A 230,686-nucleotide genomic window follows, 5' to 3' on the forward strand; every position below is an offset into this window, starting at 1 on the left:
TCAATTTTTTTTGCCATTTTATACTCCTAACGGGTGCAAACGCTTTTCAGCTCCCCAACAAACAAAAATCCCGGCCATGCAAATGACAGGGATTCGTAAAAATCTCAAATTGTAGTCTAGACTTTTTCAACCTGTCCAAATTCTAATTCAACCGGCGTAGATCGACCAAAAATAAGAACCGATACGCGCAACCGGCTTTTCTCGTAATTCACTTCTTCTATATTGCCGTTAAAGTCTTTAAATGGGCCATCAGTAATCCGAACAACTTCCCCAACTTCGAACAGTACTTTGGGCCGTGGCTTATTCACACCCTCTTCGACACGATTTAATATTGCCATTGCTTCCTTTTCTGAGATTGGTGACGGCCTATCTGATGCCCCGCCTATAAAGCCCAATACCCTAGGAACATTTCTTACTAAATGCCATGTTTCGTCATTCAATTCCATTTGCACAAGCACGTATCCGGGAAAGAATTTCCTTTCACTTTTACGCTGCTGACCCATGCGCATTTCAACAACTTCTTCAGTAGGGACCAGAATTTTTCCAAAAAACTCTTCCAGCCCTTCGCGTTTTATACGCTCTTCAAGAGCCTGCTTGACTTTATTTTCAAAATTGGAATACGCATGAACGACATACCAGCGAAGCGACATTATTTAATCCCCTGGCTCATCAAAAGCTGAACACCCCAAAACAAAAACATATCTAGCAACCACAGTATTAAGCCGACTATGAATACCATCAAAAACACCATCAGCGTAGTACGAACCGCCTCGTCTTTAGTGGGCCACACTATCCTTTTGAATTCCTGCTTGGACTCCAGCATAAAGCCCCATAGACCGCGACCCTTAGCAGTAGTAAAAGCAACAGCTATAGCAACCACTAAAACAGCCACCAAAACTAAAACGCGGTAAAGAAGCTGCAAATCAGAAAAATAATAGAACGCTGATATGCCGACAACAACAAAAACCAAAGATAAAGCCAACTTTACGATGTCCACCACTGAGGAGACCTCTTCTGCCTGTGCGTTCATTTAGTCAACTTGAATTAAATTATGAAGATTTTCTGAATGGCAGGCCAGGAGGGACTCGAACCCCCAACTTGCGGTTTTGGAGACCGCTGCTCTACCAATTGAACTACTGACCTATTCAGAAAATATTTTTTGAATCAAAAACGGCTATTACTCGATAATAGAAGCAACAACACCCGCACCCACGGTACGACCACCTTCGCGAATCGCAAAACGCAAGCCGTCTTCCATCGCAATCGGTGAGATAAGTTTTACGGTAACGGCGATGTTATCGCCAGGCATAACCATTTCCACGCCTTCTGGCAAATCTACCGCACCGGTTACGTCGGTCGTCCTGAAGTAGAACTGCGGACGGTAGCCATTAAAGAATGGAGTATGACGACCACCCTCTTCTTTAGACAGCACATATATTTCTGCTTTAAAGTGGGCATGTGGCTTGATGGTATTCACATGCGCCAATACTTGACCACGCTCCACGTCTTCTCTTTTAGTACCACGCAACAGTACACCGACGTTATCGCCCGCTTGACCTTGGTCGAGCAGTTTGCGGAACATCTCCACACCCGTGCAGGTCGTTTGAACGGTATCTTTGATGCCGACGATCTCGACGGCTTCGCCAACTTTGATGATACCCCGCTCAACACGTCCGGTTACTACGGTACCGCGACCTGAAATTGAGAACACGTCTTCGATAGGCATCAAGAATTTGCCGTCGATCGCGCGTTCTGGCTCGGGAATGTAACTGTCCAACGCTTCAACCAAGCGAACTACTGATTGTACACCAATTTCGCTTTGCTCGCCTTCTAAAGCTTTCAATGCGGAACCAACGATAATGGGCGTGTCGTCACCTGGAAATTCGTATTGATTCAATAACTCGCGAATTTCCATTTCAACCAGCTCAATCAACTCAGCGTCATCTACCATATCGGCCTTGTTCAAGAACACAACAATGTAAGGCACACCGACTTGACGTGATAACAGAATGTGCTCGCGCGTTTGCGGCATAGGACCGTCCGCAGCAGAGCAAACCAAAATCGCGCCGTCCATTTGGGCAGCACCGGTAATCATGTTTTTAACGTAGTCAGCGTGACCAGGGCAGTCAACGTGGGCATAGTGACGGTTGGCTGATTCGTACTCTACGTGTGACGTAGAAATGGTAATACCGCGCGCACGTTCTTCCGGGGCGTTGTCGATTTGATCAAAAGCCTTAACTTCGCCGCCTTGCAGCTCCGCCATGACTTTTGTTAATGCCGCTGTCAATGTGGTTTTACCGTGGTCAACGTGACCAATGGTGCCTACGTTTACGTGCGGTTTCTTTCTTTCAAATTTTTCTTTAGCCATTTTGGAACACCCTAACTACGACAAAAACAAACCTAAATCTGGAGCTCATAACCGGATTTGAACCGGTGACCTCTTCCTTACCAAGGAAGTGCTCTACCTACTGAGCTATATGAGCGAGTAATTTACCCCGAAATGGAGCGGGTGATGGGAATCGAACCCACGCAATCAGCTTGGAAGGCTGGAGTTCTACCATTGAACTACACCCGCAGATCCCATAAATTTGGTGGTGGAGGGGGGAGGATTCGAACCTCCGAAGGTAGAACCGGCAGATTTACAGTCTGATCCCTTTGGCCGCTCGGGAACCCCTCCGTTACTTATTCGATCAATTATCCTTGTTTCAAAAACCCCAGTCAAGTGTTTTTTAATTCAGCTGAAGTAACAATCAAACTCCAATTGAATTCAAATCACCCAAAACCAACGCATCCATGCTTTTCGCTAACTCGCCAAACAAACCCAGCATTCGAGCCTGACCATCACAAGACAAACTGGACAACACATAGTCCGCCACACCCACCCCCGCGACAGGACGACCTATACCAATTCTCAACCTGTAGAAATCACGAGTGTCGATATGAGCAATGATGTCACGCAACCCGTTATGCCCACCATGCCCCCCGTCTTTTTTCATCTTGACAACGCCCTCGGGAAGCTCAAGCTCATCATGAACCACAAGCATTTCTTCGGACTTAAACTTGTAATATCGCAAAAACTTACCGACAGACAAGCCGCTTTTATTCATAAAAGTCATCGGCTTTAGCAATACAAGCCCGTATCCGCCAATATTGCATTCAGCCACCTCACCGGAAAACTGACTACTGCTCGACCAACCAGCACTAGCAAGCCCCGCCAGATACTCCACAAACAAAAACCCGGCATTGTGCCGGGTTTTTTCGTACTGTCGCCCAGGATTACCCAGACCAACAATCAGCTTAATCATTCAAAAACTATTAGTCAGCAGATTCCACAGATCTTGGCTTGACTATTTGGGCAACCGGATGATCATGCTCAGCACCATGCTGCAACGCTGCAATCTCAACACCAGCCGGCAAAATCAAATCAGACAAATGTATTGTCGAACCAACATCTACACTAGCCAAATCTACTTCAATGAATTCCGGCAAAGCAGAAGGCATACACAACACCTCCACATCAACCATTGCATGATTGACCAAACCACCTTTTTTAACGCCTACCGAAATAGCTTCATTGATAAAATGCAAAGGAACATGAACTTTCAATTTATGCGTATCATCAACACGCATAAAGTCCATATGTAGGACTATCGGCTTTGCAGGGTGCCTTTGTATATGCTTAAGAACAGCTTTTTCTGTTTTGCCGTCGATTTTAAGATCAAGCACATGGGAATAAACCGCCTCATGCACCAAATGCTTAACCACTTCATTATGATCCAGCAATAACATCTCAGGAGCACCACTACCACCATATACTACTGCCGGGACCTTACCCTGACGACGAACAACTTTGGCAGCGCTACTGCCCGAGGCACTGCGAGCTTCTGCAACAAATTCAAACACGTTAGCCATTTTTTTCTCCAAAAGCTTGTTCCACAAGCACTACTTTAATTCTTATCAGTCAACATAAAGCGAGCTTACAGACTCGCCCACCGCTATTCGACGTATTGTTTCTGCCAACATTTCCGCAACGCTTAGCTGCCTAATCTTATCAATCCCGGACAATTCTGTAGTTAACGGTATCGTATCTGTAACTACCAATTCATCAAGAACGGAATTTTTAACATTTTCCGCGGCCGCACCAGACAACACCGGATGAGTACAGTATGCAACAACCTTTTTGGCACCATTTTTCTTGAGCGCGCCTGCCGCGTGACACAAAGTACCCGCCGTATCAACCAAGTCATCCACCATGACACAGGTACGCCCCTCTACATCGCCGATGATATGCATTATCTCCGACACATTCGGACGCGGCCTTCGCTTGTCGATTATCGCCAAATCAGCATCACCCAGACGCTTTGCAATGGCTCTAGCCCTCACAACACCACCAACATCCGGCGAAACCACAATCAAATCTTCGTATTCTTGCCGCCAAATATCACCTAGCAAAATTGGCGAAGCATACACATTATCAACCGGAATCCCAAAGAATCCCATGATTTGATCTGCATGCAAGTCAACAGTCAACGCCCTGTCAGCCCCAGCATTACCTATCATATCCGCAACCAATCTTGCAGTAATGGGCACCCTGGCCGACCTCGAGCGCCTATCTTGCCGCGCGTAACCATAATACGGCATAACAGCTGTTATTCTCGCCGCAGACGCTCGCCTCATAGCATCAATCATTACCAACAATTCCATTAGATTCTCGTTGGTAGGCGCGCAGGTAGGCTGTATGACAAATACATCCCTACCTCTAACATTTTCTTCTATCTCAACAAAAATCTCGCCATCACTGAAACGACCAACCGTGGCCATGCCGAGGCGCATATTGAGCTTCTTCACAATACCTTCAGACAACGCCTTATTGGCATTCCCGGAAAATACCATTACCGAGGCCTCACGCATTCAAGCACTCCTAAGGAACTATTGTGTGGAGATTATGGCTGGGCTGCAAGGATTCGAACCTTGGTATGCGAGGATCAAAACCTCGTGCCTTACCGCTTGGCGACAGCCCATTAAATTGATTAAACTGATCCTTGTCTTAATTTTTCATGCAGAGGCGAAACATTAAGTCCTCGAGCCAAATAAACTAACCAACTCTGACTCAACTCAGAAAATGCCTCACGCGCCGACTCTTCCGAATCGAACTGAGCAAACACACAAGCCCCAGTCCCCGTCAATCTTGCTTCTGCATATTGAGATAATGCATCCAATGCATTACTCACCGGCTTATATAATTTGCTAACAACCGGAAGACAATCATTCCGCCAATCGCCTGCAATGAAGTCGCGCATTTTGATGGATTTGCTATCTCTTGTCAACTCTTCCGTCAAAAAAATCTGTTTCGTGTTCACATGACAATCCGGCTTGATTACCACGACCCATTGTTCCGGAATCGTTATGGGCTTTAATTCCTCACCAACCCCCTCACCCCAAGCGGTGTATCCATAGACAAAAACAGGCACATCGGCACCAAGTTGCAAGCCCAACTCCATCAACGCTTCTAATGGTAAATGCAGATTCCACAACCTATTCAGCACCACCAGCGTAGTAGCAGCATCGGAACTACCACCACCCAAGCCACCACCCATAGGCAGATTCTTTTCGACATCGATACACACCCCGGACGCACACCCAGTATATTGTCTCAATAAGTTGGCGGCACGAACGGTTAAGTCTTCGTGTTCCGGGACACCAGGAATCGGATGACGCAAATAAACCCGGCCATTTTCCGCTGGATAAAATGTTATCCAGTCACACAAATCAATAATCTGAAATACTGTTTGCAGCAAATGATAGCCATCTGGGCGACGCCCAGTGATTCTCAGCATTAGATTCAACTTAGCCGGCGCAGGCCATTTCTCACCCCAACCCACCACCTGTTCTTGCATTCCCGTCACGACAAATCCCATTGATCCACTATTAATTTGATTCTTGTCTTATCTTTTTCCGCATTGATTTTTCTCGGTAGTAATAAGGCGTTAACATGCTGCATTTCTCTGAAACCAACCCGCCACCCAGACTGAAAAAATCCATCAACCTGCTCGACAAACGACTGCTCCGGATTAGGCAAGCCAAGCACCCAATACCTCAAAGCGCTCACAGGAATCGCGACACCTAACTGCTCCGCCAGCACCTCTTCTGCAGGCCCGCGAAATTCTTTGTGATTGTCGCCGTCATCCACCGCTACGAAATCAGCTTCTACAGTGATCATCAGCTTACCCTGAGCCAATGGCCCCGAAAGCTCAATATCATCTCTCCCTGAGCGATGCCGCCAACTCACCGACGCAGAAAACGAATCCTTCTCATCAGCCAGAGCCAATCGCCCCTCAAAATACCATTGCTGTTGCTGTTGCAACACCCTCATATCTTGCGATCGATAGGCCTCGCCCGGCTTTTCTGACAATAAAGAACAGCCGGACAAGAACATCACAGCCAACAAGAAAACACCGCCCTTAAAAATCATTGCCCGTTTTGCAAAAAGCGTTTTTTAAACTCCAACAAATATTCGTCATCAGGAGATTTTTTGTAAACACTGTCGAAAAGCTCTTTTGCTTCCTTTTTCTCACCCAAAGACCAAAGCACTTCGGCAATATGCGCGGCAATTTCATTTTCCGGCTGCTTCTCGTAGGCTCTACGCAAAAATTCCAGCGCCCGCTCAGGCTTTCCAAGCTTAAACTGCAACCATCCGTAGCTGTCTATTACCACTGCCTCATCGGGCTGCAAACTGAGAGCGCGCTCCAAATATTTGGCCGCCTCCTCATAGCGTTGCGTTCTATCGGTCAACGTATAACCCAACGCATTAAGCGCCCCTACATCGTCCGGCTTTTTCTCTAAAATTTTCTGCAGGTCGGATTCAAGTACATCCAGCTTATCCAAACGCTCGGCAACCAATGCCCGGGCATATAGCACTTCGCGATTATCGGGCATGTCTTTTAAAGCCAGTGTCAGAACATCAAAAGCTTCCTGATATTTACCCAATTGATTGTAAAGCTCTGCCTTAACCATCAAGACTCGCAAATGCTGCTCAGGATATTTGTTATCCATGCGTTTGATGCGCGCCTCAATCTCGTCGAAGCGTTTTTGATTCATCAACAATGACACCGCCGCCATATCCGCGTCGAATGCGTAATTGCCATCGCTCACCCGATCAAACCAATTTAACGCCTTATCCGGATGCTGTTGATCAACTTCAATCTTGCCCAAGTAAAAACTGGCCTGCCCTTCCCACTCGGGATTATTCAGCAGCTTCTCAAGTACGTTTTCAGCCTTATCGATCTGACCTTGCTGCATATACACCAAAGCCAAGGTAAACAGCGTTTCAGCATCATCCGGCTTGTCTTCCAACACATTCTGGCAAAGCTTTATCGCATCGTCATAGTCGTGACCGTTAACCAACACCTCTAACAACATCTTTCTCAGCATTTTATCTTCCGGCGCCGCCTTAAGCGCTTTTTCCAAAGAGGCGCGCGCCTTGGTCAAGTCGCCGGAGCGTCCGGCCAGCTGTGCCTGCAAGATCACAGCCTTATTCCAATCAGGCTGGATTAGCAATGCTTGATTAACTTTCTGCTGGGCCAACTCGTTATTTTGCAGAACCGACGCCAAAACCGCCTGCAAGAAAAACACACTGGCTTGATTAGGACGCTCAACAGCCAACTCTTCCAACACGTCGTAGGTAAATTGCGTGCGACCTTCTTTTTCCATCAACTTGGTCATTTCCAGCACACCAGCCTCAAAACCGGCCGGATCATCTGCCAGCATGGCATTGAGATTTTCGACAGCCGCCTTTTGATCTGAGTTTTTAATCGCCAGTAACACGGCAAACTTTCTCGCCGCTAAATTCTTTCCATCCTTGGACAACCAAACCGTCAAGGCCTCACGGGTACGCTGCTCGTCTTTTAAAAACAAACCGATTTTGACTGCCCGCTCTGCAATCCGAGGATCATCCACTCGCTTAGCGGCCTGCAAATAAGCATCCATGGCCAAATGGTACTGATTACGCTGCCCTGCCAATTCCGCGGCCATCAGCAAATACAGCACCTCTTCGTCGATCACCGTGTTGCGATTAACTCTGCTTTCCAAACCCTCAGGCTTGACTGGCAAACCTTCTGCCTCAGGCTCTTTCTCAGGAGAAACCGCACATCCTGACATCGATAAAAACATTGCGATGGCTATCCATTTTTTCATGCAATCAATTGACCCACTTTTGAAAAACTATTGACGATAGATTACCAGAAAAAGCCCCTGAATCGGACTGCCGTTTCATTGTATTTGGACAAAAACAGCGCATTCCTTAAAATAGTGCACTTTTCTTGTGCTATTGTTCGCAACCAATGACTCTTCTTGCCGTAGGGATAAATTACAATACAGCGCCGGTCGCCATCCGCGAACGCTTGGCGTTCCCGACGGACATGCTCGATAACACGCTGAAAAACTTGTGGAATCTTCGCGAAATCAGCGAGGCAGCCATTCTATCCACTTGCAATCGCACCGAGTTTTACTACCAGGCGGACAGCGACAACCAATCTTCGTTGGTAAACTGGATAGCGGACACCAAACAGATCAAACCCGCCGACTTCACCCCTTATCTTTATAGCTACAAAGATAGCCAGTCGATAAGACATATGTTCCGCGTGGCCTGCGGACTGGATTCGATGATCCTGGGCGAGCCGCAAATTCTCGGCCAAATGAAAACCGCCTACCATGCCGCTTCACAAGCCGGCACACTGGGCAGAAATCTCAGCAAATTGTTTCAACACACCTTTTCAGCCGCAAAGAAGGTGCGCACCGATACTGCTATCGGCTCCAGCCCGGTTTCTGTCGCATTTGCCGCCGTGCAACTGGCACAACAAATTTTCGACAAACTCAGCGAACAAACCGCTTTATTGATAGGTGCCGGCGAAACGATAGAACTCACCGCCCGCCATCTATACCAACACGGTATCGGCCGTATCATCATCGCCAACCGCACTTACGACAAAGCCCATGCCTTGGCGATGCAGTTCAACGGCTACGCGATCAACCTCGCCGAGCTGCCGAATCATTTGGCGGAAGCGGACATTGTCGTATCGTCCACCGCCAGCCAATTGCCGATCCTTGGTAAAGGCCGCGTAGAAAGCGCGATCAAAATCCGCAAGCACAAACCGATGTTCATGGTCGATTTGGCCGTGCCGCGCGACATCGAAGCCGAAGTTGCGCAGCTACGCGATGTTTATCTGTATACGGTTGACGATCTACAAAACACCGTCAATCAAAACATGGACTCGCGCCGCCGCGCCGCCGAGCAGGCCGAGGAAATTATCGACACTCAAGTCGAACACTTTATGGCCTGGCTGCGCTCTCAAGGCGCACAGGAAACCATCCGCGATTTCCGCACTCAGGCCGAGCAGACCCGCGACGAAGCATTGCAAAAAGCTTTAGCCCAACTCAACAGCGGCGCAGCCGCCGACGAAGTATTACAGCGCCTAGCGCACACCTTGACCAATAAACTGATTCACACCCCCTGCGCACAACTACGCGAAGCCGGCGCCAATGAACGCCACGACCTGATCGCGGCTTCCCGCGAAATTTTCAAATTACGATAAGCCACTGAATGAAACCCTCGATACAAACCAAACTGGAAAACCTCGGCGAACGCTTCGAAGAAATCACCGCCCTACTGTCACAACCGGAAGTACAAAGCAATCAAAACCAATTCCGTAGCCTGAGCCAGGAATACGCGCAAATCGAGCCGCTGGTCGCCTGTTACAAAATCTATCAGGAAAACGAAGCCAATCTCGAATCGGCCCAGGAAATGGCTAAAGACAGCGACCCGGAGTTACGGGAAATGGCCAAAGAAGAAATCCAGGCCGCCGAAGCCCAACGCGAGGAATTGACACAACAATTGCAAATCCTGCTGCTACCGAAAGACCCGAATGACAATCGCAATGTGTTTTTGGAAGTACGCGCAGGGACCGGCGGCGACGAAGCGGCGATCTTTTCCGGTGATCTGGCGCGCATGTATCAACGCTATGCAGAACGACAAGGCTGGAGCACCGAGATTATCAACGAGAACCGCGGCGAACACGGCGGCTTTAAAGAAGTCATCATGCGCGTGGCCGGCCAAAACGTGTATTCGCAATTAAAATTCGAATCCGGCACGCACCGCGTGCAGCGCGTACCGGAAACCGAATCGCAAGGTCGCGTGCATACCTCAGCCTGCACCGTGGCAATCATGCCGGAAGTGGATGCCGTAGACGAAATCGACATCAACCCGGCTGATCTGCGCATCGACACCTACCGCGCCTCCGGTGCCGGCGGTCAGCACGTCAACCGCACCGAGTCCGCCATCCGCATTACCCACATCCCATCCGGCGTGGTCGTCGAATGCCAGGACGAACGCTCGCAGCATAAAAACCGCGCCCGCGCCATGTCGGTTTTACAAGCGCGCTTAATGTCAGCAGCCCAGGAAAAGCAACACGCGGAACAATCGGAAAGCCGCAAATTACAAGTGGGCAGCGGCGACCGATCCGAGCGTATCCGCACCTATAACTACCCGCAAGGCCGACTCACCGACCACCGCATCAACCTGACGCTTTATAAGCTGGAAGAAATCATGGAAGGCGGATTGGAGCATGTGATTCAACCGCTGATTCATGAACATCAGGCAGAATTGTTGACTCAGCTGGGTAATGTCTAAGCAAGCTGTATGGACAGATACCAGCAATACGATTCATAGCCTGGTAGCCACTGCAAGCGCAAAGCTAAGCGCCACATCCGAAACCGCAATGCTAGACGCGGAAGTTCTGCTTTGCCACTGCCTAAACAAAACCCGCTCGTTTCTCAGAGCTTGGCCGGAACATCAGCCCGGCCCGCAACAAATCGCGCAATTTCAATTGCTGGTAAAGCAACGCTCGCAAGGCACGCCGGTTGCCTATTTAACCGGCCAACGCGAATTCTGGTCGCGCAATTTCAAAGTCAGCCCGGATGTCTTGATCCCCAGACCGGACACGGAATTACTGATAGAACTCAGCCTGGCGCTTCTGCCAAAAGACCGACCCAGCAAAATCATCGATCTCGGCACAGGTTCCGGTATTATTGCCATCACGCTGGCAGCGGAAAGACCGCTAGCTCAAGTGTTTGCCAGCGATCTAAGTTCGGCTGCCTTGGCAGTCGCCCGATATAACGCGCAGCAACTCTACACTGGCAATGTGCGCTTTGTGCAATCGAACTGGTTCGAGAACATCGAAGAAACCGGCGTTGACTTGATCGTTAGTAATCCACCCTACATCGCCGATAACGACCCACATTTAACCATCGGCGACGTGCGCTTTGAGCCTGACAGCGCGTTGATCAGCCCCAACAACGGCCTGCAAGACATTCGTCAGCTTGCCGAGCAAGCGCGTCTGCATTTAAAAGACAATGGCCAATTATTGGTCGAACACGGCTACAATCAACAATCCGAGGTACAAGCCATTTTTAGCGAATTTGGCTACCAGCAGATCAACACCCATGCTGATTTATCCGGCAATCCACGAGTGACATCGGGAATATGGAAACCACTATGAACCACAAAGAAATTTCTCTGCCACGCAAACTTACCAACCAGTTACTGCACTTGGCGCAACTATCCCCGGATACCGAGGTTTGCGGCCTAATCGGCGCGGACAGTACCGGTATGCCGGCGAGTTGTTATCCGGTGGAAAATAGCGCCGCCACGCCGCAGACCCGATTTTTATTAGACGCCAGCCAGCAAATCGAGGCGATGCGCCAAATCCGCGAAAAAGGCGAAACGCTATTTGCTATCTACCACTCGCACCCGCACACGCCGGCCCAACCGTCAGCGACCGACATTCAGGAAGCCAGCTATCCGGATGCACTGCACTTGATCATTTCTTTAAATACCAAGGGCGTATTGGAAATGCGCGGCTTTAAAATTGCCGGAGACAGCGCGGAAGAAGTGGAATTAAATCTGATTGAAGCTTAATCCAAGCCGTTGCAGCCCAAACCGCGTGCTCAATGCTCCCAAGACGCGGCATCTTCGATAGGTTCTAGATGCGTGTCGATGTCGATGTTGTCAAACCTGTCCTTGATTCGCTGCTCGATGGCTTCCAGCAAATCATGCCCCTGCTGCACTGTCCAACTCCCTGGCACCAACACATGCACCGACATGAAACGTCTGGCGCCGGCGTAACGAGTCCGTAACGCATGATAAGCAATACGGTGGCCGGCCACATATTCATCCAACACAGCGACGATTTCCGCAATTTCCTCCGGCGATAAGGCGGCATCCAATAAACCGGACACTGTCCGGCGAATCAATTGCAAGCCGGCCCAGACGATATTGAACGCCACGCCGATGGCAATAATCGGGTCGAGTATTTCCCAGCCGTTCAGGCCCAATTGCTTGGCAAACGCCAGACTCGGCTCGAAACGGTTTGCCACCGAGATGATGGCGATACCGACCAAAATCCCGACCGTCGTCCAGACATCGGTCATTAAGTGCTTACCGTCGGCTTCCAACGTGATCGACTGCCGGCGCCGGCCGACACCAATCAAAACTCGGGCAACCGCCAAATTGATCAACGAAGCAAACACCGAAACCGCAATACCCAGATCAAGTTGCTGCAGCGGCAGCGGGTTCCACAACCGTTCCCAGGCCGCATAGCCGATACTAAAAGCCGCCAACAGAATCATGATACCTTCAGCACCGCTGGAGAAATATTCGACTTTTTCGTGGCCGTAGGCATGGGTATCGTCCGGCGGCCGCGCCGAAATAGTCAGCACTACCAGCATGATGATCGCCGCCACCAAATTGATCAGCGACTCCAACGCATCGGACAGCAAGCCCACGGAACCGGTCAACCAATAGGCATAGCTTTTTAATGCGATAGTACTGATTGCGGCAGCAATAGAGAGCCAACCGTAACGGGCTAGAGAGTGTTCACTCATAACTTTCGGAGTTTTTTTGATAGGCTGATCAGTCTAGCAGACTGTCTGACTCAGCACTCACCTTGTGCGGATATATTCACGTCGCTCCGTGATAATCAGGGTCAACGTGAGTACTCGAGAATATAGTGAAAACAAAAAACCCCGATTCGCAAGAAACGGGGCTTTTATTTTTAAACCAGAAATTCTTTTGGAGCGCCGAGAATCAGCGCTCCGCCATCAATTAATAGTTGAACTGCAACTGGGTACGGATCAAATCGCCGCTGGCTTGCTGCAAGAATCCAGCTGCCGTTGTTTGCGTCTGAATTTGAGTACGATTCATCGTCGCATAAGCCACGGTTAACTCCAACGCCTTGTTGATTTGATACTCGACACCGGCTTCGACCTCGTCCACATTGACTCTTGGAGCGTTGGCGACACCCTTCCAGGCACCATCATAGGTTTGCCATTTGACATAAGGCATCATGCTACCTTTAGTACCGAATACGTTATCGATTTTATACATCGCTTGTACATAGCCACCTTCCAGATTTTGTCTCTCAATACGGTTGGCAGATGGATTAAGCGTAGGGCCTGCACCCCAATTCCATTCCGCCTGCAAACCGAACGGTTGCGGGAACAACACGGCATGAACGCCAACTCTATCTTCGCTATTGTCTCTTGCAGTCGGCGTACCCGATCCAAACCTACTGGTATAAGCACTGGTGGACCGGTTAAATCTTCCTGACATTGCATCCGCACCCACTTCAACGACTTGTCCACGCAAGCCCATGAAACCTAGGTCAAACGGATAAGTCGAATGAGCGACCAAATACAAGTTATCGTTAGCCTCAGCTTTGTTTACGCCTTGACCGTTATAAACACCCAAGCCCAAGACGCCGTAATCACCCGAGGTTTTCAGATTTTTCTTGGCTAGGTCTTTCCAAAGTTTTTGCACATCGCTAGGCGACCAATAGGCAAACAAACCCAAGTCACGTTCACTAGGCACCGCACTGTTCAATGCGTCGTCGCGGTCCAGCGTCAGGCGGTTTTGCGAGGACTGCAGGTTTTCCCAACCAAACGGGACTTTGGATTGACCGGCACGGATTCGATATTCGTGAGCCTTATCGAAAGCCAAGTCGGCATAGGCATCGCGTAATTGCGCAAAGTGTAAATCACCGTTGGTGGTAGCGAAATCCGGCTGCAGATACAGGGAGATATACTCATTGATGTCGCCGGAGAATACCAAGCGCACTCGGCGCAAGGAGAAACCTTGATTGTTACCGATCGAGCCATCGCCTACCGATTTCAATTCCGGCTCACCCGCTGTTCTATCGCCGGATAGTGCTTGGTTATACCGCAACTGGGTATAGCCGCGAACATTGATTTTGTTAAACCATTTTTCGTCGTTCTTAGCTTTGTCTTCGCGTTGCGCAACGATATGCTCGTCGAGCGCTTTCAGTTCGTTGGTTTTCAGCTCGAGATCCTGCTTGATTTTGTCGATCTCAGCTTTTTGTGTTTGATTGTCGGCTTCAACTTTTTTAGCAACCGTATCTTCGACTTTTTCAAATGAACCCAACTTAGTGCGACCTGGACCCGGTTCGGCAAAAATCTGCTTGGTTTTGGCATCAACATACAAATCCAGCGCCATCGCCTCGGCGCAAATACCCGAGCCAATAATGGCGACCACTGCCAGGCTCAGCTTAGAAAGTCTCATCAAATTTCTCCAATAATTATATAAATCAATGCGTTAACTCAATGATCACGATGACCAAAAAGCTTGATCGCATTGTATGGAGGCAATATGACAACTTTATGACAAAACGAATTTAGTTGGCCTATCCGTTGTTTTTTTGCGACAAAAACCGCATTCGATACAAGTCGTTAGCGTATCGGCGGCTTGATGATGGGATAGTCGAGCTCGGCCCCTGTCACCTTTAAGCAACAGATATTCCGATAATGATAAGAACCCAAGCGGGTTTAGACAGTGGGATAAAACAATTTAAAAATGACTTCGAACTCGTCGCTGATTTTATCGAGGATGAAACTGATTTGTTCGGGCGTCAGATTCAAAGCATTGACAGCGTGGGCATCGTAGGGATTTTCGATTCGACTTAAGCAGTTCGCGAGTCTAACCATGGCGGCCAAATCGGCGTAAGGCCCGATCAAATCTGGAAAGCAATGCAAGCGAATACTTTCCACAATAACGTCGGGTAACATCCATTGTTTGCACAACTCGGCCCCGGCCTGAAAGTGGTCGAAGCCGATCACGTTCTGCTCTACCGTGACCTCTTCGTCCACCGCGAGCGGGGTTTGCGATTGCAGTAATAAGTCGACTTCCCGGGCCAATACCGGAATCCGCCGATAAAACACCAATTGTCCGATGTTGTGGACCAAACCGCACAGAAATGCGGTGTCGGCATAGTGCTTGCCGAAATGAATATCCAATTCGCGTGCAATCAACGCGCAACGCAAATTTCTGGCCCAAAAATCGTGAATGGAAAAATGTTGTCCGGGTAAATCGGAAAAGCGTTCAACAATCAAGGTACCCAGCACCAGATTCTGCAACTCACGGGTACCAATCATGGTGATGGCTTTGGTAATCGAACTGATTTGGGACGGAAAACCATAGAAAGCACTATTCACTATCTTCAGCAGTTTTACCGCCAATGCCGCATCGGCTTCGAGCACCACAGCCGCGTCTTTCGCGGTCTTATTCGGGTCTTCGACTACTTTTTTCAACAAAAAATAGGCATTCGGCGGCGAGGCGAGTTGCAAATCACCTCTCAGCAAATCGGCAACAGTTAATGTGGACGGTGAGTAAGCTATCATCAATAATTCTAAAAAATTAAATTTACACCTATACTGAAAACCAATAGCATAGAAATAGCATTAAAGGCTGCGCTTAAACCTAGACCAATTATATGAAAATACAAGCTTATTAAATGCTGCCCTCCTCCTGACCTTATGCCGACTGCTCCCGATTTTATGCCAATACCTGGATGGTATTAGATGATTGCCAATGACGCGCTCAAAGAAAAACTGATTGTCGTTGCGGAGCATAATGAAGTCTCCGCTCAAAAAATCGTTTCCACATTGAAAACGAAGGGTTTTACCGATATTCGTGTAGCTGAAAATGGCGAACAAATTTACGAGATATTAAAGCCTTACGCCGATCAACCCGACAGGATCGGTCTGATCGTGCTGAACGCAAGGCTGCCGCTTTGCCAAGCTCGGGAAATGTGCCAGAGTTTATCCAGCGCCAATTCGGTATCGGTCATTCCGGTAGTAATTCTGAACGACGACAGCTTTGCCTGTGAACTCGACAGTTGTCAACCGCAACAGGACAATTGTCTAACTTACAAAATCAACACCCCCGTCAATACCCAGGAATTGATACTGGCAGTAAAATTTTTGCTGAGCCTGAAACAGGAACGCCAACTGCGCCACCGTCAGGAAGAACAATTGATCAATGAATTGGCCGCCAAAAACGTTATTGATGCCAAACTCAAGTTTCTGGTCGCCCACGACGAATTAACCGGCTTATTCAATCGCAGCAGTTTCGAACGTCAGCTGAGATTGGTATTAAATCACAGCAATAAAACGCAAAAAGACGGGTCTTTATTATTCATTGATGTAGACCGCTTCAGCCTGATTAACGAACTGGAAGGCTTTGAAGTAGGTGATCGTTTACTGGTCGAAATGGCCATTCTGGTCCGAAAACTATTACCGGCCGGCAGTTTATTCGCTCGTATCGGCGCCGACGAGTTTTGTTTATTCCTGGAAAACAAAACCAAAAAGCAAGCACAGATTCTCGCGGAAACCATCAAAACCACCGTGGATAATTTCCGATTCTTCACCGGCGAAGTGTCTTACAGCGCCTCGGTTTCCATAGGCATTGCCGCGCTGGACAATACCGTTTCCGCGTTTCATCCGGGCGAAATGATTTTACATGCCCGCCAAGCCTGCAACTTTGCAAAAAGCACCGGCAGAGACAAAATCTGCGTGTACAACAGCGATGATCTCATCGTCAAGGAAAGACGCCGCGACATTTACTGGGTGCCGCTGATTCGCAAGGCCTTGCGGGATAACCAGCTATTTCTGGTGTTCCAGCCGGTGGTACAGCTGTCTGATGGCAATGTTTCGCACTATGAAGTGTTATTGCGTATGCGCGGCGAAGGCAATGAAGTCATCACGCCGGATCAGTTTATTCCGGTAGCTGAAAGAACCGGCTTGATTCACGCGATAGACCTATGGGTCGTGGAAAACGCCATCGACTTTCTGGCGGCACTGCCCACTTACATGTCTTATATTTCCCTGGCTGTGAACCTTTCAAGTACCGCGTTTCAGTATCCGGATTTACTATCCACTATTAAGGATAAACTGGAAATGACCTGGATAGACGCCAACCGTTTGACCTTCGAAATCACCGAAACAGCCGCCGTGGACAATTTTGAAAAAACCCGGCACATGATTAACAAAATCAGAGCCTTAGGCTGCAAATTCGCGCTAGACGATTTCGGCGCCGGCTTTTGTTCGTTCAACTATCTCAAAACCTTTCCGGTCGATTACGTGAAAATCGACGGTCAATTCATCAGAAACCTGCTCGACAACGAAACCGATCAAATACTTGTCAAATCCATGGTGGAAATTGCCTCAAAACTCGGCAAGAAAACCATCGCCGAATTCGTCGAATCGGCAGGTACGGCGGTAAAGCTGAAGGAAATCGGCGTAAACTTCGGCCAGGGCTACGCATTCGGCAAACCCGAGCAGAATCTACTGGATGGTCAGAAGGTTTCGCTTAACCTTTTGCTGGGCAGCAATCAGGTGGCCAGTCCAATCAGTTGAAACGGATTAAACGTAATTCGCGAACTTTTTAGCAATTGGGGTATTAGTTTACCGACTTGATTAGCTCTGGTATATTCGCTCACGGTGTTTAAAACGTGTCATCACATTGTTCTGAATCTTAATAAATAAAACAAACAAAAGGGGAAGGGTTATGGCTGAATTGCTTTTTATAGCGACAACTATTTTTGTAGCTTATGTAGTATTTGTAGTCATGGGTGGCAAAAAGGAAAAACCGGAAACTAGTAAACCCGAGCCCGCCAAGCCGGAAGCGAGTAAACCGGCCATCCAAACCGAACTGACACCGCCTCCTCCCGCAGCTGTAAAAACCGCCGAAAAATCCGCTCCAGCCAAAGCCGCCACACCCAAATCCGCCGCACCCAAAGCCAGTAAATCCGCCCCGGCCAAAAAAGCCGCCGCCCCTGCGCCAGCAGCGCCAGTCGATAGTCTGAAAAATCCAAAAACAGGTGAAGTCGCCAAAATCCCAGCGAGTTATGCCTTTGCCAAACGCTGGATCAAAGATGCGTTGGTAGAAGAAGGCCTGTTGGACAAAGTGTATAAAAACAACGAACTAGACGATGCCGCAAACGCCAAAATTCAAGCCGCGCTGCAACAATTGAAAGGCATGAGCAAGTATCAATAAGCATGCCTGTGGATATTTAGGCGAGTAGCACGCCCCTACTCGCTTACAGTTATTTTCTGTTATTCAAGACCCAACTTTTTCAAGCGATACCGCAGCGAACGGAAGCTTAGACCCAAGTATTTAGCGGTAGCGGTTTTGTTCCAACGATTTTCCTCCAGCGCCGCACTCAAGGCTTTTTTCTCTATGTCTTCGAGATAGGCTTCCAGCGACATTTTCTCGGCGTCGAAATCTTCGACCGCAGCCAATTCCATCCCCAACGGCAAGTTCAGATCGTCGGCTTCAATCACGCCGCCATCGTGCAAGGCCAGCGCCCGCTCCAATATATTCTCCAGCTCCCGAACATTGCCGGGAAAATAGTAGTGCTTTAACGCATTTAGCGCAGAGTCGCTGAGTTTGGGCAAATCCATACCGTTGGCATTAGCCAAGCCCGCCAATAAGTGCTCGGTAAGCTGAGGAATATCGGCGGACCGGGCGCGCAGGGGTGGCAAACTCAGCTCGATGACATTGATCCGGTAGTACAAATCCTGCCTAAAACTGCCTTCTTGGACCATCTTGGTCAAATCCTTGTGGGTTGCGCTCAATAAGCGCACATCAACGGCTACTTCCCGCTGCTCGCCAACCGGGCGAACCTTTTTCTCCTGAATTGCCCGCAACAATTTGACTTGCAAGGGCAAAGGCAAGTCAGCCACTTCATCCAAAAACAAGGTGCCGCCATCAGCCGCCTGAAACAATCCTTGCTTGTCGGCTACCGCGCCGGTGAAACTGCCTTTTTTATGCCCGAAGAATTCGCTTTCCATCAATTCAGGCGGAATCGCTCCGCAATTAATCGCAATAAACGGTTTCTCCCCGCGCGGGCTTTGCTGGTGTATCAATCTGGCCACCAACTCCTTGCCCGAACCGGACTCTCCGCTGATATAAACCGGCGCCTGGTTGCGCGCCACCTTGTCGATCTTCGAGCGAATAGCGCACATTAATGCCGATTCGCCTAGCAAGATGTCGCGCGTACGGCGCTCCTTGTCGGAAACCCTAGTTAGCGAGGCTTGCAGCGCATGACTGACCAGCTGCCGCAATACCCCCAAATCGACCGGCTTAGACAGGAAATCGAAGGCGCCTTTTTTCATGGCTTTGATCGCAATATCCATGCTGCCATGCGCAGTAATCACCGCCACCGGCAATTGCAAACCGGCCAATTGAATATGATCGACCAAATCCAGCCCGTCGCCGTCCGGTAGTTTCATATCGGTGAGACACAAATCAAACACCTCAACGGCCAGTAGCTGTTTGGCCTCGGCCAAATTGGCCGCGCAGCGGGTTTGAATGTGCATGCGGTTCAGGGTTATTTCAAGTAATTCGCGGATGTCGGGTTCGTCATCGACAACCAGGGTGACAGGCATATTCATATTTCAATGACGGCGTGATCGGCATTAGCCAGCAACAAAGTGAAACAAGGTTTTCCGGAATGGGCGGCGTAACTTAACTCCGCTTGATTCAGTTCGGCCAATTCCCTGGAAATATACAACCCTAACCCGGTACCTTGGTGGGAGGTGGTAAAAAACGGTTCGAACAAATGCTGCCGGTGCTCTGCGGCAATTCCGGCGCCATTATCGATAATTTTTATGCACGGCGCCTCCTGCATCTGCGAGACTTCAAGCACGATGGCCCCTAGCTCAGGCTTACCGTATTGCAAAGCATTGGCGCAGAGATTGTCGAGAATTTGCTTCAAGTGGCCACTATCAATACAGGCATTCAAGCCTTGCGCTTTAAAAATCAATTTAAAACACTCCGCCCGCTCGCCCAGATTCAATTTCTGCTCGTCAAGGTAGGCCGGCAACCACTGGTCCAAAGCGATTTTTTGTTTTTGCGACGGGTTGCGCCGAGACAACTTGAGAATGTCCTCGATGATGCTGTTTACCCGCTGACAATGGTGCTGGATGATTTCCGTCAAACGCAGCTCTTGCAGATCCAAATCCGGTGCTTCGGATAGCAATTGTCCGGCATGACTAATGGCGCTGAGCGGATTGCGAATTTCGTGGGCAATACTGGCGGTCAACCGGCCCAGAGACGCCAGCTTGCTCTGTTGTAGGCGTTGGTTATACAAGGCAATGTCCTCGAAAATCAGCATGTACAACGCTTCGTCATCCATACTTAATTCGGAAAATCGCACTTGCACTTCGTTGCGATTGGCTAATTGGATAATGGCAAAATCCTGATCCCGATTGGCGCGCCACAACTCAAAAGCCTGCCTCAGCTCCGGCGCCACCTCGGCCAGTTCCTCCGGATGCAGGACCAAGCCCAGCAAACGCAACGCCGATTGATTGGACAGTTGAGTCACCTGCCGGTCATCGACGATCATGATGCCCGATTGCAAATGCTGGATGATATAGCGGTTAAGACTCTCCAGCCTGGCTATAGTATGCTCGTGCCGCCTGGCCAACACCGCCGATTGTTCGGCGCGCTGCGCCAGGATTACCGATAAAAACGCTATCGAAAAAAACGCCACGCCCAACATACCGGCATAAGTCAAGGTAGTATTTACGAAGGCATGCGTTTCTATCGCGTACACTTCTTCAGCAAGAATTGCCAGACTAGCCAAGGCTGCAAACAACATCGCGCAGCGCCCGCCAATTAACAAACCACCCGCCGCTATCGAGATAGCCAGCAAGATGCCAATGCCGCTGCCGATGCCGCCGCTGGCGTGCATCAGCAAGGTAATGAAGACTATATCGGTAAAAATAAATAACTGTGCCAGACTGGCATAAGCCCAACGCGGTCTAAATGCGACCGGCGCGGCAATCAGCGAAATCCCCAGATAGGCAACACTGGTGAACTGGTACAATGATGCGTCGTAGGAACCTAATAACGACGGCCCAAAGCGCAAATAAAACAGCATCACAAACAAGCAGGCGGTAACAAACCGATAGAGGGCGAAAATCTTCAACATCAACCATGCTTGCCGAACGGGAATGCCGTACCCCTTGGAAAAAGGGCAGGGATAAATAGTATCGACCGATGAAGAAAGCATTGCCCGAGTTTTTATGCAGAGTTAGTTAGAATGTTTGTCAGTTCAATCATAGCACCAACTTGAGACGCGATTTAAGCCATCCATGGAGCACTAAATGAATATTCACGAATACCAGGCGAAACAACTCTTTAAAGCGTTTTCGATCCCCGCGCCACAAGGCGCCGTGGCGACCACAGCCGAACAAGCGCAGCAAGCCGCACAGTCCTTAAGCAGCTCTGCCTGGGTGGTAAAGGCGCAAATTCATGCCGGCGCCCGAGGTAAAGCCGGCGGCGTAAAAGTTGCCCGGACCCTGGAGGAAGTAAAGGATTACAGCGCGGCGATGCTGGGTACACGTTTAGTGACGCATCAAACCGATGCCGCCGGCCTGCCGGTCAATAGCGTTTGGGTGGAAGAGGCTTCTGCAATCAATCAAGAATATTATTTGAGCCTGTTGCTGGACCGGGAAAGTGAACGGCTAATATTTATTGCCTCGGCCTCAGGCGGCATGGACATCGAAGCGGTGGCCGCTGAAACACCTGAAAAAATAGTCAAGGTGCCGGTGCACCCCGCAGCAGGTTTACACCCTTATCAATGCCGCCAAGTAGCCGCTGCACTAGGCTTGGGCAAGGAACAGCAAAGCCAGCTGCAAACCATTATGACCGGCCTGTATCAACTGTTTTTAGCCAAGGACGCCAGCCAGATCGAAATCAATCCACTGATCCAAACCGATGACGGCAAACTCGTAGCGCTGGACGGCAAAATCAATTTCGACGACAACGCCATCGCCTTACATCCTGACATAGCCGCGATGCGCGATGCCTCGCAAGAAGACGCCAAGGAAGCGGAAGCCAAACAGTTCGATCTTAACTACATCACGCTGGACGGCAATATCGGCTGCATGGTCAATGGCGCCGGCCTGGCCATGGCGACGATGGACATGGTGAAGTTGAAAGGCGGTGCGCCGGCCAATTTTCTGGATGTGGGCGGCGGCACCAATAAAGACAAAGTCAAAGCCGCGTTTAAATTGATTTTGTCCGACGGCACCACCAAAGCAGTGCTGGTGAATATTTTCGGCGGCATCGTCAAATGCGATGTAATCGCCGCAGGCATCCTGGCGGCCGTCGAGGAAATGCACTTAACGATACCGGTCGTGGTGCGCCTGGAAGGGACTAACGTCGAACAGGGCAAAGCCATGCTAAGCCAATCGGGACTGGGCTTGGTAGCTGCGGATAATCTAAATCATGCTGCCGAATTGGCGGTAAAACTGGCGCAAGAGGTAGCTTAATGTCTATTTTGATCGACAAACAGACTAAAGTCATTTGCCAAGGCTTCACCGGCAAACAGGGTACATTTCACTCCGAGCAAGCACTCGCTTACGGCACGCAACTGGTTGGCGGCGTCACACCGGGTCGCGGCGGCTCCACACATCTGGATTTACCGGTATTCGACACCGTCGAACAAGCCGTCAAAGCCACCGGCGCCACAGCGACGATGATCTATGTACCTCCATTTTTTGCCGCCGACGCCATTCTGGAAGCGGTCGACGCCGGCATCGAGCTGATCGTCTGCATCACAGAAGGCATCCCGGTGCTGCAAATGTTAAAGGTCAAAGCCGCAATGCAAGGCACGAGTTCATTACTGGTCGGCCCCAACTGCCCTGGCGTGATCAGGCCGGGGCAGTGCAAGATCGGCATCATGCCCGGCCATATTCATCTACCCGGCAAAATCGGCATTGTTTCCCGTTCCGGCACCCTGACCTACGAAGCCGTGCATCAAACCACCCGCGAAGGCTTGGGGCAAAGCACCTGCGTCGGCATCGGCGGCGACCCGATCCACGGCATGAACTTTATCGACGTGCTGAGCCGCTTCCAAGATGACCCGGATACTCACGGCATCGTGATGGTCGGCGAAATCGGCGGCAGCGACGAGGAACAGGCTGCGGACTTTATCAAAGCCCACGTTACCAAACCTGTGGTCGGCTACATCGCCGGCCAAACCGCACCGCCGGGTAAACGCATGGGCCATGCGGGTGCGATTGTCACCGGTGGCTCCGGCACAGCGGCAGGCAAAATTGCAGCCATGCAAGCGGCCGGCGTGAGTATGGTCAGCTCGCCTTCGGATATAGGCGTCGCGATGCGGGATTGTTTTTCCAAAACATAATGTCGATAAAAATAGCGCTAGCCCAACTGAACTTAACAGTTGCCGATATTCAAACCAACACCGGCAAAATTCTGGCCGCCGCTGAACAAGCCAAACAGCGGCAGGCCGATTTGGTGGTGTTTCCGGAGCTATGTGTCACCGGTTACCCACCTGAAGACCTACTGTTTCGACCGGATTTTATTCACCAGGCGCAACAAGCGGTTGCCGAAATTGCCAAGAAGATTGCCGGCATAACGGTTGTGATCGGTTACCCCGAACAGTGCGACGACAGCCTCTACAACACCGCAATAGCCTTACGCGACGGCGAAACGCTCGCCGAGTACCATAAACAGGCCCTGCCCAACTACGGGGTATTCGATGAACAACGTTACTTCAGCGCGGGCAACCAAACCTGTCTGTTTACGGTTAAAGACAGTCAGTTGGCATTGACGATTTGCGAAGACATCTGGCAACCCGGCATCATCGCTAAAAACTGCGCTGCCGGGGCAGACATCATCCTGACCCTGAACGCCTCGCCATTTCATGCCGGCAAGATGCAGCAGCGTGAGGACATTATTTGTTCGCAAATTAAAGCCGAGCAGATACCCTTGGTTTATGTCAATCAAATCGGTGGCCAGGACGAGTTAGTGTTCGACGGTGCATCGTTTGTCGCAAATCGTAACGGCGATGTCGTGTTCCGCGCGGCCGAATTTGCCGAGCATCTCAGCATCGTCGAGTTTGTCGAGCATGAGCCGCAAATATCCACCATCGCCGCCTTATATCAACCCGTGGTCAGCGAATACAAAGCGCTGGTTTTGGGTATTCAAGACTACGTGCGCAAAAACGGCTTTCAAGGCGCGATTCTGGGCTTGTCCGGCGGCATCGACTCCGCACTGGTTCTGGCATTGGCGGTGGATGCGCTGGGTGCCGACCAAGTGGAGGCGGTATTGATGCCATCGCGCTATACCCAAGACATGAGCAACCAGGACGCGATCCTGGAAGCCGAAGCGCTGGGTGTCAAATATCACGTGTTACCCATCGAACCGGCGGTAACTGCCTTCAACGGCATGCTGGCCCCGCTGTTTGCCGGCAGCCAAAAAGACACCACCGAAGAAAACATCCAAGCCCGCTGCCGTGGCGTGTTACTGATGGCTATTTCCAATAAACAAGGCAAACTGCTGCTGACCACCGGCAACAAAAGCGAAATGAGCGTGGGTTATGCCACGCTATACGGCGATATGGCCGGCGGCTTTGCGCCGCTGAAAGACGTATCCAAATTACTGGTCTACCAGCTCGCAGAATATCGCAACACCTTGTCGCCAGTCATTCCGCAACGGGTTATCACCCGCGCACCATCGGCGGAATTGGCGCCGGACCAAAAGGACGAAGATTCCCTGCCACCTTATTCTGTGTTGGATCCTATACTTACTTTGTATGTGGAACAGGACAAATCCGCCGCCGAGATCGTGGCCCAAGGCTTCACGGTTGCCGATGTGCATAGAGCTATTTCGCTGGTGGATAGAAACGAATACAAACGTCGGCAATCGCCGCCCGGCATTCGCATCACACCCAGAGCGTTTGGCCGCGACCGCCGCTACCCTATTTCATCCGCTTATCGCGGCACGGCCGCGCTTAATCAACCAGCGCCCGACAACGTTAAGGAGTAAATCATGTCAAAAATGCGTACCCTGTTACTTACCACCGGCCTGCTGCTGACTGCACAGACCGGTATGGCCCGCGAAATTAATATTCCGGTGCCCATGGAGTACGGTTTAATCAAAAGTGTGCTGGTCAGCGAACTCTACGACGGCCCGAATGAATCGGTAAGAGCCTGGAAAGACGGCAAGCAATGCAGCTTTCTGGATCTGGACCATCCGCAAATCAGCGGCGAGCAAGGCCAGGTCAAAATTCAGAACAATGTACAAGCCCGAGTCGGTACCGCGCTGGGCGGCAAATGCATGACCTTGATCGAATGGTCAGGTATTTTGCAAACCCTGCAACAGCCGACATTGGACGCCTCCGGCAATGTGCTGAGCTTCCCGGTCACCCAACTGAATGCGTTTGATCGCAACGGCCAACCATTGAACATTGCCCAATTGCAATCGCTGATCAAAAAAGCCGCCGAGCCCAAACTGGCCGCCCTGAAAATCGACTTAAACCAATCCCGCCCGGACATTACAAAAACCCTGCTCCCCTTCATCGCCGCCGACGATAGCGAGGAGTTGCACGACACCATCAACAGCCTGCGCTTCAATCAGGTCAAAGCCGATGAGAAAGGTATTTTAATCAACGTGGGCTACACCGCTACCAACCAAAATGCCGGCGGCTTAAAAGCGGCCCCGGTATTGAACGAAGCGGAATTGAACCAATGGCGCAAGCTCTGGCAAGGTTGGCAGATGTCTTTGGAAAAGAATATTGAGAAAGCCCCTATCGCCACCAACGCTGACGCCAGCCGGGCAAGCTTGCGCGATGTCCTGCAAAAAGCCGGCGTCGCCTTTGAACAAGGTCTGACGGCGGAATATGTGGCGGAAAACGATCCGGTGCGTAAGTTCTTCAACAGTTCCTGGGACGTGCTAGCCCCTCTACTACGTGACGCTTCAACCCAGTTACCGGGTAATAGCAGCCTGCGCTATGTGACGTTGATTGCCGCGACGGACTTGATGTACGAGTTGGAATCGATAGGCTCGCCACTTGGGCTGGAAGTATCCTCCAACGGCTTGCGGAAGCTAGCCCGTTCGCTGATCGCCCACGAAAATCCCAAAGGCAAGACCAAAGCCAAACGCAAAGGTTAAATCAAGCGGGCTTGCCCCATATAAAAACAGGGATACCGGCCACAAGACCGGTATCCCTGTTTTTTTAGGTATAGCCGAATCTAAACTGCGCCCGCGGAGTATGGCCCTAAAGGGTCGGCGCCCAAAGTACCCACCAAAGACTGCAAATATTCCGGCGAGGCCAGTTCCACCAGTTTCTGTTGCGCCTGCCTATGCCGTTCGACCAACTTCAGCTCGTCGATCAAAGTCTGGTGACTGCTTTCGTGCAAGAACCTGCCCAAATAATCGACATGCCGTTGCCATAACGCGATGTCGCGCTGCTGCTTGATCCGCAGCCGTTCCTGATACCAATCCGAAGCCAACAAGTAATCGCGGGTAAACATCGCCCGTATCTCCGGATGATGCGCATCCTTACCCTGATAATGACCATCGGCCATGATATGCAGCAGCGCATACAGCGGCGGACAGGCATCTTCTATGCTGCCGTCCTCGATATATTGCTGGGCCACGCGCTGCTGGGTTTCGACGATATTATTGATGCCGTCGACAAACACCTCCAGATCCTGGCGCTCGGGCTGCAAAATCTCGTCGGTAAAAACCGCATACGGGTTATCGAAGATCTTACCCATCAAGCCGTGCACGAAATGACTGGTGATGCGATAACCCAAACGGCTGGCCAAGACAATTTGCCCCTTGTGTTCAAAATCGGTTAACGGTTCCAGATAGCCATGTTCCAACAAAAATGCCGGGTGGCGCTCTTCGCGCGACAGCCGCGCCCAAATCTCCGGAATCAACAAACTAATATCGTGATCGACGCGGGTATCCGGACCGATAAAACCAGCCGAACTGGAAAAACCGGGATAGCCGGTCAAAATGAACGAGACCAGGGCATTGTTCAAATCGGCGGTACCGCGCAAGGCATTGAACGGCCCTTTAGTCAGCGCCCCCTCACTACCCGCTCCGGTAGTAGACGGCGATTTGCCGGTCAAGGAACAGACAAAATCCATGAACAGTTCCGGCAACTCTTGATAATGAATCGGATTGTAAACCGCCAGCGCGCGGATGCCCGGTTCGGGCGGATTGTTGCGGCGACCGGTCAACACCGCGTCCACCGGATGACAGAGCGGTTGATTGAGCGGAATCTTGCGATGTAAACGCGCGCCCACTTCGGCCACGTATTTCCGTAAGGGTTTCACCACATCGACACGGGTTTCCAGGTAGCGCGGGTTTTTCGACGGTTTGCCGTTCACCAAACGCGGATGCGCGGAACACACCACATAGCCTTTCCCGTCCTGGTAAGCATCGCTCAATAGCTTTTGCATGGGCGCGGTGAATTTGGAAAAAGTCATCACATCTTCGACCACCGCCGATAACTGCTCGTGATCCAAAGGCTCGAAATTGGCCATGAAGTTACCCGGCCCGGACATGTTCAGCTCGGTTTGTTTGTCGTAACCGGGAATAATCGCATCGTCCGGACGTTGAAACAGCCGGTATTCGCAGTTGCTGACCAGCTTCAGACTCGTTTCGTAGCCATCGTCCGGCAGCCATGCGCGTACCGCAGCGGTCGGCACTACCACCGAGGCACTGATGTCGTCTTCCATCTGCACTTTCTCGCAAGCGATATAGTCTTGCCGCACTTTGAAAGTGCGCCAGCCGCCGTCTAGGTCAAAACCTACCCGTAAATAAGTGGCGACGATCTTGCGCTGGTTCAGTTTCAACTCGTGACCGGGCGCGCCGTCGATAATATCCACCGACAAATTGTCGCGCCAATTGTTGCCCCATTCCGGCCGGTAAAAGCGCTTGATCAAAAACACCAAAGCCAGAATGCTGGGCGGAATGGACCGCAGCCAATCGTTAAATTCCGGCACATGGTTGGGAGAAGGCGTCAATAACTTGATCACGGAACCCAGACTGCGCTCCGAACTGAGCACGGTCCGGCTAGGCCCGCGATCATCGCGCTCGAAGCCCGGCAAGAAGCGGCCGGTATAGTCTTTATCGAAAATCGCCTGCACCCGATCCAAATCGTGCTGTAGATCGTCCACGAACAACGGGCCGTAGATTGCCGCGTCCTCTATGGATTTGGAAATTTCCGATTTGCCGCCGCCGGACACCGTACAGGGCTTATGACAAAAAGTGCCTTCCGCGACGGTGCCGATCAAGCGCCAGGACGGCGCACCGGGATGCTTGCACATCTCGATTTTATAACCGTTGGGCTGCACGTAAATTTTGCCCGGTTGCAAGCGAATGCTATGGCTTTGGCCGTTTCTGATCCAGGTAATTTTCTGCGTCGCCAGACTCATCCGCAAATCCTGCGGCACATAAATAATCTCCGGAAAATGCCTGTCCACCGCATAACCTTCCGGATGCACATCCATAATCGCGCCGTAGTGATAGGTCATCTCGTCGAAATCGTAGCCCGGCTCGCGGGTCAGACTGCCAATGCCAAATTCATCACCGTGATTGACACGACGAAATGCCAACGCGCCGCCGGCATGCTCCTCTTCTGCCAAACCGAACAAATTGGCGGCATAGCTGATCTGGGTTTTGACTTCCTTCTTGCAATAACCGTAGTAGTTGTCGGCCAGCAAGGTGACAATGACACCGCTGGCGTCACGCGCAGTCAGTTTAAACGCCTGACCGTCGTTATACAGTTCCTCGGGATCTTGCCAGCACATGCCATCGGCGCGTTGACGTTCGGTGGCTTCATCCCAATGCGGCAGACCCAACTGTTTTTTAGTGAGCTTGGTTAAATGCGGCGCCAGAATCACGCAACCGCTGTGGCCGGACCAATGTTCGACATCCAGGGCCGCATCGCATTCCGGCAAAGCAGGATTGCCGCCGTTGCCGAAGATGCTCTCAACAAAATCCAGATTGCTGACCAGATTGCCCGGCGCAAAAAAGCGGATTTCCATGGATTTTTCGGCTGCAACACCCGGGATTTCCGGACAGACTACCGGCCGCATCAATAATGATGCAAACATGCGTGCCGGCTTGGGTTGGTGGGCGGTAAACGGTAGGACCATCAAATCATCAGGCGGATTTAACGCCTCACCCAGCATCAAAGCAAACGTCAGCTTGGGGACCTGCTTCTTGTCGCCGGGCACCGGCAATCCACCCTCGGCCACATGAAACGAGCCTTGCGTGGTACGCCGGTCGCTGGCTGGATTGTGCAAAATGCCTTGCTTCACCCGAAAACTGGAGACGATTTCGGAACGAAATTCATCTTCGCCCAAAGGCAACGATAATTCGCGCGCCACGCCGTGCTTATCCAACTCGAAAGTCATCGTCGGCAAACTGGGGATTTTGGCAAAGCCCAGATCCGCGCAATAGCGCTCCAGGAAATCTTGAATCCGTCTATCCGCAGGATAAAGGGAGGAACTGGCCAACAAGCGGCTTTTTTCCAGATAGCTATTCAGCAAGTCCTGAGCGGTATCCATAAACTGCGCCGACTCGGTATCGATACAAGTCGGCTGCCCGCATGAAGCCAGTTTCAGATTGATATAAAGATGCAACTGTTGCTTAACAGCTTGCTCGTCTTGCCCCACCGACCCCAGACCCAGCGCCCTTAGCTTATCCATAATCCTCCCCCTTTAGTTTTAGAAAACGATACTTCCATGATATAGCAAACTTGGGGTTTGGGTCAGTAGCAATCCAAGCAGCGCGCCCTCGACCCAGAGCGATTGCGCTCAACCAAGCGGGTGCTCAGCGCTGCAGAGGCCTGGCTGACTAGTGAAAATCTTCCTGTCGGCAATAGTTTCAATTTTTCTCGGCTTCGGCCTCGCCAAGATTGTTTAAAAACCACATGGCCGCGATTTGCTGGTGTAAATGGTCGAACTTCGCTTGCAAGCCGTCCAGCACCTGATGCAATTGCTCCGGGGTAGTCTGCTTAATCTCAATGGCCAGTACCTGCTGCTCCAATTGCTCCAACTGCGGGAATAGTTCGACAGCATGCGGCAAGCGTTTGATGCAATGCGTAATCTCCTCAATGCAATGCAGCACGGCTCTGGGAAAATCCGGGTTTTTTAACAGATAGTTCAAAACATCCTCACCTCTAATTCGGTTACGCACATGCTTGCGATACATCAAGACCGCACTCAAGGACTTCAAAACGTTGATCCACAGGATGGTCTCGTACTCGCGCATTTTGGTGCTGCGATTTTCCGCCAACAAAACGGTGCCGAAATCCATGATCCGGCTGGTCATGTCAGCGCGTTCCAGGTTGCGGCCAATACAAATAAACCGGGCACTGTCGCTGCGGCTCATAGACCCGGCCATAAAGCCGGTAAAGCGCTGGCACCCAGCCATGATTTCCTGCAAGAACAGCGCACGCCCCCGCCGATTGGACAAGCTATCCAGATTGTTATTCGCATACAGATACATTTCGTTGACTTGCTGCCAGGCTTCGTCGGGCATCAGTTCGCGGCTGGTGCGGATATTCTCACGGGCAAACGACAAGGACGCCAATAAGGAGCCGGGATTGCTCATATCGGCTAATAAAAACCGGGTGGTGTTCTGCTCGCTGGGATTTTTAAAGCGTTGATAAAACGCCTCTTCGACGCCGCAAATATTTAGTAAATTGCGCCAGCCTAATTCCACACCATACGGCAAGTCGTAGATCAAATGCATCGTGGCGCTGATCAGGCGGGCGGTGTTTTCGGTGCGCTCCAGATAACGGGCCATCCAGTACAAACGTTCGGCGGATCGCGATAACATCTTATTGCTCCCTGTTGATAATCCAAGTGTCTTTACTGCCGCCGCCCTGCGATGAATTCACCACCAGCGAACCGGCCCTGAGCGCCACGCGGGTCAAGCCGCCAGCGGTGACAAAGCTGTTCTCACCTTGCAGGATGAAGGGGCGCAAGTCGATGTGCCTGGGCTCCAGACTATCACCGCACAAAGTCGGGCAGGTTGATAAAGCCAAAGTTGGCTGGGCGATGTAATTACGCGGATTGTTTTTAATCAGCTTATGAAATTGCTTGATTTCCTTTTGGCTGGCGTGCGGGCCGACCAACATGCCATAGCCGCCGGACTCGTTGGCCGGCTTTACCACCAGCTCCGGCAAATGCGCCAGCACGTAGGCGCATTGTTCAGGGTCGCTACAGAGATAAGTCGGCACGTTCGGCAAAATCGGCTCTTCGTTCAGATAATACCGAATCATTTCAGGCACATAGGCATACACCACTTTGTCGTCCGCTACCCCGGCGCCTGGCGCATTAGCCAGCGCCACATTGCCGGCTTTCCAGGCCCGCATCAAGCCCTTCACGCCCAATACCGAATCCTTATGAAAGACTTCAGGATCGAGAAACAGATCGTCGATGCGCCGGTAAATCACATCGACTTTTTCCAGACCCTTGATGGTACGCATATAAACGCAATCGTCGTCCTTGACCAGCAAGTCGCCGCCTTCCACCAATTCCGCACCCATTTGCTGCGCCAGGAACGCATGTTCGAAATAGGCCGAGTTATAGATACCGGGCGTCAAGACGGCAATTTGCGGGGTGTCGTCGGCATTCGGTGCCAGTGACGCCAGCATTTCGAACAACTGGGTCGGATAATCGTCCACCGGCAGAATATTCAGATTTTCCAACAACTCCGGAAAGATCCGTTTGGTAATTACCCGGTTTTCGATCATGTACGACACGCCGGATGGCACCCGCAAATTGTCTTCCAGTACATACAGCTTGCCGTCGCCAGCCCGCACCAGATCGCTGCCGCAGATATTGGCCCATGTGCCGAATTTGGGCTGCATGCCCAAACATTCCTTACGAAAATTGCTGGAACTGTTGATCAGATCAGCCGGCACCAAACCGTCTTTTATAATCTGCTGCTGGTTATAAACATCGTTGATAAAGCAATTCAAAGCTTTCAGACGCTGTTTCAGACCTGCTTCCACGGCTTGCCATTCCTGAAAATCGATCAGCCTGGGAATGATGTCGAAAGGCCAAGCCCGGTCGATATTGCCTTCGTCGCTGTAGACGGTGAAGGTAATGCCCATCTCCATGATGGCCGCCTCCGCCGCCGACAACCGGCCCTTAATTGCATCCATGCCCAAAGATTGTAAGTATTGACTCAAACTGGCGCAGGTATCACGCGGCTTGCCGTCCGCAGCAATCATCTCGTCGTAAGCCTTATCGGCGCTGTAATCCGCCCAAATTGTCGAAGTAACCATGCTGTATGCATCCGTGATATTTGCTTTTATGGTGCAAGTCCGCGCGAAATTGGTGCAAAAACGACCGCACCATTTCAACGCAAACCGGTTCTAATGATTTACCCGATATAAAGCAATAGCAATGCCAAGTTGCGCGCCTACGGCTATCACTTGCTCGGCCGTGACCCACTTATCGTGCCTTAGCACTGGCAAATACCCTTTAGTTCAGAAGCTTGAAGCCAAGCCAATGCTTTATATGGGACGACTCTAGGCAGAGCCACCGAATCCAAAAGATCTATGCCGCACTCCGCTATTCCTGATCGTAACGGCATGCTTTTTGCGGGTTTCTTGGACTACGCATTATCCAAAGTCTCGTCAGAATCGGCATCTGCACTAAAAACCAGCTTAGAAAACATAAAAAAAACGAGATTAGCTTTGATCAATTGCGCTATACCCGGTAAACCGGCAAACTAAACCTATGAAAACCTTAAGCACACCAGAAGCTTTCGCGCCGGGATACCGCCTCGATAAGGGGGCCCACGACGAAATGCTGGACGAGACGGGCCGGGTTAGACCGCATTGGGCCCACCTGATGCAGGCGTTGCAACAGCTTGGCCCCCGCGAAGTCGGCGAACGCCACCAGGAAGCGCTAAGACTGCTGCGCGAAAACGGCGTCACCTACAACGTTTATGACGACCCGGACGGTATTAACCGCCCTTGGCAACTCGACCCGATACCGCTATTGCTTTCCGGCGACGAGTGGTTTGACATTGAAGCCGGACTGCTGCAACGCGCCGAACTGTTGAATCTGATTTTGGCCGACCTGTACGGCCCGCGCCAGCTGATCAAGAAAAATCTGTTGCCACTGGAACTGATCTACAACCACGGCGGCTTTCTGCGCGTTTGTGATCAAGTAAGCTTGCCCGGCCAGCATCAGTTGGTATTGTGCGCCGCCGACCTGGCCCGCGGCCCGGACAAAAAAATGTGGGTACTCGGTGATCGTACGCAAGCGCCATCCGGCGCCGGTTATGCGCTGGAAAACCGCTTGGCCATGTCACGGGTGTTGCCCAGCTTGTTCCGCGACACTCATGTCCATCGTTTGGCGCGTTTCTTTCAATCCCTGCGCGCCGGCCTGAATGCCGTCGCCCCCGGCGACGCCGACACCCCGCGTGTAGTGGTCCTGACCCCCGGCCCACTGAACGAAACCTTCTTCGAACACGCCTATTTGGCCTCCTATCTGGGTTACCCCCTGGTACAGGGTGACGACCTGACGATTCGCGACGGCTATGTCTGGCTGAAATCGCTGGTCGGCTTGCAGCGGGTGGATGTGATCTTGCGTCGGGTTGACGACAATTACTGCGACCCGCTGGAACTGCGCGAAGATTCGCGGCTAGGCGTCCCCGGCCTGTTGGAAGTGGTCAGGCGCGGCAATGTGGCGATTGCCAACCCGCTAGGTAGCGGCATATTGGAAAATCCCGGCATCATGCCGTTCCTGCCGGGCATCGCCAAATACTTCCTGGGTCAAACCCTAAAGCTAAATTCGATCGCCACCTGGTGGTGCGGCCAAGCCCGCGAGTTAAATTACGTCCTCGCCAATCTGGAACGCCTGGTCATCAAACCGATCTACCGCAAACCCGGTGAACGCTCAGTGTTCGGCCATCAGCTCAGCCGCACGCAACTCGCTGACTGGCGCGCGCGCATCAAGGCCCGCCCGGCGCTTTACGTCGGCCAAGAATACGAAAGCTTTTCCACCGTGCCGGCGCTGGTGGCGGGCGGCTACGAACCGCGCCAAACCGTGCTGCGCTGCTTCATGGTGGCGCGGGCGGACGGTTATACACTGATGCCTGGCGGTTTGAGTCGCAGCGCACCGCAATATGGCAACATGATGATCAGCAACCAAACCGGCGGCATCAGTAAAGATACCTGGGTGGTTGCCACGGAACCGCAGCATCCGGCCATTCCGGCCAAGCGCAGCAGCAGTCTGGCAGGCCACGGCAATGCCTTGCCCAGCCGCGCCGCAGACAATATTTTCTGGGTGGGCCGCAACGCGGAACGCGCGGAAGGCGGCGTACGCTTGTTGCGCGCCACGATCAAAAAGCTGTTCAGCAACCCTGACCGCGATAGCCCGGACTATCAGCTCAGCCTGGAAACCCTGCTGCGTTGCGTCACCAGCATGACCGGCACCTACCCCGGTTTTTTTGCCGAGGATAACGAAAGTTTGTTGCAGTCGCCGGAAGCCGAATTACTGGCAGTGGTCGCCGACGAAAGCCGGGCAGGCAGCCTGGCCAACACGGTAAACAGGATGACCCAATCCGGTTATGCGGTACGCGATTTATGGTCGTCGGATACCTGGCGGGTCATTGACGAAATCGAGGAACAGGTTTCCGAAGCGCGCCGCCTGGGCAAAATCGGTTTGTGGTCGATGCAGGAGCAAATGGATCAGCTGATCACCACGCTCTCCGCATTCAGCGGTCTGGTGATGGAGAGCATGACGCGCGGCAACGGCTGGCTGTTTCTGGACATCGGCCGGCGCCTGGAGCGCAGCTTGCAGTTGGTATCGGTATTGAGAACCGCGTTTGCGATGCCGCAAAGCGAAGCGGCGGAAACCCGCTTGCTCGAATCATTGCTGGACACCAGCGACAACCTGATTTGCTACCGCCAACATTATCGTAGCAACCTGGAGTTAGCCTCGTTTTTGGAACTGCTGCTGATGGACCCCAACAATCCCCGCTCACTAGCTTATCAAATCGCTCGTTTGCAGGAGCATGTCGGCAAACTGCCGCGCGAACCCAGTACCCGCCGGATTAGCGCCGAAGAGCGCTTGCTATTAGAGGCTAGTTGTCTGTTGAATATCGCCAATATCGACGACTTATTGAACGTCTCGGAATCCGGGATTCGCGAAGCGCTGGACCAACAGCTCAGCAAGATTTACGCCCTATTGGCCGCGCTGTCCGATACTTTGACCGCCAATTATTTCCGCCACGGGGACGCGCCGCAATCGCTGTCCTAAGGGAGTCACCATGCGTTATCGGGTTACCCATACCACTACCTACCGCTACCAACAACCGGTGGGATTGTCTTACAACGAAGTGCGGATGCAGCCGCGCCCCTGCCCGAATCAACAACTGCTCAGCTCGCAACTGAAAATCACCCCCTTGCCCTGCGACTATCGGACCCGTACCGATTTTTTCGGCAATCAAGTGGCCTGGTTTTCGATTAGGGAGCCGCATCGGGAGTTTGTGGTCACCGCCAGCAGCGAAGTACAGATTTTTCCGCAACCGGTGCAGTTGGATTTCAGCCACGGCATGAGCTGGGAATTGGTGAAGGAAGCGCTCTGGAACGACAGAAGCGAACCACTACTGGAGGCACGGCAATTTGCCTTGGATTCGCCGTTCATCGCCGCCGACGCCGAGCTGGCCGCTTACGCGCAAGCCTCGTTCACACCCGGCAAAGCGTTGATTGAAGCGATACACGATCTGATGCAACGCATTCACCGCGATTTTACCTTCGACCCGGAATTCACCAACCTGGCCACCCCGCTGACCACCGTACTGGAACATCGGCGCGGCGTCTGCCAGGATTTCGCCCATCTGGCCATAGGCTGCATCCGCTCGCAAGGCCTGGCGGCCCGCTACGTCAGCGGTTATATCGAAACCCTGCCGCCGCCCGGCAAGAAAAAACTGGTGGGCGCCGACGCCTCGCACGCCTGGTTCTCCGTGTATTTACCGGATCTGGGCTGGATGGACTTTGACCCTACCAACAACCAATTGCCGGGGGACAGGCACATCATCGTCGCCTGGGGCCGGGACTATAGCGATGTTACGCCCTTGAAAGGGGTGATTTTCGGCGGCCAGAACCACGAATTGAAAGTGGCGGTGGAAGTGGAAAACCTGGGCGCGTAACCCTAACCGGATACCGAAGAAAATCACCCGCATAAAACCACGTTTCATCCGTTAGGAATGCCCGAAAATCCCCGTACTTAGCCCGTGACAAAACCTTGCATTTCGTGAGATAAACCAAGATATTTTGTTTGTCTATTCGTCAGCTTTCAATAAATCAAGGTAATCTCTTGCGCCGTTTTTCGACCTTTTCCACCGCAGAACTAGTCCACCTTTTCGGCTTGGCTATCGCCTACGCGCTTGTCGCCAAACTGGTGTTGATGTTTTTCGCCACCAATTACGTAATATCCGTCATCTGGCCGCCTGGCGGCATCGCACTGGCAGCCTTACTGCTCGGCGGAAAAAAACTGTGGCCCGGCGTGTTCCTGGGCGCATTACTTGGCAGTTTGTGGGCAGGCAACCCGCTGGAGCAAGCCTTGCCTATCGCTTGCGGCAATACCGTGGAAGCACTTGTCGGCTGCTATCTGCTGGGCGAGATTCGCAAACTGCAACAGCCGCAAGACTACTTACGCATCCTGTTTGCCGGCGCCTTGGCTTCGGTCATTGCGGCCATAGTGGGTTCCTTAGTTCTGTTACATTTCAACGCAATAACGGCGCAGCAATGGCCGATCAGTCTAGCGCATTGGTGGATGGGCGACGTCTTGGGTATTGCGATTGTCACGCCGCTTATTTTGGTCTGGCGGCAGCCGCCAAGTTTTGACTGGAACCCGTATCAAGTTTGGCGCGCGTTGCTTTATGTCACAACGGCGTTTCTGGCGGGACAAATGATTTTCCTGGAGTGGCCATGGCATCTTGGCCACTACGGCAAAGCATTTTATATGTTCGCTTTTCTGGTTTTCGGCGCACTCTACTTTGGCTTGCATGGCACCTTGTTACTAATCAGCATGGTCATGCTGCAAAGCATATTCGGGGCGATTTTTCAGGTAGGCTTTTTTGCAGCCGACAGCAGTGAGACCGGGCTATTGCTGCAATGGTCGTTTTTGCTGGTGCTGTCCAGCGTCGGCATTTCCCTGGCGCTGGCTATCGAGCGCTACCAGCGCTCAGAACAATTCAGCAAAGCCCTAGGCGATTTCAACAAACACATACTGCGTTCAGTTCAGGAAGGCGTGATTGTTTACGATCTGCAGGGCCGTATCGAACTCTGGAACCGTTATATGGAAACCCTGACGGGATGGCCGCAAGCCGCTTGCCTGGGAAAATACCCTGTTGAAATATTTCCCTGGCTGGCGCAAACGCCAATTCCTGACGGCATTCAAAAGGCGTTGCAAGGCGAAACGATCTATCAACCCCCCTTTACCGCAGGCGACGGCCGCTGGATCAGTTCGATGCAAATGCCCATACGCGACGACCAGGAACGGATTGTCGGCGTTATCGAACTGGTCAAAGACGAATCCTTAAACGTCGAGTTCGGCAAATCCCTGTCGGTCAGCGAATTGCGGTTTCAAAGCATCCTGGACAATACCCCCACGGTGATTTACAGCAAAGATCTGCAAGGCCAATACCTGCTGATCAACCGCCAATTTGAAAAACTGTTCGCGGTTGACAATAAGACTGTCAGAGGCAAACGGGATATCGACTTATTTCCGGGCGACGACACCGAACTCCTGTGGAAAAACGATTTAGAGGTCGCTAATAGCGGCCAGGCACAGATTTTTGAAGAAAAGATCACCCATCAAGACGGTAATATTCATACGTATTTGTCGCATAAGTTTCCGCTACGTAATGGGCAAGGCGAAATCTACGCGGTGTGCGGCATTTCGACGGACATCAGCGAGCGCAAGCTATCGGAAAAATTATTGCAGGAAAGCGAATTGCGCTGGAAATTTGCGCTGGAAAGTGGCGGTGACGGCGTCTGGGATTGGGATTTGACCAACGGTAAAGTGTTTCTGTCGCCACGCTGCATGGAGATTCTGAATTTCAGCGAACAAGACCGAGACAACGATTACCGTAATTGGGAAGCCACGATACACCCGGAAGACAGCGCCCGGATGATGGCCGACTTGCAAACCCATCTGGAAAATCGCAGCCCACGCTTCAGCAACGAACACCGCGTAAAGCACGGCGATAACCAATGGCGCTGGATTTTAACGCGCGGTCTGGTGATCAGCCGCGATGCCCAGGGCAAGGCTTTGCGGATGATCGGCACCCAAACCGACATTACCGAACGCAAACAGCTGCAATGGCTGCAATTGTCCAAGATTGTCGATGGTTCGCCGGAAGCCACGTTTTTAGTTGGCGAAAACGGCCTCATCAAACTCGCCAACCCGCCCGCCGCGAAAGCATTTATCTACACGCTGGATGAGTTGATAGGTCTGAGTGTCGAAGCGCTGGTACCGGAACGGGCCCGCGCCAAACACCCGGAACAGCGCGCGCGATTTTTACAAGAGAACAAAGCCCGGCCGATGAGCGCCAGCCGCTCCCTAACCGCAATACGCGGCGACGGCACGGAATTTCCGGTCGAAATCAGTTTGACACCTATCGATATAGACAACCGGCGTTACATACTCGTATCCGTTTTGGACATCAGCGAACGCAAGCGGCTAGAACATGAAATGCAGTTGATGGCGATGATTTACCAAGCCATCGGCGAAGCGGTGATGGTCGCGGACACCGACAACCGCATCATCGCGATTAACGAAGCGTTTACCCGCCTGACCGGCTATACCGCGGAAGACGCGATAGGGAAGTCCACCGACATTCTGAAATCGGGCCGCCACGATCCGGATTTTTATCAGACCATGTGGCACTCGCTGTTACAAACCGGCCACTGGCAAGGCGAAATCTGGAATAAACGCAAGAACGGCGATATTTACCAAGAATGGCTGGTGATCAACACCATCTACGGCGAACACGGCGAAGTAGAACGCCGGGTGGCGATGTTCTCGGAAATTACCGAGCAAAAACATGTCGAACAAACCATCTGGCGCCAAGCCAATTTCGACCCGCTTACCGATTTGGCCAACCGGCGCATGTTCCAGGATCGATTGAACCAGGAAATCAAAAAAGCCCAGCGCGACAAAAACAGTCTGGCGGTCATGCTGCTGGATCTGGACCGTTTCAAGGAAATTAACGACACCCTGGGCCACGGCATGGGCGACATTTTGCTGCAGGAAACGGCGCGGCGCATACTGGCTTGCGTACGCAATGTGGATACGGTGGCTCGGCTCGGTGGCGACGAGTTCACCATCATCCTGGGCGAGTTGGACTCGGAAACCAATATAGACCGGGTCGCGCAAGCCATCCTGCACCAGCTTGCCGAACCATTTCGTTTAGGCGAGGAATTAGCTTACATTTCGGTCAGCATCGGCATCACCTTCTATCCGCAAGACGCACAGGAAGCCGAACAATTAATCAAAAACGCCGATCAGGCCATGTATTCCGCCAAGCAACAAGGCCGCAACCGCTACAATTTCTTCACCAGCGAGATGGAGCAAACCGCGCAAAACCGGATGCGCCTGACCAGCGACCTGCGCCAAGCGCTGACCAATCAAGAGTTTTGCCTGTTCTATCAACCGATAATCGAACTGAGCAGCCGCAAAATGCATAAAGCCGAAGCACTGATCCGCTGGCAACATCCCACGCGCGGCATGATCAGCCCGGCGGAATTTATTCCGTTGGCGGAAGAGACCGGCCTGATAGTGGAGATTGGCGACTGGGTATTTCGGATGGCGGCAAAACAGGTTGCCGAATGGCGTGCCCAATTTCTCCCGGATTTGCAACTGGGTATTAACAAGTCGCCGGTGCAATTTACCCGCAGCAATCTGGGCGACAGCAAATGGATAGACTATTTGCATGAGCTGGGCTTATCCGGCCAATGTGTCGTCATCGAAATTACTGAAAGCCTATTGCTGGATGTCGACAATATTGTCCGCGACCATTTATTTGCTTACCGAGATGCCGGCATCCAGGTGGCTATTGACGATTTCGGCACCGGCTATTCGTCACTGTCTTATCTAAAAAAATTCGACATCGATTATCTGAAGATAGACCAGAGTTTCGTACGCAATCTGGAAGCCGATTCCAGCGACCTGGCGCTGTGCGAAGCGATTATTGTGATGGCGCATAAACTAGGCTTGAAAGTGATAGCCGAAGGTATCGAAACCGCGCAGCAACTGGAATTGCTGACTGCCGCCGGCTGTGACTACGGCCAAGGCTATTTGTTTTCCAAACCACTGCCTGCTGCTGAGTTTGTGCGGCTGTTCGATACGAAAAATCAGCAGCCGGCGTCCGCCTCAAGGGCAACAACACCGGCAAAACCAGCCGGACGCGGCGATTCCAGTATTTCTAAATTGTTCGGTTCGGACAAATAAACGGCAGGCGGCAATGCACACACGTTTTTAGAATGAACGCTTTCGGCGATCTGCGGCCGAAAGTCTCATACTTTTATCAGAATACCTATTTGAAACGGAGCTTTTATGCTGATCCACAAACTGTCTTTTCCGATTATTTTACTGAGCGCCGCCGCGCTATTTCAGCAAGCGGCATACGCTCAAGACGCACCCAGCCCACAGCAAGCGCTACAGAATTTCGGCATCAGCGCCGCGCAAATCCCGCCATTGGAACGCGGCGAAATCGTCGGTTACGACGTCAGCGAAACCAGCCAAAAAGAACTCGCGATTGGCGTAGCGATGATCATACCGGTAGGCTTGCCACAACTGGCCGACTACATCAAAAAGGGCAAACTCAATGCCGGCGAGAGCGACATCGTCGCCACCGGCATGCTGGGCGATAACGCCAGCGTCGATAGTTTTAAGAAGTTTGCGTTTACCGAAAAGCAACTGGACGAAGCCAAGGCCTTTCTGGAAGCGGAACCGGGCGACGAATTCAACCTCTCCAAAGCCGAACTGGACAGCTTGAAAAGCCTGCAAGCCGGGCTGGAAGATGCCGACAACAAAACCTTGCTGAAAACCGCCAATCAAAAATACCGCGAATTTTTACTGCAACGCCTGCAAGCCTATAAAAAAAGCGGCTTGGCCGGGATTGCCCCTTACAGCCGCGACAGCGGCACAGCCGAACCGGCCGCGGAACTGCGCAACGACGCCGTGAACAGCAAAGCCTGGGCGCGATATTTCCCGGAATTGCAACAAGCCTGGTTAAACTACCCTGCCGCGTTGCCGGCCAATACCAGCGAACAATTTTTATGGTTGAATCGGCGCGTGGAAGATCGCCCCACCGCCATACTTAATCATCGCGTCATCGCCATCAGCGAGGGCGGCGGGATTGTGGTTTCCCGGCAATTTTACGTCGGCCACTCCTACAACTCCAGCCAAGTGGTGGCGGGCGGCCTACCTTATAAAGACGGCACGCTGGTGTTTTACTCCATCCGCAGCTCCACCGATCAAGTTGCGGGCATGGGCAGTAGCCTGAAGCACTCGATAGGCCGCGAACAGATGAAAAAAGAAATGATCAAGCGCCTGCAACGGCTGAATAAAGACATGAAACTCAAACCGGCGACAGTGGCCAGCGAAGAGTAATGTCGATAACCACATGCAACGGCGTGTAGCGCAAGCCCAATCAGATACTAGTATTAAGCTTGATTGTCTTGCGGATTGCCCCCATCCTGGTAAATATCCCTATAACCTTATTCCCCAAAGCTACTGAATCTTAGATGAATATAAAACACAAAGCCCACCCCTGGCATGGTATCTCGCCCGGCGACAACACCCCGGACATCGTGACCGCCTTCATAGAAATCGTACCGTCCGACACGGTGAAATACGAAATCGACAAAGACAGCGGCTATTTGAAAATCGACCGGCCGCAAAAATTCTCCAACATGATCCCCACCCTTTACGGCTTTATTCCGCGCAGTTATTGCGCAGAAAAAATCGCCGAATACGCTGCCGCGCGATCCGGCAAACCGGTCAGCAAGGGCGACGGCGACCCATTGGATATTTGTGTATTGAGCGAACGCAGCGTGACTCACGGCGACATCCTGTTACAAGCCATTCCCATCGGCGGCTTCCGTTTACTGGACGGCGGCGAGGCCGACGACAAGATCATCGCAGTGATGAAAGGCGACGAGTTCTACCGGCAATGGCGCGACGTCTCCGACTGCCCGGAATCGTACATCAATCGCTTGAAACACTACTTCCTGACTTACAAACACCTACCCAGCGAAAAAAGTGTCTGCGAAATTACCCACGTCTACGGCCGCGAAGAAGCCCATGAAGTCATCAAACGTGCAATCGCGGATTATCAATACCATTTTGGCTGCCAGGACGACGAGTAGGCTTGTTTGGGAATGGATGCGCTGAGCTACAATCGGCGTATCCTTAGTTCCGGCGAACAAGGTGAAAAATAAGGCTGCTCGGCGTAAGCTAAGGCTTTAGCAATCCGGAATTAAATCCATGCATGCCGAGAAAATCATTTTAGAAACCGATCAACAAGGCAACTTGCTGCAAATACCAAAATTGCCGCCCAATGCTCAATTGGAGGCCATCTTCCTGGTATTGAATCAGTTGCCACCACCACCCAAAAGACGCAAACCTTCTGCGCTTATAGCCGGGAAAGGCAAAATCGTTGGCGATATCATTTCATCCGCCGTACCTGAGAGTGAATGGGACGCTCTAAATTGATTCTGCTGGATACGCATATTTGGGTACGCTGGCTCGTTGGCAACGATCCGCTACCGGAACGCATCATCGAAATGATTGAAACCAACGATGCTATAGCTGTTTCGGCCATTTCTGTTTGGGAAGTCGTCTTATTGCAAAAACGCCAACGTATTGAATTGCCGGTTCCGCTCGATCAATGGCTCGACGCAGCTTTACTTGGCTCGGATGTCCAGGTGTTGCCGATTACCCTCTAAATCGCCCACTTGGCAGGTAACCTCCCCGAACATCACAAAGATCCGGCTGACCGGCTCATCATTGCCACCAGCATTGTCAATCAAAGTAAATTGATCAGCTTTGATTCGGTATTTCCGTCTTATACCGAATTGAATAATTTGCTGATAACCGCTGATTACTAAATCAACTTGGTTTACATGGAGTCATCGTGCAAACAGTGAATATACGTAAAGCAAAAACTCAATTATCTCGGTTGGTCGAACAAGCCGCGAAAGGCGAACCGTTCCTGATTGCCAAGGCAGGCAAACCACTAGTGCCGCCACAATATTCGACACGTTGGCCTCATTACCCTCCGACTTTATGAATGATGGCCGTGAAGATACCGTGCCCCAGGAACGCAAGCCCCTGTAATGAAACATTGCTATTTGCCCTATGCCAATAGCTGTATTTACATTGCTGCAAACATCACTAATCAAGCGCCCCTTCAACGCCGACAATTCAGCATATGTAGACTCAGGAAAACCCCTATGAAACATCTATCAATGACGATTATTTTGTTGTCCACCCTTGCAGGCTGCACAACAAGCTCTCCATATACCCAGCCCTTAGCCGTAGCCGACTCAGCGCCAAAATCTATATCAACCGCCTCTCTCTACCCGCGGGCCGCCACCGAAAAAATCGGTCCCGTGAATGTTTATCTGATTCCGTTGAATGATTTCTCGGAAGATGTTGCCGCGCAAATCGGCAGGGATTTGAGTAAGGAATTCGGGCTGTGGGTTAAGGGCACAGTGGCGATGGGCATGCAAGGCCTGATGCCCATGCAGGGCACACAACAATTCGCGGCGGAAGACATCTTCGAACAAGCTAAAACCGTGATGCAGCGTTTGCCGGAAGCGGACAGCAACACCTATTTCATTTTTCTAACCAACCGCGACATCAACAGCCGGGCCCGGAATTTTCGTTTCCAGTTTTCTTATCACGACAAAGTCTGCCGCTGTTCGGTGGTTTCCGCCGCGCGCATGCACCCGGAACCGGAAAATTCGCCCGGTAGCCGCCAGCATCTCGAATCGCGCTTCGTGAAAATGACCAAACGCGCCATCGGTCAAATGGTTTTAGGATGGGAGCGCTCCAGCGACATTAACGATCTGATGTATTCGCCTATTATGAGCTTGGACGACATTGATCACTTGGGCAATCGGCATCCGGCCATACCCAAGAAGTAACGTTAATCTTAGCGGCCGCCCCTTTCCACGAGCGGCTTAATCGGGGTATTCTGCCGCCTTCGCGCTGGTATCTATCAGCTCACAATCATTGCCACATTAAACCCAACCCTTTAAACATGTTTTCCGCAATATCACGTAATGCCTGTGTTATCGGCTGTTTATCGTTATTGACGCTGCTCAGCCCCGCCGTCTACGCCCACGGCGTCGATGCCAATACCGAACGGTTTTTGCTGGCCAACCAAGGCGTCGCCATCGGCCCGTTTTTGTACATCGGCGCCAAACATATGGTCACCGGCTACGATCATTTGTTGTTTTTGGTGGGGGTGATTTTCTTCTTATTCCGCACTCGCGACGTGCTGGTCTATGTCAGCCTGTTTACCTTGGGACATAGCTTGACGCTGCTATTCGGCGTGTTAAGCAGCATCTCGGTCAATCCGTTTCTGATCGACGCCATTATCGGCTTGTCGATTGTGTATAAAGGCTTCGACAACCTGGGCGGTTTTCAACGCCTATTGGGGTTTCAGCCCAATACCAAATGGGCAGTGATGATTTTTGGCCTGTTTCACGGCTTTGGCCTGGCGACCAAATTGCAGGATTTTTCACTACCCGCAGCCGGGCTCTGGAAAAACTTGTTGGCGTTTAATGTGGGCGTGGAAATCGGCCAATTTCTGGCCCTGCTGTTTATCTTGATCGCGCTGGACTTTTGGCGCCGCCACCGCAGTTATTACACCTTTTCCACGGCCACCAACACCCTGTTAATGTCCGGAGGCTTGATTCTGTTCGGCTACCAAATCACGGGGTACATCATCAATGGATAATTCGATGCAAGACAACAACCCGCCAGTTCAATCAATTAAATCGCTGACCATCGCCAGCCTGTCGGCAACGCTATTGGCTGGCGTTGTGCTGATCACTGCGGTGTTGCCCGCTGAATACGGCATAGATCCGACCGGGTTTGGGCAAATGACCGGTTTAACTAGCTTGGCGTCGCCAAGTGAAACAGGCAGCGCTTGCTCGGAGCCGGTGCAGGCGGTGAGCGCCGCGCAACCGGCAGCGGCTTCGCAATGGCAGGATACGGTAAAAATCGTGGTGCCGGCCGGCGAAGGATTGGAATACAAATTTCATCTCGCCAAAGGCGCGAACCTGGAATATTCGTGGTCCACCAACGGCGCGGCGCTGTATTTTGATTTTCACGGCGAGCCGCAAGGCGATAAAACCGGCTATTTCAAAAGCTATAAGGAAACGACCGACAGCCAATCCAGTGGCTCGTTAAGCGCGCCCTTTGAAGGCTCGCACGGCTGGTATTGGGAAAACAAATCCAGCGCGCCGGTTACTGTGGTTTTAAATACGAAAGGGGCTTATCGGATTTTGGGTTTGATGTGATCTAAAACCATCGGCTCAAGGAAACCAAGCTGACTGACATCAAAACGGGGGGATGCCAACAAACGAAAACGCTTCAATCTTCCGGCCCGAAACACTGCTGATAATCTTTACAGACCTCACAGGACGGCGCCCGGCAAACGTATAAGCCTTCCGCTTCGCACAGTTGTTTGTACAAAAACTTTTTCCATTTCATGTCTTTGCTGTTGCGCACCAGCAATTCCGGAAAGTTGTAGCCCAGCATGGCCGATAAATCAGTGCGAGACCACAAGCCCAAATCCTGCCACAAATGATCGCTACCCAAACAGGCGGCAACGATTAGCGCGATCAGCCATTCGGTTTCCGCGCCGGGATTGGTGGCAAATTGCCCCAGCAGGATTTCCAAATCCTGTTTTTCCAACATGCGGCTGTAATCCAGACTGCTACCGGAAAAGGCTTTCGGCGCCAAGGAATAGCCGGGAAAGTAGCGGTCGATAAGCTGTTCAAATTGTACTGGGCTCAAGCCCAATCTATCGGGAAGCACGCCATCGCCGACACACCAACTGGCGATGATTTGCGCCAACCAGACGCTGTTGGGCGACTGGTCGGCACAGGCCAGCAGATCCTCATAAATGTGTTGCCGCGACTTCATAACCAAGGGCTCAACCCTATCATTCGATGTCATGCTAAGTGTGCAACTCATACTCGATTCTCCGGCCTTATTAACGATGACGCAGACGCTTAATACTCAACGCGAATATCTTCGTCCCTAACAATCATCTGACAAGCCAGACGCCACTCCGGCGGCAGGTCGTCGACGATCATTTGTTCCAACTGTTCGGTAGTGACCTTGCCTAATTGCTTCAGCAGGGCTTTTTCCTTCTCAGTCATCGTGCCACCCATGCGCTCCAGCTTTTTATCGATGCTGGTGACGCGGACCACGCAAGTGCCGCATTCGCCATCTTCGCATTCGAAATTGATGGGGATCTTGTTTTCCAGAGCCAGCTTCAAAATAGTCTGCGTGTGACTGCCGGCAACGGCGTAAACGGTTTTATCCCGGTATTCGGGACTGGTAAATGTGACTAATGCCATGTGTTACTCCTTTTGCGTTTTTTAAACTGGTTTAAGGGAAATTTCGCCGCCCAATACTTGCGCTTGGCAAGCCAGACGGTTGTGTTTGCCGGCCATGTTTTCCCGCAAAATTTTGTCTTCCAGTACGGACGGCTCGGTCAAGTTGTTCCAACCGGCAGTCACTTTCATGATGCAGGTTCCGCAATCGCCTTCCCGGCAACCGTAAGTAATGCCGGAACCTACTTTCTCGGACACCTCAATCACCCGGGTGCCGGCGGGGACGGTAACCGTCACGTTTATATCTTCAAATGTAATGGTCGCTTTGGCCATTGTAAAAACTCCATAAGGTATTAAAAGTCATCTCGGCAGCCTCTAATCTGAGGACCAACCGGTTTGGAATCGAAACGATTCCTGATTTTCACCGGCCTTACAGCCGATGAGGTCACCGATCCGTCCGTGAATCGGTTTAGCCTACGAATACCGCTGTAGACTCAATAGCAAGCGTCTGTTTAATCCGGTTTACAGGTCCGCAAAATTAATCACCCGTGATTCTCTGGCCCCGGTCAGCTCCTGAGCCAGATCCAAGCCAAAGGCCTTACACTCGTGTATCTCGTCGTCGGTAGGAATCAGCTTCACGCGCAGGCCTTGAATCGGTACCCGCAGTTTCAAGCCGCGTAAGCGGTCTTCCACCAGGCGCACACCTTCGCCGGTCCAACCGTAAGAACCGAACACGCCGCCGAGTTTGTTTTTCAGATTGACCACAGCCAGCGACGAGAGCAGATCCCAAATCGGCTTGACCGCATCGCCGTTGATGGTCGGCGTACCCAACACCAAACCGTCGGCTTCCTCGATCAAATCGACAAACGGCGCCACCTCGCCACCCTCCAGGTCGTAAAGCGATACGCGCACATCCTCGACTTGCATCGCGCCTTGATATATCGCTTCCGCCATGCGCCGGGTATTGCCGTAAGAGCTAATGTAAAAAATCAGCAGGGTTTTTTGATTGGGCCGCAGCTCGTTATGCAAAGCAGGGCTGGATAACTGCCGATAACGCTGGATGTAATGCTGCGGGCGGTCACGCAAGATCGGCCCGTGGGTCGGTGCAATCAGTTTCAGCGGCAAGGGTTCGATCAACTCCAAGGCCCTGACCACGTATTCCTTGAACGGCCGCATGATGTGGGCGTAGTAGTATTCGAAGGAAAAGCGGAAATCGCCGACTTTGTCGTTGTACAAGCGGTTATCGCAAAAATGGCAGCCAAACACGTCGCCGGAGAACAGCATCGCTTCTTCCGGCGCGTAGGTGCATTGCGTGTCCGGCCAATGCAAATACGGGGTGTGCAAAAACTCCAGGCTGCGGTCACCCAGCGAGACCTTGTCGCCGGTCAGCACCGGGGTAAAGCTCAACTCGTCCTGCTTCAGCAGGCCTTTGAGCATGGACTGGGCTTTTTGGGAAATGAACAACTGCGCGTGCGGCGCCCGTTTCATCAACTCCGGCAAGGCGCCGGTATGATCGGGTTCCAAATGATTGAGGACGATGACTTTGATTTCCGAATAGTCTGCAACGCTTTCCAGGCGGGCGAAAAAGGCGTTGGCAAAGCCTTCCTTGACAGTATCGATGACCGCCACACCTTCGCTGCCGCGAATCACATAGGCGTTATAGCTGGTGCCGTTGGCGGTCTTCAGGATGATGTCGAAAGTGCGCAAATTCGGATCCAGCGCACCGACCCAATGCACGCGCTCCGACAAGGCCACCGCCAGCGGTACGCCGTCTTCGCTCTCCAATCTGACGCTGTTCATGGCTTGCAGGCCTCAGAGCGTGACTGCTTGGGACAGGTTTCCAAATCCTTTTGCGAAGCCAAGGCAGCCAAGCCCAACCAGGCATCGACCTGTTGTTGGTCGAACCCGCAGACGCGCTGTTCGTTGACCTCCATCAAAGGCCGCCGAATCAACAACGGCTGCGCCACCATCAGCGCTATCGCTTCGTCTGCACTGACGGCATTCGGATCGACCAACCCTTGTTTGACAGCCGGCGCGCTGCGGTTAAACCAATCCGCCACCGGCATGTCGCCGAAAAACGAGCGCAACTTGCCCGGTTCCCTGCCCCACGGCTGCTGCAATAGATCGTAAACCACCAGCAAATGGCCGGCGGCACTCAGCAATTGCTTTTGCCGGGTATTGTTCAAGCAGCCCGGCTTTTCATAGAAATGCACGGTGGCCATAGCCGTTAATGGGCTTGTAGTTCCGCCATCGCCTCGGCCATTTTTTCGGGCGGGATACCGGTCAGCGAGCCGGGCGGGTTGATAGGCACACCCAGTGCGTCGAGAATCGCGCCTTCAATCGGGCAAATGCTGGCGCATTGCGTGTCTTTATAATCGCCCTCGCATTCGGTACATTTTTTCGGGTTGATCCTGAAATGCCCGGCTTTTTCCGACATGTAGATGGCTTTGCTGGGGCACAACGGCTCGCAGGCATAACAGTTGACACAGGATTCGATGATTTGTAAGGCCATGACGTTACCTTTGTATTCGATGGTTAATCAGTTCTAACAATCTCCCTCTCCTGATGGAGAGGGCTGGGGTGAGGAGAATTGAATAAGCAAAAGCTTTTTGATTCACCTCACCCTACCCTCTCCGGCCGGAGAGGAAATATTGGGCTATGCCGTCGCTCGCTCTTCTTGCGGCGCAGCCTCGTCCAATTTGCCGGCGGCAGCCATTTCCTTGTAAACCGCCATCACCGCTTCTTCGATAGGCTCCATCGCATGCTCGCCGTTGGGTACAATGCCGGCTTTTTCCAGCAAGTCCCATGGCTCGTAGCCGATTTTGGAGCACAACACCGCTTCACAGCCGGCCAGAGAGCGAATGGTTTGTTGCAACACGCTCTCGCCATCGCCGCAGGTGTCGTCGCCGCCGCAATATAAGTCTGTCTTGCGATGACTCATGAAACGCACGCCGTTCGGGGAGGCTTCATAGATCAGGAATTCCTTGGCATGTCCGAAGTGCATATTGATCACGCCTTGACCGCTGGTCGCGATAGCCATCAACACCGGACGGGTATTCAGCTTGGGCTCGTCGGCGTGGCCGGCAGCTTTTTCCGCTTTCGCGGCGCGCTTGCTGTGCATTTCCTCGGCAATCGCTTCGTGGATCACTTTGCGTTTTTCCATTGCCGATTGGTAATCGATTTCCATCGCCTCGATTTTGTCCATGGTGAACTCGTCGCCACGGTCTTCGCCCAATAGGCCAACCGCGTCGGCCCGGCACTGCCGGCAGTGACGCATCATATTCATGTCGCCGGAGCACGAGTCTTGAAGATCCATCAACTCATCCTGAGTCGGACCGCGTTGACCCATCACGCCGTAGAAGGTGCCGTGCTCGGCTTCGGCGATTAAAGGCATCACGTTGTGTAGGAAAGCGCCTTTGGCTTTGACGATTTTGCTAACTTCCGCCAAGTGTTTGTCGTTGACGCCGGGGATCATCACCGAGTTGACCTTGACCAGAATGCCTCTGGCGGTCAGCATTTCCAGGCCTTTTTGTTGCTGCTCGATCAGGATCTTCGCGCCTTTCACGCCTTTGATGCGTTTGTTTTCCCAGAAAATCCACGGATAAATTTGCGCACCGATTTCCGGATCAACACAGTTGATCGTGATCGTGACGTGATCGATGTTGTGCTTGGCCAGTTCCTCGACCGATTCCGGCAAAGCCAGACCGTTGGTGGAAACGCAGAGCTTGATGTCCGGCGCTTCTGCGCTCAAACGGCGGAAGGTTTCGAAAGTACGCTCCGGATTGGCCAATGGATCACCAGGGCCGGCGATACCCAGCACGGTCATTTGCGGAATGTTGGCCGCCACCGCCATGGTTTTTTTCACGGCTTGGTCGGGCGTCAACAACTCGGACACCACGCCGGGACGCGACTCGTTGGAGCAATCGTATTTGCGGTTGCAATAGTGGCACTGGATGTTACAAGCCGGCGCCACTGCCACGTGCATGCGGGCAAAATAGTGGTGCGCGTCTTCCGAGTAACAAGGATGATTTTCTACCTTGGAGCGAATCTCGTCGGACAAATGCCCGAGTTGATCATCACTTGTACCGCAAGAATGGGAGGAGCAGCCGCCTGCGCTGGCTGCTGGAGTTTCGTTTAATACTGGCAGTTCCATATTCTTCACCTCACTTGATTGGTTATGCAGTGAGAAAGCACAGGCCATGCCAGTTATGAAATCAATTTAACTTATTGATATATAAATTCTTTTTTAAGATAAACTACCAAACACCCCAATATACAGCCGCCTAATGTTTGTAACGGCACAATCCCCGCCGGCTGATTGTCAGGATTTGGACAAAGCGCCAAAGGCTTGAAAGCAGGCAATTTCAGAGGCAACTCAGACGCCAGGCATCGTTCAGTACATACGCTTGCGAAATAGCCAGCCGGCGCAACTCAAACAACACAAACCGATCAGCGCCAGCGGCCAGTATTGGTCGGCTAAATCGGCGATCCCCAAGCCTTCCAGAAATACGCCGCGGATAATGATCAAAAAATAACGTAGCGGATTGACGAACGTCAGCTGCTGCACGAGTTCCGGCATGTTCTCGATGGGCGTGGCGTAGCCAGAGAGGATTACACCCGGCACGATGACCAGAAATCCACCCAGCAGGCCCTGTTGTTGGGTGACCGATAGCGAGGAAATCATCAAACCGGCACCGATCACCGAAAACACATACAACACGATGCCAATATACAGCGCGGCCAAGCTGCCCAACAACGGCACCTGAAACCAGAAGACCACCATGAAGATACTGAACGAGGCTTCGGCTACGCCGATGATCAGGCCGGGAATGGCTTTGCCGATCAGAATTTCCGCCGGGGTGAATGGTGTCACCAGCAGTTGGTCGAACGTGCCCTGTTCGCGTTCGCGCGCCACAGACAATGCGGCCACCGTCATCGTCACCACCAAAGTCAGCAAGCCGACGATACCGGGCACAATAAACCAGCGGCTTTCCAGATTGGGATTAAACCAGGCCCTGATGCGCAATTCCGCCGGCGGCCCGGTTTGGTTGTGCTGGCGCGCCCAATCGCTGTTGAACTGGCTGATCACGTTACGGGCATAGCCCAAGGCAATCTGGGCCGTATTGGAATCGCGGCCGTCCAGTAATATCTGCACCGGCGCCGGCTGCCGGCCACCCAGCAAATCGCGGCTGAATGTTTGGCCGATATGCAACACCATCAACACCTGCTTGCTGTCCAGCACTGCGGCGATTTGCGCCTGGCGCTCGATGCGCAACACTTCCCGGAATGCCGGCGCACCATTGAAGCGGGCAATCAAATCGCGGGCGGCGCTGCCGCGGTCTTCGTTGTATATCGCGATCGGCAGTTGGTTTAGATCGTAAGTAGCGGCATAGCTGAGCAAAAATAACTGCACCAGCGGCGGCACGATCAAGACAAAGCGGCTTTTTTTATCCTTCAGCAGGCTGAGGAATTCCTTGATCAATAAAGCCTGGATGCGCCACCACATACTCGTCACTCCAGGCGGCGCGGCGCCCGCCACAAGGCCAACGCCAAAAACGCCGACGCCATCAGAAATAAGGCCAATGCGTTGGGCAAAATCACTTCCCAAATATCGCCGGCCAGGAATACGGTCTGCAAAATCGCCACGAAATACCGGGCAGCCACCACATGGGTAAACAGCTGCACCGCCCACGGCATGCTATCGATATTAAAAATAAATCCGGACAGGATAAAGGCCGGCAGAAAAGTCACCACAATGGCAATCTGCCCGGCGACAAACTGATTTTTGGCCGCAATCGAAATCAACAATCCCATCCCCAGTGCCGCCAGCAAAAATAATGTGCCCGCCACCAGCAACACCCACAAAGAACCGACCAAGGGCACCTGAAACAAAAACACCGCCATGCCTATCGACAGCAACATGCCGCCCATGCCCAGTAAGTAATAGGGAATCAATTTGCCGAGCAGCACTTCGCGGACGCTGACCGGCGTCGAAATCAAGGCCTCCATTGTGCCGCGTTCCCATTCGCGGGCCATCACCAAAGCAGTTAATAAGGCACCGATCAAAGTCATGATTACGGCAATCAAGCCCGGCACCAGGAAATTGCGGCTACGCAAGGCGCTGTTGTACCAAACCCGGGCAGCCAATTGCACCGGCTGCGGCGCTTCCTGCCCCTGCCAAGCGGCACGAGCGTTGAGCCAGGTTTCAAAAACGCCTTGCACATATCCGCTGGTCAGGCGGGCGGTATTGGCATCGACGCCATTGACGATAACCTGAATCGGCGCCGGTTCGCTGCCGGTCAAGCGCTTGTCGAAATCCGCCTGCAAATGCACGATAGCGTTGATTTTTCGGGTCAGCAAGGCCTGCTGAGCCTCACGCAGGTCGCGGAAGTAATGGGCTTGAAAATAGTCCGAATAATCGAAGCCGGCGCTAAAACTGCGCGATTCCGGCGAGACATGCTCGATTACCAGACCTATCGGCACGCGGCGCGCATCCAGCGACACCCCGTAACCGAACAACAACAGCAAGAACACCGGCATCGCAAACGCAATCGCCAAGCTGCTGGGGTCGCGCAGCACTTGTAAAAACTCCTTGCGAATCAAGCCCAACAGGCGCTGGCTGGCGGCACTCATCCGGCCGAGGCTCCTGTAAGTTCCAGCAAGCGAATGAAAGCTTCTTCCATGGTCTCGGCCGGCGCTTGCTCGGCGGTTTGACTACGGCTACGAATCTCGGCCGGCGTGCCGGCGGCCAGGATGTCGCCCTCGCGCATGATTAACAGCCGGTCGCAATATTCGGCTTCTTCCATGAAATGCGTAGTGACCAATATCGTTACCCCTTGCGCCGCCAGGCTGTTGATGCGATTCCAAAACTCGCGGCGCGCCAGCGGATCGATGCCGGAAGTCGGTTCGTCGAGAAACAGAATCTCGGGCTCGTGCATCAGCGCGCAAGCCAGCGCCAGCCGTTGTTTGTAACCCAGCGGCAGATCGACGCTGTTGGTGTCGGCAAACTCAGTGAGGTCAAACTCTTGCAACGCCCAGGCTATACGCTCTGTTCGCCGCTTATGGCGTAAACCGTAGGCATGGCTGAAAAACTGTAGATTTTGTTTGACCGACAATTGTCCGTATAAGGAAAACTTCTGCGACATATAGCCCAGTCTGGCCCTGGCCTGGGCTGCCGCATTGCGCAAATCCAGGCCGGCCACCCGCAAGCTGCCGTTGCTGGCCGGCAGCAAGCCGCATAACATTCGGAATGTCGTGGTCTTACCGGCACCGTTGGCACCGAGCAAGCCGAAAATCTCGCCGTGCCGCACCTCGAAAGACAGTTTCTTAACCGCCTGAAAATTGCCGAACCAGCGATCAACTTGCTCGACTTCAATCACTGCTGCGTGCTCCGTCGCCAAAAACCGCGAACCATTGCCGGGTACAAAACAGACGGTTTCCACTGGCGACTTTTCCTCGTGCCGCGCCAGCAGCAACATGATAAAGGCATCTTCCAGACGCGGTGGCACCGGGGTAATCCGCACTTGCTCGGCAGTATCGAATATCGCCGTCCAATCCGGCGGGCAAGCAGGACGCGCCACGGCCCGCACCGCGTCCCCCTGTACCACCGAGTCGATTAGATCGGCATGCATCTGCAAACGTTGTTGCAGCATGCGTTTAGCCAGTACCGGACTGGACAACTGGTAACTGCAAGCCTCCGCCAGACGATGAAAGCCGGACGGTGCATCCTGATGCAGAATTTCGCCACTATCCAGCAATACCACCTGCTGGCAATGCTCGGCTTCATCCATGTACGCCGTGCTAAGTAAGACGGTGGTGCCAAACTCCGCCACCAGCGACTCGATAATTTGCCACAACTCGCGGCGCGACAAGGGATCGACGCCGACCGACGGCTCGTCCAGCAGCAATAATTTTGGCCGATTCAACAAGGTGCAGGCCAAACCCAATTTTTGCTTCATACCGCCGGATAGCCGGCCGGCCAGACGCTGATTGAATTTTTGCAGATTGGTCATGCGCATCAACTCAGCGAAGCGCTGCTGCCTGTCCTGCAGCGATATGCCGTAAAGATCGGCGTAAAGATTGAGGTTTTCCAGCACGCTCAAGTCCTCATAAAGACCAAAACGCTGGGGCATATAGCCGATTAATTGGTGCAATTGGGCACCGGCGGCGGCCGTATCCAAACCAAAACTGCTTATGCTGCCGCTATCGGGCAACAACAAACCGGCCGCCAAGCGTAGCAAGGTGGTTTTGCCTGCACCGTCCGGACCAACCAAGGCCGTAACTTGGCCGAGCGACAGACTCAGGGAAATATCCCGCAAGGCCGGTACGACCCGGTCACCGGCGGTAAAGCGTTTGCTTACCGACGTGAAGGTCAATGGCGCCGGTGCGGCATCGGCCGCGATGGTAATCACAGCGCGGGTTCGCAGCTCGGTTGTGCCATCGGTGCTTGCTGGGTGTCTATCCTCACGGTGACCGGCATCCCCAGCCGCAATTGATCGTCCGGGTCGCAGGCGTAGATCCGTACTTGATAGACCAGGCTGGTGCGCAGCTCGGTGGTTTCCACCGTTTTAGGCGTAAATTCGGCCGTCGGCGACATGTACCCTACCCAACCCCGATAGCTTTTATCCGGAAAGCTGTCGCTGGCCAAACTAGCCGGCAGACCATAACGCAGTCGTCCCAAATCAGCTTCCGCCACATAGGTTCTAGCCCACAACGGCTCGCGCAAGGCCAACGTCAATACCGGCTTTTGCGCGCTGGCCATGTCGCCGGGCTCCAGGATGCGGTTCTGGATCACACCATCCTGCGGCGCATACAAGCGTGCATCGGCTAAGACTTTATCAGCCAGCTGTAACGCGGCCTGATCAGCTTTCAGTTGTGCTTGCGCCGCTTGAATATCTTCCCGGCGCGGGCCGATTTCAGTCAGCGTATATTGCTGTTTCAAGGCTTGCAGATTCTCCCTGGCCGCGTCGTATTGGGCTTGCGCCCGATCCAGGGACTCGGCGGAGCTTAGTTTGCGTTTGACCAACGCCTGAAAACGGACCAACTCTTTCTTAGCCAGTACCACCGCCGCTTCCGCCGCTTTGACATCATTGCCAGCCTTGCCGATTTCCTGCGGCCGCGAACCGTGCAGCAGCTTATCCAGCTGATGTTGTTGCACATCCACTTTGGCTGCGGCCTGATCGCGGCTGTATTCAAAGCGCTCCAGTGCTTGCGTCGCCAACAATTGGCCGCGTTTGACCCGCTCGCCTTCCTGAACCAGGATCTGCTCGACGCGCTCCGGATCGTGAAAACTCAGTTCCACCTGGCGAATATCTATGTTGCCGTATAGGATCAAGGCATCGCTCCGCCGGCTGCCATCCTTGAGATAAAAACCGCTGGCGACCAGCACAACGGCAGCTACTCCCCCAACGAGATACAGGCCTGGTTTACTAATCATCTATGAATTACCCGCCGCTGATTTAAACGTGTCGGCTCAGTATACTGAAAGCCGAGCCTGAGATGCATCTAACAACTTACCCCGCCAGTTAATCGATACTGTCCTTGGCCTTTACGCAGCTTCTTTAGTACACTGCGGGCAACCTTATTTTTCAGGCGCAGAGCGTATGACTTATTGTATTGCTGTCTCTCTAAAAGACGGACTGGTATTAACGTCGGATTCCAGAACCAACGCCGGCATCGACAATGTCAGCATTTACGGCAAAATGCACCCATTTTGTACCGCATCTGATCGGAAAATCGTGCTGCTCAGTGCCGGCAATCTGGCTACCACGCAGGCCGTGATCGACCAGTTGAAGCGCGATATGAAAGAAGAGACCGAAGTGAATCTGGATACGGTCAACTATCTGTCGGAAGCCGCCGCCTATCTGGGGCGGATCAGCGTCGAAAAGCAGCGCCGTCATGTGGATGCCGGACAAAGCAGCTTCAATCCGTCCGCCACTTTTATTTTGGCGGGGCAAATCGGCCAGGAGCCGCACGGCGCTTATTTAATTTACCCGGAAGGCAATTGCATCACTACCTCGCGGCAGACCCCTTATCTGCAAATCGGCGAAAACAAATACGGCAAACCGGTGCTGGACCGGTTTTTAAAAATCGATACCGCACTGCACGAAGCCGGGCGTTGCTGCTTAATTTCGATGGACTCAACGATGCGCAGTAATGCCAGCGTCGGCGCGCCGGTGGAGCTGTTGATTTATCACCGGGATACGCTGACGCTGGACGAGTACTATTGCTTCCAGGAAGACAACGAGTATCTGAGCAAAATCCGCAAGATGTGGCACGAAAAACTCAAAGAAGCCTTCGCCACCTTGCCGCAGTTCAGCAAAGAGGATTCCCGTCCACTGCCGGGCTGCATATAACGTCCACGCTTCATCCTAACTTGGGGCTATGGCACACAAATCATAGTTCCAAGCGGTTTCATTTATGTTCGGCATAGCCAATCCCGTTCGCCCTGAGGCAGGGTGGGTGGGGTTCTGCTCAGAAACTACCCCAGAGTGCTCTACCTATCGCATCCATGCACGGTTTACAACCGCCGCAACTGATTTTCAGGTTTATCGTCGATAACTCGTCACAATAGCCAGTAACCGCTACAATTGCCGACCCTAATCCAATTCCTGCCCGCCGACCCAGCCATGTTGCAGTTCGGCGATCAGAACCGCAGCTGGCGATGGCACAAACTCTAATTCAAAAAATCGATTACGGCTGGCGTTTACTGGCCACTGCGATCAGCTTTACCAGCTTCGGAATCGGCGGCGTGATGCTGTGGCTGCTGGTGTTTCCGCTCTTGGCAATATGGCCGGGCAGCCGCGCCGAAAAAGCCGGCCGCGGCCAATACACGGTGCATCTGAGTTTTTATATGTTTATAGGCTTGATGCACAGACTGGGCGTCATGAGCTATGAAGTGATAGGACTGGAAAAACTCAACCGTCCCCGTCAGCTGATTGTCGCCAACCACCCGACGCTGGTGGATGTGGTGTTTTTAATCAGCCGAATCAAACAAGCCAACTGCATCGTCAAGGCCAGCCTGTGGCACAACCCGGCGATGCGCGGCCCAATCTTGAATGCCGGCTATATCAGCAACGCCGATTCTGAAACGATGGTCAACGATTGCGCCGCTTGGCTGCAAAACGGCGGCACCATGATCATTTTTCCGGAAGGCACCCGCTCGGTGCCGGGCCGGCCTTATCGTTTTCAACGCGGTGCCGCAGCCATTGCTTTACAAGCCGATAGTATAATCACGCCGGTAACGCTGACCTGTAAACCCAGCACCCTCACCAAAACTCAAGCCTGGTACCAAATCCCGCAGCGGCGTTTTCATTTGCAAATGATCGTCGGCGAGGATGTGGAATTGCAGCCTTTCCGGGAACTGCAACCGCGCTCGATAGCGGTGCGGCGTTTAACGCAGTATTTACAGGATTATTTTACTCAACAACGAGAACGCCATGAGCGAGATGGAAACTGAATTAAAACACCTGATTATCGACACGCTGGCCCTGGAGGATGTCGATACGGCGGACATCGATAGTCACGCCCCTTTGTTCAACGACGGCCTGGGCCTGGACTCTATAGACGCACTGGAACTGGGATTGGCGATACGTAAAAAGTATCAGGTAAAAATTGATGCCGAACGCGACGATGTGGTGAAAATCTTCGGTTCCGTGGCGGCCTTGGCGCAGTTTATTGAAGCAGCGCGGAGTTGAGAGGGTTTTGACGAGTCGATGCAATTCTAATGTTGTAGCGAAAAACTACAGACCTTATTCCGGCCGCTGTGTTTAGCTTGATACAAACCCTTATCAGCCAAATTCAGTAAATCGCCGATACTGCTGTTTTTATCCGTCAGGGTAGCCACGCCAATCGATACGGTAAATTGCAATTCAAACCCCGATTCAACCGGAATCACGCTGCCGGCCACCACGCTTCGGAGTCGCTCCGCCACCTCAAGTGCTTTAAGCAAGCCGGTTTCCGGTAATAAGATCGCAAATTCTTCGCCGCCCATGCGGCCGGGAATGTCGATTTCCCGCAAAACTTCCACCAAAATGCAGCCCAGTTTTTGCAAGGCCTGATCGCCGGCCGCATGGCCGTAGTTGTCGTTGACGGCTTTAAAATAGTCGATGTCCAGCATCAATACCGACAACGGGTTGCCGTAACGATCACTGCGCGCCAACTCCGCTTCGCCCTGCTCCATGAAATAACGGCGATTGGCAATCCCGGTCAGATAATCGATGCGCGCCTGGCGCTCCAACTCCGCTTGCAGGGCTTTGCGCTCGCTGATGTCGCGCACGAACGCGCAGTTATATTCCAGACCTTCGAAAACCAGATAATTCGCGGCCACTTCCACCGGAATTTCCCGACCGTCTTTACAGCGATGGATGGCTTCCATTTTTAACGCGCCTTTTTGTTTGACTTCCTGCCAATGCGCGGGCCAATTTTCCGCCGTTAAATCCTTGTCTATATCCATTACCGAAAATGTCAGCAACTCCTCGCGGCTATAGCCCAATACTTGGCAGGCGGTGTTGTTTACAAATTGGAATCTGGCGTCAGCGGTTATCCAGTACAAACATTCAGTGGCTCTATCCACCGAAAACTGCGTCAGATGCAAAGCCTTTTCCGCCAGCTTGCGTTCGGTAACATCGTTGTAAATCGAGACAATTTCGCCGCCGGGCAATTTATACACATAATTTTCCCGCCAACCCTGAATCCGCTCATCACGGTAATATGAGGGCGGAAAAGCCTCCGGCGTCCCGGTTTTGGCGACCCGCCGCAATACATCCAACAGCCCGAATTCGAATACCCCCGGAAACATCTCGGTCAGTTTTTTACCGATCAATTCTTTACGGGTGATTTTTTCGATCTGCTCGGCAGCCTTGTTAAAGCCGATGATAATGAAATCCCGGCCGTCCTCGCTGGCCCGGTATACCGCCACGCCGCTACTCATGTGTTTGAATAATGCCGATAAGCGTGCTTCGCTGGCGGCCAGGGCGCGTTTTTCCAGCAGCAACTGCTGATTGTTTTGAAACAGTTGCTCGGTTCTTTCTTCGACGCGCCGATTCAGTTCGTTATTAAGCTCCGCCAGTTCCGCCGCCGCCAGTTTTTGCTGCAACCGGTCCGCACCGTGTTTGGCAAAGGCTTGCGCGAGTTGCGCGTACATTTCCGTGATAGTTTCCAGACGCTGCCTGGCAATGACCGGGACCTTGCTGATGCTTTGCAGATAACTAGCTTCCTCGAACCCATATCGCCTGGCCTGACTGCGGAAGAATTCCAGATCCGGAGGATCAATAAAACATTGACCGGTAAAAATATTGGCGACGTGCTGGCCCTCGACGATAATCGGCATAGCCGAATCTACCAACCCGTTCAGACATTTGTAGATTGCAAACCGCTCCCCCTTCAACATGCTTTCAACCAAGGCCGTATCGCTTTCTATGCAGTTACTGCAGGTGTTGTGGTTGACCCGATGAAATTTTACACAGGCCTCTTGCCAGCCGGCGTTGGTGATAACAACGCCGTCGGTATCGATAATGGCGTTAGGTATTCCGATCACCCGGTACAAATCATCCATCAGCGTTTGCAGACTGGCAAGATCGACAAGTTGGGCGTATTTGATGGTGTTTTCGGACATCAGCTGGTGTGGAATCGAGCAGTGAAGTTAACAGTCTGTCGTATGAGCTTGATAATAGCAGCATTCCCGTGAAGCGGAACTGAAAAACACTGGATTTTGGCTAGCAACAAATACCCGGCAAGCTTTACAGGCATGGCATTGACGCGAAAGAATGCTTAGCAAGCATGCTATGGCGCCCAAGCTTGGCCGTTCGCCAACGGGCAAAGCACGGTCCAGCCAGAATTTCTCTCGCAACGATCCGAACAAGAAATTCAAGAAAGCATCGAACGCATCATTGGGCGGATGCGCAAAGCCCTATCCTCCATTTAACGGACAAACGGCCTCCCAATGAACGGTTACAGCTTAGTCAATTTTTCTTGGTTGCCCATTGACGCGATAGGGTGCGCTAAATCTGATGTACTGATGTTAGAAGGCGCACTTGTTGAGTTACTCAATGCGGTCAATATCTGGTTTTTCATTGTTATCTGGTTCCCACGCGCTGCGTGGGAACCAGAAAAATATTTAGTCTGGTTGAGCACAGGATAAGACAATCTCCAATTTTCTTTTGTCAATCAAACCTTGCTCCGCCGACAATGGCCAATACTTATGTTCGGATTTTGTAAAAGCTACCTTTCCACCGATTATATACGATTGATATTCTGCCATTTTGGCCATTACCGAATACGATCCCAGAGCTGATTTACAACCGCACTCAGCAATTGATTTAATTATTTGGGCATCAAACGAGAGGACAGGAATTCCATTCTCGATGGAGGTTTGCATGTCATTAACAGCGATGCAGGCGGACAACTGATTATTAAGTTGTATGGATTCTCGTTCATTGGCTGTCGCACACGAAACGATAAAAAAAACGCCTAAAACACTAGGGGCTGTTGCCGTTTTACATGGGTAACCAAATAAAAGCGCAGGCCAAAGCGACAACGCCTTCAAAATTGCGTTTCAATTTGTCATATCGCGTCGCGATGGCTCTGAAATGTTTCAATCGCGCAAAGACATTTTCAACGAGGTGGCGATATTGGTAGAGGCACCAATCCATTCCGTCATTCCCGACGATTGAATTTTGTTTTCTAGGAATGATAGGGACACTCCCTTTCTCTCGAATTTGAATCCGTAGAGGTTCACTGTCATAGCCTTTGTCAGCGACCGTGTAGTCAGCCAAAGGCAGTTTAGCCACTAATTCCGGCGCTTCTTTGCAGTCATGGACTTCACCACCGGTGATCGAGAAATGAATAGGCAGCCCACAGGCATCAACGGCCATATGGATTTTCGTGGTGTGACCCGCAACGGATTTCCCAATCGCGGCATCCTGTTCATGAGCCGCACCACTACTATGCTGATGCGCTTTCACGATACTGCCGTCAATAAAGGTCCATTCCAAATCCGGTGCCACAACCAGGCCTCGAAAGATGCCCATCAGTTTTTCTTGCAGTGACCACGCATTAAACCGTTTGTAGACTGCATTCCACTTACCAAACGTGGCAGGCAGGTCTCGCCAGGGGCAGCCGACTCGCATGCGATAAAAAATCCCTTCTACCGTTTGCCTGAGCGAAGGCTTGTCATAAATCCCCAGGCTTAACAGGATGGCTTTGAATTTATTCCAGTATGCATCCGTAAACATTTGTCGCGGCATAGCTCACTTGTCTTCTGATTGAAAAATCAATCAATGAGGCAGAGCCGTTCGATTTCAAGGCTATCGTTTCAAAATGGCAACAGCCCCTAATCTTTCGTGCCACCATTAGTAGGTCTCCCATCAACATAAGACACCTTGATAATCAATGCGCTCTTTTGGGTTGTTTTATAATAAGTTGTAGTACCATCAAAATGCTATCGTGATAGCAAAAGCCAGGGAGGTACGCGGTGCGTACCCTACCGGGCTTTTAGGACATTCCTCTTAGAGGTTGCAATTACAGTTTTAACGACAATGGTTTCCCAAGTCGGGCGCTTTGGAATACACGCCAGCCAAACAAAATAAAACAGCTAGGCAGAGCAATTGAAAAAGGGGCCAACAGCAAATACAACACTGGGGCTTCGCTTTGAAGCAAAGTTACACTCTGCGTTCGAGTGCCGAACGAGATTACACCTTCAATTAAACAGAGATATGTCAATACGATTGTGGTAACTAAAGAAAGACCAGAGATGTATAAACCAATATACATCGTTTGAAGTCTCCTTCTGGCATCCTTTGTTTTAACCATGAAGACTGGTACAGCAATACAAATAAGCAATCCAGATATAACAAAAATTGCGATCATCATAGAAACCGGCTCCTTGCAAAGGGCTAACCAGGCGCAGCCTAGAAAGCTAGAATAAAATATAAAAAGGTCGTAGATACCAATTAGAAAGGCGTAACCGAACGAACGCGGTTCAACCAACCACTCTAAACGCCTTTGACAACCCAACAACCTCCGCCTTTTTCAACGACTTGCTCAGCAACATATAAGTATCCCGATCAAAAGCCGGCCGACCGCTCTGCAACAGCTCGGCTATCTCCGCTTCGTTTTTGGCAGTGCCCAGATAACACCAGCGATCGATCACATGCAGTTCCTGGCCTTCGCGCACGCCAATCGCGCCAGGATAAGGCCAGACAGCGAGTTTGAGTTTTTGCATGGTGATCAACAGCCGCGCCGCGTGGGCCAGCGGGGCTTCCAAACCGACGCAGGCGCCGCGGCATTTTTTGATCTGGTGGCCAAAGCAGGGCCGACCGGCAGCGGTTTTCTCCAGGCCCAACACACTCAAGCAGAGGCCGTGCTGTTCGGCGACACCGCGCAAGGCTTTCTGGGCGTCACGCTGGCTGTGGTACAGGCCGTACAAATTATCCTGGGCACCGAAGTCCAGTTCGCCGGCCCAACTCAACACCGGCTTGAGCTGTTCGCCCTGTTGTTGCAACTGCCAGGCACACAAGGCATTTTTGCGGCGCAGGCGCTGGTTGTGAACCGGGGTTTTTTCCTTAATCAGACGCGCTTCCAGCAACAACGCCCCCAACTCGCCGGCGGTTTCGATCCAGTCGATGCGGCGTAATTGCTGGGCCAGACTCATCTCCTTGCTGTTCTTGTGGTCGGCGCCGAAATGCGCCAGCACCCGGTTGCGGATGTTGACGCTTTTACCGATGTACAGCGGCAGGTCGTTCTCGCCGTAGAACAGGTAGACGCCGGGGGTTTCCGGCAAATCGTGGATCAAGTTTGGGTCGATGTTGGACGGCAGACTGGAGCGGCCGACCAAGCGCTGGGCGGCTTGATCGACCACCGTCTCGGAAAACTGTTCGCAAGCCTGAGTCCAGAATTGGTGGATCAACTGGGCGTCGGCTAACGCCCGATGCCGGTCCTTGGCTGTTAAACCGTGGCGTTCGATCAGGCTGTCCAGATTATGCCGGTGGAATTGCGGATATAAAGCCCGCGACAATTTGACCGTGCACAGCACTTGCGGCCGAAAGGTCAGGCCAATCCGGCTAAATTCGTTCTTCAAAAACCCGTAATCGAAGCGGGCGTTGTGAGCGATGAACAGCCGGCCTTCCAGTAATTCCGCCACTTCACCGGCCACTTGGGCAAAGCTGGGCATCTCGGCGACCATCTGGTTGCTGATGCCGGTCATTTGTTCGATGAACAACGGAATCCGGGTTTGCGGGTTGACCAGTTGGTTCCATTCCCGCACGCCGTCTTCATCGACCAGCACGATACCGATTTCGGTGATGCGGTCTTTGGTGGCGGTGGCGCCGGTGGTTTCCAGGTCGACGAAGGCCAGCGGCTGGTTAACGTGTTTCAGCATCGCACTCCGCTGCGGCTTGCGCCCAATCCAGCGGACAACTGCAAAATACGTGGCGGTCGCCGTAGACGCTGTCGATGCGGCCAACCGGCGGCCAGTATTTGTCGTCGTGCTGATGGCTATCCGGGAAGAAGGCTTTTTGCCGGGAATACGGCAAATGCCAGTCCTCCAGCAACAGTCGGTGGGTATGCGGCGCGTTGTGCAGCACGTTGTTATGGCTGTCGGCCAGACCGTCCTCGATTTCCTGGATTTCGGCGCGAATCGCGATCATCGCTGCGCAGAAACGGTCGATTTCGGCTTTGTTCTCGCTTTCGGTCGGCTCGATCATCAAGGTATCCGGCACCGGAAACGACACGGTCGGGGCATGAAAGCCGTAATCGATCAGGCGTTTGGCGATGTCTTCGACGGTGACGTTGGCGGTTTTCTTAAAGGCGTGGCAGTCGATGATGCATTCGTGCGCGACCCAGCCGTTGGCGTCGGTGTACAGAATCGGGTAATGCGGCGCCAGGCGGCGGGCGATGTAATTGGCGTTCATGATTGCGGTCAAAGTTGCTCGGCGCAGGCCGGTGGCGCCCATCATCGCGATGTAGGCCCAGGAAATCGTGAGAATGCTAGCAGAGCCCCACGGCGCCGCCGACACGGTGCCGACCGTGCCGTGCTCGCCTTTGGCCGGATTGACGCCTTCCACGAGTGGGTGATCCGGCAAGTACGGCGCCAGATGCGCACCCACGCCGATAGGCCCTACGCCGGGACCGCCGCCGCCATGCGGAATGCAAAACGTCTTGTGCAAATTCAAATGCGCCACGTCCGCGCCAATCTTGCCGGGCCGACATAGGCCCACCAGGGCGTTGAAATTAGCGCCATCCATATACACCTGGCCACCGTGTTGATGAACGATGTCGCAGATTTCCCGAAACGCTTGTTCGTAAACGCCGTGGGTGGACGGATAGGTAATCATCAAGGCCGCCAGCGTATCCTTAAACTGCTCGGCCTTGGCGCGCAGATCGGCGACATCGACATTGCCGTGGTCATCGCAGGCCACCACCACAACCTGCAACCCGGCCAAGGTCGCGCTGGCCGGGTTGGTGCCATGCGCCGAGGCCGGAATCAGGCAGATGTTGCGTTGACCCTGGCCGTTGACCTGGTGGTATTTGCGGATCACCAGCAGGCCGGTGTATTCGCCTTGCGAGCCGGCATTGGGTTGCAAGGAAAAAGCATCGAAGCCGGTCAAATCGCAGAGCATGTCTTCCAGTTCCGCGAACAACTGCTGATAACCTTGGGCTTGATACAGCGGCGCAAACGGATGCATGGCATTGAATTCGTAGAATGAAATCGCCTGCATTTCGGTAGCGGCATTAAGTTTCATCGTGCACGAACCCAGCGGGATCATCGCCCGGTCCAAGGCAATATCGCGGCGCGCCAGCCGGCGCATGTAGCGCATCATCTCGGTTTCCGAATGGTACAGACTGAACACTGGATGGCTCAGAATTGCGTCGTCGCGTAATAGCGTATCAGGGATGCATTCTGCCAGGCCGGCATCCAGCGACGCAACGTCGGGCAATTCGCTGATCGGCGAGGCAAAGATTTGCCAGAGCGCGCGAATGTGGTCGCGGGTGGTGGCTTCGTCCAATGCAATGCCCAAGGTATCCGGATCGATCACCCGCAGATTGATGCCGGCCGCCTCGGCTTGCGCCGCAAAGCGCCGCGCCCGGTTCGGCACCCGCAGCCTGATGGTATCGAAATAGCACTGGCTCAACACTGGGTAGCCGCTGCGCGCCAGGCCGGCGGCCAGAATCTGGGCATAACGGTGCACCCGGCCGGCGATTAGGCGCAGCCCTTCCGCGCCGTGATAGACCGCATAAAAACCGGCGATCACCGCCAATAACACCTGCGACGTACAGATATTACTGGTGGCCTTGTCGCGGCGAATGTGTTGTTCCCGGGTTTGCAGGGCCATCCGCAAGGCTATCTGACCATGACTGTCCTTGGACACACCAATCAAGCGCCCAGGCATCGAACGCTTGAATTCGTCGCGGGTGGCAAAAAACGCCGCGTGCGGACCGCCATAGCCCATCGGCACACCAAACCTCTGAGCGCTGCCTACCGCGATGTCCACATCGAAGGCTGCGGGCGGTTTAAGCAGAACCAAACTCAGTAAATCAGCCGCTACCGTGACCAATGCTTGTTTGCCGTGGGCAATCGCGGTCGCTTCGGTCAGATCGCGGATTTCGCCGCTGGAGCCCGGATATTGCAGAATCAATGCAAAGAAATCGTGTTGCGCCAGATTATCGAACGGATCGGCGACCACCACGTTGTAGCCCAAGGAACCGGCCCGGGTCTGCACCACCGCGATGGTTTGCGGATGGCAATCTTTGTCGATCAACACGGTGTTGGACGGGCTTTTGGCAAGGCGCCGAGACATGGTCATGGCTTCCGCAGCCGCTGTCGCTTCGTCCAACAACGAAGCGTTGGCGATTTCCATGCCGGTCAAATCGATGATCATTTGCTGAAAATTCAATAAAGCTTCCAGCCGCCCCTGCCCCACTTCGGCTTGATACGGCGTGTAAGCGGTATACCAGCCGGGGTTTTCCAGGACGTTGCGCTTGATCACCGCCGGCATGATGGTGTCGTAGTAACCCATGCCTATCATCGATACCAACACCTTGTTGCGCTCGCGCATTTTGCGCAAGTATTTGATCACCGCGCGTTCGCTGATGGTATTGGTAAGTTTCAGCGGTTCGTGATTCAAAATATTGGCCGGAATCACTTGGCCGACAATCTGTTCCAGATCGCTCAAGCCCAGCTCGGCCAGCATCTCCTGAGTCTGTTGAGCATTGGGACCGATGTGGCGTTGAATGAAATTACCGCGCATTTCCAGTTGGTCGAGACGGGCGTTTTTTGCAGACATGGCTTTATGTTCTCCGGTAACGGTGCGGAACGAAAGGTAGCGAAGTGACCGTCACCGAAATAGCAGAGTTCCGCACCAGCGCGCTTAATACGGTACCCTGTTCGGCAAACCGGCTGTCCAGCAGCGCCATCGCCACGGGCCGATTCAGACTGGGCGAAAAACTGCCGCTGGTCACAATGCCGACTTGCTGGTCTTGATGAACAATCTCGCAGCCGTCCCGCACTGGAATACGGCCATCCACCAGTAAGCCGACGCGCACTCGCTCCGCGCCATCCTGCCGTTGCTGCAGAATTTTTTCCGCGCCGGGAAAATCGCTGTGGCCTTTTTTGAATATCCACTGCAAACCCGCTTCGATAGGTGTGATCGATTCGTTAAGCTCGTGTCCATAGAGGCACAAACCGGTTTCCAAACGCAGCGTATCGCGGGCACCCAAGCCAATCGGTTCAACGCCCTGTTCCGCCAACAGCAAACGGGCGATGCGCTCCGCGTCGGCTTGCGGCAAGGATATTTCAAAGCCGTCTTCGCCAGTGTAGCCGCTACGGCTGATGTGGCATAGGGTTCCGGCAATCTCGGTGGCGCACGCTTGCATAAATTTCAGCTCGCCGACCTCCGCCGTAAACTTGGCCAGCACCGCTGCCGCAGCCGGCCCTTGTAAGGCAAACAAGGCTAGTTTCGCTAACTCTTCGAATACGCAATCGGCCGGTAATTGGCTGCGCAGATAAGCAAAATCCTTGTCCTTGCAACCGGCATTGACGATGAGGGATAAGCCGGATTCGATGCGGGTGACGATGATGTCGTCGATAACGCCGCCGTCGGCATTGGTCAAGACGGTATATTTCTGCGCGCCGCACTTTAAATCGACGATGCCGCCGGGCGTGAGTTTTTCTAAGGCCTCTGCCGCGCCTTCGCCCAATATTCGGCACTGCCCCATATGGGAAATATCGAAGAAACCGGCCTGGCTGCGGCAGTGCAAATGCTCGTGAATGATGCCGTTTTTGTATTGCACCGGCATCTGGTAACCGGCAAACGTGGTCATCTTGGCACCTAGTTGCAGGTGTAGATCGTATAAGGGGGTTTGTTTTGAACTATTCACCTGGCCATCCCGTGTGGATTAGTAATGGTACAAGTCTAGCCGCGCAGTGCGGCCAAACCAAGGTATTTAGCATTAATGCCGCACGCAATATCGTTTGGCAATTTTCGAAAAAACAGTTTTGCGTTCCACCAACACGGCCATTCCGCAGTCCGTCAATCGGCAATCGCCTGGAGATAATGCGCCCGCGATAATACATACATGGGGCTGGAGGAAATTGAGACGATGGCCTGGCCTACATTGTCGACGGCCAGCTCGCGCACTTGCCCGACGACATCCACCGCCACCCAGGCTTTGCTCGGGTCCAGCCGTATTGGCCAGTCACTGCGGGCGTCATCTGTTCGCCAGATCATCAAAGTCTCGCCGAAATAGGCAGCCTGGACCTTATCGTCGTGGGTATCGACGGCTCGATAAGGCCAACCGTCGATCAGCGCCCCGGCAGTATACATCGCTGCTTCGCCGGGCTTATGGCCCAAGGAATAGTCCCAGATTCGGCCGTACGCCAGGTCATATTCGTGGGCGATGCAAAACGCTACGCCCAGATAATCCTGACGGCTGTTGACCCAGGCGATGATTTTCGCCACCTGCTCGGCCTGCCAGCGCCGGCCGCTGAAACCGTGCATGGCCTTGGCACCGGTTTCGCCAAGCCAGAACGGCAATTTGTTGCTGCGGCCCAGGCTGGCATAGCTTGCCAACACGCCCCGCTCATCTTCGTTGGAACCATTACCAATCGGCCCGCCAAAACGCGGCTGCTGCTGCGGATAGGCGTGCACGTCCCAAGCGTCGTGGTAGTTATCCAAACCCAATTGCAATACCTGTTTAAACCAATCGCCCTCGCCCGGCCTGACCAAGCTGCCGCCGACGTAATGCGCATCGCTGCGGGCTTGATGGGCTTGTTGATATTCCCATTTCGCTCGTTCGACCCAATGCGCCGGCTCGCGCAGCGCTTGCCAATCGGCTTCATGGCGAATATCTATTTCGTTTGTGGCTTTAAAATAGCGAGTGTAAGCCGCCGCCGAATGGATAAAGTTTTGGCCGTCGTTAGGCTTGTCGTTCAACCAATTGCTGTCGCCTGACGAATCGGCAAATACCTGCAAGCCGCGCTGTTTGGCTTGTTCCCACAGCGGCTGATAGTCGGGAGCAAAACCCGGATAGCTACCGTAGCTTCTGAAAATCCCCATCCGTTCCAGCCAAGCAAAATAGCCGCCAGACTGCCTGAAACTTTTGTCCCCGTCGGCCAGCGCGTAGTAATCGTTGTTCCAGAGTTTCTTTTGCTCCAGCCGCTGCTTTTGGGCGGCATTGCCGCCGACCACACTAAAACCGCCGGCTGGATAATGCATGATCAAGCGGCCGTCGGTCGTATACAAGGAAGGATAGACCGCGTAATAACCGGGCTCAAGAAGCTTGCCAAAATCGGCTTCAATCTGACCGGGAAAGGTATCGCTGACTTCCCGTTCGGCGATTTGTTTGCCGCTGTAGTCCACTAGGCGCAGACGGCATTTTGCCGGGAAGCGCAGTAGCGGCACCGCTAAAGTCGTTTCTTCCAAAGTCGGCTGCCAGCGTAAATCCACCTTTAACTTCAGCGCATCCCCCGGATGCAGCAGGTTGGCAGGTGCATCAACGAACACGATGGGCCGTAACTTTGAGGCAATCCGATGTAAAGCCAGATCCGCATCGGGATCGCTAACTTGGGTTGTCAAGCCCGCCGATGTCTGTCCGGCTGGATCGGTGAATGCCCCGGAGAAATAAAAGCGCTGTCCTTGCTCATGTTGCATCACCAGTTTCAGCAGCAGGCTATGCCAGCCAGGAGCCAGGTTTAGCGCCGCGACTTGCGGTGATTGCGTGTGCTCGGCACTGGCGGTGGCCAGCAAACCTTCCGAAGTCAAGCCATGCAATAGCGTTTTGACCTGAGTACCCATAGATTTGGCAAATCCGCCGGGTGGGCTTGGATCATCGCTAAACGTAATAGATTGACCATCCAGCCAGCCGGCGGATTTGATACCGGATTGCCGTAGATGTAACAGCGTTGGCGTTGCTTGCTGGGCGTGGATGTAAAGCTGCGCATAGCCGGTGCCGCGCGACCAACCATAAGCATGTGCCGTGCTGGCTTCAATGTCTGCGTCACCGTTGGCTTGGGTTGCTGCGATGCGCCAATCGCGCATTTTGCCGCCCATCATTTCCAGGCTCAGATAGGCTTGCTCAGGATTGGGCCGTAAGATAGTTTCCGTATCCAGGCCAAACACCGATACGCCGGCTTGGCCGTCTTGCAAACCTCCGACCAGCCAAGCCATTGGCACACCGTTTTGCAACGGTGTCGGCGGCAGGGGATTCACTTGGGCGGGTATCGGCATAGTGCCGAATTTGCCGGGTTCAGTCAGAAACTTGAGCACATCCGTTGCTGCGACGGGCTGAGTCAATACACCGAGCACTGTGAAATGGTCGTCGGCGATTACCGCGGCGGGCAGAGTCTTAATATTTAATTGCCCGGCCATCGCTTCAGCTTCGGGGCCGAGCAAATAAGTGACCGGCAAATTTTCATAGACCGGTCGAGCCGCATCCGCAGCCAAGCCGCCAAATAACATCTCGGCATATTCGCCCTTGCCATCCAACAGATAAAGGCGTCGCGGGCCTGCGGCGGCAGGTTTAGTCAACGCCAGGAAACGATTTCTGGCCTGCGCCTGCTCGGCGGACATCCAATCGCCAAGCGGCTTATTAAGTATCAATAAAAATGCGTCGAAAACTTTGGCACCGTCGGCCTTGCCGCTATTTTCGATGTCCAGCCAACGGTCGCCAGGCAACAATGTCACGCCGGCAGATGCCGGCAACCATTGGTATTCCCACGGGGTGTTGTTAGTCAGCGCAAACTCGGTGCGATTCGCCAGTTCTTCAGGTTTTGCACCGGCCTTGACGATAAAGCGTTGTTTGACCTGAGACACCTCGCCGCCGCTTTTATAGCGGGCCAACAGCCGGTATTCCCCGGGCTTAAGGGCTGCCGGCAATGCAAAGCGAAAACTACCGCCCCAATCGCCAAATCCCTGATGAAACAGTAATGCTTCATCCTGCTCGATGGCCAGTGCGCCGGTATTGCGGCCCGCCGTGGCGCTGCCAGTTACAACGTCAAGAAAGCGCGGCTTGGGCAACACCGCCAAGGTTGGCGCCTTGCCTAATTCCAACAACACTGCCGGTTGATCCGCTCGCCCCTCCCAGGGCAACGCCGCCCACGGCGACGCCAACAAAAACGCATCGAACACTTTGGCATCGTGACCATTGCCGCTGTTGCGAATTTCGATCACCGTATCACCGACTTTCAGCGGCACCGGCTTATCACCGGTCATCCAGGCGTATTCCCAGCCGCTGGGTTTCAGCGCAAAGCTGCCGCGCAACGCCAACCGGCCGGCATCAGGTCCCGCCCAGACTTCAAAAGTCTGTACACAAACATTCGGATCGCCGCCCTGCCGCCAGCGCGCCCAAAATTTAAAATCTCCCGCCGCAGGCTGGGTTAAGTTGAACCGAAAAGCCGCCGGCCATGCGCCAAACCCGGCATGCAGTACGTTGACGGCATCAGGCTCGACTTGCCAACTGACGCCGGCTTGCAGTTCCGGCAGCGCTTGGCCTTGCACGATCTGGACACCGGGCAGGAGATGAGATAGTGCAGAAGGCGCGCTGCCCAACTCAAGCAAGAAGGCCGGATGCTGCGGCGTGGGATTAATCGGGAGATTATTCGTTGCGTCATTTAATCCGGTCTGGCTCGCACCAGGAACGGCTATTGCCAGCAGACAGGCAAAAATGCAGCGCGCGTAAACCGAAAACAGCCGAAGGGATACAGTGCGGGGAGGCATCGAAAATCCTTGTCAGTTATAAACACCCGAGCCCAGACCCGGGAGCGAACACATCCTTGTCGGCACCATGATAAAACAGCTTGGCAAAAATTTCCGCTTTAGTGCCTGTTCATTAGTCTATGCAAAATCATTGGGCGTTGCGCTGGAACAAAAACAGAAACTCAATTGACGGCCTGAGTTAGCTGTAGAAGCGGCGGGCTGAAGTCGAAACCGAAATGCTTAGGGTCTTCGCCTATCACCGCCGCCGAGACGATGTAAAACACGTAATCGTAGGTTTCTACCGGAATTTCGTATTGCTGGATGAATTTCCAGAAGTTGCGGTCGCGCGGGTTATCCGGCATTTTTTCCACCATCCCGCGTACCTTATTGTGGCCGTAGTTATAACTGGCCATCACCAACAAGCCCGATGCCTGCGCCTGCTTGCTGTAGATGTATTTAAGGTATTTGGCGCCGGCTTGGGTGGCCTGCGCAAAGTCAAAACGCGCATCCTGCTCGTCGTATTCCCTGACATTCGCCAATGGACCGGGCGGCAAACCGTATTCCTGCCCGGTGGTAGCTAAAAATTGCCAAGCCCCCTTGGCAATCCCAAAGCGCGTTTCCGGCCCTATCGCTTTCGTGTCGTAATTGCTTTCCTGCAGCGGCAAATACATAAAATAAGCGGGCAGACCTTCCTTATCCAAAGCTTCCAGCACCATCGGGCCGTATTGGTTGTCTTGCATGTTTTTAATAGCCAGGCGCAATCTGCCGGTATCTTGCCAATTTTTGATGTATTGCCGCACTTGCGTGACAAATTCTTCAGGCAGTTCCAATTCGCTTTCGCCAAAGCCTCTGACCACCCGCGTGATTAACTCACGTTCGTATTGTTCGTCGGTCGGAAAGCTCAGGCGTAGAAAATCGATTTCTTTCAGGTATTCCTGATACTTGGCTTTCATCAGCTTCAGCTTTTGCCGTTCCTCGGCCAAGCGTTTTTTTTCTTCCAGAATTTTGGCCTGTTCGGCTTTGATGCGCTCCTGCGAGACCTTTAGTTTTTCGTCCTTTAACTCCTCCAGAGCCTTACCCAGAGATTCGATATTTTCCGCCAAGCGAATATCGGCTTGCGACAAACTGACTTCCAGGGTTTTGACGTCGTAAAACATGTTGATTGCCAGCTTACGGGCATTGTCCAGCGCCAGGTATTGGTAAGTGACCAAGCCGGCGGCTATTACAAACAAGATTCCCAAAAACCAAATCAGTTTTTTATAGTTTTTGGTTCTGACGGTTCTATCCTCGCGGATCACCCGCCGCACCATGCGCGTGTAATCGCCCATATCCGCCGATTCTTCTTCGGACAACAGGCGGTTTTTGATGGCGTCGGCCGATAAATTCTGTTGCGGCTTCGGTCGTGGGGCTATGGGCTGATTTAAAACCGGCGTTTGGGCAGCGGCAAATAAGGTGGCATCGTCTTTTGGCGTGGGTAAAACGGGTTTTGCATTTGCCGAGGCGATTTTTAGTTCAAACGGCGAAACGCCCAGACCCAACGATACCGGCAACTGCAACTTGGTTTTTGCGGCCAGTCTTTGCTTATCCAGATACACGCCGTGCGTACTGTTTAAATCATAAAGCCACCAGCCGTCCGCTTCGCGCTTGATTTGCAAATGATGCCGGCTGATGGATTGATCGTTAACGACCACCGAGTTCTCTTGGGCACGCCCCACGCTGAGACTGCTCTCGAAAACGTAATTGGCTATCACTTGTCCGCTGATATTCAGCAAATCGACCAGTAGCGTTTCCGGCTTGACCAATACGGTGCGATCAGCATCCGCTTCCGGTGCTTTAAACGGACCGACACCCATGAAAACGGTTTTATCGTCTTCCATCAATTTGCCTCATCGTTACATTGCCAGCGCCAAAGCTTGCTATCCGGCCCTTAAATCTCGTCACTCCCGCGCAAGTGGAATTTCAATCGCGGCAATAGATTCCCGCCTTGGGAATGCCGGCCGCAAAGAATTTAAGGACCTGGTTAATAATCGCTCTTATGTATAGGCGATTTCAAAAAACCGCTTTAGCTTTTAATCCCGAAACCAGCTGTGTGGTAAATGCCTGTTTATCTCGCATATCCAAATGCGAGCCGTCCGGCAATGCAAAGTTTAACGCCGGATAATCCTGAGAATTAAAAGTTATTGCTCGGCTATGAGCGGCAAATACATCCCAACCAAATTCACGTGGGCTTCTATGCTCATCAATGGCGAAAATCAATCCTGCCATCGGGAAGTTGATAAAGGCGATTTTGCCGCCCCGCTCCAAAATCCGGTCTGTCAGGCGATTGACGTAGAAAAACTGCTCCGGCGCGTAATGGGTCGGTGCCGATTGCTGCAAAGCGTCAATCACCAGACGTTCGAAATCGGCTTGCGAGGCTACTTTAGCGAAATCGACCGCTTGCCCAAGGTTACGCAACACTCTTTGAATATAAAACATTGGCTGGTCGACCAATTGATAATCGGCATCGCGTTGCCGATTGGGCTTGGTACTGAGATAAAGCGGCCTGACTTTGCCCGGCGTAATCAACCGTATCAACAAATCGCTGGCCGGCATGCCGCTGGCGTATAACGCAGACCATTGTTGCACCCGACTTTTCAGTAGCGTTTCCAGCTTGGGCGCCACCAGGTCTTTGTATTCTTTGTGGTAAAAGCTGATCCATTCGTTGGCGCGGTCGGTGTGCGATTTTTCCACCAATTTCCAGACATCGCCGGACACCAGTACGGTGCCGGTAATACTGTCATCGGCGGCCAAATCAGCCAACACCGGCAAAAACTCCGAACCGTCTATCGCCAGTTGCACTGGGGTTAAGCCGGTTGCGGCAGCCAATACATCCAAATCCATATCCAGTTGCATGCGCGAGTCGCCGACCAGGATCAGGGCCTGCTTACCCAGCAACGCGGCTTTAGTGCGTTCGGTGGCCCATAACTCCTTGCTGTCCTGCACAGTGGGCTGAAAGCCGATTTGCCGTAACCTCAGCTCGACAACCGTCAACAGCAGCACGGCAATCGCCATCCCCGCCAGAACGCTGCGTTTAAGGGCTTGCTGGGGCAAACGATCACTAGAATTGGAAGTATATGAATGCACGACTATCACCCGTAGAAAAAATACCCACACAAACCATCAACAAGGCGACGAGGCTGGTTTTGACCATGGGCGAAAAACTGTCGAATCGTTGTTCAAGCCTGATGTCCCGGCTGACGATATGCCAAATCAACGTTGTTGCCATGACGGTCACGACGACAATCCGGCTGAGCATCCCCAATTCACTACTGCCCGTGGTATTGGTCAGTGCCCCTAATATTGCCGCTAAGTTGTCGAAGCCTTGCGCACGAAACGGAATCCAGGTCAGCGACACCAGCAAAAAGGTCAGCACAATCAGCACCAGTTTTGGCGCAAGCCCAAGCGGACGATAAGCCGTGACTTGCTTGATGCCGTGTTCGACCACTAAAAACAAGCCGTGCAAACATCCCCATACCGCAAAAGTCCAGGCCGCACCATGCCATAGTCCACCCAAGATCATCACCAATACCAGATTAAAGACGGTCCTAACGGGCTTACCTCTGCTGCCGCCGAGACTAAAATATAGGTAATCCCGTAACCAGCTGGACAGCGAGATATGCCAGCGCTTCCAGAAATCCGAAAAGCCCAGCGCGCCATAAGGACAATGAAAATTATCGGGCAGGCTAAAACCCAAAGTCAGCGCAGCACCGATGGCGCATAAGGAGTAGCCGGCAAAGTCGAAAAAGATTTGCCCGGAAAACGCCAACACACCCAACCAAACATCCTGAGCGGCAAACGCACTGGGCGTAGCGTAAATCTGATCGACTACCGGCGCTAAGGCAGTGTCGGCCAAAATGGCTTTGGCGAAAATTCCGAATAAAAATAGCGTCAGCCCCCAAACGAATTGCTGACTGGTGGCTTTTTGCGGGGCTTTACACTGGGGCAGAAACTGGGGTGCGCGGACAATTGGCCCGGCCACCAGTTGCGGAAAAAAGGTCACAAACAAGGAAAAATCCAGAAAGCTGGTTTCGGCGGGCGTTTTGCGTTGATAAACGTCCAGCGTGTAGGACAAGGTTTGGAAGGTATAAAATGAAATACCGATCGGCAACACAATGCCCAAAGGCAGCGGTTGATAGTTTATTCCGGCCAACCCGAGCAAATCGGCAAAACTTTGGTTCAAGAAATCCGCGTATTTGAAAAAACCCAGAAAACCAAGATTCACCAACAAACTAATCGTCAGCAAACCTTTGCGCCGTTCCTGGCTTTTTGCCGCCGCCATGGTTTTGGCCAGAAAAAAGTCTACGGTGGTGGAAATCCATAACAGCACCACGAATGGCGGATTCCAGGCGGCGTAGAACAAATAACTGGCGATTAGCAGGACGATTTTTTGCGTTCGCCAATTGCGTATCGAATAATGCAGGGCTAAAACGATTAGCCAAAAAATCAGAAATAAAAACGAATCAAATTGCATAGGCCGGCTGCCAGTTGAAACAGGGCCGACAGAATCGGCCGTGTAAAGTCAGATGGACGCGCTGGCAAGCTTGTATTTGCCAGTGCCGGACAAGAATAGTCCAACAATGGCAATCACGCTTACGAAGCCTTGCGTGCGGCAATAGCCTGGCTGAGTTGATAAACCGCCATAGCGTAAAGCGGGCTGTGGTTATAGCGGGTGATAACATAAAAGTTATGCAGGCCCACCCATAAATCTTCGCCAACCTGTTGCTGGTAAGCCAACAGTTTGACGGTTTCGCTGGCGGCTAATTGCGTAGGAATATCCACGCCTAAGCGGCGCAATTCGCCGACATTCGTATCCGGCTTGACGCCCTTGCTCAATGCTTGCCGATAGGCTTCGCCGCGGGCACTGACCGGGTAGGCAACAGCCCCGCCCGGTCGCCACTGGTTGCGCACGAAATAATTAGCCACGCTGGCAATCGCATCGGCGCTGTTGGTCCAGATATTCCGTTTGCCGTCCAGGTCAAAATCCTTGGCGTAGCCGCGAAAACTGCTGGGCATGAATTGCGGCAAACCCATCGCCCCGGCGTAAGACCCCATGGGTTGCAACGGGTCCATGTGCTCTTCGCGGGCCAGCACCAGAAATTGCTCCAGTTCCTTCAGGAAGAATTCGCTGCGCGGCGGATAGGCAAAACCCAGGGTAGCCAGCGCATCGATCACCCGATATTTACCGGTATGCGCGCCGTATTTGGTTTCCACGCCGATGATGGCGATAATGATTTCCGCCGGCACGCCGTATTGGCTTTCCACAGCTTTTAGGGTTGCTTCGTTGTCTTTCCAAAACTGCACACCGCCGGCAATACGCGCCTCGGTCATGAATATCTCGCGATACTGAAACCAGGGTTTGCCTTCCGCCGGTTTGGACATCGCATCCAAAATCGGCTGCTGGATTTGCACGGCCTTGAACAAATTCCGCAATTCAGCTTCGTTGAAATGCTGCTGCTTGACCATGTTGTGGATAAACTGTTTGAAGCTGTCGGTTTCGGCGATTTCAGCCGATGCCGAACCGGCAGCGAACAACGTGGCGGCCAACAGCCAGGCTGATAGGTTTTTATTCATTTTCATAAGCCAATTAAACAGGTAGTAATTTACGGTGGGTATGGATGGACATCAGAATACCGAAGCCGGCCATCAGCGTCACCATTGAGGTGCCGCCATAGCTAATCAATGGTAGCGGCACGCCGACCACCGGCAACACGCCGATCACCATGCCGATATTCACAAAAACGTAGACAAAAAAAGTAAAGGCCAAACTGCCTGCTAACAAGCGCGAGTAGGTATCTTGGGCTTGCACGGCAATGTAGAAACACCGGCTGATGACCAGCAGATACAAAACCAGCAGCCCGACGCAGCCGAACAAGCCAAACTCCTCGGCAAACACCGCAAAGATAAAGTCCGTGGAGCTTTCCGGTAAAAAATCCAGTTCCGCCTGACTACTGCCCAACCAGCCCTTGCCATTGATGCCACCGGAACCGATGGCAATCTTGGATTGAATGATATGGTAACCGGCGCCCATGGGGTCCGCTTCCGGATTCATAAACGTCAACACGCGGTTGCGCTGATAGTCGCGCATGAAATGCCACAACACCGGGGTCAAGGACGCCAGTAAAGCCACAATGCCTAGCATGAACCACCACGACAAACCGGCGAAGAACAACACCGCCGCCCCGGAGCTGGCAACCAGCAAGGAGGTCCCCAAATCCGGCTGTTTTGCAATCAGCAAAACCGGCACTATCAATAGCGTCGCCGCGCCCAACACATGCTTGGGCTTGGGCGGCAAGGCCCGTTCCGACAGATACCAGGCCACCATCATCGGCGCACTGATTTTGGTAAATTCGGACGGTTGAAAACGAAAGAAACCCAGATCCAACCAACGCTGCGCCCCCATACTGATCTGTCCCATCACCGCCACCGCCAGTAACAACAACACGCAAATCGAGAACAAGGCCACCGAAAAACTCTGGAAGCGGCGCGGATTGATGTGCGCCAATACGATCATCAACAAAATGGCGAAACCCATGCGGGTGGCATGCCGAATCAACAAGGGCACCTCTTGCCCGCCGGCGCTGTATAAGATCACAAAACTGGTCGCGCAAATCAGCAACAGCCCGATAAACAACGGGATGTCGATATGCAGCTTTCTGAGTAAATTACCCAGCAGAGATGGCGGCTGAAACTGCTCATTGCGCATTTCGGTTCTCATGGCTGCGGCTCCTTTTTTTGATTCAGATAGGCATCGATAATTTCGCCGGCGATAGGCGCCGCCACCGAGCCGCCGTGGCCGCCGTGCTCGGCAATAATCGCCACCGCAATTTGCGGGTCATGCACCGGCGCAAAGGCGATGAACAAAGCATGGTCGCGCATTTTAAAATCGATGGCGTCTTCGTTGTATTTCTCTTCCTGCTTGATGGTAAACACCTGTGCGGTACCGGTCTTGCCGGCAATTTGATAGGTGATGGCCTTAGCCAAACGGCCGGCGGTACCCCGCGCTCCGTGCACCACGTTGGTCATGCCTTTGATGATGTTATCGACATTTTGGGTTTTCAGCGGAATTAGTGCATCGGCTTTACCGCCTATCATGTCCGCGTAATCAGCGCTGATAATACTGTGCACCAAATGCGGTGTGATCACTTTGCCGTAGTTAGCCAGCGTAGCAGTAGCGTGAGCCAACTGCAGTGGCGTGGCTTGCGTGTAACCCTGGCCGATCCCGGTAATCAGCGTTTCGCCCGGAAACCAGGCCTGGCTACGGTAATGTTTTTTCCATTCTTTGGACGGCATCAAACCATCGACTTCGCCGACCAAATCGATCCCGGTTTTTCGGCCGAAACTGAATTTGTCCATAAAGTCGTGCATTTTATCGATACCCAATGCTAAGGCCAGGTCGTAAAAATACACGTCGCAAGACTGGGTAATAGCCTCGTTCATATCCACCATGCCGTGCCCCCACTTTTTCCAGTCGCGATACTTGTGATCGACATTCGGCAGCTTGTAATAACCCGGACAGAACAAACGGTGGTTAAAATCGGTGACGCCATATTCCAGACCGGCCAAGCCTAGAAACGGCTTGACGGTGGAACCCGGCGGATACTGGCCGCGCAAGGCTCGGTTGTATAGAGGTTGATCCGGCGAGTCCTGCAAAGCCTTGTATTCCTTGCCGGAAATCCCGGAAACAAACGGATTGGGATCGAAACCGGGCCGGCTGGCGAACACCAGCACCCCGCCGGTTTTGATTTCTATCGCCACCGCGGCGCCGTTATATTCCGACAAGGCATCGTAGGCGATTTTTTGTAGGTCGATGTCCAAGGTCAGATAGATGTTGGAACCTGCCACCGGCTCCACCGTCGCCACTGTGTTGACGGCCCTGGCCTGCGCGTTGGTTTCTATTTCCTCGTAGCCGGCGGTGCCCAGCAAATGCTCTTCATAGGTTTTTTCGATGCCGGTTTTGCCGATGTGGTTGGTACCGCGATATTTGGCCAGTGGTAAGGTTTGCATTTCCTTCTCGTTAATCCGACCGACATAGCCAACCACATGAGAAGCCAAATCGCCGTAGGGATAATGCCGCACCAAGCGGGCGTAGACATCGACACCGGGGAAATACGGCCTGACCACGGCAAATTTAGCGACTTCCTCGTCGCTGAGATTCTGCAGTAACGGCGTACTGGTGAAGGATTTGTTGCGCTTACGCTGCTTTTGAAACAGATCAATTTTTTCTTCGGAAATGTCCAGCAGCTTCTGTAGCCTGACTAGGGTGTCGTCAAGATTTTCGATCTGCTCCGGGATCAGTTCCAAACTGTAGGTGGGCACGTTTTCTGCGAGCATCCGGCCCTTGCGATCGTAAATCACGCCACGGGTGGGTGGCAAGGGCGAAATCTTGATGCGGTTGTCCTTGGACAACGTTGCGTAGTGCTCGTGGCCAACCACCTGCAAATACACCAAACGGGTAACCAAACCGGCGATCAAAAACAGGATCAAGATAAACGCCGCGACGATGCGGCTTAAAAATAAGCGACTTTCGGCGAGCGGATCTTTAATGGCGAATTTTCTATCCATGCTCCGTTAGACGATGCGTGCCATTACCCGGATATAACGCAGCACCACAAACACCAGCGGCCACACCAAGGTGCCGGATAATACCGGATACCAAAACGCCAGGGATAGGCGATTGCCGGCTTGCATGCTTTCGGTGCCGAAAATAATGCTCTGCGATGCAAACAAGCACAAAAACACAAACAAGCATTGCTGCACCATCGGAAATTGCCGCAAACGCCGATGCTCGTTGATACTGAAATAGCAAATCAGCGCATAAATCAAGGCATACTGCCCCAGCAAACGGCCAGTTAATACGTCAGTCAACAAACCTATCGACCAAGCGCTGAATACGCCAAACCGTTCCGGCAAGGCAATGGACCAATAAATTAACACCAATACAATCCAGTCCGGATTGAATACATCCATACTGGGAAACAGTGACATTACCCGCAGCACCATTGCCGCGCCTATGGTAACGATGAAGTAAACGGTGGCGGCAAAATCAAGGCGCGACATGCTCGGCTTCCTTGGCTTCCGGCTCGGCTGGCGCTTTACCCTGCTCGCCTAACACCACCGGCGTGGAATGACTCCAGACGATCAAAAACTCGCGGCTTTTATCCAATTCCGCCTTGGGCGTGGCGTAAATATTGGCAAAGGATTTGTCCGGCCTGGCTTCGAATTTATCCACTACCGCGACCGGATAACCGGCCGGAAATACGCCGCCAAGTCCGGAGGTAACCAGCAAATCCCCCGGCACGATGTCCGCGTTATTCGCTAGAAACGGCAAATGCAGACGATTGGGCTGGCCGGTACCGAAAGCGATGGTACGCAAACCGTTGCGGTTAACCTGTACCGGGACGGCATGGTCGGGATCGGTGATCAGCATTACTTCCGAGCTGGACGGTAATGCTCGCACCACTTGGCCGACGATGCCGTTGGCATCCAAAACAGGCTGTTCCGGATGCACGCCAAAACGCGAGCCTTTGTTGACCACCACCGTGTGTTCGTAAGGCGCCAGTTTTACCGACACCAGCTCCGCTACCAGTACCTGTTCGCCCAGCTGAAAGGAGTTTTCCAGCAACATTCGCAGCCGGGTGTTTTCCTTTTCCAAGGCTGCGAATTTCAACAATTTCGCATCGTTGACGAACTGAGCCTCTTTCAAGCGGCGGTTTTCCTTTTGCAGTTCCACAAAAGAAATCACCGTTCCGGACACGGTCTGATAAAAATCGACAGGTAGACTGGCCAGCGATTGTAAGGGATAGGTGAACACCGATAACAAGGAGCGCAACCGGTCCAGGCGTTCACTGCGATAATCAATCACTAACATCGAAATTGATACCAGCAATGCCACCAGTAAGCGGGTATTAAGTGAAGGGCCTTTGGCAAATAAGAGTTTTATGGCAAACCTCTAACAATCAAAACGCGACGGGCAAGACCGGCACCCATCGACGCGACAGCAAGAACAATCAAGCTCCGCTCATGGGCAGTTCATGTGCCGAGCGGCATAAATTCGTAGAAAAGGCCGCTGTAGCCGCTTTACGCGGTCACAGCGGCCTTTCAGAGATATTCAGTACAGGGCTTATTCCAAAGAAAACGCCGAAGCACCTTTAGAGTCCAACATTTCCAACACCATGCCGCCGCCGCGGGCCACGCAAGTCAAAGGATCGTCGGCGATATACACTGGCAGGCCGGTTTCCTCGGAAATCAAGCGGTCGATGTCTTTCAACAATGCGCCGCCTCCGGTCAACACGATACCGCGACTGGCCACATCCGCGCCGAGCTCCGGCGGGGTTTGCTCCAAGGCCACTTTCACAGCACTGACGATGCCCGATAACGGCTCTTGCAAGGCTTCCAGAATTTCATTGCTATTCAGCGAGAAGCTACGCGGCACGCCTTCGGCCAAATTGCGGCCGGTGACCTGCATTTCCCGCACTTCGCTACCAGGATAGGCCGCGCCGATTTGATGTTTGATTTTCTCGGCGGTCGCTTCGCCGATCAAGGTGCCGTAATTGCGGCGCACGTAACTGATGATGGCATCGTCAAAGCGGTCGCCGCCGATTCTGACCGACGCCGAATAAACAATACCGTTCAACGATATTACCGCCACCTCTGAAGTGCCACCGCCAATATCCAGCACCATCGAACCGTGGGCAGTATCCACCGGCAAACCGGCGCCCACCGCAGCCGACATCGGCTCTTCGATCAAATAAACTTCTCTAGCACCCGCCATGGCCGCCGATTCACGAATTGCCCGCCGCTCTACCTGAGTCGAGCCGCAAGGCACGCAGATCAGAATCCGCGGACTGGGCCGCAACAGTTTGTTTTCGTGGACTTTTTTGATAAAAAACCGCAGCATGCGCTCGGTGACCGCAAAGTCGGCAATCACGCCGTCTTTCAATGGCCGAATAGCAGTGATATTACCGGGCGTACGGCCCAACATACTTTTGGCATCGGCGCCGATAGCGGCGATAGTTTTTTGGCCGCGAATTTTGTCTTCTTTGATCGCCACCACGGAAGGCTCGTTGAGTACGATTCCCTGGCCCGGAACATAAATCAGCGTATTTGCCGTACCCAAATCGATCGACAAATCATTGGAAAACAGGCCACGAATTCTTTTAAACATTTTATGCAGTACCCTAAGCGCACACGGAAAATCCCGCTACTTTAACAATCAAGCAGGTATTTGAGCAAGATATAAAGTATCATAGTTTTACTAAGAAAACCTGGAGTTACAAGAATGTCGTTAACGGCGAATGACGTTAAAAAAATCGCTCACCTGGCAAGGCTGGGCATTGCTGAACAAGATGTCGAACACTATGCAAAAGACCTATCCGGGGTACTGGCATTAATGACGCAAATGGGCCAATTAGACACGACCGGCGTGACGCCCATGGCGCATCCTCTGGATCAAATGCAGCGCCTGCGCGATGACGCCGTCACCGAGACCAATCAGCGCGACCATTTCCAAACCATCGCCCCGCAAACCGAAGCCGGATTGTACCTGGTCCCCAAAGTCATCGATTAAGGACGATTATGCACAAACTTACCCTCACCGAACTGGCAGCCGGGCTGCGCAGCAAAGCATTCTCCAGCGTAGAACTGACTCAACATTTTCTGGACCGCACCCACCAGCACCAGAACTTGAACGCATTTATTACCGTGAACGCCGACAATGCCTTGCAGCAGGCGCAGTCGGCCGATCAGTTGCTGGCTGGCGGCAATGCTGGGCCACTGGCCGGCATCCCCATCGCCCAAAAAGATATTTTCTGCACGCTAGGCACTAAAACCAGCTGCGGCTCGAAAATGCTGGATAACTTCATCGCCCCTTACGATGCCACGGTGGTTGAACACTTCAACAGGGCCGGCGCGGTGATGCTAGGCAAATTGAACATGGACGAGTTTGCGATGGGCTCATCCAACGAAAACAGTTTCTACGGCCCGGTGCGAAACCCTTGGACGACCGATTGCGTCCCCGGTGGCTCGTCCGGCGGTCTCGGCGGCGGCAGTCGCGGCGCGTCTGGCGCCTGCGGTGACCGGCACCGACACCGGCGGTTCGATTAGGCAACCGGCAGCGCTGTGCGGCATCACCGGCTTGAAACCCACTTACGGCCGTGTATCGCGTTACGGCATGATCGCTTATGCATCCAGCCTGGATCAAGGCGGCCCGATGGCGCGTAGCGCCGAAGACGCGGCTTTACTTTTGCAGGTGATGGCCGGCTTCGATCCCAAAGATTCGACCAGCGTCGATCAACCCGTACCTGACTATAGCGCCAGCCTGAACGATAGTTTACAAGGCCTGAAAATCGGTCTGCCGAAACAGTTTTTTAGCGCAGAGCTGGACAGCCAAATGGCCGCCACCATCCACGCCGCGGTTGCCGAATATCAAAAATTGGGCGCGGAAGTCAAAGAAGTGGACATGCCGAATCTGCAGTTGGCAATCCCTGCTTATTACGTCATTGCATCTGCCGAATGCTCGTCCAACCTGTCGCGTTACGATGGTGTGCGTTTCGGTTATCGTTGCCAAAATCCGGCCGATTTGACCGACCTTTACACCCGCTCGCGCGGCGAAGCCTTCGGCGCCGAAGTCAAACGGCGGATTTTGATGGGCACCTATGCGCTGTCGGCCGGTTATTACGATGCTTATTACTTAAAAGCCCAGCAAGTGCGCCGCCTGATCAGCGACGATTTCAAACGCGCTTTGAGCGAAGTCGATTTACTGATGGGCCCGGTCACGCCAAGCACGGCATTCAAAATCGGCGAAAAAACCAGCGATCCGATTCAGATGTATCTGGAAGACATTTACACCATCGCCATCAATCTGGCAGGACTGCCGGCACTGTCGATTCCTGCTGGCTTCATTGACGGCAAACCGGTCGGCTTGCATGTGATAGGCAATTATTTCAGCGAAGCCAAGTTGCTGAATGTCGGCCACCGCTACCAGCAAGCAACCGATTGGCATTTGCAAATACCGAAAGGTTTCGAATAACACGGGAGGCAAGATGGCGCCGATCACGCAATTGTCGCAACTCGACCCCAACGGCACCTATAGCTACGCCGATTATCTGACCTGGCGGCTGGAAGAAAGTGTAGAGTTGATCAAGGGAAAGATCATAGCGATGTCGCCGGCGCCTAGTAGGAAACACCAAAGTGTGTCGCTAAATTTATCCGTCAGTTTGGGCAATCATTTCAAGCACAAGCATTGCAATGTGTACGTTGCCCCTTTCGACGTCAAACTCTATGATCGGCGTAAATCCCTGCTGCAAGACCGCGAAGTGTTCAGCGTCGTGCAGCCGGATTTGTGCGTCATCTGCGACAAGGAAAAATTGACCGAACAGGGCTGTGACGGCGCGCCGGATTGGATCATCGAGATTTTGTCGCCTGGCAACAGCCAGAAGGAATTAAGATTGAAATTCCAGTTGTATCAGGAAAGCGCAGTCACTGAATACTGGATCGTGCACCCCTACGAACAAACCCTGTATCAGTTCGTGCTCGACCAAAATCAAAAGTATCAGTTACACGCCATGCACCCCGGCGACGAAATCGCTACACCCTATTTATTCCCCGACCTGCAAATCGACCTGAACGACGTTTTTGCCGAATAAGCTTTAAAGGAACCAAGAATGAACTCACAATGGGAAGCCGTCATCGGCCTGGAAATCCATACCCAACTCTCCACGAAATCGAAAATTTTTTCCGGTGCAGCCACCGCTTACGGCGCGGAACCCAATACCCAGGCCTGTGCGGTAGATTTGGGCTTGCCGGGAGTTTTGCCCGTATTGAATAAAGACGCCGTGCGCAAGGCCGTCACCTTTGGCTTGGCGATTGATGCCGAGATTGCCCCGCATTCGGTGTTCGCCCGCAAAAACTATTTTTACCCGGACTTACCGAAAGGCTACCAGATCAGCCAGTTCGAACTGCCTATCGTCGGCAATGGCCATCTGGACATCGAAGTCGATGGTGTCAGCAAACGCATCGGCATCACCCGCGCCCATCTTGAAGAAGATGCCGGCAAATCCTTGCACGAAGACTTTCACGGCCTGACCGGCATCGACTTGAACCGCGCCGGCACACCCCTGCTGGAAATCGTTTCCGAACCGGATATGCGTTCGGCCAAGGAAGCGGTCGCTTACATGCGCAAGCTGCACGAACTGGTGCGCTACCTGGAAATCTGCGACGGCAATATGCAGGAAGGCTCGTTCCGCTGCGACGCCAACGTCTCGGTGCGCCCGAAAGGCCAAGCTGAATTCGGCACCCGCGCCGAAATCAAGAACATCAACTCCTTCAAGTTCGTCGAAAAAGCCATCAATCACGAAATCGAGCGGCAAATCGATGTCATCGAAGGCGGCGGCAAAGTGGTTCAGGAAACCCGCCTGTACGACGCCAACAAGGACGAAACCCGCTCGATGCGCAGCAAGGAAGAAGCCAACGACTACCGCTACTTCCCCGATCCCGACCTGCTGCCGGTATTGATTGAAGAAGCGTTGAAAAAGGAGATTCGTGCCACACTGCCGGAATTGCCGGACGCCAAAAAGCTGCGTTTCATCGAGCAATACGCCCTGGATAACGAAAGCGCTACCACCTTGACGTCGTCGCGCGAATTGGCCGACTTTTACGAAACAGTGGTCAAAGCCTCGGGCGGCGAAGCCAAGCTGGCCGGCAACTGGCTGACCGGCGACGTGTTGGGCGCATTGAACAAAGCCGGATTGGAAATCGGCGACTGTCCGGTCAATGCCGGGCGTCTGGCCGGCCTGCTCAAACGCATCGCCGACAACACCATCTCAGGTAAAACCGCCAAACAGGTATTCGATAAGCTCTGGAACAGCACCGACAGTGCCGACGAAATCATCGAAAAAGAAGGCTTGAAGCAGATCACCGACAGCGGCGCGATAGAAGCCATCGTCGATAAAGTGATCGCCGCCAATCCGGTGCCGGTCGAGCAATATCGGGCCGGCAAGGACAAGGCGCTGATGGCTTTGGTCGGGCAGATCATGAAAGAAACCCAAGGCAAGGCAAACCCGGGCGAAGTGAACAAGATGTTGATTGCCAAGCTGAAAAGCTAAGTACTCAAGGTATTGCCTCAAGGGTGGCCGGAAAAATTTCGGTCTCCCGCGCTCAAGCCGATCATGCTTCGACAGACTCAGCACGAACGGCTTGACGACAGAAGGCAGGGCTTCCGGAACAGCCTAGCAGACAACCGAAATTGTTAAATCACGACCTTGGAACCCTATCGGCGGGCAGATACAAAATTTCCGGCAATACCAATTCCCAATGCTCGCAACGCAGATTTTCGGTAATGCCGGCGGTTTTATGCCTTACCGAAATGGCGGCAACCCGCACCGCCACTATTCTGCCTGCTGGCGGCGCAAAAGCCTTGGCCATCCGCGTGACCGCCACTCCGTTTAGATCCGCCAGTTCCCATCCGCTTTGCCCATCGCTTCTGGCGCGCAATATCAACTCGCTGCCGACCTCCAATGCCGCAATCGCTCGATGAATAGGCTTATCCGGCCCATAGTATCCCGGCCAATCAAGCCAAACTTGTTCAAGGTTAGCCACCCACGTACGTTGACCCAGCGCTGGCAATTCTCGACTGAATTGTGGCTGGGTTTTAACGCAAAGCGCTGCGCAGTCCCGGATAAAAGCATGCCGTCCGCCCCGCTTGGCGCACAAAGTCAGGGTTTTGCGAGCACGGGTCATTGCCACATAAAACAGCCGCCGCTCGTCATCGCTGCTCTGCTGCCAGCCGCCGGCGTCCAGAATCAGCACATGATCAAACTCCAAACCCTTGGCTCGATGCGCCGTCAATAACAGCAACGGGGCGTGCCGGCTGTCGTTTGCCCCGGACTGGCTACCGGAACCGAATTCGTAAAGCGCTTCGACAACATTGCTGACCACATGCTGACAACCTGGGGTGACGGTCTCAGCAGAGATAATAAATTGCGCCAGCATGGCTCGATAAGGATGTTCGATTAGCTCATCGACAACCTGCCGGTAGCGGCGCTTAAACCAGCGAGACAAGGTTCCGTAGCGCAGCAATACTCTGGATTTACCGGACTTGCGCCGCGGCTTGTTCAACAAAGCCAGTAAGCTGTGGCCTTCCCTTGTGCCGTGCAAACTCAGCAAAGCAATGTCACGCAGCAGCCTCACCGGGACCCCTTGTAGACGACATAATTCAGCCAGCGGCTCCAATGTTTCCCAATGCCTGGCGATCACTGCAAACCGGCCCCAATGGCTGGTTTGGCCCGAGTTTGCCAAATGATTCAGCCGCACCAGCTCGGCCAGCGCCACTTCGACTTCCCCATTGATTAGCCCCGGCATTTCCAGGATATGTACCCTGCCTTGCGTCAAACTATCCAATTCGGCAAATTCGCCGCCGTCCGCCGCATCACGGCGCGCGTAATTGATTTGGATAGCGTGCTGAATTTTCATCCGCTCCCGCGCCGGCGCAATCACCCAGTTTGCACAATGAATGATCTGCGCGGTGGAACGATAGTTTTCAATCAGATAATAGGTCTTGGCCTGATAATCCGTGGCAAATTGCTTAATGAAACGCACATTCGCTCCGTCAAACGCATAAATATTTTGGTCATCGTCGCCCACCGCCAACAACGACAATTTGTCTTCCTCGCTGTTGATCGCCCTGCCGGCCAGCGCGCTGATCAACGCGTAATGGTCGGCGTTGATGTCCTGATATTCATCCACCAGCAAATAGCGCAAACCGGACAGCAAGCGGTCGCGCTGGATGCCCGGCCCGAGCTCGTCGCCCTGCTCCGCTTGCTGCAATAAAGCCGTGGCGGATTTAAATACCGCCTTAAAGTCGACTTGTTCGCCATGCTCGGCGGCCACCGCGTAACTGGTGCCGGTCAGCCGCATCGCCAGACTGTGCAGGGTTTGCACAGTCACCCCAGCGGCATCGGCGCCGATCAAGGCCCACAAGCGTTTGCGGATTTCCACCGCCGCCGAACGGTTATAGCTCAACACCATAATGTCTTCCGGCAACACCATGCATTCCCGCAGCAACCAAGCCACCCGATGCACAATCACCTTGGTCTTGCCGGAACCGGGGCCGGCCAATACCAATTGACTGCCTTCCAGCGGCGCGGCGACGATCGCCTGTTGCTCAGGGTTTTGCAGGTCGGTGAGGATGCGCCGATGCGCGGCTTCGGTGGTGGCCATTTCCAGAATATCCTGGCGACCGGCGAAATAGCGGCGCACGAATTCGTGTCTATCCATGCCAAAGTAATCGACGATAAACGCCATCGCCGCCTGAATCTTACCCAGCGCCAGCCGGGCGTATTCGGCCATCACATGCACCTGGATAATCTTGTCCTTGTAATGCAAAGCCAGTTCGGCGTAGTCGGACTTTTTAAACTGCCGGCGCCGGGCTTCGGCATTCAGCTGAATGCTCATCGCCGCGCGGAACACCGCCTTGCCGCGCGCCAGATGCAAAACTTCGTTGCTGTCCAGATAAATCAGCGCCGCCGCCAAGGCCACCTGCCAATCCCGCACATCCAGATCCTGCAAAGTCAGATCGGCTTGCAAAGCCGCTTCCAAATCGCCCTGCTTGCAAGTGACCAGCAGATTATTGCCCTGGCGCTTTGCTAGAAAGTAATTCAGCAACGCCTGAGCCAGCCGCATGCGTTTGTGGCGGATGGTGTCGATGTCCTGCCAGCTGCGCAGCAATTTCAGATAGCGATTATCCTGACCGGCCGGACGCAACGCGAAAAAACCGCGCAGACCATTGCCATCGCCAAAGGCTTCGGCGAACGACTTCATCAAACGGGTCAATTTGTCCGGCGTCAATTCCACGCCAGCCTCGCGGCGTAAGCTGTCACATAGCCGGCGCACGTTCAAAATTTGCCATTGCTCGCGATCCGCATCCGGCGCAGCCTCGCGCAGACTGGCAATCAAGGCGTCTTCCAGCTTACGCAAGTCTTCCAGTCTGTCGGCGGTATCGGGGTCTCGGTACAAGGTCACGCCGATTTCGGTATCGTTGGATACCAGTTTAAAACGATCCAAGTCCCGCAACATGCTCTGCACTTCGTGGGAATTGCGTCCCGTGGCCAGCATCAAATCGTCGGTGCTGATGCCTTCGTCATCTTCGCTATAAAACAATTGCGACAGCAGCACGATGTACGGCTCGATGCCGGCGTTCGGCCCCAGTTTTTTCTGCAGCAAGACTCGGGCTTCATCGATACTGGCCACCTGCAAACTGCCCGGAAATACCCGGGTATGATTTTCCTGGCGCTCCAGCAAACGCGCCTCTTCCAGCCATGCCACCGCGATGCGGACCTTGGTATCGGCATCGGCGGCGTCGGGATCGATGCCATGCTTGTCCGGAATTTCCAACAAAATTTCGCCGCTGGTGACCACCACTGAACCTTCGCTGCGATCCTTGCGCTCGATCCCGCGCAAGGCTTTTAGAATGGCGGAAATGTCATGTTGCGTCAGCCTGGAATTGCGCAACAGCCGAAACTGCACATCCAGATCAGCATCGTCGTACAGCAACACACAGCGCGCCAAGTCTTGATCGCGGCCCGCCCGGCCCGCTTCCTGTAGATAATTTTCCAAGGAACCCGGCGTATCCAAATGGATCACCAGCCGCACATCGGCTTTATCCACACCCATACCAAAGGCATTGGTGGCGGCGATGACGCGCAGTTCGCCGGCGATAAAAGCTTCCTGCACCTGGCGCTTTTGCTCGGGCTGCATGCCGCCGTGAAAGTAGCCGCAATCCAGGCCGGCCTGTTTTAAAAATTCGGCCATTTCCTCCACGGTCTTCTGCCGGGCGCAAAACACGATGGCACCGCCCTCGTCGCGCAAGCTTTGCTCCAGCAAACGCAGCACTTCCGGGTATTTGGCTTGGGCCGGCACCGCATGTACTTCGTACTGCAAGTTTTCCCGCCTGACGCCGCCGGTCAAGCACGCCAGCGGAATGCCCAGGCGCTTGCGAAAATGCCCGACAATATCCTCTACCACGTCCGGCTTGGCGGTGGCGGTAAAACAAAACACCGGCGACGGTTTGTCTTTTTGCCGGGCCTTGATAAAGCGCGACACGTATAAATAATCCGGACGAAAATCGTGGCCCCATTTGGACAGACAATGCGCCTCGTCGAACACCCACGCCCCCACTTCGCGATGCTGCAAAGCCTTGGCAAACGCCGTACTTCTGAATTGCTCTGGTGCGATAAAAATTAACCCCAAATCGCCCAGCCGCAACTTATCCAGCATCACCTGCCGCTCCATGGGGTTGAGCAAGCTGTTGATGTAACCGGCGCAGGTAATGCCGCGCGCTTCCAGGTTATCGACCTGATCCTTCATCAAGGATTGCAGCGGCGAAATAATCACCGTCAGGCTGCCGTTGCGGTAAAACCGCGCCAGGGCCGGCAATTGGTAACACAGCGATTTGCCGCCACCGGTCGGCAGAATCGCCAGGGTCGGCGCGCCAGCAAAGCCGTGTTCGACGATGGTTTGTTGCAGGGACTTGCCATCCTCGGTAGTCGGCGTCGGCCTAAACTGCGTGATGCCCGGAAAATAGCGCGGCAGCAGTTGCGACAAATCATGCTGTTCCCGGCACCAGTCACATTCGGCGTCACCACACGGCACATCACGCAAGATCGCGATCAACTCGCGGGTTTTCGGGAACGACAAACTCACCCAAGGCGGCAGTACGGAATTGCCGCCCGAAACCCGCAACCAGGCCAGTACGTAAGCCAGCGGCTTGTGCCAATCCGGCTCCGGCAAATAGTCGTTGACGATGTGTTGCTGCCCGGTTTGACACACCTTGCCGTCGGTAGCCCGCCGCCAAGCCGCTTGCGCATCGCTTAAGGACGGCCGTAACGCCGCACGCAAGCTGGCAAAGAAATTCGCCACACCCTTGCCGTTTTCCGGCGCCAATAAAAAATGCAGGCACAACGCCTCGTCAGGATGTTCAGCCACCCGCTGGCGCAAGGCGTCGGCCTGATCCAAAAACAGCTCATAAGCCAGTTCCGCGTCGCGGACCGGGTCGTTGCGGGTGGTGGTGCAGAGTTTGTAGTCCTTCACCAGGCGGTGATAAGGATTCTGCGGAAAGGCCACCGGCGACAGCTCCAGCGTATCGACCAAAGGCAAGCGGTGCAAAACAAGATCGGGATGCAACACGGATAAAGCCGGCTGATCGAAGGCAATCACGTTATGCCCCAACACAAACGCCGCGCCTTCGCTGATGTGATCCAGCTTTTGTGTCAGATCGGCAGCCTTGCCGGATAAACGCAAGCGCGCATCAGTATCCGGCCGGTACGCGCCAATCTCCCGCAGCCGCAAGCTATCCTGCCGGGCGGTTTCGATGTCTATGCACAGGCATTTGGCTCGGATTCTGTCGGGTGGTTGAGCCATTGTGTCGGGGAATGGGGATGAACGTGGATGTTTAGGTTAGCGACGCTTTGTGCTATTCGGCCGACCCGCCATACGCGAAGCTATAGGGGCCGGGGGAAATGGGGCTTAACCATAGCGCAACAAACGGGTCTTGCCTAGGTTAGCTTGACCAAGCGCACTGACATCCTGCCTTTTCCAGGATTTTTTCCCAATAAAGAGGGTGTAGACGGCTTACTTTAACCAGGCAAATTCGAAATGACACCTCTTATTTTGTACTACAGCTTTCCTAAAAGTAGTTTGCCGCCATCGAAAGCGTGGCTCTTGGTCGCGCCGGTTAAACGACTCTGTGCTGCAACACCAGGGAAGCCATCAAAAATACCAAGCTTACCAAGACGATGGCGAAAGACTGATTGCTACTGCGTCTGGCACTTGCAAGCTGGTTTTGCAGGGCATGATTTGTAATCACTTCGCCCTGATCGTAAAGCGCAAAAATACTGTTCAATGTCCCCGTGGCGGTGTCAAAGAAAGCCGCCGGATCAATCGCCGGCTTATCCGCGGTCAGCAATTTTTGCTCGATATGACTAATAAAACCGGTGATGTGAACATAAACCGCAGCCGAAGCCTGCTGGAAACTGCTGTCGGCAACCATGGACATGTTAGCGTTACCCATGCCGGCTTCAACCCGTTCGATGGCCTGACGGATGCGGGTAATCAGAAAACCCAGCTTAATCCTATCGGTGATCCGGCAGCGGCCGGCCGCAGCAATACCGGTGCCGATAGCCCGCGCCTGACCTATTGCCTCAGCGGTATCCGGCAAGAGATGCCACAGAATTTCTATAAAGCTGAACGGACAAATACTTTCCTGGTGTAATTGACTATGCTCCGCTATATCTCGAATCAAATTGAGAATAGTGCCGGCCAATAAACAGTGTCGTTCAAAACTTGCTTCCCTGGTCAGATGCAGTACGGAAGGGTGTAGTTGTTTCCAGGCTTCGCGGATACCAACGAACGACTGCAACGATTCCGGCGACTGCTTAAACTGCCCGGAGAGTTGCTCGAGCTGCCGATCAATGTCCGATTGCAAGACCGTGATTTTGTATTTAAAGCTCACATCGCCGTTCAAATAAGCGCTCACCATGCCGCGATGTTGTTGTATCTGCGTCAATAGGTTTTTCAAAGCGCCGGTCATTTCCAGGTAATGCAGTTGCCCACGTAGATGCTCAAGGCGCGTCCGGCGATTTTTGTAGCACATAAATGCCGCCGTACTGGCGATCACCGCCGCCAATAAAAACAATACAGAAACATAATCGGGCACGTCTAATTCCCCTTTTATTGGTTAATGAGCAACGATTTGCGCCAATTTAGCCAGATGCCTGGCTATTTCAGCTGATTCCTGGGCCGCATTGCTATTTTGTTCAACGCTGTGGGCAATCGTCTCGATGTTGCGGCCGATCTCCTGGCTTACCTGGGTTTGCTGTTCGGCGCTGGTTGCTATCATCGTGACGTTATTTAAGGCTTGATCCGCATACTGCCGAATCTCAGCCAGCGATTGCTCAACTTGGAAAGCTTTGTTAATGCCTTGTTCCGTTTGATCACGAGTAGCCGCGATAGATTGGACGGCTAAATGAATTTTTTCCCGGACGGCTTCAGTGGTACCGGTTATTTCCTCGGCAGACTGTCGCACCCGTTGTGCCAGCGAGCGTACTTCGTCGGCTACCACGGCAAAGCCGCGACCGTATTCTCCGGCACGCGCGGCTTCTATCGCTGCATTCAGAGCCAGGAGATTGGTCTGATCGGATATAGCCTTAATCACTTCCGAGATACTGGCAACCTGTTGGGAATGTAACTCCAGATTTTGCATCAATTGAGCCAGGTCCTGAATTTCGCCAAACAGCGCGTTCATATCGGCGATAAAGCTTTCGATGGCCCGATGGCCTTGCTGGGAAAGCTGCTGCGTGGTCGACGATATTTTTTCGGCATCCCGGCATTGCCCCGCCACGCCCATGATACTGGCCGACATTTGTTCAATCGCCGCCGCCATCATCGTGGTTCTTTCGCGTTGGTTATCGAGTTTTTCGGCGACGAAACCGGCTCCCTGGTTGAGTTGGTCGGCAGCATAGGTCACCTCTTGAATAGACGCATGCACATCGCCTATGCGCCGACCCAAGGCTTTGGCGGCTTCGTTAAAACCGCTATACAACTGCGACAACTCGTCCTGACCGGTAAGCTGTAGACGCATATTAAAGTTGCCAAGCTCTAACTGCCTATGTGCGCCGATCAATGCCGCAATCGCACCCGATAGGGACGAATATAATGCTGACAACACCAGTATCCAAGCCAGATTAGCGGATACAATCACCAACCATTGCGGCCCGGAAATTGACACGCCCGCATCGACGAACATAGCCAAGGGCAGCACGCTGGCCAACACAATTAGCATCAATATCAGCGCAAATTTATTTTTTAGCTTGAAGCGACCGAGAAACGAGTTAACCAGCAATACGGACATTTTGATGCGCCTTCAGTTTAGACATGCCGATCTACCAGCAATTTTCTCGCCAGCAAAATTGTCCGATACCTCCTAAGCCAAATAAGGGTGCGACGCACCAAAAGGACGAACTTCCCGTTGGAGTTCACAAAAATACGCACCAAGTTGACTCAAACCCAGGAGCGCATTAATTAGAACCCGATGTCGAAACCAACAGGCAATAAAAAAGCCCAACTGAGACCAGTTGGGCTTTGATAATTTGGTGGGTGGGAACTATTTTATTAAGCTCTGCAGGCATTGTTTTACATAAAAATTGTAAGAACCGCATTTCTCCATGCCTCCACCATTGAAGATTACTATTATTCTTTCCAATTTTCAGCAGACAACGGTAATTCATTCAACTCCGCTCGCGCTTCCTGCCAATTAGGGTAATAACCGCTCAAAATGGTTAGAAAACGCTCATTATGGGCAGGCTCAAATAAATGCACCATTTCGTGCAAAACAACATAATCCAACAAGTGCTTAGGCTTTTTGACCAATTCGGTGTTTAAACGGATATTACGCGCTCGCGGATTGCAACTGCCCCATTTAGTTTTCATACGTCGCAAAAAATAGTGCGCCACTTCGACCCCCAGTTTTACTTGCCATTTGGCAATCAATGGTGGGATGGCTTGATGCAACAATACCTTGTGCCATTCGTGAATCAGCTCTGCACGATTTTCTAAAGCACTGTCTGCCGGTAGGTACAGCGTAATACACCGATGATCGACTTTGACAAATGGTTTGCCGTTGCGCTCGACGACAGTTAATAGGTGTCGTCTCCCCCACAGATAATGGCTTTCTCGCTCGACAAATTGCCTGGGCATCTCCCTGGCCTGATTACGCAGTTTGGCCTGCTGGTCGCGTATCCAACCCAACTTTGAGATGGCATAGGCTCTGGCCACTTCCAAACGTGTGTCCAATGGCGCCGCCAACGTGACGCGGCCTTCCGGCGGATGCACCGACAGATGCACGTTCTTGATGGCCTTGCGGGTAACAGCGATGCTGATGTCGCCAAGCTCGATTGTTTCCGACATCAATATCCCGGCTGGTTCTTGATGATCTCGAATAGGGCCAGCGTGGCATTCGGGTTCTTGTTCAGCATTGGGTACAAGAAATTCTGAACGACGCGCTCTTTGGTTTCATCACCCTTCCAGCCCGCCGGCGCTTGCTCCCTCATGGCATGATCAATTTTTAGGGCCAGTTGCGCACGCTGATCGCTATAGTCGGTCGTGGGTTCCTGCACCTGAGACGTCGGCGTGGCTTCGGGCATCAGGTCTGCCAGATTGTTGTAAATGACGATGGCCTCGTGTTTGCCATGCAACATGGCGGGAATGCCGGCCTCGGGTTGTTTGGCCGCCAAGCGTTTGACCAACGCTTCGGCCTTGCGCAAAAACGCCTCATAAGCGGCCGTATCCGCCCGGCTTTGCTTAATCAGATAGTCTAACAGCTTGGACATCTGCGCATAGAACCTGGGGTCGGTCAGCTGGTCGCGAATGATGGTCTTGCGAACGTTGTTGATAATCCCCTCGGCGATAGCATTCTTCGACAACTTGCCTTTCTGGTTCAGTTTCTTGGCAATGGCGTCGTGGATACCGGTCTCGATGATCAGCTCGGTCAGCGACATTTCACCCAGTTCCCCTAATTCCGCCGCCGGGTCGGCCTGGATGTAAGTGTTGATCAGGTGGCGCATGTCAGCCTCGTAAGGCTTGATGTCCAGTTCTTCACCCGAGTGTTTCTTGATGGCGGCCCGAATCTCGGCGTAGAACTCCACTGCCTTTTTCAATGCCTCGGCCTCAGCCTCGGAATAACCCGCCTCGGTCAGTTCCTGGGCGATGTCAGCGTAGGCACGGGCAAAGATCGCCACCGCCTTGTAGAAGGTCACCCGCAATGCTTCGGTTTCGGTTAGCGCGTCGGGGTTAGCGGCATCGCCGCAGAAATAATGCAGGTACTGCTCGACTTCACGCGGCGGCAGTACCGGTTCGCACAGGTAGTGCAGTGCTTGACGGGCATCGTCCAGTTGCTTTTTGCCTTCTTCCAGCCAGTTTTTCAGGTGCACGTTGTTTTCGCCACCGCTGCCCTGGTCGATGTCCAGTTCGTCGGAACTGTATACCGCGATAGCTTGTTGCACATCACCAAAGAGTTTCTTGAAGTCGACGATATGGCCGTAGTCCTTGTCGTCGCCATCCAGCCGGTTGGTGCGGCAGATCGCCTGGAACAGATTGTGGTCGCGCAGTTCGTTGTCGAGATAGATATAGCTGCAACTCGGCGCATCGAAGCCGGTCAGCAGCTTGCTCACCACGATCAGCAATTTCAGGTTAGCCGGCTCGTCGATAAAGCGGCGCTTCATCTCCGTTTCGTATTTCTCGGTAGTCGGAAAATCCTTCAATACCAACTGACTATAGGTATCAAACTTATAGCGTTCATCGCTGTTGGCGGGTTCTTTCGAGATGGCATTGGCATTCGGTTCGTACGAGGTAATGATGCCGCAGTAGGCGCCAAAGTGGGTATTTCGGAACAGCCGGAAATAATGACAGGCATCGTAAATGGAGGCGGCCACCAGAATAGCGGTGCCGCGGTCGTTGTTCAGTCTCGGTTTAAGGGCGAAATCGGAGATGATCTCGGCGACCACCTCCCGCTTGCGGCCTTCGGCGCTCATCAATTCTTCCATCGTCGCCCAGCGTTTACGCAACGCCGCCTTCTGAAAGTTGTTGAGGTTTTGGGTTTTCCGCTCGAACCACTCGTCGATTTTCTTCTGCGAGGTCAGCCGTTCGGGCACGTCGCGGGCCTCGTATTTCAAATCCAGCACCACTTTATCGGCCACCGCCTGATGGAACTTGTAGGTATGGATGTAGGTGCCGAACACGTCCCGCGTCATCTGCTTGTCCTTGCGCAGCAGCGGCGTGCCGGTGAAGCCGATGAAGATCGCGCTTTCCAGCCAGCGCTTCATCTGTCTGTTCATGTCGCCGCCTTGAGTACGGTGGCATTCGTCCACAAACACATAAAAGCGCCCTGCCACCTTCGGCGGCGCGCCTTTCAGATCAGACACGTCGAACTTATGGATCAACGCGCACAGCAAGCGCGGCGTAGTCGCGGCCAGCTTAGCAACAAAATCCGCCCGCGAGGTGATGCGCGGCGAAGCCGAATTTTCGCCAATCACTCCGGCATTGCGCATCACGCCGACAATCTGCTTATCCAACTCGTCGCGATCGGTGACCACCAATATCCGCGCCTCGGGATCGTGCTCCAGCAACCACTTGGCGATCAGCACCATCAAGATGCTCTTGCCGCTACCCTGGGTATGCCAGATCACCCCACCCTCGCGCTTGGCGATGCGTTCCTGCGCGGCCTTAACGCCGTCGAACTGGTGTTGGCGCGGCACTTTTTTCTGGCCGGCGTCGAAGATGATGAAGTTGCGGATCAAGTCGAGTAGCGTGGCTTTGTTGCACAACTGCGCCAACGGTCTATCCAGCAACGCGCCAACAACCGGCGCGGCGCCCGCTTCGGCAGGCGTTTGATCCTTCCACTCCACGAAGAACTGCTCCGGCGTGCCGGTGGTGCCGTAACGCAGCCCTTGCGAATCGCTGCCGGCCAACACCAGTTGCACCGTGCTGAAAAAGCCTTGGTTGAAAATAGCTTCCTGATTGGTAATGAGCTGGCGGATGCCGTCCGCCACATCCACCGAACTGCGCTTTAACTCGATCACCGCGATGGCAATGCCGTTGATATACAGCACAATGTCCGGCCGCCGCTCAAAGCCGCCTTTCAGCGTCACTTCCTCGGCCAGCGCAAAGTCGTTTCGCTCGGGACGCTCCCAATCGATCAAATGCACGGTTTCATGGGACACACCGGTGGCAATTTGCACCGGCACGCCGTAACGCAATAAATGATAGGTGCGAAGATTGGCTTGATAAGGCGTGATGCCGCTGACGTCGGCGGCGGTCTCCAGCTTTTGCAAAGCGGCGGCGATATGAGGCTCGGAATAGCCACGCGCCATCAGGTTGTCGTGAAGCAATGCGGTTTCGATAGGACGGTTGTGCTCGCGTTTGCTCCAGTCGCCCAGGTAACGGTAACCCAAGCCATCCGGCAGTGTCGGGTCGGCAAACAAGGCGACGACGCGGTTTTGGGTGCTACGTTCTGAACGACTGTGCCGCTCCCTCATGAATTAGGCTCCTATTGCCTGTCGGTTTGTGGTTGCAATTTCGCCAGCATGTTTTCGACAACGGTTATAAAAATCGGACTTGGTATTTTCACCCGCGTTTTAGCCGGCGTTTTCACCCGCACTTTCAGCAACCGACTGCACTGGCAGTAGGCTCGGTGCACCATCACCAATCAGCGCCGGTTTACCGTCTTGCCAGACTACTGCATACTGACCCAGGCGGCGTTTGCGCTCTAACGCTTCACCAACCGCTGCCGTAAGGCAATCCAGAAGTTGTTTCTCTTTGGCGGGAATCGTGTTCATCGTTGGGCCTCGTGCAACAGTTGCTGATAAATCGCGATTTGAAAAATCGTTTCAGTGCCGCCATCGCGGGTGAATACCAGTTCCGGCGCCTCGCCGGTATTCAGAAAACAGCAGACATAATCCACCGCATCGGCATAAACGCCAAACAGATTGCGCAAACTACGCGGAAAGCGGCGGACAATGTAGGCAGCAGGTATCGAATGACCGCCATGCTTGACCCGTTCCGCGACCCGCATCTGCGATATTTCCACTGCCGGCAGGGCCAGATACAGCAACTCCACCCGCCAGCCTTGACTACGTAAGCGTTGAATCAAGCGTAAATAAGTACGACCGGATAAGGTGGTTTCAAAGGCAAAATCCCGGCATGCCAGAATATGCTGCTCTATTTCCCGCAAGAACAAGCGGCTGGCGGCAATGGTTTGTTCCTCGGGTGCCAGCGGCGACAGGCCGGCGGCGATCAGGTCGGCGTTGACGAAATGGCGGCACCGCGCCAGCGGCAGGTATTTCAAGGCGAACGTGGTTTTGCCGGCGCCATTCGGCCCGGCGATGATGCGGCAAACTGGCGGGGGTACAGCCGTCATAGCAACCTCGTCTTGCCGGTGAGCAGTTCCTGCATCATGCCCTGTTTCAGCGCGCGGGTTTTGTCGCGGCGGGCTTCCAGCGCTGCGAGTTCGGCGTCCATGTCCGCAAGAACCTCTACGATTGCTTTTTGCTCTGCAAGCAATGGTAATTTGAGGACGAACTTCTTCATATCTGTCCCATAAAGGTGAAATACCGTCGTACCTGTAACGAGCCTGAGCACTTGATCTTCTTCACGGCGAATTACATGACTGAGGAATGTACCGCATACTTGCGCAGGGTCAGTGCGGATCACAAGAATGTCGCCGCCCAATACAACTTCATCAATAACTACACAACTCGCCTTCGCAAGGCCACGAGGTGTGACGTCGGATGTTGGCATTAGAACGTCATTCGCGACCGATCGAAAATCGCCAGTGTTCTTGTCCGTTCGGCTTATAGTTTCTCGAATTGTCTCGCCATACTGAGTAAAGAGTTCACCATAATGAATACATGGTTCAGAACCGAACGGTGTAAGGGCGCTTTTTGGTAAGCCCTTGCCTTTGTAGAATTTCGCCAAATCCCCCAACCGCTTAATCTCCCACTCCCCACTAAACCCCGGCAAGCGGGTTTGGCCGGTGAGGAGTTGTTGCATGGCGGCCTGTTTGAGATCGCGCTTCTTGGCGATCAGCCGCTCCAACCCGTCCAGCAACGCATCCACATCGCTCAACGCCGCCGCGATGGCGCGTTGTTCGAGTAGAGAGGGAGGAACAGCGATTGGAATTTCTGAAAGAGTCCGCGAACCAATGTTTGGTGGGTCAGAACCGGCCATCGCTTCGTTCATTGCATCAACGAAGTGGCGAGTCTGTATCACGTAGTAAATAAAATCCAAGTTTGCTGTGGTGCTTGGAATAACTTTTGCGACACGTTGATTCAGAAGGGCCGGAACATCTTCCTTGCGGAGCTTAGTAACTTTTAATTCATTGCCGAGAATTGGGCGGGTTAACGCCATAACAACATCGCCCTCCTGAAGTAAGTACTGGCTAAAGTCATTCGCATAATCACTTGGTAAATATGACACATCGGACCAGACTACCCGCTGCTTACCAACATTGGCAATCTTCAGCCATTTAATTCCGTTACTGGCAGCCGCTTCGCTTTTGAAAGCGTTACCACCAAAATATGTAGCCAAAACACCAGACTCAAGGCAATCCCAATCCTCCGGCACAACCCCCACCTCCGTCATCTTGTAACCCGGCTTAATCAAAGTCGCATTTCCAACCTGCAAGCTATAACCCGCGCTGGCTTCGTTGACCGCCGATTGCGAGTTATCGGAACAACCATGTTGTTTACTCATCGGCTTCCGCCTCCCGCAAGCTCAGTTCCAGTTCGCGGCGCAGGGCTTCGCGGTCGGGTAGATAGAGCTGGTATTTCTGCACAAAGAGCTGGCTGTTCATGCCGTAGGTCGCGTATTCCACCAGCAATTCATCCTTGTTGCGGGAGAGGATGATGCCGATGGGCGGGTTGTCGCCCTCCACGTTTTCTTCGTTGGCAAAATAGCCCAGATACAGGTTCATTTGACCGATGTCGTGGTGCTGTACGTCGCCTAGCTTGAGATCGATGAGGACGAAGCAGCGCAGGATGCGGTGATAGAACACCAGATCAACTTTGTAATGACTGTTGTTGATGGTCACGCGGTATTGCCGCCCAACAAAGGTGAAACCTTTGCCAAGTTCTAGCAAAAAAGGCTGAAGGTGATCGCAGAGTACGGTTTCGAGCTGAGTTTCTGAAACCTGGTACGGCTCTGGGATTTTCAGGAATTCGAAAACATAGGGTTCGCGCAACACGTCGGCAGGCTGTTCGATGAGTTGGCCCTGCGCGGCCAGTTGCAGGATGCCGGCCTTGTCCTTGGAGGCAGCGAGGCGCAGAAACAGCGAACTGTCTTTTTGCCGCATCAACTCCCGTACCGACCAGCGTTCACGGATCGTTTGCTGTTGGTAGAAGCCACGCTCTAGCGGTTCGCCGATCTTGAGCAACTCGACAATATGCGACCAGCTCAATTGGTCAGACAATGTCTGACTTTTTTGCGCATCCGGGAAGCATTGATAAAACAGGCGCATGTAAACCACATTGGACCGACTGAACCCTCGACCATGACGCAAACACAGGTCACGGGATAAATTGCTGATCAGTGCCTTGCCATATTCCGCTTTGTCCTTTCCGCCTTGCTCGAATTCGACGATGTGCCGCCCGACTTGCCAATAGGTTTCGGTGAGGTGCACATTGACGGCCCGCACAGCCCGGGTTCTACCTTGAGTATAGGTGTCTGAAATCCGATCCAGCAGGTTTCGGTAATCCGGGGAGGCTGTGAGGTTTTGCATATCGGTACTCATACCGGAAAGCCCATCTTCTTCAAATGCTCATCGACGCGCGCCGCCAGCAATGCCACCTCGTCTTCCAACTGCGGCAAAGGCGTGGCATAGCGTTCGGCCAATTCTCGAATCCGGCCGGTCAGGGTTTGCGAGACTCTATCCAGTTCGCCCTGCACGGCGGCAGACAGATGCGCCATCCACTTGTCGGCTATGACCAAGGTTTTGATTTCGGCTTCGGTTAGCATGAGGTATTTGTCGCAGGCCAATTGGTCGAGCGCGGTTTCGGCTTCCTTGATCTGTTTTTTCAACCCGCTGATCTGGTTGCCCAGTTCCAGCCACTGTTTCAATACCTTCAACTCGTCGGCGCCATCCGGGTCTTTCCCTATCTCCTTAATCCGATCTTTGATCGCAGCGGCATTGATACTGTCGTAGCCGGAAAAGATGGCGTCTTCGCCGCTGTGTTCTTCTTCCAGCTCGGCCAGGCTAGAGGTGGTCGCCTCCAGTTCGGCTTGTTTGGCTTCGATGGCAGCCTGTTCGTCGGCAAAATAGCGGGCGACGATATACGGCTTGGGGATCAGATCGCCGGCCCAACCCTTGTCTTTGGTTTTGCCTTTCTTATCGGTTTCGATGATGCGGGTCGGTTGGGCGACCCAGCCGTCGGCGGAAATCAGGTAGCAATCGTCCTGCATGGTTTCGGCCCAATAGTCCATCAGGTGCTGGTAAATGTCGTAGGCATCCAGCAGCGGCGCCGGCTTGAAGGTATTCAACAAGTCTTCGGCGATGGTTTCGATCAAGGCCTTGGGGTGGCTGTCCTTAGCAAAGCCGGTGAGCAATGGCGTGACGGCGTCGCGCCAATGTTGAAAGCGTGCGGTGGCTTGGGCGTTGAAGGCGGTGAATTCGGCGTGGCCGAAGATGGCGGGTTTGACCTCGGCCAGCGGCAGCGTTAATTGCGCGTAACCGGGTCGCTCCCTCTCCTGCTGGAGAGGGTTGGGGTGAGGAGAATCAGAATAAAGTAAGACATTGATTTCTGTCCCCTCACCCTGCCCTCTCCCGGAGGGAGAGGGTTGGTTACTTTGTTTGGCGGCGCTTTCCTCAAGGCGAGGGGAGAAAAGAGCGGCGCGCACGCCGGGCAGCACTTGCCAGTAGTCGGCCAGCGCATCCAGGTCGCGTTCTGGGATGCCGCCGTTGAGGTGGCCGTTGATGTCTTGAATATCTTCCGGCTCGCTGCTGTCGATGTAGCGCGGCAAGTTCAGGTTGAAGTCGTTTTTGGGGTCGGCGATTTCATCGAACGCCACCATGCGAGCATAGCGCGGCACGTCGGCTTGCTTGCCGAAGGTGTCGACGATTTTGTGGATGTCCTGTTCGCGCAAGCGGTTTTTGTTGCCGTCCTTGATAAAGCCCTTGCTGGCGTCGATCATGAACACGCCCTTGCGGGCGGTGGCGTTTTCCTTGTCGATCACCAGGATGCAGGCCGGAATGCCGGTGCCGTAAAACAAGTTGGCGGGCAGACCGATGATGCCTTTCAAATAGCCGGAGCGGACCAGTTGCTGACGGATCACCGCTTCGGCATTGCCGCGAAACAGCACGCCGTGCGGCAGAATGCAGGCGGCTTTGCCGTTGGCTTTCAGGCTGCGAATGATGTGCAGCAGATAGGCGTAGTCGCCTTGTTTGGCCGGCGGCTCGCCCCAAACAAAGCGCTGGTAAGCATCGTCGCCCGGCGTCAGGCCGGTGCTCCAGGTCTTGTCGGAAAACGGCGGATTGGCGACCACGTAATCGTAAGTGCGCAGGTTTTCGCCGTCTTTGAACTTGGGCGAGGCCAGCGTGTTGCCGGACAGGATGGTGGCGGTCGGGAAGTCGTGCAGGATCATGTTCATCCGCGCCAAACCGGCAGTGGTGACGTCTTTTTCCTGGCCTTCGAGGGTAATATGTTTGCCGGCTTCGGCGGCGACTTTTAGCAGCAAGGAACCGGAGCCGCAAGTCGGGTCGTAAGCCGTCGTCGAGCCTTTGGCGTTTTCCGGCGAAATGCCGATCACCTTAGCGATGATACGGCTGACTTCCGACGGCGTATAAAACTGGCCTTTGCTCTTGCCGCTTTCGGTGGCGAAGTGGCGCATCAGGTATTCGTAAGCGTCGCCGAGAATGTCGTCGTGCTCGGCGCGGTTTTTGGAGAAATCCAGCTCGGGCTTTTGGAAGATACTGATCAGGTTGGAGAGCTTCTCCACCATGTCCTTGCCTTCGCCGAGTTTGTTGGGATCGTTGAAGTCGGGAAAGTCGCTTTTCGACAAGCGGGCGTTGGCGTTGACCAAGGGGCCGATAATCTGGGTGTTGATCTTGTCGCCGATGTCACTCTTGCCTTTGAGGGCGATCATGTCCTTGAAGCTGGCGCCGGGCGGAATCACCACCGGCGGCGCGAAGTCGTCGCTGTCGGCGTATTTGTCGGTGATGTATTTGATGAACAGCATGAACAGCACGTAGTCCTTGTACTGACTGGCGTCCATGCCGCCACGCAATTGGTCGCACGAGGCCCATAGGGAGGAATAGAGGTCGGATTTTTTGATGGCCATTGATGAGTATTTATAACTACTATGGTTTGCTCATTAGCTTTAAAGCAAAGCACCAAGATTTAGGAAGCACGATTGTTTTTCCATAAATAAGCTACTTGTCTCAAGCTTGCTTGCCCGATCATGTGGCTCTGTTAGTGACCTCAATATTGGATTAGAAAAATCCAGCAAGATAAAAATCTCTTTAACCCATAAAAAACGGGGCCTTAGCCCCGTTCTTAATCTTAGGTGGTGGAGGTGGGGGGAATTGAACCCCCGTCCGCAAGCACTCCGCCACAAGCTCTACATGCTTATCCCGCGCTTTTAATTTAACTGTTGACTACCCGTCGGGCCAAGAGGATCAACAGCGATTTCGATTGGATTTAGCGCTTTAGGCTCCGAACTAAGCCCTGGCGCGATCTTATGTAATATGATCCCTGAGCGCCTCCCGAAAGAGACTCCAGACGCATAAGTACATCTGGTCAGAGAAGTGGTGCAGGTTTTAAGCTGCTAAGGCCACTGAGTAGTTTTCGTCGTTTGCGAATACTTGTTTTCAGTAGGTTTTACGAGCGGTACTGTGCTCGGCATGCACCTGAGGTTTTGCTACCCACGTCGAAGCCATGTCACCCCCAAGAAGTTATATCTTATCAAATCGATAAAATAATTGTCAGTAAGATGGGTTTGAAATCAACGATTTCAAGTTCTTCCGAAAAATAATCGCAAGGCAAAGGCTCTTGTTTTTAAGCCAGAGCACCTCCATTTTTCAGGTATCTTCGATTGACGGGTTTTATATAAGATTGTCGGACTACAGGCAATCCGCTATAAGACCGATTAACCCGAGCCTTAAACGGCGTTCGCCTGAGGTGCGTCGGAAGACGCTCCACCGTGGGCTTCGACAAGTTCTGTCAGAACATTATGTCTACGGTAAATTAGGGCCGGGCAACAATTAGATTTAGCTTGGTCAACGTCGGTCACAGGAGGCATGACGTGCAATACAAAGACTATTATCAAATTCTCGGCGTCAATCGCGATGCGGTACTGGCGGACATCAAAAAAGCCTACCGCAAGCTGGCGCGCAAATATCACCCGGACATTTCCAAGGAAGCGGATGCCGAGTCGCACATGAAAGAAATCAACGAAGCCTACGCGGTGCTCTCTGATACGGAAAAGCGCGCGGCTTACGACCAACTCGGACGCGGTTATCGGCCCGGCCAGGAGTTTCGCCCCCCGCCCAACTGGGATGCCGGCTTCGAGTTTTCCAGCACCGACACGGCCGATTTCGGCGACTTTTTCAGTCAATTATTCGGCAAAATGGGTGCTGGCCGTGCGCGCGGCGGGCCATTCGAAGGCCAAGCCGACTTCCATACCCAAGGCGAAGACCATCACGCCAAAGTGCTGCTGGATATAGTCGACGCTTTTAACGGCGCCGCACGACAAATCAGCTTGCGGGTACCGCGTATGGATGCCGGCGGTCATGTGATTTTGGACACCCGCACCTTGAATGTAAAAATCCCCAAGGGTGTGTACGAGGGCCAAATCATACGCTTAGCCGGCCAGGGCGCGCCGGGCATGGGTAACGGCAAATCGGGCGACTTGTTGTTGGAGGTGCATTTCAATCCGCATCCGCGTTTGCGAGTGGACGGCAGCAACCTGCATATGAGCCTACCGGTCACGCCTTGGGAAGCGGCATTGGGGGCGATGGTGCCGGTGAATTTATTCGATACTGGTCTGAAAGTACGCATCCCGGAAGGCACGCAAAGCGGCCAGCAACTGCGGCTGCGCGGCAAGGGCATTCCCAGTGCAACGCCCGGCGATTTGCTACTGGATATTCAGGTGGTATTGCCGCCGGCCAACACAGCCAAAGCCAAAGAACTTTACGAAACCATGGCGCGCGAACTGGCTTTCGACCCGCGCACGAACCACAGGAGCTAAAGCATGTCATCAGCCGAGACTTTGATCGACGCCGTTCTGGAAGACAGCGGCCTGACTTTGCAGCAACTGGCGGCCATCTGCGCAGTAGAACCGGAATGGATTACCCGGCACATCGAAGAAGGCTGGCTCAATCCACTGCCGCAACAGCAAAGCGAATGGCGTTTTTCCAGCGCCCACTTGGTGCGGGTGCGGCGTATCGTCAGCCTGGAACGTAATTTTGAAGCCTTGCCCGAGCTAGCGGCACTGGTCGCGGACATGCAAGAAGAAATTGACGACTTACGCCGCCGTTTACGCCGGGCAGGCCTGGAGTAACCATGCAAAGCATAGTCTGGCACCGCCACAGCTGGCTCAACCGGGTGCAAACATTGCTTTTAATGTTGGCGCTACTGGCAATCTGCACCTTGGCCGGCAGCCTGCTGTTTGGGGAAGAAGGCGTCTGGATTGCGCTGGCGACCGGCGTGTTTGCGCTGATCTTCGAACCGGCGGCAGCCTGGCGCTTGACGCTAAGTCTTTACCGAGCGCGGCCTATCCATCCGCAAGAAGCGCCGGCTCTGTGGCAAATATTGCAGGTGCTGGCCGAGCGCGCCGAACTGTCTAGCGTCCCGGCGCCATATTACATTCCCAGCCCGCTCATCAATGCCTTTGCTGTCGGCAGCCGCAAACAATCGGCGATTGCGTTGACCGACGGTTTGTTCAAGCAGCTTAACTCGCGGGAACTGGCCGGCGTACTGGCGCACGAAATGGCGCATATCGCCAATAACGATTTGCGGGTGATGGGCTTGGCCGATGCGATTAGCCGGATTACCGCCTTATTCGCGGGAACCGGGCAGTTGTTTTTGTTGCTATCCCTACCCTTGTTGCTGTTTGGTGAGATCAGCTTTCAAATCAATTGGCCGGGCCTGTTGCTGCTGCTGTTTTCGCCGCATTTGGCCTTATTGATGCAGCTGGGCTTATCACGCATCCGCGAATACGATGCCGACCTGAATGCTGCGGCGCTGACCGGCGACCCTTTAGGCTTGGCATCGGCATTGGCGCATATCGAGAAAGTCAGCGGCGGTTGGTTGTCGATTTTACTGCCGGGCTGGGGTAACCCGGAACCGTCCTGGCTGCGCACCCACCCGCCCACAGCGGAACGCATCCGCCGCCTGCAAGCCTTAAGCCCCAGCCGGCCGCAAACGCTTTGGCACGAACCGTTTATCGCGCCGAGTTACGGTAACCGGTTGATTGTTCGGCCGGCGCGTTGGCGCATTGGCGGTTTTTGGCGATAGTTGGTAAATTTTACGGGCGAATCAATTCGCCGATACTTATATTCGAGAACACCATATGAGTGAATCCCTACATTTAGTCTGCCCAGATTGCCTAGCTGTCAACCGCTTACCGGCAAACCGTTTGTCGCAAAATCCAAAATGTGGGCAATGCCATCAATCCTTGTTCAGCGGCCATCCTTTGGCGTTGACTGCGAAAAGTTTTGAAATACATCTGGCGCGCAACGACATTCCACTGCTGGTGGATTTTTGGGCAGATTGGTGCGGACCCTGCAAAATGATGGCGCCGGCTTTTGGGCAAGCCGCGCAGGTTTTGGAACCACGGATTCGGTTGGGTAAAGTCGACACCGAAGCGGAGCAACAGCTCAGCGCCCGTTACAACATTCGCAGTATTCCGACGCTGATTCTGTTCAGAGGAGGGCGAGAGCTGGCCAGACAAGCCGGCGCACTGAGCGCGCAAGACATCGTGCGCTGGGTGACTAGTCAGCTATAAGCGTGGCTCGGTTTGCCCGATGGCTATCGGCAAATCGCCCGCGACATGCCGCTGCCACATGGTTTTATACAAGGCTTCCAAATGCCGAGTGTAGGCCTTGATATCAAACAGCGGCGTGCTCAGGCGATTATCGGCCAACTTCTGCCGGACCTCACTTAAGCGCGCGGGATTGCTGGCTAACTCCAGGGCCAAATCGTAATAGCCTTCCAAATCCGCGGCAATCAACTCCGGCAAGCCGATCGCATGCAGCAAGCTGCCGGCAACCCGCGACGCAAAGGTATCGCCGACGCACGTGACTATCGGCACTCCCACCCATAAGGCATCGCTAGCGGTGGTATGCGCGTTGTAGGGCTGAGTATCCAGCACCAGATCGGCCAAGGCCAGGCGGCCCAAGTGTTCGACTTGCGGTAAATCGTCGGCAAATATCAATCTATCCGGCGCTATGCCGCGTTGATACGCTTCATTTCTAAGCCGGCCTTTGGCTTTGGAGTTCTTTAACAACCACAACACACTGCCCGGCACGCTATACAACAGTCGACACCAGATATCGAACACTTCCGGGGTAATTTTATAGGCCTGGTTAAAACAGCAAAACACAAAACTGTGCTCTTCCAAACCATGCTGAGCGCGTTTGGTCGGCTTGCCAATTTCGGCATGCCGGCCGTGCGGTTGATAACTATCCGGCAGGTAGGCAAAGGCTTCGCTGTAATCAGCTGCGCTGGCTGCCGGCGTCAGGTAGGGATCGGTGATGATGTAATCACAGAAATCGCCGCCCAAGGTACCGGGATACCCCAGGTAGTTGACCTGAATCGGCGCTGGTCGGTAGCTAAGAATCTCGGTGCGGGTGCCGCGGGTGTAACCTTTTAAATCGATCAGAATGTCGATGTTATCGTGGTGGATGGCTTGGGCGGCTTCAGATAAAGACAGGGCTTGCAGATCGACAAAACTGTCGAAAAATTCACACAGGCGTTGGCGCATGCCCAGGCCGTCGTCCGGGCCATAAGAATAGGCATACACTTCAAACTGCTCTCGATCATGGGCTTCGAACAACTCGGCCAGCAAAAATGCCGTGGCATGCTCATGAAAATCGCAAGACAAATAGCCCAAACGAATTTTGAGCCGGTTGCTCGTAGGGTAGTTAAAAGCCAGATCGGCTCGTTCCAGCGCACTAGCATCGATACGGTCTTTCAACCAGAGATCAGCACACAAGCGTTGTTCCGCGGCCGACACCCCCGTCATTGATAACAAATGAAACGGCGAGACTTTATTGCTTTCCTGAGCCGCCAAGCTTAGACGCATCTTCTGGCGCCATTCCTCGAAACGCTCCCATTCGCAAAGGCTGCGACTGCGATCATAGAATTTCATCTGCCTGACTCCGTCGCCATCTTGCCTAATGGCCCGCGAAGATACGCGGGACTTGAACCTCATGGTACCCCAAATCCGCCGCAGTGCCTGATTTATCGAGGTAAGGACTAAAGCGCTACAGCATTTGTAACAGCGGTTTGAGCGGAATGGAGAACTTTTGCCTGCCGACATCGCCAATCACGCCGGTATAACTGCGCTGTAGATACAAATCCACACCGCACACCCGAGCGATCATTGAGCAGCGGCCGCTGAGCGCAAACTGCTCGCCCTGCAGGCGATAAATTAACGGTACGCAGTCGTTGCGCAGTATCGGCCCGGCGACGATGAAATCAATGCGCTGATCGAACATTTCGTATTCAAGGCTTTCCGGCAACAGCGCCAGCTCCGCCAACAACACCTTGTCGTCATCGCCGATAGTGCCGTAAATACTGCAAAGGCACTGGCGCAAATCCATCAGTAACAGGTCCGCCAGTTTTGGCGCATTGAGCCGACCGGGCTGCTGCGCGGCCAGTTTTTCCAGTCCGTGTATCTGTCTCATAAGCTTTGCCGATAGCGTCGATGGGGGTTTGCCTTTAAAATAGCGGGCTTACACTTCACAGCAAACATGGCCGTGCGCCCCGGATATTTGATGACCGATTATAAATTAACCCATCTGAAACAGCTCGAAGCAGAAAGCATCCATATCATTCGCGAAGTGGCGGCGGAATTTGAAAAGCCGGTCATGCTGTATTCGATAGGCAAAGATTCGGCAGTGATGCTGCATCTGACGCGCAAAGCTTTTTTCCCCGGCAAACCGCCCTTCCCCTTATTACATGTCGATACTACCTGGAAATTTCGGGAGATGATCGAGTTTCGCAACAACATGGCGAAAGATCTGGGCTGGGATTTAATCGTGCATATCAACGAAGAAGGTGTCGCCCAAGGCATAGGCCCGTTCACGCACGGCAGTAAAAAACATACCGACGTGATGAAAACCGACGGCTTGAAACAAGCCCTAAACAAATACCAATTCGACGCAGCCTTCGGCGGGGCGCGCCGCGACGAGGAAAAATCCCGCGCCAAGGAACGGGTGTATTCATTCCGCGACAAAAACCACCGTTGGGACCCGAAAAACCAACGCCCGGAACTCTGGAACATTTATAACGGCAAAGTCGATAAAGGCGAGTCCATCCGCGTGTTCCCGCTATCCAACTGGACCGAGCTGGACATCTGGCAATACATTCATCTGGAAAACATCCCCATCGTGCCGTTGTACTTTGCTAAAGAACGGCCGGTGGTCGAAAAAGACGGCATGCTGATCATGGTCGATGACGAGCGCATGCCTATCGGCCCCAACGACAAAGTGGAAATGAAAATGGTGCGCTTCCGCACGCTGGGTTGCTACCCCTTGACCGGCGCGGTCGAATCCACCGCCACCACCTTGCCGGAAATCATCCAGGAAATGCTGCTGACCACTACGTCTGAGCGCCAAGGCCGTTTGATCGACCATGATCAGGCTGGGTCTATGGAACAGAAGAAACGGGAAGGTTACTTCTAAACGCTTGTACCATTAGCGAATGAGGAAACACGAATAGTGAAGAAATTCTTGTGCTTGTTTATCCTGTTTTACTCCGCGGATAGCTTGGCCGGTTTTTACAAATGTACCGACGCTAAAGGTCATGTAGTCTATTCGGATACCGCTTGCGATCACAAAGCGGATCGCAAGACACCGGATTTAAAACCGCTCGCGGAAGTGAAAGCAGAACAGCCGCTTTCCTCAAAACTAACCGACAAAGTTAAAGGCCTTTTCGAAAGCGCCCCAAAACCAGAGCCTAACAATCCAGCAGCCGGCTCCGCAGAACGCAATGCCCAAAACTTCGTTTGCGATGGGCGCGTTTATTGTTCGCAAATGAGATCGTGCGAAGAGGCGACTTACTTTATCAATAACTGCCCGGACACCAAAATGGATGGCAACAATGATGGCATTCCCTGCGAAAAGCAGTGGTGTCGATAAGTCTTTTTAGTGGTGACTTATGCAATTACATGAAGAAATACAAGAACACCTTGCAAGACTGGGGCCCAATCTGCAAGCCGAGGTTTTGGATTTCGTCTTGTTTTTGGAACAAAAACAACAGCAAGCCTTGCCCGATAGCGTAATTAACGATGAAGAAGCCTTAAAGATTCACGAGCAATTGATGGATCAATATGCCGACGCCTTTGCTAAATTGGCGCAGTAACAATGCCCGACTTGTTTTTTATCTCGAAAGCGCTGGCATTGACGATACATCGGCAACAGATAGAACGCTTCGGCGGCACACAGGGCATCAGAGATGAAGCCTTGCTGGAATCGGCGCTCGGCGCAGCCCGGCAAACCTGGCACTACAGCGGCGACATTTTTCAAACCGCCGCTCAATACTGCTATTCGCTTGCCCATAACCATCCATTTCTGGACGGTAACAAGCGAGCCGCTGCGGCCTGTATGCTGGTTTTTCTGGCTGCCAACCATAAACAACCGGCCATGGATAACACCCAGCTCTACGAATGGGTGATTAATGTAGCAACCCGGCAATTGAGTCGTGACGAACTAGCCGAATTATTAAAACAACATTGCAAGTAAGCGCTTTAACAGCGCGGCACCTTTTATTACAAATAAGGCATTTAGGAACCCCATGTCCCACCAATCCGACCTCATCAGCACCGACATCAACGCCTATCTGGCGCAACACGAACGCAAGGAATTATTGCGGTTTTTAACCTGCGGTAACGTCGACGACGGCAAAAGCACCCTGATCGGCCGTTTGCTGCACGACTCAAAAATGATTTACGAAGATCAGCTGGCCGCCGTGCAGGCAGACAGCGTCAAATCCGGCACTACCGGCGCCGGCAAGATAGACTTGGCATTGTTGGTCGACGGCCTGCAGGCCGAGCGCGAACAAGGCATCACCATCGACGTCGCCTACCGCTATTTCTCCACTTCGACGCGCAAATTCATCATCGCCGACACCCCAGGCCACGAGCAATACACCCGCAACATGGCCACCGGCGCCTCGACTTGCGATTTGGCGGTGATTTTGATCGACGCGCGTTACGGCGTACAAACCCAAACTAAGCGTCATAGTTTCATTGCTTCTTTATTAGGCATCAAGCACATCATTGTCGCGGTCAATAAAATGGATTTGGTCGGTTACAGCCAAGAGACGTATCGGAAAATTCAGGACGACTACCTGGCATTCATCAAATCACTGGATCTGCACGACGTGCATTTCATCCCGATGTCGGCTTTGGACGGCGATAACGTAGTCAACCCCAGCGCCAACATGCCCTGGTTCACCGGCATGCCGATGATGGAGTTGCTGAATAGCATAGAAATCGCCAGCGACCACAACTTCGCCGACGCCCGTTTCCCGGTGCAATACGTCAACCGCCCCAACCTGGATTTCCGCGGCTTTTGCGGCACCGTCGCATCCGGCATATTTCATAAAGGCGATGCCATTACTGCGCTGCCGTCCGGCAAAACCAGCAAGATCAAATCCATCGTCACCTTCGATGGCGAGTTGGACGAAGCCTTTGCGGCCATGGCGGTCACGTTGACACTTGAAGATGAAATAGACGTCAGCCGCGGCGACATCATCCTGGGCCAGCAACAAGCCGCGCCCAGCATCGCCGACAAATTCAAAGCCACTATCGTCTGGATGACCGAGCAAGCTATGGTGCCCGGCCGGCAATACGTCATCAAACTGGCAACGCGCAGTGTGTCCGGCTCGGTGTCGATGATTCACCACCGTATCGACGTTAACACCCTGGAACACCACGACGCCATGGAGTTGAATCTCAACGAAATCGGTTCCTGCACCGTGGCGGTCAACGCGCCGGTGGTATTCGACCCGTACAAACGCAACAAAACCACCGGCTCCTTCATCGTCATAGACCGCCTGACCAACGTCACGGTCGGCGCCGGCATGATCACCGGCGACGCCAGCGCGGAAGACTGGTCGCCGGTGTCCGCGGCAGAGCGGGCAACTCGCTTCAGCCAAACCGCCAGCATCATCGCCTTGAGCGGCACCAATGCCCAGCAAGTGGCTTACCAATTAGAACGCAAACTGTTCGACACCGGCCACGCCACCACGGTATTGGAACAAGCGAACGATGCGCTGGCTACCGCGATCAAAAACGCCGGTTTATTGTGCCTGTGCCTGGACGAAAAACCGGCTGTGGCCGATCTAAGTTTCGATTGCGATCAATACAACGTCGATGATATTTACGTTGCGTTGAAAAATCGGGAAGTGATTCGCTAGTGATGTATTCGCCAAGCTCTGGTCTTGGCGATATTTAGAACGGGCGGCGAATAGCCGCCGCCCGTTTTGCTGTCGATTAGTTCAACAAATCCAGCGCTTTTGCCGCGGCTTTTTGTTTGGCTTTGCCTTTCACGGCTTTGACCGCTTCGCCGGTTGATTTGGGCGCCGCGTCGACCTTACCTTTCAACTGTTTTGCCGTTTCCTTACCAGCCTTCAGGGTTTCGGCGCCTTGCTTAACCTCGGACGGCACGGCTTGCTCCAGTTTTTGCTGAGCGGCATCTTTTACTGCTTCCTGGGCCTGACTTTTCAACTGGCCCGGTGCATTTCCCACGCCTTGCTTCACTTCCTGGGCACGCTGCAATGCTTCGTTGGCCTGCTCCGCACGCTGCACAGCGCCTGGGGCAACGGCTGTCGCGGTATCTTTCGCCGCTTGTTTGGCCACGCCTTCCAATACCGCCGACTGCGCAAACGCGGCGCCGGAAACCAAGACTAAAGAACTGAATAAAATCGCTTTATGTTGCATGGTGTTACCCTCGTACTTAGTTGTTATCGAGATTAGACAATACTACAAGGAAACTTAACGGCGGATTAACCGCTAGCCGGCAATCCGTTTTAACGTCGAAGCCACCAACTCTTCCGCGCGCGCCATAGCGTCGGCCTCGGCGTAGCAACGCAATTCCGGCGCATTGCCGGAGGGACGCAGATGCACGATCTCGCCGTTGGCGAAGGTCAAGCGCAGGCCGTCCGTCGTATCGCGGTTAACCGGAGCCCCAAGCGTGTCGCCCCATAGCCCGCGATAAGCGGTCTCATCGGCTTGCAACCGTTCCAGCAAGGCCCGGCTATTGGCGACCGGAAACGCCTGGATGCGGTCGCTGGCGGTGTAACGTTGCGGCAAGCCTTGCAGCAGCCCCGATAATGTCACCCCTTGAGTGCTGGCCATCGCCAATAAAGCCAGGGCCGGCAGCAACGAGTCGCGAGTCGGCAATGGCGCCAAGGTTTTGCCGTTTACCGACAAACCGTTGCCGGCCAGGAAACCGCCGTTAGCCTCGAAGCCGGCTACGCCGCCGCTTGGCACTTGCTCCATACCGGCAATCACGTATGGCGAGCCAATCCGCGTGCGAACCACTTGCTTGAACCAGCCGGATGCTTCGATGGCAGTATTGCAGCTCACCGGCGTCACCACCGTGTCCGCGCACAGAAATCTCGCGCACAGCAAACCCACAATATCGCCGCGCAGCCATTCGCCGGTTTCGTCGCCGATCAAGGGACGGTCGCCGTCGCCGTCGGTGGAAATCAGCGCATCCAGCTTATATTCGGCGGCCCAGTTGCGGCCGCGCTGCCGATCCGCCTCGCCGACGGCTTCGGTGTCGATAGGCACGAAAGTATCGGTGCGTTCCAGGCCAATTACCTCAGCCCCCAGCTCGGCCAAAATTTCCTTCAACACATCGCGGGCGGCGCTGGAATGCTCGTAGACGCCAACCCGCCAGCCGTTTAACAAATCATCAGCGAACAAACTGGTGTAGCGTTGCCGAAATTGCGTCAGCGCCGCCGGATTAACAGCGGGCAGTTCAGCCGTCACGTCTTGCACATTCACCGTCGCACCGGTCATTGCCGCTTCGTCGGCCTTACTGATTTCACCATCGGCCCGATAAAACTTGATGCCGTTGCGGTCGAATGGAATATGACTGCCGGTGACCATGATCGCCGGCAGACCGTTCGCCAACGCATACAAGGCTAAAGCCGGGGTCGGCAACACGCCGCAAAAATCCACTTCGCAACCGGCCTGACGAATGCCGGCCACGCAGGCCTGGGCGATCTCCGGGCTGGATGGCCTGAGATCCATGCCCAACGCAATTTTCTGGCCGGGCCGCGCCAAATTTAAACCTTGGATAAACGCCAGCGTATAAGCGGCACAGACTTCGCCAGTCATCTGACTAACCAGGCCACGCGCGCCGCTGGTGCCGAACGCCACGCCGCTGTCGGCCATCATTTGTTGGATGTTGATTGTTGTCATGAGCAGGATCAGTTGAGAGTCGATAAAATGAAAACATCGGCAAGAATGCCGCTTTAAACAGACATGATAGAGAAAAGCTGGCGTTCGGCAACCCGAATTTTCACATTAACAGGACAAGCTCACTGCGGCGAGCAATGCATCCGCCGAATAAAATCCTGCAAGGTTTGCCCGGCGTCGTCGGTAAACACCTCATCCAGCACCAGCGCCCGCAGGATACGATCCAGCCGGAAATTGCGAAAGTCGCCGCGCAGCTCGCACCAGCCCACCAAGGTCCAGACGTTGCCCCAAAAATACAGGCCCAGCGGCCTGATTCGCCGCTGGCTGAACGTGCCGTCGGCACGCCGGTAATCCATGCACAGCAAGCGCTTGCCGTCCAGCGCCTTGCGGCAAATATCCATGGTCACATCCAAGTCTTCGCGCGGCGAAAAACGTAACGCGAATAATTTACTGCGCTCCAATTGCTCGCGCAATTCCGCCGGCACTACCGCCGTGACCTTGTCCAGCACCGACTGCGCGGAATGCCCCAGCTCCTTGCCGGCCCAGGTTTTCACCATCCGCGCGCCGATGACCAAGGCTTCCAGTTCGGCGGCACTGAACATAATGGGCGGTATATCCAGACTATGGCGCAGCATGTAACCGACGCCGGCCTCACCTTCGATAGGAATCCCGGACAGGCTTAAAACCTGGATGTCTCGATAGATAGTACGTTCGGAAACTTCCAGACGCTCGGCGAGCGCCTTGGCGGTAACCATCCGCCGGTTACGCAGGATTTGGACAATTTGAAACAGACGATCAGCGCGGCGCATTGGCAGAACGGGCAGTCAAGATTGAGACCGCCCGCCGTTTTAATTGCCGTTAAGCTTGGGAATAAAGGCCAACCCGGTTACCTTCGCTGTCGAGTAGCATCGCAAAGTAACCGCATTCGCCGTCGTGGATCGGAGTTTTCGGCATCAACACGCTGCCACCGTTTGCCTCCACCTTGGCCAGCGGCTCGTTCAAATCGGCGCCGCCGTTGAAATACACCACCGCGCCGCTTGCGCTGGGTTGATAGTGTTCGCCCAATATCAACATACCGCTAACCGCGCCTTCTTCAGCGTCGAAAATCGCCATTTGATAGCCGCTCATTTCCTCTTCCTTGAACGATGCATTCAAAATGCTGCGGTAAAAACCCTGCGCGCGCGGCATATCGACGACGGGTAATTCAAACCAGGTTGCGACGTTGTTGATCATGATGTTGTCCTCGTTGTGGTTAAAAGAGCCGTCATCCTAAAACAGCCCTCCTGACAGCGTTATGTCAGCAATGTTTTCTGGTTAGCGCCGGCCACCCAATAACGAGCCCAACACGCCGCGAATGATTTGCTTGCCCACTTCCTGGCCGATGCTGCGCGCGGCGCTTTTGGCGGCGGCTTCGAGTACGCTTTGTCCGCTGCTGCGGCCGCGCCGGGATTTGGTGGCGGCACCGACGCCGCCCAATAGCACTTCGCCCCAATTGAAGCCGGATCCGGAATCGCCGCTTTCGCTAGCAGATTCGGGCGGCGCGACTTTTTCGGCGCGGCCTTTCAGAATTTCGTAGGCCGATTCGCGATCTACCTGCTTTTCGTAATGGCCGGCGATGACGGACGTGTTAATCGACTCCTGGCGTTCAGCGTCGCTGACCGCGCCGACATGGGAGTTTGGAGGCTTGATCATCGCCCGCTGCACCGGCAACGGCGTGCCTTTTGCGTCGAGAAATGATACCAAAGCTTCGCCCACACCCAGTTCGGTGATAGCCGTTTCGACATCCACGTCCGGATTGGCTCTAAAGGTTTCCGCCGCCGCTTTCACGGCTTTTTGGTCGCGCGGCGTGAAGGCCCGCAAGGCGTGCTGCACCCGGTTACCCAGCTGTCCCAAAATCACATCGGGAATATCCAACGGGTTTTGACTGACAAAATACACGCCCACGCCCTTAGAACGAATCAAGCGCACCACTTGTTCAATTTTTTGCAGCAGCGCGGATGGTGCATCGTTGAACAATAGATGCGCTTCGTCGAAGAAAAATACCAATTTAGGCTTGTCCAGATCGCCGGCTTCCGGCAGATTTTCGAATAACTCGGACAACAGCCACAACAGCAAGGTGGCGTAGACGCGCGGCGAGTTATAGAGCGTGTCAGCCGCCAGAATATTGATCACGCCCCGGCCGCCGTCGGTTTGCAGAAAATCGTTAAAGTCCAAGGCCGGCTCGCCGAACAGATTTTCGCCGCCTTCGTGTTCCAGTTGCAACAAGCCGCGCTGGATCGCGCCGACGCTGGCCGCCGAGATGCTGCCGTATTCGCCGGATAATTCCGAGGCATTTTCGGATGCGTATTGCAGCAAGGCCCGCAAGTCTTTCAAATCCAGTAGCAGCCAACCGTTGTCGTCGGCAATTTTAAACGCTGCGGTGAGGACGCCGCTCTGCACCTCGTTCAAATCCAGCATCCGCGCCAGCAACAGCGGCCCCATTTCCGACACCGTCGAGCGCAAGGGATGGCCTTTTTTACCCAACACATCCCAAAACAGCGTCGGCATCGCCGCGTAGTCGGCGGCTAACCCCAACTCAGCCAACCGCGCCTCGACTTTGGCATTGCCGCCCCCCGTCCTGCTGATGCCGGATAAATCGCCCTTCACATCGGCCATGAATACCGGCACACCGATTTGCGAAAACGCCTCGGCCAAGGTTTGCAAGGTGATGGTTTTACCGGTACCGGTCGCGCCGGCGATCAAGCCGTGGCGGTTAGCCATGCTCGGCAGCAGACACAGTTCGGCAGTCTGGGATTTGGCAATCAACAAGGGTTCGGTCATGAGCGTTTCCTGAAAAAGCGACAATAAGAAAAAGGTCGCGCAACCATACCATGACCTGAATTGTTAGGTATAGGTTGGCATTATGTTCCGTCGCTGAAGCAGTTTGGTATCAGTGAAACAAAGGCCAGCCCCAGGCTTTCAGTATCGCCATCTATCAATGGGCAGAATACCTTTGTAATACATTTCTTCAAACCTTCACGGACCGGTAACTGTTTTGACTTAGACAATTCGTACGATTGCGCACCGACCGGAACTCTGCTAGGTCGCTGAGACAGAACTCACAGGAAGAAGCCTATAACTTTGTTTTTATTCGAGCTTATCTCGACCAAAGACGGGTAGCAGGTAGCTGGCAATGGACGCGGCAACGCATTAGACAAACCCCAAACATAATGCGGCCAGCAAACTTTAACCCGCTTCGATAAGCCAATAGGTAAAGCTATTGTGGCGGCTCGTTACCTTGTCTATTCATGAATTATTTAGAGATCCTATGAAAATCAAGACTTTGTTCCTGGCAAGCGCCGGGGTTATTTCAATGTTAAGCGGACATGCGTCGGCGGCATTAATTTCGTTGGACGGCAACGGCTTTACGGCCATCTATGACGATACGAATCTAGGCTTGTTTGGTGCGCCGACTTTATCGGGCGACGGCAAGAGCGTTTTATTCTCGCCGTTAAATTTTAAAGCCCAAGCAACCGGTACTCAGGGCACGGTCTTCGCCAACAGCAATGTGCAGTTCGATATTAGACCCGATGCGGATCTAAGTTTAAGCAGCGTAAGCCTGGTGGAAAACGGTGATTACCGCCTGGTCAATCGCTCCGGTAGCGTCACCCTGGCACCTTCGGTCGATGCGTCCGGTCAATTGCGTTTAACCAATCTGTGGAATGGCGTGGATCATATCGCGACCAACTTTTCCGCCGGCCCGTTGACAGACTCATGCGCCACATCGTCCGGCTGCCCGCTAAGCACTTGGTCGGCTGCCGCAACACTGGATACGCCTGTCGCATGGGGTAACGCGGATGTGCGTGTCAGGATTCAAAACGACTTGACCGCCGAAGCTTTCAATGTGGGTGATTCTGCATTGATCGAGAAAAAACAGTCATCACAAAGCCTGGTATTTACACCGTTTATTGAAGGCGGAACTACCGCAGTGCCTGTTCCCGGTGCGGTTTGGTTATTCGGCTCGGCATTGGCTGGCCTGTTGGGTTTGCGTCGCAAAACAATCGCTTAATACAGTATTGCTACACCCCAGCTTAACGCTGCCTAAAACGGCGTGTCAGGCTAGCTAAAAAACGTTAACAAGACACGGATGTCGCCTTAAGATTTCGTCACAAGCAGTCGCCAAATTTGTAACTGCTTCGTCTAAAGCACCTTACGAAAGAGCGGGTGAGACATTTACCGGCTGCATTGACCTACGGAGCCCGAACGGGAACTACAACAGCTTGAGAATATCGGTTTCCAGATCGGGATACGCGCCAAACCTGCATTGAACCAGCAAGCCTGCTCTATCAACCAGAATATAAGACGGGGTACCCTGTAACTGGAAAAACTCGAAGGTTTCGGCATGATAATCCAGGGTTTGTAAATATTGTTTTACCTGCGCTCGCACATGCGGTTGGCGTAAGCCGATGTCTTGTTCCAAATCGCTCAAGCGTTGGCTGATAAAAGCGTCAATTTCGCTTTCGATACTGCCGAATTCGCGCTTGGTCAATCTATCCATGGCTACCGGAAAATCAATACGATACGGCAACTTGCCGTCCTGTAGCAGTCCTCGCTCCGTTAAAACCCGCAAGGTTTCGCCGATCACCTCACCGGTCTCAACCAAACGTTTTAGATTTTGCAGATTATTTTTATCGAAGTCTTCAAAGGCGGTGGCCAGCCCCAGTACGGTCAAACCGCGCTCGGCATAACGTTGTTTTAACGCCAACACCTGCGGCAGACATGACAGGAAACAGCCGGGACAGTTGACTTGAAACACCGCCACCAACACGACTTGTCCAAGCAATTGTTCGAAATTGACAGGCTGTCCCTGCACCCAGTCGGAAACCGATAGGGGCGGTACTTTTTGACCAATCATTACCGTTTTCATATCGCGCGCCCCCGATAGCTTTAACCAAGTCCCGACCAAATTTATGTTGCTCAGCGTCCGTCAACCAACATCATTAGCTTACCGGACACCTTGTGCCAACCCAGAGAATTTAACTGAAAACTCCCTGAAGAATCCACACCCGCGGCACCATAGCTGCAACGCCGGATAAGCTCGTCGGCGTAATGGTGAGGACTAATCCCGAAAGTTATTGAATTGCAAAGGCTGCTCCAAATCTTCCGTGCGCAACATTTGAATGACTTCCTGCAAATCGTCGCGCTTTTTACCGGTCACGCGCACCTTATCGCCATTGATCGCGGCCTGTACTTTGAGCTTTTTATCCTTGATCAACTTGACGATTTTTTTCGCCAGATCGCTACCCACACCCTGCTTCAAGGTGATGGATTGCTGAGCGGTTTTGCCGGTATCCTGAATCTTGCCGCTTTCCAAACTGGAAATATCGATGCCGCGTTTACCCATTTTGGCATACAAAATCGGCAACATTTGTTGCAGTTGAAAGGTCGATTCGGCTTTCATCAGGATGCTGTCTTCCTGCTGCTCGAAACAGGCATTGGAGCCTTTGAAATCAAACCGAGTGGAGACTTCTTTATTGGCTTGGTCCAGTGCGTTGGTTACTTCGTGGCTGTCGAGTTCTGAAACGATGTCGAATGATGGCATAGCATTGATTTACAAGTATAAAAGTGGGGCAACTATAACGGCCTTAGCGGCTTTATTCAACTGCTATATAAGCGCCCAATGTCGATTGATGGCGCGTAAAGCCCACTTGTCGGTGGCCGGTTTAGCGGGTATCTTTAACTAAAGCCGACGGAGATACCGATGAAAAACCCGACCACATTCACACTTACCCTGATCGCCTGCCTCAGCCTGCCGATAATGTCCGGTTGCGGCCAGGACCAAGCAAAATCAAGTACTCCAGGCAAAGCCGCGGTCAAACAAACCCTGCGAACCACATCATTGCTCGGTGCAGTCAGCGACAACGCCGGACCGCTCAAAACCGGCACCGTCAGCTTACTGTCCGAAAACGGAAAAACGCTTGCCAGTACCGAGCTCAACAATAGCCAGCGCTATGAAATTCAAGTACCCGCCGGCACCGAGCTTCCGGTCGTTCTCAGTTACACGCCCGCCCCCAACGCGCCGAAAGACGCGCAATTAATCAGCGTGGTGATCCATCCCGACGCCAGCAAATACGACATCAACCCCACGACCACAGCCATTGCCAAACACGCCAAGGCCATGGGCGGTTATACCCATAACAATATGGTGCAAGCCGCGGAAAGTACCGCCCATGTGCCGGATGCCAACAAAACCACAGCCGGTTTTCGCGGCGATCCTACCACTCAGTATGGCGGCTGGCATTAACACACTACCCCGGTTACAGCGGCAATTGTCGGGCTTACGACAAATCACCGCCAATTCGTACGGTTGTTACCTTAATCTCCGACTGACCACTCAGTCCACATCTCAAGCACAACGTGGCCTGATGGCCCATCCGGTTAAATTGGATTGAATTTTGCTTCAGCTAAGCATTACTTTTCATTTAGTTGGGGCCAACCATGTCAAATACGGTATTTTCGGAAATTCTAAGCGGTTTGTACGATAACCAAGTCATTCCCTATCTGGGGCCGGGAGCGGTGTTCGACGCCAAAAGCAAACTGACGCAAGAGCCGATGCCCGCCGACAGCGACAGCCTGATTTTGGCGATGAACGGCGGCAAACCGATGGCGCCGAAACTGATGTACGAGTTTCCGCGCGCAGCGATGAACCAGGAACTGAAGCGCGGTCGCAACTATGTATCGCAGTTTCTTGACAAAACCTACGGGCAAATTCAATACACCCGCGCATCGATGCACGACTGGCTGAAAGAATGGCGGCCCAAATATGTGATCGACATTAATCGGGATACCCAATTGCAAGACAGTTATGCCGACGAAGAACACACGCTAATCGTCGGCGTAGCCCGCATCGTCGCTACCGCCTTTCGCTTCAAAATTTATCATTACGATGGCAGCCAATATTTCGAGATTCCGCAGGAACAAGTCGATAGAAATCTACCGATTTTGTTTAAGCCAATGGGCACGCCAAAACCCGAAGCCAATTACATCGCCTCCGATGCCGACTATGTGGATTACATCACCGAGCTGATGGGCGGTTTCGCGATTCCGGACTTTTTAAAGGAGTACCGCAAAGGCAAAAAATACCTGTTGTTGGGTTTGCCGCTCAATCGCGATTCCGAGCGGATGGTGATGAGCGACATCACCTACGGTGCCGACGAACATAGAGGCTGGTTTTTAAGAAAAAACCCTACCGACAAGGAAAAACGCTTTAGTGCGAAAATGGGCTTTGAACTGATTAACGCCGACTGCCAGGATTTCCTGCAATCGGTGCAAGCTTCGGCTGTGGCCGCTTAAAACAAATCCCGCAGCTCGGCCAGCGAACAAGCGGCCGAACTAAACGGTCGAATAGCTTCCGCGGGCGCCGTTTCGACCGTTTTCTTTAGCCAAATACAACTGCCGATCAGCCTCATCCAGTAATTCGGACGGCAATTGTTGCAGCGCCGGCACCACCACCGCAAAACCGGCGCTAATCGTCACCCAAGGCGAAACGCTGGAGCGGGTATGTGAAATATGCTGCGCTTCAACACGCCGGCACAGCAATTCGGATACGCGCTGCGCGCCTTCAATGTCGGTTTCCGGCATCAGCATCACAAACTCCTCCCCACCGTAACGCGCCACCAAATCGCCGGAGCGACTCACCGAAGCCGCCAATATGGTGGCCACCTGCCGCAGACAAATGTCGCCCGCGCCGTGGCCGTGGCAATCGTTATAGGCTTTAAAATAATCGACATCCACCATCACTAAAGCCAAGGGCAACTGATTGCGCTGCGCGCGCTTCCATTCATTTTCCAAGACCTGATCGAAGCGCCGGCGATTGGGTATACCGGTGAGGCCATCCATCCAGGCCATCGCTTCCAACATGTCCGTCATCCGTTTCAGGCGGATATGATTGCGGATCCGCGCCTTAACCACCGGCAAATAAAACGGCTTGGTAATGTAGTCCATCGCCCCCAAATTCAGCCCGTATTCTTCGTTGGTCGCCGCGTTCATAGCCGTCACAAATATCACCGGGATTGCCGCAGTTTGCGGGTCGCTTTTCAGACGCCGGCAGACTTCATAACCGTCCATGCCCGGTATCATCACATCCAACAGGATCAAATCGGGCGGACCTTGCCGGTCGATGGCCTCCAGCGCCGCCTCGCCGCTGACCGCCACCTTGATGCGATACTCGTCGATCAAATTTTCCGCCAACACCTGAATGTTGGTCGGTGTATCGTCTACGATCAAAATCAAGGGTTTGGAGATTTCGGCAGTCATGACTATCCTCTGTTTTGTCGCTGTGACGCTATCAAGGCCAGCAACTCCGCCAAGGTCACTTTAGCCTGACCGTAATCGATATTGCCAACCTGTTTTTCTATTTTTTTTATCAGTAGCCGGGTTTCCGGACAAGGTAGCGCGGCCTTCAATTGCTCGATCAAGTCATTGGGGACAAAATCGCTACCTTCCAACAAGTCGCGCAACTGGCCGGCCAACTCGTCTGCCGCCGACCAATCGGCGGCTTGATTCAGTAGCTCGGCAACTGCACCCATAGCGGTGAAATCGGCAATCGTGTTCAGGGTGGCCGTCAGACTGGCCTCGCAAGCGGCGAGGCTAGCGTCAAACGGCATACCGACATGCAAAGCTTCCTCCAGATTCGCCGCGGCCCGGCTCAGTTCTACAGCGCCAAGCACGCCGGCTGCGCCCTTCAAATTGTGCAGCAAATCAACCGCCTGCTCGGTTTTTCCGGCGCCATGCAACGCTCTGAGGCGTTGCATGGTATCGGCAAATTTATCTCGAAAGCACTCGAACAAAAGTTGCAATTTATGACTATCCTCGCCAATCATAATCCGAATATACCCCATATCGAATCCAGGCAGCTCCCTGGATAAGCCGGAGACTATAGACTCCGGTTTCGGCAGCACCGGCTCGACCGCCACACTGCGTTCGGACGGCTTTATCCAGCGCAACAGGGCCGCCATCAAAGTCTGCGGCAACACCGGCTTGCCGATATGATCGTTCATGCCGGCGGCGTAACAATCGTTGCGCTCACGCTCCTGCACCGCTGCCGTCATGGCAATGATGGGCAAATCGGCAAACCGCGCATCCTGACGGATCAGCCGGGTCGCTTCGATACCGCTCATCTCCGGCATTTGTAAGTCCATCAGCACCGCGTCGTAACGATTTTTCCTGACCGCCTCCACCCCTTCCCGGCCGTTGTTAACTACAGTGACGCGCAAGCCGGAGCTTTCCAGATATTCCCTGGCTACCATTTGGTTGACCTCGTTGTCTTCCACCAACAAAATGCGCGCCCCGCGTATCGAAGCGGCCATACCCGCCAGCAGCGGCCGGCTTTGTTCATTGCCTTGCTCGGGGTTGCCGCCCTGCAAGCGCGTCAAGGCTTCCAGCAAGGTGGATGGCATCACCGGCTTGACCAAAATATCATCGGGTACCGCATCGCCGGCCGCACTTAACAATTTCTCACGACTGAAAGCAGTCACCATAATCACCACCGGGGCGTTGCGGATTTCGGTGCGGCGCACCATCTCCCGAATCTCCCTGGTGACCTGCACACCATCCAGACCGGGCATTTTCCAATCCAGCAACACCAATTCGAAGTCCCGATCAGCGTCGTTGGCCGCGCGCAGCGCTTCCAAGGCTTGTGCGCCGGATGCCGCTTCCTCGACCTGAAAGCCCCAGGCCAGCAAAATATCGCGCAACATCTGCCGGGAAATGTCCAAATCATCGACGATCAACACCCGCATGCTTTGCAGATGGCCGGGAATTTGTCGGGCTTTCTGCTCGGACGGAAACGGCAGCAGCAGCGTAAACTCGAATAGGCTGCCTTCGCCAAGCTGGCTCTGCACGGCTAAATTACCGCCCATCATTTCCACCAACCGCTTGCTGATGGTCAATCCCAGCCCGGTGCCGCCGAAGCGGCGGGTAATCGAACCGTCGGCCTGGGTAAAGGCATGAAACAAATGCTCGAGCTGCTCCGCAGACATGCCGATACCGGTATCACGTACCGAAAAACTCAAAGTGGAGTAGCCGTGGGTTTTTGCCAACTGGGAAACTTTGATATGAATTTCCCCGGCCTCGGTAAATTTCACGGCATTGCCCACCAGATTGTTCAATATCTGCCCCAAGCGCAACGCATCGCCAATCAGGCGCGGCGGCAAAGCGGAATCCAGTTCCAGCACCAGTTCCAGGCCTTTTTCCTCGGCGCGGACGATGAACAGATTCAGCACATTCTCCAGCACATCCTCCAAACTAAACGCTTCGGCCTGCAATTCCATGCGGCCGGCTTCGACCTTGGAATAATCGAGAATGTCGTTGGTAATCCCCAGCAAGGCCAGCGATGAGGTGTGAATTTTCCGCAGATAATCGCGCAGCTTGGGCGACAGATCGCTGTTCAAGGCCAAATCCGACAAACCGATGATCGCGTTCATCGGTGTGCGGATTTCATGACTCATATTTGCCAGGAACATACCTTTGGAGCGCGAGGCCGCTTCCGCTTCGTCTTTGGCTTGCAATAATTCTTCGGTACGCTGCGCCACTTCGGCTTCCAGGCGGTCCCGATGCCCGGTAAGGGTTTCATCGCGCAATTGGATCTCGCCCAACATGGTATTAAACGCCTGCACCAAATCGCCAATCTCGTCTCGGTCGCGCTGCGTCACCCGCAAAGTGTAATTTTTATCCTCGGCGATAAGCCGCGCGGCCGTCGCCAACTCCTCTATCGGCCTGGAAATGATGCGCTGCAAGCGGATTGCCAACAGATAAACCAATATCAGCGCCAGCCCCGCCGCCCCCAAACTCTTGCCTAAATCGACCAGTTGATCGTTCCATTGCGCGGTGAAATCGGCTTGCAACAACACATAACCGACCAACTCGGTATTTTTGATCACCGGCGTGAATAGCTCGGCGCGCCGGCTCCAGAAGTTGGTGCGCAGTTCACGGAACGGCCGGCGAAAGTCACTGGGTACATCAATATTCGCCGTTCCCCGGCTCCATGAAGCGAGTACGCTGCCATCGACAGACACCATCCAGGCCGCATACAGCTCCGGCCGGTCTTTCAACGACTCCAGCAAACGGCTGGCTTCGGATTTATCGGCAAACACCAACGCGGCTTGGCCGTTTTCGGCCAACACGTCCGCCAAACTGGACAATTCGTGCAATACGATGCGATAGCGGCTCACCACCGAGCTAACCACCATCACCGATAGACTGACGAACAGGCATACCGCACAACTGAACATGATGATGGACACCAGTTTGCGCCGCAGAGACCAGTCGGCAAAATTGGGCAACACGCGCATCACACTATCTCCCGTAAACAATGGCGGCAATATTCAACAGTTGGCCGGGCAAATGCAGCCGGGCGTTACGAATCGGTTCCAGATTCACTTCAAATACCACCTTGTTTTCGCGAAACAGCAAGCTGATACCGCCGCCTTTTTCGGCAAAGTCGTCGATGTCGGATAGGGTCAGCACCGGCGCATCGCCTAGTGCTTTTAAGGTCACCACAAAGTGAGATTTCTCGGAGCTGCCGAGAAACAACAGATGGCAAGTAGTCAAGTCGGGATCGGTATTGTTATGTTGGACAAACCGCAAAATGCGTTCGCCGGCCTTGCGCCCGTCCAGGGCTTGCAACTCGCTGTCCAGCACACTATTGCCGACCACACACAACAAAATGTCCGCACCAGGCGGCAATACGTCGGCGGGCCATTCCACGAATTTGGCAAAATTGTAGAGATAGGCGGCTTTGATCTGCGCCTCCGACAGGCTGGCGGCCGGCAATACCTGCCAGCCTGGCACCACTAGGCAAAGACAGGCGAAAACCCATTGGCGCGCCAGATAGCGTCTGGATTGCGGCGCGAAAAAACGCGGGCGCAGATAGTTTTTGACAATACCCCGCATCACGCCCATCGCGTCAGCTAAACGTTTCTGTCCGGCCATTTCGGAATGTATGCGAGATCCTTTTTGCATCGGGTTTTGGTTAAGAACCGTCCGGGTAGCTTTACGACAATGTGGTTTGGCGGAAGCCGGCAATCAAGTTTGTGAAAGTAGAAACGCAAACCCCAGTAGTCTTGTCAAGGACCGGCTTACGTTTCTATGCTTGATGTCGAATGATTGAATAGTTTAACCTCCTCGTCCGGGGCAACGGCAAAAACCGTTCAATTCTACGTAGGCATTTCCGGCGGCGGCACCGGCTACGCTACACGCACCTTCCCAGTATGTAGGCCCCACCCAAAAAGTATGCTGCGCGTGTAATTCCTGGTCCAGCACCAAGGGCTGCACGGTAAATTTTTCGCCGCGCACCTCGACTTCCCAACCGGAAGGATAGGTACAGCCGGTATTCGGACTGACCCATTCGCCCAGCACGGTAACCGTAAATTCGTGTGCCGCCAGCGTGACGGTTTGCCCTTGGGCATCGGTAATCGAGCCGGATTTTTCGACCGACGTGTCGCTGCCCTTGAAGTCGAACAACATGATTTGCCGGTTGTCATCGAGTTCAATCGCAAACCATTGCCAACCCTGCAGAATGGCTTGATAGAGTTCGCCGTATTGTCTGTCGAACCAGCTGTTGCCGGTGACTTGAAAAGTCTGGCCGCCGATACTGATAGTGCCGGTAGTCGCCATTTTCGGCCGCGAGTAATAATAAGTGTAGCCGCCGAAACGATAAGGATGGGGATCGCCGCCGTAATGCAAAGCCGGAGGCTGGCTGGCGTTCAGTTCCAGATCCAGATCCAGTACATAGTCGCCGACTTGCGCGTGTAAGCGGTCGTGGCCGTCGCCGCCAACCGCCGTGACTTTATTGTCGGCGCCGGAAGTCAGGTTAAAGCCGTTGGGGATGCGTTTGGGCAGATGGAATTCAACGAACTCTTCGAATGAAAATCGCTGACCATTCACATCGGTCACCGCCGCCTGCACCAGCTGATCGCGAAAAATCACCAAACTGTCGAACGAGAAAAACACGATTTCGAAGCCGAAGCGGCGGCCGTCGTCGGTGAATAAATGCCCGGTCCAATACCACCACTGCACTTGTTCGCTGGGTAAAAAGGCATCGTCGGCCGGTAATTCGACCGGGCCGATCAGCCCGCGGCGTGGCAGGAACAAACACGCGAGCACGGTTAATACTAACAACAGCCAAGGCAATAAAGGCGGCTTCAGCAGGCCGACAATCAACACAATCCCGGCAATAATCCAGGGCAATTTTTTCCAGAGCTTACGCATGGTCGATACTCTTTACGGGTTGAAAAATCAAAAGCGCCAGCTGAGTTTGCCGTAGATCGAGCGCGGGACTTCCACAGCACTACTGGGCAAGGACAGTGCGGATGAATCCTTATATTCGGGATGGCTGGGCGAGAACAGGTTTTGGGCGATAACGGCAAACTCCACACCGTTATAGGGTTCGTAAGCCAGTCTGGCGTCGAAGGTGGTGTAGGCCGGTACGGCCTGGCTGTTGGAATGCAAGCGGCCGACATGCCTGAGGGTAAAGTCCAACTTGATTTTTTCCGGCAAATCCATCTGCCAGCGCAAAGAGCCGCGATGCCGTGGGCTCAGACCGGCGATATCCGGATTGAGCGGGTCCTGGGGGATTTCCATTTTCAGGTGGCTGTAATTGCCGCTGAAGCGCATCCAATCCAACACATGCCATTCGCTGGCAATCTCGATGCCGCGTGTGGTGAAATCTTGCTGGGCGTTACTCCAGATCAAAGACTGGGTCAGCCCCACCAACTCGCCGCGGCGGAACATCACCAAGTCGGAATAATGATTGCTGAAGGCGGTAATGTCGGTGGAGAATTTTTCGGTCCACTGGGTGCGGTAACCGATTTCGGCGGCAAAGATTTTTTCTGCGCGCAGCTTGGGGTCGGGCTGCGCGATGACCTGGATCTGATCGAAAGGCGCCGGCAAACCGGTCGGCACACCGCCCAGCCCCACATTGGCCTGGGCTTCGCCGCGCGCCGGTGTCCGCGACGCCCTAGAAACCGAAGCCCATACCGAATGCACTTGGTCCGGCGTCCACATTAAACGGGCGTTGGGCTGCACTTGAGTATTACCAAAGTGGCTTTCTTCCAACTTGGTACCCAGCGTCAAGCGCAGGGTGTTGTCTATCAACGTGATGTCGTCCTGCACGAAGACGCTGCCGTTGTGGTAACCCAAGCTGTTGGGCGTAAAGGCGATGGCCGAGGTATTGACCGTGGTACTGTGAATAAACCGGTAACTGGCGCCCCACATCAAATCGTGGTCGGCATTGGGATGCAGGCGATGCTGAAAATCGATATCCAACATATCTTGACTGTCGGACAGCGCTGCGGCGCTGAAAGCGACCCGGTCATAATAGCCTTGCAGCATGAATTCAGAACCGTCGCTGAAATTGCCTTCCCAACGCGCCAGCAGGTTGGCGCCATCGGCATGGTCGTCGAAATTGAACTCGCGGTTAAACGGCGGCAACACGGTTTGCGGTACCACGGTATTACCTATGGTCTTGCGGTAAACATCGCCTTGCACGGTGTAGCGGCTGTCATTGGATATCCGGTCGTCGATACGAAAACCGCCCTGCACCGAGCGCCAGTCGTCGTGCAGCCTTTCTCCGCTTGCGTTAACAAAGGTATCGCGCTCAAAGGTTTTGGCATACACCCGATAACTGCCGTCGTCGCCGATACGACCACCGTGCCGGTAACCGGCGAAGCCGCGTTCCTGGTTGCCGCCGCCCGCCACAAACAGATTGCCTTGGGTGTCCTTGGCCTTCTTCGTAATGATATTGATCACGCCGTTTACCGCGTTGGCGCCCCACATCACCGCGCCAGGCCCGCGGATGACCTCGATACGCTCGATGTCTTCCATCAGCGTATCCTGTAAATCCCAGAATACCCCGGAAAACAGCGGCGTATAAACGCTACGACCGTCCATCAGTACCAGCAATTTATTGGCATAACGGCTATTGAAGCCCCGCGCGGTGACCGCCCAGACGCTGGCATTGATTTGCGCCACCTCAAGGCCGGGCGCCAGGCGAAGTGCATCGGGAATACTGGTGGCACCGGAACGGCGAAAGTCTTCCTGACTGATCACGAACGCCGCCGCCGCGGTATCGGATACGGTCTGCGACTTTCTGGACGCCGACGACACTTCCATTTGCATGAGTTCGTTGATGGAAAATGCTTCGATATCAGGCGCGTTGTCGGCTACCGCGCTACCGAAGATATTGACGTTAAGCGCCATACCGAACAGAAACAGGTTTAATCGATTCGTCGCTTGTATTTGATACCGGCCATCAAGCCATATCTTTGCTTTCATTTTTTTTATTATTTTGAGGTGACAACTATTTTGACGCGGGGTGCCGTCGGCTATCCATCCAGCGATACCTTCTCCGGCAAACCGTTTATCAAGATAGTCGCTAAATGCCGATAAGGCGTCCGCAACGCGCCAACATCGACAAATTCATTGCGTTTTTTGAGGGCTATCACATTTCATGCGGCGGAATTGCGCACCAGCGACAAGTAATCGGCTCGGCGCTAAGGCAGCGCAATTTGCAGCCGATCCGTAAAAGTGAGTGGTAATCCTTACCGGACTATGGAAGTACCCTTGATTTGTACGTAGACGGCCATACCTGGCTGCACATCTAACAACATCGCCGATTTTTGGGTGATATGCGCCAATAAAACCTCGTCGCCGACCGCCAGTTGCACGACGGTTTGGCCTTGCCCCATTTCGCTGAGCGCCAGCACCCCGGCCGGCAGAATATTCAGGATGCTGGAGGCTTCCGGCGGTTGCAGCGTAATACTGACGTCGCGGGCGTAAATTCTGATTCTCACCGGGCTACCGACCGGCATGTCCAAATACGGCAAACTCAAGCTGCCGCCTGCGAATTCGGCATGGCTGAGATGATATTCGGCTTCGTGGTTAATCAATTTACCCTGCCAGACGCTGGCCGCTTGCCGGTCCAAGGCCATGGGGCCGTCCAGCCGAGTCAGGGTTTCCGCCAGCGGCCCGCACGCTACTGCTTTGCCGGCAGCCATCACCAATAGATGGTCTGCGAGTTGATTGACCTCTTGCAAGGAATGGGTGACGTACAGAATCGGGATTTGCAGATTCTGATGCAAGCCGGTCAGGTAAGGCAGGATGTCCTGCTTGCGTTGCTCATCCAGCGCGGCCAGCGGCTCATCCATCAACAACACATCCGGACTGGCGGCCAAGGCCCTGGCTATCGCTACCCGTTGCCGTTCGCCGCCGGATAAGCGGTCCGGCAAACGCTCCAGCAACGGTCCTATCGCCAGTAATTCAATCGCTTGCTCCAGGGAAAACAGCCTATCTTTGGTTCGCAAACGCCGCACGGCATAATCCAAATTACCCCGTACCGAAAGATGCGGAAACAGGTTGGCTTCTTGAAACACATAGGCCAAATTACGGCGATGGGTGGGCAGGAAAAAATCGTGTTCACTGTCTTGCCAAAGCGTTGCGCCGATTTTCAAAAAGCCCTGCGTCGGCCGTTCCAAGCCGGCGATGCACCGCAACAAGGTGGTCTTACCGGAACCGGAATGACCGAACAGCACCGTCACGCCGCTGGCGGGCAGGTTTAAATCGACATCCAAAGCAAATTGGTCATACGCCAAGCGCAGGCGCGCCTGAATGCTGGGCACTGGGGACATAATCATTTCAAGGATTGCGTCAGCGTTTGGGTTTGTTGGCTGCTGTACAACAGCAGTAACACCAGGAAGGAGAAAATCAGCAAGCCACCGGCCAGCCAATGCGCCTGACCGTATTCCAAGGCTTCGACATGATTGTAAATTTGCACGGATACCACGCGGGTTTTGTCGGGAATATTGCCGCCCACCATCAATACCACGCCGAATTCGCCGACGGTATGGGTAAAACCCAGCACACCGGCAGTTAAAAATCCCGGTTTCGCCAAAGGCAGCGCCACGCTGAAAAATCGATCCAGCGGCCCGGCGCCCAAAGTCGCGGCGGCTTCCAGCGGCGCATCGCCCATTGCCACGAAGGCGTTCTGCAAAGGCTGCACCACAAACGGCAACGAATACAACACCGACGCCACCACCAAACCACCAAAGCTGAACGGTAAAGTGCCGATACCCAGCCATTGGGTAAATTTTCCCACTAGTCCAGCCGGCCCCATCAACACCAATAAGTAAAAACCCAATACCGTCGGCGGCAACACCAGCGGCAATGCCACCACGCTATTGATGACGCCTTTCCAGCGCGAACGGCTACGCGCCAACTTCCAAGCCAGCGGCGTGCCCAGTAATAGCAAGAGTAAGGTAGCCAGACTGGCCACGCGAAAGGTCAAAAACAAGGTATCGAGATCGGCGGCGTTTAGCATGCAGGCTTGGTCTGAGTGACGGGAAAATCGCTACTAGGCGACACATCTGCCGTCTATTTTCGCTAATCGGACGGGTAGAACGCCAGCAAAATACGCATTGGCTTTTATAAAAACTGCTGGTATGACGGGTATCGGCGAAATAGGCGCTGATTCTCAATCAAGCCCTATTGATCAAGACTATACCGTTCGGGCTGAGCTTGTCGAAGTCCAGGCTGGTGCGTCCTTCGACAGGCTCAGTACCCTCAGGAACATCAAGGCGACCTTAACAACCAGGGCTTACTTTCCAATAATCTGCAAACGGTTTTCCAGCTTGGCCGCCACCAAGGCATCGTAATGCCGTTGCAGCATCGAATCGGTTGGCCGCGGAAACAAGGTTGCCTCAATCTCGCTTTGCAATTGCGTCAAAAAATGCCGCTTGAGGACCGAATCCTCGGGCAGTCCCGGCGCTGAACCACTGACATCGCCCGCTGCTTTGCTAGCGCCGCTGGATTTAACGGACTTTGCATAAGCCGACAGCATGCAACCCAAGGGCGCGAATGCGCAGGCCGCCACAATCAACATAATCAAACCGACCCATATCACTTCACTCATCTCATCACCTTAATGACATTGCCAAAAAATCGGCGACAGGCTTTGGCACGCACCTGACGCCCTCTTGAAAATCCCAATGGTTTTCAATTGACCCGCAGCAATATCAATGCCATGGAACTCAGCGCCCGCAAGCCGCGGAACACAAGGACTTTCAGGGATGTGTCACAGTTTGAGTGTATTGTTTTGAGACAGGAATGCGACAAGACCGCGACATTCAGAAAAATTGTCAGCAATGCAATGGCAGAAGTGTTTACGGGGCGATGCCTTCCCAATCACTACGCTTAGTTCCAAGGCTAAACATTCCGCTAGTAGCTTAATGGTTTCTTATAGCACTTCAGGCATTGCCAGTGCCTCGGTAAATTGGCATGCAACCTCACCACGCATGTCCATTCTGCATCATGCCTTGCTGCTTGTTGTTGAAACCTGATCAACCTCCGAAACCCTTCATTCAGATGCGTTGGCCAGTAAATCCTTGACTAAAGCATTCGGGAAACGCCGGCTCGGCGTGATGGCATAAAAACGCTCGCGAATATCCGCGATACGGTAGCGCTCCACCAACAGGCCTTGGCGTAATTCATCCAGCACAACCACCGGCGGTACCAGAGTCAAATGTCCCGATTCGCGCGCCAGCAAGCGCAGCATCGCCATGTCATCGACTTCGGCCACCACAATTGGCCTCACGCCGGCTTGTTCCAGCAAGAAGTCGAACGCGGCCCTGATTTCGCTTTCAATGCTCGGTAACAGCAGTGGTCTGCCATGCAGATCCTGCGGAAATTGAAACGGCAGATTGTCGACGCAGGGTTTACCGACCAGGCTGACCGGCTGTTCGTCCAATAGATGGCAATGCCAATTGGTTTGCGCATCGCGTGGTACCGGCCGGTTGGATAACACCAGATCGATGGTATGGGTGTGCATTTGCGCCAGTAATTCGCGCAGGCTGCCGGAATGCAACACCAGTTCGACATCGCTGCGCTGGACCAAGGAGCGGACCAACTCCAGTTGAAAATTACGCGACAGCGTAGACACCGCACCAATCCGCAATAACTGCCGTTCGCCCGCCGAACGGCCATGCATCAAGCTGATCAATTCATCCCCAGCTCGAAAAATGGCGTTGGCATAATCCAAGGCAATCCGCCCGGCTTCGGTTAATTGCAGGCGTTTGCCCTCACGCTCGAACAACTTTTGCCCAAATGACTCTTCGAGCTGACGCAATTGAATACTCAGCGCCGACTGCGACACATGAAGCCTTTCAGCCGCCCGCGTCAGATTGTTTTCGTTGGCGATCATCCAGAAATAACGCAGATGGTGATAGTTCAAAGAGGCCATTTACACATTAACAAAAAAGAACGTTTACATTAAATACATATATTGGATGAATCAATAGCCGGTTGCTAGCATGACAACACTGTCAACATTCCGGGGATTCTCATGAACATCATCATCCGCTCAGCCATCTTATTCACCGAACAACATCAAAACAACGTTGTATTTTTAAGCAGACAGGAGTTGCGGTCATGACATCATTGATTACCTACGCCGCAGTATCGACACCGCTGCTGTTGTTTCTATCAGGAATCCCATCGTCGGCCTGGGCGGATCATCACCCGCAGCGTATGGCCAAACTTGCCGGATCTTTATCGATTGGCGCGGTCCTGACAGTTGGGCTTGCCGGCGTCAACATGTTCTATAAGGGTTCAGGGCATGCTAGTGTCGCAGAACACTTGTTCTACATCGATAGGCTCTCGGTCATGATGCTGATGCTGGTGGCATTCATCGGCGCCGTGGTCATCCGCTATTCACGTCATTACCTGGATGGCGATCCTGGTCAGGGCCGTTTTTTTAAGTGGCTGGCCTGGACTATCGCGGCAGTGATGACCCTAGTCATCGCCGGCCACTTCATATTATTTGTGCTGGCCTGGATTCTCACCAGTCTGTGTTTGCACAGATTATTGTTGTTTTATCCGGAACGCCAGGGGGCGCGTATCGCCGCGCGCAAGAAGTTTGTCTTCAGCCGCTTAGGCGATTGCGCGCTGATTTTGGCAGGGGTTTGGCTTTATCAAGTCTTCGGCACCCTTGAAATCAGGGAATTGTTCGCACTTGCAGACAAACCGGTTGCGGACACCGGCTTGTTGAACGCCGCAGCCTTTGCCCTGGTGATTGGCGCTGTGATCAAATCGGCGCAGTTTCCATTTCACAGTTGGCTGCCGGAGGTGATGGAAACCCCAACGCCCGTATCGGCGCTGATGCACGCCGGCATCATCAACGCCGGCGGATTTCTAGTGATACGCATGAGCCACATACTGGTGCAGGCGCCCGTCGCACTGCACTTGCTGGCAGTCATCGGCACCATTACCGCGCTTTTTGGTTCATTGGTGATGCTGACCCAAACCAGTATCAAAAAATCGCTGGCCTTTTCCACCGTCGGCCAGATGGGTTTCATGATGCTGCAATGTGGACTCGGCGCATTTTCCTCGGCGATGCTGCACATCGTCGCCCACGCCTTGTACAAGGCCCACGCCTTTTTATCCAGCGGCAGCGTGGTGGACATTGCCAGGGCCGCCTGGGCGCCGGAACCTCGTGACCATCGCCATCCGGGCGAACTGCTGCTGGCCTTCATCGCAGCCTTGGCATTGACGGTTGGCAGTGCCGACCTGTTCGATCTGACCTTTAGGGAAGAACCGGGCATTGTGCTGTTGGGCGCCATCTTGCAAATGGCTTTGACCTATTTGTTGTGGAATGCCGTGGCCCATCAAACAGGTCCCGCGCAAGTCGGCAAAGCGTTGATGGTTGCCGCTGGGGTGAGCTTGCTGTATTTCGCCCTGCAAACCGGTTTCTTGCATTTACTGCGCGCTGACATCGCTGGCCAGATGCCGATAGACAGCCTGTTCGATAGCGTATTGCTGGCCATCGTTCTGGCGGGCTTTTTTACCATTTTGATGTTACAGATTCAGTACCCCGGCCCGGCGGCTGCCAAGGTTTGGCAAGCAGCCTACGTGCACATCTACAACGGCTTTTACATCAGTACCCTGGCCAACCGCATGATTCAGCGGTATGGGTCAAAACCCGTCAGTCTTAGCCATCGCCACTCTGGAGGAATGCAGCCATGAACTCAGCCGTATTGTCATTTAAAACACCGCACGCATTCGCTGATGCCGAGATAGCCAGCGTCGCCGATGGCACGTATTCCTACCAGACCCCGGATATACTTGCCGCCGTTGAAAGCGCCTGCACCCGCATCGCCCCGCTGTGGCCGCTGCAACAGTTCGTCGCGGTCAATCCGTTTCTGGGTCTAAGAGAGCGCGACTTTGCTGATGCTTGTGAATTCAGCACGCGGATGGGCCAAGGCGAGATGTTGATGCCGCCGAGTTTCTATGCCGAGCAATACCGGCTGGGGAACATTCAAGAGGCGGACATCAGCCAGGCATTGCAATTAACCGGCAGCAAGTTGCCCCTTAAGCAATGCCTACTCGACCTACAGGATTTGCCCAGCCAGGATACCGCTTTGCCGGGCAATCCCTGCTACACGCTGGCGGAGCATCTTGATGCCCTGCGCGGAAGTCAGTGGTCGCTATTGATTACCGACGAAATTTCCAAATGGTGCGCGGCTTACTTCGATCAAGGCCAGTCGGCGTGGCGGATGCCTTGGCGCGGGCAGCCACTTTATGCGGCGTGGCGCCGGGCGGCGGCTTTTGATCGCACACCGGAATTGGCAGGCCTGTCATCGTTTCGGCAGACGATCAGCGCCTTGCCGGAACAAGCCAGCGTAGCCCTCTCACAAATCCTGACCGCGATGGGTTTGCCCGGTGACAGACTGGACGATGTCTGCCATCGGCAATTGCTGACTATCGCCGGCTGGAGTGCGTGGGTACGTTACAAACACTGGCAAACCAGCCCAGAACAAAGCCAAGATGCTTTGCTGCAACTCCTGGCCATACGCCTCAGCTATGACTATGCGCTGTTGTCTGCGCTGGCAAGCCGGCAGGAAATACTGACCTGGCGGAGCCATTGGCAAGATGCGCCACAATCAAGTAGCCAAGCCAACTTAGCGCTTGAAGTACGTCATGTCATGCAATGGGCCTACGAATTGGCCAAGCAACGGCCGCTGTTCGACAAACTCGCGTCCGGGATTGCGGCCACAAGTGCCGGCCATGTCGACCGGAAAAACCTGCAGGCGGTATTTTGTATCGACGTGCGTTCGGAGATTTATCGGCGTTCCCTGGAGATGCAATCCAATACGATAGAAACCTTGGGCTTTGCCGGTTTCTTCGGTTTCCCCATCGAATACATCGCGCTGGGGCATCATCACGGCCAACCGCAATGTCCGGTACTGCTGAAGCCTGCATTCCGGATTCGGGAGAGCGTCATTGATGCCGATGTCGGCGAACTACGCGAGATCCTGGAAAAACGCTGGCTGCGCAAGCGTTTAAACCGGCTTTGGAAGGGCTTTAAAAATTCCGCGGTGTCTTGCTTCTCATATGTGGAAATTTCCGGTCTGAGCTTCGCCGGCAAATTGCTCAGCGACAGCCTGGGTTTGACCCGGCCGGTGGTAAAACCAGGTATCGCCGGCCTGGACAAAGCCATCGTCCACCGCATCGGCCCGGTCATTGCCCGTCAGCGCGGCCGTCTGATTGCCAAAGGTCCGGTGGTCGAAACCGGCATTGCTTTGGGTGACCGCGTCGAATTGGCGCGCAAGGCTTTGATGGGCATGAGTCTGACCGACGGTTTTGCCCGCCTGGTATTGTTGTGCGGACACGGCAGTACCACCGTCAACAATCCGTATGCCGCCGGTCTCGATTGCGGCGCCTGCGGCGGGCATAGCGGCGAAGCCAACGCCCGGGTCGCGGCAGCGGTGTTGAATGATCGCGAGGTCCGTGCCGGCCTGGCCGCGCAGGGATTGACGATCCCGAAAGACACCTGGTTCGTCGCCGGCTTGCACGACACAACCACGGATGAAGTACGGCTGTTCGACCTTGACCAAATTCCGCATTGCTTCAGCGAAGACCTGTTGCTGTTAAAGCGTTGGCTAGATCAGGCCTCACTACTGACGCGCCAGGAGCGCGCGCCGGGTTTGGGATTAGCCCGCCACGATGCCGCTACGCTGCTGAAAGCCATTACCCAACGCAGCCGCGATTGGTCGCAGATTCGTCCGGAATGGGGCTTGGCGGGGAATACGGCTTTTATTGCAGCGCCCAGACAGCGCACGTATCACTTTGAGTTGAACGGCCGGGTATTTCTGCACAACTACGATTACCGGCAAGACGCGGACAAGGCAATTTTGAGTCTGATCATGAGCGCGCCGATGGTGGTGGCCAGTTGGATCAACCTGCAGTACTACGCTTCGACCGTGGATAACCGCCGCTTCGGCAGCGGTAACAAGGCCTTGCACAACGTGGTCGGCACCATCGGCATTCTGGAAGGCAACGGCGGCGATTTGCGCAGCGGTTTGCCTTGGCAATCGTTACATGACGGTAAAACCCTGCGCCACGAGCCGGTGCGTTTGACTGTGGTTATCGAGGCACCGGCCGAGATGATCGAGCACGTCTTGGCAAACCACGCCGAAGTTAGGCAATTGGTCGACAACCACTGGTTACACCTGACGCGCATCGATCCGTTGGACAACCGCTGCTATCGCTATCTAAAGCCGCAGCATTGGCAAGCTGTCACCGATTTTGGCAAGGAGATTTAGTATGAACGGGCAAGCAAACAAACCCTTAAACCAGGCAAACGCCGCGACGGACCATCTGGACTTACTGGAAGCCGAGGCACTGTTCATCCTGCGCGAGGTAATTGCCGAATGTCGGAATCCGGTGCTGCTGTTTTCCGGCGGCAAGGATTCGGCGGTGCTATTACATTTAGCTTACAAGGCCTTTCATCCGGAGCGCATAGGCTGTGCGCTGCTGCACATCGATACAGGTCATAACTATAACGAGGTGATCGGCTACCGCGACCGAATGGCGGCGCGTTATGACTGCCAACTTTACGTACGCGGCGTCGAGGATTCGATCCGCAAAGGCTCGGTACGTTTGCGACATCCTTTGGAATCGCGCAATGCCTACCAGTCGGTAACCTTGATGGAAGCGATCGCCGAGTTTGGCTTCGATGCCTGCCTGGGCGGCGCTCGACGCGACGAAGAGAAAGCACGAGCTAAGGAGCGTATCGTCAGTGTGCGCGACGAATTCGGCCAATGGGAACCCAAAAATCAGCGCCCGGAGCTTTGGTCTTTGTACAACACCCGCGTGGCGCTGGGCGACCATCTGCGGGTGTTCCCGATCTCGAATTGGACCGAACTGGACGTCTGGCAATACATCCAGCGCGAGGACATCGAACTGCCGGCGCTTTACTTCGCCCATGCCCGGCAAGTCGTGCGACGTGGGGACATTCTGGTGCCGGTGACGCATCTGACACCGGCCCAAGCCGGCGATACCGTGGAAACCATCAGCTGCCGTTTCCGCACCGTCGGTGATATTTCCTGCACCGCTCCGGTGGCGTCGTCAGCCAATAACGTCGCCGATATTATCGCCGAAACCGCGCAATGCCTGCTGACCGAACGCGGTGCTACCCGCCTAGACGACCGCGCCTCCGAAGCGGCCATGGAACAACGTAAAAAAGAGGGGTATTTCTGATGAACGCACCTAACTATGTGAGACTTGAAAGCGAATATGACGAAACAGAGCAACCTGTTAATTCTGGGCTGCTGCGCTTTATCACCGCCGGCAGCGTGGATGATGGCAAGAGCACGCTGATCGGTCGCTTGTTGTACGACACCGGCAACGTCGCCGCCGATCAATTGGCATCCATTCAAGCCACTTCGCAAAAACGCGGCTTGGCGGCTATCGATTGGTCGCTGTTGACCGATGGCCTGATCGCCGAGCGGGAACAAGGCATTACGATTGATGTGGCCTACCGCTATTTCGCCACAGCGCGGCGGAAATTCATCATCGGTGATGCGCCAGGCCACGAGCAATATACCCGCAATATGGTCACCGCCGCCTCCAGTGCCGATTCGGCCATTTTGCTGGTAGACGCCAGGAAAGGCGTCACCACCCAGACCCGCCGCCATGCCTATTTGGCGCATTTACTGGGTATTCGCGAGTTAGTGCTGGCAGTTAACAAGATGGATTTGGTGGATTGGCAACCTGCGGTTTACCAGGGCATCGTCGATACCTTCAACGCCTTCGTCAGTGCCTTGGGTCGCCATCACGTGCAAGCCATTCCGTTATCGGCATTAAACGGCACCAATGTGGCGACACGCGCGGAGGCGATTCCTTGGTATAACGGCCCCAGTTTGCTGGAATATTTGGAATCCGTCCCGGCCCGACGCGATGCCGAACAGGACCCGCTAAGACTGCCGGTGCAGCGGGTGGTGCGGGTAATGCTGGGTAATGCCGCCAACGGTGCGAGCGACACGGAGTTTCGCGGTTATCAAGGCACGCTGGCTTCGGGACAGCTGCAAATTGGCGATGAAGTGGCGGTGTGGCCGAGCGGCCAGCGGGCGCGTGTCACACGTTTGAATGTGGCCGAACAGGCATTGGCCGTGGCCAGCGCAGACCGTGCAGTGGTGGTGTCTCTGGATAGTGAAATTGATATTTCGCGCGGCGATATGCTGTCCAGCCCAGTGCAGCCGCCGCAGGTTGTGAAGACACTTACTGCCGATATTTGCTGGCTGTCCGAGCAGCCACTACAAGCACGGGGTAAGTACCTGATTAAACATACCACCCGCACAGTGAATGCGTTTTTCGAGGAGCTGAGTTACCGGGTTGATATCAACACGCTGGACCACCAGGCCACCCCGGAAACGGCGGTCATGAACGACATCCTGCGGGTCAAACTGAAATTGCAACAGCCACTGTTGGTCGATGCTTACGTCGATAACCGCACCACCGGCAGTTTCATCGTCATTGATCCGCTGTCTTTGCACACGGTAGCGGCTGGCGTGATTATTTAATGCGATAGGCTCTAAAAACAGGAATCCCCCAAATGAATTGGAACGAATATATGCAACTGCTGGCCGGCTTGATTTCAGTGGTCAATCCGATCAGTGCGATGCCGATTTTTCTGTCGTTGACGGCGACAAAATCAGGGGGGCAACGCCGGCAAACGGCAATAACCGCCGCATTTGCCGTGGCGATGGTGTTGTTCACTTCGCTGTTGGCCGGCGAACCTATCCTGAATTTCTTTGGCATCGGCTTGCCGGCCTTTCGGGTCGCGGGGGGACTCTTACTGCTGTTGATGGGCATATCGATGTTGCGGGTCAGCGATGATCGTTCCCGGCACACACCGGAAGAAGACGCCGAATCGCACGAAAAATCCTCGGTCGCGGTGGTACCCTTGGCGATTCCGTTGTTGGCGGGGCCGGGCGCCATCAGCACCACCATCGTCTATGCCCATCGCGACTTGTCCTTGGCGCATTATCTGCTGTTCAGCGGCGTGATCGTGTCCGTCAGTGTTATCGTGCTACTCATCCTGCTGCTAGCGCCGCGCATCATCGCCGTGATGGGTCAAACCGGCATGAACGTGGTGACGCGGGTGATGGGCTTGTTATTGACCTCTACTGCCGTCGAATTTATCGCCGGCGGCATCACGGAGCTATTTCCTATCTTGGCGGGAGGCTGAATACCCGCGATAGAAAATCCTATTACAGTGCGTTGCCTCAATCTAACCCCTCAAGCCTATGACGACAACCGAACACAAAGATGATTTAAGCCAAACAGTAAGCGCTAATATTTCGGTATATCGGGGGCAATGCCTAGCGTTACTGACCCAACATGGTAAAGAAACCCCCTTGCGCGAAGTGTTAGGTACCGGTTTGGGCTGTCGGATTCAGCATGTCAATGACTATGATACTGACCAATTTGGCACCTTTACCCGAGACATCGCCCGCGTTGGCAGTCAGCTTGACGCCGCGCGCGCCAAAGCAAGAATGGGTATGCAACTCTCCGGCCTGTCGATAGGTTTGGCGAGTGAAGGGGCGTTTGGGCCGGACCCGGTCTCGTTCATGCTGCCGCATAATCTGGAGTTGTTGCTGTGGATTGACGACGGTTTGGGTATAGAAGTGATCGCGACCGCATCCGGGCATACCAACTTTTCCCACAAAACCGTCCCCGACTTTAAAGAGGCGAAACACTTCGCCGAATCTGCGGGGTTTCCCGAACACCATTTGATCGTGCGACCGGATGATGAACATCACCCGCAGTTTCGTAAGGACTTGTCGACTTGGGACGCTTTTCAGGAGGCCGTGGATTGGGCTTTATCTTTATCCCTAACCGGGAAAGTTTTCATCGAAACCGATATGCGCGCATTCGCCAATCCGACACGTATGCTCAACATTCGCCGCGCAGCCGCAGCTTTGGTGGAAAAATTAAGTTCGCTCTGTCCCGCTTGTGGCGCGCCCGGCTTTGCCAAATCTGGCGTAGTCCGCGGCTTACCTTGCGAGGATTGCGGACAAGCCACTGAGCAAGCCAACGCGGATATCATTGCTTGTGTGCGATGCACGCAGCAAATTTTGATTGATCGAGAGGAACAATTTGCTGCGGCGGGCAATTGCGACTACTGCAATCCATAACGCACATCATCAATCCGCTCAATAAAACCTGAGAAGCTAATCCATATTAAGCACCAATTTCTCCAAACAAATCAGTACTTAATATGTGAAACGCGGCTAGGCAACAGCGTTACGCAACCAAAAACCGATTACGGCTGACACTCCGGCATCAAGGAACTGCGCCAGTACTGGTCTTCCTTCTCGAACAAGCGGCGGCTTTCTTCCGGCCCCCAGGAACCAGCCGGATAGGTGGCGATATAGTCCCGCTCGGTCACCCAATTTTGCAGAATGGGATCGACGATGCGCCAGGCGTATTCCACTTCGTCGAAACGCAAAAATAGCGAACGGTCGCCCTTCATCACATCCAATAACAAATCTTCGTAGGCATCCACGCGGCGTTCGTCGGGATTGCGGAAGCTGGCATCCAGGCTGGTAGTGCGGGTACGCATTTCCAGACCCGGCTCTTTAACGGTCATTTCGATGCGGATGCATTCTTCGGGCTGAATCCCCAGCAATATCCAGTTCGGCGTCATGCACTGCACATGGGTATCCCGGAAAAACTGAAACGGCGGGTGGCGAAAGCAGATCGAAATCGAGGATTGGCCCTTGGCCATGCGCTTGCCGGTGCGCAAGTAAAACGGCACGCCACGCCAGCGCCAGTTGTCGATCAACAATTTCATGGCCGCATAAGTTTCGGTACTGCTGTCAGCGGGAATATTGGCTTCCTCCAGGTAACCGCCCACTTTTTGACCTTCGATATTGCCGCGGGCATATTGGCCGCGAAAGGCATGTGCATGCACAGCCGATTTCGGGATCGGCCGAATGGACTTCAGCACTTTGACTTTTTCGTCGCGCAGCGATTCGGCGTCCATGGACACCGGCGGCTCCATCGCCACCAAGGTTAACAGCTGTAACAGATGGCTTTGCAGCATGTCGCGCATCGCCCCGGCGCTATCGTAATACTCGCCGCGGCTACCTATGCCCAGTTCTTCGGAATGCGTGATCTGCACATGGTCGATGTAATTGCGATTCCACAAGGGTTCCAGCATGACGTTGGCAAAACGAAACACCAACACGTTCTGCACCATGCCTTTGCCCAGGTAATGATCGATGCGGTAGATCTGGTCTTCGCTTAAGTAGCGGCTGAGGCGTTTTTGCAGGGCTTGGGCGCTTTCCAGATCATAACCAAACGGCTTTTCGATGACGACGCGGCGCCAGCCGTATTCTTCGTTCAGCAGCTCCACTTGGCTCAAGGACTCGATAACATTGCCGAAATCACTGGGACCGATGGCCAGATAGAAGGCCATATTGCGGGAAAATCGCGGCTGAGCGTTTAGCGTTTCCGCCAGGGTTTTATAGCATTCCGGCTGATCAAGATCGCCGCGATGATAATCCAGCCGTTCGCTAAACCGATTGAATACGGCCTCGTCTAGCGGCGTATTGGCCTGCTCAAGTAGCAAGGCCTTCACTTCGGCCAGCCAGGTTGCTCTATCCCAGGGACGGCGGCCCACGGCCAGGATGCGTGTGCCTTCCGGCAGTTTTTTTTCCAATTCCAGATGATAGAAGCCCGGCATCAGCTTCAAGCGCGCCAAATTGCCGGTAGCACCGAAAATGACGTAAGTGCAGGGGTCTGTATTCATAAAAGCCACCTTGTCTTTACTTTGCAATATAGGGTGCAGTTTGCATCATTTGTGCGGGCGCGTCGAACGCCAAAGCGCCGCAGCAGATAAAAGCGGCCAAATTAGAGCCACGCGAGTGTCACCTTGGTCATAATATGGCGTCATCGTCACCGAGACACTTCAGAACTTGATCCTGGTTATCCAGCAGCCGAATCAGCTTAATTTTCATTGTATTAAAGCGCTGTTGCGCCAACTCTGCGTCGGCTTGTGCCAACGCTTTTTGCAAGTTCTCGACGACCGCCAGGCAATCGGCAAAATCGTAAAAACAAAAGGTGCCATGCAGTTTATGGTTCAAATCCCACGCCTGTTGCAGCAATCCATTGTCCAAGGCCCGCTCGATGTCGAGTATTAATCCAGGCAACTGCTCAAATAATTTGCCCATCAAGACTTGGCTCAACTGCCGGTTATGCTGGGCTTTGCGCAAAAGTTGCCCGGCATAATACTCGGCGTTCACCGGCTCATGTTGCCGCCAACGCACCAGCAATTGCTCCAACTGGTAAAGGCGAACCGGCTTGACCAAACATTCGTTGAACCCGGCGGCGATTGCCCGTTCCTGCTGCTGATTTTGCGCGTGTGCCGTGACGGCGACTGCCGGCGTTTGCCGATTGTAGTTTTCGGTGCCGCGCAAATTGGCGGCGACATCGAAACCACTCAAAAACGGCATGTTCACATCCAGAAAGATGAAGTCGTAGCGGCGTTCTTGCAACAATTGCCAGGCCTCCCGCCCGTCTTTTGCCGAGGTGATATTGGTCGTCCAGTATTCCAACTGTTCGCGTAACAGCCATAGATTGATTTCATTGTCGTCAGCGATCAGAATCGAAAAATCGTTGGTCATGGTTAATAGCTTCGAGCTGTGAATAATTTGCTGATGCCGTTATCGAATGTTTCGCGGCAAAAATCAATCTATAGTGAGGCAAACCATCGTAAACCGTTCCACACCCAAAGCGCCAGGCAATAAAAAACCCCGGCACCTTGCGGCAACCGGGGTTTTCAGGCCGAGGCCGAAGGCGATTACATCATGCCGCCCATGCCACCCATGCCGCCCATATCAGGCATTGCAGGGGCTTTGCTGTCGGATGGTGCATCAGCAATCATCACTTCGGTGGTGATCATCAGGCCAGCAACCGATGCGGCGTTTTGCAAGGCAGAACGGGTCACTTTCGCAGGGTCCAAAATACCCATCGCGATCATGTCGCCGTATTCGCCGGTAGCAGCGTTGTAACCGAAGTTACCGGTGCCTTTTTTAACTTCGTTCAGCACCACAGACGCTTCGTCTCCGGCGTTGCTGACGATTTGACGCAAAGGCTCTTCCATAGCACGACGCAGGATGCTGATACCTACATCTTGGTCATGGTTGATGCCTTTCAGGCCGTCCAGAGCAGACAGTGCACGGATCAGCGCGGTACCACCACCGGCAACCACACCCTCTTCAACTGCGGCGCGAGTTGAATGCAGCGCGTCTTCAACGCGGGCTTTCTTCTCTTTCATTTCCACTTCGGTCGCAGCGCCGACTTTGATCACCGCGACACCGCCAGCCAGTTTGGCCAGACGCTCTTGCAATTTCTCACGGTCGTAATCGGAAGTCGCATCATCAGCTTGCGCGCGAATTTGCGCAACGCGGCCTTTGATTTGATCTTCGTTGCCGGCACCGTCGATGATGGTGGTGTTTTCTTTGTTAATTTGGACACGTTTAGCAGTACCCAATTGGCTGATGTCGGCTTTTTCCAAAGACAGACCCACTTCTTCGGAAATGACTACACCGCCGGTCAACACCGCGATGTCTTCCAGCATGGCTTTACGACGGTCACCAAAACCAGGCGCTTTAACGGCAGCCACTTTAACGATACCGCGCATGTTGTTGACAACCAGCGTTGCCAAGGCTTCGCCTTCAACGTCTTCCGCGATGATCAATAAAGAGCGGCCGGATTTAGCCACGCCTTCCAGAATCGGCAACATTTCGCGAATGTTGGAGATTTTTTTGTCGTACAACAGCACGAAAGGATCGTCCAATTCGACGCTCATGCTTTCTTGCTTGTTGATGAAGTACGGCGACAAGTAGCCACGGTCGAACTGCATACCTTCGACAACGTCCAGTTCGTTGTTCAGACCAGTGCCTTCTTCAACCGTAATTACGCCTTCTTTACCGACTTTTTCCATCGCTTCGGCAATGATCGCACCCACTGATTCGTCGGAGTTAGCAGAGATGGTACCTACTTGCGCGATCGCTTTGCTATCGCTGCAAGGTGTAGCGGCTTTTTCAATCGCTGCAACCGCTGTAGTGACTGCCAAATCGATACCGCGTTTCAGGTCCATTGGGTTCATGCCCGCTGCGACTGATTTCAAACCTTCGTTAACGATGGCTTGCGCCAGAACGGTCGCAGTCGTAGTACCGTCGCCAGCTACGTCAGAAGTTTTTGAAGCCACTTCTTTGACCATTTGCGCGCCCATGTTTTCGAATTTGTCTTTCAATTCGATTTCTTTGGCTACCGATACACCGTCTTTGGTGATGGTTGGTGCGCCGAAGCTTTTATCCAATACAGCGTTGCGGCCTTTAGGACCCAAAGTCACTTTTACTGCATTTGCCAGAACGTTAACGCCTGCCACCATCAGTGCACGCGCGTCGCCACCAAATTTTACGTCTTTTGCTGCCATTTCTTATTCCTGAGATATTGGTTAAATTGAAAAAGAGTGTGTCGAACGAATTGGGCTTAACCCAAAACACCCATGATGTCTTCTTCGCGCATGACGATGTATTGCTCGCCATCGACTTTAACTTCGGTGCCGGAATATTTGCCGAACAACACGCGGTCGCCAACTTTAACTTCCAGGGCACGTACTTGGCCGTTGTCTAACGGTTTACCTGAACCTACTGCCAACACTTCGCCTTCGCTAGGTTTTTCAGCAGCTGAACCCGGCAACACGATGCCGCCTGCGGTTTTGGTTTCTTCCTCAACACGTTTTACGACGATACGGTCATGTAACGGACGAATTTTCATCAATGTCTCCTTAATGTAGATAAAGTTAAAGGTTAAAAACTGTGTAAAGCAATTTAAAAAACAGCTACCCCTTACGGAGGAAGCGAGCTTTTAAGCGGCCTCAGTTTTATTAGCACTCTCTAGCAACGAGTGCTAATAATATCCGGCTTTTGCACTCTGTCAAGCTCTTTGGCATCATCTGCGCCTTACCCAAGCCATACACACTATGAACGACGAACAATTACTCCGTTACAGCCGGCAAATCATGCTGCCGCAAATCGATATTGCCGGTCAGCAAAAACTTCTCGAAGCCAAAGTATTAATCGTCGGTGCCGGCGGTTTGGGCTCGCCTGCCTCAATGTACCTGGCTGCGGCCGGCGTCGGCCAGATCACCGTCTACGACGACGATCAAGTCGATTTGACCAATTTGCAACGCCAGATTGCTCACTACACCAGCGATATAGGGTTGGATAAAGTTATTTCAACCCAACAGACTTTGGAAAAAATTAATCCGGGCGTAAAAGTATTGGCTCGCAAACAGCGATTAGCCGGCGAACAGCTACTTGCAGAAGTGGCTGACGCCGACGTAGTGCTGGACTGCAGCGATAATTTCACTACCCGGTTTGCCATTAACAAGGCATGTGTCGACCGGCAAACCCCTCTGGTTTCCGGCGCGGCGATCCGCTTTGAGGGTCAAGTCAGCGTATTTACCCCTGGGTTAAACGATAGCCCGTGCTATAACTGTCTTTATCAAAGCGATGGCGAGGAATTGCAAAATTGCGCCCGCAACGGCGTGATTGCGCCGATCACCGGCATCGTCGGCAGCATACAGGCCTTGGAAACGATAAAGCTGCTAGTCAACACCGGCAGCACATTAACAGGCCGCTTGCTGTTGCTGGACGGCCTGAGTATGGAATGGCATAGCATGCGCTTGAAGAAAAACCCACATTGCCCGAGCTGCGGCGCGAAATAAGCTAATCCGCACAAAAAAGCCGGGCTAATCCCGGCTTTCTATTGCTGGCAAATAAGACGTAATTAATTTTTTCCCAGTTTGCCTTTAACCATCAGAATGGCTTTGCTGACATTTCTCAATAGCGCCGAATCGCTATCGCCGTGCGGTCTCGATGTCGCCGAACGGTTCGCCATTCTTCATGGTGTACATGTAAATGAAATACCCCAACGGTGCGAAAGCGAAGATGGCAATAATCAACATCAACACCACTAATTCGATAACTCCGCCCATATATACCTCCAACTATTTGTTTTTATTTTAATTTAGAATGAGGCCATAGACCTCGGGCATGGACTATAACCCCATCCCTTTTAGGGAACAAGCACAAAGTATTCTTTGTCAACTTATGGTTTTAACCTCAGGCTAATTTAGCCTTGGGGCAACTACGTCAACGCCATCTTCAACTATCAATCTGAGCATATGGACCATTACCCTAAAGCCAACTGGCACAGCCAAACGCCGGAAACCGTATTAACGCATTTCGGCGTAGAGCTGGGTCAAGGCCTGAGCAGCGAGGAAGCGCAAAAACGCCGAGCGACTAGCGGCGCCAACCGCCTGACCGCTCGCCGCGGCAAAGGGCCGTTGCTTTTATTGCTGGCGCAATTTCATCAGCCCCTGATCTACATCCTGCTGTTTTCCGCGGCCACCACCGCTTTTTTAGAGGAATGGACCGACAGTAGCGTAATTTTTGGTGTCGTCATCATCAATGCCTTGATAGGCTTCGTTCAGGAAGCGAACGCGCTGAAAGCGATTAACGCCCTGGCTCAGACCTTGAATATCAGCAGCAACGTCCTGCGTGACGGCCAGCGCCGAAGTATTGCTGCTGCCGAGTTAGTTCCCGGCGATTTGGTATTCCTGCAATCCGGCGACAAGGTGCCTGCCGATCTGCGCCTCTTGCAAAGCCGCGAACTGAAAATCGACGAATCCGCGCTAACCGGCGAATCGGTACCGGTGGAAAAGCAGGCACAGACTCTAGCCTCGGCCACCTTATTGGCTGATCGCGCCAATATGGCGTATTCCTCGACGCTGGTCAGTTACGGCAGCGCACTGGCCGTGGTAGTCAGTACCGGCGATAACACCGAGATTGGCCGCATCAACAAGCTGATCGGCAGCGCCGAACCGCTGGAAACGCCGCTAACGCTAAAAATGAGCCAATTCAGTCAATTGTTGCTCTGGGTGATCGTCGGCTGCGCGGCCATTACCTTTGCGGTCGGCGTCTGGCGCGGTGAAACCATGTTGGACATGTTCATGGCCTCCGTGGCGTTGGCTGTCGGCGCCATCCCGGAAGGTCTGCCCGCGGCGCTGACGATTACGCTGGCTATCGGCGTCTCGCGTATGGCCAAACGCAACGCCATCATCCGCAAACTGCCGGCGGTGGAAACCCTGGGCAGCACCACGGTGATTTGCTCCGACAAGACCGGCACCTTGACGCAAAACCAAATGACCGTGCAATTCGTGCAGGCAGGCGGTGAAATATTCGAGGTCAGCGGCAGCGGCTACACGCCGGACGGTGAATTTACAAACCATAACCAAGCGGTCGACCCGTCCCTTAAACCAGCACTATTGGAATGTTTAAAAGCCGGTCTGCTGTGCAACGACGCCCGATTAATCGCCGACACCGACAACTGGCGTATCGAAGGCGACCCTACCGAGGCCGCCTTGCTGGTAGCCGCCCACAAAGCCGGTCTGCATCAAGCCAGCGTCAGCGGCGACCATCCGCGCCTGGACGCCATTCCGTTCGAATCCGCGTACCAATTCATGGCCACTCTGCATCACAACCTGGCCGAAGACGCCCGGCATATTTATTTAAAAGGCTCTCTGGAAAGCCTGCTACAGCGCTGCGACAAAGCCTTTGCCGCCGACATGCAACTCGTACCACTGGATAGAGACTGCCTGAACCAGCAAGCTGAAGCGTTTGCCGCACAAGGCTTGAGAGTCCTGGCTTTTGCGCGCGCTGAGCATGATGACGATGCGGTTGAACATCGCGAAGTGGGTGGTGGCCTGACCTTTTTGGGCTTGCAAGCCATGATCGATCCACCGCGCCCCGAAGCTGCCCGGGCCATTGCCGCCTGTTATAAGGCCGGCATCTCGGTAAAGATGATCACTGGCGACCATCCCGTCACCGCGCTGGCCATCGCTAAGCAGCTCAACATGCGCCATACCGAACGTGTGATCAGCGGCGCCGACTTGCAACACTACAGCGAAGCCGACTATCGCAAACACGTCAAAGACTGCGATGTCTTTGCCCGCATCGCGCCGGAGCAAAAGTTGCAATTGGTGCAAGCCTTGCAGGCCAACGGTCACGTGGTAGCCATGACCGGCGACGGCGTCAACGATGCCCCGGCGCTGCGACAAGCCAACATCGGCGTAGCAATGGGCATGGGCGGCACCGAAGTCGCCAAGGAAGCGGCGGCCATGGTGCTGACTGACGATCATTTCGCCACCATCGAAGCCGCCGTCGAAGAAGGCCGCGGCGTGTTCGACAATCTGGTGAAATTCATCGCCTGGACCTTACCGACCAATCTCGGTGAGGGCCTGGTGATTACCGCCGCGGTGTTCGCCAATGTGGCGTTGCCGATTACCCCCCTGCAAATTCTCTGGATCAATATGACCACCGCAGTACTGCTGGGTTTAATGTTGGCTTTCGAACCCAAGGAACCGGGTCTGATGCTCCATAAGCCACGCAATCCCAAGCAAGCTATCCTGACCAAACGCCTAATGTTTCGTATCTGTCTGGTCGGCCTATTGTTGCTGGCCGGCGCGTTCGGCTTGTTTGAATGGGAACTATCGCAAAACGCAACCCTAGCTAAGGCCCGCACAGTAGCCGTCAATGTGTTTGTGTTTGGCGAATTGTTTTACCTATTCAACTGTCGCTCGCTAAATTACTCGATGTTCCGAGTCGGCGTTTTTTCCAATTTATGGCTGATTTTTGGTGTCGTCAGCATGATTTTGCTGCAACTGCTGTTTACCTATTGGCCAACGATGCAGGCCTTATTCGGCAGCGAGGCAATCGGTCGGGAGGAGTGGCTGTTGATTTTGGGGGTTAGCTCAGTTATTTACGTAGCGATAGGCCTGGAAAAACTAGTCGTTCGGCGCTTTAACCGCCGGCGTTGATTGCGCGAAGGCATTCAGTGCAACTAATAGCGTCTCCAAGCTTTTCAGGGACTGCTTTTCCGCGACCTCTGGCGCTTCCAGCTGCGCTTTAACAATCGCGCCGTCTATCGCCACCGCAACCGCATTCGCCAACTGCTGCCGGTTTAGGCCGTCCGGCAACAGTTCGGCAATTACCCGCACCATATCTTGTTTATGCTGGTAGCAAATTTCCAGCACATCAGGCAACACACCGCCCAATTCGGCGACGGTATTGATAAACGCGCAACCGCGATAAATAGGCTTGCGAAACCATTCCTCCAGCGTGGCTACCAGCGGGATTAAGCCACCGCTCGGCCGGCCGCCGTGCCGCTGTAAAGCGTCTGTAAACCAGGTCATCCAGCCTTCGTGCCGATAGGTCAAAAACGCCCGGATCAAATCATTCTTGCTGGGAAAATAACGATAGAACGTCACTTTCGTTACCCCGGACTCGGCAATTACTTTGTCGATACCGGTGGCGCGGATGCCGTCGCGATAAAACAAATCATGCGCGGCCAGTAATATCCGCTCGCGAGGCGGGCGGTCCGGCAGCAGTGTGGTGGAATCAGAGATCATGCTTCGATTGTAGACAAGTCTGTCTACAATTGCTACCATCGCCACAAGTAGACAAATCTGTCTACTTACTTTCTCACCCCAGTCAGGAGCTCAACGATGGATAGCAAACCGCCTCTACCGCCCTTTACCGCCGACACTGCCACGCAAAAAGTCCGCATGGCAGAAGATGCCTGGAATAGTCGCGATCCGGATCGCGTCGTGCAGGTGTATACCGAAGACAACCGCTGGCGCAATCGCGCCGAGTTTCCGGTAGGTCGCGGGCAAATTCGTGAGTTTTTACAGCGCAAATGGGCCAAGGAATTGGATTATCGACTAATCAAAGAATTATGGGCTTTTACCGACAACCGTATCGCGGTGCGTTTCGCTTACGAGTGGCATGACGATGCCGGCAACTGGTTTCGCAGCTACGGTAACGAGAATTGGGAGTTTAACGAGTATGGATTAATGCAGCGTCGCTTTGCCAGCATCAACGATTTGCCAATTAAGGCCGATGATCGTTTATTCCATTGGCCGTTGGGCCGGCGACCGGACGATCATGCCGGTTTAAGTGAATTGGGCTTGTGAAACTTGGCACTAGAGGCGAATTTATTCGCTTCCTGTAAATAAAAAGGGGCGGATAAATCCGCCCCTAAGATCAAGCAAAACTTTATTAATGGCTGACTTCGACTTTGCCACCTTTTTTCTGGCCAATTTCAGCCAGTGTTTGAGTGAACCAATCAGTATCGATATTGAACGGCTTGCCGCCTTTGATGCGCGGAAACTCGATAGCGCGCAAGACGTTGCCGTTATCTTCGTCATGGCCCATCACGCCGGATTCACGACGGAAGGCACATTCCACGGCCAGGTCGGCGCAAGATTTGATCAGACGCATATCATCAACATTAGCAGCGGCAGCGCGGGCGAAATAACCGGATTTCTGCACTAGGGTTTTTTCCGCCCCGATCATTTGCGCGAATTGCTCGCCAAACCATTTGCCCGGATTGACTGCATCCAGCTTGATGTGGCCGAACGCATCACGCGGCACTTCTTGGCCTTTAGCTTGCAGTTCGGCAACGATAGCTTCCACACCGGCGCCTTCGGACACGAAGATATTCACGCAATCGACTTTATCCATCACCGCGCGTAAACGCGCCGCTTCGGCTTCCAGATCGATAGCCATTTCCGGAACGAATACCGCATGCACTTCATACGATTCGCGAGACAAGCCAAGCTCAGGCAACCACTCGGCGCGATCCAGCAATTTGCGGTATTCCTGCGCGGTTGCGGCGGTCAGCCAGCCGCAGTTACGGCCCATCACTTCGTGAACGATCAGCATGCGCGGGTTGGAATTGTTCTCGGCCACCACGTTCATGAAGTAACGTGCACCTTGTTCGGCAGCAGTCCAGGCACCCAGCGATTGTTTGATCGGGAATACGTCGTTATCGACGGTTTTTGGCAAACCGATAACCGTCAGACCGTAGTTGTTTTTGGCCAGAAATGCCGCCAAATCGGCCGCCGCAGTATTAGTATCGTCACCGCCGATAGTATGCAGAATGTCGACGCCATCTTTAATTAACTGGTCGGCCGCGACTTTTTGCGGGTCTTCGCCTTCTTTCACCAAACCGCGTTTCACGCAGTCTTTGATATTAGTCAGTTTGACGCGGCTGTTGCCGATTACCGAACCGCCGAAACGTTGCAGCAAGCCGGCTTTTTTCCGGACTTCATCGGTCACGACATAGGAGTCACCCAGCAGCAGGCCTTTGTAGCCGCCACGGTAGCAAATAATTTCGATGCTGGGATCAATTTCTGTGTAGCGTTCAATCAGGCTGCCGATAGCGGAGTTCAGGCAAGGCGCCAAACCGCCGGCCGTGAGGATTGCAACTTTTTTGGGTTTGTTCATGAGCGTTTCGAATAAAAAGTTAAGAAAAAGTGTGATGGCTCGGCGTACCAACCATCAGCTATCGCCGCGTCTCAGCGCCGGCGTTGCGATCCCTTTTGCCGCAACACTCGCCAAAACGGTGCAAGCCGCGCGATTCTAACACAAGCTTTTCTTTTATCAGGCAACGTTCGATGATCGCTCAGCTCACCCAGCTTAACCGGCTGCGCCACAAACACTACCGCAGCAAAATCCAGTGGCGCGGAGGCTCGAATAAAAGCGGAGTAGGTTAGCGGCTCGACATCGGTCGTAGTGATACTAACTTTGGTTAATTCACCGCAATCGCTTAGCGAAAGCGACAAATAATCGCTGAGCCCGTGTTCGGCCTGTGTGAGCAACAAATCCTCAAGCGGCACCGCAAGTTTGCCTCGTTTGATACCTTGAATGTGTTGATATGAATTATCTGTCATCTGTTACCGCTCCGCACTGAACTAGCTAAATTGCGGTAGCAAGCTTATCGTCCTTGCGATTTATCGCCAGTGTACCAAGGTTCTAAACCAGCCTAGATCAAGCACTTAAGCGCTAAGCGGCCAGCAACCAATCTTCCACCAAGCGACAAAACGCATCCGGCGCCTCAACGTATAACCAATGGCCGGTATCTGGAATTTTCGCGATCTTTGCTTGCGGAAACACTGCATAAATCGCTTCTTCATCCAGATATTTGGAATTGCCGCCACCGATGAATAACACCGACCGGACAAACCGGCGTTCGCCGACTTCCGGAAAGCCGACTATGTGATGGGCATTTTTTTGAATAATATCCAGATTGATCCGCCAGTAGTAATTGCCGTCTTTCAGCAGCAGATTTTGCAGCAAAAACTGTCGGTAGGCTAAATCCGGAACCGCCTCGGCTAGCGCCTCTTCCGCTTGCTTTCGGTTGCCAATGCTATCCACCGGCAAACGACTAAGAGCGTCGACCAGATCGTCGAAGCTATGCTGATAACTTACCGGGGCGATGTCCGCAACGATCAAACCGGCGACCCGCTCGGGATAATGCAAGGCAAACCACATCGCCGCCTTGCCACCCATGCTGTGCCCGAGCAGATGCGCGCTGGGAATAGCGTGGCTATCCATAAAAGCCAATAAATCGGCAGCCATACTGGGGTAATCTAACACCTCGGCATGCGGCGAGCTGCCGTGATTGCGCATATCCAGCACATAAACATGCCGTTGCTCGGCCAGGCGTTTGGCCACCGAGCGCCAGTTGCGCGAAGCGGCCAGAAAACCATGCACAATCAGTAATGGTGTGTCACCGGGTTCGCCGAAACTATCGTAAGCCAGCTCGATGGTCGTCATCTTCAATGCGCTCAAGCAAAGCCGAAGATTGCGCCCAATACCCCGCCGAACACGCCGCCCCACACGACCAGCCAGCCCAAATGTTGCTTGATGATGGATTGCACCATTTCCTTGACCAATTGCGGCGTCAATTCACTCAAACGCCTGTCGATCACCATTTCGATTTTGCCGGTCAAATCCTCGCCAATCTTGTGCGCATTCAATCCTTGCTGTAAAGCGTGTTTAAACCGTTCTGACTCCACCATTTCCGAGAGGGTGTGCTGCATTTTCTCGGTGAAGGGTTGTTTTAGCGGCAATAGCGCCTCTTCGCCGCCCATCATCAACAACATGGCACCAAACGAAGAAGCCATAATGGAAGATACCAAGCCTTCGTAAACCTTGTCGTAATCGACAGCGTTTAACAAGGGCTGCAAATTCAACACCTTGCCGCCCTGCTGCTCTTCCGTTTCGATGAACTGTTCGATATTTTCCACCGTAAAAAATTGCTGCATCATCAAGGCCTTGATCGATGCTTTAAACTCTTCGAAACGCGCCGGGATAATCCCCGAGCCATACAAAAACGGCACCTTTTCGAACAGCATATGAATAGCCAACCAATTGGTAATTGCCCCGGAAAATGCAAAAAAACCAATTGCTTTCAGCGTTTCCGGATAAAACGGGCTGACATAGCCGGCAGCGATAATCAGCAGGGAGATAAAGTTGGTTAAAAAGCTTTGATTTAGTAATTTTTTCATTATTTTGTTAAGTAACATGCGAACAGCAAATTTTGCCAAACACTGTTGCCGTAGGCCAGCATAAATTGGGACTAAATATGAACAATACTATTTCTCCGAATCATAACGGTGAACCCGATAGCCAAATTCGATTTGCAACCGCAATGTGTCCGTTGGGCTGGCTGCTAGTGGCGGTTAAACCAACCGGCGTTTGCGCAATAGCCTTGGGCGATGCTCCGGACAATTTAACAAAAGCCTTCCAGGATAAATATCCTGAAGCGGAGTTTACAGACGGCTCCCCCGAATTCGAACGCATTTTCGCCGCATTGCGAAAATTTATGAACGTACCGGAGCAAGGACTGGAGCTGACATTGGATACAGGCGGAACGCCGTTCCAACAGCGCGTTTGGCAGGCATTACGGGAAATCCCTGTCGGTGCCACCGCTAGTTACAGCGAGATTGCCCGGCGCATAGGTTCGCCGAATTCGGCGCGTGCGGTGGCAAGCGCTTGCGCCGCCAATCCTTTGGCCATAGCCATACCATGCCACCGGGTATTAAGGATTGACGGAAAATTATCGGGTTATCGCTGGGGTTTGGAACGCAAAGCTGCGTTATTACGCCGGGAGTTGCTTTACAAAAAGCAACTAATCGAAATCGGATGATAAAACCATAATCCGCAAATTGGCAGCCCGCGCCGATGAAAACCCATTTATTCAAGGCCCGCTAAATGGCTTGGCAACGTTCCGCAATCATTCTGCCGATGGGAAGTGCTGAAGTCGCGGCCGGCGAAGGTGCATTGCAGACGTGCAGCATGCGCTCGGTCTGCTTAAACAGAAAATCGTGGACGGCCTGGCCTTCATTGGTAACAACCTGAGCACGGATACCCGCCCGGAACGGCAATAAATCTTCAGCGCTTAACGACGGGCAATATTTGCGGCATTTCCGAAGGTAAGCCCGTTTGCTCAACGACGTCACCAACTCTTGCAGCGCGTGGTGGCGGTAGCGATAAATCAATTTCCAGAACCCAGGAAATCCTAAAAAATCTGCGCAATCTCGCCGGGAAAACGATAACTTGGGATAGCCTTCGCGGGCGAAACCAATCACCGCGTTTGGCCCCACAGTCACACTCCCGTCTATCATACGGGTCAAGTGAATACCCAGGAACGGCAGCGCCGGGTCGGGCGCCGGATAAATGAGGTGGTTGACGACCGCGTTTTTGGCTTGCGGCAATTGAAAATATTCGCCGCGAAAGGGCACGATACGAAAATCAACATCCAGACCAGCCAAGCGGGCCAACCGGTCGGCTTGCAAACCGCCGCAGACGATCAATTGGCCTGCGCGAAAGAGCTCTCCGCCGCCCCCGACCTCAACGTAATGAGTACTCTCCTCAATACGATCCACCTGCAAACCGTAACGCACCACCGCACCGCCTTGCACCACTTGTTCGGCCATTTTACGGCATACCAAGCCGTAATCGACAATCGCCGTTTCCCGGCTATATAAGGCAGCAATCCCACGAATATTTGGCTCACTGCGTGCAAGCTCAGCTCCATCGAGGCGTTCCAATTGCAAACCGTTAGCAACCGCGCGGTCGTACAGTGTATTGATCCGTTCGTGCTCCACGCTGTCAGTCGCTACGATCAGCTTGCCGCATTCGTCGTAGGGAATCCCATGCGCGCGGCAAAAATCCTTGGTCGCCACCAACCCCTCCCTACACAGACGCGCCTTCAGGCTCCCCGGCTCATAATAAATACCTGCATGTATGACGCCGCTGTTGTGACCGGTCTGATGTCGACCGGGCATCTCCTCTTTTTCCAACAACACAATGCGAGCGTCTGGATGGCGTTCCTGCAGCGTCAGTGCAGTTGCGAAACCGACGATACCCCCGCCGATAATGCAAAAATCAGAAAACGTCGTCATGTTGCCCCTTCAAATAATGCTGATCGAGAACTGAGCAAGCCTCGGCAAGCGAATATATAGCCACAGTCGGTCGGGCGTCGTTGGCATCCTCTCCCAGCAACAGCGTCACGCCAACTCCCGCCGCTTTTGCGGCAACGATATCGGAATGTTTGTCGCCCAAAAGCAGGGAACGGGACAGATCCAAACCAAGTTCGTCGCGAGCCCGCAACATCATCCCCGGATTGGGTTTGCGTTCGAAAGACTCACGTTTGTAGTCGCCAACACCGTGCTCGGGATGAAACGGACAAAAATACACCGCTGCCAACGGCGCACCTTCCGCCGCGAAGCGCTCACTCATCCAGGCCGTAAGCGCGTGAAATTGCGCTTCCGTATAAAAGCCCCGTCCGATGCCGGCCTGATTGGTCACCACCACCAACACCAAGCCCAAGCGGGTTGCCAGACGGCATAGGTCGAAAATGCCGTCAACAAATTCAAAATCTTCGATACGGTGGACGTAATTCTTTTCGACGTTGATAACACCGTCGCGATCCAGGAACAATGCAGGTTTTGTGTAAGTTTTCGTCATAGAACGGCTAACCCGTCAAACAAACGGTTTCAGCAAACCGTGAGCGGCCAGCTGCCTGCCCAAAAACCATATCCATAACGATAAGCGCCAGCGCAACGGCAAACCTTTATCCAAAAAAATAAAACGTGTGATATAGCTTGCGACACCTAGCATTCCATGAGGCACTGAACTCGGAACACAATCATCCAAAGCGGCCGGCACCGTTTCCTTCTGACTCACTTCAGATAATGCCCTGGCACCATTTGCCCGCATGGTGATTAGCGACAAGAAATCGCCATCATCTGCAAACCTTCCTCGCTGCCGGTAGGTATCATCCATGGGCGCCTTTCCTGCCCGATAATGCATATGCTCGAATATAAGCTCAGGTAAATAGCGAATACGTTTAAGGCCCAGTTTCTCCAAACGCTTAAAAATGTCCATAAGGTGATAATCGATGAAGGCACCTTTATAAATCATTGGAAAAGGCTCTCTTAAAATCTCGCAAGTTTTTCGGGAAAGGATAGGGAATGTGCAAAGATTTCCTTTCTTAAATAAATCGTTTCCATAGGCCAGATAGATACGATCCGGAATACTGTCATGTAATTGGCGTATTATGCTGTCCCAACCACGAGTGCGAATAATCATATCGTCGTTGGCAAGAACGATAATATCTCCACGCGCCATTTCATAACAGGCGGTATTGTATGCGCCCATGGTTGCCCGAGGTCCTATAATACGTTTAATGGTTAATCCTGGGCATTCCATCGAGTGGCTAGCAAAATCATCCTCGTCCAGGTAAACAATAACTTCCACATATTCCGGATACTCGCTATTCTCGAGAACGCTTTGTAAAAAGTCGTTGGCGCGTTGCAAGCGGCCGCGGCTAGGTAATAGGAGGGAAATCAGCGCATTTTTCATAACGCCTCGATACCATCTAAACTTCCAAGAAATCCAGCCGATCTTGAATAAACCATTAAACAAAATTTAAAGTTGACGATCAGATATTCCTCGCTCTCGAATTAGAGATTTGATATTCCGTTTTTCCATAAACTAAGGTAGTTTTAGCACGCAACAATATTGGCACCAAAAAAATTTGCCCTTCGGCAACATATACTGAATCATAACAGCCTTAGTTAGACAACACGAGTTGGAATTTCGAATTGTAACTGGATCCTGTACACGACCAGACTTGAAGACAGATCGCACTTTTTATAGCCAATACTCAATAAAAACAACCAGATCGATCCCCCAACGTCAAATATGACAAATCAAAAACCGAGAGATTGTAAAAAATTCTACCTGCCTTTGCGAAGCCGTTGATGGAGCGCAACCTGTTGGATTGCAATCGGTTTCGACAGTTTCGATACTCTTATTGCGAAGGCTTTTTCGAGGCACCCTCGGGATTGTGGCTACGGACTGAATTAGGCCGCAAGAAAAGCGAGGTTATCCTTGACAACATATACCTCCCGTAGACGCCTACAATCGTCAAGAGTAGAACAATCGTTAAAAGATAATTGATCCAAATCGTCGCGGCGGTCCATCGGGAGCCTCCGGTAAAGCGGAATGTCACCTCATGGTACCCGGGAGTCAATTCTAAGGCCTTAAAGGCAATATTGGCCGGAAGAATTGGCGCGGGATGACCATCGATCTGGGCTTGCCAGCCTGGATGCAGGCTGTCCAAATAAATCAGGAATCTGTTTGAACCAGCAGGTACCTCAATATTAGCTATCAGTTGGTTGGCACTGAAACGGCGAATTGTAATTACGTCCGCAGAAATGGCCGATGATGAAGTTGGCATCGCGTCGTACCAACCTGGATGACTAGTCTGGACGACTGGCGTTTCGTACAGAGTCGCCGCAATATTGATGATATGTCTCACTTGGGCGTCGTTATCTGTGAGAACCGGCGTACGAGCTAAATAGAGTTTTGGCGTTTCACAGCCAATTGCAGCCATTAGCGCAGTATCGTTAACGACGCTTCCAAGTGTGAAATATTCCTGCGGAGATTGCCCGTCCGTTACGGCAAGACGTGTCCGAATAAGCGAATCAAATGGCGTACTTATCATATCCACGCGGTGAACCGGAAAACACAGATCGAGCGACAAGCTTCCGTATCCCAAGCTGTTGCGAGCCCCCCATACCTCCATCGGGGATAACTGGTGAATGATGTCCTGCTCGATTTCTCTTCGGCGCATCGAGCTATAAAGCAAGGGACGCACATCGTAGGCGTGACGGAGAGACTGCCAGTGCCTGAACCAATTTGGCGTCATGGCCGGGGCGCGCCACTCCAGCATGAACTTATAACTCATCATTTCCAGCAAAACGCAAACCAGAAGACCGGGACCCAGTATGTCGCGCGTAACGAGCTTAGTCCCAAGCCCAAATGCCAACAGGACAAATAATACAACGATAGCCCACTGCCAATAATGAAAGGCGAAAGGTATATCCAGGCTGGAATCGCTCGCGTAGGCATACTGCCATCCATGCTCAGCATCGACCATGACAAAAACCGCACCCAATGCAATAGTGAGCGAGGTAAGGAACAATGTGTTACGGCCACGTGCGGACCTATTTTCCAGATAATGATCAATACCAAAACCCGAAGCAACGATAAGCAGAATCTTCGCGACCGGCGTGACAAATCCGATGTGGCGAAATTTATCCATCGTGGGGAAAAACCTATAGGCAATTTCCGCCACCCCCCCAGAAGCCCCCAGAGAAAATAGCAGCACCAACCCCACTAAAAGCACGAACACCCCAAAGGCCTTTGTCCTTGCGTGTATCAGGGCAAACGTCACGAACAGTATGCTGAAGAGACCGCTGTAGGCAACAAAAGCAAAACGAACCGGTGCCGCATAGATGAACTCCATAAATTTCACGGGTGATACATATCCCCCATAAGTCAAGAAGATATCCAGCCCGACAGACCCGTTGGCCTGCCGCAGGGAAGTGAAGCTTTGCATGCCGTCAATTACATGCCGGGCAAATTGAACGTTCATAAAAGCGATGACCAGCGCTACGCAGACGATTACCTGCCCTCCTGGATTCGGAATCGCGAAGCGTAGAAGTGACGGCATTTGAGGCCGGAATAGAAGCAGCCAGATACAGACGAATGCGCCCAGCGTGGCCGCAATGAATATCTGCGTATAAAAAAGCCCGCCTAGAGTCATCACAATCAGCGCGAAAGCTAAATGTTCCAAGCCTTCACCACGTAGATACCGGGCGGTGTGATACAACAACAATGGATACAGATAAATCAGGTGGAAGTTCCAATGAATCTGCGTCCCCCAAGAAACCGACAACACACCAGTGATGCCAATGATGATAGGGCTGATGCGGTGCCTATGGAAAAGTGAGGACAGCTGGTAGAGGCCATAGATCAGCAAAGTTTCTTCGAGATAAAGTCCGAACCGAAACAGTAATAGCGTGTCAGTGACGGAAAAGAGTTTTCCCAAAAAAACGGCAGCATAAAAGGCCGGCGTGAACGTGAATGCATAGGCAAAATCCGCCGTGACACCCTGACTGGTAAATGGTAACCAAAGTGGAAACTCATCCGAGAGTAAAAATTCGCGATAGACCGTACCAAACATCTGGAAGTTAATCATCGTGTCGTGGGCCAATGGCAGATTGGCTGCTGCAAGAGTCCAGAATAGACAGGCATGCAGACTCAGAATGATGACTAGGTCAGAAGGAAAGTAGTTGCCTGTAACATGTTTAGAAGCAGTTGCAGTCATGCCTTACTACCGTTTCCACCTGACCATTGAAAAAATAGCTGTAGCAATAATTTCATTTGCGCGTTCGGTCGTATGGGCGAAATCCAGAAACACCTCGCCTTGTTTATTATCAAGAACACTTCTCAAATCTACCGATATAATTCCATCGGCATTCAATGCGTCACTCTGGGTAGCAAACTTGTCAATGCTGTGCGTATATACAAACTCCATTCCTGGAGGGGTCAACAAGAAGTTATCAATAAGAAATTGCTCGTGTTTAGTGCGAGATTTAAGAGAAAAGATGGACGGTTGAAGAAAATGATAAAAATCAGCGCCCGACGCTTTGCTGTATTGATGCGCTAAGCGAATATTATTGGCAAAATTCTCGCTCGCCTTAATCGCCCTTGCGTTTACCTCTTCGGCATTGCGCGTATGTAGAGGGGGCGACTGCTGTTTGATATATTTGAGAAGTTCGGCAAAGTGTATTAATTTTAATTTCTCTAAAACCGGCAATATTCGTGATTCAAGGACACCGGGTTTTTCTGAATTCCGTAGAGTGTTTATATTGAGACCATATTCATAATCGTTGTATACTTTATATATAATATCGCAGCCACCATCGAAAAATATTACAATATCACCTTCTTTTAGCGTTGTTTCGTGTAAGAAAAAAAGTTGCTGCTCGGAGTTCATGGATGAGACACCGTAATTCACGACTTTATATCGAGTCGTAATTTCGTTGATCTTGCTCTGCACTATGCTCGGGATAGTGTATTCGTCCGGTACTTCCTGAGAATATATTGTGGACGCGCCATAAATGTATACAGTATTTTTCGCGTCTTCCGGGACAAACGCGGTCCGGCGATGCCCGTCAATCACATTGATATACTTACCTTCAAAATTTACTAATCTACGGACTTTATCATCAAATTTTCCTTTTTCTCCGTTAGAGGATTCATGCATGAATTCCGCGCTAAAGTAAGGCGAATCAGAATATGCCGGTGGTTTTTTTGCCCTGAAAACCCACCGGGAATCATATGCCGGTAGTTTTTTTATGATGAGCTGACTACATATTTCTATTAAATAACTCGTAACTATAAGAGTCACAAGGACAATGATCAAATTGGATATTCTGTCGAATTTCACCGCCATCAACACGTCCTCTTGTAAGGTTTGTTATTGTTCTTTAAAGGGCTTGACTCCAATCATACCTATAAGCAACATCCTCAAACCTATCGGTTGATTCGGAGTTTCCAGTCTCTGTGCTTAATACCCGTTTTGGGTCGTAGGCGGCTTATGGGTAAGCCTTGTTTCGTGCAATTCGTCAGAAATCGAAATAGATAAAAGCCGCTGTATTTCCTTGACTTATTGTGATCGCCACAAGCCAACAGAAAGCCAGCGCAATCCATATAAATTCAGGCTGAGCGTAATGAACCACAATTTTGATCCGCCTGATGTCGTCAAACCGGTGTAGCGCGAAGAACACTAAGATCAACAACAACGGAAAAACATTATTGTTGGCGAACGAATCAATCCCGCCCCAACCACCGATAAAGGGGGCCGCCCAGATGTCTAGCGCTTTTGCAATAGTCGGGCTACGAAAGAAGACCGCTGCAAAAGCGAAAAAATGAAATGTCAGCAACACCCCAATCCAATCGGGCATTTTGCCGGATGGCAATCTGCGTAAGGCGGGCCGCAACAAATAATTAACCGATATACCGATGCCGTGCAGCAAGCCCCAAATCAAAAAGGTCCAATTCGCACCATGCCATAAACCGCTTAATAGCATGGTGATCAATATATTACGGACGGCCTTGAACCGTCCGCGCCGGTAGCCGCCGAGCGGCTGGAAAAGATAGTCACGAAACCAAAATGACAGCGTAATGTGCCACCGGCCCCATAAGTCGCTGAGTGAACGCGCGGCGTAAGGCCGACGGAAGTTATTAGGTAGACGGATTCCGATGGCGAGCGCAAGTCCAATCGCCATGTCGGTATATCCGCTGAAGTCGCAATAAATTTGAACCGAGAAACCGTAAATTGCCAACAGCGCGTCCAGAACCCCAAGCGTCCCGTTTTGATTATAAACATCATTAACCGCAAAACCGACCTGATCGGCAAACACCAGCTTTTTGACCAAGCCAAGCGAAAAAATCGCCAGCGGCACGGTAAACCGGCGTAGTGTCGCCATGCGCTGCCGTTCGAGTTGCGGCAGCAATTCAGAAGGGCGCAGAATCGGCCCGGCGATTAGATGCGGAAAGAATAAGACATAGGCGAGCACTGCCGATGCGGATGACCTTGCCGGAAACTTGCCTTTGTAGATATCGACGACATAGGCCGTGAGGGTAAACGTGACGAAAGACAAACCAAGCGGCAGCGGCAGATTGAGCAAATTGTCTTGCATACCAATGAACGGTCCGATCAGTTCCCTAAAGAAAAAATCCGTGTACTTGTAGAAAACCAGCGGCAAAAATAAACCGATGACGCACGCAACCGCCCGGCGTTTGCGTGCGACTGGATTGACCGCGCCATTCATCCAAATGACGCCGAGGTAGGCGATTGCCGTCAATAAGTAAGGCAGCCATATGTATTCGATTCGCCACCATCCATAAAAAATCGTACTGCCAAGAATGATCAGGTAAATTCTAAATTGCTTGGGAATGATGAAGTGGAGCAGGAAGTAAACGGAAAAAAATACAAAAAATATCGGCGAACTAAATAGCATTCCTTGTCCTGTTTAATTATTGACAGAGGCGTGACCTGATTGGGAAAGCATGGGCAGGATCGCCTCGGCCATTAATCGGTGGCCAAGTGCGTTAGGGTGCGGATCGGTAGGCATCGCCCAGATGTCTTTCGGAGGCACACCTTTCATTGTGGGCAGTTGGTCGCAATAAATGTAGCCGTACTCGGCGGCTACCTGTTTCATAATGTCATGGACAAACCCGAATTTGTAGTCAACTAAGTTGTATGTGATGGGCGTCATGGCCAGATATATCCGAATATTATTCGCTTTGGCATACTCCGAAAGTTGTCTGAGCTTTTCTTTCATTTTGAGCATGCCGGGCGCTTCTGGCTGATAGACGTCGCGATAGTACTGCACCATTGATTGTTCTCCGTTCTTATCGAAGAACCGGTGATAGACGCCCCATAAGATCACCGCCAGTTGACTGTGACGTAACAACAAATTATCTCCGCCAGCAGGCAGGTCTTCAGCGTCGCGCAGACAATAATGCACGACGATATCGGTCGGATGCAGGCCGGTAAGCTCATCAAAAAAACGGGAAACGTAGCGCTCTGTGTTGTAGTTGCCGACGCCGGCGTTAAGCACCTGTACGGGCTGTTTGTCGATAGCGCTTAACGCCGTCTCAAGTCTGGCTTCAAGCGTATCCTGTTCAGAAACCCCCCAGCCAAATGTGATGGAGGCACCGAGAAAGAGGATTCTTCGTCCGCCAGGCGGCAAAGCAGAAAGCGGGGCACCGCGCAACCCATGCTCGTTGAGGCGAATTTCGACATTCTGCAATATCGCCGATTTTGACCTGACATGATCGAAGTCAAGCATAGGCTCAGGGCGGCGGGTTTTGAGCTCCTTGCCGTAGCGCCACATTTCGATATCGTAGTTGGTCATTGAACTGTTTTTTATGCGCAGGAGGCCTTCTGCGAGACCGAGAGCGATTGCCGACGACAGGCAGAGCAAAATTATCGATAGGAATTTTTTATTAGTTTGTGGCATGGCAACCTTAGCGAAAGTTTGATCTATGAAATTCGAATCACTTGACTTTGGAGTGCCGTCGTTATTTTTGGCGGCTGGCCAACTGGTGTGTATTGGGAAAATCTATTTCTCAAACAAGACAGGGAGGAGAGACTTGTTTTCATTGGCAGTTTTTAATTCAAAAATCAGTTGCTATTCAAGTAATGCGTTGGTTTTCTAATAATCAAGCCGTGGTTAATCCGGCTCAAGAGTGGTGCTGTAATTTGTTTTCAGACGGTTATCCTGTTTTTCTTTGTAGAGAATGTAGTTCTCAATGACCAGTAATTCGATCTCGGAGCCCATGAAACAACGAAACGCATCCTCCGGGCTGCAAACGATGGGTTCCCCTCGAATGTTGAAGCTGGTGTTAATGAGTACAGGGCATCCAATGCGGGCTTTGAATGCGGAGAGGAGTTCATGAAACCTCGGATTGGTTTCGCGATCCACGGATTGGATTCTTGCGGAATAGTCTACATGGGTCACTGCGGGTATTTCGGAGCGCGGTATATTAAGTTTATCGATCCCGAACAGCGCCGACTCCTGTTCCGTTACTTCCGTTTGCTTGTCTTTGGCTACATTGGCGACGAAAAGCATATATGGGCTGTCGCAATCGAGTTCAAACCACTCAGCCATATCCTCACGCAATATTGCCGGCGCAAAAGGACGAAAGCTTTCGCGATACTTTACTTTTAGGTTTAATGTTTTCTGCATCGCCGGATTACGCGGATCGCCAAGGATGGAGCGAGCCCCCAGCGCTCGAGGGCCAAATTCCATGCGCCCCTGAAACCATCCAACGGCTTTTCCCGCTACCAAAGCATCTACGGTGGCCGTAATCAAATCGGCGTCGCTTAGCCTTTCGAAGCGCGCGCCGGCGCTGGAGAGCTGTTGTTCAATCTCCCCATTATTGTAACTCGGCCCAAGATAAGTGCCGGACATTGCATCTTTTCCATTTATCCGGCGCGGTTTGTCGCAATGCGTGTAATAAGCAGCCAAAGCGGCGCCAACCGCACCTCCGGCATCACCCGCGGCCGGTTGAATCCAAATGTTTTCGAATTTACCATCACGCAAGATTCTGCCGTTAGCCACACAATTCAGTGCAACGCCGCCGGCAAGGCAAAGATTTTTACGGCCGGTTTCATTGAATAGGGCTCGCGTCAAGCGAAGCACTATTTCTTCCGTAACCCTTTGAATAGATGCGGCAATATCCATGTGCTTCTGGGTCAAAGGCTGCTCGGGCTTTCGCGGCGGATCACCAAAAAGCGCGTCGAACTTTTTGTTAGTCATCTTGAGGCCAGTGCAATAATCAAAATATTGCATATCCAGCCGAAAACTCCCATCGGCTTTTAGATCAAGGAACTTACTCAGGATAACGTCGACATATTTTGCTTCGCCGTAGGGCGCCAGTCCCATTACCTTGTATTCGCCAGAGTTGACTTTAAAGCCAAGATAATAGGTAAATGCCGAATATAAAAGACCAATTGAATGAGGGAAATGAATTTCCTTCACTGCCTCCAAACGGTTGCCGCATCCGATTGCTACTGAAGTCGTTGTCCATTCGCCGACGCCATCCATTGTTAATACAACGGCTTCCTCGTATGGTGAGGCAAAAAAAGCGGAGGCCGCGTGACTTTGGTGATGTTCGGCGAATAGCAAACGACTTTCTATATTCGAATCCGCACCCAGCTTTTTCAACTCATCCCGCAGTAATAGCTTTTGAAACAGCTTTTCTTTCAGCCAAATCGGCATTGCCGTTAAAAATGATTGAAAACCACGTGGAGCAAAAGCAATATAGGTTTCAAGAAGTCGTTCGAATTTTAAAAAAGGCTTGTCGTAAAATACAACATACTCAATTTGATCCAGATTTTTACCGGCCGCGTTCAGGCAATATTCAATCGCATTTTTAGGAAAAGCTGCATCATGTTTTTTGCGGGTAAACCGCTCTTCTTGCGCCGCGGCGATTATCTGACCGTCTACAATCACACAGGCCGCGCTATCGTGATAAAACGCCGAGATACCTAATATGTTCACGCTTTCTTGGGCAAACTTCAAAATATGGCGTAGATAAATGGCGCGATCGCGGAGCCTTGGCTTAAAACGACCAGACCGCCGACCAAGGCTAGTACGAATATGATCGGTAATAGCCAATATTTCTTTCGCATGGAGAGGAAGACCCAAAGTTCTCGTAAGATATTCAGCATTACTAATTCCACATTAGAATTGATTGTTCATATTTTGTTGTTTAACCACAATAAGCGGTCGATTTTGCCAATATGTTGGCGCTTTGCGATCAAATCTCAGCTTGAGTAAATCTCTTTTGAGGAGGCGCATTAATAGACCAACAGGCAGAATAGTCAATAAGAAAACGGCTCCCATTATGACGGGATTAATTAAATAAGATAAAACGAGACCCAGACGGTACCAAAGATTATTAAGAGGACGTAGTGGCGCCATCCAAAAATAAGCCAGGAACAGAAAAATGGCGGCAAGGGATAGCCCCGTCAGCCACCAATAATCATAAAAGTCACGGACTCGATATAGCCTTACAAAGGCTATCATTAAAAATACAGCAGAAAAAGTTATTCCAAATCCGCGTTCAGTTGGTTTTTCTGCATTCTCTTCTTGGCGCGAGTTTTCAAGCACGTAACCTGATCGTTTATAAGTGGATTTTCTCATAGATTTTAACTACTAGCGGCACTGACCGATACGGCGTTTAAACGCTGGTAAAAGTGGCCGATAAACTGGCGAACAACGCTATCCCATTGCTCGAGGCCTCACCCAAATGCCACGAATCGATACTGATCAACACCCCAATCCCGCGGCATGACGACAACCGAAGCGATGATCGTCAAACTTTTTCCTTTTTATTATTTGATTTCCCTGACAGGCAATATAAAAAAGTAGGCCAGAAACAAGAAAATTGAATACGACACTCAAATCATGAGATGCAAAACCGGATGAATTTTACTCGTTAGCCTGTTGCATTAGGGAACCTCTGATTAATTCGTTAACATGAATTTCCGTACCAATTAAATCTAATGGCTTGCACATTGATTTTTCTTGAAAAACTGAATTAATCAGAGGCTCCTTAGAATAATACAACCTGTTTCTTTACGGTATGTTTTGTTATCTATTCAGACTAGGATGATAAAACAATGCATCTCGCAATATGGATTTTAATAAAACAAGAGCGCTCTTATATTTTCCTAGCACCCCAGGATGGGCTCGACTTCCTTGCACGCCTATTCTAGGGGGCTCAGAAGAAGAAATTTCCGTTATCTTCAAACCGTACCTAGCACCACGGGTTAACAACATTATTTCCGAAAAATCACTCTTGAATTTATCTATTTCCAATGTGTATAGATGAGACTTTTTGAATGCTTTGTACATCACGAGCCCATCTGTGTATTTTGTTGAGAAAAGTATATTAATAAGACTGGTAAAAAACTTATTAGCAATTCCCGATATGAAATCATCATCTTCGGAAATTGCATCACCTTTGTATCTCGATGCTACAACTATATCATAACCGGCGTTTATCTTTTCAATTAGCCTTGGAATATCTTCTGGAATCGAGTTACCGTCCGGCGAAAACGGAATAATGACATCACCTCTAGCCAATTCAAACGCTTCCCAAAAAGCCGCTTTAACTCCTTTTGATTTTTGGTGTACCACATTATATCCTTTAGAAACAAGGTATTCTTTTGAGCCATCATCAGAACTACCATCAAGAATCAATATCTCGTCACACCAACTTTTGTCTATCCGCGGCATTATAACTTTCAATGCATCTATTTCATTTTTTACAGGAATAAAAAGCGTTGTTATAAATTTTAATTTCGAATTATCCATTTTATTTTTCAAATAAACAGCCGCATTATAAATGCAGCTTGCTGCTCTGTTCTTTTCTTAGCCTTTAATAAAAATCCAGCAAGAACACGCCGTCAAATTATTTTTAAATCTATAACTCAATATAATATCGACTTACATCATAAAAGCCCAGCAATAACTAACCGGTATATTAATAGCCACTCTAGGAAACCTCTGATTAATGCAGTTTATCAAGAAAAATCGATGCGTAAGCCATTGATTAATATACAGTGAATTCAATGTTACGAATTAAACACCCCCCCCTGAAAAAGCCAAAATTTTTCAGGGGGGACCGTCCTCACACGAACGATAAAAATTGCTCTGATGAAAATGCGCCCCATAGCCGAAACAGCGACTGCCCAAAATGACGCCAAAAAATCCTCAACCGCCTGAGGATCAAACGGATGTTGTGGCCTGCACCGCACAGGATGGCACGCAACGCATCGCCCATTTCGCCTTTCAGGTAGTTGCGCCCCAATAGTCCGTCGTTCTGTAGGTGGCCGATGATCGGTTCGATGGCGTTGCGGCGTTTCAGGACACGTTTGAGTCGTCGGGTATCCACGCCGCGTTTTTGCCGGGCTTTGTAAATCGTGACCCCGGGTACCTCGACGCCCGGATAAGCCAAGCCCACACACGCTTCTTTGGCGCTGGCAGGCATAGCATCAAATAGCGGCAAGAAATCGCTAGCAAGCAAGGCAAAACCGCTACGCGGAGCGCCTAAAACTAGCGGCTTAAATGATTTCATACTCAATTCATTACCATATGAGCGTTCTATTACAGTCAAACTCAAAACACATTCAAATTTTGGTATTTTGCACGAATGATCCCTCCAAGCTTTTTAAAGATTTTAGTTGACGCAGCTGGCGTTAAATGATTATTGTCAGCTGTAATCAAGCTATTTCCGATAATAAAGCTGCAAGTAGATAAATCATCGACGACATCACATAACTGTTCTTGAATATCGAAGTAGTCAACATTTTCTTCATTTGCAATTTTTTGAATTGCCCGGCGCAAATCGACAGTATTAGAAAGTAATCCGTCTCGCGCAATAGACTGAATCTCATACTCGGTGGACTTCTCATTTGCCTCTCGAGCAACTATATCAATTAGCTTCTCTTTAAATATAAATGGCTGCCCAACTACTAAAACTGGCTTACCAATTGCTTTCATGTATCTAATAGTTTCCCGGAAATTATTATAATCCGGGCCAAGCGACGCAAATATCGTCAAATCGATAGCGTTTTTTTCAATAAAGTCAAACATAAATTGATTAGATTGAAGACAGTAATCCATTCCCCAATTAACACCAGGCCTACAATTTGACGGTGTTGCTTGAAGAAGATTAAATCGCTCTCTAGGCAAATTCTCATTCAACCCCATCCAACTATAACTTGCTACAGAATCTCCCATCAGCAATATATTGATCTTACCATTAACAGGCCGAATACATTCTGCTTGATCAAAGTTTTTAAAATTTGTGAACGAGCAACCTGGCGCCCGAGGTTTCAAGGTACTTAACGAATCTTTTGTTCCTGATAATAAGTACGAGACATTTTTAGGGAAACGCCATCGCCAACCATCATGAGAGTAAACATGCAATGCTGGAGCTCCAACAATTACTAAAGACAATGAAACAGCAGACCAGAATTTACGTCGCCCGGAGGAAGTGCTTTGAAAATCGATCCTTCTAAAAGGCGTTTCAATAAATTTGTATAGTAAAGCGGCGATAGCTATCGATAAAATCAATACAGCGACCTTATCAAGCAAGCTCCATGACTCCGGTTTTATATATTTATAAAATACAATCGTCGGCCAGTGAATAAGGTATACTGAATAACTGATTAGACCCAAGCCAGAAACTAACGGATGCCTCAAAAGCGCACCGAAAAGTCTAGATGTTTTTGCGCCATATATTATTAATGCGGCTCCAAAACACGGGAGTAGCGCAAAAGTGCAAGTATAAGCATGCTCATCTTTATGCTGCGTAACCGCATACATAATTGTTAAAAATCCAATAAATACAGCAGCGTCTTTTACCCAATCAGAACGATTTTGACTGTGTTCAACACCTAATAAAGCAGCTCCTAGTGAAAATTCAAATATACGAAATGGCATAAGAAAAAATGCCGAGGATTCAACGTTGGAAAACGATACGGACAAATATAATCCGAGTTTATTTTGAATTTCAAAAAGATTATTGACATAAGCGATATTTAACAAAATACTGAAAGCGGAAATCAAAAAAAATGCTTGAGTTAAATGCGCTCTTGGGACTCTGCGAAACAAAAATAAAACAATTATCGGCCAAATCAAGTAAAACTGTAGCTCGACGCTAAGAGACCAAGTATGCAACGCGGGCTTTAGATAAGCCGCTTTGTCGAAATAGCCAGATTGACTCCAAAATAATATATTTGACAATCCGACCAAGGCATAAAAAATAGAACCACCAAGATGTTCAAAATCGTCCGGTCTAAACGATATCTCCGCTATAAAAAATGATAAAAAAAGAGTAAACGCCAACGCCGGAAATATGCGTTTAGTTCGTCTAATCAAAAACAACCCATAGTCAATATTTTTTACACGGGACTGATACAACTCATCCAACAACAATCCGGTTATTAGGTAGCCACTTATTACAAAAAATATATCAACACCGACAAAACCGCCCTTAAAGCCAGCGATCTCAAGATGAAATAAAACAACTAATATGACTGCGATGGCACGGATACCATCAATTTCTTTGTAATAAGTACTATTTTGCGCGCCCGCAGTGTGCAAAAGCGAACTATTCAAATTTAAGCCCTCGCAAAGTCAAAAAACCAACGTTGCCGCAATTAGAAATAATTTCTAACTTTAAATACCGAACCAATGTTGGCGTTTTAATTTTTTAACGCTCCACACTTCTGCATTTTCGTTATGGAACCTCTGAATAATAGCTGTTTTGAAATACATCAGTTTCAATAGCCGGTCAAAACTCAAAAACTGACTGATGATTGATCTAAAACAGTCCGATTTGTGCTAGCAATGCGCCTTATTTGGCAATTGCAGACGCAATCAGGCTACGACGTTAGTAGGCATCCCCGCGCAGGACATTGGCAATCCTGCCAGAAAGGCCAAACGGGCCTGATACCCGCATCGCCGTGGACGAACTGTTCCTCGCTGTGCAACAACGAGGTTGCTTCCGCGATGTCGCTGACGTTGCCCGAGGTGACTTTGAAGGTATGCACCAAGCCGGTTTCGCTATCGACAACAATGTGGAATTTAACCATTGAATGCCTTTCTTGCAGGCATGCATCTCTGGATCGTGCGCTTTGTCCTGATTTCTAGTCGAGGTCGGTGCCGGAACTGCAAAATCGTGCCTTCATCCAGCACGGCTTCCAGACGGATACCGCAAAAACGCCGCAGCGATTCAATCTCATACAGCGCCTCTTCCACTTGTTCCCTATGGGTATGCCGGATCGGAGTAGTTATAGAGAATCTGTGCGACGTGAACATGCAACATGGTATTCAACGGAAACGGTTTGCGCCCACGTCCTTTACCTGAAGCATAATGCGGTTCGATCTTCGCTAGCATGACGGCCCACGACAATAAAGCTTCGAGCTAACCGAGAAACTTCTCGTGCCGGGTGACTTTGCCTTTGTTAGCGTATTCGGCATCGGCAAAACTGAGTTATCGTTAAGGGTCCATGCGCGTCGTCGCGAAAACCAGGTGAATGCCAAATTATATCCCTGGTGTGCAATTAATCAGAGGTTCCTTAACGGAATAAATAGCGCCACGAGACTTTAGTTATTTCAGAATTCCCTTGAAACTTCTGCCGGCAAGAAAAATATCACTTTTTAGGAAGCTGATGCGCCATCTTATAATCCATCAATATTTATCTTTTGTATAAATAGTTCATGCCTATTAATCAGGTGTCCAAGCGCTCCAATAAACTCCAATACTCTATCAAATCATGTGGAAACCGATGCTTTGCGAGAAAAGATTGCCGCATGCCTTCATATTGCGTCAAACAATCTTGATAGGCCTGGGGCCAATTATTCACCACCCGCCTTAATTCATCTTCCCAGCCAGTTTCATGCAATTGAATACAGCATTCAGCAATGCAGGATCGGTCTTGCGTTCCAATCGAAACCGTTGCTCGGCCGCAACGCAACGCGGCAATGATACGCATCAGTGAAAGCCAACGCCAATTGGGTCGCTGGGGAATATTCAACACGATGCGCGCGGATTCATTAAGTCGGTCACGCCCCTTTCTCGGTAAAAAGTTCGAGGTTTGCGCTAACGCAAAACGTTCGGCAATCGCCCGTAGCGTTTGATCCCGAAACGCAGTAAGTGCGCCGGAAAAAACGACTTCATGCGTCGGGTTTTGACCCGTCAAATCAACACGCACTAATTCGGGAAACGGAAGCGTTCTGACTGTAAGGCCGGGAAACATTCTCTCAGACCCTGCTAACTCAGGCAGGTCCCCCAACACAAAAATAGCCCGAAAATAAGGTACGCAATCCATGAGATTCTTGATTCTCGCCACCTGAGTTGCAGGATGCATGTAGTCATTATTGCTCCATAATCGGTCGCCATGGATGAACAATTCGTTTCCAACCAGATCAAGGTGCTCGGTCATAATAACCGCCACTCGCTTGCCAGTGCGTTCGCAATAATCAATGAGTGTCCTGCTGGTCATTTCCGAAAAATTCTCGATGACTACATTTAGCGCACTATCCTTTGGGGTGCGCCCCATAGTCACGGAATAACCATGTTGCTGCATTATCAGAAAAAAGAACTCGATCTGATCAGTTACGCCTTGTAAAGGATGGTTATATAACCAAAGGTGAATCGACCGACTCTTGGAATGCCCGGTCATGACAAACTGCGCTCTACAGCCATTCTTACATCCTCAAGCGAGTCGCCGGTATAGAGTTGGCTATAGCCGTTTGTGTTTACACGATTCATATCAAATGCCCCTTCGGCTTGCATGATTGCAAAAAAAGAATTTCCAACACGGATCAAATTGAAGCCGCAAACCCCCTCTTCAACCAACTCAATGCTTTCTTGCGATACAGTCGATAACTCTTCAACTTTACGCAGAATATCCTTAAGACTTGTTCCTTTAATGCAAACTTCGTAATCTCCAGCATCTGCGCGCTGCTTGTTGAATTCTCCTCCATTCTTGGAGATGGCATAAAACTGATGATTGCAACGTATAATATTCAGCCCATTCATATCTTGTGCAACAAGTTCAATATTGGCTTCCGGCTGGGCTATTTTTTGCTCCGCAACTATTTCGCCAAAGAATTGCCTCCATGCTCGATATAAACGCCTTAACAACTTAAGAAATTTGGATGAGAGCGCGTAAACAAGGGGAAAAGGCATTAATTTGTTGGCTACGACTTCAATAAACCGTTTTGTATTTCGGCGCTCGGCCTCCGTGATTGGGACTCTGAGATAACATCCGCCTAGCCCTTTTATTTCCGTTGAAAACGCTAGAGGGATGGGCAATGACTGCTCGACATACTCAGTGATTGGAGACCAGTCATGCAACCCCACCGCTTGATCGCCAGGAGAGGCAATAAAACACCCTCCCATTTCGGTGACGCATCCTTGACCGGTATGCAATCTCGCTACCGGTTGCGGCGGACTCGTGAAAACCCTGTCCCAATCGCTGTCGTCAATTAAAAGATGATGCTTCGCTGGCGATAAATCTGTTGCCCCATTCGACACAAGATTATCTTTAAGAAAATCCTGATATAAACCATATACGTCAGACCAAAAGGCTTCGCTGAATAGGCGCCCTGAAAACTCCATACGAGCTTTTCTGCACACGTTGGCATACAATTCTGCGTATTTTTTTGGATTTTGGAACAGTTCTGTTATGCGCCTTAAGAGTTGTTCAACAAGGGCGTCTTCCAAATCTGGATTTCGAGCATATTGATCAATCATTACTCCGCATTCAGAATCCCGTCGCCAATTATTGTCAAATACCCCAGATAAAACTATTCCATCCTTCCCATCCACGACATAGCGGCTGGTCCCAATGGTATCGGAGACAACCGGCACAGCGCCCGCCCCCATAGCCTGCATGATCGAAACCGAATGCAAGGAAGCGCTCGGAAGCAGCAGAAAATGCGCGGCGCACATTAGCTTCTCCAGTTCATGCGCTGTCAGATAATCCTCAATCCATATAATGCTATGACCTTCGTGACAGCCCAACCAATCTAAATCAACACCATATTGTCGCAACATTGCATCCGAGGGGCGTCCGCAACGCATAAACAATCGTTTATTCTCGGGATCGCGACAAAAGGCTTGCCAAAAACGCAAGACAATATGCCCGCCGCGCAAGAAAAAATTTGCAGGGTTCTGATTGGCCGAATTGACAAACAGGAATCTGGTTGACGATAGAGGGCCTTTGGATAATTGTTTATTTTCTTCCGCCCCCTCCATTAAACCAATGCGCGACAAATGAAGCTTGGCATCGATGATAGGCGACGCAAAAAAACGGCTCAAATCCGTGATCGTCTCAGGTAAATGGGAAAAAACTCCAAGACACAGCGGATTTTCAAATATTCGCTTGTAATGCGCTCGTACCTGTTCTTGCGATTCCATGCTACCGGTTCCTTGATGCGCGAATGGAAAAAAAACCGGCGCGAACGATTCGCAGTGAAATACAAAAGGGCGACACAGACTCGGAAACGGTGCAGTGTGATGAACTTCAATCTCACCGGGCAATAAACGGGTTAATGCCTGATTGGCAGACCAATAATGTGCAAAGTAATCCTTCTCGATAGGCGATAAGGAAACGTTTTCCAACTTGACGGCCTCTTTCGCAACTTCGGCGAGTAAGGATTCTCTGAACGCCTCGTCGCCGCGCAAAGATTGCGATAACTCGATGTTATCCCATGCCGCGATATTCAACCAGTCGGGCTTCTCTTCGAACAACGCCCGGTAGAGGGGATGAAAGCCATTCAGCGGAATATAGTGTGTCAGGCTCCAGGGAATTGCGACATTCAGTATCTGTTCGCTCATCAAGGTTTTCTCCGAAACAGACGCGATAGGAAACTCGCATTACGAATGTTGAGCTTATTATTCAAGTCCATAATTCGTTCTTCTTGTTTGTGTAGTTCACCTTGCAAGCCTGCGTGCTGTTGAATGATGCTAGTTAACGTATTCTGCAAACTTTTGACCACGGAGCCCTCAATTTGCAGGCTCAATCCCTGTAGAGAACCTTCGATTTTTTCTCCGTATAAACGGGACATATCATAAACATGCTGTTGAATGATGCTAGTTAGCGTATGTTGCAAACCTTTGACCACGGAGTCTTCAATCTGCAGACTCAAAGCCTGTAGAGAACCTTCGATTTTTTCCCCGTATAAACGGGCCATATCATAAACATTCTGTAACTGTAACTGTTCCGATTGCGTTTGGATCGAACGCGCACAGTCGTCGAGCTGAGCTTGCAAACCGGCGATATTTCCGTTGAGATTATTCGTCAGGCGAACGGCCGTCGAGATACCATCTATATCATCCATCAGAGTGTCGACATCCCTTGCCATTAGAATAGCGTCCGGCGTGTAAAGGGTCAGCAAGGTCTGTAAATTTTGCGCTAAATTGATCGTGCCAACAGACTGACGCAAAGCGAAATAACGTCCCTTCCAGGCCACCAAATTGAAGCCTTTGTAAGCATCAAAGAGACAAGGCTCTTCGGATTCCATCCAGTAGGCCAGGGAAACGTTGTTCGCCGTGTTGGAATACAACTCAAGCCCCGTATGGTTAAGCTGCGCCAATTGCCGATCATAAGCCTTACGGCCAATCAACAATACGGACTTTAATTCGGCAAGCGTCGTTGCCGAAGGCAAGCGCGCAAGCTGCTGGGGCGCGCATTCATCCAGAGCAATAACACCCGCCGAAAGGGGGACGGCATAAAAACGGCGGGTATAGCGGACAAGATTGCAGCCCATGAAGTCTTGTTCCACGGTCAAAGGCATCTCGTTGAAGTCTTTGGACGAATACCGCAACGGACGCGACTGAAATTCAGCCACCCGGCTAGGAATCAACGAATCTCCCCTTACCGTGTAGCCGAAGCCGGAAAGAACATCAGCGCATTGATCGGCCAATTCGTCGATCAGATTTGAAGGCAATTGCGAAAGATAGCCACCTATACGACCTTCACGAAAAGTCGCCGAATTCTGATTGAAAACCTGAGCAGCAATGTCTTTGGTAATACCGTCCGCCTGAAGTTTTAACTGTATGGCCCAAATCGATTTAAGTTGAGCGCGTGCCGAACCGCCGCCGGCTCCCCCCACCAGTTCCTCGAAAGCGACCGGGATGACATTCGGAAAATTCAGCCATGGCAAAAAACCTCCCACACGCTGCCGTAAGGAACCCAACAACCATTCGTCGTCTACCAATTGGCGCACCCGATGTTCAAAATCCTCACCGGAAAAATAGCCTGCGAAAACCGTTTTACCTTCGCGATGGTAGTAATGCGCCTCAGAGACCAGAATATCCAACGGGTGCCGGTAAACAAAGAGCACAGGGGATTGAGTAACCGGATGGTGCCGATTGCCAAATGGCGCTCGGCGCACCGAGTCGATAAAGAAATCGCGAGCAACCGTATGTGAGTTACTGTATTCGATACAATACCAAGTGCCTGGCTTGGGAAAATCAGGTATTTGAATACCAGCAGCATATCCCAACGCTCGAGCAAACTCGTAGGCCAAATGCGTTCCGGCCTTGGGGATAGAAACTATAAACAAGGGTTTGCGACTCATGTGCCAATCACTTTTCGGCGCAAAAATCCGTACCTGTTGCAGATCCAAACATGCCAACAACAGATCCCCAAGTTGCTCGCCGCGAGTTTCCGTAAACAACAACACGCGAGCTTGTTTTAGAACTTCCATTGGCGGAATATCCGCGTGCGCAATAACCGATACGCCTTCGTTAGCAGCATCCCGCACGATGGTATCCGCAAGCTCGCCGTGACCCACAAGATAAACAGGCCCGTTTAATGGCGGATTGTCGCGCAAGGCTTCTGCAAAGGCTCGCGCAGTCGGCTCGAGAAATCTAAGTTCGCTGCTGTTTCCTTTCATTTATTCACCATCAAAATGAGTTCGGAAAAAGAATCTGCAATTCCCGTAAAAGCAATGCCGGAGAGGTTCGGCAGGCTAAAATCGACAGGCCCCAACGCCTGTGGAACCGCATAATACTTGCCTTGAAAAAGTACGATATTTGTCGTTCCCACGCTATCCAGCAACAGAGGCTCAGAATATTTCTCCTTCTTACCGGCGTAGGAGCACTGGCCAGCATTGACCGCAGCGGTCATAGCGGATACAAACGAGGCCAGCTCCGCATCATTATCGTAAAGTCTTGATACGACTGGCGTTATCGAATCTATCATGGCCGAATCTAAATCGTCATTATGCACCGCGTCGATCCAGATTGAGGCTGCTTCATTGAAAATGCCGCACGCCTCCTCCGCCACATCCGACACTTCCATGACCAAGCTTTCGTCGCGGCACGAGGACCGCTCGATGGACGTATGGGTTCGCCAAGGATATTGGCGAAAACCAAAACGAGAAAAATCGATGTTGGACTTGTTGAAAGCAAATCCAAACAAATCTTCGTCACCGTAATCACGAAATACCTCGCCCCGTCGAATATAGTCTTCGAGCATTTGCTGAAATGGCGTATACGCACTTTCGTCTAAAGGCGACATGGGGCCGTAACCGTAGCGAACCGCATACGTTTCGATCCCGTGGTCGCGCAAAATATCGAGATGGGTATTGGTTATCCAGTCCTTCCAGCCCTCAACGATGCCATGCCCCCGACGTAGATTGTGCTTGTGGGCGCCGGTTAGATTCACATGGTCGAGTTTTGCCCATAAGGCTTGCGCCTGAGGTACGCTTGTGCCGCAACCCAATTCATCCGCAATACCGAGAATGGTCTTGATCGGACTATCAATCAAGTCTTCCCAGCGCATCAAATAGTAGTGGTGATCTTGCTGAGTGAATTCTTCAAGGTAAGCCTTAAAAGGCGGCAGTAGCGCTTCGAAAAAGTTAAGATCGCTAAGCTTGTAAAGAGCAAGGCGTTGTCTTAGAAAGTCGTTATCCTCCTGACAGGGAACAAAACGTTGGATATATTCACTGGCCAGCGCATTGATCGAAAAACAGGCAGATGTTAGCGTTCCCGCGGGATGACGCATTGATGCAAAACGCAAGCCCTTCGGGACATCAAGCGCGCTCAACCAAGTCGCCGGCCCAACATGCGAATGGACAACCTCGTAATAATTGAGAATCTCTCGGGGATGAGAAGTAATTAATGTGAAATCCCCGCCACCACGCAGGCCGATATATTTTCGAAATCGAGCATCGCGAAACTCGGAACCGGCCAACCATTTAGGTCCTCCGGCCAATTGTCGAAAGTTGTAATTGTAAATGAGATCGTGCGACAGACCGCGGCGCATGAACACATCTTCTATTCGCCGGGAAATCTGGAATCCGGCAGTGTCGCACAGCGCTTTGATGCTAAGCGTACGTCTATCCCGTGCCGGACCGACAAGTTCAGCAATCACACTGATGAGTAAAGAGAAACCGCTACGGGGATAACCTACCACCAACGGTCGTGGAGCTATCATTAAACTACCTGCTCATCCGGAATCTCTACAGCCACTAATTCAGGTACGACCTGAAGGTCAACAAAACCGACCGACTGCGGTGTATCCGAAAATTTCAATCGTGCCACCGAGCGTCGCACATCGACAAAACTATCTTGCCCATCGACAAATTCGTTACAACCGAGATTGAGAAAATATTCGCCCCCGGTAAGATGCGCTTGCCAATGGAATCTTAACACTGCATAGCCGTCAGCTTCGATTTGAGCGGGAGGATGTCCCATCATTGCCAGGTTAGTGCCAAAAACATAAGTGCCTTCTAGCGAGACGATGGCAAAACCAACCGAGAGTTGCACGAACTCGTTGCCGACTAATTTGACAATCAACTCGCAATTGGCATGCGAGGCAATCTCGGGAGGATTCAATTCACCATCGACCACCAGATCGAAATCGACAATCCGGGCCTTACCCGAGCCCATTCGGGTTTCGTGGCGGTTATAGGTAGGTTTTAAGGGGATTTTATCGGTTTTGTCCGCCCTTTCCTTTTTGGGCATCTCCGACATTCCCTTGACCATTTCCTTCTTTCGCTTACCGTTGTGCTTCGATATATTTTGAGCTTCTCCGAACAACAACTTTTGGTAGTGATTGACAGCACCAGCGATCGGGCCGATGTGTACCAACTCTCCCCGATCCAAAACGACGCCACGGTTGCAAATCCTTAACAGGGTGTCCGTACTGTGCGAGACAACCAAAATAGTCTTGCCTTGCTCCATGAAGTTTCGGATGCGTTGGAAACAACGGTGTTGGAATTTGGAATCACCAACGCTCAGCGCCTCGTCGACGACAAGGATTTCGGGGTCTATATGAATCGCGGCCGCAAATGCAACCCGGACAAACATTCCAGAAGAATAAAGCTTAACCGGTTGATCAAAGAATTCGCCGATGTCGGCAAATGCTTCGATATCGTCGATACGCTCTTGCATATCCTGTTTCGAAAAACCTTGAATGGCACCATTTAAAATGACATTTTCACGCCCGGTGAATTCGGGATTGAAACCAGCTCCCAACTCCAGTAATGCGGAAATTCTGCCGCTCGACTTAACCTCTCCTCCGGTAGCCTGCATCACTGCGCAGATGATTTGCAATAACGTCGACTTGCCTGAACCGTTACGCCCCAAAATACCGAAGATTTCCCCGCGATGCACATCGAAACTAATATTCCTCAGCGCCCAAAACTCTTTGTGGTACTGCTTACGGAATGGATGAATAGCCTCAATTAACCGTTGCTTCGGAGAAGAAAACAATCTGAATTTCTTACTAACGTTGCAAACTGATATTGCGGGCAAAGACTCCATTAAGCCCCCTCCATTTCAGTTAAATAACGCTTATTAATCACATTATGCTCCATTATTTTCAAAGCATATCGGCAAACTCAGGCTTAAGCCGCCGAAAAATATAAGCACCGAAAAATAGAATCGAAATTGTCACAATCCAAAAAAAAGCAGTATCAGCTAAATTTGGTAATTTCGGCTCCGGAAATATAAGTAAGCCACGATACCCTTCAACAATATAGTAAATTGGATTATAAGATAATAGATGGCGATAATTTTCCGGCAACAGTTCCATTGACCACACAATCGGCGTTAACCAAAACAGAACATTCAATATCACGGATAGGGCTTGCGCTATGTCCCGGTAAAACACTTGTAGCGCGGAAAACAACCAACCCAGACCGAGTAGCAATGTGGCGTTGCACAGCATGAAATAGACCACCAACAAACGCACCGGCGAAAATGCAATGTCATACCAAACTTGCATTCCTATCACAAAGATCATGAAGATCATATGCGGCACAATACCTGCCGTGATGAATACGAAGGGGAGTATTTCGGTCGGAAAAACGGTTTTCTTAATCAGATGAGCGTTACCGGTCACCGATCCGGTAATGGTGATCAAAGTTTCATTGAAATAAAACCAAACCATCAGTCCGGTGATAAACCACATAATGAAAGGCGAACCGGCGGGCGCGGCCGCTTTAAAACCTACCGAGAACACAAAATAAAACACCGCCACCGTAGAGGCTGGCTGGATGATAGACCATAATGCCCCACCCATAGTCCCAACGTATCTGCTTTGCAAATCACGCAAGGCAAGTGCGCCAATTAGTGAACGATACTTCATAATATTACTGACAATATCCAACATGGAATCAAGGCGGAGATTAGATTACCGAGCAAATTAGTTTGGGCGGCGAATTGAACTCAAACTAGCTGATAGCACATTTAAAAAGCCGTAGCGGAGCAACAAATCAAAAATGTCTTCAAACATTGAAATCATGCGTCATCAACCATTTGTAAACCAGCACCAACGAACTGGCGTCTTCGATTTCACCCTCGGCGATCATTTGTAATACCTTGGATCGGTCGAAAAATTGAAGCTCGCCGTGGCCGAACTCCGGTTCGACCTTGGCGGTTGCACCGGCATCGACCGAAGCGGCAAACAGCCGAGAGCGAGCCTGGATAACGCCTGCTTCCGGCGACAGCCCCCCCATATCCCTCAAACCACCGTCCAATAGCGCCAACCCCGTCTCTTCCATCAGTCTCGCGTTCCGCTGAGGCGGCGGGGCTTTCACCGGGCTCCCCATGCCCCTTGACCACTTCCCAAGACCAGCGCTGCAAGGGATGTCTTAACACTCGGATCAATCCAATACAGTGCCTTGCAACCGGAAGTACAGCAACACCAGCAACCGAGCCCTCGACTAAGCAGCGAGGTACGACGCTCAGATAGCGCGGCACTTCGTTGCCGTGAGAATCGACGACGTGATCGGCATAAACCCGAAATAACGCATTTTCGAATACCTCTTGCCGCCCCAAAAGTTCGATCCGAAAGTTTTCGTCCTTTACGTTATTTTCGTGTTGCATGCCGGCGCTGATGTTTAGTTTGGTGTTAGATCAAACGTTGCCGTACATCGAGTTCTTGATCATCGTGAAACCTTTGATCAATTCAGCAATACCAGCATCAAGGCTGACAGAAGTTTTATAACCGGTTGCCTCAATTTTTGCATTGGAGACGATGTAGTTGCGCTGATCGGGATCTTTACCGACCGGTGCGTCGATAAACACGAAGTCGGAAATCTGCTTTTTGATTGTTTCGCACAATTCCTTTTTAGACACATTGGCTTCGGAGAGCCCCACATTGTAAATCTGGCCCTTCATCGCGTCATAATTGGCAATCGCATGCTGGAAAGCCCTTGAAACGTCACGCACATGTACGTAATTGCGTTTGAAATAACCTTCGAACAGCACGACAAAACGGTCGTTGACAGCGCGATAGGTAAAGTCGTTAACCAGCAAATCAACGCGCATCCTTGGCGACATGCCAAATACGGTCGCCAAACGGAAGCTGATTGCGTTTTCGCGCTGCATCAATTCCTGTTCGATTTTGACCTTTTCGATTGCATATTGCGAAATCGGACGCAACGGCGACTCCTCGGTACAAAAGTTGTTTTCATCGCCGGTGCCGTAAGCGCTGTTCGTGGTCGGCATCAACACGATTTGATCCTTGGCCAACAACTTCAGCATCAGCGTTATCGCGTCGTGGTTGGTAGTGGTTGCGCCGATTGGATCCAGATTGCACAGCGGCGCCCCCACCAGCGCAGCCAACGGAATCACAATATCGGCATTTTTGAGCAATGGTGCGACATTTTTTTCCAAGCGGATGTCACCCTTTACGACCGAGAAATTCGGGTGGTGGCAGACGTGGTTCAAACTGCTTTGCTTGAACATGAAGTTGTCGAGCACCGTAACTTTATGTCCCGCCGCCAGCAAGTCGGGTACCATGGTAGAACCCAGATAGCCGGCACCGCCGGTCACTAAAATGTTGTAACTCATAACTCTCCTTTCGGTTCGAAAAAATTCATTCGCCAAAGATTGCCGCTTCGACGCACTCGCACAGCGTATGCGCCAGGACTATGTGTAATTCCTGAATAGTGCTGGTCGCAGTTCCCGGAACGACTACTGCATACATCGCAAGTTCGCGCGCTTTGCCGCCATCGCGGCCGCAAAATACGATGCTGGGTATCGACATAGCGCGGCATTGCGCCAGCGCTTGCAAGATGTTCGGCGACTGGCCCGACGTGCTGATGCCTAAAAAGATGTCGTTGCCGCAGGCTTTACCGGCCAGCTGCCTGGAAAATACGTGTTCAAATCCGTAGTCGTTGCCGATTGCGGTCAGGATGGAACTATCGACAGTCAGGGCTTCCGCGGGCAAAGCGTCACGTTCCCGCGCCAGTTTACTGACAAACTCCGCCGCCAAATGCTGAGCATCGGCCGCCGAGCCGCCGTTACCGGCGATATAAATGCGGCCACCGTTGCGATAACAGGCAATGACGGCTTCCACCGCTGCGCCGAATTCGGTTAAAGCCTCGGTATCCGCCAATAGACTGATCTTGGCATCAATCGAGGCTTGAACATTGATCCTGATGCGCGAAACTATATCCACGCCGCCTCCTGGTTCAACACTTGCGCGGCGCGTGCGTAATCGTCTGGAATGCCAATGTCGATGAAAGTGCCCGGAAACTCGATACCGGTTAAACGCCGACCGGCCGTCAAAGCCGCCGGAAAAATATCGTCTTCGAGAGACCATTTGGCGTTTGGCGTAAATTGTTCTTCCAACAATGCGCTACGGCGCAGGCAATACACGCCGCCGTTGGCCAAACTGCCGATGCCGCCCTTACCTGACTGCAAGGACTCGATGCGCCCGTCGTCCGCTACTTCCAGCGCCATATAGCGGCCTTCTTCGTTGGAACGAAACAACGAAAAACAGCAATCCGCGTCGTTACGTTGTGCGAAACACATTAACTGCTCCAAATCCACAGCGAAGAAAGTATCGCCGTTGAGCAACAGAAAACGTTCGCCGGCCGGGATGTTGCGTGCGGCTAACAGCACCCCCCCACCGGTACCCAGAGGAGTTTGTTCGAGCACGTATTCGATCATCGCACCACGGTAATTCTCACCGAAGTAATCAATGATGGCATCGCACCGGTAGCCAACCGATAGAATGAAACGCTCCACACCCTGGGTACGCCAATACTCGAATAAAAATTCGAGAAACGGCCGACCATTAATTGGGGCCATCGGTTTCGGCAAATCGGGTACCGCGTCACGCAAACGAGTGCCCAAGCCGCCTGCCAGAACAATTGCCGTGGTCACGATGTCGCCGTCAAACCGCGCTGAGCAACGCGCACAGTTCGTCGACTTCGGCACAGTTCAAGTCGGGGAAATTGCCGATGTAAAATCCGTAAAAATGAACGTGTTCGGTATTCGGATATTCCAGATGATGGCCTTCCGGCACGATGCCCCGCAAATACGGCTGACGGATCTGGTTGCCGCCGCCGGCGCTACCTCGGCGGAATTCGATGCCGGATTCGCGCATTTTTTTCATCACTCGTTGAACCAAATTATCGTCGGCCTCTTTGAGGATCAGATTAAAAGCGTAATTGCTCGACCCCTCAAGTTTGAAATCGGTGCGGTATTTGGACGCATCAATTTTGTCGAGAAAGCGCAGCAAATTTTCGGTACGCCGTTGTACGATCATATCGAGGCGTTTGAGTTGGCTACGGCCCATTATGCCGCCGATTTCGGTATTACGGGTGTTATAGGCCGGATAGGCAAAAATAAAATCCGGATTGAGCTGCGGATTTTCGTCGATGTAGCGTGCCTTCAAATCATTGTCGGTCGCCTCGCGCACCATGCCGTGCGAACGCAACATGCGAACTTGCTGGTAGACCTCGGGGTCGTTGGTGCAAACCATGCCGCCCTCAATGGTGCTCATGTGGTGGGCGTAGTAATAGGAAAAATTGGAAATCCAGCCGATACTACCCAGCAATTTACCGTTATGGCGGGCGCCGTGCGATTCGCAGACATCTTCGATCAACGGAATGTGGCGGCGCTCGAGTTCCGCGACCAGTTCGTCGGTCAGGCCATCGAAACCTTGGACGTGAGTCAGAAATACGGCGCGGGTTTTGTCGGTAATCTTACTCAGAATTTGTTGCGTATCCATCGCCAGCGTCGCCGGATCGATATCGGCAAATATCGGGGTAAAGCCGTTCTGCAACACCGATGCGACATCGGATACCCAGGCCAGCGGCGGCACGATGACTTCGCCGCCTTCGGGGTGGCGTATTTTCAACACCGCCATGGTCAGCAGGTTGGCCGATGCACCGGAATTCAGGAAAACACTGTATTTCACGCCCAGCCACTCCGACCACTCGGCCTCGAACGCGCGCACGTTCGCACCATGAGTCAAAATCGGATCGTCTTGTTTGAGATGTTCGATCACTGCGTCGAGATCTTCGCGCAGAATGTTGTTACGCATCAGGGGGAATTTCATGTTGTCGAATACCCGGTTAATGAGAAAGTGATTGAATGAAGGCCGCAACGCGCCGTTGCACGGCTTCCGGCCCTATGCCGACTTGTTCGTGCAATTCGGCCCGTGTACCCAGCTCAAAACGGTAGCCGCCATTGACCCCCAGATTGAGCAGCGTCAAAGGCAGGTTCCGTCGAGCCAGAAAATCGAATAGCATGGCATCAACCCCACCGCGGCCACTGAAGCCTTCTTCCAAACTGACCAAGCCTTGATAGCCAGCTAGTTCGTCAGCTAAGCTATCCTCATCGAAACGCGCAATGTCCACCAAATCGATGACACCGACATCGTGCTCGGGGTCTTGCTGAGCCGCCACCTTCAGCGCGGTATGTAACATGTAGCCGGTCGCCAGCAAACATATGCGCCGCCCTCGACGGTGAACGTGAAAACCCAATCGCAAATCAGGTGCCGTTTGTTCGTAGATTACCGGCAATACCTGAGCATCAAAGCGCAAATATTTGGGGCCGGTAGCCGATACGCAGCGCTCGAACAATGCTCCAGCGGTTACATGGTCGGCGGGGGAAAACACCTGAAAATTCGGCATCGCGCGCATAAGGGTCAAGTCTTCGTAGCACTGGTGCGTCGGCCCGGAAACCACGTAACTATACCCGGCGCCGACGCCGATCAAATTAACGTTAATCGGCCGCACCTCCGACAACAATGCCAAGCTGACACGAATCTGTTCGTAACAGCGCATGGTTATGAACGGCGCGATCGCGTAAGCAAACACGGTAAACCCTTCGAGCGCCAGACCAGCAGACACGTTGATCAAATTTTGCTCGGCGATGCCGACGTTGACAAACCGGGAGGGGAAATCGGCGCGTATTTTATCCAGTATCGGCGAACCAAAATCCGCACTGACGAAAAATATTTTTGCATCCTGCTCCATCGCTTGCCAAATCCGATCAAGCAGAACATCGCGCATCGGTAGCGGCTTGGTCGTCATGGCAATTGCTCCAGTAGACTGTCAATTAATTCCGGCTTGGGATTAAGAATGTGGGACAAAGGCGCATTCTCCAAACCCGGCACACCGCGACCTTTCAAGGTTTTGGCGATCAGTGCTTTCGGTTTACCAGCCGTCGTCGCCTTCATCTCCAACAAACCAGCCTGCACAGCCAACACATCGTGACCATCGACTCGGCGGCAATCCCAGCCAAACGCGGTTAAGCGCTCGCTTAGCGAATGGTGGCTGACGATGTCATCGGTATAGCCGAGCATGCTGATACCGTTGTCGTCGATGACGAGATTCAGATTGTCGAGCCTGTGCTGAGAGGCAAACATCGCTGCCTCCCAATTGGCGCCTTCGTGCAATTCACCGTCGCCCGACACAACGAACACTTGTCGATCACTGTCGAGCCGCTTCAAGCCCAGAGCCATACCGGTGGCTACGCCCAGACCATGACCGAGCGAACCGTTGACGGTCTCATAACCGGGAATCACCGGATCGGGAATACCGCCCAAAAAACCGCCGCTATGGCAAACTCGCAACAATTCATCTTTCGAAAAAAAACCGAGATCGGCCAAAATCGGATACATGCAAATTGAACCGTGGCCCTTACTGATCACGCAACGGTCACGATGCGCCGCCAATGGCTGAGAGGCATCGAAACGCAAGACGCCTCCGTAATACAAGGCGACGAAAATTTCAACGGCTGATAGCGACGAAGCCAGCCGAGTCTCAGGCGCGCGACGGTGGATCGCTAGCGTCTCTCTCCAGACCCAATGGGCCTTGGCGCGTAAATCAAGGGGTTGGGAATTCAAAGCAGCGCCTCCGTTTCGGCGTTGGTTCGAGAACGGGGCGAACCGTTGGCCACCCCTGCATAAAGGCCAAGACATAAAAACTGGTGCATCACAATTAAAGTCCGTTGGGTTGGTAGAGAACCACTCGGCTGCCGGAGTCTTCGAAATTGAACGGCACGTGAATCAAGTTGTTGAGCCGTTCGCGAATCACGGCCTGTTTCTCCGGTTTAGCAAACAACAATAAGAAACCACCACCACCCGCGCCCAAAATTTTGCCGCCGATGGCGCCGGCGTCCATGGCCGCATTGTATATTTCGTCGATCTCTGGGGTGGACACCCGCTCGGACAAGCTACGTTTGTAATGCCAACTGGCATCCAACAGCTTACCAAAGGATTCGATGGGTTCGCGGCCGTCCTGCAGCAATGCAATAGCCTCGTCAACCATTGCCCGCATCAACTTCAGCTCTTTTTCGCGATTTTTCAAATTGTCGATTTTCGACTTCGCGACTTCGGAGGCGATACGCGAAAAGCCGGTAAAGCACAGCATCAAATGTTGATGGAGCTCTTGTTGGCGCTGTTGCGGCAGAATCAACGGTGCAACGTCGAAGGTATCGTTGGTATGAAACTCAATCCGGTTGAAGCCACCGAAGGCCGCGGACACTTGATCCTGGGAGCCGACATTCTCACCAATCAAGTTTTGTTCGATGTGAATCGCATCGCTGGCCAATTCATCCTTGTTCGTCATTCGCCCTTGCAAGGCCTGCAAGGCGTTCAATAAGCCCACGGTAAACGACGAACTGGAACCCAAACCGGAACGAGCAGGCAGGTCGCCATCGTGATGAATTTCCAGGCCTTCTGCAACATTTGCCCAGTTAAGCACCGCGCGCACCGCGGGATGTTGAATTTCGTCGTTATGTTTGACGTTTTCGATCAAGGAATAGACGATGCGGTGTTTATGGTCGAAAAACGGCGGCAGGCGACGGCAACTGATGTAACAATATTTATCGATGGAGGTCGACAGCACGGCGCCGCCATGCTCGCGATACCAACCCGGGTAATCGGTGCCCCCCCCAAAAAACGAAATCCTGAACGGGGTTCTGGTGATAATCAAGTGCTCAATCTCCCAACAATTTTCGCTTAAGGCGGATGCTAGCCATGTCCTCGATATTCTTGCGCTCCTGCACACCAAAACGGCGCTCGGCAAGCCCGAGATAAGCGGGATTTGAAAAGTAGGTTTGCCATGCCTGATCACGGAAACGCAACACATCCTCCGAACGCAAATACTTAGTCGGCAACGGTTCGCATTCATACGACAGGAAGGCAAAGCCTTCGTAAGTCTCGGGCAGTTTCCAGCCGTTGCGTTTGGCAATATGGTACATAGGACTGCCCGGCAAGGCCTGACAAGGATACATGTTGGCCATCTCGGTATTGAGCTCGATGGCAAGATCGAGCGTTTGCTGCATCGTTTCCAGCGTATCATCCGGGAAGCCGAAGATATAGTTGCTGATAATGCTGATGCCGGCATCGCCAATCGTGTCGCACACGTCACGGATATTGACTTCCTTGAACGACCCCTTGGAAACTTCTTGGCGCACCATTTGATTACCCGCCTCGATGCCCAACGCCAGCCAATTTACGCCGGCGCGTTTAAATAAATCGAGCGCATCACGCCTGACGGTATCGACGCGGGAATAAGTCCACATGTTAAAGTCGAAACCTCTATCGACCACGTTTTGCAGTATCGGCTCGTAATACTTACGATTGAGGAAGAACATTTCGTCGCTGATGCGTAGTGTGCGAACGCCAAGCGTCGCCAGTTTCTCCATTTCGCGAATTACCCAGGCTGGCGACCAGAAACGCATGCCGCGGGAGTGCGAGGCATCAATGCCGGCGCCGTTATCGGACCGATTGACAATGTTGATCATGCAGAAATCGCAACCGAAATTGCAACCTAGCGAGGTGTAAATAGCCGCGAACGGTGTGCGTTTGTCGTGGCTGAACTCGGCATGCCAGAAATGCGCCCGATAAAGATCGAGTGGTTTTTCGCGGTAAGGCAGCAAATCCCAGGCATAACCCGGCAGGTCTTCGTCCATTCGTTCCTGCGGCACCACGGACTGAGGCGGGTTGAGCACGGGCAAAGCCGAAGAGCTTTGTTTATAGCCGATGCCCTTGACATGCGCCAAGTCGCTCTTGAGATTGCCTTTCAACAGGTTGTGCAATGCGTAAACACCTTCGTTGAGCAACACAATATCGACGCACTCATGAGCCAAAACGTCCAGAGGCAAAGCGCTCGTATGCGACCCAACAAAGGCAATCGGCGTTTGGTTACCAGCAGCATCCTTAAACGCGCTAGCCAAGGCCAATGCGCCGATCATACTGGTTGTTCCGGAATTGGGGTTTTGCCCGTAAACAACAAACACTACCAAACGGGGGTTGAGCTCATCAATGCGCTGAACCGATTGTTCAAGCGTCAAACGCTCAGCGTCGCAATCCATTAAGGCTACATCAAATCCCTTGCTTCGGCATGACTCCGCCAGTAAAAGTGCCCATGTAGGGGGCTCGATAGCTGAATAGGTTTTAGCGAGATCCTGATAAGCCTTAGTAGACGAATCGGGGTTTATGAACAATACATCCATCTAGTATTTAATTATTATGTGAGACTAAGGTCTGTTGCGACTCATTTAGGTAACCGAAAAAACATAATCTAAAGCAATTCTGCTTATGTAATTGCGCTTCAATTTCTACGGCATCAGTTGTTAAACGTTGTAAAAAAGCCTTTTCAGGGAAGACCGACTTGTACACGATAAAACACCTTTCCACTACCTGCCGAAGCGGTCGTAACGTTATGTTTTACGGCACATCCACCCACTTCTCTTTAAAGTTGATAACTCAATCTATTTAATTATTCGGATCGACGTCAAGCCAATAATAGCATCATTGACTAGCTTCTGACACCAGTTGATTTAAGACCCCGTTAAAAACACAATTCAGTCAGAAAATCACCCTCAAAACACAGCCTAATCATTAAAGTTTACTCATCGACAACAAAAAATCAATAACTTGTCGACAATGTTTTGTAGTAACCATACTTATGGATACTCAACGTCGAAAATAATTTCAACCGCCTGCTGAAAAGGCGATTATCATGAAGATAAAAGTTACGTATTTGACCAGAAAATCCCCATGAGCCAAGCCTAATAAATACAAAATACTTTATCTCTTAATATTTTATTTATTCCACACATTATTAAGAGCTTAAAATGTTTTTTGTAAAAAAGCAATCTACGTTGCCAACCAATTTAATAAGAGCCATGACTTACTTCACTAGATACAACCATGATCGATCAGCCTTGAATCGTCAAAATTAACCAAGCATATTTGTACAACGAGCCTAGACTACATGAACTCAATCTCGCCCGCTTCCACCTACACCCCGGCAAGAGACAGTTTTAAGTTCGAAGGCTTCTGGCGATTAAAACAGAAAAAATGACCGTATCAAAATCCATTCTAACGGAATTGTTCGAGGCCTTACCAGGCTATCAATAGCCTGAGGATCTCACTAGTGAAAACAGCCTGCTGACGCAACACCCCCAAAACCAAACGCCCTCGTGCTCGCGAGATCGAGCATAGCACGCAAATCGTGCCTAGCTTCAGAATGACGTAAGCGATTGGCGCCGCGCACCATAATGCCCGACAATGGCATCGAACAATCAAGCCCCCAACCAGGACAACTGGCATTTTCTCGCCTATCCACGAGAGTTTTTACGCTCGATCCGCCGACAATTCGGCACATTGCATTGTTCAGCGTTATGTCGGTAGACTCGGAATTGCAAGCTGCGTTGCCACCACTCCACTTATCGGGCGTGTTTGACGCGGAAGGCATTTTACACTGATGGCATGCCGGGTAATGTTGCGCAGAGACTGTCAACGGCGCGCGTAGTACCCTTGGGAGTTTTCGACCACAGAACAAGCCTCGGCTTTGTCTAGCTCGAACTGGCCGCCCGCCAATTCAAAACCCGGAAAAAGAAGGCTAATTTCAAACTAAGAACCAGACGACTTCAATGGGAAATTTTCATCGCTTGACTTTTGCAGCAAAACAACAGCCAAGGCAAATCCGGTCATACCACGCCTGACGGCCTCAAATTCCAGACGCGCATAATAAGCGCATGAAATAGCCGTTCTCATTTGTTGTCTTTTTTCATTAGCCGCCGAAGCACGGGACGCAGGAATAGAGAGCAATCATTGTAAATGAAGACTTTCTTTTGAAACTTTATCACTCACAGCAACTGCCTTTGAATGATAAGTTATTGAATTTATTGGGGTGAACGATGGGGCTCGAACCCACGACAACCGGAATCACAATCCGGGACTCTACCAACTGAGCTACGCTCACCATAATGATGATTTTTTGCGATGGCACGCTTGGCAGGACTCGAACCTGCGACCCTCGGCTTAGAAGGCCGATGCTCTATCCAGCTGAGCTACAAGCGCAAATCTTGGTCGGGGTAGAGAGATTCGAACTCCCGACATTCTGCTCCCAAAGCAGACGCGCTACCAGACTGCGCTATACCCCGAATTGACCTTCTTATTATCCCGAAGAGCAGAAGCGCTCCAGAAAGATGACTATGATAAAGACATTGATTGCTTACGTCAACAGATTTTTTCAAACTGATCTGATAAACCGATTTTGAGCCTCAAATAGTTGGCACAAAAAATCCCAAAAAAAGCTTTTAAACTCCCAATAATATGTCCAGCACCGCAAAGTATTAAGCAACAATACACTCCAACCCATCCACTTTTTGGAAACCACGCGGCAATGCTGTGCCGCGATTCGCACGATTGCCAGTGTATTGGGCAATATCCATGGCTTTCAGGGTGACATGCCGCTTGCCGGAGACGATTTTCAATTCGCTGCTCGCCGACAACGCCGTTACCGCGACCACAGCATCCTTACCGGAAACCAAGTCCCCGCCAGGGATCTGAATCAGCTTATTCCCCTTGCCTTTCGCCAACTCGGGCAGATCCAATGCTGGAAATATCAACAATCTACCCTGCAAGGTCGCAACCGCCAGCAAGTCGTGACCAGCTGGAATCGGCGCCGGCGTTAAAACTTTGGCGCCAGTTGGCAAGCTCAACAACGCTTTACCGGCTTTATTTTTACTTTGCAGCTCTTTTAGCTGCACTCGAAAACCGTAACCGGCATTACTGGCAACCAATAGCCAATCGTCGGCTTGCCCAGTAAATACATCGGTAAACAAACTACCTGGCGGCGGATTAAGCCGACCGGTCAGCGGCTCACCCTGACTTCGCGCAGAGGGCAAATCATGAGTCGTAATGGTATAGACTCGGCCCGTGGAGTCCAATACATACGCCGATTGCGTGGTCCGGCCTTTCGCTGACGATAAATACGCATCGCCGGCGCGATAGCTCAAGCTTTCGACTTCTATGTCATAGCCTTTGGCCGCCCTGATCCAGCCTTTTTGCGACAAGATAATCGTCACCGGTTCATTGGCAATCAGCTCTGTGGTATCCAGAGCCTGAGCCGCATCCCGCGCAACGATGGGCGAACGCCGATCATCGCCGTATTTTTCCGCATCGCGTTCGATTTCCTTGCGGATCAGTCGATTCAACAAGCGTTCAGAGCCCAAGGTTTTTTCCAAGGCCTGGCGTTCCTGCTCCAGTTCGTCCTGTTCACCGCGAATCTTCATTTCCTCGAGCTTGGCCAAGTGCCGCAATTTCAGCTCAAGGATTGCTTCCGCCTGCAAATCACTCAAGCCAAACCGCTCCATCAAAACCGGCTTGGGATGATCTTCTCTACGGATGATGGCGATCACTTCGTCGATATTCAGATAAGCGATCAGCAAACCTTCCAGAATATGCAAACGTGCCAGCACTTTATCCAAACGATATTGCAGACGGCGGCGCACAGTTTCGGTTCTAAAGCTGATCCATTCAGTCAAAATCATCCGTAGATTTTTGACCTGCGGCTTCCCGTTCAAGCCGATCATATTCATATTGACCCGATAATTCTTCTCCAGGTCAGTGGTGGCGAATAAATGCGACATTACCGCATCGACGTCGATGCGCTTGGTCTTGGGAATCACTAACAGGCGTGTGGGATTTTCATGATCGGATTCGTCGCGCAAATCCTCGATCATCGGCAACTTTTTCGCCAGCATTTGCGCGGCAATTTGCTCCAGCAACTTGGCACCGGACACCTGATGCGGCAAAGCCGTGATGACGATATTGCCGTCTTCCAGCTCGTATTTGGCACGCATCTTTATCGAGCCGTTGCCGGTCGCATACATTTTTTGAATATCGGCGCTAGCCGTGACGATCTCGGCATCGGTGGGATAATCAGGCCCTTTGATATGCGTCAGCAAATTTTCGAGTGGCGTTTCCGGATCGTCCAGTAATTGCAGACAAGCATTGGCGACTTCGCGAAGATTGTGCGGCGGAATATCGGTTGCCATCCCCACGGCGATACCCATCGTGCCGTTCAGCAGCACATTCGGCAAGCGGGCCGGCATGAGGCTGGGCTCTTTTAAGGTGCCGTCGAAATTGTCGGTCCAATCTACCGTGCCCTGCCCCAATTCGCTAAGCAAGGTTTGCGCGTAAGCGGTCAGCCGTGACTCGGTGTACCGCATGGCGGCAAAAGATTTTGGATCATCCGGCGAACCCCAGTTGCCCTGGCCGTCAATCAAGGGATAACGGTAAGAAAAGTCTTGAGCCATCAACACCATGGCTTCGTAACAAGCCGAATCGCCATGCGGATGGTATTTACCCAGCACGTCACCGACGGTACGGGCCGATTTTTTGTATTTGGCCAACGCCGTTAGGCCCAACTCGGACATCGCGTACACTATACGGCGCTGTACTGGCTTTAGACCGTCACCGATGTGCGGTAAAGCCCGATCCAAAATCACATACATGGAATAATCCAGATAGGCTTTTTCGGTGAATTCTTTTAGCGGGAGTTGTTCGAAGTTTTCCTGTACACCCATGGTTTTGCGAATAATCCTGTGTTGAAAGCCGCCGAACCGCGACGAAATAGAGGGCGGCTAAAATACCACAGTCGTAGCATGATGGGGTGCTGGACATTGGCCTTCTCTGGGTGGATTCAATGAATCAACCCAAACAAAGCCAAATTCGTTGCGTGCTGATCAAGAATTTTAGCCACTCCAAGCCGGCATCACGTGACACCGACAAACTTGCCAGCTATCCAAATCATATACGCTTTGCCATGCGTAGTTAACCTTTCGGGGATGAGGTTACAGCCCGGGCACGGTACGCTCGGCCAACTAATGACTACCACCATCCGCTGGAACAAGCTCGCCGCTAACGTATCAATAGTAAAGTACAACTCGTTCCGGCGCTTGTTCGCCTAACACCAAGGCGATGCTCCGCAAGCCATGGAGCTTGCAGAACATAATGACAATCATCGACTAGCGCTAACGATGACGCCCTAGGTGACTCCACTCCAATCCGCAACATTCTCCAGCCTGCGTGCCATCCCCGTGCACCGAGGCATCACGTGCCGCAACTCCGGTGTCGGCAAAGTCGGTAAACAAGCCATCCACGCCCAAATCAAAGTAATAGGTCATTTCCTGCTGCGGATCGGCAAAGCCGTAGCCACTGGCGTCGTTGCGGAAAGTCCAGGTATGCACCAGCAAACCTTTATCGTGGGCCATTTCCACTACGCCGGTACTGCCTTCGACAATCCGGTCGTTAATGTTTATTTTGCCATCGCCGTTGCGGTCAAAATCGACGGCTACTGTTTTTACCAGATACGGTTTCCAGGGACCGACAGCATCGGCATAGGATTTAACAAAATCCAGACCGTCGCTGCTCAGCAAGTCGGCGAATGTGCGTTGATCGCCTTTTACTACAAAGTCATAAGGCTGCTTGTAAGGTGCAACCAGAGATACTGAGCCGTCCGCGTTGACGTCGTCGGCATCGATTAGTTGTACCAATTTGATGTCGGTCTTACGGCTTAAATATTGCAAATTGCTGACTTCGAAAGACTGGATAAACACCGGCGCGCAAGCACTGTTGCCGTATTCCTTATGCAGTTTTTTCAACAATTTGTCTTCGAAGAAGTTCAGGCCGAACAAAGGCTTGCCTTCAGCATTTTTCAGATCGGCATGATAGGTGGAATGCTTGATTTCAGGGTAGATGCCAATCCGGCGACCGGTTTTTGCGCTTTGCTGCTTGGCCAGCGCAATCACTTCATTCAAAGTCGGGATTTCAAACTCACCGTCATATGAATTATCCCGACCGCGGGTTTGGATAGCGCGCAGGGTTTTGATTTCTTTCAAAGTAAAGTCGCTGGCAAACCAATCGGTCACGGCTACGCCGTCTACCATGCGGGTGGTTTTGCGATCAGCAAATTCCGGGTGATTGGCCACATCGGTGGTGCCGCCTATCATCGGTTCGTGGCGGGCAATCATTTGGCCGTCCTTAGTCAACACCAGGTCGGGTTCGATAAAATCCGCACCCAATTCAATCGCCAGTGCATAGCCTGCCAGCGTATGTTCGGGACGATAGCCGGACGCGCCGCGATGGCCGATGACCAGCGGGCCGGCACTGGCGTGTTCGTGATGTTCACTGTGCGGCTGCGCCTGAGCACTGTTTTGGATACCGATAGCAGCCAGCATGGCCATAGTCAATAACGTGGGTTTCAACATGAATAGAGTCCTAATTTTGCTCGAATTTAAAGGGCTTAACCGGAGAAATGGCCGGGCGGCAATTACCGTCCCGGCCACTTGGCTTTAGTCGTGATCGCGGTCGTTATGATCGTGCTCGCGTTCACGTTCGGCTTCCGCCGCCAGGGATTTACTGAAGACCACAGCGCCGTCGATGTCCTTAAAATCCACCGTCATGGCGCGGCTTTTCTTGTCGATATTCACTTCACCAAAAAATTGCAGGCCGGCGTAAGGCGACAGATTGGCTTGACCGGTTGGCGGCGCTTTCGAGAAAACCACTTGCGGACCGAAGGTGCCGTCAGTGCTGTTGGGTCCGAAGGAGCCGGCATTTAACGGACCGGCGACGAACTCCCAGAACGGCGCGAAGTCTTTGGATGCCGCTTTGGCAGGATCATAATAATGCGCGGCGGCATAATGGACATCGGCAGTCAGCCAAACCAGGTTGTTGATTTGCTCATGCTTGATAAAACTCAACAGACGAGCCATTTCCAGCTCCCGACCCGCTGCCGGCCCATCATTGCCATTAGCTACAGCTTCCCAACGCGCCTGGCCTTGGGCCGTGTTACCGTCGCCGATATTCAAACCAATCGGCATGTCGGCGGAGATGACTTTCCAGGTGGCTTTAGAGTGCTTCAACTCGTCCTGCAGCCAAGCCATTTGCTCGGCACCGAGGAAAGCGGTTTCGGCATTTTCTTGAGTTTGCAGATTGGCGGTGTTAGGGCCGCGATAGCTGCGCATATCCAGTACGAACACGTCCAATAGTTTGCCGTAGGAAATTTTGCGATAAATCCGCTCGGATTCTTCCGCGTCGTGCGGGCGCAACGGCGCATACTCCAAGAAGGCTTTGGTGGCGTGGGCAATCAACGTCGGTACATTCTTTTCGGTGTAGCGCGGATCGACGCTTAGGTCTTTGGAATCCGACCAGTTATTCACCACTTCATGATCGTCCCACTGCCAGATTTGCGGCACTTCGGCATTGAAACGGCGGACGTTTTCGTCTAGCAGATTGTATTTGTAGCGGCCACGGAACTCGTCCAAGGTTTCAGCGACTTTGCTTACTTCCGGCGTGACCAAGTTAGTCCAAATCTGGCCGTTCTCGGCCAGTTTGCTCTCCGGAATAGGCCCGTCCGAATACACGTTGTCGCCGCTTTGAATGAAAAACTGCGGCTGGACTTGGCGCATGGCTTCGTAAATCTTCATACCGCCAAAGCTCTCGTTGATACCCCAGCCTTGACCTGCGGTGTCGCCGCCCCAAACGAAGCGGATGTCGTCGCGCTTACCGATAGTATAGAAATGTCCGACCACCGGTGCGCTTTTGCCGCGAGCATTAGTCAAATCCTCAAACCAGACTTTCACATAGACGTCTTTACCATCCGCTAATCCCGTCAAGTCCTGACGGGCGGTAAAGTCGGTTTCTGCCGATGCATAGGGGCCGCGGATACTAATCGCGTCCTTGAACTGCGGGTTATAAGCATATTGCAGCATCATCCGCGCCGGCCGATCCGCCCGGCTCCAAACGATAGCACGTCCAGGCGCTAAATCGCCGATCTGAATACCTTGTTCCATTTGCGGTACATCAACGGTTTCCGCAAATACCGGCGCGTTCAGCGCTAACAAGCCGGCTATTGCCAATGCCAGTTTGGTTGGCTTTATGAATTGCATTGTGACTGCTCCTAAGCGTTGTGAAGAGGCCGGGATTATAGGCAGCGGCAAATGACAATCTGATTAAGGTCCTAAGAGAAAGAACTGGAAAGGTTTATCGACGATTCCGGTATCCCATATCAGCGAGTTAGTGCGCTGAATGCTCGATTACCGCGCGGTGCCGTATCGGGAAGAAGTCAGCGTGCCAATGCCAAGACCATTCCGGTGCTGATCACCAGCGAAGCAACCTTATGTACCATGCGCGAATCACTGCAATACATCGACGCCCGTTTGCCTGCCGAACTGCGGCTGTATCCGCGCAATGAGAAAGGCATGGCGGAAACCGAACGATTGCTGGCCTTGCTGGCGGACAAATTAGGCTTCGCAACAGGAGCAAGCCCCTTTCGCCAAGTTGCGGCAACCATGCCAACGCCTTGCAATCGTTCCTTTCAACGCTAACTTTGGGTGCAACACATCTAGTCGCCCCTGAAAAGTCATAAAATCAACACTAACACATTGAATTACATTGGATATTTAATAAAAAAGCCGGGTAATAATTGCAAGAAACGGGTAAAATAGATATTAATTTCTTGCAAATTTTTATTCAAAATGAAGCCAAAATCCCAAGAAACGAGCGGACAAATCGATTTATTCAACACGCCGCTGGCCGACCTGTTAAATCCAAAACACGAACTTTACCAACTGGCTCATCTGATCGACTGGAAAGTCCTGGATGACGCCTTTGGCGAGTTTTTCACAGAGAATCAAGGGGCGCACACCTTGCCCACGCGACTGATTGCTGGACTTCATTACCTTAAACATGCGTTTGCCCGTTCCGACGAAGCGGTCGTGGCGCAATGGCTGGAAAATCCCTATTGGCAATATTTTTGTGGCGCAGAGTACTTCCAACACCAGATGCCTTGTCACCCCACCTCGCTGACCTATTGGCGGAAGCGGATCGGTGAAGCCGGTTGCGAGTGGATGTTAATGGTGACCATTCAAGCAGGTGTCGACAGTCAGACCGTGAAAAAACAGGATTTTGAATCGGTGACGGTCGATAGCACGGTTCAAGAAAAAGCCATCACGTATCCAACCGATGGCAAATTGTACGAACGCTGCCGCCAGCATCTGGTGCGTTTAGCCGAGCAGCATGAGATTCCGTTGCGGCAAAACTATAACCGCAAGGCTCCGTATTTGCTGCTAATGGCCAACCGCTACCATCATGCCAAGCACATGAAGCGCAAACGCAAAATGCTCAAACAACTGAAAACCCTGGTGGGTCGGGTTTACCGTGACATTGAGCGCCAATTGGACAATCAATCCGACGCTGTCAAAGGGGCGTTCAAAGAAACGCTGGAGAAAACCCAACGGATTTTGAATCAGCAACCGCAGGATAAAAACAAACTGTACAGTTTTCACGCCCCGGAAGTGGAATGCATTGCCAAAGGCAAGGTCCACAAAAAATATGAGTTCGGCGTTAAAGTGGGTATCACCGTCACCAACAAAAGCAATTTCGTGCTGGGTGCACGTAGCTTTCCCGGCAATCCCTATGATGGTCACACCCTGGAATCCTGTCTGGAACAGGCGGAAATTCTAAGCGGCACACGCGCCAAAGAAGCGTTTGTGGACTTGGGTTATCGTGGGGTCGAGGTACCCGGGGTCACGATTTACAAAGCCCGGCAAAAACGCGGCGTGGATACCCGACGACTCAAACGGGCCCTGAAACGTCGCAACGCCATCGAGCCGATCATCGGCCACTTGAAGAACGACGGATTATTGGGGCGCAACTACCTGAAAGGCGAACTGGGCGATGCATTGCATGCCATCCTGTGCGGTGCCGGCCACAACATCCGTTTGATCCTCAGGCGGTTGAGGATTTTTTGGCCTCATGTTTGGCAGTCGCTGTCTCGGCTTTGGGGCGCATTTTCATCCGAACCATTTTTATCGTTCGCCTGAGGGGCGTCGCTCCTGAAAAATTTCGGCTTTTTCAGGGACGACCATCTAAACTCTCGGCGCAATCAGCCCATTAATCTTTTCAGTTTGCGTCATGGCAAACTCCTTCTGCTTCTTCTATGCTTAAAATCAATTATTAACGGCCGGGAGGAGTTGATGAGCATCAAGAATTGGCCCACAGACGAGCGACCCCGTGAAAAACTATTGCAGCGCGGCGCTACCGCGCTGACGGACGCCGAGCTACTGGCGATTTTTCTGCGCACCGGCACGCCCGGCAAGTCGGCGGTGGATATGGCCCGGGATTTGTTGAGCGAATATGGTTCCTTGCAGGCGCTGCTTGGTGCCGATCAACAACGCTTTTGCCGGAGCAACGGTTTAGGCGATGCAAAATACGCCCAATTACAAGCCGTACTAGAAATGGCCCGCCGCCATTTCGCCGAGATATTGCAACGCGGCAGCGCCTTGACCAGCCCGGACATCACGCGCGCTTATCTCAGCGCCCAATTGCGTAGCTACAGTTTCGAAGTGTTCGCCTGCCTGTTTCTGGACAACCAGCATCGGGTGATTCAATGGGAAGAGCTGTTTCGCGGCACCATAGACGGCGCCAGCGTCTATCCGCGCGAAGTGGCAAAAAGGGCCTTATTTCATCATGCGGCGGCGGTCATATTTGCTCACAATCATCCGTCCGGCATCAACGAACCCAGCCAAGCCGACCGGCAAATTACCGACAAACTCAAACAGGCCTTGGGCCTGTTCGACATCCGCGTACTGGATCATTTCATCGTCGGCGACGGCCAACCCTTTTCGTTTGCCGAACATGGCTTGCTTTAGCGCTTGACCGCCGCTACTGGCTATCTTGACCGATAGTTGGCTTATATTGGCTTAACACCCGCTCCGCCAAGCGTGAAAACGGCATGCTCTGGATCCACACCGAACCGGTGCCTGTCAGCGTCGCCAGAAACAAGCCCTCACCGCCGAACAGCATGCTTTTCAAGCCGCCACTCATGCCAATGTTGTAATCGATGTCGCCGCTGAACGCCACCAGACAGCCGGTATCCAGACGCAAGGTTTCGTTACGCAATTCCTTACGGATCACCGTGCCGCCGGCGTGGATAAAGGCCATGCCGTCACCGCGCAGACGTTGCAGAATAAAACCTTCGCCACCGAAAAAGCCGCTGCCCAGACGTTTGTTGAAGGCAATATCCACTTGGGTGCCGTAAGCCGCCGCTAAAAACGCCGATTTCTGGCAAATCACTTCTTCACCCAATTCAGCCATATTCAATGCCGCGATTGAGCCTGGAAACGGCGCGGCAAAGGCCACCCGGCGTTTTTGCGCACCGTGATTGGTGAAATGGGTCAAAAATACCGATTCGCCGGTCAACATGCGTTTGCCAATACCAAACAGCTTATCCATCACCCCACCGGAACCGTCGCCCATCTTGGCTTCGAAGTCTATATCCTGCTCCAGATACGTCATCGCCCCCGCTTCGGCGATCACGGTTTCTTTGGGGTCGAGCTCGACTTCGACCATTTGGATGTCATGACCGATAATCTGATAATCGACTTGATGGCAACGCATAGGTATCTCCTCTTATTTAGTAGAAAAATTAAACGCTTGCTAAGCAGACTCAACCGGGCTGAAAAAATTCATAGCTGCCTCGGCCCTGCTGTTTGGCAAGATACATGGCCTGATCGGCGTGACTGAGTAAGCAATCCGGCGTACCCACATCCAGCGGACATAAGGTAATACCGCTACTGACGCCAATTTTCGCGGTTTGCCCGCCGATATAGTAGGGCTGGGAAATCGCCTGATGAACACGCAGCAAGGCTTGCTCACACTGCGGTTTGGATTCCAGACCGCCCATCAATAAGGCAAATTCGTCGCCGCCTAATCGGCACACCGTGTCGTCCTCGCGCAAATTGGCCTTTATCCGCTTAGCCACCTCGATCAGCAATGTATCGCCAGCCTCGTGGCCGAACTGGTCGTTGACCTGTTTGAACCCGTCCAGATCCATATACACGACACCCAATAAGGTACTGTCGCGTTTACAGCGCGCCAAGGCCTGACAAAATCTATCGTTGAACAAGATGCGGTTAGGCAATTGCGTCAACGGGTCGTGATGGGCCAAGCGCTCCAGCTCCTGCTGCTGAAGTTTGGCTTGGGTGATGTCGGAAAACAAACCGACATAATTCAGAATTTCGCCGGTGCGGTTGCGCATGGCCGAGATCGTCAGCAATTCGACATATAACTCGCCGCTTTTCTTGCGATTCCATATCTCGCCTTGCCAGCAACCCTCGGTTTGCAGGGTTTGCCACAAGTCTTTATAGAATTGCGCATCGTGTTTTCCCGATTGCAGAATACTATGATTGCGGCCGATCACTTCCTCGCGGCTATAACCGGTTATCGCGCAAAACGTCGGATTAGCATCGATAATGTTACCGGCCGCATCGGTGATGGTGATGCCTTCATGCGCATCGCTAAACACCCTGGCCGCCAATTGCAGCTTATCTTCGGCGCGCTTGCGCTCGGTAATATTGGTCAAAATACAATGAATAACCGCCGGACGGGTTTTATCGCCTTGCAAGCGACCGTCGAGAATCACGGTCAGCATGTGCCCCAATTTTGTCAGCAACGACAATTCGCATTCCAACAAACCATAATGATTGAGCATTTGCAGTTTTAATTGAAAATCCTGAACCGATTCCGCCGCAACAAACTCAAACAATTTTCGGCCTATCAGTTCATCAACGTCGTAGTCCAGCAGCGCGCACAATTGCGGATTAACATCCAACAAATTACCTTGCCTATCCAGTGCCAGATAAGCCACCGGCGAGTTTTCGAACAAGCTGCGGAACCGGCTTTCGCTTTGCCGTAACGACTCGGTCAATTGCAGGGCAATCGCCGCGTTTCGGCGCGCGTTGATATAGGCCCAGGTAATAAAAAACAGCAAAAAGCTGATTAATACCAACGCCAATACTTCAACCCAGGGCGGCTCGAATTTGGCGGTCTTGCTGAAGGCTGGCATGGCCGTGTAACGCAATGTCCAAAAATGCCCGCCCAAATCCAGACGCTGGCTGCGTGTCTTCGCATCATCCTGGGTTTTAAACGCTGCCGGCATCAAGCCGGTCTGGCTATCGTAAAGCAGGCCATCGGCGCTCAGATCGTCCTGATCAAAAATTTCCAGGCGCAAGGCCAATAAATCCTGTCCCAGGATGGCTTTCAGCAAGTCATTCATACGATAAGGAATGTATACCCAGCCCAGTAGAGCGGAACGGCGCTGCTCTAAGGTTTGCGGGATGCTGCCGTTGCGATACACCGGGAAGTACGCCAACATTCCGGCTTGTAAATCGGCCTTGGTTTCCTGGATTAGAACCACCTTACCGGTGTAGGCCAACTCGCCGTTATCGCGCGCGCGCTCCATTGCTTTGCGCCGAATCGGTTCTGAGTACATATCGTAACCGAACGCGCGGAGATTGCGGCCGCTGAACGGTTCCAAATAGATGATGCTGGAATACTCGGTGCGCGGCTCTAACGGATTAACTACATAGTCAGGAAAACCCTGGCGGCGAATATCGGCAATATGCTGTTCGAGCTGCCCGGCGGGAATCCGAACCGTATAGCCCACGCCTTGCACCCCGGGATGGCTGCGATCCAACTCCAGCATTTCGACAAAAGCGCGCCAGTCCTCTCGGGTAACCTCGTCGCTGGCGGCGAATAAGCCGGCGGCGCTGCGTAGCGTTTGGCCATGCAAAGCCATGCGTTTGCTGATGTCGCTGGTAAGGCGTTGGGTTTCGAAATCGAAATATTCCTGTAACCGCTGCTGATAACGCCAATTCAGATCTTGCCAAGCCACAAACAAGGCAGACAGCGAAATCAGCAAAATCAGCAGAGCCGGATAGTAATGCCGGTAGCGCGCCAATAACTTTTGTGGAGCAGGGCCAGTAGTCATGCTTTCCCCTGTTGATATCGGAATATTCCGTTTCAGACCGTCGACCAAATTAACGCCTAAATCTGCGCTTAAAAGTATAGCGTGGTCATTGCGATTAGTATCCGGCGGAATTCGGCATCAAACCATCGGTACTCACTGCTTGAAGATAATCCCCTGGGCGCTTCGGAATAGTTAAATCATGTGGCCGGCGCTGCTCTAACTTTCTAGCGGTTTGGGCAAAGCATTAAAGGCCGAGTGGGTGACGACCGGGAGAAGGCAATTGTTTAAATAGGTTGGGTGCAAGTCCTGTCTGGGCAGTTGGGCTCCCGCTGGAGCGGGAGTGCCCGATATTTTAAGAACCTGCTTAATACGCCAGCAAGTTCACCAAAATCTGTTGGTAAATCCGGCTCAAAACTTCCAACTCATCCAGACCGATATGTTCGTTAACTTTGTGAATACTGGCGTTCAACGGCCCCAGCTCAATCACTTGCGCACCGGTCGGCGCGATAAAACGGCCGTCAGAGGTGCCGCCGCCGGTATCGTCCAAAGTCTGGAAGCCGCAGACGCTTTCAATCGCCGCATGCGTGGCGTCGATTAATTCGCCTTGCGAGGTCAGGAATGGGTTGCCGGACAAGCGCCATTGCAAATCGTATTTGAAGCCGTGTTTGTCCAAAATTGCCTGAGTGCGGCTTTTAATGGTGGCTTCATCCAATTCGGTGCAAAACCGCAGATTGAACTGCACCTCCACCTGGCCGGGAATGATGTTTTCCGCACCGGTGCCGCCGTTGATATTGGACACCTGCAAGCGGGTCGGCGGGAAGAATTGATTGCCGTGGTCCCATACTTCCTCGGTCAATTCCTTCAAGGCGGGCGCGAAAGTATGAATTGGGTTTTCCGCCAATTCCGGATAAGCCACGTGGCCTTGAATACCCAGCACCGTCAGTTTGGCGCACAAGGAACCGCGCCTGCCGACCCGAATCACATCGCCGATTTTTTTATCGCTGGAGGGTTCGCCGACCAAGCACCAGTCGATCTTTTCGCCGCGCTGCTCCAGCACTTCGACCACCTTGACCACACCGTGAGTGGCTATGCCCTCCTCGTCGCTGGTCATCATGATCGCTATCGAGCCTTTATGTTCGGGATATTCAGCTATGAAGCGCTCCACGGCTGTGACAAACGCGGCAATGCCGCCTTTCATATCCGCGGCACCACGGCCATAGAGTTTGCCATCGCGGATGGTTGGCTCGAACGGCGGCGAATCCCACGCCGCCAGCGGCCCGGTCGGCACAACATCGGTGTGCCCTAAAAACACGAACAGCGGCGCCTGTTGCCCTTTTCGCAACCACAGGTTTTGGGTATCGGCAAAATTCAGGCGCTCGTCAACAAAGCCAAGCTTGGTCAAGCGCTGCGCCAGCAAATCCTGGCAACCGGCGTCGTGGGGGGTCACTGATTCGCGACGAATCAACGCTTCTAGCAAAGAAAGGGTTTCACTCATTATTCGGTAGGATACTGATCGGGATTGAAGCCGACGATCAGTTGCTGTCCATCATCCAGAATCGGGCGCTTGATCAGGGTCGGCACAGCCAGCATGAGTTGCACGGCCTTGTCGGGCGTTAAATCGGATTTTTGGGCATCGTCCAACTGACGCCAGCTGGTGCTGCGTTGGTTAAGCACGGCATCCAGGCCCAGCGCATCGACAAAGCGTTGCAGCAAAGCCGCATCCAGGCCATCGATTCGATAGTCGTGGAAGCGGTAGGCAATGTGCCGCGCCTCCAGCCAAGTGCGCGCCTTTTTAACGCTATCGCAGTTCTTGATGCCGTACATTACCAACATGGATTATTAGCCTTCTTCTCCGGCCAACAATTCTTCCAGGCTAGGCAAGGTTTTATCGGCGTGGGCACGCGCTTTGTAAACGTCCACAAACTCCATGAAAGCCTGCTCCAAATCGTCCAGCACTTCTTCCTCATCGGCTACCTCGTCTTCCGGAATTTCATCGGATTCCAGGTAGTCTTTTTGAATAGCGATCTCGCCGTTCAGAGATAACAGGGCGAGGATTAGGGCATTATTGGAAATATTTTCTGGCATGGTGTGCTCGCAGGTTAGGATTGAAGAGAAAAACGGGGCCGGCAACTGGCGGCGATTAAATCAACTGCGCGTAGGCAGCGTATCGAAAGGGTTCGCATTCATGCTGTGTTGCCTCCTTGAAACTTATGCCCGCATTGTAACGCATAGCCGCTCATCCTTGCCATGCGTTAAAACTCCCTCGCGCGCCGTCATACTTTCCCTGATCGGCTATTTTCCGCCGGGCATACTCCCGTTTCGATTCTCAGGACCAGCTTACCAGCTACATTTGCAATTTACATCGGTTGGTTCGGAAAATTCCTACCTAGGGCTGCATAGCCGTAAAAACCCGAGCGGCAGACCGCCTCCGGTCGATCTATCTGCTTAAAGCCGTTTTAACTGTATCCGCGTTCTAAACACCGGCAGCCAGCTTCTGCTTGAAAAATGCAGGCAAGGGACGTTTTGCGGCGTGATAGTCACTTGCCAATCCTCATCTCGAAAAAACCTAAGCTTGAGGTTGGCATCGTCCAACACCCACACCTCGTCCAGCCAGAAAGAGCCGTAGGGCACGCCAAACGAACGCACCGCCAGCACGTTGAACTGGCTATCCAGCAAGATTATCTCTGTCGCTTCTTCAAAGGGACAATCCCAATCGCAAATTAACAGGTATTCATGCGCGGGAGTTTGAAATTGATGCAAAAGCCGATAGCCGGGCACATAAGACGAGCTCGGCAAGCCTTTTATCAGCAATTGAGTCTGCAATGGCCAATCTTGATATTCGCCCACGTGGCTTTTCAAGGAAAAAATATCGGTTGTTTGCATCGTCTCTACCTGGATAAAACGAGGTTGCCGTTTGATTTTATTACAGTCGAAAATTCGACAATCCTGAGTCTATCAGCAGCGCCCGGTTACAGAAACATCATCAAGGCAACCTGAAATCCCCCATATTCCCTGCCCCGTTGTTTACAATAGCCCTCAAGGCACTTATTTTTGAGACCCATGACCGCAGACTGGCAACTTATGCCGCTTCGCGGCCCCTACAAACTCACTCAAATATCGCCATACCCAATACCGTAAAACCATTCCAGCACAGGATACATTTTCCCTCATGAAATTCACCGACACAGGCACCCTAGTCAATTGGCAGTTAGACGACATTCATATTATCCAACCCTTACACGATAAAGCCGACGGCGGTTCGCGCGGCGGTGTGTATCTGTGCATACCTAATTTTGAAGAATTATCGCCACCTTTCGCGCTTAAACACGGCGAATACCGCATAACGCCTTGCGACAGCGATCTGCCGCACCAAAAAAACCTCACCGCGCCTGACGAAACTAACTGGGGCAGCGTCGAGGTAATCACCGATTGGCAAGAGCAGACGGAAGCAAACAGCAAAACCCTGACCGTCAGCACCCGCATTCGCGCGATGTCGGAAACCGCCTTGGTTCGCCCTGGCTTTCACCCCTATTTTTCGATTTCGCCCAACAGTTTTATCGAGATTGCGGATACGCAGATCGAAGTTGCAACGCTCCCGCACGATAGCTTGAGAGTGCATCACGCCAACTCGCCAGCGGCACCGATCCAGTTAAGCACAACCGATTACACGGTGACGATGACTTGCCACATCTCGCCGTTGTCTGAAGGCCTATCGTTGGCGTTTGGTATTTGGAGCGATAAAAAAGCGGAGTATGTCTGCATTGAGCCGATTATCGGCGATCAACCAGGCCCGGACGGCCTGCCGACGCCGTTGACATTGCAACAGGATGAAGAGTTGGTGATGGTGTTTACGATTCGGGCTGAGAGAGTGGGATTTACGGATTAGCCATCAATTTTTTAGGATGGAGCAACGTGCAGCCGATCCTATTATCTACAGCTTTTTCATTTGCGATGAGCCCGATCACATAGTTATTCGCTGATGAGATGTGAAAATTGATCTCTGATTGTCGAAATATCAAAACAAAAGGCATCTAAAAGATTAACGGCTCGTCTGATAGCCTTGATTTCTTCATTGCGTTCTGGGGCATGTCTTTTTAATGATAACCCTGAATTTTGCAGCCATTCTTGCAAATCAGAAACCGTGGTTAGCGATACATCTGCCAAGAGTAGCTGCGTGGCCGTTATATTTGACAGGTATTTGGGAGTTAATTGATCTTCAGAACTTAACTTCAACTTCCAGACAAGGTCGCGAATTGTTTTCTGAGGGATGGGACATTTTTCGATCTCTGTTATTTCGCCGATTTTGTCGAGATAGATTGAAGGGTTACTCTTTATCTCGCTAACGATACTTGATAAGCCAATATGTCGGCAATATCTGTGCAGTATTTGGCTCGCTCTTGTGTCACTGACGCCAATTGATTCTCCAGCAGCTTTAAGTGTGCCGCCATTTGCAATTGACCGAATAATTGCAGCACCACGAGTGTCAATTTTCAAAATTTGTCTCCGAATAAAATTGGGTTAAATGCAATAAAACTCCACAATAGCAAAGCTTTCAGCTGGGCATTGCTTTCGCTCTACCCAGCTACATTTCTAGCTTTATATCAATCCCGCAACAACTCATTAATCCCGGTTTTGCTGCGGGTTTTCTCGTCCACTTGCTTGATAATCACCGCGCAATACAGGCTGTGGCTGCCGTCTTTGCTGGGCAGGTTGCCGGAGACGACCACTGAGCCGGCTGGAATGCGACCGTAGCTGACTTCGCCGGTCATCCGGTTGAAAATCTTGGTGCTTTGGCCGATGTAGACGCCCATCGATACCACGCAATTATCTTCGACGATCACGCCTTCGACGATCTCGGAGCGGGCGCCGATGAAGCAGTTGTCACCGATGATGGTGGGGTTGGCTTGCAGAGGCTCCAATACGCCGCCGATACCGACGCCGCCGGACAAATGCACGTTTTTACCGATTTGTGCGCAAGAACCCACGGTCACCCAGGTATCGACCATGGTGCCGCTGTCGACATAAGCACCGATGTTGACGTAAGACGGCATCAGAATCGCCCCGGGCGCAATGTAGGAACCGTAACGGGCGACCGCATTCGGCACCACGCGGACGCCGGCTTGAGCAAAATCGGCTTCGCTGTACTGGCCGAATTTGGTCGGCACCTTGTCGTAATAGCGCACGTCGCCGCTTTCGATGACTTTGTTTTCATTGATGCGAAACGACAGCAGCACCGCTTTTTTCAGCCATTGATTGGTGACCCAATCGCCGTCTTTTTTCTCGGCGACGCGGGCTTCGCCTTTATCAAGCATATTCAAGGCTTCGGCAACCGCGTTACGCACTTCGGTTGAGACGGTGGACGGGCTGATTTCGGCGCGGTTTTCAAAGGCGTCGTTGATGATGGTTTCCAGGTTTGACATGGTTTCACTTCTTGGAATGGTTTTAAAAAAGGGTCTGGGTTTCTTCCCCCTTTGTAAAAGGGGGGTCGAGGGGGATTTATCTAAAAATCTCCCCTAGCCCCTCTTTTTCAAAGAGGGGAAATTCCTACGGCTTGTTTTCATTGAGAAATGCTTTAATCCGCTGCGCAGCCTCAACACATTCCTCAATCGGTGCGACCAAGGCGATGCGGACATGGTTAGCGCCGGGATTGATGCCGCCACTATCGCGGGATAAATAACTACCGGGCAACACCGTGATGTTTTGCTGAGCGAACAATTTCCGCGCAAATTCGGTATCTGCAATAGGCGTCTTTAACCAAATATAAAAGCTGGCCGGCGGCCGGCTAATCTCGCACACATCCTGCAAAATTTCGATAAACCCGCTGAATTTGTCGCGGTACAACTGGCGGTTATGCTTGACGTGCTCTTCATCGTTCCAAGCGGCGATGCTGGCGTGCTGGGTCGGCACCGGCATCGGGCAGCCGTGGTAGGTGCGGTATTTAAAATACTGTTTCAACACCTCGGCGTCGCCGGCCACAAAACCGGAACGCAAACCCGGCGCATTGGAACGCTTGGACAGACTTTGGAAAATCACGCAGCGTTTGAAATCGGTAATGCCGGCCTGATAAGCGCTTTGCAGCAAGCCTTGCGGCGGATGGGCTTCGTCGTCGTAAAGCTCTGTGTAACACTCGTCGGAAGCGATGACAAAATCGTACTTTTCGGCAAAAGCCAATAATTTCAGATGATCGGCTGGTGTCAGCACCGTGCCGGTTGGATTGCCCGGCGAGCAAATAAACATCAGTTGGCAGCGTTGCCAAATCGCCTCCGGCACGCTGTCGAAATCCGGCAAATAACCATCGGCTTCCACGGTATTCAGATAATACGGCTCGGCGCCAGCCAACAAGGCCGCGCCTTCGTAGATCTGATAAAACGGATTGGGCATGATTACCACCGGCTTCTCTGCCGGATCAATCACCGCCTGCACCAAGGAGAACAATGCCTCGCGGGTGCCGTTGACCGGTAATACCTGAGTCTCGGCATCCACACCGCCGGCCGGAATGCCAAAACGGCGGCAGGTCCAGTCGGCAATGGTCTGACGCAAGTCCGGCAAACCTTTGGTGGTGGGATACTGCGTCAAGCCGTGCAAATGCCGCAGCAAGGCTTCCTGGATAAAGTGCGGGGTGGCGTGTTTCGGTTCGCCGATCGACAACGCGATATGGGCTTTATCGGCCGGCGGCGTAATGCCTTGTTTCAGCGTAGCCAGTTTTTCAAAGGGATACGGATGTAATTGCGATAAATGCGGATTCATTATTTGCTGCAATGCGGCTGTCTACCGTTGTTTTTGGCTTGTTGCTGCATCTGCAACGCTTGATTCATATGCTGATTCAAATTCTCGATGCGGCTACCGTGCGATGGATGGGTGGACATAAATTCGATAGGTTGGCCGCCCTGCGCAGCCTTATCCATTTTCAACCACAAATTCACGCTCTGCCGCGGATCAAATCCCGCTTTGGCCATTAAATCCAAACCGATGGTATCGGCTTCGGTTTCATGCACCCGGCTGAACGGCAGGATGACACCGTATTGGGCGCCAACGCCTAATAAGCCCAGCGCAGTTTGCCCCAATGCGGTTTGCGGCTGCGACACGGCTTGCACCATCGATAATCCGGTGCTGACCGCGGTTTCCTGCGACAAACGCTCATTACTGTGGCGCGCCAGGACGTGGCCTACCTCGTGACCTATCACCGCCGCCAGTTGATCTTGATTGTCGACCAGATTGATCAGACCGGTATGTACACCAATTTTGTTGCCAGGCAATGCAAACGCATTCAGGGTTTCATCTTCAAACACCACCACTTCCCATTGCCCGCCGGTTTGTTGGGTAATGGCTTGCGCCACACAGCTGGCAAATTGACTGTAGCGTGGGTTTTGCGTAATAGGGTTTTTGCTTTTCATGTCGCTGAAGGATTGCAAGCCCATTTGATCGACCTGATTATCGGACATGTAGATAAACTGGGAACGGCCGGTAGGGCTAGTAGCGCAAGCAGTTACCGCTAAGGAAACAGCCGTGGAAAGCAGGAATTTTTTCAACATGGCGACAACATCCGCAAGCAAAAGAAGCGGCATTTTAACGTAACTTGTGAGCCGGAGTTAAAAGCTTTTTGGCCGATCAAGCCTTATTCCGACTCCGGATTGAACCCAGGCTATTTACAGAACAGCTCTTGAAAATACCTGGATCAGACGCTGCCGAAGAAATAAAAATCGCCGGGATTAGGCGTTTTCCAGCATGTGTAAAAGTTGTTGCAAGCAAAACAGCGTTGCCTGCTGACGTATCGACTGCCGGTCGCCGCTGAATTGTTTCTGCAAACAAGCGCCATTAGCGCCGCGCTTTTGCCAGGCGATAAATACGGTTCCGACCGGCTTTACCGGCGTGCCGCCATCCGGCCCGGCAATACCGGTGACGGCCAAAGCCAGATCGGCCAGGCTATTGGTCAAAGTGCCCGCCACCATTTCCAAAGCAGTCTCCTCACTAACCGCCCCTACTCTCGCCAAAGTCTCCGGTTTGACACCCAGCATATCGATCTTGGCATCGTTACTATAAGTAACGAAACCCCGATCAAACCATCCGGAACTGCCCGGCACATCGGTAATTGCCTTGGCAATGCCGCCGCCGGTGCAGGATTCCGCCAAGGCCAAACGGAGACTCAGGGTGTTTAGTCGATTGCCGAGCGCTTCGGCGAGTAAATAGCTTGGATCGTGCATAGCAGTCCGGTTAGCTGATACGGCATCAAGCCGAAAAGGGATTTCGTTGCAGCGAAAAGGTCATCGCTGCAACAGACGGGAGAACTTACTTAGGCAATTTGGCGATTTCCGAGACTTTTTCGAAATCGGCGCCGACACTGATGATAAAGCTGGTCACTTGCTCGATGCTCATGTCCGATTTAACCACTTTCGATTCGTGCACAATCACCGCAAACCCTGAAGTAGGATTGGGCGATGTCGGCACAAACAACACATAACGGTCGTCGGTCTTGTTGGTAACGTAGGCAGGCACCCAAATACCTTCTTTTGGATATTCGATGTACACCACTTCGCGCGGTCTCTGCAATTGATGGCCGGCAATCATGTTCACCAGTTTCTTGGTCACCCGGTAAATCGTGCTTAACAGCGGGATGCGCTCGATCAGGTGCTCGAACATCGCGATGATGGAAAACCGGCCCAGGCTAACCCGACTCCCCACATAGGTAATGGTCGCGAAACTGGCGGCAAACAACAGAAATGTCACCAGATAATTATCGGAATAACCGTAAACGAATTGAAACAAATCGGTAAGTCGGTCTTTCACGAACAACACGATTTGTACAATCACCATAACCGGTATAAACGCCAGAATGCCGATCAGGGTGTGGTTAAGGATTTTCTTCATGATGCGCCTACCTTTATTAGTTATAGTTGTTAGGAAACTAGGTTTTAGCAGAGTTACGCCGGTTAAGGAAGTCTCGATGCATGCATTGCCTCCGAAACACCCCTAGCCGCACTCAAGGTAACATTTTATATAGTGCGCGCGTGGCAATTGCCATCAACGGCAGCATGACCCCGGTCAGGCACAGCAACGCGCTTAAGGTCGTCAGACTGGCGCTGGCATCCCAAATAGTTAAAGAACTATTTAAAGAGATATTGGATGGCGCCAAGAACGGAAACAAGGACACTCCCATGGTTAAAATCACCATCACCACCATCACGGCACTAGCCAGCAGCGCCCAATATGCCTTATCCAGACGGGACAGCACCAACGCGGCTATCCCGCAGACAAAGGCCAAAGCAGGCAAGGCCCATAAGGCCGGTTCGTGCTCGTAATTGTCCAGCCACAAACCGTCGCCGCGTTTCACAAATTTGGTCAATGGGTTGGAAACCCCATTCGGCATAATCTCGGTGCTGACATGATAACCCTCCAAATGAGTAATCCAACCGCCGGCCAACGCAAACAACACCAAAAACGCCAGACCGCTGGACATGACCAGCGCCTTACTGCGCTGGTATAGCTCGTCTTGGCTATGCGTTTGCAGGTAAATCGCGCCATGCACTGCCAATAAGGCTACACAGGTAGCGCCGACCAAGGACGCAAACGGACTGAATAGCCCGGAAAAGCTGCCCAGAAAAGCAATGTGCATATCACTGGCTAAATGAAACGGCACGCCTTTCAACAGATTGCCGGCCATCACCCCCAACAGCGCCGCCGGCAACAAGCCACTGATAAACAAGGCCTTATCCCATTTTTTCAGACTATCCTCGCGCGTCACGCTAGCTCTGAAATACCAGCCCAAAGGCCGCACGAATAGCGATAACACCATCAACAATAGCAAAGGTTGAAAGCTGGCAAACGTCGCCGCATACACTGTCGGCCAACCGACAAACAATACACTGATCGTTACCAATAGCCAGACTTGATTCCCGGCGCTGGTTGGTGCCAACCTGGCGACCAGCTCGGCGCGCTGCGCCTCGGAGGCATGCAAAAAGGGCAACAACAGGCTGACGCCGATCTCGATACCGCTGCTCAGCACAAAACCGATCACGAACAAGCCCAACACGCCCCAACAGATCAAGCGCAGCATTTCATAATCAAGCAACATAACTCGGCTCCTGGTTAATCGGCAACGCGGTAGCGCTGCCCTGCCCGATAAACTTTAAAGTTAACATGACGGCCAACGCCAGCAGGCCGGCATAGGTCAAACCGTAAGCCGCCAGACTGACTGCCAGATCGGCGACAGCCAATGTGGATACCCCGTGCCAGATGGGCAGCATATCGGCCACCAGCCAAGGCTGCCGGCCGAACTCCGAGATAAACCAGCCGCTGGCGCTTGCCAACCACGGCAACGGTAAAGCGTAAACACTGGCCTTGAATAACCAGGCATGCCGCCAACCGACGATATTGACCGCGTTTGCCGCTGCAAACAGCAGCGCCAGCAAGATGCCAGCGGTAATCATCAGCCTATATCCCCAATACAAACGCCCGCCAGCCGGCACACTGACGCTGGAGGCTTGTTCTATCTGCGCCGGACTGGCATCTGTCACACTTTCCCGCCAACGCTTCAGCAATAAGCCATAACCCAAATCCACTTTGGCGGCAGCAAATGCCGCCAACAGTTCCGGCTCTTTTTTGTCGTCGCGCAATTCTTGCAACATTGTGTAAGCTTTTATGCCATTGCCTATGCGCTGGCGATTTTGTGCCAAAGTCGCATCATTGGGCAGACCGTTAATGGCCGCCAATTTGTTATGCTGCATCGCGCCGGCGCCATAAACACTGGCATCGCCTATCGCCATCGTAGCGATCACACTCGCCAAACCCAAAGCGGCCGCCATCCGGTAAGAACATTGCGCCAATTCGGTTTCGCGCTGCTTCAGTAAATAGTAAGCACTGATAGCCAACACAAAACCAGCCGCCACCACATAACCGGCCAGCAAACTATGCACAAATTTCGCCCAAGCCAGCGGATTGCTCAGCACCAACGACACATCAAGCAACTCCAGGCGCAGCGTTTGGGTGTTCAATTCCGCACCCACGGGATTTTGCATCCAGACCGCTGGCGATCAGAAAGCCGAAAAAACTCAAGTGACAGCCAATCGCGATTAGCCAAGTTACCGCCAAATGTGTGCCTTTACCCAGGCGCTGCCAGCCAAATAAAAACCAGCCTAGGCCGTTGGCAGCTATAAACAAACCGGCAAACCCCAACAATAAAGGCAAGGCAAACACATCGCCGACATAATGCGCAAAATACGACCAATGAGTGCCGAATTGACTCGCCATCACCAAAGAAGAAGCCATATTCAAGCCAAAACCAATCGCAAACGACTTGCCCCAGAACTGGGTGATACGTTGGTAAACGCCCTGCCCGCTGAGTACAAACCAGGACTCCATAGCCGCCAACAAGAGCGATAAACCCAGCGTCAAAGGTACGAATAGAAAATATTGCACCGCATGCAGCGCAAACTGCGCCCGCGATAACTCAACAACCGTTTCGGAAATCATCCCCACTCCTCGGTCAAGCTCAAAAATGCGGGCAATTATAGAGTTATCCGCTTGTTTGTCTGCGATTTTTCTCGACCGATTCGCATTAAAACCCGCGTGAAAAACTGGAGAATACAGACGACTGATATACACTTTTCAACTTACAAGCACACATTCCAAAACCACATGGGCTTTACTCCGCGCCACATCGTTGGACTGAAAATAGTCGCTATAGCCCTGCTTTACGCCATGCTGGCCAAACTGGTATTGGCTTTTTTTTCCGACAACGGCAATGTCACGCTGGTTTGGTTTCCAGCCGGCCTGGGGATGGCCACTTTTCTGTTGGGCGGCAAGCGCTATTGGCCGGGCGTATTCATCGGCGCGTTTCTGGCCGGCATGCTGGTCGGCGACTCCTGGTTAATCTCCGCCTGCATCGCTACCGGCAATATCCTGGAATCCTGGCTTGGCGCCTGGCTACTGCTCGGCAACCCAGGCTTTTCGCTATCGCTACGGCACCCGCGGGATTTTGCCTGGCTGACTTTGACAGGCATCATCGCCGCCTGTTTCAGCGCACTGATCGGCCCCATGACCTTGTTTTTAAGCAAGTATCTGCCTGCCGAAGCCCTGCTACCCAGTATGCGGCACTGGTGGATGGCCGATGTATTGGGAATCGCCTTGGTCACGCCTTTAATTCTGATCTGGCGACACTGGCCGAAAGACTGGTTCGCCCCCAAACGCTTACTGGAAACGCTGGCCTTCATAGCAACGAGTTTTTTGAGCGGCCAGGCGGTGTTTTTAAGCTGGTTTCCCAACCTGCTGAACGCTTACGGCGAAACTTATTGGGCCTTCCTGTTTGTGGTTTGGGCGGCTGTCAGATTCGGCCGTCACGGCGTGCTGCTTTTGGTGACCATGACCGCCATTCAATCCCTGTGGGGATTGCAACATCAGTTGGGCGCATTCGCCACCACACACCTGCAAAGCGGCCTGCTAAACATCTGGTTTTACCTGTTCATCCTGGCCAGCGTGGGTATACCGCTAGCCCTGACTTTATTCCATCAACAACAAATCAACCAGGCCTTGCAACAAAGTGAGGCCCGCTTGAGTTTTGCATTGGAAACCATCGATACCGGCGCCTGGGATCTGGATTTGCAAGATTATTCGGTGCAACGCACGGCCATACACGATCAAATTTTCGGCTACAGCCAACTGCTGCCGCATTGGACCTATCATACATTTCTCGGCCATGTCACACCGGAACATCGTGATATGGTCAATGCCGGTTTCCAAACTGCCTGCACCCAACACAGCAATTGGAATTTCGAATGCCGAATTCGCCGCATCGACGGCGCAATCCGCTGGATTCGCGGCTCCGGTTGCCACCAAATCGGCAATAGCCCGCGCATGACCGGTATTCTGCAAGACATCACGGCATACAAATTGGCTGAAGAAGATCGGCAATTGGGCATGTTGTTTTACCAAAATTGCAGCGAAGCGATGATGATCACCGAAGCGGATGCCACCATCGTCTCGATTAACCCGGCATTCAGTCGCATTACCGGTTACTCCGCCGAAGAAATAATCGGCAAGAACGCCCGGATTCTGGGCTCCGGCCGGCATGACGATAGTTTTTTTCAAGCCATGTGGCAAATCATCAATAGCAAAGGGAAATGGCAGGGCGAAATCTGGAATCGACGTAAAAACGGCGAACTCTATGTCGAGCAGCTCAACATCAACACCATTTTCGACCGCAATGGACTACCGCTAAAGCGTATTGGCCTGTTTTTCGACATCACCCAGCGTAAGCTCGGTGAAGAACAACTGTGGAAACAGGTTAATTTAGATCCGCTCACGGGTGTTGGCAATCGCCGCCTGTTTTACGACAGACTGGAGCAAGACATTAAAAAAGCGCAGCGCGGCGGCTGGTTTTTGGCATTGCTGGTGGTGGACATCGAGCACTTCAAAGACATTAACGAGCGCTTTGGTTATGCGCAAGGCGACAGCATTTTGCAGGAAGCCGCGCAGCGCGTGCTAGCGAATGTGCGGGAAACCGATTTGGTGGCGCGAATGGATGGTGCGGAATTTGCGGCCATCCTTGCCGAGCTGGAAAAAACCGACAGCACGGAGCGCATCGCTCAATTAATTATCGAAAAACTCGCCGAACCGTTTACGCTGGAACACGACACAGCCCAACTCAATTGCCGTATCGGTATCGCCATCTGCCCTGACCATGCCGACAATACCGAAGCGCTGAAACAAGCCGCTATGAATGCCGCCAAAAAAGCCGCTTCACAAACTTACCGTTTCGCCAATCCGCCGACCGCGTTTTAACCGCGATTCAGCCAAGCCTCAACACAGGCGCTGCCGCGGAAACACGCAGCGGAATTTACTGCCTCTGCCCAATTGGCTTTCAATGTCCAGCTTAGCATCGTGCCTGACCAACACATGCTTGACGATCGCCAACCCCAAACCCGTGCCGGGGATTTTTTGATTGCGTTTCACTTCCGCGCGGTAAAAGCGTTCGGTAATCCGGGGAATATCCACACTGGAGATCCCGTCGCCAAAATCTTCCACTTCAAAATAAACACTGCCGTCGGGCTTGCCCCGCCAACTCACTTTAACCGGCGAGCTAGGCTGCGAATATTTCATGGCATTAACCAACAGATTGCTGAAAGCGCTACGCAACTCCTCCATATCGCCACGCACATTGGCTCGGCTATCCAACACGAGCTCGACCCGGCGCTCATCCTTTTCCAACAAATCGCTTTCCTGGCAAACCTGCACGAGCAAATCAGGAATATTCACGCATTCGAATTTCTTGGTTTTACTCTCCAGGCGCGCCAGTAGCAGTAAATCATCGATCAAGGCTTGCATGCGCTCGGTCTGTGCCGCCATGTTTTGGAATGAGCGGGTGTAAGGACTGCTACCGTCGTCAAGTTCCTGCAAGGTCTCCAGATAACCACGCAACACGGTAATCGGCGTGCGTAATTCGTGCGAGACATTGGCCACAAAGTCGGTACGCATCCGTTCGATATTCTTTAGATGGGTGACATCCTGCGCCATCAACAAACGTAAGCCGGCACCGTAAGGGAAGATACCGATTTGCAAAATCATGTTTTCGTTGATCGGCGAGGGAATACAAACCTTGTTGTGGTAATCCTGATCCTTCAGGTACTGAATAAACAACGGGTGCCGGACCAAGTTAGGAATCCGCTGCCCGTTATCGGAACGCTTCAGGCCCAGATAGTCATAGGCCACCTTGTTGCTCCACTCGATTTCGCCGTAGCTGCCTAGTACCACAATGGCGTCAGGCAAGGCGCTGGTCGATTTGCGAAACCCATCCAGCATTTTGCCCAACTTCTTCTTCTGGCGTTTTTGGCTTTTGCGAATTTTATAAAAGTGGTAGTAGATGTCGCCCCAGATCCCTTTAAAATCGGGGCGCTCTCCGCGGCCGCCCTGGCTTAACCAACGTTCCAGGCGGCTCACGTTGATCGATTGCTTAATGTAGAGAAAAAGGGTGATTGCCCATAAGAAATAGCTGAGGTGCCCGACAAAAAAACTCAGCAGTAAAGCCGGTATCAGTAAAGCAATAGCAATATTTATTTCCCGCTGCCAACGCTGCATGAATAATCAGTTTGCCATCGAAAAACGGTAACCAAAACCGCGCACGGTCTGGATCAGTTCCTCGCGGCCATATTCGGCCAGAATTTTGCGCAAGCGGCGAATATGCACATCCACGGTACGCTCCTCTATGTACACGCTACGCCCCCAGACCTGATCCAGCAAATGGGTTCGACTGTAGACCTTGTCGGGATTGGTCATAAAAAACTGCATCAATCTAAACTCGGTAGGACTGACTTCCAGACTGCGGCCGGCGATAGTCAATTTGTGTTGCTCGGCATCCAAAGTGAGATCGCCGACGCTGAGCTGTCCGGATTCCGACAACTTGCCGCTACGACGCATCACGGCCTTGATCCGGGCAATCAGTTCTTTGGGTGAAAACGGCTTGGTCACATAATCGTCGGCACCAATTTCCAAACCGCGAATTTTGTCTTCTTCCTCGCCGCGCGCGGTGAGCAAAATAATAGGCAACTCCTTGTAACCCGGCTCGTTTTTCAAGCGTCTGGCCAATTCCACGCCGCTGATGCCCGGCAGCATCCAGTCCAGGATAATCAAATCCACCATGTTATCGGCCAAACTCTCCCTGGCCTGCTCGGCGCTGCCAACGGCGATCACGGTCAAATTGGCCTGTTCCAGCACCATGACCAGCATCTCCCTGATCGCTTCTTCGTCTTCCACGACCAGGATTTTCAAGTTCGACATAAGCATGTTTAGTCTAAAGGGTCCAAGGATTAGGCTAATTTAGCAGCGCTATATTACCGTTTTGTGACAAAAAAAGCCGACCAATCCCCGAGCTATCGTCCCTTACCAGGGTCCGGCATCGGCCCCGCCGTCACGCCACTATCGCCAACCGGAGCGGCAAAGGCGTCCGACACTAAAGTACTTATATTGCCGCCGCTCAGCGCTTCCAGAAACGCTACAAGATCGGCGATTTCCCGATCAGACAAGCCCAGCGGCTTGAGCAAGGGCGACAAATTTTCGTTGGCTACGCTGCCTTGATTATAAAACTTCACCACCTCCGCCAGACTAGGCAAGGAACCGTTATGCATATAAGGCGCGCTGAGCGCGACGTTGCGCAGCGACGGGGTTTTGTAAGCCCAGCGGTCGGCGGGATTTTGGCTGATCTCGTAATAGCCCAAGTCGCCGGGTTTCTCGGTATTTACACCTTTCAGATGCTCGCTATCCACATCCACAAACACGCCCGGCGCCACTTGCACTCTTTGTTTTTCCGGCGACTTTTGCATGGATTCGGCATAGCCAATACCGGTGTTATGGCGTTTTTGATCGGTAAATAAGGCAGACTTGTCGCCAATCACGTGACAACTGCTGCAAGCGGCTTTACCGGTAAACAAAGCAAAACCCCGTTGCGCCGCCTCGCTAATCGCCGTTTTTTGTTTCCCAAAATACCAGCGGTCGAATGGCGAATCGGCGGCATTTAACGTGCGCTGATAACTAGCCAAGGCCTGACCGATGGTTTCCATGGTCGGCCCTTTGTTAAAGGCTTTTTCAAACAGCCCGCGATAATCGGCGCTGGCTTTCAGTTTATCCACCACATAACCAATCGACGGATTCGCCATCTCGTTATGCGCCAACAACGGCCCCCAGGCTTGTTGCTCCAGACTGTTTTCGCGGCCGTCGTGAAACAGCAATTGCGCATAGCCGACGTTATACAAAGACGGACTATTACGCCGCACACTACGCCCTTCAATACCCACCGCCGTGGTCATTTCGTTATTACTAAAGCCTTGTTCCGGGATGTGGCAGATGGCACAGGAAAAGGTATTGTTCAGCGACAGCCGCCGATCGAAGAACAGCTTGCGACCTAGCGCGATCTTGGCAGGCGTGAGCGGGTTGTCTTTGGGCACCGGTAATTTCGGCAAGCCGAGTGGCGGCTTTAGCGCAAAGTCGATCAACTTTGCCGGCTGTCCCCGGCGCTGTGCCAGTGCCAGGGAGCGGGTTTGGTAATCGGCTTGCTGGTAATTTTGCTTATTGTCACCGGGCTGGAACAACATTTCGGGCTTGACTGCTTGCACTGCGGCGACTTGCGGCTTGGCATCAGCCAGTAAGGTCTTTACATCGTTGATCAGCGTGTCGGCATGCAGAAAATCCACGCTATAAATATTGCGGACGTTCTTGTCTTTATCGATCAAATACACCCGCAACAAATGCGAAAACGTGCCGGTAAACTGGCCTTTGTCGTCGTAGACTTTTTGCACATTTTGCTGGTAGCCATCGAGAATGGGTTGCAAGCTGGCCTCGTCTTTAGTGGTCAGAAATTGCCAATCGAAATCGCCGGTTTTAAATCCCTCGCCGTAATGGCGCATCATTTCCGGGGTGTCCTGCTTCGGGTTAAAGCTGAGCGTTATTAATCTGAGTTTGTCGGCCAATTCCGGCTGTTTTTGCAATTGCCGGCTGATTTTGTGCAACACCTGAGTTGCCAGCGGGCAGCCGTTGACGTCGCTGCAGGCCGCGTAAATGAAGCTCAGCAATACCAGCTTGCCCCCCATTAAGTCGTGGAGGTGTTTGGGCTGGTTGTTGGTGGTTAGGATTTCCCCGTCGGCAGCTTTGGTGATGATGGGTAGGGTGTAAGTGCCAGGTTTTGCGGGTTCGAAAGGTAGGGCGGTGTAGCCGGGGGCTAAGGGTTTTTGATTTTGTTCTTCGGCGAGAACGGCTGTGTTTGTCAGTAAACAGAGAATACCGAATCCTATCGTTCCCATGCTCCAGCGTGGGAATGCCGCGGCGGACGCTCCGGCGTCGGCTTTCGGACAAAGTAGACTGGGGCGATCAGGGAGCTTCATGGCTGCTGTTTACTCTTGGGGTTTGGTGTCGCTGGCGCGACGGCTTGATTTAATGTCGGGTCTCGGCCCGACAGCCGAGATACTTTCTTTTGCATCGCCAAAAGAAAGTATCCAAAGAAAAGGCGACCCGGATGCCGCTTATTCCCTGCGCTCCGAAGCTTTTGAACGGGGTTGCCGAAAGGGGCTTCCTGCCCCTTCGGCAACTCGCCGCATCCATGCGGCGCCCCTCCGGGCTGATCCGCTCAAAAGCTCCGGTGCTCGGCGCGGCATACGGGAGGAAAGCCGTCCCGAAATATCGAAATTAACTATCGCGAACTGTGCGTTTCACGTTGAGCACACCCTAAGCCCCACCTACCAAATTAAAAGCTTAAAAAAACTCAGCATTTCCAGCGAAAAATTGACCAATTTCTGTTTGCACTAACATTGAAGACTGGCTGATTCGCACAGATTGAAGTTTGTTCGAGCTTAAAAAACTAAATTTATCAGAGCCATTTCTGGGCTGACTTGTAAACCTTACAATTGGGCGCAGTGTCTTCCGATCAAATAAAAACACGCTACCGCCTAACGAAGAATCATTCTTTGCTGCCTCAGTTACTCGAGCCAGCGCGACGTAATGATCCGAGCAAAACTCCGTGTAATCTTCAATCCATGAATAATCGATGATTACATTACGTCCGTCCATAACACCATGAAGCTTTCCATCTTTAAGTCGAATCAAGTGAAACCCACAGCGTTCCTCCGCTAGCTCATCCGATATTACCGATTTTTTCTCCATTTGTTTTGGTGAGCTGTTAAAACCTAAAACTATTTTTAACGCCGAATCAACCCCTTCTGCCAATTTTCTCTGTGGATAACTCTTCTCATATTGACTATCTAATGGGCAATAATAACTAAGGCCTCCCAGAGACTTAATTTTTAACGGCTGCTCAAACAAAACTTCTTTTTTTTCATCAATCAATCGAATAACCGCACCATCGTGATTTGATTTGGCTTCCAATACTGGATAGTTATTCTGTTTTGCTCGAAGCACACGAATACCATAACCCTTATGCTGTCCATATACCATCCATTCGCGGTCATCCTGTATTTCAATGTAATTGTCAGGCATATGAAGATATAGATGAGGTATGCCTTTTTCTGGCTTAGTTAGTTGGGCATCCGTATATACGCCAAGTGTTGCATTCGACTGGATCATTTGCCGTTCAGGCCAATTCAATTCAACCCCGCAAGGATCGAGCGTCATGAACGCCATTTTTCCACTTAGAAACAGCGTTTTTTCTTGGTCATTAGCTTCTTGCAATTGGCGCAAATGCAACTGATAGGCTCCTAAAAACACGACAAACACTAAAACACCGGACAACCCAAGACCTCTCGCAGTTAGAATCCCTTTTTGTAACAAAGCAAGGCCGTAAGGCGCATGTAGGGCGTCAATAGGCGTAGCCGTATTGCGCCGTATGTTGGCTTTGAATCATTCGGTGCATTACGCTTTCGCTAATGCACCCTACAAAACTTCGTAAATAATAGGCTGCGGATTTCGCGCGGGGGGTTCTCCCGTATGCCGCGCCGAGCACCGGAGCTTTTATCGAGAATAGCCCGAAGGGGTGCGGCAGGGATGCCGCACGTCGGCGGAGGGGCTGGGAAGCCCCTTCTGCCGACCCTCGATAAAAGCTTCGGAGCGCAGGATCAAAGCGGCATCCGGGCCGCCTTTTCTTTGGATACTTTCTTTTGGCGGAGCAAAAGAAAGTATCTCGGCCGTCGGGCCGAGACCCGACTTAAAAACATCCGTCGCGACCGCGACACCAACTATTCCCGCCCCGCACTGCCTATAAACTCTCCACCAACAAAATCATTGATACACATCCTTGCGATGCCCAATTTTTATGACTTGGATGATTAAGCGGCTATCCAAAACCGAATAAACCACTCGGTAATCATTTACTCGAATTCGATAACTATGTTCGGTTCCTACTAACTTTTTGCAACCATTAGGCCGCGGATCGTCGGCAAGCGCTCTAATTTGCGTCACAACCTTTTCGGCAACCGCCTTAGGCAATTGCGACAACTCCTTTTGGGCGCTCCGTTTGATCTCAACGGCATAGGCCGTCATAAACCTATTTCTGACAACGCCGTCTCAAATGGAATGCTGGGCTCGTCTTTTCGTTCAGCTATTGCGGCTAAATCAGCCAAGTCTTCCATGAGTTCTTGATAGTCGGCTATTGGCAGAATGACTGCCGTTTTTTCGCCATTCGCATCGGTAATAAACTGAGGTTGAGCATTCATGACTATTCTCCAAGGCACACGACCGTTACATTCCTAGTTCGCATCGCTAGATAATACTGCATACCTCGTGGCCTTTATAAACAAAACGTCATAAAGGCCGCGGCATTCAACTGAAATGCATTACAACTAACTTACGGTGCTTTGCCATACAAAGCATACGCCCCAAACCGCATTTGATGCGCCCTACCCAACTTCTCTTTGGTGAAATCAATCGAGAACTGTTCGGTCAACTTGCTACCATCCCAGCCATAAGCCTTGAAAAATTGCTCGTTATCCGCGCCTTTCTTGTCCCAATTAGCCAGCAGCGACGAGGTGTAATACAAGCGCTTGCCATCCCAGCTGGATGACACCATATTGACTTGGGCGCCGATTTTTTGCTCGAACACTTGTTTGGGGTGGAACGGATCACTGATGTCGAAGCGGCGGGTCATGCCGTCCATGAAGGTGTTGACCCATAAAGTTTTGTCGTCGCTGGAGATCGAGATGTCCACCGGCAGCGGGATTTTGGCCGGTTCGCCGATGTCGGCAACATCCTTGGCTTGCCATTCGCCTTTGTCGTCTTGATGAATCAGCCAGATTTTTGAAGTCAGCGCGGTGCTGGTGAAGCAGTAATTGTGGTCCTCAGCCCAGGCGCAGCGAATTTCCAGCGGCGCGCCGGGTACATCGAAGACTTTCTTCGGCTGGCGGCTGTGTAAATCCCATTGCACCACGGTGTTGCCGAAGCGTTTCATCGCTTCCGGGTCGGCCAGCATTTTGCCGAAGTCCATCATGTAGTTCGACCAACCGGTGAACGACGAGGTCAGCATCAGGTTTTTGCGTGGCAATACCCGCACGTCGTAGTTATAGCCGTCGGCGTATTTGCCGGATTTGATCGCGCCTTCCAGGTTGCTGTCGGTCGGCAGCCAGTAGGTGGCAATGTAATCGCCGGCGTTGCTGTATTCCACAATCGCGGTGCGGCCGCCGTGGTCTTTGTTATTGGACAAGCCGGTGATGATCATCCGGCCTGGCAAGGCGTACAAGCTGTGCGGGCCAACCACGCCGCCGCTTTTGGCAACGAAATCAGTGATGGTTTTGCTCAACTTCGGCTTGGCCGGGTCGGTTGCCACATCGAAAATAAAGATTTTGTTGGTATCCAGACCACCGGCCCACAGAAATTTACGGTCGTCGGTAAAGTCGGAATGGTGAGCTTCGTTGCGGCCACCCACCGACAGGCTGCCAATCACTTTGCCGTATTGTTTGGATTTCGGATTGACGTCGACGGTGACCAGCTTGTCCTGCTCGTCGCCGACGCCTTCAGCGCCCAAGGTCCAGATGTAAACGAAATCCTCCTGGCCGGTGATTTTCGCCATATACGGCGATGCGCAGGTTTCGTCGGCGCTGGCCGACAGGCTGGCGGTGCCTAGCAATAGCGCGGCGGTAAAGGTGCTTAGTTTAAATGTCATGATTGTTATCCCCGTTAATTGTCGTTGTTATCGTTCCCACGCTCCAGCGTGGGAATGCATGTTGAACCGCTCCTGCGGTTCGGGACGCAGGAGCGTCCCTAGCTCGGTTCCCATTTATGCCAGGCGGGTACGCCGGAGCGTGGGAACCATAAACTCAGCTTAGTCGCCCGTGGTCGGGTCGATGATGCTGGTAATTTGCTCGATGCGATTGGCCGGGAACCCGCCTTGCTCCGCATGCTCACGAATAGCTTGTTCGCTGTCGGCGATGTAGATGCAATAGACTTTATCGCCGGTCACGTAGCTGTGCAGCCATTGGATGCGCGGCCCCATGTCGCGCAACACGCCGCAGGATTTTTGGGAAATGCCTTGCAACTCGGCCTGTGTCAGCTGGCCGGCGCCGGGAATGTCCCGCTCGATAATGTATTTGGGCATGATAATCTCCTAATAAATGACCGGTCGTCTAAATTGCCGGCGTTAAAAAATGCTGTCGGGTGGGCAGCGGATTGTTTGGTTAATTTAGGATGTGCCGAGAACAGGAGACGCAACGTTCGCGATTGATGCGCTTATCGCTGTTCAGCACATGCCGCGACTCCGAACTTTGGGCTTGAAGCCGCCTCCTTCAAATTCAAAACAGTCCCACTCAATCATAAGGTCTTTTAATGAATTGCAATTCCACGCAAATTTAACACGCTCAAACTCCTCAACTAAGACTTCTCTAACTTGCTCCTCTGCAATAACTAGCGAAAACCAGCCTTCGGCATTTTCTGCCTGTTCGGAAATATTTAAAAGGAACTGCAAAACTCTATCTTGCTCAAGATAAACCAAGTCGGGTTTAGATCGGTAAATAAATCTACGCTGACTATTATTAAGAGTTTCCTCTTTCACATCGAAATAATTGGATGCCATCATCAAATCTGTGAGTTTTTCGTACCCCCATCTCACTTTTAGATTGGTAATCTCTCCTGGCAATATTTGATGAACTCGCTGAACAGCTAAGCTCAAATAAGTCCAACCATCTTTCCTCGGCTTTTGAATAGATATATCAAGTAGTAATCTAACAATTGAGCTTTCCTGAAGCATAGATAACTTAAACTCATTTCTACCTTGCTCCGAACTCAAAAAATCCGCAAACTCAAAATAGGTTTCGCACAAAGACTTAAGGTAATTAAATTCACTAACCTGCTGTTCTAGCTGGTGATCTAGGTAATCGTTAATCTCCAAACAACTTTCAAGCGAATCCTGATTAAATTTGGGAAGCAAGTGGTGAATTAACTCATTTCTCTCTTCTACCAATCGCTTCAATTCTTGCCTTTTTTCTTCATAAAATTCTGCATCAGCTTCAACAAAAAACCGAAAATGGATATAGGGATCTTTTGGCTTTATGTCAGGTTCAGAAGATTCTGATGACCTATTAAAAGCATTCTCGACTAACTCTCCAACCAATGTACCAAGAGTTTTTCTATTTGCCAAAGCCTGCCTAGATTCCAAAATCTGATTCAACTCACTTTTGTATCCTGATAAATTCCCACGAACGATCAGATACTTAAGCATCTGCTCAATTTTCTGGAAATTGACAACATTCCTACCAATCTTTCGAAAAACCTCATCGCGAATAGCATGAATATCTGGTTCTTGTTCCATGAAAAACTCAATCAAGCCCGAAAATAATCATCCAACAAATCCCGACAAACCGCCTGTAACGGCTCCACGGATTGCTCAACTTTCATCCGCAGCAGCGCACCCTGCCAGCCGTTCAACATCAAATCCGCCATGCTCTTCGCCGAACGATCCAGCCTTACCGAGCCTTGCTTTTGTCCGCGTTCCAACGCCGCTTGCTGCAAGGCACTGTAGCGACCGACCGCATCCAGCAAGGCATCGCGGCATAAGGGACTGGTATCGCCGATCTCGCCCATCAAATTCCCCAGCAGACAACCGCCCTTGAAACCGGTTTGCGCCACCTCGGCTATCAATCCCAAGTAGTAAGCCTTCAAAGCCGCCAAGCCGTCCGTTTCCGGGTCTTGCAAATGGCCGGATAAACGCACAATAAACGGCTCGATGTAGTGATGAATTGCTTCCGCCGCGAAGCGTTCCTTGCTTTCGAAATAGGCGTAAAACGAGCCCTTGGGAATTTGCACGGTATCCAGGATCTCTTTCAAGCCGGTGGCGTGATAGCCTTTTTCCAGCAGCACGCTGACGCCCTGCTCCAGGAGCTTGTCTTTTTTCAGCTGTTTGGGTGCTAACTTCGTCATGGGCCTTATTATGCGACCGGTCGTCTTATTTTGTAAATAAGTTTTTTCTAATTTATAAAAATAACCATTCGATCCTTACAAGTCGAGGTGGGAGACGGCGCTCTCTAACAATTTAAGCCTGCCAAGTAACTGTATTCGCAGCAACCTGACCTAGCTGATACGCCCTCTTACCGCATAACCCAAAACAGCAAGCGCCAAACCTCAACAAATTAGCGCCTTTCGGCAAGGCAATTAGCGATTTTTCCCGCCTAATATGCTATTTTGAAGCTTCTGTTATTTTTCCCTACCCAACCAGCAACATGAGCATAAAATCAGACAAATGGATTCGCCGCATGTCCGAGCAACACGGCATGATAGAGCCGTTTCAGGCCGGGCAAGTCCGCGAATCCGCGCAAGGCAGGATCATTTCTTACGGCACCTCCAGTTACGGCTACGACGTACGCTGCTCCAACGAGTTTAAAATCTTCACCAACATCAATTCCACCATCGTCGATCCCAAAGACTTTGACGAAGGCAGCTTCGTGGATGTGAAATCCGACGTCTGCATTATTCCGCCCAATTCGTTTGCGCTGGCGCGCACCGTGGAGTTTTTCCGGATTCCGCGCGATGTGCTCGTCATCTGCTTAGGGAAATCGACCTACGCTCGCTGCGGCATTATCGTCAACGTCACCCCGCTAGAACCAGAGTGGGAAGGCCATGTGACTTTAGAGTTTTCCAACACCACCCCGCTGCCGGCAAAAATCTATGCCAATGAAGGCGTCGCGCAAATGCTGTTTTTCGGCGGCGACGAAGTCTGCGAAACCTCCTACAAGGATCGCGGCGGCAAGTATCAAGGCCAAACCGGAGTAACCTTGCCCAAGGCTTGAGTGCCCGATTCTTTAAACGCCACCTCACAATCCATTAAATACATGATGCCGACCAGTCAAACCGAGACGCTCGACCAGTATTATCAGCAAGTTCAAGACATTATCCTGAAACGCCAGGATTGGATAAGTGGCCTGCTTCCGGCCAGTACCGCCGTCACCACCCACGGCAATTACACCGACGCCTGGGTGCGGGACAATGTCTAC

General features: G+C 52.3%; 199 protein-coding genes, 8 tRNA genes, 1 other RNA gene and 2 pseudogenes (2 of these 210 running past the window's edge). 59 read left to right on the plus strand and 151 right to left on the minus strand.

The genetic code is table 11. The features are described from left to right. The 15 genes from rplK to ACH5Y9_RS17420 all read right to left on the minus strand — a co-directional run. Positions 1–17, minus strand: partial view of a 50S ribosomal protein L11 gene (gene rplK, locus ACH5Y9_RS17350; protein WP_020484793.1) — the 5' end (the start) only. The gene continues 415 nt to the left of window position 1, outside the view; the window shows 17 of its 432 coding nt (coding positions 1–17); it begins with the start codon at positions 15–17; its stop codon lies beyond the left edge, outside the window. A gap of 99 nt (positions 18–116) precedes the next feature. Beyond that, complete coding sequence (gene nusG / locus ACH5Y9_RS17355) at positions 117–650, minus strand: transcription termination/antitermination protein NusG (protein ID WP_033159599.1); 534 nt, start codon at positions 648–650, stop codon at positions 117–119. After that, the gene (secE, locus tag ACH5Y9_RS17360; RefSeq protein ID WP_445366973.1) at positions 650–1,030 is read right to left on the minus strand and encodes a preprotein translocase subunit SecE; all 381 of its coding nucleotides are present in this window, start codon (positions 1,028–1,030) and stop codon (positions 650–652) included. Before secE ends, nusG begins: the two co-directional genes overlap by 1 nt. A 37-nt stretch (positions 1,031–1,067) precedes the next feature. Then, positions 1,068–1,143: transfer RNA gene (locus ACH5Y9_RS17365), tRNA-Trp, on the minus strand. Between the two features lie 34 nt (positions 1,144–1,177). After that, positions 1,178–2,368 carry an elongation factor Tu gene (gene tuf, locus ACH5Y9_RS17370; protein ID WP_033156112.1) on the minus strand — a complete coding sequence of 397 codons (1,191 nt, stop codon included), beginning with the start codon at positions 2,366–2,368 and terminating at the stop codon, positions 1,178–1,180. A 39-nt stretch (positions 2,369–2,407) separates the two neighbouring features. Next, positions 2,408–2,483, minus strand: a tRNA-Thr gene (locus ACH5Y9_RS17375). Between the two features lie 18 nt (positions 2,484–2,501). After that, a tRNA-Gly gene (locus ACH5Y9_RS17380) sits at positions 2,502–2,575 on the minus strand. A gap of 17 nt (positions 2,576–2,592) precedes the next feature. Continuing rightward, a tRNA-Tyr gene (locus ACH5Y9_RS17385) sits at positions 2,593–2,677 on the minus strand. 73 nt (positions 2,678–2,750) lie between these two features. Further along, the gene (gene pth / locus ACH5Y9_RS17390) at positions 2,751–3,305 is read right to left on the minus strand and encodes an aminoacyl-tRNA hydrolase (protein WP_445366974.1); all 555 of its coding nucleotides are present in this window, start codon (positions 3,303–3,305) and stop codon (positions 2,751–2,753) included. Positions 3,306–3,315: 10 nt separating this feature from the next. After that, complete coding sequence (locus ACH5Y9_RS17395) at positions 3,316–3,912, minus strand: 50S ribosomal protein L25/general stress protein Ctc (protein WP_033156110.1); 597 nt, start codon at positions 3,910–3,912, stop codon at positions 3,316–3,318. Positions 3,913–3,957: 45 nt separating this feature from the next. Next, positions 3,958–4,911 (minus strand): ribose-phosphate diphosphokinase, encoded by a 954-nt coding sequence (locus tag ACH5Y9_RS17400; RefSeq protein WP_033156109.1) that lies wholly within the window; start codon positions 4,909–4,911, stop codon positions 3,958–3,960. A 35-nt stretch (positions 4,912–4,946) separates the two neighbouring features. After that, positions 4,947–5,021, minus strand: a tRNA-Gln gene (locus tag ACH5Y9_RS17405). A gap of 9 nt (positions 5,022–5,030) precedes the next feature. Beyond that, positions 5,031–5,897 (minus strand): 4-(cytidine 5'-diphospho)-2-C-methyl-D-erythritol kinase, encoded by an 867-nt coding sequence (gene ispE / locus ACH5Y9_RS17410; protein WP_445366975.1) that lies wholly within the window; start codon positions 5,895–5,897, stop codon positions 5,031–5,033. Between the two features lie 5 nt (positions 5,898–5,902). Then, positions 5,903–6,472: a lipoprotein insertase outer membrane protein LolB gene (gene lolB / locus ACH5Y9_RS17415; protein WP_445366976.1), complete on the minus strand. Its 570-nt coding sequence runs from the start codon at positions 6,470–6,472 to the stop codon at positions 5,903–5,905. Further along, positions 6,469–8,193: a tetratricopeptide repeat protein gene (locus tag ACH5Y9_RS17420; RefSeq protein ID WP_445366977.1), complete on the minus strand. Its 1,725-nt coding sequence runs from the start codon at positions 8,191–8,193 to the stop codon at positions 6,469–6,471. The genes lolB and ACH5Y9_RS17420 overlap by 4 nt, the downstream gene beginning before the upstream one ends. A 146-nt stretch (positions 8,194–8,339) precedes the next feature. Here ACH5Y9_RS17420 and hemA point away from each other — a divergent pair, with 146 nt between their 5' ends. The 4 genes from hemA to ACH5Y9_RS17440 are packed head-to-tail and all read left to right on the plus strand — an operon-like array spanning position 8,340 to position 11,971. Beyond that, positions 8,340–9,590 (plus strand): glutamyl-tRNA reductase, encoded by a 1,251-nt coding sequence (gene hemA, locus ACH5Y9_RS17425; RefSeq protein WP_205453350.1) that lies wholly within the window; start codon positions 8,340–8,342, stop codon positions 9,588–9,590. Between the two features lie 8 nt (positions 9,591–9,598). Further along, positions 9,599–10,684, plus strand: a complete 1,086-nt coding sequence (prfA, locus tag ACH5Y9_RS17430; RefSeq protein ID WP_033156105.1) for a peptide chain release factor 1 — start codon at positions 9,599–9,601, stop codon at positions 10,682–10,684. Further along, positions 10,677–11,552 carry a peptide chain release factor N(5)-glutamine methyltransferase gene (gene prmC / locus ACH5Y9_RS17435; protein ID WP_445366978.1) on the plus strand — a complete coding sequence of 292 codons (876 nt, stop codon included), beginning with the start codon at positions 10,677–10,679 and terminating at the stop codon, positions 11,550–11,552. Before prfA ends, prmC begins: the two co-directional genes overlap by 8 nt. Continuing rightward, entirely contained in the window at positions 11,549–11,971 is a 423-nt protein-coding gene (locus ACH5Y9_RS17440) for a M67 family metallopeptidase (protein WP_319960417.1), read from the plus strand. Before prmC ends, ACH5Y9_RS17440 begins: the two co-directional genes overlap by 4 nt. Positions 11,972–12,000: 29 nt before the next feature. Here ACH5Y9_RS17440 and ACH5Y9_RS17445 read toward each other — a convergent pair whose 3' ends face one another. From ACH5Y9_RS17445 to ACH5Y9_RS17455, 3 genes are all read right to left on the minus strand, one after another. After that, positions 12,001–12,936: a cation diffusion facilitator family transporter gene (locus tag ACH5Y9_RS17445; RefSeq protein ID WP_101052094.1), complete on the minus strand. Its 936-nt coding sequence runs from the start codon at positions 12,934–12,936 to the stop codon at positions 12,001–12,003. A gap of 220 nt (positions 12,937–13,156) precedes the next feature. Next, complete coding sequence (locus tag ACH5Y9_RS17450; protein ID WP_445366979.1) at positions 13,157–14,629, minus strand: porin; 1,473 nt, start codon at positions 14,627–14,629, stop codon at positions 13,157–13,159. 263 nt (positions 14,630–14,892) lie between these two features. Beyond that, positions 14,893–15,744 (minus strand): HDOD domain-containing protein, encoded by an 852-nt coding sequence (locus ACH5Y9_RS17455; RefSeq protein ID WP_445366980.1) that lies wholly within the window; start codon positions 15,742–15,744, stop codon positions 14,893–14,895. Between the two features lie 180 nt (positions 15,745–15,924). Here ACH5Y9_RS17455 and ACH5Y9_RS17460 point away from each other — a divergent pair, with 180 nt between their 5' ends. Further along, complete coding sequence (locus tag ACH5Y9_RS17460; protein WP_033156100.1) at positions 15,925–17,760, plus strand: GGDEF and EAL domain-containing protein; 1,836 nt, start codon at positions 15,925–15,927, stop codon at positions 17,758–17,760. 151 nt (positions 17,761–17,911) lie between these two features. Further along, positions 17,912–18,400 carry a hypothetical protein gene (locus ACH5Y9_RS17465; RefSeq protein ID WP_445366981.1) on the plus strand — a complete coding sequence of 163 codons (489 nt, stop codon included), beginning with the start codon at positions 17,912–17,914 and terminating at the stop codon, positions 18,398–18,400. Between the two features lie 59 nt (positions 18,401–18,459). Here ACH5Y9_RS17465 and ACH5Y9_RS17470 read toward each other — a convergent pair whose 3' ends face one another. Then, entirely contained in the window at positions 18,460–19,800 is a 1,341-nt protein-coding gene (locus tag ACH5Y9_RS17470) for a sigma-54-dependent transcriptional regulator (protein ID WP_445366982.1), read from the minus strand. Beyond that, the gene (locus ACH5Y9_RS17475; protein WP_445366983.1) at positions 19,797–21,341 is read right to left on the minus strand and encodes a sensor histidine kinase; all 1,545 of its coding nucleotides are present in this window, start codon (positions 21,339–21,341) and stop codon (positions 19,797–19,799) included. Before ACH5Y9_RS17475 ends, ACH5Y9_RS17470 begins: the two co-directional genes overlap by 4 nt. A 175-nt stretch (positions 21,342–21,516) precedes the next feature. On the opposite strand from ACH5Y9_RS17475, the gene sucC reads away from it, so the two are divergent. Genes sucC through ACH5Y9_RS17495 form a run of 4 tightly spaced genes read left to right on the plus strand, consistent with a single transcriptional unit; the run spans position 21,517 to position 26,332 of the window. Then, entirely contained in the window at positions 21,517–22,686 is a 1,170-nt protein-coding gene (sucC, locus tag ACH5Y9_RS17480) for an ADP-forming succinate--CoA ligase subunit beta (RefSeq protein ID WP_445366984.1), read from the plus strand. After that, positions 22,686–23,561 carry a succinate--CoA ligase subunit alpha gene (sucD, locus tag ACH5Y9_RS17485; protein WP_445366985.1) on the plus strand — a complete coding sequence of 292 codons (876 nt, stop codon included), beginning with the start codon at positions 22,686–22,688 and terminating at the stop codon, positions 23,559–23,561. The genes sucC and sucD overlap by 1 nt, the downstream gene beginning before the upstream one ends. Continuing rightward, the gene (locus ACH5Y9_RS17490) at positions 23,561–25,207 is read left to right on the plus strand and encodes an NAD+ synthase (protein ID WP_445366986.1); all 1,647 of its coding nucleotides are present in this window, start codon (positions 23,561–23,563) and stop codon (positions 25,205–25,207) included. The genes sucD and ACH5Y9_RS17490 overlap by 1 nt, the downstream gene beginning before the upstream one ends. 3 nt (positions 25,208–25,210) lie before the next feature. Then, positions 25,211–26,332 (plus strand): hypothetical protein, encoded by a 1,122-nt coding sequence (locus ACH5Y9_RS17495; RefSeq protein ID WP_205453335.1) that lies wholly within the window; start codon positions 25,211–25,213, stop codon positions 26,330–26,332. 80 nt (positions 26,333–26,412) lie between these two features. On the opposite strand, the gene ACH5Y9_RS17500 is transcribed toward ACH5Y9_RS17495, so the two are convergent. From ACH5Y9_RS17500 to ACH5Y9_RS17510, 3 genes are all read right to left on the minus strand, one after another. Continuing rightward, positions 26,413–29,889, minus strand: coding sequence for a hypothetical protein (locus ACH5Y9_RS17500; protein WP_445366987.1), 3,477 nt, complete (start codon positions 29,887–29,889; stop codon positions 26,413–26,415). Between the two features lie 178 nt (positions 29,890–30,067). Continuing rightward, positions 30,068–31,024 (minus strand): alpha-E domain-containing protein, encoded by a 957-nt coding sequence (locus ACH5Y9_RS17505; protein WP_205453333.1) that lies wholly within the window; start codon positions 31,022–31,024, stop codon positions 30,068–30,070. 1 nt (position 31,025) lies between these two features. Continuing rightward, the gene (locus ACH5Y9_RS17510) at positions 31,026–32,480 is read right to left on the minus strand and encodes a circularly permuted type 2 ATP-grasp protein (protein WP_445366988.1); all 1,455 of its coding nucleotides are present in this window, start codon (positions 32,478–32,480) and stop codon (positions 31,026–31,028) included. Positions 32,481–32,937: 457 nt separating this feature from the next. Between ACH5Y9_RS17510 and ACH5Y9_RS17515 the strand changes: the two genes are divergently transcribed. The 11 genes and pseudogenes from ACH5Y9_RS17515 (at position 32,938) to ACH5Y9_RS17565 (ending at position 45,755) form a co-directional block, all read left to right on the plus strand. Next, positions 32,938–35,469 carry a circularly permuted type 2 ATP-grasp protein gene (locus ACH5Y9_RS17515; RefSeq protein ID WP_445366989.1) on the plus strand — a complete coding sequence of 844 codons (2,532 nt, stop codon included), beginning with the start codon at positions 32,938–32,940 and terminating at the stop codon, positions 35,467–35,469. Positions 35,470–35,479: 10 nt separating this feature from the next. Then, positions 35,480–36,361, plus strand: a complete 882-nt coding sequence (locus ACH5Y9_RS17520; RefSeq protein ID WP_033156089.1) for a transglutaminase family protein — start codon at positions 35,480–35,482, stop codon at positions 36,359–36,361. Between the two features lie 167 nt (positions 36,362–36,528). Next, a complete protein-coding gene (locus ACH5Y9_RS17525) occupies positions 36,529–40,668 on the plus strand; it encodes an EAL domain-containing protein (protein ID WP_445366990.1) in 4,140 nt (1,379 codons plus the stop codon). A 105-nt stretch (positions 40,669–40,773) separates the two neighbouring features. Further along, positions 40,774–41,832, plus strand: coding sequence for a hypothetical protein (locus ACH5Y9_RS17530; RefSeq protein ID WP_445366991.1), 1,059 nt, complete (start codon positions 40,774–40,776; stop codon positions 41,830–41,832). Positions 41,833–41,966: 134 nt separating this feature from the next. After that, a complete protein-coding gene (locus ACH5Y9_RS17535; protein ID WP_033156087.1) occupies positions 41,967–42,590 on the plus strand; it encodes an inorganic pyrophosphatase in 624 nt (207 codons plus the stop codon). A gap of 118 nt (positions 42,591–42,708) precedes the next feature. Further along, a complete protein-coding gene (locus ACH5Y9_RS17540; protein WP_171696539.1) occupies positions 42,709–42,936 on the plus strand; it encodes a hypothetical protein in 228 nt (75 codons plus the stop codon). After that, a pseudogene (locus tag ACH5Y9_RS17545) lies at positions 42,918–43,331 on the plus strand (type II toxin-antitoxin system VapC family toxin). The gene ACH5Y9_RS17540 and the pseudogene ACH5Y9_RS17545 overlap by 19 nt, the downstream one beginning before the upstream one ends. Before the next feature lie 35 nt (positions 43,332–43,366). Beyond that, on the plus strand, positions 43,367–43,513 hold the full coding sequence (locus ACH5Y9_RS17550) for a type II toxin-antitoxin system Phd/YefM family antitoxin (protein ID WP_367650919.1): 147 nt from the start codon (positions 43,367–43,369) through the stop codon (positions 43,511–43,513). Positions 43,514–43,676: 163 nt separating this feature from the next. Continuing rightward, positions 43,677–44,372 carry a hypothetical protein gene (locus ACH5Y9_RS17555; protein WP_445366992.1) on the plus strand — a complete coding sequence of 232 codons (696 nt, stop codon included), beginning with the start codon at positions 43,677–43,679 and terminating at the stop codon, positions 44,370–44,372. A 116-nt stretch (positions 44,373–44,488) separates the two neighbouring features. Further along, positions 44,489–45,190, plus strand: coding sequence for a HupE/UreJ family protein (locus tag ACH5Y9_RS17560; protein WP_445366993.1), 702 nt, complete (start codon positions 44,489–44,491; stop codon positions 45,188–45,190). Positions 45,191–45,194: 4 nt separating this feature from the next. Then, positions 45,195–45,755 (plus strand): hypothetical protein, encoded by a 561-nt coding sequence (locus ACH5Y9_RS17565; protein WP_205453307.1) that lies wholly within the window; start codon positions 45,195–45,197, stop codon positions 45,753–45,755. A gap of 73 nt (positions 45,756–45,828) precedes the next feature. Here ACH5Y9_RS17565 and ACH5Y9_RS17570 read toward each other — a convergent pair whose 3' ends face one another. From ACH5Y9_RS17570 to ACH5Y9_RS17620, 11 genes are all read right to left on the minus strand, one after another. Beyond that, entirely contained in the window at positions 45,829–46,434 is a 606-nt protein-coding gene (locus ACH5Y9_RS17570; protein WP_445366994.1) for a nitrogen fixation protein NifQ, read from the minus strand. A gap of 38 nt (positions 46,435–46,472) precedes the next feature. After that, positions 46,473–46,823, minus strand: coding sequence for a 2Fe-2S iron-sulfur cluster-binding protein (locus ACH5Y9_RS17575; RefSeq protein WP_445366995.1), 351 nt, complete (start codon positions 46,821–46,823; stop codon positions 46,473–46,475). A 21-nt stretch (positions 46,824–46,844) separates the two neighbouring features. After that, positions 46,845–47,132 (minus strand): 2Fe-2S iron-sulfur cluster-binding protein, encoded by a 288-nt coding sequence (locus tag ACH5Y9_RS17580; RefSeq protein WP_020484745.1) that lies wholly within the window; start codon positions 47,130–47,132, stop codon positions 46,845–46,847. Between the two features lie 189 nt (positions 47,133–47,321). Beyond that, positions 47,322–48,599, minus strand: a complete 1,278-nt coding sequence (locus tag ACH5Y9_RS17585) for an FprA family A-type flavoprotein (RefSeq protein WP_445366996.1) — start codon at positions 48,597–48,599, stop codon at positions 47,322–47,324. Next, entirely contained in the window at positions 48,596–49,021 is a 426-nt protein-coding gene (locus ACH5Y9_RS17590; protein ID WP_033156078.1) for an ArsC/Spx/MgsR family protein, read from the minus strand. The genes ACH5Y9_RS17585 and ACH5Y9_RS17590 overlap by 4 nt, the downstream gene beginning before the upstream one ends. A gap of 5 nt (positions 49,022–49,026) precedes the next feature. Next, the gene (locus tag ACH5Y9_RS17595; protein WP_020484742.1) at positions 49,027–49,311 is read right to left on the minus strand and encodes a 4Fe-4S dicluster domain-containing protein; all 285 of its coding nucleotides are present in this window, start codon (positions 49,309–49,311) and stop codon (positions 49,027–49,029) included. Between the two features lie 144 nt (positions 49,312–49,455). Then, a complete protein-coding gene (nifB, locus tag ACH5Y9_RS17600) occupies positions 49,456–50,952 on the minus strand; it encodes a nitrogenase cofactor biosynthesis protein NifB (RefSeq protein ID WP_445366997.1) in 1,497 nt (498 codons plus the stop codon). 240 nt (positions 50,953–51,192) lie between these two features. Then, positions 51,193–52,305: an ABC transporter permease gene (locus ACH5Y9_RS17605; RefSeq protein WP_445366998.1), complete on the minus strand. Its 1,113-nt coding sequence runs from the start codon at positions 52,303–52,305 to the stop codon at positions 51,193–51,195. Between the two features lie 5 nt (positions 52,306–52,310). After that, complete coding sequence (locus tag ACH5Y9_RS17610; protein WP_445366999.1) at positions 52,311–53,432, minus strand: ABC transporter permease; 1,122 nt, start codon at positions 53,430–53,432, stop codon at positions 52,311–52,313. Further along, entirely contained in the window at positions 53,429–55,210 is a 1,782-nt protein-coding gene (locus tag ACH5Y9_RS17615; protein WP_445367000.1) for an ATP-binding cassette domain-containing protein, read from the minus strand. Before ACH5Y9_RS17615 ends, ACH5Y9_RS17610 begins: the two co-directional genes overlap by 4 nt. Then, positions 55,207–56,235 (minus strand): efflux RND transporter periplasmic adaptor subunit, encoded by a 1,029-nt coding sequence (locus tag ACH5Y9_RS17620; RefSeq protein WP_445367001.1) that lies wholly within the window; start codon positions 56,233–56,235, stop codon positions 55,207–55,209. The genes ACH5Y9_RS17615 and ACH5Y9_RS17620 overlap by 4 nt, the downstream gene beginning before the upstream one ends. A 166-nt stretch (positions 56,236–56,401) precedes the next feature. On the opposite strand from ACH5Y9_RS17620, the gene ACH5Y9_RS17625 reads away from it, so the two are divergent. From ACH5Y9_RS17625 to ACH5Y9_RS17635, 3 genes are all read left to right on the plus strand, one after another. Beyond that, the gene (locus ACH5Y9_RS17625) at positions 56,402–57,154 is read left to right on the plus strand and encodes a peptidase (protein ID WP_033156074.1); all 753 of its coding nucleotides are present in this window, start codon (positions 56,402–56,404) and stop codon (positions 57,152–57,154) included. Between the two features lie 308 nt (positions 57,155–57,462). Next, on the plus strand, positions 57,463–58,257 hold the full coding sequence (locus tag ACH5Y9_RS17630) for a lysophospholipid acyltransferase family protein (protein ID WP_101052081.1): 795 nt from the start codon (positions 57,463–57,465) through the stop codon (positions 58,255–58,257). Continuing rightward, entirely contained in the window at positions 58,247–58,495 is a 249-nt protein-coding gene (locus tag ACH5Y9_RS17635) for a phosphopantetheine-binding protein (protein ID WP_445369901.1), read from the plus strand. The genes ACH5Y9_RS17630 and ACH5Y9_RS17635 overlap by 11 nt, the downstream gene beginning before the upstream one ends. Positions 58,496–58,521: 26 nt before the next feature. Here the strand turns inward: ACH5Y9_RS17635 and ACH5Y9_RS17640 are convergent, their stop codons facing one another. The 17 genes from ACH5Y9_RS17640 to ACH5Y9_RS17720 form a co-directional block, all read right to left on the minus strand. Then, positions 58,522–60,414, minus strand: coding sequence for a diguanylate cyclase (locus ACH5Y9_RS17640; RefSeq protein WP_445367002.1), 1,893 nt, complete (start codon positions 60,412–60,414; stop codon positions 58,522–58,524). 501 nt (positions 60,415–60,915) lie between these two features. After that, complete coding sequence (locus tag ACH5Y9_RS17645; RefSeq protein WP_445367003.1) at positions 60,916–61,344, minus strand: DUF2195 family protein; 429 nt, start codon at positions 61,342–61,344, stop codon at positions 60,916–60,918. Further along, a complete protein-coding gene (locus ACH5Y9_RS17650; RefSeq protein WP_445366335.1) occupies positions 61,295–62,044 on the minus strand; it encodes an IS5 family transposase in 750 nt (249 codons plus the stop codon). The genes ACH5Y9_RS17645 and ACH5Y9_RS17650 overlap by 50 nt, the downstream gene beginning before the upstream one ends. Positions 62,045–62,318: 274 nt before the next feature. Further along, complete coding sequence (locus ACH5Y9_RS17655; protein WP_319960387.1) at positions 62,319–62,669, minus strand: hypothetical protein; 351 nt, start codon at positions 62,667–62,669, stop codon at positions 62,319–62,321. A 109-nt stretch (positions 62,670–62,778) separates the two neighbouring features. Continuing rightward, on the minus strand, positions 62,779–64,176 hold the full coding sequence (locus ACH5Y9_RS17660; protein WP_445367004.1) for an exonuclease domain-containing protein: 1,398 nt from the start codon (positions 64,174–64,176) through the stop codon (positions 62,779–62,781). After that, complete coding sequence (gcvP, locus tag ACH5Y9_RS17665; protein WP_445367005.1) at positions 64,160–67,081, minus strand: aminomethyl-transferring glycine dehydrogenase; 2,922 nt, start codon at positions 67,079–67,081, stop codon at positions 64,160–64,162. Before gcvP ends, ACH5Y9_RS17660 begins: the two co-directional genes overlap by 17 nt. A gap of 4 nt (positions 67,082–67,085) precedes the next feature. Next, on the minus strand, positions 67,086–68,174 hold the full coding sequence (gene gcvT / locus ACH5Y9_RS17670; RefSeq protein ID WP_445367006.1) for a glycine cleavage system aminomethyltransferase GcvT: 1,089 nt from the start codon (positions 68,172–68,174) through the stop codon (positions 67,086–67,088). A gap of 152 nt (positions 68,175–68,326) precedes the next feature. After that, positions 68,327–72,010, minus strand: coding sequence for a hypothetical protein (locus ACH5Y9_RS17675; RefSeq protein ID WP_445367007.1), 3,684 nt, complete (start codon positions 72,008–72,010; stop codon positions 68,327–68,329). Between the two features lie 161 nt (positions 72,011–72,171). Next, the gene (locus ACH5Y9_RS17680) at positions 72,172–73,866 is read right to left on the minus strand and encodes an FHA domain-containing protein (protein WP_445367008.1); all 1,695 of its coding nucleotides are present in this window, start codon (positions 73,864–73,866) and stop codon (positions 72,172–72,174) included. 172 nt (positions 73,867–74,038) lie between these two features. Next, positions 74,039–75,112 (minus strand): hypothetical protein, encoded by a 1,074-nt coding sequence (locus tag ACH5Y9_RS17685; protein ID WP_445367009.1) that lies wholly within the window; start codon positions 75,110–75,112, stop codon positions 74,039–74,041. Further along, on the minus strand, positions 75,087–76,499 hold the full coding sequence (locus ACH5Y9_RS17690) for an MBOAT family O-acyltransferase (protein ID WP_445367010.1): 1,413 nt from the start codon (positions 76,497–76,499) through the stop codon (positions 75,087–75,089). Before ACH5Y9_RS17690 ends, ACH5Y9_RS17685 begins: the two co-directional genes overlap by 26 nt. Positions 76,500–76,618: 119 nt before the next feature. Beyond that, positions 76,619–77,599 carry a lytic murein transglycosylase B gene (gene mltB / locus ACH5Y9_RS17695; RefSeq protein WP_445367011.1) on the minus strand — a complete coding sequence of 327 codons (981 nt, stop codon included), beginning with the start codon at positions 77,597–77,599 and terminating at the stop codon, positions 76,619–76,621. 13 nt (positions 77,600–77,612) lie between these two features. Further along, positions 77,613–78,743, minus strand: coding sequence for a rod shape-determining protein RodA (gene rodA / locus ACH5Y9_RS17700; protein WP_033156057.1), 1,131 nt, complete (start codon positions 78,741–78,743; stop codon positions 77,613–77,615). Beyond that, the gene (gene mrdA, locus ACH5Y9_RS17705; protein WP_101052073.1) at positions 78,740–80,590 is read right to left on the minus strand and encodes a penicillin-binding protein 2; all 1,851 of its coding nucleotides are present in this window, start codon (positions 80,588–80,590) and stop codon (positions 78,740–78,742) included. The genes rodA and mrdA overlap by 4 nt, the downstream gene beginning before the upstream one ends. Before the next feature lie 6 nt (positions 80,591–80,596). After that, the gene (mreD, locus tag ACH5Y9_RS17710) at positions 80,597–81,085 is read right to left on the minus strand and encodes a rod shape-determining protein MreD (RefSeq protein WP_033156055.1); all 489 of its coding nucleotides are present in this window, start codon (positions 81,083–81,085) and stop codon (positions 80,597–80,599) included. After that, positions 81,072–81,968, minus strand: coding sequence for a rod shape-determining protein MreC (gene mreC / locus ACH5Y9_RS17715; protein WP_101052071.1), 897 nt, complete (start codon positions 81,966–81,968; stop codon positions 81,072–81,074). The genes mreD and mreC overlap by 14 nt, the downstream gene beginning before the upstream one ends. A gap of 180 nt (positions 81,969–82,148) precedes the next feature. After that, the gene (locus ACH5Y9_RS17720) at positions 82,149–83,192 is read right to left on the minus strand and encodes a rod shape-determining protein (protein WP_020484718.1); all 1,044 of its coding nucleotides are present in this window, start codon (positions 83,190–83,192) and stop codon (positions 82,149–82,151) included. 114 nt (positions 83,193–83,306) lie between these two features. Between ACH5Y9_RS17720 and gatC the strand changes: the two genes are divergently transcribed. The 4 genes and pseudogenes from gatC to gatB all read left to right on the plus strand — a co-directional run bounded on the left by gatC (position 83,307) and on the right by gatB (position 87,129). Next, positions 83,307–83,594 (plus strand): Asp-tRNA(Asn)/Glu-tRNA(Gln) amidotransferase subunit GatC, encoded by a 288-nt coding sequence (gatC, locus tag ACH5Y9_RS17725; protein ID WP_445367012.1) that lies wholly within the window; start codon positions 83,307–83,309, stop codon positions 83,592–83,594. Positions 83,595–83,602: 8 nt separating this feature from the next. Beyond that, positions 83,603–85,055 (plus strand): annotated as a pseudogene (gene gatA / locus ACH5Y9_RS17730) (Asp-tRNA(Asn)/Glu-tRNA(Gln) amidotransferase subunit GatA). Positions 85,056–85,068: 13 nt separating this feature from the next. After that, on the plus strand, positions 85,069–85,671 hold the full coding sequence (locus ACH5Y9_RS17735; RefSeq protein ID WP_445367013.1) for a Uma2 family endonuclease: 603 nt from the start codon (positions 85,069–85,071) through the stop codon (positions 85,669–85,671). An 18-nt stretch (positions 85,672–85,689) separates the two neighbouring features. Beyond that, on the plus strand, positions 85,690–87,129 hold the full coding sequence (gene gatB / locus ACH5Y9_RS17740; protein ID WP_445367014.1) for an Asp-tRNA(Asn)/Glu-tRNA(Gln) amidotransferase subunit GatB: 1,440 nt from the start codon (positions 85,690–85,692) through the stop codon (positions 87,127–87,129). A 148-nt stretch (positions 87,130–87,277) separates the two neighbouring features. On the opposite strand, the gene ACH5Y9_RS17745 is transcribed toward gatB, so the two are convergent. From ACH5Y9_RS17745 to ssrA, 11 genes are all read right to left on the minus strand, one after another. Further along, entirely contained in the window at positions 87,278–92,440 is a 5,163-nt protein-coding gene (locus ACH5Y9_RS17745) for a RecQ family ATP-dependent DNA helicase (RefSeq protein ID WP_445367015.1), read from the minus strand. A gap of 313 nt (positions 92,441–92,753) precedes the next feature. Next, the gene (locus ACH5Y9_RS17750; protein ID WP_445367016.1) at positions 92,754–93,734 is read right to left on the minus strand and encodes a nitrate- and nitrite sensing domain-containing protein; all 981 of its coding nucleotides are present in this window, start codon (positions 93,732–93,734) and stop codon (positions 92,754–92,756) included. A gap of 21 nt (positions 93,735–93,755) precedes the next feature. Next, on the minus strand, positions 93,756–94,928 hold the full coding sequence (locus tag ACH5Y9_RS17755; protein ID WP_445367017.1) for a methyl-accepting chemotaxis protein: 1,173 nt from the start codon (positions 94,926–94,928) through the stop codon (positions 93,756–93,758). A 338-nt stretch (positions 94,929–95,266) separates the two neighbouring features. Beyond that, positions 95,267–95,983, minus strand: a complete 717-nt coding sequence (locus ACH5Y9_RS17760; protein WP_445367018.1) for a M48 family metallopeptidase — start codon at positions 95,981–95,983, stop codon at positions 95,267–95,269. After that, entirely contained in the window at positions 95,983–99,108 is a 3,126-nt protein-coding gene (locus ACH5Y9_RS17765) for a type I restriction endonuclease subunit R (RefSeq protein WP_445367019.1), read from the minus strand. The genes ACH5Y9_RS17760 and ACH5Y9_RS17765 overlap by 1 nt, the downstream gene beginning before the upstream one ends. Before the next feature lie 99 nt (positions 99,109–99,207). Next, complete coding sequence (locus tag ACH5Y9_RS17770; protein ID WP_445367020.1) at positions 99,208–99,408, minus strand: hypothetical protein; 201 nt, start codon at positions 99,406–99,408, stop codon at positions 99,208–99,210. Then, positions 99,405–99,989 (minus strand): hypothetical protein, encoded by a 585-nt coding sequence (locus ACH5Y9_RS17775; protein ID WP_445367021.1) that lies wholly within the window; start codon positions 99,987–99,989, stop codon positions 99,405–99,407. The genes ACH5Y9_RS17770 and ACH5Y9_RS17775 overlap by 4 nt, the downstream gene beginning before the upstream one ends. Further along, on the minus strand, positions 99,986–101,323 hold the full coding sequence (locus ACH5Y9_RS17780) for a restriction endonuclease subunit S (protein ID WP_445367022.1): 1,338 nt from the start codon (positions 101,321–101,323) through the stop codon (positions 99,986–99,988). Before ACH5Y9_RS17780 ends, ACH5Y9_RS17775 begins: the two co-directional genes overlap by 4 nt. Beyond that, the gene (locus tag ACH5Y9_RS17785; RefSeq protein WP_445367023.1) at positions 101,316–102,347 is read right to left on the minus strand and encodes a PDDEXK nuclease domain-containing protein; all 1,032 of its coding nucleotides are present in this window, start codon (positions 102,345–102,347) and stop codon (positions 101,316–101,318) included. Before ACH5Y9_RS17785 ends, ACH5Y9_RS17780 begins: the two co-directional genes overlap by 8 nt. A gap of 8 nt (positions 102,348–102,355) precedes the next feature. Beyond that, positions 102,356–104,902, minus strand: a complete 2,547-nt coding sequence (locus ACH5Y9_RS17790) for an N-6 DNA methylase (protein ID WP_445367024.1) — start codon at positions 104,900–104,902, stop codon at positions 102,356–102,358. Positions 104,903–105,128: 226 nt separating this feature from the next. Further along, positions 105,129–105,509: a transfer-messenger RNA gene (ssrA, locus tag ACH5Y9_RS17795) on the minus strand. Positions 105,510–105,865: 356 nt separating this feature from the next. Here ssrA and ACH5Y9_RS17800 point away from each other — a divergent pair. From ACH5Y9_RS17800 to trxC, 4 genes are read left to right on the plus strand one after another with little or no spacing between them, the layout of a single operon-like run. Beyond that, on the plus strand, positions 105,866–106,810 hold the full coding sequence (locus ACH5Y9_RS17800; protein ID WP_445367025.1) for a DnaJ C-terminal domain-containing protein: 945 nt from the start codon (positions 105,866–105,868) through the stop codon (positions 106,808–106,810). 3 nt (positions 106,811–106,813) lie between these two features. Next, positions 106,814–107,122, plus strand: coding sequence for a chaperone modulator CbpM (locus tag ACH5Y9_RS17805; protein ID WP_033156039.1), 309 nt, complete (start codon positions 106,814–106,816; stop codon positions 107,120–107,122). A gap of 2 nt (positions 107,123–107,124) precedes the next feature. Further along, positions 107,125–108,078 carry a zinc metalloprotease HtpX gene (locus tag ACH5Y9_RS17810; protein WP_445367026.1) on the plus strand — a complete coding sequence of 318 codons (954 nt, stop codon included), beginning with the start codon at positions 107,125–107,127 and terminating at the stop codon, positions 108,076–108,078. Positions 108,079–108,133: 55 nt separating this feature from the next. After that, positions 108,134–108,568 (plus strand): thioredoxin TrxC, encoded by a 435-nt coding sequence (gene trxC, locus ACH5Y9_RS17815; RefSeq protein WP_445367027.1) that lies wholly within the window; start codon positions 108,134–108,136, stop codon positions 108,566–108,568. Here trxC and ACH5Y9_RS17820 read toward each other — a convergent pair. Continuing rightward, positions 108,563–109,933 carry an O-linked N-acetylglucosamine transferase, SPINDLY family protein gene (locus ACH5Y9_RS17820; protein ID WP_445367028.1) on the minus strand — a complete coding sequence of 457 codons (1,371 nt, stop codon included), beginning with the start codon at positions 109,931–109,933 and terminating at the stop codon, positions 108,563–108,565. The two genes, trxC and ACH5Y9_RS17820, sit on opposite strands and share 6 nt — an antisense overlap. A gap of 115 nt (positions 109,934–110,048) precedes the next feature. Continuing rightward, the gene (locus ACH5Y9_RS17825; protein WP_445367029.1) at positions 110,049–110,471 is read right to left on the minus strand and encodes a hypothetical protein; all 423 of its coding nucleotides are present in this window, start codon (positions 110,469–110,471) and stop codon (positions 110,049–110,051) included. A gap of 90 nt (positions 110,472–110,561) precedes the next feature. Here ACH5Y9_RS17825 and cysD (ACH5Y9_RS17830) point away from each other — a divergent pair, with 90 nt between their 5' ends. Genes cysD (ACH5Y9_RS17830) through cysN form a run of 5 tightly spaced genes read left to right on the plus strand, consistent with a single transcriptional unit; the run spans position 110,562 to position 114,207 of the window. Continuing rightward, positions 110,562–111,470, plus strand: a complete 909-nt coding sequence (gene cysD / locus ACH5Y9_RS17830; protein ID WP_036277398.1) for a sulfate adenylyltransferase subunit CysD — start codon at positions 110,562–110,564, stop codon at positions 111,468–111,470. Between the two features lie 36 nt (positions 111,471–111,506). Next, positions 111,507–111,926 (plus strand): DUF4124 domain-containing protein, encoded by a 420-nt coding sequence (locus ACH5Y9_RS17835; protein WP_445367030.1) that lies wholly within the window; start codon positions 111,507–111,509, stop codon positions 111,924–111,926. Between the two features lie 19 nt (positions 111,927–111,945). After that, entirely contained in the window at positions 111,946–112,149 is a 204-nt protein-coding gene (locus ACH5Y9_RS17840) for a DUF2281 domain-containing protein (RefSeq protein ID WP_445367031.1), read from the plus strand. Positions 112,150–112,151: 2 nt separating this feature from the next. Beyond that, complete coding sequence (locus tag ACH5Y9_RS17845) at positions 112,152–112,529, plus strand: type II toxin-antitoxin system death-on-curing family toxin (RefSeq protein ID WP_445367032.1); 378 nt, start codon at positions 112,152–112,154, stop codon at positions 112,527–112,529. A gap of 52 nt (positions 112,530–112,581) precedes the next feature. Beyond that, a complete protein-coding gene (gene cysN, locus ACH5Y9_RS17850) occupies positions 112,582–114,207 on the plus strand; it encodes a sulfate adenylyltransferase subunit CysN (protein WP_445367033.1) in 1,626 nt (541 codons plus the stop codon). A 76-nt stretch (positions 114,208–114,283) separates the two neighbouring features. On the opposite strand, the gene ACH5Y9_RS17855 is transcribed toward cysN, so the two are convergent. The 5 genes from ACH5Y9_RS17855 to ACH5Y9_RS17875 form a co-directional block, all read right to left on the minus strand. Next, positions 114,284–114,730: a hypothetical protein gene (locus ACH5Y9_RS17855; RefSeq protein WP_445367034.1), complete on the minus strand. Its 447-nt coding sequence runs from the start codon at positions 114,728–114,730 to the stop codon at positions 114,284–114,286. 72 nt (positions 114,731–114,802) lie between these two features. After that, positions 114,803–116,221, minus strand: a complete 1,419-nt coding sequence (locus ACH5Y9_RS17860; RefSeq protein WP_445367035.1) for a phosphomannomutase — start codon at positions 116,219–116,221, stop codon at positions 114,803–114,805. A gap of 119 nt (positions 116,222–116,340) precedes the next feature. Then, positions 116,341–117,027 (minus strand): helix-turn-helix transcriptional regulator, encoded by a 687-nt coding sequence (locus tag ACH5Y9_RS17865; RefSeq protein WP_445367036.1) that lies wholly within the window; start codon positions 117,025–117,027, stop codon positions 116,341–116,343. Positions 117,028–117,076: 49 nt separating this feature from the next. Then, positions 117,077–117,451: a VOC family protein gene (locus ACH5Y9_RS17870; RefSeq protein WP_445367037.1), complete on the minus strand. Its 375-nt coding sequence runs from the start codon at positions 117,449–117,451 to the stop codon at positions 117,077–117,079. Between the two features lie 81 nt (positions 117,452–117,532). After that, on the minus strand, positions 117,533–119,038 hold the full coding sequence (locus tag ACH5Y9_RS17875; RefSeq protein WP_445367038.1) for a helicase HerA-like domain-containing protein: 1,506 nt from the start codon (positions 119,036–119,038) through the stop codon (positions 117,533–117,535). Between the two features lie 487 nt (positions 119,039–119,525). Here ACH5Y9_RS17875 and ACH5Y9_RS17880 point away from each other — a divergent pair, with 487 nt between their 5' ends. Continuing rightward, positions 119,526–120,266, plus strand: a complete 741-nt coding sequence (locus ACH5Y9_RS17880; RefSeq protein ID WP_445367039.1) for a hypothetical protein — start codon at positions 119,526–119,528, stop codon at positions 120,264–120,266. 201 nt (positions 120,267–120,467) lie between these two features. On the opposite strand, the gene ACH5Y9_RS17885 is transcribed toward ACH5Y9_RS17880, so the two are convergent. Next, entirely contained in the window at positions 120,468–121,124 is a 657-nt protein-coding gene (locus tag ACH5Y9_RS17885) for a TlpA family protein disulfide reductase (protein WP_319960356.1), read from the minus strand. A 192-nt stretch (positions 121,125–121,316) separates the two neighbouring features. Continuing rightward, on the minus strand, positions 121,317–121,799 hold the full coding sequence (locus ACH5Y9_RS17890; RefSeq protein ID WP_171696597.1) for a YajQ family cyclic di-GMP-binding protein: 483 nt from the start codon (positions 121,797–121,799) through the stop codon (positions 121,317–121,319). A gap of 159 nt (positions 121,800–121,958) precedes the next feature. Here ACH5Y9_RS17890 and ACH5Y9_RS17895 point away from each other — a divergent pair, with 159 nt between their 5' ends. Together ACH5Y9_RS17895 and ACH5Y9_RS17900 are read left to right on the plus strand one after the other, a co-directional pair. Then, positions 121,959–122,501, plus strand: a complete 543-nt coding sequence (locus ACH5Y9_RS17895) for a hypothetical protein (protein WP_445367040.1) — start codon at positions 121,959–121,961, stop codon at positions 122,499–122,501. Between the two features lie 194 nt (positions 122,502–122,695). Further along, the gene (locus tag ACH5Y9_RS17900) at positions 122,696–123,550 is read left to right on the plus strand and encodes an SIR2 family protein (RefSeq protein ID WP_033156019.1); all 855 of its coding nucleotides are present in this window, start codon (positions 122,696–122,698) and stop codon (positions 123,548–123,550) included. A gap of 39 nt (positions 123,551–123,589) precedes the next feature. On the opposite strand, the gene ACH5Y9_RS17905 is transcribed toward ACH5Y9_RS17900, so the two are convergent. The 9 genes from ACH5Y9_RS17905 to ACH5Y9_RS17945 form a co-directional block, all read right to left on the minus strand. Beyond that, a complete protein-coding gene (locus ACH5Y9_RS17905; RefSeq protein WP_319960353.1) occupies positions 123,590–124,513 on the minus strand; it encodes a diguanylate cyclase domain-containing protein in 924 nt (307 codons plus the stop codon). Positions 124,514–124,515: 2 nt separating this feature from the next. Next, positions 124,516–127,548: a response regulator gene (locus tag ACH5Y9_RS17910; protein WP_445367041.1), complete on the minus strand. Its 3,033-nt coding sequence runs from the start codon at positions 127,546–127,548 to the stop codon at positions 124,516–124,518. Positions 127,549–127,552: 4 nt separating this feature from the next. Next, positions 127,553–128,218, minus strand: a complete 666-nt coding sequence (locus tag ACH5Y9_RS17915; RefSeq protein WP_319960351.1) for a YfiR family protein — start codon at positions 128,216–128,218, stop codon at positions 127,553–127,555. 153 nt (positions 128,219–128,371) lie between these two features. Beyond that, on the minus strand, positions 128,372–129,466 hold the full coding sequence (locus tag ACH5Y9_RS17920; RefSeq protein WP_445367042.1) for a lipocalin family protein: 1,095 nt from the start codon (positions 129,464–129,466) through the stop codon (positions 128,372–128,374). A gap of 27 nt (positions 129,467–129,493) precedes the next feature. Further along, the gene (locus tag ACH5Y9_RS17925) at positions 129,494–131,530 is read right to left on the minus strand and encodes a TonB-dependent receptor plug domain-containing protein (protein ID WP_445367043.1); all 2,037 of its coding nucleotides are present in this window, start codon (positions 131,528–131,530) and stop codon (positions 129,494–129,496) included. Positions 131,531–131,796: 266 nt separating this feature from the next. Beyond that, positions 131,797–132,873, minus strand: a complete 1,077-nt coding sequence (gene modC / locus ACH5Y9_RS17930; RefSeq protein ID WP_445369902.1) for a molybdenum ABC transporter ATP-binding protein — start codon at positions 132,871–132,873, stop codon at positions 131,797–131,799. An 11-nt stretch (positions 132,874–132,884) separates the two neighbouring features. Further along, complete coding sequence (modB, locus tag ACH5Y9_RS17935; protein ID WP_101052047.1) at positions 132,885–133,571, minus strand: molybdate ABC transporter permease subunit; 687 nt, start codon at positions 133,569–133,571, stop codon at positions 132,885–132,887. 276 nt (positions 133,572–133,847) lie between these two features. Beyond that, positions 133,848–134,162 (minus strand): hypothetical protein, encoded by a 315-nt coding sequence (locus ACH5Y9_RS17940; RefSeq protein ID WP_033156012.1) that lies wholly within the window; start codon positions 134,160–134,162, stop codon positions 133,848–133,850. 444 nt (positions 134,163–134,606) lie between these two features. Continuing rightward, on the minus strand, positions 134,607–135,488 hold the full coding sequence (locus ACH5Y9_RS17945) for a LysR family transcriptional regulator (RefSeq protein ID WP_445367044.1): 882 nt from the start codon (positions 135,486–135,488) through the stop codon (positions 134,607–134,609). 188 nt (positions 135,489–135,676) lie between these two features. On the opposite strand from ACH5Y9_RS17945, the gene ACH5Y9_RS17950 reads away from it, so the two are divergent. From ACH5Y9_RS17950 to ACH5Y9_RS17975, 6 genes are read left to right on the plus strand one after another with little or no spacing between them, the layout of a single operon-like run. Then, positions 135,677–137,269 carry an NADH-quinone oxidoreductase subunit L gene (locus ACH5Y9_RS17950; protein WP_445367045.1) on the plus strand — a complete coding sequence of 531 codons (1,593 nt, stop codon included), beginning with the start codon at positions 135,677–135,679 and terminating at the stop codon, positions 137,267–137,269. Then, complete coding sequence (locus ACH5Y9_RS17955) at positions 137,266–139,848, plus strand: YbcC family protein (RefSeq protein ID WP_445367046.1); 2,583 nt, start codon at positions 137,266–137,268, stop codon at positions 139,846–139,848. The genes ACH5Y9_RS17950 and ACH5Y9_RS17955 overlap by 4 nt, the downstream gene beginning before the upstream one ends. Position 139,849: 1 nt before the next feature. After that, complete coding sequence (cysD, locus tag ACH5Y9_RS17960; protein ID WP_445367047.1) at positions 139,850–140,785, plus strand: sulfate adenylyltransferase subunit CysD; 936 nt, start codon at positions 139,850–139,852, stop codon at positions 140,783–140,785. Continuing rightward, positions 140,785–142,107, plus strand: a complete 1,323-nt coding sequence (locus ACH5Y9_RS17965) for a sulfate adenylyltransferase subunit 1 (protein WP_445367048.1) — start codon at positions 140,785–140,787, stop codon at positions 142,105–142,107. The genes cysD (ACH5Y9_RS17960) and ACH5Y9_RS17965 overlap by 1 nt, the downstream gene beginning before the upstream one ends. 32 nt (positions 142,108–142,139) lie before the next feature. Continuing rightward, positions 142,140–142,775: a MarC family protein gene (locus ACH5Y9_RS17970; protein WP_445367049.1), complete on the plus strand. Its 636-nt coding sequence runs from the start codon at positions 142,140–142,142 to the stop codon at positions 142,773–142,775. 58 nt (positions 142,776–142,833) lie between these two features. Beyond that, positions 142,834–143,724 carry a DUF6671 family protein gene (locus ACH5Y9_RS17975; protein WP_445367050.1) on the plus strand — a complete coding sequence of 297 codons (891 nt, stop codon included), beginning with the start codon at positions 142,834–142,836 and terminating at the stop codon, positions 143,722–143,724. 128 nt (positions 143,725–143,852) lie between these two features. Here ACH5Y9_RS17975 and zwf read toward each other — a convergent pair whose 3' ends face one another. From zwf to groES, 4 genes are all read right to left on the minus strand, one after another. Further along, positions 143,853–145,343 carry a glucose-6-phosphate dehydrogenase gene (zwf, locus tag ACH5Y9_RS17980; RefSeq protein ID WP_445367051.1) on the minus strand — a complete coding sequence of 497 codons (1,491 nt, stop codon included), beginning with the start codon at positions 145,341–145,343 and terminating at the stop codon, positions 143,853–143,855. A 127-nt stretch (positions 145,344–145,470) separates the two neighbouring features. Then, entirely contained in the window at positions 145,471–146,217 is a 747-nt protein-coding gene (locus tag ACH5Y9_RS17985) for a response regulator (protein ID WP_445367052.1), read from the minus strand. Between the two features lie 176 nt (positions 146,218–146,393). Beyond that, positions 146,394–148,034, minus strand: a complete 1,641-nt coding sequence (groL, locus tag ACH5Y9_RS17990; RefSeq protein ID WP_033156008.1) for a chaperonin GroEL — start codon at positions 148,032–148,034, stop codon at positions 146,394–146,396. 56 nt (positions 148,035–148,090) lie between these two features. Beyond that, complete coding sequence (gene groES, locus ACH5Y9_RS17995; protein WP_020484651.1) at positions 148,091–148,378, minus strand: co-chaperone GroES; 288 nt, start codon at positions 148,376–148,378, stop codon at positions 148,091–148,093. Between the two features lie 205 nt (positions 148,379–148,583). On the opposite strand from groES, the gene ACH5Y9_RS18000 reads away from it, so the two are divergent. Then, positions 148,584–149,330: a HesA/MoeB/ThiF family protein gene (locus ACH5Y9_RS18000; RefSeq protein ID WP_445367053.1), complete on the plus strand. Its 747-nt coding sequence runs from the start codon at positions 148,584–148,586 to the stop codon at positions 149,328–149,330. A 132-nt stretch (positions 149,331–149,462) separates the two neighbouring features. Here the strand turns inward: ACH5Y9_RS18000 and ACH5Y9_RS18005 are convergent, their stop codons facing one another. Further along, a complete protein-coding gene (locus tag ACH5Y9_RS18005; protein WP_445367054.1) occupies positions 149,463–149,600 on the minus strand; it encodes a hypothetical protein in 138 nt (45 codons plus the stop codon). A 189-nt stretch (positions 149,601–149,789) separates the two neighbouring features. Here ACH5Y9_RS18005 and ACH5Y9_RS18010 point away from each other — a divergent pair, with 189 nt between their 5' ends. Further along, on the plus strand, positions 149,790–152,483 hold the full coding sequence (locus ACH5Y9_RS18010) for a cation-transporting P-type ATPase (protein ID WP_445367055.1): 2,694 nt from the start codon (positions 149,790–149,792) through the stop codon (positions 152,481–152,483). Here ACH5Y9_RS18010 and ACH5Y9_RS18015 read toward each other — a convergent pair. After that, positions 152,451–153,074 (minus strand): TetR/AcrR family transcriptional regulator, encoded by a 624-nt coding sequence (locus ACH5Y9_RS18015; protein ID WP_445367056.1) that lies wholly within the window; start codon positions 153,072–153,074, stop codon positions 152,451–152,453. The two genes, ACH5Y9_RS18010 and ACH5Y9_RS18015, sit on opposite strands and share 33 nt — an antisense overlap. Before the next feature lie 96 nt (positions 153,075–153,170). Between ACH5Y9_RS18015 and ACH5Y9_RS18020 the strand changes: the two genes are divergently transcribed. Next, positions 153,171–153,638 (plus strand): nuclear transport factor 2 family protein, encoded by a 468-nt coding sequence (locus ACH5Y9_RS18020; protein ID WP_445367057.1) that lies wholly within the window; start codon positions 153,171–153,173, stop codon positions 153,636–153,638. Positions 153,639–153,723: 85 nt separating this feature from the next. Here the strand turns inward: ACH5Y9_RS18020 and ACH5Y9_RS18025 are convergent, their stop codons facing one another. The 4 genes from ACH5Y9_RS18025 to ACH5Y9_RS18040 form a co-directional block, all read right to left on the minus strand. After that, a complete protein-coding gene (locus ACH5Y9_RS18025; RefSeq protein WP_445367058.1) occupies positions 153,724–154,953 on the minus strand; it encodes a pyrophosphate--fructose-6-phosphate 1-phosphotransferase in 1,230 nt (409 codons plus the stop codon). A 71-nt stretch (positions 154,954–155,024) separates the two neighbouring features. After that, entirely contained in the window at positions 155,025–155,399 is a 375-nt protein-coding gene (locus tag ACH5Y9_RS18030) for a hypothetical protein (protein ID WP_101052039.1), read from the minus strand. A gap of 112 nt (positions 155,400–155,511) precedes the next feature. Then, positions 155,512–156,285, minus strand: a complete 774-nt coding sequence (locus ACH5Y9_RS18035) for an alpha/beta fold hydrolase (protein ID WP_445367059.1) — start codon at positions 156,283–156,285, stop codon at positions 155,512–155,514. Positions 156,286–156,296: 11 nt separating this feature from the next. Continuing rightward, positions 156,297–157,019, minus strand: a complete 723-nt coding sequence (locus ACH5Y9_RS18040) for a DUF445 domain-containing protein (RefSeq protein ID WP_445367060.1) — start codon at positions 157,017–157,019, stop codon at positions 156,297–156,299. 77 nt (positions 157,020–157,096) lie between these two features. Here ACH5Y9_RS18040 and ACH5Y9_RS18045 point away from each other — a divergent pair, with 77 nt between their 5' ends. Next, complete coding sequence (locus ACH5Y9_RS18045; protein WP_445367061.1) at positions 157,097–157,660, plus strand: methylated-DNA--[protein]-cysteine S-methyltransferase; 564 nt, start codon at positions 157,097–157,099, stop codon at positions 157,658–157,660. A gap of 61 nt (positions 157,661–157,721) precedes the next feature. On the opposite strand, the gene lhgO is transcribed toward ACH5Y9_RS18045, so the two are convergent. The 36 genes from lhgO to ACH5Y9_RS18225 all read right to left on the minus strand — a co-directional run bounded on the left by lhgO (position 157,722) and on the right by ACH5Y9_RS18225 (position 199,923). Further along, a complete protein-coding gene (lhgO, locus tag ACH5Y9_RS18050; RefSeq protein ID WP_445367062.1) occupies positions 157,722–158,918 on the minus strand; it encodes an L-2-hydroxyglutarate oxidase in 1,197 nt (398 codons plus the stop codon). Further along, the gene (locus tag ACH5Y9_RS18055) at positions 158,902–159,483 is read right to left on the minus strand and encodes a D-glycero-alpha-D-manno-heptose-1,7-bisphosphate 7-phosphatase (protein ID WP_445367063.1); all 582 of its coding nucleotides are present in this window, start codon (positions 159,481–159,483) and stop codon (positions 158,902–158,904) included. Before ACH5Y9_RS18055 ends, lhgO begins: the two co-directional genes overlap by 17 nt. Positions 159,484–159,498: 15 nt before the next feature. Continuing rightward, positions 159,499–160,380, minus strand: a complete 882-nt coding sequence (locus ACH5Y9_RS18060; RefSeq protein WP_205453130.1) for a glycosyltransferase family 2 protein — start codon at positions 160,378–160,380, stop codon at positions 159,499–159,501. A gap of 451 nt (positions 160,381–160,831) precedes the next feature. After that, positions 160,832–163,195 carry a hypothetical protein gene (locus ACH5Y9_RS18065; protein WP_445367064.1) on the minus strand — a complete coding sequence of 788 codons (2,364 nt, stop codon included), beginning with the start codon at positions 163,193–163,195 and terminating at the stop codon, positions 160,832–160,834. A gap of 6 nt (positions 163,196–163,201) precedes the next feature. Further along, complete coding sequence (locus ACH5Y9_RS18070; protein ID WP_445367065.1) at positions 163,202–164,326, minus strand: hypothetical protein; 1,125 nt, start codon at positions 164,324–164,326, stop codon at positions 163,202–163,204. 172 nt (positions 164,327–164,498) lie between these two features. After that, a complete protein-coding gene (locus ACH5Y9_RS18075) occupies positions 164,499–165,896 on the minus strand; it encodes an MBOAT family O-acyltransferase (RefSeq protein ID WP_445367066.1) in 1,398 nt (465 codons plus the stop codon). Positions 165,897–165,908: 12 nt separating this feature from the next. Continuing rightward, complete coding sequence (locus tag ACH5Y9_RS18080) at positions 165,909–166,796, minus strand: SGNH/GDSL hydrolase family protein (RefSeq protein ID WP_445367067.1); 888 nt, start codon at positions 166,794–166,796, stop codon at positions 165,909–165,911. A gap of 318 nt (positions 166,797–167,114) precedes the next feature. Next, positions 167,115–168,947 carry a carbamoyltransferase family protein gene (locus ACH5Y9_RS18085; RefSeq protein WP_445369903.1) on the minus strand — a complete coding sequence of 611 codons (1,833 nt, stop codon included), beginning with the start codon at positions 168,945–168,947 and terminating at the stop codon, positions 167,115–167,117. Between the two features lie 17 nt (positions 168,948–168,964). Then, complete coding sequence (locus ACH5Y9_RS18090) at positions 168,965–169,117, minus strand: DUF5989 family protein (RefSeq protein WP_225893004.1); 153 nt, start codon at positions 169,115–169,117, stop codon at positions 168,965–168,967. A gap of 13 nt (positions 169,118–169,130) precedes the next feature. After that, positions 169,131–169,592, minus strand: a complete 462-nt coding sequence (locus tag ACH5Y9_RS18095) for a hypothetical protein (protein ID WP_445367068.1) — start codon at positions 169,590–169,592, stop codon at positions 169,131–169,133. A 450-nt stretch (positions 169,593–170,042) separates the two neighbouring features. Next, positions 170,043–170,768 carry a glycosyltransferase family 2 protein gene (locus ACH5Y9_RS18100; protein ID WP_445367069.1) on the minus strand — a complete coding sequence of 242 codons (726 nt, stop codon included), beginning with the start codon at positions 170,766–170,768 and terminating at the stop codon, positions 170,043–170,045. Positions 170,769–171,084: 316 nt separating this feature from the next. After that, entirely contained in the window at positions 171,085–171,531 is a 447-nt protein-coding gene (locus tag ACH5Y9_RS18105) for a hypothetical protein (RefSeq protein WP_445367070.1), read from the minus strand. Positions 171,532–171,572: 41 nt separating this feature from the next. Next, a complete protein-coding gene (locus ACH5Y9_RS18110) occupies positions 171,573–173,579 on the minus strand; it encodes an acyltransferase family protein (protein WP_445367071.1) in 2,007 nt (668 codons plus the stop codon). 266 nt (positions 173,580–173,845) lie between these two features. After that, entirely contained in the window at positions 173,846–174,055 is a 210-nt protein-coding gene (locus ACH5Y9_RS18115) for a transposase (RefSeq protein ID WP_445367072.1), read from the minus strand. Next, positions 174,048–174,281: a transposase gene (locus ACH5Y9_RS18120; RefSeq protein ID WP_445367073.1), complete on the minus strand. Its 234-nt coding sequence runs from the start codon at positions 174,279–174,281 to the stop codon at positions 174,048–174,050. The genes ACH5Y9_RS18115 and ACH5Y9_RS18120 overlap by 8 nt, the downstream gene beginning before the upstream one ends. Before the next feature lie 413 nt (positions 174,282–174,694). Continuing rightward, a complete protein-coding gene (locus tag ACH5Y9_RS18125) occupies positions 174,695–175,648 on the minus strand; it encodes a hypothetical protein (protein WP_445367074.1) in 954 nt (317 codons plus the stop codon). Beyond that, positions 175,645–177,810 (minus strand): hypothetical protein, encoded by a 2,166-nt coding sequence (locus ACH5Y9_RS18130; protein ID WP_445367075.1) that lies wholly within the window; start codon positions 177,808–177,810, stop codon positions 175,645–175,647. The genes ACH5Y9_RS18125 and ACH5Y9_RS18130 overlap by 4 nt, the downstream gene beginning before the upstream one ends. Next, positions 177,810–179,873: a hypothetical protein gene (locus tag ACH5Y9_RS18135; protein WP_445367076.1), complete on the minus strand. Its 2,064-nt coding sequence runs from the start codon at positions 179,871–179,873 to the stop codon at positions 177,810–177,812. Before ACH5Y9_RS18135 ends, ACH5Y9_RS18130 begins: the two co-directional genes overlap by 1 nt. Further along, positions 179,870–181,417 (minus strand): hypothetical protein, encoded by a 1,548-nt coding sequence (locus ACH5Y9_RS18140; RefSeq protein WP_445367077.1) that lies wholly within the window; start codon positions 181,415–181,417, stop codon positions 179,870–179,872. Before ACH5Y9_RS18140 ends, ACH5Y9_RS18135 begins: the two co-directional genes overlap by 4 nt. After that, positions 181,417–182,748 carry an ABC transporter ATP-binding protein gene (locus ACH5Y9_RS18145; protein WP_445367078.1) on the minus strand — a complete coding sequence of 444 codons (1,332 nt, stop codon included), beginning with the start codon at positions 182,746–182,748 and terminating at the stop codon, positions 181,417–181,419. The genes ACH5Y9_RS18140 and ACH5Y9_RS18145 overlap by 1 nt, the downstream gene beginning before the upstream one ends. A gap of 58 nt (positions 182,749–182,806) precedes the next feature. Further along, on the minus strand, positions 182,807–183,598 hold the full coding sequence (locus ACH5Y9_RS18150) for an ABC transporter permease (protein ID WP_205453118.1): 792 nt from the start codon (positions 183,596–183,598) through the stop codon (positions 182,807–182,809). 115 nt (positions 183,599–183,713) lie between these two features. Continuing rightward, positions 183,714–183,989 carry a hypothetical protein gene (locus ACH5Y9_RS18155; protein ID WP_445367079.1) on the minus strand — a complete coding sequence of 92 codons (276 nt, stop codon included), beginning with the start codon at positions 183,987–183,989 and terminating at the stop codon, positions 183,714–183,716. A 355-nt stretch (positions 183,990–184,344) separates the two neighbouring features. Continuing rightward, on the minus strand, positions 184,345–185,283 hold the full coding sequence (locus ACH5Y9_RS18160; RefSeq protein ID WP_445367080.1) for an NAD-dependent epimerase/dehydratase family protein: 939 nt from the start codon (positions 185,281–185,283) through the stop codon (positions 184,345–184,347). 25 nt (positions 185,284–185,308) lie between these two features. After that, complete coding sequence (locus ACH5Y9_RS18165) at positions 185,309–185,893, minus strand: D-sedoheptulose-7-phosphate isomerase (protein WP_171696635.1); 585 nt, start codon at positions 185,891–185,893, stop codon at positions 185,309–185,311. Further along, positions 185,884–186,603: a nucleotidyltransferase family protein gene (locus ACH5Y9_RS18170; protein ID WP_445367081.1), complete on the minus strand. Its 720-nt coding sequence runs from the start codon at positions 186,601–186,603 to the stop codon at positions 185,884–185,886. Before ACH5Y9_RS18170 ends, ACH5Y9_RS18165 begins: the two co-directional genes overlap by 10 nt. Positions 186,604–186,613: 10 nt before the next feature. After that, a complete protein-coding gene (locus ACH5Y9_RS18175) occupies positions 186,614–187,783 on the minus strand; it encodes a DegT/DnrJ/EryC1/StrS family aminotransferase (RefSeq protein WP_445367082.1) in 1,170 nt (389 codons plus the stop codon). 16 nt (positions 187,784–187,799) lie between these two features. Beyond that, the gene (locus tag ACH5Y9_RS18180; protein WP_445367083.1) at positions 187,800–188,762 is read right to left on the minus strand and encodes a transketolase family protein; all 963 of its coding nucleotides are present in this window, start codon (positions 188,760–188,762) and stop codon (positions 187,800–187,802) included. Further along, a complete protein-coding gene (locus ACH5Y9_RS18185) occupies positions 188,759–189,577 on the minus strand; it encodes a transketolase (RefSeq protein ID WP_101052018.1) in 819 nt (272 codons plus the stop codon). Before ACH5Y9_RS18185 ends, ACH5Y9_RS18180 begins: the two co-directional genes overlap by 4 nt. A gap of 94 nt (positions 189,578–189,671) precedes the next feature. Continuing rightward, a complete protein-coding gene (locus ACH5Y9_RS18190) occupies positions 189,672–190,667 on the minus strand; it encodes a GHMP family kinase ATP-binding protein (RefSeq protein WP_445367084.1) in 996 nt (331 codons plus the stop codon). Between the two features lie 4 nt (positions 190,668–190,671). Continuing rightward, on the minus strand, positions 190,672–192,192 hold the full coding sequence (locus ACH5Y9_RS18195; RefSeq protein ID WP_101052016.1) for a B12-binding domain-containing radical SAM protein: 1,521 nt from the start codon (positions 192,190–192,192) through the stop codon (positions 190,672–190,674). A gap of 1,681 nt (positions 192,193–193,873) precedes the next feature. Beyond that, positions 193,874–193,949, minus strand: a tRNA-His gene (locus tag ACH5Y9_RS18200). 21 nt (positions 193,950–193,970) lie between these two features. Continuing rightward, positions 193,971–194,047, minus strand: a tRNA-Arg gene (locus tag ACH5Y9_RS18205). A 6-nt stretch (positions 194,048–194,053) separates the two neighbouring features. Continuing rightward, a tRNA-Pro gene (locus ACH5Y9_RS18210) sits at positions 194,054–194,130 on the minus strand. A 192-nt stretch (positions 194,131–194,322) separates the two neighbouring features. After that, complete coding sequence (gene parC, locus ACH5Y9_RS18215) at positions 194,323–196,560, minus strand: DNA topoisomerase IV subunit A (protein WP_445367085.1); 2,238 nt, start codon at positions 196,558–196,560, stop codon at positions 194,323–194,325. 447 nt (positions 196,561–197,007) lie between these two features. Then, positions 197,008–198,243, minus strand: coding sequence for a glycerophosphodiester phosphodiesterase (locus ACH5Y9_RS18220; RefSeq protein ID WP_445367086.1), 1,236 nt, complete (start codon positions 198,241–198,243; stop codon positions 197,008–197,010). 84 nt (positions 198,244–198,327) lie between these two features. After that, complete coding sequence (locus ACH5Y9_RS18225) at positions 198,328–199,923, minus strand: alkaline phosphatase D family protein (protein ID WP_445367087.1); 1,596 nt, start codon at positions 199,921–199,923, stop codon at positions 198,328–198,330. Between the two features lie 237 nt (positions 199,924–200,160). Between ACH5Y9_RS18225 and ACH5Y9_RS18230 the strand changes: the two genes are divergently transcribed. From ACH5Y9_RS18230 to radC, 3 genes are all read left to right on the plus strand, one after another. Beyond that, positions 200,161–200,361, plus strand: coding sequence for a hypothetical protein (locus ACH5Y9_RS18230; protein ID WP_445367088.1), 201 nt, complete (start codon positions 200,161–200,163; stop codon positions 200,359–200,361). A 150-nt stretch (positions 200,362–200,511) separates the two neighbouring features. Continuing rightward, the gene (locus tag ACH5Y9_RS18235) at positions 200,512–201,858 is read left to right on the plus strand and encodes an IS5 family transposase (protein WP_445367089.1); all 1,347 of its coding nucleotides are present in this window, start codon (positions 200,512–200,514) and stop codon (positions 201,856–201,858) included. 153 nt (positions 201,859–202,011) lie between these two features. Continuing rightward, positions 202,012–202,686, plus strand: coding sequence for a RadC family protein (gene radC, locus ACH5Y9_RS18240; protein ID WP_033155889.1), 675 nt, complete (start codon positions 202,012–202,014; stop codon positions 202,684–202,686). A 13-nt stretch (positions 202,687–202,699) separates the two neighbouring features. Here the strand turns inward: radC and ACH5Y9_RS18245 are convergent, their stop codons facing one another. The 6 genes from ACH5Y9_RS18245 to ACH5Y9_RS18270 all read right to left on the minus strand — a co-directional run bounded on the left by ACH5Y9_RS18245 (position 202,700) and on the right by ACH5Y9_RS18270 (position 208,667). Beyond that, positions 202,700–203,434, minus strand: coding sequence for a TIGR00266 family protein (locus ACH5Y9_RS18245; RefSeq protein ID WP_033155888.1), 735 nt, complete (start codon positions 203,432–203,434; stop codon positions 202,700–202,702). 49 nt (positions 203,435–203,483) lie between these two features. Continuing rightward, positions 203,484–205,805 (minus strand): CHASE domain-containing protein, encoded by a 2,322-nt coding sequence (locus ACH5Y9_RS18250; protein ID WP_445367090.1) that lies wholly within the window; start codon positions 205,803–205,805, stop codon positions 203,484–203,486. Positions 205,806–206,148: 343 nt separating this feature from the next. Next, complete coding sequence (gene dapE, locus ACH5Y9_RS18255) at positions 206,149–207,279, minus strand: succinyl-diaminopimelate desuccinylase (protein ID WP_445367091.1); 1,131 nt, start codon at positions 207,277–207,279, stop codon at positions 206,149–206,151. Beyond that, complete coding sequence (locus tag ACH5Y9_RS18260; protein WP_445367092.1) at positions 207,279–207,617, minus strand: ArsC family reductase; 339 nt, start codon at positions 207,615–207,617, stop codon at positions 207,279–207,281. The genes dapE and ACH5Y9_RS18260 overlap by 1 nt, the downstream gene beginning before the upstream one ends. A 6-nt stretch (positions 207,618–207,623) precedes the next feature. Next, positions 207,624–207,869, minus strand: coding sequence for a hypothetical protein (locus ACH5Y9_RS18265; protein ID WP_033155885.1), 246 nt, complete (start codon positions 207,867–207,869; stop codon positions 207,624–207,626). 360 nt (positions 207,870–208,229) lie between these two features. Next, positions 208,230–208,667 carry a hypothetical protein gene (locus ACH5Y9_RS18270; RefSeq protein ID WP_445367093.1) on the minus strand — a complete coding sequence of 146 codons (438 nt, stop codon included), beginning with the start codon at positions 208,665–208,667 and terminating at the stop codon, positions 208,230–208,232. Between the two features lie 286 nt (positions 208,668–208,953). On the opposite strand from ACH5Y9_RS18270, the gene ACH5Y9_RS18275 reads away from it, so the two are divergent. Next, positions 208,954–209,670, plus strand: coding sequence for a hypothetical protein (locus ACH5Y9_RS18275; protein ID WP_445367094.1), 717 nt, complete (start codon positions 208,954–208,956; stop codon positions 209,668–209,670). Between the two features lie 83 nt (positions 209,671–209,753). Here ACH5Y9_RS18275 and ACH5Y9_RS18280 read toward each other — a convergent pair whose 3' ends face one another. From ACH5Y9_RS18280 to ACH5Y9_RS18320, 9 genes are all read right to left on the minus strand, one after another. Next, complete coding sequence (locus ACH5Y9_RS18280; protein WP_445367095.1) at positions 209,754–210,278, minus strand: hypothetical protein; 525 nt, start codon at positions 210,276–210,278, stop codon at positions 209,754–209,756. A gap of 107 nt (positions 210,279–210,385) precedes the next feature. Beyond that, complete coding sequence (dapD, locus tag ACH5Y9_RS18285; RefSeq protein ID WP_445367096.1) at positions 210,386–211,204, minus strand: 2,3,4,5-tetrahydropyridine-2,6-dicarboxylate N-succinyltransferase; 819 nt, start codon at positions 211,202–211,204, stop codon at positions 210,386–210,388. Between the two features lie 124 nt (positions 211,205–211,328). Continuing rightward, entirely contained in the window at positions 211,329–212,531 is a 1,203-nt protein-coding gene (dapC, locus tag ACH5Y9_RS18290; RefSeq protein ID WP_445367097.1) for a succinyldiaminopimelate transaminase, read from the minus strand. Further along, positions 212,531–213,316 carry a M48 family metallopeptidase gene (locus ACH5Y9_RS18295; RefSeq protein WP_171696651.1) on the minus strand — a complete coding sequence of 262 codons (786 nt, stop codon included), beginning with the start codon at positions 213,314–213,316 and terminating at the stop codon, positions 212,531–212,533. Before ACH5Y9_RS18295 ends, dapC begins: the two co-directional genes overlap by 1 nt. Before the next feature lie 177 nt (positions 213,317–213,493). Next, positions 213,494–213,985, minus strand: coding sequence for a CinA family protein (locus tag ACH5Y9_RS18300; protein WP_445367098.1), 492 nt, complete (start codon positions 213,983–213,985; stop codon positions 213,494–213,496). Between the two features lie 85 nt (positions 213,986–214,070). Further along, positions 214,071–214,649 (minus strand): DUF502 domain-containing protein, encoded by a 579-nt coding sequence (locus ACH5Y9_RS18305; RefSeq protein WP_445367099.1) that lies wholly within the window; start codon positions 214,647–214,649, stop codon positions 214,071–214,073. 112 nt (positions 214,650–214,761) lie between these two features. After that, entirely contained in the window at positions 214,762–215,853 is a 1,092-nt protein-coding gene (gene cydB / locus ACH5Y9_RS18310; RefSeq protein WP_445367100.1) for a cytochrome d ubiquinol oxidase subunit II, read from the minus strand. Beyond that, positions 215,843–216,796: a cytochrome ubiquinol oxidase subunit I gene (locus ACH5Y9_RS18315; RefSeq protein WP_445367101.1), complete on the minus strand. Its 954-nt coding sequence runs from the start codon at positions 216,794–216,796 to the stop codon at positions 215,843–215,845. Before ACH5Y9_RS18315 ends, cydB begins: the two co-directional genes overlap by 11 nt. Then, positions 216,738–217,250 (minus strand): cytochrome ubiquinol oxidase subunit I, encoded by a 513-nt coding sequence (locus ACH5Y9_RS18320; RefSeq protein ID WP_445367102.1) that lies wholly within the window; start codon positions 217,248–217,250, stop codon positions 216,738–216,740. The genes ACH5Y9_RS18315 and ACH5Y9_RS18320 overlap by 59 nt, the downstream gene beginning before the upstream one ends. Before the next feature lie 165 nt (positions 217,251–217,415). On the opposite strand from ACH5Y9_RS18320, the gene ACH5Y9_RS18325 reads away from it, so the two are divergent. Beyond that, positions 217,416–219,557 carry an MASE1 domain-containing protein gene (locus tag ACH5Y9_RS18325; protein WP_445367103.1) on the plus strand — a complete coding sequence of 714 codons (2,142 nt, stop codon included), beginning with the start codon at positions 217,416–217,418 and terminating at the stop codon, positions 219,555–219,557. 18 nt (positions 219,558–219,575) lie between these two features. Here the strand turns inward: ACH5Y9_RS18325 and phoR are convergent, their stop codons facing one another. The 3 genes from phoR to ACH5Y9_RS18340 form a co-directional block, all read right to left on the minus strand. After that, positions 219,576–220,850 (minus strand): phosphate regulon sensor histidine kinase PhoR, encoded by a 1,275-nt coding sequence (gene phoR, locus ACH5Y9_RS18330; RefSeq protein WP_205453007.1) that lies wholly within the window; start codon positions 220,848–220,850, stop codon positions 219,576–219,578. Positions 220,851–220,856: 6 nt separating this feature from the next. Beyond that, positions 220,857–221,549, minus strand: coding sequence for a phosphate regulon transcriptional regulator PhoB (phoB, locus tag ACH5Y9_RS18335; protein ID WP_171696657.1), 693 nt, complete (start codon positions 221,547–221,549; stop codon positions 220,857–220,859). A 92-nt stretch (positions 221,550–221,641) separates the two neighbouring features. Further along, positions 221,642–223,645 carry a cytochrome c peroxidase gene (locus tag ACH5Y9_RS18340; protein WP_445367104.1) on the minus strand — a complete coding sequence of 668 codons (2,004 nt, stop codon included), beginning with the start codon at positions 223,643–223,645 and terminating at the stop codon, positions 221,642–221,644. Here ACH5Y9_RS18340 and ACH5Y9_RS18345 point away from each other — a divergent pair. Further along, the gene (locus ACH5Y9_RS18345) at positions 223,644–224,066 is read left to right on the plus strand and encodes a hypothetical protein (RefSeq protein WP_445367105.1); all 423 of its coding nucleotides are present in this window, start codon (positions 223,644–223,646) and stop codon (positions 224,064–224,066) included. The genes ACH5Y9_RS18340 and ACH5Y9_RS18345 overlap by 2 nt on opposite strands. On the opposite strand, the gene ACH5Y9_RS18350 is transcribed toward ACH5Y9_RS18345, so the two are convergent. Further along, the gene (locus tag ACH5Y9_RS18350; protein ID WP_445367106.1) at positions 224,013–224,990 is read right to left on the minus strand and encodes a hypothetical protein; all 978 of its coding nucleotides are present in this window, start codon (positions 224,988–224,990) and stop codon (positions 224,013–224,015) included. The genes ACH5Y9_RS18345 and ACH5Y9_RS18350 overlap by 54 nt on opposite strands. A gap of 267 nt (positions 224,991–225,257) precedes the next feature. Between ACH5Y9_RS18350 and ACH5Y9_RS18355 the strand changes: the two genes are divergently transcribed. After that, entirely contained in the window at positions 225,258–225,542 is a 285-nt protein-coding gene (locus ACH5Y9_RS18355; protein ID WP_445369929.1) for a hypothetical protein, read from the plus strand. Here ACH5Y9_RS18355 and ACH5Y9_RS18360 read toward each other — a convergent pair. The 6 genes from ACH5Y9_RS18360 to ACH5Y9_RS18385 form a co-directional block, all read right to left on the minus strand. Continuing rightward, the gene (locus ACH5Y9_RS18360) at positions 225,492–225,752 is read right to left on the minus strand and encodes a type II toxin-antitoxin system RelE family toxin (protein ID WP_445367107.1); all 261 of its coding nucleotides are present in this window, start codon (positions 225,750–225,752) and stop codon (positions 225,492–225,494) included. The genes ACH5Y9_RS18355 and ACH5Y9_RS18360 overlap by 51 nt on opposite strands. Then, positions 225,749–225,925, minus strand: a complete 177-nt coding sequence (locus tag ACH5Y9_RS18365) for a hypothetical protein (protein ID WP_020484606.1) — start codon at positions 225,923–225,925, stop codon at positions 225,749–225,751. The genes ACH5Y9_RS18360 and ACH5Y9_RS18365 overlap by 4 nt, the downstream gene beginning before the upstream one ends. 131 nt (positions 225,926–226,056) lie before the next feature. Then, entirely contained in the window at positions 226,057–227,367 is a 1,311-nt protein-coding gene (locus ACH5Y9_RS18370) for a selenium-binding protein SBP56-related protein (RefSeq protein ID WP_445367108.1), read from the minus strand. 159 nt (positions 227,368–227,526) lie between these two features. After that, positions 227,527–227,799, minus strand: a complete 273-nt coding sequence (locus ACH5Y9_RS18375; RefSeq protein WP_445367109.1) for a DUF4242 domain-containing protein — start codon at positions 227,797–227,799, stop codon at positions 227,527–227,529. A gap of 141 nt (positions 227,800–227,940) precedes the next feature. After that, complete coding sequence (locus ACH5Y9_RS18380) at positions 227,941–229,008, minus strand: hypothetical protein (protein ID WP_445367110.1); 1,068 nt, start codon at positions 229,006–229,008, stop codon at positions 227,941–227,943. A gap of 11 nt (positions 229,009–229,019) precedes the next feature. Beyond that, the gene (locus tag ACH5Y9_RS18385) at positions 229,020–229,616 is read right to left on the minus strand and encodes a TetR family transcriptional regulator C-terminal domain-containing protein (RefSeq protein WP_445367111.1); all 597 of its coding nucleotides are present in this window, start codon (positions 229,614–229,616) and stop codon (positions 229,020–229,022) included. Positions 229,617–229,915: 299 nt separating this feature from the next. On the opposite strand from ACH5Y9_RS18385, the gene dcd reads away from it, so the two are divergent. Both dcd and ACH5Y9_RS18395 read left to right on the plus strand, forming a co-directional pair. Next, on the plus strand, positions 229,916–230,482 hold the full coding sequence (gene dcd, locus ACH5Y9_RS18390; RefSeq protein WP_205452990.1) for a dCTP deaminase: 567 nt from the start codon (positions 229,916–229,918) through the stop codon (positions 230,480–230,482). After that, positions 230,483–230,686, plus strand: the beginning of a protein-coding gene (locus ACH5Y9_RS18395) for a glycoside hydrolase family 15 protein (RefSeq protein ID WP_445367112.1). The gene runs 3,054 nt beyond the window's last position; only the first 204 of its 3,258 coding nucleotides appear in the window; the start codon lies at positions 230,483–230,485; the stop codon falls past the right edge of the window. It abuts the gene before it with no gap.

This window comes from Methylomonas sp. BW4-1, from assembly GCF_052474385.1.

Coding starts and splice junctions, on each gene's coding strand:
- ACH5Y9_RS17760 (WP_445367018.1), bottom strand. CDS start 95,983: ATGTCGGAAACAATCGAGCTTGGCGACATCAGCATCGCTGTTACCCGC.
- ACH5Y9_RS17460 (WP_033156100.1), top strand. CDS start 15,925: ATGATTGCCAATGACGCGCTCAAAGAAAAACTGATTGTCGTTGCGGAG.
- ACH5Y9_RS18220 (WP_445367086.1), bottom strand. CDS start 198,243: ATGTTGAAACCCACGTTATTGACTATGGCCATGCTGGCTGCTATCGGT.
- ACH5Y9_RS18195 (WP_101052016.1), bottom strand. CDS start 192,192: ATGGATGTATTGTTCATAAACCCCGATTCGTCTACTAAGGCTTATCAG.
- ACH5Y9_RS18355 (WP_445369929.1), top strand. CDS start 225,258: ATGCCGCACGTCGGCGGAGGGGCTGGGAAGCCCCTTCTGCCGACCCTC.
- gatC (WP_445367012.1), top strand. CDS start 83,307: ATGTCGTTAACGGCGAATGACGTTAAAAAAATCGCTCACCTGGCAAGG.
- ACH5Y9_RS17865 (WP_445367036.1), bottom strand. CDS start 117,027: ATGCGCCGCGCTGATCGTCTGTTTCAAATTGTCCAAATCCTGCGTAAC.
- ACH5Y9_RS17790 (WP_445367024.1), bottom strand. CDS start 104,902: ATGGCCATCAAAAAATCCGACCTCTATTCCTCCCTATGGGCCTCGTGC.
- tuf (WP_033156112.1), bottom strand. CDS start 2,368: ATGGCTAAAGAAAAATTTGAAAGAAAGAAACCGCACGTAAACGTAGGC.
- groES (WP_020484651.1), bottom strand. CDS start 148,378: ATGAAAATTCGTCCGTTACATGACCGTATCGTCGTAAAACGTGTTGAG.
- ACH5Y9_RS17745 (WP_445367015.1), bottom strand. CDS start 92,440: ATGGCTCAACCACCCGACAGAATCCGAGCCAAATGCCTGTGCATAGAC.
- ACH5Y9_RS17650 (WP_445366335.1), bottom strand. CDS start 62,044: ATGCCGCGACAAATGTTTACGGATGCATACTGGAATAAATTCAAAGCC.
- ACH5Y9_RS17780 (WP_445367022.1), bottom strand. CDS start 101,323: ATGAGTAAACAACATGGTTGTTCCGATAACTCGCAATCGGCGGTCAAC.
- ACH5Y9_RS17895 (WP_445367040.1), top strand. CDS start 121,959: ATGAAAAACCCGACCACATTCACACTTACCCTGATCGCCTGCCTCAGC.
- ACH5Y9_RS17490 (WP_445366986.1), top strand. CDS start 23,561: ATGTCGATAAAAATAGCGCTAGCCCAACTGAACTTAACAGTTGCCGAT.
- ACH5Y9_RS18070 (WP_445367065.1), bottom strand. CDS start 164,326: ATGGCGGTGAAATTCGACAGAATATCCAATTTGATCATTGTCCTTGTG.
- ACH5Y9_RS17395 (WP_033156110.1), bottom strand. CDS start 3,912: ATGGCTAACGTGTTTGAATTTGTTGCAGAAGCTCGCAGTGCCTCGGGC.
- ACH5Y9_RS17570 (WP_445366994.1), bottom strand. CDS start 46,434: ATGAGTTGCACACTTAGCATGACATCGAATGATAGGGTTGAGCCCTTG.
- sucC (WP_445366984.1), top strand. CDS start 21,517: ATGAATATTCACGAATACCAGGCGAAACAACTCTTTAAAGCGTTTTCG.
- ACH5Y9_RS17455 (WP_445366980.1), bottom strand. CDS start 15,744: ATGATAGCTTACTCACCGTCCACATTAACTGTTGCCGATTTGCTGAGA.
- ACH5Y9_RS18060 (WP_205453130.1), bottom strand. CDS start 160,380: ATGAAAAATGCGCTGATTTCCCTCCTATTACCTAGCCGCGGCCGCTTG.
- trxC (WP_445367027.1), top strand. CDS start 108,134: ATGAGTGAATCCCTACATTTAGTCTGCCCAGATTGCCTAGCTGTCAAC.
- ACH5Y9_RS18235 (WP_445367089.1), top strand. CDS start 200,512: ATGAAGCCAAAATCCCAAGAAACGAGCGGACAAATCGATTTATTCAAC.
- ACH5Y9_RS17885 (WP_319960356.1), bottom strand. CDS start 121,124: ATGAAAACGGTAATGATTGGTCAAAAAGTACCGCCCCTATCGGTTTCC.
- ACH5Y9_RS17825 (WP_445367029.1), bottom strand. CDS start 110,471: ATGAGACAGATACACGGACTGGAAAAACTGGCCGCGCAGCAGCCCGGT.
- ACH5Y9_RS17535 (WP_033156087.1), top strand. CDS start 41,967: ATGAATATAAAACACAAAGCCCACCCCTGGCATGGTATCTCGCCCGGC.
- ACH5Y9_RS18150 (WP_205453118.1), bottom strand. CDS start 183,598: ATGTTGGATATTGTCAGTAATATTATGAAGTATCGTTCACTAATTGGC.
- dapC (WP_445367097.1), bottom strand. CDS start 212,531: ATGAATCCGCATTTATCGCAATTACATCCGTATCCCTTTGAAAAACTG.
- ACH5Y9_RS18080 (WP_445367067.1), bottom strand. CDS start 166,796: ATGACCAACTACGATATCGAAATGTGGCGCTACGGCAAGGAGCTCAAA.
- rodA (WP_033156057.1), bottom strand. CDS start 78,743: ATGAGAACCGAAATGCGCAATGAGCAGTTTCAGCCGCCATCTCTGCTG.
- ACH5Y9_RS18145 (WP_445367078.1), bottom strand. CDS start 182,748: ATGGAGTCTTTGCCCGCAATATCAGTTTGCAACGTTAGTAAGAAATTC.
- ACH5Y9_RS17970 (WP_445367049.1), top strand. CDS start 142,140: ATGAATTGGAACGAATATATGCAACTGCTGGCCGGCTTGATTTCAGTG.
- ACH5Y9_RS18155 (WP_445367079.1), bottom strand. CDS start 183,989: ATGGAAGAGACGGGGTTGGCGCTATTGGACGGTGGTTTGAGGGATATG.
- ACH5Y9_RS17920 (WP_445367042.1), bottom strand. CDS start 129,466: ATGCGTAAGCTCTGGAAAAAATTGCCCTGGATTATTGCCGGGATTGTG.
- ACH5Y9_RS18370 (WP_445367108.1), bottom strand. CDS start 227,367: ATGACATTTAAACTAAGCACCTTTACCGCCGCGCTATTGCTAGGCACC.
- cysD (WP_036277398.1), top strand. CDS start 110,562: ATGACCGATTATAAATTAACCCATCTGAAACAGCTCGAAGCAGAAAGC.
- nifB (WP_445366997.1), bottom strand. CDS start 50,952: ATGGAACTGCCAGTATTAAACGAAACTCCAGCAGCCAGCGCAGGCGGC.
- ACH5Y9_RS17845 (WP_445367032.1), top strand. CDS start 112,152: ATGCCCGACTTGTTTTTTATCTCGAAAGCGCTGGCATTGACGATACAT.
- ACH5Y9_RS17905 (WP_319960353.1), bottom strand. CDS start 124,513: ATGACTGCCGAAATCTCCAAACCCTTGATTTTGATCGTAGACGATACA.
- ACH5Y9_RS17540 (WP_171696539.1), top strand. CDS start 42,709: ATGCATGCCGAGAAAATCATTTTAGAAACCGATCAACAAGGCAACTTG.
- ACH5Y9_RS17510 (WP_445366988.1), bottom strand. CDS start 32,480: ATGGTTACTTCGACAATTTGGGCGGATTACAGCGCCGATAAGGCTTAC.
- ACH5Y9_RS17785 (WP_445367023.1), bottom strand. CDS start 102,347: ATGCAAAACCTCACAGCCTCCCCGGATTACCGAAACCTGCTGGATCGG.
- ACH5Y9_RS17915 (WP_319960351.1), bottom strand. CDS start 128,218: ATGCAAAAAGGATCTCGCATACATTCCGAAATGGCCGGACAGAAACGT.
- ACH5Y9_RS17925 (WP_445367043.1), bottom strand. CDS start 131,530: ATGAAAGCAAAGATATGGCTTGATGGCCGGTATCAAATACAAGCGACG.
- ACH5Y9_RS17635 (WP_445369901.1), top strand. CDS start 58,247: ATGGAAACTGAATTAAAACACCTGATTATCGACACGCTGGCCCTGGAG.
- ACH5Y9_RS17505 (WP_205453333.1), bottom strand. CDS start 31,024: ATGTTATCGCGATCCGCCGAACGTTTGTACTGGATGGCCCGTTATCTG.
- ACH5Y9_RS18000 (WP_445367053.1), top strand. CDS start 148,584: ATGAACGACGAACAATTACTCCGTTACAGCCGGCAAATCATGCTGCCG.
- ACH5Y9_RS18090 (WP_225893004.1), bottom strand. CDS start 169,117: ATGCTGAATATCTTACGAGAACTTTGGGTCTTCCTCTCCATGCGAAAG.
- ACH5Y9_RS18345 (WP_445367105.1), top strand. CDS start 223,644: ATGGCTGCTGTTTACTCTTGGGGTTTGGTGTCGCTGGCGCGACGGCTT.
- ACH5Y9_RS17530 (WP_445366991.1), top strand. CDS start 40,774: ATGCTGATCCACAAACTGTCTTTTCCGATTATTTTACTGAGCGCCGCC.
- ACH5Y9_RS18040 (WP_445367060.1), bottom strand. CDS start 157,019: ATGAAAAAATTACTAAATCAAAGCTTTTTAACCAACTTTATCTCCCTG.
- ACH5Y9_RS18250 (WP_445367090.1), bottom strand. CDS start 205,805: ATGACTACTGGCCCTGCTCCACAAAAGTTATTGGCGCGCTACCGGCAT.
- ACH5Y9_RS17805 (WP_033156039.1), top strand. CDS start 106,814: ATGTCATCAGCCGAGACTTTGATCGACGCCGTTCTGGAAGACAGCGGC.
- ACH5Y9_RS18055 (WP_445367063.1), bottom strand. CDS start 159,483: ATGACGAAAACTTACACAAAACCTGCATTGTTCCTGGATCGCGACGGT.
- ACH5Y9_RS18305 (WP_445367099.1), bottom strand. CDS start 214,649: ATGAAGAAAATCCTTAACCACACCCTGATCGGCATTCTGGCGTTTATA.
- ACH5Y9_RS17955 (WP_445367046.1), top strand. CDS start 137,266: ATGAACTCAGCCGTATTGTCATTTAAAACACCGCACGCATTCGCTGAT.
- ACH5Y9_RS17470 (WP_445366982.1), bottom strand. CDS start 19,800: ATGAATATGCCTGTCACCCTGGTTGTCGATGACGAACCCGACATCCGC.
- ACH5Y9_RS17400 (WP_033156109.1), bottom strand. CDS start 4,911: ATGCGTGAGGCCTCGGTAATGGTATTTTCCGGGAATGCCAATAAGGCG.
- ACH5Y9_RS18075 (WP_445367066.1), bottom strand. CDS start 165,896: ATGCTATTTAGTTCGCCGATATTTTTTGTATTTTTTTCCGTTTACTTC.
- ACH5Y9_RS17640 (WP_445367002.1), bottom strand. CDS start 60,414: ATGTCCGAAAACACCATCAAATACGCCCAACTTGTCGATCTTGCCAGT.
- ACH5Y9_RS17855 (WP_445367034.1), bottom strand. CDS start 114,730: ATGCAACATAAAGCGATTTTATTCAGTTCTTTAGTCTTGGTTTCCGGC.
- ACH5Y9_RS18120 (WP_445367073.1), bottom strand. CDS start 174,281: ATGTTCACGTCGCACAGATTCTCTATAACTACTCCGATCCGGCATACC.
- ACH5Y9_RS17870 (WP_445367037.1), bottom strand. CDS start 117,451: ATGATCAACAACGTCGCAACCTGGTTTGAATTACCCGTCGTCGATATG.
- ACH5Y9_RS18095 (WP_445367068.1), bottom strand. CDS start 169,592: ATGAGAAAATCCACTTATAAACGATCAGGTTACGTGCTTGAAAACTCG.
- ACH5Y9_RS17620 (WP_445367001.1), bottom strand. CDS start 56,235: ATGATTAGTAAACCAGGCCTGTATCTCGTTGGGGGAGTAGCTGCCGTT.
- cysD (WP_445367047.1), top strand. CDS start 139,850: ATGAACGGGCAAGCAAACAAACCCTTAAACCAGGCAAACGCCGCGACG.
- mrdA (WP_101052073.1), bottom strand. CDS start 80,590: ATGGATAGAAAATTCGCCATTAAAGATCCGCTCGCCGAAAGTCGCTTA.
- ACH5Y9_RS18105 (WP_445367070.1), bottom strand. CDS start 171,531: ATGAAATCATTTAAGCCGCTAGTTTTAGGCGCTCCGCGTAGCGGTTTT.
- ACH5Y9_RS17630 (WP_101052081.1), top strand. CDS start 57,463: ATGGCACAAACTCTAATTCAAAAAATCGATTACGGCTGGCGTTTACTG.
- modB (WP_101052047.1), bottom strand. CDS start 133,571: ATGCTAAACGCCGCCGATCTCGATACCTTGTTTTTGACCTTTCGCGTG.
- ACH5Y9_RS17755 (WP_445367017.1), bottom strand. CDS start 94,928: ATGTCCGTATTGCTGGTTAACTCGTTTCTCGGTCGCTTCAAGCTAAAA.
- ACH5Y9_RS17555 (WP_445366992.1), top strand. CDS start 43,677: ATGAAACATCTATCAATGACGATTATTTTGTTGTCCACCCTTGCAGGC.
- ACH5Y9_RS17770 (WP_445367020.1), bottom strand. CDS start 99,408: ATGAACACGATTCCCGCCAAAGAGAAACAACTTCTGGATTGCCTTACG.
- ACH5Y9_RS17875 (WP_445367038.1), bottom strand. CDS start 119,038: ATGACCGAACCCTTGTTGATTGCCAAATCCCAGACTGCCGAACTGTGT.
- ACH5Y9_RS18140 (WP_445367077.1), bottom strand. CDS start 181,417: ATGATAGCTCCACGACCGTTGGTGGTAGGTTATCCCCGTAGCGGTTTC.
- ACH5Y9_RS17975 (WP_445367050.1), top strand. CDS start 142,834: ATGACGACAACCGAACACAAAGATGATTTAAGCCAAACAGTAAGCGCT.
- ACH5Y9_RS18325 (WP_445367103.1), top strand. CDS start 217,416: ATGGGCTTTACTCCGCGCCACATCGTTGGACTGAAAATAGTCGCTATA.
- ACH5Y9_RS17900 (WP_033156019.1), top strand. CDS start 122,696: ATGTCAAATACGGTATTTTCGGAAATTCTAAGCGGTTTGTACGATAAC.
- ACH5Y9_RS17810 (WP_445367026.1), top strand. CDS start 107,125: ATGCAAAGCATAGTCTGGCACCGCCACAGCTGGCTCAACCGGGTGCAA.
- dapD (WP_445367096.1), bottom strand. CDS start 211,204: ATGTCAAACCTGGAAACCATCATCAACGACGCCTTTGAAAACCGCGCC.
- dapE (WP_445367091.1), bottom strand. CDS start 207,279: ATGAGTGAAACCCTTTCTTTGCTAGAAGCGTTGATTCGTCGCGAATCA.
- gcvP (WP_445367005.1), bottom strand. CDS start 67,081: ATGTCTGCAAAAAACGCCCGTCTCGACCAACTGGAAATGCGCGGTAAT.
- ACH5Y9_RS18380 (WP_445367110.1), bottom strand. CDS start 229,008: ATGGAACAAGAACCAGATATTCATGCTATTCGCGATGAGGTTTTTCGA.
- ACH5Y9_RS17890 (WP_171696597.1), bottom strand. CDS start 121,799: ATGCCATCATTCGACATCGTTTCAGAACTCGACAGCCACGAAGTAACC.
- ACH5Y9_RS18375 (WP_445367109.1), bottom strand. CDS start 227,799: ATGCCCAAATACATTATCGAGCGGGACATTCCCGGCGCCGGCCAGCTG.
- ACH5Y9_RS17515 (WP_445366989.1), top strand. CDS start 32,938: ATGAAAACCTTAAGCACACCAGAAGCTTTCGCGCCGGGATACCGCCTC.
- ACH5Y9_RS17450 (WP_445366979.1), bottom strand. CDS start 14,629: ATGAGACTTTCTAAGCTGAGCCTGGCAGTGGTCGCCATTATTGGCTCG.
- phoR (WP_205453007.1), bottom strand. CDS start 220,850: ATGCAGCGTTGGCAGCGGGAAATAAATATTGCTATTGCTTTACTGATA.
- ispE (WP_445366975.1), bottom strand. CDS start 5,897: ATGCAAGAACAGGTGGTGGGTTGGGGTGAGAAATGGCCTGCGCCGGCT.
- ACH5Y9_RS17575 (WP_445366995.1), bottom strand. CDS start 46,823: ATGGCATTAGTCACATTTACCAGTCCCGAATACCGGGATAAAACCGTT.
- ACH5Y9_RS17605 (WP_445366998.1), bottom strand. CDS start 52,305: ATGTGGTGGCGCATCCAGGCTTTATTGATCAAGGAATTCCTCAGCCTG.
- hemA (WP_205453350.1), top strand. CDS start 8,340: ATGACTCTTCTTGCCGTAGGGATAAATTACAATACAGCGCCGGTCGCC.
- ACH5Y9_RS17840 (WP_445367031.1), top strand. CDS start 111,946: ATGCAATTACATGAAGAAATACAAGAACACCTTGCAAGACTGGGGCCC.
- secE (WP_445366973.1), bottom strand. CDS start 1,030: ATGAACGCACAGGCAGAAGAGGTCTCCTCAGTGGTGGACATCGTAAAG.
- ACH5Y9_RS17775 (WP_445367021.1), bottom strand. CDS start 99,989: ATGACGGCTGTACCCCCGCCAGTTTGCCGCATCATCGCCGGGCCGAAT.
- ACH5Y9_RS18275 (WP_445367094.1), top strand. CDS start 208,954: ATGAAATTCACCGACACAGGCACCCTAGTCAATTGGCAGTTAGACGAC.
- ACH5Y9_RS18065 (WP_445367064.1), bottom strand. CDS start 163,195: ATGACTGCAACTGCTTCTAAACATGTTACAGGCAACTACTTTCCTTCT.
- ACH5Y9_RS18020 (WP_445367057.1), top strand. CDS start 153,171: ATGGATAGCAAACCGCCTCTACCGCCCTTTACCGCCGACACTGCCACG.
- ACH5Y9_RS17420 (WP_445366977.1), bottom strand. CDS start 8,193: ATGAAAAAATGGATAGCCATCGCAATGTTTTTATCGATGTCAGGATGT.
- ACH5Y9_RS18125 (WP_445367074.1), bottom strand. CDS start 175,648: ATGACCGGGCATTCCAAGAGTCGGTCGATTCACCTTTGGTTATATAAC.
- ACH5Y9_RS17765 (WP_445367019.1), bottom strand. CDS start 99,108: ATGAGGGAGCGGCACAGTCGTTCAGAACGTAGCACCCAAAACCGCGTC.
- cydB (WP_445367100.1), bottom strand. CDS start 215,853: ATGTTGCTTGATTATGAAATGCTGCGCTTGATCTGTTGGGGCGTGTTG.
- ACH5Y9_RS18035 (WP_445367059.1), bottom strand. CDS start 156,285: ATGACGACCATCGAGCTGGCTTACGATAGTTTCGGCGAACCCGGTGAC.
- ACH5Y9_RS17475 (WP_445366983.1), bottom strand. CDS start 21,341: ATGTTGAAGATTTTCGCCCTCTATCGGTTTGTTACCGCCTGCTTGTTT.
- lolB (WP_445366976.1), bottom strand. CDS start 6,472: ATGATTTTTAAGGGCGGTGTTTTCTTGTTGGCTGTGATGTTCTTGTCC.
- ACH5Y9_RS18270 (WP_445367093.1), bottom strand. CDS start 208,667: ATGCAAACAACCGATATTTTTTCCTTGAAAAGCCACGTGGGCGAATAT.
- ACH5Y9_RS17660 (WP_445367004.1), bottom strand. CDS start 64,176: ATGCTGAAACACGTTAACCAGCCGCTGGCCTTCGTCGACCTGGAAACC.
- prmC (WP_445366978.1), top strand. CDS start 10,677: ATGTCTAAGCAAGCTGTATGGACAGATACCAGCAATACGATTCATAGC.
- ACH5Y9_RS17985 (WP_445367052.1), bottom strand. CDS start 146,217: ATGACCAACGATTTTTCGATTCTGATCGCTGACGACAATGAAATCAAT.
- ACH5Y9_RS17945 (WP_445367044.1), bottom strand. CDS start 135,488: ATGGCCTCTTTGAACTATCACCATCTGCGTTATTTCTGGATGATCGCC.
- ACH5Y9_RS18030 (WP_101052039.1), bottom strand. CDS start 155,399: ATGACAGATAATTCATATCAACACATTCAAGGTATCAAACGAGGCAAA.
- ACH5Y9_RS18175 (WP_445367082.1), bottom strand. CDS start 187,783: ATGAAATTCCCCCTGATGCGTAACAACATTCTGCGCGAAGATCTCGAC.
- ACH5Y9_RS17585 (WP_445366996.1), bottom strand. CDS start 48,599: ATGAACAGCGTCAGATTGGAGAGCGAAGACGGCGTACCGCTGGCGGTG.
- mreD (WP_033156055.1), bottom strand. CDS start 81,085: ATGTCGCGCCTTGATTTTGCCGCCACCGTTTACTTCATCGTTACCATA.
- ACH5Y9_RS17465 (WP_445366981.1), top strand. CDS start 17,912: ATGGCTGAATTGCTTTTTATAGCGACAACTATTTTTGTAGCTTATGTA.
- ACH5Y9_RS17595 (WP_020484742.1), bottom strand. CDS start 49,311: ATGGCCTTACAAATCATCGAATCCTGTGTCAACTGTTATGCCTGCGAG.
- ACH5Y9_RS18230 (WP_445367088.1), top strand. CDS start 200,161: ATGCGCGAATCACTGCAATACATCGACGCCCGTTTGCCTGCCGAACTG.
- ACH5Y9_RS18025 (WP_445367058.1), bottom strand. CDS start 154,953: ATGAACAAACCCAAAAAAGTTGCAATCCTCACGGCCGGCGGTTTGGCG.
- lhgO (WP_445367062.1), bottom strand. CDS start 158,918: ATGACGACGTTTTCTGATTTTTGCATTATCGGCGGGGGTATCGTCGGT.
- ACH5Y9_RS17610 (WP_445366999.1), bottom strand. CDS start 53,432: ATGAGTGCCGCCAGCCAGCGCCTGTTGGGCTTGATTCGCAAGGAGTTT.
- ACH5Y9_RS17560 (WP_445366993.1), top strand. CDS start 44,489: ATGTTTTCCGCAATATCACGTAATGCCTGTGTTATCGGCTGTTTATCG.
- ACH5Y9_RS18340 (WP_445367104.1), bottom strand. CDS start 223,645: ATGAAGCTCCCTGATCGCCCCAGTCTACTTTGTCCGAAAGCCGACGCC.
- ACH5Y9_RS17625 (WP_033156074.1), top strand. CDS start 56,402: ATGACTTATTGTATTGCTGTCTCTCTAAAAGACGGACTGGTATTAACG.
- ACH5Y9_RS18360 (WP_445367107.1), bottom strand. CDS start 225,752: ATGACGGCCTATGCCGTTGAGATCAAACGGAGCGCCCAAAAGGAGTTG.
- ACH5Y9_RS18180 (WP_445367083.1), bottom strand. CDS start 188,762: ATGACGACCAAGCCGCTACCGATGCGCGATGTTCTGCTTGATCGGATT.
- ACH5Y9_RS18005 (WP_445367054.1), bottom strand. CDS start 149,600: ATGGGCGGAGTTATCGAATTAGTGGTGTTGATGTTGATTATTGCCATC.
- prfA (WP_033156105.1), top strand. CDS start 9,599: ATGAAACCCTCGATACAAACCAAACTGGAAAACCTCGGCGAACGCTTC.
- pth (WP_445366974.1), bottom strand. CDS start 3,305: ATGATTAAGCTGATTGTTGGTCTGGGTAATCCTGGGCGACAGTACGAA.
- ACH5Y9_RS17860 (WP_445367035.1), bottom strand. CDS start 116,221: ATGACAACAATCAACATCCAACAAATGATGGCCGACAGCGGCGTGGCG.
- ACH5Y9_RS18295 (WP_171696651.1), bottom strand. CDS start 213,316: ATGTTGAAAAAATTCCTGCTTTCCACGGCTGTTTCCTTAGCGGTAACT.
- ACH5Y9_RS17675 (WP_445367007.1), bottom strand. CDS start 72,010: ATGCCTCCCCGCACTGTATCCCTTCGGCTGTTTTCGGTTTACGCGCGC.
- ACH5Y9_RS18010 (WP_445367055.1), top strand. CDS start 149,790: ATGGACCATTACCCTAAAGCCAACTGGCACAGCCAAACGCCGGAAACC.
- ACH5Y9_RS17950 (WP_445367045.1), top strand. CDS start 135,677: ATGACATCATTGATTACCTACGCCGCAGTATCGACACCGCTGCTGTTG.
- ACH5Y9_RS17820 (WP_445367028.1), bottom strand. CDS start 109,933: ATGAAATTCTATGATCGCAGTCGCAGCCTTTGCGAATGGGAGCGTTTC.
- ACH5Y9_RS18385 (WP_445367111.1), bottom strand. CDS start 229,616: ATGACGAAGTTAGCACCCAAACAGCTGAAAAAAGACAAGCTCCTGGAG.
- ACH5Y9_RS18225 (WP_445367087.1), bottom strand. CDS start 199,923: ATGCAATTCATAAAGCCAACCAAACTGGCATTGGCAATAGCCGGCTTG.
- ACH5Y9_RS18045 (WP_445367061.1), top strand. CDS start 157,097: ATGAACAATACTATTTCTCCGAATCATAACGGTGAACCCGATAGCCAA.
- ACH5Y9_RS18245 (WP_033155888.1), bottom strand. CDS start 203,434: ATGCGTTGCCATCAAGTCGATTATCAGATTATCGGTCATGACATCCAA.
- groL (WP_033156008.1), bottom strand. CDS start 148,034: ATGGCAGCAAAAGACGTAAAATTTGGTGGCGACGCGCGTGCACTGATG.
- ACH5Y9_RS17880 (WP_445367039.1), top strand. CDS start 119,526: ATGAAAATCAAGACTTTGTTCCTGGCAAGCGCCGGGGTTATTTCAATG.
- ACH5Y9_RS17655 (WP_319960387.1), bottom strand. CDS start 62,669: ATGATGATCGCAATTTTTGTTATATCTGGATTGCTTATTTGTATTGCT.
- ACH5Y9_RS17495 (WP_205453335.1), top strand. CDS start 25,211: ATGTCAAAAATGCGTACCCTGTTACTTACCACCGGCCTGCTGCTGACT.
- ACH5Y9_RS18265 (WP_033155885.1), bottom strand. CDS start 207,869: ATGCCAGAAAATATTTCCAATAATGCCCTAATCCTCGCCCTGTTATCT.
- ACH5Y9_RS17735 (WP_445367013.1), top strand. CDS start 85,069: ATGGCGCCGATCACGCAATTGTCGCAACTCGACCCCAACGGCACCTAT.
- ACH5Y9_RS17720 (WP_020484718.1), bottom strand. CDS start 83,192: ATGTTTAAAAGAATTCGTGGCCTGTTTTCCAATGATTTGTCGATCGAT.
- ACH5Y9_RS18260 (WP_445367092.1), bottom strand. CDS start 207,617: ATGTTGGTAATGTACGGCATCAAGAACTGCGATAGCGTTAAAAAGGCG.
- nusG (WP_033159599.1), bottom strand. CDS start 650: ATGTCGCTTCGCTGGTATGTCGTTCATGCGTATTCCAATTTTGAAAAT.
- ACH5Y9_RS18300 (WP_445367098.1), bottom strand. CDS start 213,985: ATGCACGATCCAAGCTATTTACTCGCCGAAGCGCTCGGCAATCGACTA.
- ACH5Y9_RS17940 (WP_033156012.1), bottom strand. CDS start 134,162: ATGAGTGAAGTGATATGGGTCGGTTTGATTATGTTGATTGTGGCGGCC.
- ACH5Y9_RS18130 (WP_445367075.1), bottom strand. CDS start 177,810: ATGAGCGAACAGATACTGAATGTCGCAATTCCCTGGAGCCTGACACAC.
- ACH5Y9_RS18320 (WP_445367102.1), bottom strand. CDS start 217,250: ATGATTTCCGAAACGGTTGTTGAGTTATCGCGGGCGCAGTTTGCGCTG.
- ACH5Y9_RS17910 (WP_445367041.1), bottom strand. CDS start 127,548: ATGCGCGTGTTGCCCAATTTTGCCGACTGGTCTCTGCGGCGCAAACTG.
- cysN (WP_445367033.1), top strand. CDS start 112,582: ATGTCCCACCAATCCGACCTCATCAGCACCGACATCAACGCCTATCTG.
- ACH5Y9_RS17690 (WP_445367010.1), bottom strand. CDS start 76,499: ATGCAATTTGATTCGTTTTTATTTCTGATTTTTTGGCTAATCGTTTTA.
- ACH5Y9_RS18015 (WP_445367056.1), bottom strand. CDS start 153,074: ATGATCTCTGATTCCACCACACTGCTGCCGGACCGCCCGCCTCGCGAG.
- ACH5Y9_RS18115 (WP_445367072.1), bottom strand. CDS start 174,055: ATGGTTAAATTCCACATTGTTGTCGATAGCGAAACCGGCTTGGTGCAT.
- ACH5Y9_RS17580 (WP_020484745.1), bottom strand. CDS start 47,132: ATGGCCAAAGCGACCATTACATTTGAAGATATAAACGTGACGGTTACC.
- ACH5Y9_RS17680 (WP_445367008.1), bottom strand. CDS start 73,866: ATGGAAGACGATAAAACCGTTTTCATGGGTGTCGGTCCGTTTAAAGCA.
- ACH5Y9_RS18135 (WP_445367076.1), bottom strand. CDS start 179,873: ATGAAAGGAAACAGCAGCGAACTTAGATTTCTCGAGCCGACTGCGCGA.
- sucD (WP_445366985.1), top strand. CDS start 22,686: ATGTCTATTTTGATCGACAAACAGACTAAAGTCATTTGCCAAGGCTTC.
- ACH5Y9_RS18100 (WP_445367069.1), bottom strand. CDS start 170,768: ATGGATAATTCGAAATTAAAATTTATAACAACGCTTTTTATTCCTGTA.
- phoB (WP_171696657.1), bottom strand. CDS start 221,549: ATGTCGAACTTGAAAATCCTGGTCGTGGAAGACGAAGAAGCGATCAGG.
- ACH5Y9_RS17590 (WP_033156078.1), bottom strand. CDS start 49,021: ATGGCCACCGTGCATTTCTATGAAAAGCCGGGCTGCTTGAACAATACC.
- ACH5Y9_RS17565 (WP_205453307.1), top strand. CDS start 45,195: ATGCAAGACAACAACCCGCCAGTTCAATCAATTAAATCGCTGACCATC.
- mltB (WP_445367011.1), bottom strand. CDS start 77,599: ATGAATAAAAACCTATCAGCCTGGCTGTTGGCCGCCACGTTGTTCGCT.
- ACH5Y9_RS18315 (WP_445367101.1), bottom strand. CDS start 216,796: ATGCAAAATCCCGTGGGTGCGGAATTGAACACCCAAACGCTGCGCCTG.
- ACH5Y9_RS18365 (WP_020484606.1), bottom strand. CDS start 225,925: ATGAATGCTCAACCTCAGTTTATTACCGATGCGAATGGCGAAAAAACG.
- ACH5Y9_RS17520 (WP_033156089.1), top strand. CDS start 35,480: ATGCGTTATCGGGTTACCCATACCACTACCTACCGCTACCAACAACCG.
- radC (WP_033155889.1), top strand. CDS start 202,012: ATGAGCATCAAGAATTGGCCCACAGACGAGCGACCCCGTGAAAAACTA.
- parC (WP_445367085.1), bottom strand. CDS start 196,560: ATGGGTGTACAGGAAAACTTCGAACAACTCCCGCTAAAAGAATTCACC.
- ACH5Y9_RS18160 (WP_445367080.1), bottom strand. CDS start 185,283: ATGAGTTACAACATTTTAGTGACCGGCGGTGCCGGCTATCTGGGTTCT.
- ACH5Y9_RS17965 (WP_445367048.1), top strand. CDS start 140,785: ATGAACGCACCTAACTATGTGAGACTTGAAAGCGAATATGACGAAACA.
- ACH5Y9_RS17440 (WP_319960417.1), top strand. CDS start 11,549: ATGAACCACAAAGAAATTTCTCTGCCACGCAAACTTACCAACCAGTTA.
- ACH5Y9_RS17445 (WP_101052094.1), bottom strand. CDS start 12,936: ATGAGTGAACACTCTCTAGCCCGTTACGGTTGGCTCTCTATTGCTGCC.
- dcd (WP_205452990.1), top strand. CDS start 229,916: ATGAGCATAAAATCAGACAAATGGATTCGCCGCATGTCCGAGCAACAC.
- zwf (WP_445367051.1), bottom strand. CDS start 145,343: ATGAATACAGACCCCTGCACTTACGTCATTTTCGGTGCTACCGGCAAT.
- gatB (WP_445367014.1), top strand. CDS start 85,690: ATGAACTCACAATGGGAAGCCGTCATCGGCCTGGAAATCCATACCCAA.
- ACH5Y9_RS17500 (WP_445366987.1), bottom strand. CDS start 29,889: ATGGATAAGCTAAGGGCGCTGGGTCTGGGGTCGGTGGGGCAAGACGAG.